This window comes from Epilithonimonas zeae, assembly GCF_900141765.1.
Lineage (GTDB): Bacteria > Bacteroidota > Bacteroidia > Flavobacteriales > Weeksellaceae > Epilithonimonas > Epilithonimonas zeae.
In genome coordinates this window covers 1,441,786-1,672,471 of sequence record NZ_FSRK01000001.1, presented here as the reverse complement: position 1 = coordinate 1,672,471, position 230,686 = coordinate 1,441,786, and the positions used below count along the sequence as shown (strand labels likewise).

At 36.4% G+C, this 230,686-nt stretch carries 221 protein-coding genes, 1 tRNA gene, 2 pseudogenes and 1 riboswitch (1 of these 225 cut by a window edge); of the genes and pseudogenes, 146 read left to right on the top strand and 78 right to left on the bottom strand.

What is annotated here, in order from left to right:
- Window positions 1-2: 2 nt before the first annotated feature.
- The 6 genes from BUR19_RS07685 to BUR19_RS07660 all read right to left on the bottom strand — a co-directional run bounded on the left by BUR19_RS07685 (window position 3) and on the right by BUR19_RS07660 (window position 4,409).
- The gene (locus BUR19_RS07685) at window positions 3-929 is read right to left on the bottom strand and encodes an FAD:protein FMN transferase (RefSeq protein ID WP_074234486.1); all 927 of its coding nucleotides are present in this window, start codon (window positions 927-929) and stop codon (window positions 3-5) included.
- Between the two features lie 3 nt (window positions 930-932).
- Entirely contained in the window at window positions 933-1,373 is a 441-nt protein-coding gene (locus BUR19_RS07680; protein ID WP_074234484.1) for a thioredoxin family protein, read from the bottom strand.
- 87 nt (window positions 1,374-1,460) lie between these two features.
- Window positions 1,461-1,817, bottom strand: coding sequence for a hypothetical protein (locus BUR19_RS07675; protein ID WP_245799037.1), 357 nt, complete (start codon window positions 1,815-1,817; stop codon window positions 1,461-1,463).
- 367 nt (window positions 1,818-2,184) lie between these two features.
- A complete protein-coding gene (locus BUR19_RS07670; RefSeq protein ID WP_074234480.1) occupies window positions 2,185-2,763 on the bottom strand; it encodes an NAD(P)H-dependent oxidoreductase in 579 nt (192 codons plus the stop codon).
- A complete protein-coding gene (locus BUR19_RS07665; protein ID WP_074234477.1) occupies window positions 2,760-3,788 on the bottom strand; it encodes a saccharopine dehydrogenase family protein in 1,029 nt (342 codons plus the stop codon). The genes BUR19_RS07670 and BUR19_RS07665 overlap by 4 nt, the downstream gene beginning before the upstream one ends.
- A 54-nt stretch (window positions 3,789-3,842) precedes the next feature.
- Window positions 3,843-4,409, bottom strand: a complete 567-nt coding sequence (locus BUR19_RS07660; protein WP_074234475.1) for a Crp/Fnr family transcriptional regulator — start codon at window positions 4,407-4,409, stop codon at window positions 3,843-3,845.
- Between the two features lie 386 nt (window positions 4,410-4,795).
- Here BUR19_RS07660 and BUR19_RS07655 point away from each other — a divergent pair, with 386 nt between their 5' ends.
- The 11 genes from BUR19_RS07655 to BUR19_RS07605 all read left to right on the top strand — a co-directional run bounded on the left by BUR19_RS07655 (window position 4,796) and on the right by BUR19_RS07605 (window position 15,342).
- Window positions 4,796-7,675, top strand: a complete 2,880-nt coding sequence (locus tag BUR19_RS07655) for a hybrid sensor histidine kinase/response regulator transcription factor (RefSeq protein WP_074234473.1) — start codon at window positions 4,796-4,798, stop codon at window positions 7,673-7,675.
- 333 nt (window positions 7,676-8,008) lie between these two features.
- The gene (locus tag BUR19_RS07650) at window positions 8,009-8,347 is read left to right on the top strand and encodes a hypothetical protein (protein ID WP_074234471.1); all 339 of its coding nucleotides are present in this window, start codon (window positions 8,009-8,011) and stop codon (window positions 8,345-8,347) included.
- 153 nt (window positions 8,348-8,500) lie between these two features.
- Complete coding sequence (locus BUR19_RS07645; RefSeq protein WP_074234469.1) at window positions 8,501-9,166, top strand: hypothetical protein; 666 nt, start codon at window positions 8,501-8,503, stop codon at window positions 9,164-9,166.
- 19 nt (window positions 9,167-9,185) lie between these two features.
- The gene (locus BUR19_RS07640; protein WP_139297285.1) at window positions 9,186-9,776 is read left to right on the top strand and encodes a hypothetical protein; all 591 of its coding nucleotides are present in this window, start codon (window positions 9,186-9,188) and stop codon (window positions 9,774-9,776) included.
- 25 nt (window positions 9,777-9,801) lie between these two features.
- Window positions 9,802-11,298 carry a BspA family leucine-rich repeat surface protein gene (locus tag BUR19_RS07635; RefSeq protein WP_175565883.1) on the top strand — a complete coding sequence of 499 codons (1,497 nt, stop codon included), beginning with the start codon at window positions 9,802-9,804 and terminating at the stop codon, window positions 11,296-11,298.
- A gap of 82 nt (window positions 11,299-11,380) precedes the next feature.
- Complete coding sequence (locus BUR19_RS07630; protein ID WP_139297284.1) at window positions 11,381-12,367, top strand: hypothetical protein; 987 nt, start codon at window positions 11,381-11,383, stop codon at window positions 12,365-12,367.
- Window positions 12,367-13,062, top strand: a complete 696-nt coding sequence (locus BUR19_RS07625; protein WP_074234461.1) for a hypothetical protein — start codon at window positions 12,367-12,369, stop codon at window positions 13,060-13,062. Before BUR19_RS07630 ends, BUR19_RS07625 begins: the two co-directional genes overlap by 1 nt.
- Before the next feature lie 2 nt (window positions 13,063-13,064).
- Complete coding sequence (locus BUR19_RS07620) at window positions 13,065-13,490, top strand: hypothetical protein (RefSeq protein ID WP_139297283.1); 426 nt, start codon at window positions 13,065-13,067, stop codon at window positions 13,488-13,490.
- Between the two features lie 17 nt (window positions 13,491-13,507).
- Entirely contained in the window at window positions 13,508-14,125 is a 618-nt protein-coding gene (locus BUR19_RS07615) for a cupin domain-containing protein (RefSeq protein WP_074234458.1), read from the top strand.
- Between the two features lie 443 nt (window positions 14,126-14,568).
- The gene (locus BUR19_RS07610; RefSeq protein ID WP_139297282.1) at window positions 14,569-14,847 is read left to right on the top strand and encodes a hypothetical protein; all 279 of its coding nucleotides are present in this window, start codon (window positions 14,569-14,571) and stop codon (window positions 14,845-14,847) included.
- Between the two features lie 156 nt (window positions 14,848-15,003).
- Window positions 15,004-15,342, top strand: a complete 339-nt coding sequence (locus BUR19_RS07605; RefSeq protein WP_074234454.1) for a hypothetical protein — start codon at window positions 15,004-15,006, stop codon at window positions 15,340-15,342.
- Window positions 15,343-15,432: 90 nt separating this feature from the next.
- Here the strand turns inward: BUR19_RS07605 and BUR19_RS07600 are convergent, their stop codons facing one another.
- The 5 genes from BUR19_RS07600 to BUR19_RS07580 form a co-directional block, all read right to left on the bottom strand.
- Window positions 15,433-17,709 carry a hypothetical protein gene (locus BUR19_RS07600; protein WP_074234452.1) on the bottom strand — a complete coding sequence of 759 codons (2,277 nt, stop codon included), beginning with the start codon at window positions 17,707-17,709 and terminating at the stop codon, window positions 15,433-15,435.
- The gene (locus BUR19_RS07595; RefSeq protein ID WP_074234450.1) at window positions 17,706-18,224 is read right to left on the bottom strand and encodes a hypothetical protein; all 519 of its coding nucleotides are present in this window, start codon (window positions 18,222-18,224) and stop codon (window positions 17,706-17,708) included. Before BUR19_RS07595 ends, BUR19_RS07600 begins: the two co-directional genes overlap by 4 nt.
- A gap of 248 nt (window positions 18,225-18,472) precedes the next feature.
- Window positions 18,473-19,564, bottom strand: a complete 1,092-nt coding sequence (locus tag BUR19_RS07590) for a hypothetical protein (RefSeq protein WP_074234448.1) — start codon at window positions 19,562-19,564, stop codon at window positions 18,473-18,475.
- Between the two features lie 895 nt (window positions 19,565-20,459).
- Window positions 20,460-21,656 carry an MFS transporter gene (locus tag BUR19_RS07585; RefSeq protein WP_083600695.1) on the bottom strand — a complete coding sequence of 399 codons (1,197 nt, stop codon included), beginning with the start codon at window positions 21,654-21,656 and terminating at the stop codon, window positions 20,460-20,462.
- Window positions 21,657-22,015: 359 nt separating this feature from the next.
- Window positions 22,016-22,441 carry an SDR family NAD(P)-dependent oxidoreductase gene (locus tag BUR19_RS07580; protein ID WP_083600693.1) on the bottom strand — a complete coding sequence of 142 codons (426 nt, stop codon included), beginning with the start codon at window positions 22,439-22,441 and terminating at the stop codon, window positions 22,016-22,018.
- 137 nt (window positions 22,442-22,578) lie between these two features.
- On the opposite strand from BUR19_RS07580, the gene BUR19_RS07575 reads away from it, so the two are divergent.
- The 3 genes from BUR19_RS07575 to BUR19_RS07565 all read left to right on the top strand — a co-directional run bounded on the left by BUR19_RS07575 (window position 22,579) and on the right by BUR19_RS07565 (window position 25,423).
- On the top strand, window positions 22,579-23,985 hold the full coding sequence (locus BUR19_RS07575) for an aminotransferase-like domain-containing protein (protein WP_074234446.1): 1,407 nt from the start codon (window positions 22,579-22,581) through the stop codon (window positions 23,983-23,985).
- 221 nt (window positions 23,986-24,206) lie between these two features.
- On the top strand, window positions 24,207-24,875 hold the full coding sequence (hxpB, locus tag BUR19_RS07570) for a hexitol phosphatase HxpB (RefSeq protein WP_074234444.1): 669 nt from the start codon (window positions 24,207-24,209) through the stop codon (window positions 24,873-24,875).
- 77 nt (window positions 24,876-24,952) lie between these two features.
- Window positions 24,953-25,423, top strand: a complete 471-nt coding sequence (locus BUR19_RS07565) for a PaaI family thioesterase (protein ID WP_074234442.1) — start codon at window positions 24,953-24,955, stop codon at window positions 25,421-25,423.
- 241 nt (window positions 25,424-25,664) lie between these two features.
- Here BUR19_RS07565 and tenA read toward each other — a convergent pair whose 3' ends face one another.
- From tenA to BUR19_RS07530, 7 genes are all read right to left on the bottom strand, one after another.
- A complete protein-coding gene (gene tenA, locus BUR19_RS07560) occupies window positions 25,665-26,315 on the bottom strand; it encodes a thiaminase II (RefSeq protein ID WP_074234440.1) in 651 nt (216 codons plus the stop codon).
- On the bottom strand, window positions 26,302-27,135 hold the full coding sequence (gene thiD, locus BUR19_RS07555) for a bifunctional hydroxymethylpyrimidine kinase/phosphomethylpyrimidine kinase (protein ID WP_074234438.1): 834 nt from the start codon (window positions 27,133-27,135) through the stop codon (window positions 26,302-26,304). Before thiD ends, tenA begins: the two co-directional genes overlap by 14 nt.
- Window positions 27,132-27,767: a thiamine phosphate synthase gene (gene thiE / locus BUR19_RS07550; protein WP_074234436.1), complete on the bottom strand. Its 636-nt coding sequence runs from the start codon at window positions 27,765-27,767 to the stop codon at window positions 27,132-27,134. Before thiE ends, thiD begins: the two co-directional genes overlap by 4 nt.
- A complete protein-coding gene (gene thiM, locus BUR19_RS07545) occupies window positions 27,764-28,561 on the bottom strand; it encodes a hydroxyethylthiazole kinase (RefSeq protein WP_074234433.1) in 798 nt (265 codons plus the stop codon). The genes thiE and thiM overlap by 4 nt, the downstream gene beginning before the upstream one ends.
- A gap of 68 nt (window positions 28,562-28,629) precedes the next feature.
- Window positions 28,630-28,854, bottom strand: a complete 225-nt coding sequence (locus tag BUR19_RS19240; RefSeq protein WP_317041449.1) for a GNAT family N-acetyltransferase — start codon at window positions 28,852-28,854, stop codon at window positions 28,630-28,632.
- A 224-nt stretch (window positions 28,855-29,078) separates the two neighbouring features.
- Window positions 29,079-29,585, bottom strand: a complete 507-nt coding sequence (locus tag BUR19_RS07535) for a hypothetical protein (protein WP_074235589.1) — start codon at window positions 29,583-29,585, stop codon at window positions 29,079-29,081.
- A 267-nt stretch (window positions 29,586-29,852) separates the two neighbouring features.
- Window positions 29,853-29,945: riboswitch (TPP riboswitch) on the bottom strand.
- A 278-nt stretch (window positions 29,946-30,223) separates the two neighbouring features.
- Entirely contained in the window at window positions 30,224-32,566 is a 2,343-nt protein-coding gene (locus tag BUR19_RS07530; RefSeq protein WP_074234430.1) for a TonB-dependent receptor domain-containing protein, read from the bottom strand.
- A gap of 149 nt (window positions 32,567-32,715) precedes the next feature.
- Here BUR19_RS07530 and BUR19_RS07525 point away from each other — a divergent pair, with 149 nt between their 5' ends.
- Window positions 32,716-32,997: a ClbS/DfsB family four-helix bundle protein gene (locus BUR19_RS07525; RefSeq protein ID WP_083600689.1), complete on the top strand. Its 282-nt coding sequence runs from the start codon at window positions 32,716-32,718 to the stop codon at window positions 32,995-32,997.
- Between the two features lie 105 nt (window positions 32,998-33,102).
- Here the strand turns inward: BUR19_RS07525 and pdxR are convergent, their stop codons facing one another.
- The gene (gene pdxR, locus BUR19_RS07520) at window positions 33,103-34,545 is read right to left on the bottom strand and encodes a MocR-like pyridoxine biosynthesis transcription factor PdxR (protein ID WP_074234427.1); all 1,443 of its coding nucleotides are present in this window, start codon (window positions 34,543-34,545) and stop codon (window positions 33,103-33,105) included.
- Window positions 34,546-34,635: 90 nt separating this feature from the next.
- Between pdxR and BUR19_RS07515 the strand changes: the two genes are divergently transcribed.
- The 11 genes from BUR19_RS07515 to BUR19_RS07465 all read left to right on the top strand — a co-directional run bounded on the left by BUR19_RS07515 (window position 34,636) and on the right by BUR19_RS07465 (window position 44,320).
- Complete coding sequence (locus BUR19_RS07515) at window positions 34,636-35,082, top strand: GNAT family N-acetyltransferase (RefSeq protein WP_074234425.1); 447 nt, start codon at window positions 34,636-34,638, stop codon at window positions 35,080-35,082.
- Between the two features lie 40 nt (window positions 35,083-35,122).
- Window positions 35,123-35,857 (top strand): AAA family ATPase, encoded by a 735-nt coding sequence (locus BUR19_RS07510; RefSeq protein ID WP_074234423.1) that lies wholly within the window; start codon window positions 35,123-35,125, stop codon window positions 35,855-35,857.
- Window positions 35,842-36,585 carry a YggS family pyridoxal phosphate-dependent enzyme gene (locus tag BUR19_RS07505; protein WP_074234422.1) on the top strand — a complete coding sequence of 248 codons (744 nt, stop codon included), beginning with the start codon at window positions 35,842-35,844 and terminating at the stop codon, window positions 36,583-36,585. Before BUR19_RS07510 ends, BUR19_RS07505 begins: the two co-directional genes overlap by 16 nt.
- Before the next feature lie 94 nt (window positions 36,586-36,679).
- Window positions 36,680-37,267 carry a Crp/Fnr family transcriptional regulator gene (locus BUR19_RS07500; RefSeq protein WP_074234420.1) on the top strand — a complete coding sequence of 196 codons (588 nt, stop codon included), beginning with the start codon at window positions 36,680-36,682 and terminating at the stop codon, window positions 37,265-37,267.
- A gap of 54 nt (window positions 37,268-37,321) precedes the next feature.
- On the top strand, window positions 37,322-38,017 hold the full coding sequence (locus BUR19_RS07495) for an MBL fold metallo-hydrolase (protein ID WP_074234417.1): 696 nt from the start codon (window positions 37,322-37,324) through the stop codon (window positions 38,015-38,017).
- Window positions 38,018-38,154: 137 nt separating this feature from the next.
- Window positions 38,155-38,415, top strand: a complete 261-nt coding sequence (locus BUR19_RS07490; protein WP_074234415.1) for a SemiSWEET family transporter — start codon at window positions 38,155-38,157, stop codon at window positions 38,413-38,415.
- Between the two features lie 96 nt (window positions 38,416-38,511).
- On the top strand, window positions 38,512-38,922 hold the full coding sequence (locus BUR19_RS07485) for a hypothetical protein (RefSeq protein WP_074234413.1): 411 nt from the start codon (window positions 38,512-38,514) through the stop codon (window positions 38,920-38,922).
- Between the two features lie 605 nt (window positions 38,923-39,527).
- Window positions 39,528-40,958 (top strand): TolC family protein, encoded by a 1,431-nt coding sequence (locus BUR19_RS07480; RefSeq protein WP_083600688.1) that lies wholly within the window; start codon window positions 39,528-39,530, stop codon window positions 40,956-40,958.
- Window positions 40,959-40,970: 12 nt separating this feature from the next.
- Window positions 40,971-41,966, top strand: a complete 996-nt coding sequence (locus BUR19_RS07475; RefSeq protein WP_074234411.1) for an HlyD family secretion protein — start codon at window positions 40,971-40,973, stop codon at window positions 41,964-41,966.
- 30 nt (window positions 41,967-41,996) lie between these two features.
- Window positions 41,997-43,163, top strand: a complete 1,167-nt coding sequence (locus BUR19_RS07470; protein WP_245799036.1) for an ABC transporter permease — start codon at window positions 41,997-41,999, stop codon at window positions 43,161-43,163.
- The gene (locus BUR19_RS07465) at window positions 43,160-44,320 is read left to right on the top strand and encodes an ABC transporter permease (protein WP_074234408.1); all 1,161 of its coding nucleotides are present in this window, start codon (window positions 43,160-43,162) and stop codon (window positions 44,318-44,320) included. Before BUR19_RS07470 ends, BUR19_RS07465 begins: the two co-directional genes overlap by 4 nt.
- On the opposite strand, the gene BUR19_RS07460 is transcribed toward BUR19_RS07465, so the two are convergent.
- From BUR19_RS07460 to BUR19_RS07415, 10 genes are all read right to left on the bottom strand, one after another.
- Complete coding sequence (locus BUR19_RS07460) at window positions 44,307-45,056, bottom strand: succinate dehydrogenase/fumarate reductase iron-sulfur subunit (protein WP_074234406.1); 750 nt, start codon at window positions 45,054-45,056, stop codon at window positions 44,307-44,309. The genes BUR19_RS07465 and BUR19_RS07460 overlap by 14 nt on opposite strands.
- 12 nt (window positions 45,057-45,068) lie before the next feature.
- Window positions 45,069-46,985 (bottom strand): fumarate reductase/succinate dehydrogenase flavoprotein subunit, encoded by a 1,917-nt coding sequence (locus BUR19_RS07455; protein ID WP_074234404.1) that lies wholly within the window; start codon window positions 46,983-46,985, stop codon window positions 45,069-45,071.
- 11 nt (window positions 46,986-46,996) lie between these two features.
- Window positions 46,997-47,653, bottom strand: a complete 657-nt coding sequence (locus BUR19_RS07450) for a succinate dehydrogenase cytochrome b subunit (RefSeq protein ID WP_074234402.1) — start codon at window positions 47,651-47,653, stop codon at window positions 46,997-46,999.
- Window positions 47,654-47,672: 19 nt separating this feature from the next.
- Window positions 47,673-49,103, bottom strand: coding sequence for an anion permease (locus tag BUR19_RS07445; protein WP_074234399.1), 1,431 nt, complete (start codon window positions 49,101-49,103; stop codon window positions 47,673-47,675).
- A gap of 19 nt (window positions 49,104-49,122) precedes the next feature.
- Window positions 49,123-50,277 (bottom strand): porin, encoded by a 1,155-nt coding sequence (locus BUR19_RS07440; RefSeq protein WP_074234397.1) that lies wholly within the window; start codon window positions 50,275-50,277, stop codon window positions 49,123-49,125.
- Window positions 50,278-51,082: 805 nt separating this feature from the next.
- Entirely contained in the window at window positions 51,083-52,081 is a 999-nt protein-coding gene (locus BUR19_RS07435) for an NADP-dependent oxidoreductase (protein WP_074234395.1), read from the bottom strand.
- Between the two features lie 4 nt (window positions 52,082-52,085).
- Window positions 52,086-52,853, bottom strand: a complete 768-nt coding sequence (locus BUR19_RS07430) for an SDR family oxidoreductase (protein WP_074234393.1) — start codon at window positions 52,851-52,853, stop codon at window positions 52,086-52,088.
- A 16-nt stretch (window positions 52,854-52,869) separates the two neighbouring features.
- Window positions 52,870-53,598 carry an SDR family oxidoreductase gene (locus BUR19_RS07425; RefSeq protein ID WP_074234391.1) on the bottom strand — a complete coding sequence of 243 codons (729 nt, stop codon included), beginning with the start codon at window positions 53,596-53,598 and terminating at the stop codon, window positions 52,870-52,872.
- A 28-nt stretch (window positions 53,599-53,626) separates the two neighbouring features.
- The gene (locus BUR19_RS07420) at window positions 53,627-54,724 is read right to left on the bottom strand and encodes an alkene reductase (protein ID WP_074234389.1); all 1,098 of its coding nucleotides are present in this window, start codon (window positions 54,722-54,724) and stop codon (window positions 53,627-53,629) included.
- Between the two features lie 78 nt (window positions 54,725-54,802).
- The gene (locus BUR19_RS07415; protein ID WP_074234387.1) at window positions 54,803-55,393 is read right to left on the bottom strand and encodes a TetR/AcrR family transcriptional regulator; all 591 of its coding nucleotides are present in this window, start codon (window positions 55,391-55,393) and stop codon (window positions 54,803-54,805) included.
- Window positions 55,394-55,537: 144 nt separating this feature from the next.
- On the opposite strand from BUR19_RS07415, the gene BUR19_RS07410 reads away from it, so the two are divergent.
- The 3 genes from BUR19_RS07410 to BUR19_RS07400 all read left to right on the top strand — a co-directional run bounded on the left by BUR19_RS07410 (window position 55,538) and on the right by BUR19_RS07400 (window position 57,233).
- Window positions 55,538-56,002, top strand: coding sequence for a DUF1905 domain-containing protein (locus BUR19_RS07410; protein WP_074234385.1), 465 nt, complete (start codon window positions 55,538-55,540; stop codon window positions 56,000-56,002).
- An 80-nt stretch (window positions 56,003-56,082) separates the two neighbouring features.
- On the top strand, window positions 56,083-56,895 hold the full coding sequence (locus tag BUR19_RS07405; RefSeq protein ID WP_074234383.1) for a hypothetical protein: 813 nt from the start codon (window positions 56,083-56,085) through the stop codon (window positions 56,893-56,895).
- Window positions 56,896-56,945: 50 nt separating this feature from the next.
- Entirely contained in the window at window positions 56,946-57,233 is a 288-nt protein-coding gene (locus tag BUR19_RS07400; protein WP_074234380.1) for a cyclic nucleotide-binding domain-containing protein, read from the top strand.
- Window positions 57,234-57,489: 256 nt separating this feature from the next.
- Here BUR19_RS07400 and BUR19_RS18940 read toward each other — a convergent pair whose 3' ends face one another.
- A complete protein-coding gene (locus BUR19_RS18940) occupies window positions 57,490-57,651 on the bottom strand; it encodes a hypothetical protein (RefSeq protein ID WP_175565882.1) in 162 nt (53 codons plus the stop codon).
- 290 nt (window positions 57,652-57,941) lie between these two features.
- Here BUR19_RS18940 and BUR19_RS07395 point away from each other — a divergent pair, with 290 nt between their 5' ends.
- Window positions 57,942-58,358: a pyridoxamine 5'-phosphate oxidase family protein gene (locus BUR19_RS07395; protein WP_074234376.1), complete on the top strand. Its 417-nt coding sequence runs from the start codon at window positions 57,942-57,944 to the stop codon at window positions 58,356-58,358.
- A gap of 154 nt (window positions 58,359-58,512) precedes the next feature.
- Here BUR19_RS07395 and BUR19_RS07390 read toward each other — a convergent pair whose 3' ends face one another.
- Window positions 58,513-59,964, bottom strand: coding sequence for a serine hydrolase (locus BUR19_RS07390; protein WP_074235586.1), 1,452 nt, complete (start codon window positions 59,962-59,964; stop codon window positions 58,513-58,515).
- Window positions 59,965-60,007: 43 nt separating this feature from the next.
- Complete coding sequence (locus BUR19_RS07385) at window positions 60,008-61,051, bottom strand: serine hydrolase domain-containing protein (RefSeq protein WP_175565881.1); 1,044 nt, start codon at window positions 61,049-61,051, stop codon at window positions 60,008-60,010.
- 462 nt (window positions 61,052-61,513) lie between these two features.
- Between BUR19_RS07385 and BUR19_RS07380 the strand changes: the two genes are divergently transcribed.
- From BUR19_RS07380 to BUR19_RS07360, 5 genes are all read left to right on the top strand, one after another.
- Window positions 61,514-62,008, top strand: a complete 495-nt coding sequence (locus BUR19_RS07380) for a hypothetical protein (RefSeq protein ID WP_074234368.1) — start codon at window positions 61,514-61,516, stop codon at window positions 62,006-62,008.
- Between the two features lie 544 nt (window positions 62,009-62,552).
- Complete coding sequence (locus tag BUR19_RS07375) at window positions 62,553-63,662, top strand: catalase family peroxidase (RefSeq protein ID WP_074234366.1); 1,110 nt, start codon at window positions 62,553-62,555, stop codon at window positions 63,660-63,662.
- Window positions 63,655-64,245: a cytochrome b gene (locus BUR19_RS07370; RefSeq protein ID WP_074234364.1), complete on the top strand. Its 591-nt coding sequence runs from the start codon at window positions 63,655-63,657 to the stop codon at window positions 64,243-64,245. Before BUR19_RS07375 ends, BUR19_RS07370 begins: the two co-directional genes overlap by 8 nt.
- 116 nt (window positions 64,246-64,361) lie before the next feature.
- A complete protein-coding gene (locus BUR19_RS07365; RefSeq protein WP_074234362.1) occupies window positions 64,362-65,456 on the top strand; it encodes a sensor histidine kinase in 1,095 nt (364 codons plus the stop codon).
- Window positions 65,453-66,208, top strand: coding sequence for a LytR/AlgR family response regulator transcription factor (locus BUR19_RS07360; RefSeq protein ID WP_074234359.1), 756 nt, complete (start codon window positions 65,453-65,455; stop codon window positions 66,206-66,208). The genes BUR19_RS07365 and BUR19_RS07360 overlap by 4 nt, the downstream gene beginning before the upstream one ends.
- A 301-nt stretch (window positions 66,209-66,509) precedes the next feature.
- Here BUR19_RS07360 and BUR19_RS07355 read toward each other — a convergent pair whose 3' ends face one another.
- Window positions 66,510-67,445 (bottom strand): LacI family DNA-binding transcriptional regulator, encoded by a 936-nt coding sequence (locus BUR19_RS07355; RefSeq protein WP_074234357.1) that lies wholly within the window; start codon window positions 67,443-67,445, stop codon window positions 66,510-66,512.
- 255 nt (window positions 67,446-67,700) lie between these two features.
- Here BUR19_RS07355 and BUR19_RS07350 point away from each other — a divergent pair, with 255 nt between their 5' ends.
- From BUR19_RS07350 to BUR19_RS07305, 10 genes are all read left to right on the top strand, one after another.
- Window positions 67,701-70,112 carry a TonB-dependent receptor gene (locus BUR19_RS07350; RefSeq protein WP_175565880.1) on the top strand — a complete coding sequence of 804 codons (2,412 nt, stop codon included), beginning with the start codon at window positions 67,701-67,703 and terminating at the stop codon, window positions 70,110-70,112.
- 167 nt (window positions 70,113-70,279) lie between these two features.
- Window positions 70,280-71,419 (top strand): glycoside hydrolase 100 family protein, encoded by a 1,140-nt coding sequence (locus BUR19_RS07345; protein WP_074234355.1) that lies wholly within the window; start codon window positions 70,280-70,282, stop codon window positions 71,417-71,419.
- 11 nt (window positions 71,420-71,430) lie between these two features.
- Window positions 71,431-72,075, top strand: a complete 645-nt coding sequence (locus BUR19_RS07340; RefSeq protein WP_074234353.1) for a uridine kinase family protein — start codon at window positions 71,431-71,433, stop codon at window positions 72,073-72,075.
- A 37-nt stretch (window positions 72,076-72,112) separates the two neighbouring features.
- Window positions 72,113-73,519, top strand: coding sequence for an MFS transporter (locus tag BUR19_RS07335; protein ID WP_074234351.1), 1,407 nt, complete (start codon window positions 72,113-72,115; stop codon window positions 73,517-73,519).
- Between the two features lie 149 nt (window positions 73,520-73,668).
- A complete protein-coding gene (locus tag BUR19_RS07330; protein WP_074234350.1) occupies window positions 73,669-75,129 on the top strand; it encodes a helix-turn-helix domain-containing protein in 1,461 nt (486 codons plus the stop codon).
- Window positions 75,126-76,199, top strand: a complete 1,074-nt coding sequence (locus BUR19_RS07325) for a tetratricopeptide repeat protein (protein ID WP_074234347.1) — start codon at window positions 75,126-75,128, stop codon at window positions 76,197-76,199. Before BUR19_RS07330 ends, BUR19_RS07325 begins: the two co-directional genes overlap by 4 nt.
- A 373-nt stretch (window positions 76,200-76,572) precedes the next feature.
- On the top strand, window positions 76,573-77,898 hold the full coding sequence (locus BUR19_RS07320) for an ELWxxDGT repeat protein (protein ID WP_074234346.1): 1,326 nt from the start codon (window positions 76,573-76,575) through the stop codon (window positions 77,896-77,898).
- A gap of 15 nt (window positions 77,899-77,913) precedes the next feature.
- Window positions 77,914-79,305 (top strand): ELWxxDGT repeat protein, encoded by a 1,392-nt coding sequence (locus BUR19_RS07315; protein ID WP_074234343.1) that lies wholly within the window; start codon window positions 77,914-77,916, stop codon window positions 79,303-79,305.
- Window positions 79,302-80,618, top strand: coding sequence for a T9SS type A sorting domain-containing protein (locus BUR19_RS07310; RefSeq protein WP_074234341.1), 1,317 nt, complete (start codon window positions 79,302-79,304; stop codon window positions 80,616-80,618). The genes BUR19_RS07315 and BUR19_RS07310 overlap by 4 nt, the downstream gene beginning before the upstream one ends.
- A 10-nt stretch (window positions 80,619-80,628) precedes the next feature.
- Window positions 80,629-83,220, top strand: coding sequence for a T9SS-dependent M36 family metallopeptidase (locus BUR19_RS07305; protein WP_074235584.1), 2,592 nt, complete (start codon window positions 80,629-80,631; stop codon window positions 83,218-83,220).
- Window positions 83,221-83,742: 522 nt separating this feature from the next.
- On the opposite strand, the gene BUR19_RS07300 is transcribed toward BUR19_RS07305, so the two are convergent.
- A complete protein-coding gene (locus BUR19_RS07300; protein WP_074234339.1) occupies window positions 83,743-84,159 on the bottom strand; it encodes a winged helix-turn-helix transcriptional regulator in 417 nt (138 codons plus the stop codon).
- Window positions 84,160-84,430: 271 nt separating this feature from the next.
- On the opposite strand from BUR19_RS07300, the gene BUR19_RS07295 reads away from it, so the two are divergent.
- Entirely contained in the window at window positions 84,431-85,369 is a 939-nt protein-coding gene (locus BUR19_RS07295) for an aromatic alcohol reductase (protein WP_074234337.1), read from the top strand.
- A 199-nt stretch (window positions 85,370-85,568) separates the two neighbouring features.
- Here the strand turns inward: BUR19_RS07295 and BUR19_RS07290 are convergent, their stop codons facing one another.
- Window positions 85,569-86,363, bottom strand: coding sequence for an SDR family oxidoreductase (locus tag BUR19_RS07290; RefSeq protein WP_074234335.1), 795 nt, complete (start codon window positions 86,361-86,363; stop codon window positions 85,569-85,571).
- 88 nt (window positions 86,364-86,451) lie between these two features.
- Here BUR19_RS07290 and BUR19_RS07285 point away from each other — a divergent pair, with 88 nt between their 5' ends.
- The 3 genes from BUR19_RS07285 to BUR19_RS07275 all read left to right on the top strand — a co-directional run bounded on the left by BUR19_RS07285 (window position 86,452) and on the right by BUR19_RS07275 (window position 88,909).
- The gene (locus tag BUR19_RS07285; protein WP_074234333.1) at window positions 86,452-86,793 is read left to right on the top strand and encodes a winged helix-turn-helix transcriptional regulator; all 342 of its coding nucleotides are present in this window, start codon (window positions 86,452-86,454) and stop codon (window positions 86,791-86,793) included.
- Between the two features lie 294 nt (window positions 86,794-87,087).
- Window positions 87,088-87,924, top strand: coding sequence for an SDR family oxidoreductase (locus BUR19_RS07280; RefSeq protein ID WP_074234331.1), 837 nt, complete (start codon window positions 87,088-87,090; stop codon window positions 87,922-87,924).
- 91 nt (window positions 87,925-88,015) lie between these two features.
- Entirely contained in the window at window positions 88,016-88,909 is an 894-nt protein-coding gene (locus BUR19_RS07275; protein ID WP_245799035.1) for a helix-turn-helix domain-containing protein, read from the top strand.
- Window positions 88,910-89,228: 319 nt separating this feature from the next.
- Here the strand turns inward: BUR19_RS07275 and BUR19_RS07270 are convergent, their stop codons facing one another.
- The 6 genes from BUR19_RS07270 to BUR19_RS07245 all read right to left on the bottom strand — a co-directional run bounded on the left by BUR19_RS07270 (window position 89,229) and on the right by BUR19_RS07245 (window position 96,297).
- The gene (locus tag BUR19_RS07270) at window positions 89,229-91,346 is read right to left on the bottom strand and encodes a M13 family metallopeptidase (RefSeq protein WP_083600680.1); all 2,118 of its coding nucleotides are present in this window, start codon (window positions 91,344-91,346) and stop codon (window positions 89,229-89,231) included.
- Window positions 91,347-91,416: 70 nt separating this feature from the next.
- Window positions 91,417-92,226: a helix-turn-helix domain-containing protein gene (locus BUR19_RS07265; RefSeq protein ID WP_074234325.1), complete on the bottom strand. Its 810-nt coding sequence runs from the start codon at window positions 92,224-92,226 to the stop codon at window positions 91,417-91,419.
- Window positions 92,227-92,327: 101 nt separating this feature from the next.
- Window positions 92,328-93,764, bottom strand: coding sequence for a serine hydrolase (locus BUR19_RS07260; protein WP_074234323.1), 1,437 nt, complete (start codon window positions 93,762-93,764; stop codon window positions 92,328-92,330).
- A 380-nt stretch (window positions 93,765-94,144) separates the two neighbouring features.
- Complete coding sequence (locus BUR19_RS07255) at window positions 94,145-94,366, bottom strand: hypothetical protein (RefSeq protein WP_074234321.1); 222 nt, start codon at window positions 94,364-94,366, stop codon at window positions 94,145-94,147.
- Window positions 94,367-94,589: 223 nt separating this feature from the next.
- Window positions 94,590-95,534 (bottom strand): T9SS type A sorting domain-containing protein, encoded by a 945-nt coding sequence (locus BUR19_RS07250; RefSeq protein WP_175565879.1) that lies wholly within the window; start codon window positions 95,532-95,534, stop codon window positions 94,590-94,592.
- A 412-nt stretch (window positions 95,535-95,946) separates the two neighbouring features.
- Complete coding sequence (locus BUR19_RS07245) at window positions 95,947-96,297, bottom strand: hypothetical protein (protein WP_074234316.1); 351 nt, start codon at window positions 96,295-96,297, stop codon at window positions 95,947-95,949.
- 720 nt (window positions 96,298-97,017) lie between these two features.
- Between BUR19_RS07245 and BUR19_RS07240 the strand changes: the two genes are divergently transcribed.
- Together BUR19_RS07240 and BUR19_RS07235 are read left to right on the top strand one after the other, a co-directional pair.
- Window positions 97,018-97,704 (top strand): hypothetical protein, encoded by a 687-nt coding sequence (locus BUR19_RS07240; protein ID WP_139297281.1) that lies wholly within the window; start codon window positions 97,018-97,020, stop codon window positions 97,702-97,704.
- 176 nt (window positions 97,705-97,880) lie between these two features.
- Window positions 97,881-98,882 carry a hypothetical protein gene (locus BUR19_RS07235; RefSeq protein ID WP_074234312.1) on the top strand — a complete coding sequence of 334 codons (1,002 nt, stop codon included), beginning with the start codon at window positions 97,881-97,883 and terminating at the stop codon, window positions 98,880-98,882.
- A gap of 411 nt (window positions 98,883-99,293) precedes the next feature.
- On the opposite strand, the gene BUR19_RS07230 is transcribed toward BUR19_RS07235, so the two are convergent.
- The gene (locus BUR19_RS07230) at window positions 99,294-100,304 is read right to left on the bottom strand and encodes a S41 family peptidase (RefSeq protein ID WP_074234310.1); all 1,011 of its coding nucleotides are present in this window, start codon (window positions 100,302-100,304) and stop codon (window positions 99,294-99,296) included.
- A 716-nt stretch (window positions 100,305-101,020) separates the two neighbouring features.
- Between BUR19_RS07230 and BUR19_RS07220 the strand changes: the two genes are divergently transcribed.
- Both BUR19_RS07220 and BUR19_RS07215 read left to right on the top strand, forming a co-directional pair.
- Complete coding sequence (locus BUR19_RS07220) at window positions 101,021-101,464, top strand: JAB domain-containing protein (RefSeq protein ID WP_074234306.1); 444 nt, start codon at window positions 101,021-101,023, stop codon at window positions 101,462-101,464.
- Between the two features lie 552 nt (window positions 101,465-102,016).
- A complete protein-coding gene (locus BUR19_RS07215) occupies window positions 102,017-103,276 on the top strand; it encodes a DUF3945 domain-containing protein (protein WP_074234304.1) in 1,260 nt (419 codons plus the stop codon).
- Between the two features lie 307 nt (window positions 103,277-103,583).
- Here BUR19_RS07215 and BUR19_RS07210 read toward each other — a convergent pair whose 3' ends face one another.
- Both BUR19_RS07210 and BUR19_RS07205 read right to left on the bottom strand, forming a co-directional pair.
- Window positions 103,584-104,852, bottom strand: a complete 1,269-nt coding sequence (locus BUR19_RS07210) for a GTP pyrophosphokinase (protein WP_074234303.1) — start codon at window positions 104,850-104,852, stop codon at window positions 103,584-103,586.
- 133 nt (window positions 104,853-104,985) lie between these two features.
- A complete protein-coding gene (locus BUR19_RS07205; RefSeq protein WP_074234300.1) occupies window positions 104,986-106,356 on the bottom strand; it encodes a Shedu anti-phage system protein SduA domain-containing protein in 1,371 nt (456 codons plus the stop codon).
- 420 nt (window positions 106,357-106,776) lie between these two features.
- Here BUR19_RS07205 and BUR19_RS07200 point away from each other — a divergent pair, with 420 nt between their 5' ends.
- Window positions 106,777-107,652, top strand: coding sequence for a sce7726 family protein (locus BUR19_RS07200; protein ID WP_074234298.1), 876 nt, complete (start codon window positions 106,777-106,779; stop codon window positions 107,650-107,652).
- Window positions 107,653-107,695: 43 nt separating this feature from the next.
- Complete coding sequence (locus BUR19_RS07195) at window positions 107,696-108,607, top strand: sce7725 family protein (RefSeq protein ID WP_074234296.1); 912 nt, start codon at window positions 107,696-107,698, stop codon at window positions 108,605-108,607.
- A gap of 351 nt (window positions 108,608-108,958) precedes the next feature.
- Here the strand turns inward: BUR19_RS07195 and BUR19_RS07190 are convergent, their stop codons facing one another.
- Window positions 108,959-109,873, bottom strand: a complete 915-nt coding sequence (locus tag BUR19_RS07190) for an ImmA/IrrE family metallo-endopeptidase (RefSeq protein ID WP_074234294.1) — start codon at window positions 109,871-109,873, stop codon at window positions 108,959-108,961.
- Entirely contained in the window at window positions 109,870-110,223 is a 354-nt protein-coding gene (locus tag BUR19_RS07185; RefSeq protein ID WP_074234292.1) for a helix-turn-helix domain-containing protein, read from the bottom strand. Before BUR19_RS07185 ends, BUR19_RS07190 begins: the two co-directional genes overlap by 4 nt.
- Before the next feature lie 241 nt (window positions 110,224-110,464).
- Here BUR19_RS07185 and BUR19_RS07180 point away from each other — a divergent pair, with 241 nt between their 5' ends.
- The 3 genes from BUR19_RS07180 to BUR19_RS07170 are packed head-to-tail and all read left to right on the top strand — an operon-like array spanning window position 110,465 to window position 112,902.
- Entirely contained in the window at window positions 110,465-111,289 is an 825-nt protein-coding gene (locus BUR19_RS07180; protein ID WP_074234290.1) for an SMODS-associated NUDIX domain-containing protein, read from the top strand.
- A 7-nt stretch (window positions 111,290-111,296) separates the two neighbouring features.
- The gene (locus BUR19_RS07175; protein WP_074234288.1) at window positions 111,297-112,487 is read left to right on the top strand and encodes a nucleotidyltransferase domain-containing protein; all 1,191 of its coding nucleotides are present in this window, start codon (window positions 111,297-111,299) and stop codon (window positions 112,485-112,487) included.
- Entirely contained in the window at window positions 112,456-112,902 is a 447-nt protein-coding gene (locus tag BUR19_RS07170) for a hypothetical protein (RefSeq protein WP_139297280.1), read from the top strand. Before BUR19_RS07175 ends, BUR19_RS07170 begins: the two co-directional genes overlap by 32 nt.
- A gap of 129 nt (window positions 112,903-113,031) precedes the next feature.
- Here BUR19_RS07170 and BUR19_RS07165 read toward each other — a convergent pair whose 3' ends face one another.
- Window positions 113,032-114,117: an IS481 family transposase gene (locus tag BUR19_RS07165; protein ID WP_074234284.1), complete on the bottom strand. Its 1,086-nt coding sequence runs from the start codon at window positions 114,115-114,117 to the stop codon at window positions 113,032-113,034.
- Between the two features lie 66 nt (window positions 114,118-114,183).
- Between BUR19_RS07165 and BUR19_RS07160 the strand changes: the two are divergent.
- The 8 genes and pseudogenes from BUR19_RS07160 to BUR19_RS07120 all read left to right on the top strand — a co-directional run.
- Window positions 114,184-118,182 (top strand): annotated as a pseudogene (locus BUR19_RS07160) (Eco57I restriction-modification methylase domain-containing protein); the annotation flags it as partial.
- Between the two features lie 98 nt (window positions 118,183-118,280).
- Window positions 118,281-118,586 (top strand): helix-turn-helix domain-containing protein, encoded by a 306-nt coding sequence (locus BUR19_RS07155; protein WP_074234282.1) that lies wholly within the window; start codon window positions 118,281-118,283, stop codon window positions 118,584-118,586.
- Window positions 118,583-119,815 (top strand): type II toxin-antitoxin system HipA family toxin, encoded by a 1,233-nt coding sequence (locus BUR19_RS07150; RefSeq protein ID WP_074234280.1) that lies wholly within the window; start codon window positions 118,583-118,585, stop codon window positions 119,813-119,815. The genes BUR19_RS07155 and BUR19_RS07150 overlap by 4 nt, the downstream gene beginning before the upstream one ends.
- 669 nt (window positions 119,816-120,484) lie before the next feature.
- Entirely contained in the window at window positions 120,485-122,131 is a 1,647-nt protein-coding gene (locus BUR19_RS07140; protein WP_074234275.1) for a recombinase family protein, read from the top strand.
- Between the two features lie 342 nt (window positions 122,132-122,473).
- A complete protein-coding gene (locus BUR19_RS07135) occupies window positions 122,474-123,070 on the top strand; it encodes a Crp/Fnr family transcriptional regulator (protein WP_074234273.1) in 597 nt (198 codons plus the stop codon).
- Between the two features lie 103 nt (window positions 123,071-123,173).
- Window positions 123,174-124,106 carry a catalase family protein gene (locus tag BUR19_RS07130; RefSeq protein ID WP_083600675.1) on the top strand — a complete coding sequence of 311 codons (933 nt, stop codon included), beginning with the start codon at window positions 123,174-123,176 and terminating at the stop codon, window positions 124,104-124,106.
- 466 nt (window positions 124,107-124,572) lie between these two features.
- Window positions 124,573-126,723, top strand: coding sequence for a catalase (locus BUR19_RS07125; protein ID WP_074234268.1), 2,151 nt, complete (start codon window positions 124,573-124,575; stop codon window positions 126,721-126,723).
- A gap of 28 nt (window positions 126,724-126,751) precedes the next feature.
- Window positions 126,752-127,918, top strand: a complete 1,167-nt coding sequence (locus BUR19_RS07120; RefSeq protein WP_074234266.1) for a zinc-dependent alcohol dehydrogenase — start codon at window positions 126,752-126,754, stop codon at window positions 127,916-127,918.
- Between the two features lie 60 nt (window positions 127,919-127,978).
- Here BUR19_RS07120 and BUR19_RS07115 read toward each other — a convergent pair whose 3' ends face one another.
- On the bottom strand, window positions 127,979-128,437 hold the full coding sequence (locus BUR19_RS07115) for a PA2169 family four-helix-bundle protein (protein WP_074234264.1): 459 nt from the start codon (window positions 128,435-128,437) through the stop codon (window positions 127,979-127,981).
- A 176-nt stretch (window positions 128,438-128,613) separates the two neighbouring features.
- On the opposite strand from BUR19_RS07115, the gene BUR19_RS07110 reads away from it, so the two are divergent.
- The gene (locus BUR19_RS07110; RefSeq protein ID WP_074234262.1) at window positions 128,614-129,891 is read left to right on the top strand and encodes an NAD(P)/FAD-dependent oxidoreductase; all 1,278 of its coding nucleotides are present in this window, start codon (window positions 128,614-128,616) and stop codon (window positions 129,889-129,891) included.
- 185 nt (window positions 129,892-130,076) lie between these two features.
- Here the strand turns inward: BUR19_RS07110 and BUR19_RS07105 are convergent, their stop codons facing one another.
- Together BUR19_RS07105 and BUR19_RS07100 are read right to left on the bottom strand one after the other, a co-directional pair.
- Window positions 130,077-130,673: a Crp/Fnr family transcriptional regulator gene (locus tag BUR19_RS07105; protein WP_074234261.1), complete on the bottom strand. Its 597-nt coding sequence runs from the start codon at window positions 130,671-130,673 to the stop codon at window positions 130,077-130,079.
- 264 nt (window positions 130,674-130,937) lie between these two features.
- A complete protein-coding gene (locus BUR19_RS07100) occupies window positions 130,938-131,534 on the bottom strand; it encodes a Crp/Fnr family transcriptional regulator (protein ID WP_074234258.1) in 597 nt (198 codons plus the stop codon).
- 229 nt (window positions 131,535-131,763) lie between these two features.
- Between BUR19_RS07100 and BUR19_RS07095 the strand changes: the two genes are divergently transcribed.
- From BUR19_RS07095 to BUR19_RS07005, 22 genes and pseudogenes are all read left to right on the top strand, one after another.
- Complete coding sequence (locus tag BUR19_RS07095) at window positions 131,764-132,000, top strand: hypothetical protein (protein WP_074234256.1); 237 nt, start codon at window positions 131,764-131,766, stop codon at window positions 131,998-132,000.
- Window positions 132,001-132,352: 352 nt separating this feature from the next.
- On the top strand, window positions 132,353-132,949 hold the full coding sequence (locus tag BUR19_RS07090) for a Crp/Fnr family transcriptional regulator (protein WP_083600673.1): 597 nt from the start codon (window positions 132,353-132,355) through the stop codon (window positions 132,947-132,949).
- A 130-nt stretch (window positions 132,950-133,079) separates the two neighbouring features.
- Window positions 133,080-133,376 carry a hypothetical protein gene (locus BUR19_RS07085; RefSeq protein ID WP_074234254.1) on the top strand — a complete coding sequence of 99 codons (297 nt, stop codon included), beginning with the start codon at window positions 133,080-133,082 and terminating at the stop codon, window positions 133,374-133,376.
- Between the two features lie 22 nt (window positions 133,377-133,398).
- Entirely contained in the window at window positions 133,399-133,902 is a 504-nt protein-coding gene (locus BUR19_RS07080; protein WP_074234252.1) for a CinA family protein, read from the top strand.
- A gap of 15 nt (window positions 133,903-133,917) precedes the next feature.
- Complete coding sequence (locus BUR19_RS07075) at window positions 133,918-134,715, top strand: SDR family NAD(P)-dependent oxidoreductase (RefSeq protein ID WP_074234250.1); 798 nt, start codon at window positions 133,918-133,920, stop codon at window positions 134,713-134,715.
- A 6-nt stretch (window positions 134,716-134,721) separates the two neighbouring features.
- The gene (locus tag BUR19_RS07070; protein WP_074234248.1) at window positions 134,722-135,474 is read left to right on the top strand and encodes an SDR family oxidoreductase; all 753 of its coding nucleotides are present in this window, start codon (window positions 134,722-134,724) and stop codon (window positions 135,472-135,474) included.
- Window positions 135,475-135,485: 11 nt separating this feature from the next.
- Window positions 135,486-136,958 (top strand): alpha-amylase, encoded by a 1,473-nt coding sequence (locus BUR19_RS07065; protein ID WP_074234246.1) that lies wholly within the window; start codon window positions 135,486-135,488, stop codon window positions 136,956-136,958.
- Window positions 136,959-136,982: 24 nt separating this feature from the next.
- Window positions 136,983-138,500 (top strand): FAD-dependent oxidoreductase, encoded by a 1,518-nt coding sequence (locus tag BUR19_RS07060; protein ID WP_074234243.1) that lies wholly within the window; start codon window positions 136,983-136,985, stop codon window positions 138,498-138,500.
- An 11-nt stretch (window positions 138,501-138,511) separates the two neighbouring features.
- The gene (locus BUR19_RS07055) at window positions 138,512-139,171 is read left to right on the top strand and encodes a DUF6766 family protein (RefSeq protein ID WP_074234241.1); all 660 of its coding nucleotides are present in this window, start codon (window positions 138,512-138,514) and stop codon (window positions 139,169-139,171) included.
- A gap of 71 nt (window positions 139,172-139,242) precedes the next feature.
- Window positions 139,243-139,857, top strand: a complete 615-nt coding sequence (locus tag BUR19_RS07050) for a hypothetical protein (protein WP_074234239.1) — start codon at window positions 139,243-139,245, stop codon at window positions 139,855-139,857.
- 125 nt (window positions 139,858-139,982) lie between these two features.
- A complete protein-coding gene (locus BUR19_RS18935; protein ID WP_175565878.1) occupies window positions 139,983-140,126 on the top strand; it encodes a hypothetical protein in 144 nt (47 codons plus the stop codon).
- 30 nt (window positions 140,127-140,156) lie between these two features.
- Window positions 140,157-140,651, top strand: a complete 495-nt coding sequence (locus tag BUR19_RS07045; protein WP_074234236.1) for a CinA family protein — start codon at window positions 140,157-140,159, stop codon at window positions 140,649-140,651.
- A 5-nt stretch (window positions 140,652-140,656) separates the two neighbouring features.
- Window positions 140,657-140,812, top strand: coding sequence for a hypothetical protein (locus tag BUR19_RS18930; RefSeq protein ID WP_175565877.1), 156 nt, complete (start codon window positions 140,657-140,659; stop codon window positions 140,810-140,812).
- Window positions 140,813-140,818: 6 nt separating this feature from the next.
- Complete coding sequence (locus BUR19_RS07040; protein WP_074234234.1) at window positions 140,819-141,196, top strand: hypothetical protein; 378 nt, start codon at window positions 140,819-140,821, stop codon at window positions 141,194-141,196.
- A gap of 368 nt (window positions 141,197-141,564) precedes the next feature.
- Window positions 141,565-142,383: a KGG domain-containing protein gene (locus tag BUR19_RS07035; RefSeq protein WP_074234232.1), complete on the top strand. Its 819-nt coding sequence runs from the start codon at window positions 141,565-141,567 to the stop codon at window positions 142,381-142,383.
- A 78-nt stretch (window positions 142,384-142,461) separates the two neighbouring features.
- Window positions 142,462-143,073, top strand: a complete 612-nt coding sequence (locus BUR19_RS07030; RefSeq protein WP_074234230.1) for a YciE/YciF ferroxidase family protein — start codon at window positions 142,462-142,464, stop codon at window positions 143,071-143,073.
- A gap of 105 nt (window positions 143,074-143,178) precedes the next feature.
- Window positions 143,179-143,703, top strand: a complete 525-nt coding sequence (locus BUR19_RS07025) for a hypothetical protein (protein ID WP_139297279.1) — start codon at window positions 143,179-143,181, stop codon at window positions 143,701-143,703.
- On the top strand, window positions 143,684-144,163 hold the full coding sequence (locus tag BUR19_RS07020) for a twin-arginine translocation signal domain-containing protein (protein ID WP_317041448.1): 480 nt from the start codon (window positions 143,684-143,686) through the stop codon (window positions 144,161-144,163). The genes BUR19_RS07025 and BUR19_RS07020 overlap by 20 nt, the downstream gene beginning before the upstream one ends.
- A gap of 284 nt (window positions 144,164-144,447) precedes the next feature.
- On the top strand, window positions 144,448-145,485 hold the full coding sequence (locus tag BUR19_RS07015; protein ID WP_083600672.1) for a helix-turn-helix domain-containing protein: 1,038 nt from the start codon (window positions 144,448-144,450) through the stop codon (window positions 145,483-145,485).
- 118 nt (window positions 145,486-145,603) lie between these two features.
- Entirely contained in the window at window positions 145,604-147,256 is a 1,653-nt protein-coding gene (locus BUR19_RS07010; RefSeq protein ID WP_074234224.1) for a serine hydrolase domain-containing protein, read from the top strand.
- 111 nt (window positions 147,257-147,367) lie between these two features.
- A pseudogene (locus BUR19_RS19125) lies at window positions 147,368-147,469 on the top strand (histone H1); the annotation flags it as partial.
- Window positions 147,470-147,483: 14 nt separating this feature from the next.
- A complete protein-coding gene (locus tag BUR19_RS07005; RefSeq protein WP_083600670.1) occupies window positions 147,484-148,320 on the top strand; it encodes an exodeoxyribonuclease VII large subunit in 837 nt (278 codons plus the stop codon).
- 114 nt (window positions 148,321-148,434) lie between these two features.
- On the opposite strand, the gene BUR19_RS07000 is transcribed toward BUR19_RS07005, so the two are convergent.
- Window positions 148,435-148,776: a nuclear transport factor 2 family protein gene (locus tag BUR19_RS07000; RefSeq protein WP_074234219.1), complete on the bottom strand. Its 342-nt coding sequence runs from the start codon at window positions 148,774-148,776 to the stop codon at window positions 148,435-148,437.
- Window positions 148,777-148,988: 212 nt separating this feature from the next.
- On the opposite strand from BUR19_RS07000, the gene BUR19_RS06995 reads away from it, so the two are divergent.
- The 3 genes from BUR19_RS06995 (at window position 148,989) to BUR19_RS06985 (ending at window position 153,034) form a co-directional block, all read left to right on the top strand.
- Complete coding sequence (locus tag BUR19_RS06995; RefSeq protein ID WP_074234217.1) at window positions 148,989-149,270, top strand: helix-turn-helix domain-containing protein; 282 nt, start codon at window positions 148,989-148,991, stop codon at window positions 149,268-149,270.
- Between the two features lie 99 nt (window positions 149,271-149,369).
- Window positions 149,370-150,830, top strand: coding sequence for a DUF3945 domain-containing protein (locus tag BUR19_RS06990; protein ID WP_074234215.1), 1,461 nt, complete (start codon window positions 149,370-149,372; stop codon window positions 150,828-150,830).
- A gap of 74 nt (window positions 150,831-150,904) precedes the next feature.
- A complete protein-coding gene (locus tag BUR19_RS06985) occupies window positions 150,905-153,034 on the top strand; it encodes a type IA DNA topoisomerase (protein WP_074234213.1) in 2,130 nt (709 codons plus the stop codon).
- Window positions 153,035-153,051: 17 nt separating this feature from the next.
- Here BUR19_RS06985 and BUR19_RS06980 read toward each other — a convergent pair whose 3' ends face one another.
- The 6 genes from BUR19_RS06980 to BUR19_RS06955 all read right to left on the bottom strand — a co-directional run bounded on the left by BUR19_RS06980 (window position 153,052) and on the right by BUR19_RS06955 (window position 159,415).
- Entirely contained in the window at window positions 153,052-153,987 is a 936-nt protein-coding gene (locus BUR19_RS06980; protein WP_074234211.1) for a putative phage abortive infection protein, read from the bottom strand.
- The gene (locus BUR19_RS06975) at window positions 153,984-154,349 is read right to left on the bottom strand and encodes a hypothetical protein (protein WP_074234209.1); all 366 of its coding nucleotides are present in this window, start codon (window positions 154,347-154,349) and stop codon (window positions 153,984-153,986) included. The genes BUR19_RS06980 and BUR19_RS06975 overlap by 4 nt, the downstream gene beginning before the upstream one ends.
- Before the next feature lie 71 nt (window positions 154,350-154,420).
- Window positions 154,421-155,221 carry a GIY-YIG nuclease family protein gene (locus tag BUR19_RS06970; protein WP_074234207.1) on the bottom strand — a complete coding sequence of 267 codons (801 nt, stop codon included), beginning with the start codon at window positions 155,219-155,221 and terminating at the stop codon, window positions 154,421-154,423.
- Window positions 155,205-156,281: a hypothetical protein gene (locus tag BUR19_RS06965; RefSeq protein WP_074234206.1), complete on the bottom strand. Its 1,077-nt coding sequence runs from the start codon at window positions 156,279-156,281 to the stop codon at window positions 155,205-155,207. Before BUR19_RS06965 ends, BUR19_RS06970 begins: the two co-directional genes overlap by 17 nt.
- Before the next feature lie 115 nt (window positions 156,282-156,396).
- Window positions 156,397-158,493 (bottom strand): DEAD/DEAH box helicase, encoded by a 2,097-nt coding sequence (locus tag BUR19_RS06960; protein WP_074234204.1) that lies wholly within the window; start codon window positions 158,491-158,493, stop codon window positions 156,397-156,399.
- A gap of 1 nt (window position 158,494) precedes the next feature.
- Window positions 158,495-159,415, bottom strand: coding sequence for a HamA C-terminal domain-containing protein (locus BUR19_RS06955; protein ID WP_074234202.1), 921 nt, complete (start codon window positions 159,413-159,415; stop codon window positions 158,495-158,497).
- Between the two features lie 271 nt (window positions 159,416-159,686).
- On the opposite strand from BUR19_RS06955, the gene BUR19_RS06950 reads away from it, so the two are divergent.
- Window positions 159,687-160,943: a hypothetical protein gene (locus BUR19_RS06950; protein WP_074234200.1), complete on the top strand. Its 1,257-nt coding sequence runs from the start codon at window positions 159,687-159,689 to the stop codon at window positions 160,941-160,943.
- Window positions 160,944-160,948: 5 nt separating this feature from the next.
- The gene (locus tag BUR19_RS06945) at window positions 160,949-161,986 is read left to right on the top strand and encodes a hypothetical protein (RefSeq protein ID WP_074234198.1); all 1,038 of its coding nucleotides are present in this window, start codon (window positions 160,949-160,951) and stop codon (window positions 161,984-161,986) included.
- 129 nt (window positions 161,987-162,115) lie between these two features.
- Here the strand turns inward: BUR19_RS06945 and BUR19_RS06940 are convergent, their stop codons facing one another.
- Complete coding sequence (locus BUR19_RS06940) at window positions 162,116-162,412, bottom strand: helix-turn-helix domain-containing protein (protein ID WP_074234196.1); 297 nt, start codon at window positions 162,410-162,412, stop codon at window positions 162,116-162,118.
- A 638-nt stretch (window positions 162,413-163,050) separates the two neighbouring features.
- Here BUR19_RS06940 and BUR19_RS06935 point away from each other — a divergent pair.
- The 3 genes from BUR19_RS06935 to BUR19_RS06925 are packed head-to-tail and all read left to right on the top strand — an operon-like array spanning window position 163,051 to window position 169,956.
- Window positions 163,051-166,056: a SusC/RagA family TonB-linked outer membrane protein gene (locus BUR19_RS06935; RefSeq protein ID WP_074234194.1), complete on the top strand. Its 3,006-nt coding sequence runs from the start codon at window positions 163,051-163,053 to the stop codon at window positions 166,054-166,056.
- 11 nt (window positions 166,057-166,067) lie between these two features.
- Entirely contained in the window at window positions 166,068-167,465 is a 1,398-nt protein-coding gene (locus tag BUR19_RS06930; protein ID WP_074234192.1) for a RagB/SusD family nutrient uptake outer membrane protein, read from the top strand.
- Window positions 167,452-169,956, top strand: coding sequence for an alpha/beta hydrolase family protein (locus tag BUR19_RS06925; RefSeq protein ID WP_083600668.1), 2,505 nt, complete (start codon window positions 167,452-167,454; stop codon window positions 169,954-169,956). Before BUR19_RS06930 ends, BUR19_RS06925 begins: the two co-directional genes overlap by 14 nt.
- A 22-nt stretch (window positions 169,957-169,978) precedes the next feature.
- Here the strand turns inward: BUR19_RS06925 and BUR19_RS06920 are convergent, their stop codons facing one another.
- The 5 genes from BUR19_RS06920 to BUR19_RS06905 form a co-directional block, all read right to left on the bottom strand.
- Window positions 169,979-170,257, bottom strand: a complete 279-nt coding sequence (locus BUR19_RS06920) for a hypothetical protein (RefSeq protein ID WP_074234188.1) — start codon at window positions 170,255-170,257, stop codon at window positions 169,979-169,981.
- Between the two features lie 118 nt (window positions 170,258-170,375).
- Window positions 170,376-170,657 carry a DUF6520 family protein gene (locus BUR19_RS06915; protein ID WP_074234186.1) on the bottom strand — a complete coding sequence of 94 codons (282 nt, stop codon included), beginning with the start codon at window positions 170,655-170,657 and terminating at the stop codon, window positions 170,376-170,378.
- Between the two features lie 76 nt (window positions 170,658-170,733).
- Window positions 170,734-172,176 carry a MauE/DoxX family redox-associated membrane protein gene (locus tag BUR19_RS06910; protein ID WP_074234184.1) on the bottom strand — a complete coding sequence of 481 codons (1,443 nt, stop codon included), beginning with the start codon at window positions 172,174-172,176 and terminating at the stop codon, window positions 170,734-170,736.
- A 19-nt stretch (window positions 172,177-172,195) separates the two neighbouring features.
- On the bottom strand, window positions 172,196-172,363 hold the full coding sequence (locus BUR19_RS18925; RefSeq protein WP_175565876.1) for a hypothetical protein: 168 nt from the start codon (window positions 172,361-172,363) through the stop codon (window positions 172,196-172,198).
- A gap of 14 nt (window positions 172,364-172,377) precedes the next feature.
- Window positions 172,378-172,596 carry a hypothetical protein gene (locus BUR19_RS06905; RefSeq protein ID WP_074234182.1) on the bottom strand — a complete coding sequence of 73 codons (219 nt, stop codon included), beginning with the start codon at window positions 172,594-172,596 and terminating at the stop codon, window positions 172,378-172,380.
- Between the two features lie 279 nt (window positions 172,597-172,875).
- On the opposite strand from BUR19_RS06905, the gene BUR19_RS06900 reads away from it, so the two are divergent.
- Together BUR19_RS06900 and BUR19_RS06895 are read left to right on the top strand one after the other, a co-directional pair.
- On the top strand, window positions 172,876-174,579 hold the full coding sequence (locus BUR19_RS06900) for a helix-turn-helix domain-containing protein (protein ID WP_074234181.1): 1,704 nt from the start codon (window positions 172,876-172,878) through the stop codon (window positions 174,577-174,579).
- 46 nt (window positions 174,580-174,625) lie between these two features.
- Window positions 174,626-175,468, top strand: coding sequence for an RteC domain-containing protein (locus BUR19_RS06895; protein WP_074234179.1), 843 nt, complete (start codon window positions 174,626-174,628; stop codon window positions 175,466-175,468).
- Window positions 175,469-175,508: 40 nt separating this feature from the next.
- Here the strand turns inward: BUR19_RS06895 and mobC are convergent, their stop codons facing one another.
- On the bottom strand, window positions 175,509-177,512 hold the full coding sequence (gene mobC, locus BUR19_RS06890; RefSeq protein ID WP_074234177.1) for a conjugal transfer protein MobC: 2,004 nt from the start codon (window positions 177,510-177,512) through the stop codon (window positions 175,509-175,511).
- A gap of 140 nt (window positions 177,513-177,652) precedes the next feature.
- Between mobC and BUR19_RS06885 the strand changes: the two genes are divergently transcribed.
- Window positions 177,653-178,186: an AAA family ATPase gene (locus tag BUR19_RS06885; protein WP_074234175.1), complete on the top strand. Its 534-nt coding sequence runs from the start codon at window positions 177,653-177,655 to the stop codon at window positions 178,184-178,186.
- Here BUR19_RS06885 and mobB read toward each other — a convergent pair whose 3' ends face one another.
- The 3 genes from mobB to BUR19_RS06870 all read right to left on the bottom strand — a co-directional run bounded on the left by mobB (window position 178,187) and on the right by BUR19_RS06870 (window position 180,523).
- Complete coding sequence (gene mobB, locus BUR19_RS06880; RefSeq protein WP_074234174.1) at window positions 178,187-179,446, bottom strand: conjugal transfer protein MobB; 1,260 nt, start codon at window positions 179,444-179,446, stop codon at window positions 178,187-178,189.
- Between the two features lie 4 nt (window positions 179,447-179,450).
- On the bottom strand, window positions 179,451-179,885 hold the full coding sequence (mobA, locus tag BUR19_RS06875) for a conjugal transfer protein MobA (RefSeq protein WP_074235582.1): 435 nt from the start codon (window positions 179,883-179,885) through the stop codon (window positions 179,451-179,453).
- A 416-nt stretch (window positions 179,886-180,301) separates the two neighbouring features.
- Window positions 180,302-180,523, bottom strand: a complete 222-nt coding sequence (locus BUR19_RS06870) for a hypothetical protein (protein WP_074234171.1) — start codon at window positions 180,521-180,523, stop codon at window positions 180,302-180,304.
- A 40-nt stretch (window positions 180,524-180,563) separates the two neighbouring features.
- On the opposite strand from BUR19_RS06870, the gene BUR19_RS06865 reads away from it, so the two are divergent.
- Genes BUR19_RS06865 through BUR19_RS06855 form a run of 3 tightly spaced genes read left to right on the top strand, consistent with a single transcriptional unit; the run spans window position 180,564 to window position 182,359 of the window.
- Window positions 180,564-181,331, top strand: a complete 768-nt coding sequence (locus BUR19_RS06865; protein WP_074234169.1) for a ParA family protein — start codon at window positions 180,564-180,566, stop codon at window positions 181,329-181,331.
- Between the two features lie 3 nt (window positions 181,332-181,334).
- Window positions 181,335-181,730: a DUF3408 domain-containing protein gene (locus tag BUR19_RS06860; protein ID WP_074235581.1), complete on the top strand. Its 396-nt coding sequence runs from the start codon at window positions 181,335-181,337 to the stop codon at window positions 181,728-181,730.
- 11 nt (window positions 181,731-181,741) lie between these two features.
- Window positions 181,742-182,359: a hypothetical protein gene (locus BUR19_RS06855; protein ID WP_074234167.1), complete on the top strand. Its 618-nt coding sequence runs from the start codon at window positions 181,742-181,744 to the stop codon at window positions 182,357-182,359.
- A gap of 132 nt (window positions 182,360-182,491) precedes the next feature.
- Here BUR19_RS06855 and BUR19_RS06850 read toward each other — a convergent pair whose 3' ends face one another.
- Entirely contained in the window at window positions 182,492-182,902 is a 411-nt protein-coding gene (locus BUR19_RS06850) for a hypothetical protein (RefSeq protein WP_083600666.1), read from the bottom strand.
- Between the two features lie 212 nt (window positions 182,903-183,114).
- Here BUR19_RS06850 and BUR19_RS06845 point away from each other — a divergent pair, with 212 nt between their 5' ends.
- The 12 genes from BUR19_RS06845 to BUR19_RS06790 all read left to right on the top strand — a co-directional run bounded on the left by BUR19_RS06845 (window position 183,115) and on the right by BUR19_RS06790 (window position 193,173).
- On the top strand, window positions 183,115-183,393 hold the full coding sequence (locus BUR19_RS06845; protein WP_379955520.1) for a DUF4134 domain-containing protein: 279 nt from the start codon (window positions 183,115-183,117) through the stop codon (window positions 183,391-183,393).
- Between the two features lie 10 nt (window positions 183,394-183,403).
- On the top strand, window positions 183,404-183,736 hold the full coding sequence (locus BUR19_RS06840; protein ID WP_074235578.1) for a DUF4133 domain-containing protein: 333 nt from the start codon (window positions 183,404-183,406) through the stop codon (window positions 183,734-183,736).
- A complete protein-coding gene (locus BUR19_RS06835) occupies window positions 183,733-186,243 on the top strand; it encodes a TraG family conjugative transposon ATPase (RefSeq protein WP_074234165.1) in 2,511 nt (836 codons plus the stop codon). The genes BUR19_RS06840 and BUR19_RS06835 overlap by 4 nt, the downstream gene beginning before the upstream one ends.
- A gap of 21 nt (window positions 186,244-186,264) precedes the next feature.
- A complete protein-coding gene (locus tag BUR19_RS06830) occupies window positions 186,265-186,897 on the top strand; it encodes a DUF4141 domain-containing protein (RefSeq protein ID WP_074234163.1) in 633 nt (210 codons plus the stop codon).
- A 1-nt stretch (window position 186,898) separates the two neighbouring features.
- Window positions 186,899-187,891 (top strand): conjugative transposon protein TraJ, encoded by a 993-nt coding sequence (gene traJ, locus BUR19_RS06825; RefSeq protein WP_074234161.1) that lies wholly within the window; start codon window positions 186,899-186,901, stop codon window positions 187,889-187,891.
- Window positions 187,892-187,904: 13 nt separating this feature from the next.
- Window positions 187,905-188,528, top strand: a complete 624-nt coding sequence (gene traK / locus BUR19_RS06820) for a conjugative transposon protein TraK (protein ID WP_047439812.1) — start codon at window positions 187,905-187,907, stop codon at window positions 188,526-188,528.
- A gap of 10 nt (window positions 188,529-188,538) precedes the next feature.
- Window positions 188,539-188,808 (top strand): hypothetical protein, encoded by a 270-nt coding sequence (locus BUR19_RS06815; RefSeq protein WP_245799034.1) that lies wholly within the window; start codon window positions 188,539-188,541, stop codon window positions 188,806-188,808.
- A gap of 3 nt (window positions 188,809-188,811) precedes the next feature.
- Window positions 188,812-190,110 (top strand): conjugative transposon protein TraM, encoded by a 1,299-nt coding sequence (gene traM / locus BUR19_RS06810; RefSeq protein ID WP_047439810.1) that lies wholly within the window; start codon window positions 188,812-188,814, stop codon window positions 190,108-190,110.
- Between the two features lie 14 nt (window positions 190,111-190,124).
- Window positions 190,125-191,033, top strand: coding sequence for a conjugative transposon protein TraN (traN, locus tag BUR19_RS06805; RefSeq protein WP_074234159.1), 909 nt, complete (start codon window positions 190,125-190,127; stop codon window positions 191,031-191,033).
- A gap of 1 nt (window position 191,034) precedes the next feature.
- Window positions 191,035-191,595 (top strand): conjugal transfer protein TraO, encoded by a 561-nt coding sequence (locus BUR19_RS06800; protein WP_074234157.1) that lies wholly within the window; start codon window positions 191,035-191,037, stop codon window positions 191,593-191,595.
- A gap of 10 nt (window positions 191,596-191,605) precedes the next feature.
- Window positions 191,606-192,046 (top strand): TraQ conjugal transfer family protein, encoded by a 441-nt coding sequence (locus BUR19_RS06795; RefSeq protein WP_047439803.1) that lies wholly within the window; start codon window positions 191,606-191,608, stop codon window positions 192,044-192,046.
- Window positions 192,047-192,183: 137 nt separating this feature from the next.
- On the top strand, window positions 192,184-193,173 hold the full coding sequence (locus BUR19_RS06790; protein ID WP_074234155.1) for a DNA adenine methylase: 990 nt from the start codon (window positions 192,184-192,186) through the stop codon (window positions 193,171-193,173).
- Between the two features lie 333 nt (window positions 193,174-193,506).
- On the opposite strand, the gene BUR19_RS06785 is transcribed toward BUR19_RS06790, so the two are convergent.
- The 4 genes from BUR19_RS06785 to BUR19_RS06770 are packed head-to-tail and all read right to left on the bottom strand — an operon-like array spanning window position 193,507 to window position 195,479.
- Complete coding sequence (locus BUR19_RS06785; protein WP_047439797.1) at window positions 193,507-193,734, bottom strand: hypothetical protein; 228 nt, start codon at window positions 193,732-193,734, stop codon at window positions 193,507-193,509.
- The gene (locus BUR19_RS06780) at window positions 193,709-193,918 is read right to left on the bottom strand and encodes a hypothetical protein (RefSeq protein ID WP_047439796.1); all 210 of its coding nucleotides are present in this window, start codon (window positions 193,916-193,918) and stop codon (window positions 193,709-193,711) included. The genes BUR19_RS06785 and BUR19_RS06780 overlap by 26 nt, the downstream gene beginning before the upstream one ends.
- 48 nt (window positions 193,919-193,966) lie before the next feature.
- Complete coding sequence (locus tag BUR19_RS06775; RefSeq protein ID WP_047439794.1) at window positions 193,967-195,040, bottom strand: DUF932 domain-containing protein; 1,074 nt, start codon at window positions 195,038-195,040, stop codon at window positions 193,967-193,969.
- Between the two features lie 37 nt (window positions 195,041-195,077).
- Complete coding sequence (locus BUR19_RS06770; protein WP_047440097.1) at window positions 195,078-195,479, bottom strand: single-stranded DNA-binding protein; 402 nt, start codon at window positions 195,477-195,479, stop codon at window positions 195,078-195,080.
- Between the two features lie 385 nt (window positions 195,480-195,864).
- On the opposite strand from BUR19_RS06770, the gene BUR19_RS06765 reads away from it, so the two are divergent.
- From BUR19_RS06765 to BUR19_RS06750, 4 genes are all read left to right on the top strand, one after another.
- Window positions 195,865-196,539 carry a DNA-processing protein DprA gene (locus tag BUR19_RS06765; protein ID WP_052194235.1) on the top strand — a complete coding sequence of 225 codons (675 nt, stop codon included), beginning with the start codon at window positions 195,865-195,867 and terminating at the stop codon, window positions 196,537-196,539.
- Entirely contained in the window at window positions 196,529-197,137 is a 609-nt protein-coding gene (locus BUR19_RS06760) for a phosphoribosyltransferase (protein ID WP_083600664.1), read from the top strand. Before BUR19_RS06765 ends, BUR19_RS06760 begins: the two co-directional genes overlap by 11 nt.
- A gap of 276 nt (window positions 197,138-197,413) precedes the next feature.
- Complete coding sequence (locus BUR19_RS06755; protein WP_074234153.1) at window positions 197,414-197,623, top strand: hypothetical protein; 210 nt, start codon at window positions 197,414-197,416, stop codon at window positions 197,621-197,623.
- Window positions 197,624-197,721: 98 nt separating this feature from the next.
- On the top strand, window positions 197,722-199,284 hold the full coding sequence (locus BUR19_RS06750; RefSeq protein ID WP_074234151.1) for a recombinase family protein: 1,563 nt from the start codon (window positions 197,722-197,724) through the stop codon (window positions 199,282-199,284).
- On the opposite strand, the gene BUR19_RS06745 is transcribed toward BUR19_RS06750, so the two are convergent.
- A tRNA-Arg gene (locus BUR19_RS06745) sits at window positions 199,250-199,323 on the bottom strand. The two genes, BUR19_RS06750 and BUR19_RS06745, sit on opposite strands and share 35 nt — an antisense overlap.
- Window positions 199,324-199,370: 47 nt before the next feature.
- Between BUR19_RS06745 and BUR19_RS06740 the strand changes: the two genes are divergently transcribed.
- The 4 genes from BUR19_RS06740 (at window position 199,371) to BUR19_RS06725 (ending at window position 202,943) form a co-directional block, all read left to right on the top strand.
- Complete coding sequence (locus BUR19_RS06740; protein WP_074234149.1) at window positions 199,371-200,423, top strand: ABC transporter substrate-binding protein; 1,053 nt, start codon at window positions 199,371-199,373, stop codon at window positions 200,421-200,423.
- On the top strand, window positions 200,423-201,238 hold the full coding sequence (locus BUR19_RS06735) for a CPBP family intramembrane glutamic endopeptidase (RefSeq protein WP_074234147.1): 816 nt from the start codon (window positions 200,423-200,425) through the stop codon (window positions 201,236-201,238). The genes BUR19_RS06740 and BUR19_RS06735 overlap by 1 nt, the downstream gene beginning before the upstream one ends.
- 148 nt (window positions 201,239-201,386) lie before the next feature.
- A complete protein-coding gene (rdgB, locus tag BUR19_RS06730; RefSeq protein WP_074234145.1) occupies window positions 201,387-201,971 on the top strand; it encodes an RdgB/HAM1 family non-canonical purine NTP pyrophosphatase in 585 nt (194 codons plus the stop codon).
- A 54-nt stretch (window positions 201,972-202,025) separates the two neighbouring features.
- The gene (locus BUR19_RS06725) at window positions 202,026-202,943 is read left to right on the top strand and encodes a ribonuclease Z (protein ID WP_074234143.1); all 918 of its coding nucleotides are present in this window, start codon (window positions 202,026-202,028) and stop codon (window positions 202,941-202,943) included.
- 91 nt (window positions 202,944-203,034) lie between these two features.
- Here BUR19_RS06725 and BUR19_RS06720 read toward each other — a convergent pair whose 3' ends face one another.
- Entirely contained in the window at window positions 203,035-203,328 is a 294-nt protein-coding gene (locus BUR19_RS06720; RefSeq protein ID WP_074234141.1) for a hypothetical protein, read from the bottom strand.
- A 151-nt stretch (window positions 203,329-203,479) separates the two neighbouring features.
- Between BUR19_RS06720 and BUR19_RS06715 the strand changes: the two genes are divergently transcribed.
- A complete protein-coding gene (locus BUR19_RS06715) occupies window positions 203,480-205,912 on the top strand; it encodes an alpha-ketoacid dehydrogenase subunit alpha/beta (RefSeq protein WP_074234139.1) in 2,433 nt (810 codons plus the stop codon).
- Window positions 205,913-205,919: 7 nt separating this feature from the next.
- On the opposite strand, the gene BUR19_RS18780 is transcribed toward BUR19_RS06715, so the two are convergent.
- The gene (locus tag BUR19_RS18780; RefSeq protein ID WP_139297278.1) at window positions 205,920-206,174 is read right to left on the bottom strand and encodes a hypothetical protein; all 255 of its coding nucleotides are present in this window, start codon (window positions 206,172-206,174) and stop codon (window positions 205,920-205,922) included.
- 198 nt (window positions 206,175-206,372) lie between these two features.
- Here BUR19_RS18780 and BUR19_RS06710 point away from each other — a divergent pair, with 198 nt between their 5' ends.
- The 9 genes from BUR19_RS06710 (at window position 206,373) to BUR19_RS06670 (ending at window position 216,100) form a co-directional block, all read left to right on the top strand.
- The gene (locus tag BUR19_RS06710; protein ID WP_074234137.1) at window positions 206,373-206,873 is read left to right on the top strand and encodes a GbsR/MarR family transcriptional regulator; all 501 of its coding nucleotides are present in this window, start codon (window positions 206,373-206,375) and stop codon (window positions 206,871-206,873) included.
- Window positions 206,874-206,946: 73 nt separating this feature from the next.
- Window positions 206,947-207,366, top strand: coding sequence for a hypothetical protein (locus tag BUR19_RS06705; protein ID WP_074234135.1), 420 nt, complete (start codon window positions 206,947-206,949; stop codon window positions 207,364-207,366).
- Window positions 207,367-207,442: 76 nt separating this feature from the next.
- Window positions 207,443-208,258 (top strand): DCC1-like thiol-disulfide oxidoreductase family protein, encoded by an 816-nt coding sequence (locus BUR19_RS06700; protein WP_074234133.1) that lies wholly within the window; start codon window positions 207,443-207,445, stop codon window positions 208,256-208,258.
- A 23-nt stretch (window positions 208,259-208,281) separates the two neighbouring features.
- On the top strand, window positions 208,282-209,172 hold the full coding sequence (locus BUR19_RS06695) for a TIGR01777 family oxidoreductase (RefSeq protein WP_074234131.1): 891 nt from the start codon (window positions 208,282-208,284) through the stop codon (window positions 209,170-209,172).
- A gap of 213 nt (window positions 209,173-209,385) precedes the next feature.
- On the top strand, window positions 209,386-209,910 hold the full coding sequence (locus BUR19_RS06690; RefSeq protein WP_074234129.1) for an RNA polymerase sigma factor: 525 nt from the start codon (window positions 209,386-209,388) through the stop codon (window positions 209,908-209,910).
- An 11-nt stretch (window positions 209,911-209,921) separates the two neighbouring features.
- Window positions 209,922-212,099 carry a VWA domain-containing protein gene (locus BUR19_RS06685; protein ID WP_074234127.1) on the top strand — a complete coding sequence of 726 codons (2,178 nt, stop codon included), beginning with the start codon at window positions 209,922-209,924 and terminating at the stop codon, window positions 212,097-212,099.
- A gap of 16 nt (window positions 212,100-212,115) precedes the next feature.
- A complete protein-coding gene (locus tag BUR19_RS06680) occupies window positions 212,116-213,738 on the top strand; it encodes a DUF4139 domain-containing protein (protein WP_074234124.1) in 1,623 nt (540 codons plus the stop codon).
- A 101-nt stretch (window positions 213,739-213,839) separates the two neighbouring features.
- Window positions 213,840-215,231, top strand: coding sequence for a dihydrolipoyl dehydrogenase (lpdA, locus tag BUR19_RS06675; RefSeq protein ID WP_074234122.1), 1,392 nt, complete (start codon window positions 213,840-213,842; stop codon window positions 215,229-215,231).
- A 65-nt stretch (window positions 215,232-215,296) separates the two neighbouring features.
- Window positions 215,297-216,100, top strand: coding sequence for a patatin-like phospholipase family protein (locus BUR19_RS06670; RefSeq protein ID WP_074234120.1), 804 nt, complete (start codon window positions 215,297-215,299; stop codon window positions 216,098-216,100).
- On the opposite strand, the gene BUR19_RS06665 is transcribed toward BUR19_RS06670, so the two are convergent.
- Together BUR19_RS06665 and BUR19_RS06660 are read right to left on the bottom strand one after the other, a co-directional pair.
- Window positions 216,072-216,866 (bottom strand): alpha/beta hydrolase, encoded by a 795-nt coding sequence (locus tag BUR19_RS06665; protein WP_074234118.1) that lies wholly within the window; start codon window positions 216,864-216,866, stop codon window positions 216,072-216,074. The two genes, BUR19_RS06670 and BUR19_RS06665, sit on opposite strands and share 29 nt — an antisense overlap.
- A gap of 111 nt (window positions 216,867-216,977) precedes the next feature.
- Complete coding sequence (locus BUR19_RS06660) at window positions 216,978-217,805, bottom strand: ion transporter (protein WP_074234117.1); 828 nt, start codon at window positions 217,803-217,805, stop codon at window positions 216,978-216,980.
- A 121-nt stretch (window positions 217,806-217,926) separates the two neighbouring features.
- Between BUR19_RS06660 and parS the strand changes: the two genes are divergently transcribed.
- From parS to BUR19_RS06640, 4 genes are read left to right on the top strand one after another with little or no spacing between them, the layout of a single operon-like run.
- Entirely contained in the window at window positions 217,927-218,382 is a 456-nt protein-coding gene (gene parS, locus BUR19_RS06655; protein WP_083600660.1) for a type II RES/Xre toxin-antitoxin system antitoxin, read from the top strand.
- A gap of 6 nt (window positions 218,383-218,388) precedes the next feature.
- Window positions 218,389-218,841: an RES family NAD+ phosphorylase gene (locus tag BUR19_RS06650; protein ID WP_074234115.1), complete on the top strand. Its 453-nt coding sequence runs from the start codon at window positions 218,389-218,391 to the stop codon at window positions 218,839-218,841.
- Between the two features lie 10 nt (window positions 218,842-218,851).
- Window positions 218,852-219,949, top strand: a complete 1,098-nt coding sequence (locus tag BUR19_RS06645; protein WP_074234113.1) for a Nif3-like dinuclear metal center hexameric protein — start codon at window positions 218,852-218,854, stop codon at window positions 219,947-219,949.
- 2 nt (window positions 219,950-219,951) lie between these two features.
- Complete coding sequence (locus BUR19_RS06640) at window positions 219,952-220,728, top strand: zinc ribbon domain-containing protein (protein WP_074234111.1); 777 nt, start codon at window positions 219,952-219,954, stop codon at window positions 220,726-220,728.
- Between the two features lie 76 nt (window positions 220,729-220,804).
- On the opposite strand, the gene BUR19_RS06635 is transcribed toward BUR19_RS06640, so the two are convergent.
- Complete coding sequence (locus BUR19_RS06635; RefSeq protein WP_083600658.1) at window positions 220,805-221,620, bottom strand: head GIN domain-containing protein; 816 nt, start codon at window positions 221,618-221,620, stop codon at window positions 220,805-220,807.
- A gap of 191 nt (window positions 221,621-221,811) precedes the next feature.
- On the opposite strand from BUR19_RS06635, the gene BUR19_RS06630 reads away from it, so the two are divergent.
- The 9 genes from BUR19_RS06630 to BUR19_RS06590 all read left to right on the top strand — a co-directional run.
- Window positions 221,812-222,303: a DUF4920 domain-containing protein gene (locus BUR19_RS06630; RefSeq protein ID WP_074234109.1), complete on the top strand. Its 492-nt coding sequence runs from the start codon at window positions 221,812-221,814 to the stop codon at window positions 222,301-222,303.
- Between the two features lie 341 nt (window positions 222,304-222,644).
- Complete coding sequence (locus BUR19_RS06625) at window positions 222,645-223,481, top strand: 1,4-dihydroxy-2-naphthoyl-CoA synthase (RefSeq protein WP_074234107.1); 837 nt, start codon at window positions 222,645-222,647, stop codon at window positions 223,479-223,481.
- Window positions 223,482-223,509: 28 nt separating this feature from the next.
- Window positions 223,510-225,051, top strand: coding sequence for a serine hydrolase domain-containing protein (locus BUR19_RS06620; RefSeq protein ID WP_083600657.1), 1,542 nt, complete (start codon window positions 223,510-223,512; stop codon window positions 225,049-225,051).
- Window positions 225,052-225,981, top strand: a complete 930-nt coding sequence (gene menA, locus BUR19_RS06615) for a 1,4-dihydroxy-2-naphthoate octaprenyltransferase (RefSeq protein ID WP_074234103.1) — start codon at window positions 225,052-225,054, stop codon at window positions 225,979-225,981. It abuts the gene before it with no gap.
- A 14-nt stretch (window positions 225,982-225,995) separates the two neighbouring features.
- Entirely contained in the window at window positions 225,996-226,679 is a 684-nt protein-coding gene (locus tag BUR19_RS06610) for a metal-dependent hydrolase (RefSeq protein WP_074234101.1), read from the top strand.
- A gap of 302 nt (window positions 226,680-226,981) precedes the next feature.
- The gene (locus BUR19_RS06605; protein WP_074234099.1) at window positions 226,982-227,569 is read left to right on the top strand and encodes a DUF4199 domain-containing protein; all 588 of its coding nucleotides are present in this window, start codon (window positions 226,982-226,984) and stop codon (window positions 227,567-227,569) included.
- A gap of 99 nt (window positions 227,570-227,668) precedes the next feature.
- Entirely contained in the window at window positions 227,669-228,622 is a 954-nt protein-coding gene (locus BUR19_RS06600) for a glycosyltransferase family 2 protein (RefSeq protein WP_074234097.1), read from the top strand.
- A gap of 133 nt (window positions 228,623-228,755) precedes the next feature.
- The gene (locus BUR19_RS06595; protein WP_074234095.1) at window positions 228,756-229,457 is read left to right on the top strand and encodes a GIN domain-containing protein; all 702 of its coding nucleotides are present in this window, start codon (window positions 228,756-228,758) and stop codon (window positions 229,455-229,457) included.
- Window positions 229,458-229,475: 18 nt separating this feature from the next.
- On the top strand, window positions 229,476-230,686 hold the 5' portion of the coding sequence (locus BUR19_RS06590; RefSeq protein ID WP_074234093.1) for a phospho-sugar mutase. Its footprint extends 511 nt past the window's final position; 1,211 of the gene's 1,722 nt are visible here — the first part of the coding sequence; the start codon lies at window positions 229,476-229,478; the stop codon falls past the right edge of the window.

Here is a 230,686-nt window from a genome sequence, read left to right as displayed (position 1 = left end):
CATTATTTGAAATTGATGTTTTTTGATGAATGAATGTTGTTGTCATCATCGATAATGATACATTCCAAATGGTTGATCTGGTTGACGAGACCGATTGCGGCATCAATTCCCATAATAGTAACTGGCGTTGCCATCGCATCGGCAATCTCGGCGTTCGGACAAATTATCGTAACGCTTTTGATTCCCGAAACCGGCATTCCTGTTTTTGGATTGATGGTATGCGAATACTTCTTATCTTCTATCATTACAAATTTTTCGTAATTACCGGAAGTTGCAACAGAAGTATTGGTAATGTTCATATAAGAGAAAGGAAGAGCAGCATTGTCCGGATCCGCGATTCCGATGGTCCAAGGTTTTCCGTCGGCTTGTGATCCCCAAGTTGTGAGATCGCCGGAAGCGTTTACCACACCCGAAACGATACCTCTTTGCTGAAGAATTTTTTTTGCCATTTCGGCAGCGTATCCTTTCCCGATACCACCAAAACCAATTCTCATTCCTTTCTCTTTCAAAAAAACTGATTGGTTTCCAGGATTTAAAAGGATATTTTTGTAATTAACGAGTTTCAGATGTTCTTTTACCAATTCTGGGTTGGGAAGATGCTTCATTTCTCTGTCAAAATTCCAGAATGTTTTATCGATTCCACCATAAGAAATGTCAAAATAACCATCTGTAATATCGCTGATCCTAAGACTTCTTTCGATTAACTGAAAAACTTCTGAATCAACTTTTATTGGTTGTATTCCTGCATTTGTATTAATCAAATTAGTCTGGCTATCATCGCTGTAAGTCGTGAGCAATTTCTCAATCCGCTGGATTTCTGAAATTGCGGCTTCGATATGTTCAAAAGCAATTGCTTCACTGTCATCCACAACAGTGATCTCGAAGATATTCCCCATCAGTTTTTGGGATTTGCGAAACTCTTTCAACATTATTTATTTTTTCTGATAAAAACTTCGGATCTTATTACTGAAAGCAATTGCGTCTTCCGATGGCAGTCCTTCCCAGGTTTTTAGCAATTTACCTTCAGAATTTAATAGTATTGTATAAGGGAAAATACCTTTTGGATTGTATTGATCTGCCAAAAGTTCATTCTCTTTTTTGATTTCTGCGGAAGGTTGATTTTTCTTACTTCTTGGGAAATCTGCATTGACATATTCTAAAATATGGTCGGCCAATAATTGCTTGAAAGTTTCCGTTTCGATAATGTTTTTATGAAGTTTAATGCACGGAATGCACCAGTCTGATCCGGAAAAATTGAGTAGAATAAGTTCGCTGTTTTCTGAAGCTGTTTTCTTTGCTTGTTCAAAACGTGTCTGTGCATTAGAAAGGACAGAGAATAAAGCCAACATTATGGCTGTAAATATTGTTTTCATTATGTATTGTAAAATTAAATTTCAGAATCAATCAAGCCTGAATGTTCTTTAAAACATCCAGATAAAATATTTAATGTAGAAATAAAATTACGTGAGTCTTGGTGGCTGCCAGATAGAATGTAAATGACCTTTTATGTAGAAATTCTCATCGAAAGCAGCAATATGGCTAGCATTGAAACACATAAAAGTTAAGTTGCCAAACTCAAAAACGAAATTCGAATTTAGGGTAAAGACAAGTGACAATGTAGAATGAACCACAAATGGTAATTGCCTGTCCGTTTTATAATCTGCATCTTTTGCAGGATGATCATAATGCATTTTGAAAAATGCCAACAGTGACATTTCCGGATTTAATTTGTGGTGTTCATTGTAATGTTCTATAAGTATAGGAAGCTTTAAAAACTGATTGAGTTCAGTTGTTGAAACCAAATACGTAAAAAGCATCAATATTGAAACCCATTTTTTCACAGATCAAAATTATACAATGTTTCATTAAGAATGATTTTAAATTAAATATACGAACCTCATTACCGAAAGATTGGAAAAACTAATAATAAGACTAGATTGTGATGAATGTGAATTTAATCTCATCATCCAAATTTTCATTGATAAGCTCAGGATGAGGCGAGATTACAGAAAGAAAGATAGAAATGTTTCGCACCAGTTATTTTTTTAATAACACGGATAATTTATAAAGTAGAAAATCTGGATGGTGATAATATTGCTAAGATGGCTTTTTCTCAAAAATAGTTCCAAGTTCAATACATTGTTATAAGGAAAACCTGACTGTAAATACATAGACTAATTCAATTTATTTCAGTTTCATTCCGGATATTCTCACTTTATCCAGCCACTTTTTGCGTTGTGTTTCGTCTGAAGTTTTAATAATTCCGATAATGGTCACTTTTACAGGCTTCACGCCGCAAAATTCTAATATTGATTTCTTGAGCTGGTTAATACTCGGACGACCAAAAAATATTCGGTAATACCATCCCGGTTGATCCATTGTTGTTATAATATGTGCTGTTTTTCCAATAAGCAACTTATCCCACCAAACAGAATTCTCCCGGTATTTGAAAGCCAGTCCGGGAAGAAAAAGTCTGTCTATAAATCCTTTCATTACAGCCGGAAAACTGCCCCACCAAACAGGATGCACCCACACGAGGTGGTCTGCCCAAAGAATTTTTTCCCAGGCTTCAAGTAGGTCAGGTTCAAGATCCGTTCTTTTCTGATAGCCATATTTTAAATTCGGATCAAACTGAAGATCTGCAATAATAATCTGTTCAACCTTTGCGCCGGCTTTTTCAGCACCTTCTCTATAGTCATTCATAATGGCGAAATTGAAAGATTCCCGGTTGGTATGGCCGTTGATAATCAGTATATTTTTCATATTTTTGTTTCAATAGTTATCCCTTCATATTCAGCCAATGACTGATAAAGTTTTTCCGGATTGTGAAGTTGATGGGCAAAATATATTTTGTTTTTAAAATCACCGTGCAGTAGCATTTCAGCGTGCAAAACAGCAGCGAGTGCTGTGAGTTCTGCCTGTCCTTTTTTGCTTTGAAGACTTAATTTTTTTTCTCCCTGATCATCTTTGATTACAATTTCAAATACAGACTGGTCACCGTTTCCACTCGAACCAAAAATGACCCGACGTGCCTTTAATGATAAAATATCGAAAATTCTTAATTTTTGGAATGTTCCCAAAAGCCAGGTGATGAGTTTTGAATCATAGGTCATTTTAACATTGACTGTAGGTATTTTTTCAATCTGATTTAAAATATATAGATCTGGAACATCAAAATTATAGGCCTGTCGCTTTCCGATTCCGAAAGAAAACTTAAAATCTTCAGAATTCAGAAAATGTCTTACAGATATCTGCCGATTACTATGATAGTTGATAAATGGTCTGGCTACATTCTCAGCCATAAAATGAGCGGAACTTTCTCCTGCCAGATCCTTTACAGAGTAATATACATACAATTTTACTTCCCGGATATTTTCGGGATTATGAGATAGAGTATTCATAAGTCCGCTGACGAGTCCTCCCATCCATCCTGAACTGAAAACGATTCTGCTGTTGATATTTTGAGTAGTTTCTGCTACAGCCAGAGCTTTTACAAGGTCAGGTGTTGGTTTTGTAATGTCAATGTAGTCAATACTGTTATCAATAGCAAACCTGAGAATATGATCATTTTGATCATTGACTGCAAGAATGATAAGATCAATATTTCTGTTTACGACAGTCTTGAAAGTTTCAGGCTTATTGACATCAATCATTACATCGTATTCCGTAGCCCCTTCTTTCCGGCTGCCGATATATATGTTATATTCTTGATTTCTGGAGCGCAGAATCCTGTGTATCGTTTTTCCAACTATTCCTTTTCCTCCGACAATTAAAATATTTGAACCCATATTGTTTTTTTTACAAAACTACAGGAACGCCAATTCCGGACATAGGACAAATGTCTAAAAAGAAATGTCTTTTCTGAGACGGCTTAAATGCCGTTGTGTAATTCCCAGATATGTAGCCAGATACTGAAGCGGAATCTGTTGAACGAAATTAGGCTGATTCTTCAGAAGCTTCTCATATCTTTGTGAGGCATTATTTCTCTGAAGCTGAAAATATCGTTCTTCCAGTTCCATATATTCTTGTTCCGCAATTATTTTCAGAAAAAGAATCCATCTTGGGTTTTCGTGGAAAAGAGCTTCCACTTTATCTTTATTGAGTACAAAAATGTCTGCATCTGCAATTGCCTGTATGGTTTCTTTACTGGGTTTTCCTGAAATAAAAGAAGAATATGAGGCCACAAACTCATTGGGAAACCTAAAACAGTAGGTTATATCTTTGCCGTCCGCAGTTGTATAAAAGGTGCGGAATATTCCGTTCTGAACAAAGGCGATTTCTTTACAGCTGTCATTTTCCTGTACAAAATATTCATTTTTCAACAGTTTTCGGGTCTCAATCAGTTGGGCAAAATCTTCAATTTCTTTGTCTGAAAATATTTTAAAACTTTGAATATAACTGAGAATCATAGTCCACTAAGTTTATTGAAATTATTAGTCAAATATAATTCTTTATCTGCTACTTTAAGCTATAGTAATGATGTGACTCACTAGCGATATAATTTACTGTAGAAAACTGTATATTGATGTACCAAACTAAAAAATAAAATATCTTTTAGTTTATAGCTTATCTAGATTTATTGAATAAAAGTTACAGAGTTAGTATTTTTATAAAAATATGATCTGTTACATTAAAATATATTGTTACAAAAATATTTTTTATGAAATTTAAACATTCTTAAAATAAATTAAAGTATTTTAGCTATGTTAACCAAGTTGTTGATTAAAATCGAATGGTGAAATTTCGGACTTGTAAAAGCATATTTATTGTACTATTTTTTTTAGTACAAGTCTTTGTGTTCGCCCAATCTCAGACTGTTATCCTTACAGACCAACAAATTGAAAAACCCGTCTGGTTACAAAATTTCCACTGGAGGTTTCATCCCGGAGATAAAATAGAATTTGCGAGTCCGAAATTTTCTGATGAGTCGTGGCAAATTATTTCCAACACCAATTTCGGGAAAGATAAATATAGTAAAGCGCCAATGCCAAAAGGCTGGACGGGAATTGGCTGGTTTAGAATTAAGGTTAAAAAATCAGAAGCAAATTTAACCGATACCTGGGCAATGTCGATCAACCACGATGGCGCGTCAGAAGTCTATCTGGACGGAAAAAAAATAGTGACCATAGGAAAAGTTGGTGATTCGAAAGAAAATATGGTAGCAAGTAGGCAACCTTACCTCAGTATTCCGCTCGCAATTACTGATACTCTTTCACATTTGATTGCGATTCGATATTCCAATTATGATGCGCCCTATCCTAATTTTTACGGCTTTCAGGCGAGTTTACAGGATTTTCAAACAATGAATGCGAAGCAAAAAGCAGACAAATTCGTGATGGATCAACTCTTGATGAGTGTGGCTGCAGCTTGTATCTTGATTCTTTTGCATTTGCTCATTTATATCTTTTATCCAAAACTAAAAATTAATCTCTATTACATTCTCTTTGTTGCTTGCGTCGCCATTGGATTATATGCTCGTTACCAGACCTTTGTGACCACGAGTCCAACTGGGCAAGTCTTTTATATGAAAGTCTTTATGGGATTTGTGACCCTACATTTTACGTTTGGATTTCTCTTATTATATTATGCAGCTTTTGGTAAAATACCTCTGAAACGTACTGTTATTATGCTTTTGGCCTCGGTTCCTGTCGCAATTTATCTATTATTGAATTGGTATGAATCGTGGTACGATTTTAAAATAATGTGGTTTCAAAAATGGCATCAAAATATATTTGTGCTTATTTTCTTTGCCGATGCAATAATTTTCTTATTAAAAGCCATCAAAAATGGAAACAAAAAATTGTGGTTGCTTCTTGTAGGAATGTTCATATTTATAATAATGGGAACTATAGCAGGTTCTAACCAGTTCGGATGGTTTACGGTACAACAAGTGATGATTTTGTTTGGTTGGGGAAATCTGCTGATGCCCATTTTATTTTCGATTTATATGGCAATTGATATTGCAAATACCAACAGAAATCTCGCTTTTCAATTGGTAGAAAACAAAAAGCTATCCGAAGAAAATCTGGAGAAGGAACTGGAAAAAATCAGACTCATCTCCGAGCAGGCGGATCATCTGGAAAAAACAGTTTTGGAGAGAACGGCGCAAGTTCGGGATCAGGCAGAAAAACTGAAAGTGATGGATGCTGCCAAATCTAGATTTTTTATAAACCTGACGCACGAATTCAAGACACCACTGACACTGATTATTAATCCTGCGAAAGAATTGTTGCAAAATCCCGACAAAGCCACAGCAAAGCAATACGCCCAATATATCCTGAAAAACAGCGAACGTCTTTTGCAACTCATTAATCAACTTTTGGATTTGAGCCGTCTCGAAAGCGGGCAAATGAAGGTGGATTATCAAAATATCGACATCGTGAAATGGTTGGAATTGCACGTGAAGCAATTTGGTTCCTTAGCGGAGCACCATCATCTTGAACTGAAATTTGAAACTAGGCAACAGGAACTTTGGGTACAAACGGATCTTGACAAGTTTGAAAAAATTGTACAGAATTTGGTTTCAAATGCGATAAAATTTAGTGAGAAAAATGGTTCTGTAGATGTCATATTACAAAAATTGAATGAAAATTATTTTGAAATTAAAGTAATTGATAAAGGAATTGGCATTAAAAAAGAAAAGTTGCCCTATATCTTTGATCGGTTTTACCAAGTAGATGCTTCAGATTCTCGCGATAGAGAAGGTGCAGGTGTTGGATTAGCTTTAGTGAAGGAATTGGTGGAACTGTTAAATGGAAGTATTGAAGTAAATAGCGAAGAAAATATAGGCTCAGCTTTCACCGTTTCATTACCTTATCTCTCTGCGGATAAAAATAAAGGTGTGACGGTAACATCACCCCTAACTGAAATTTACAACAATGACAATAACCTTGAATTATTTGAAGATGAATTACTTAACGAAAATAAAGAAACTGTTTTAATAGCTGAAGACAATGAGCAACTTCGTGAATTTATAGAAATTACATTAAAGAATAACTACCAAGTTCTATCAGCCAGTAACGGCGCAGAAGGAATACAAATAGCCCAAGATATGGTACCCGATTTGGTGATCACCGATCTTATGATGCCCAGGAAAAATGGATATGAACTCTGCGATACTCTCAAAAATGATGAGCGCACAAGCCACATTCCGATTGTTATGCTCACGGCAAAAACCGATCAAGACAGCAAAATCTATGGGATAAGATCTGGTGCCGATGCATATCTTGCAAAACCGTTCGATAAAACAGAATTGATAGCAATCATCGAAAATCTTATTACGACACGTCAAAAATTAAGATTAAAATTTTCTCAAAATAATGGTTGGCTGAACGAAATTTCCGAATTGCCATCAATAGAACAATCATTCTTATCAAAAATAAAAGACATTATTCATGATCGGATAGATGATGTACAACTAAGTGCAGAGTCTTTGGGAAGCGAAGTTGGTCTTAGCCGAACGCAACTTCACAGGAAACTCAAAGCATTAATTAATCAAAGTCCAGGGGAACTTTTGCGCACCATTCGTATGCAAAAAGCACACGAACTATTGGAAAAAAAGACAGGCTCCATTGCGGAAGTAGGTTTTATGGTGGGCTACGGAAATCCTGCAAATTTTTCTACCAGTTTTGCAAAATATTTTGGCTATCCACCAAGTGCAGTTAATAAAGATTAGTTTTTAAATACCCTAGCATTTAGCACAAATCCCTGACTTTTCAAAATTTCATATATCTTTTTGATGTTTTAATACTTGACTCTTTTTGATGAAGATGCTGGATTTTGAGCATTAAGGTTTTTCATTTGCAACAAATTCAAAGTAATATGAAACAAAATCAAAACATACAGTAATCATTCGTTAAAACGCACAATATCAAAAGCATTTGCAACAAGAGCAAATGCTTTTTTTTATTTCTGAATGTAGCTTTGGACTATCGAAATAAGAAATATCCAATAAATTTTTACAATTATGAAAACTTTAATTTTTAGTCTTATTACAACTTGTTTGTTGATGTCTTGTCAGAGTAGTAATTCAAAAACAGATACTACTATAATTGGTGATTGGGATGCCCATCTAAGCCATAATGGAAAACCGTATGTTTTGAAGGCGCATTTTGGTGCAGATAATAACTATGATGGATTTACCGACGGAAAATTATTTGTCACGGGTAAATATACGATTGAAGGAGATGTAATGATTATTTCTGATTCACTTTGTAATGAGCAATACGAAGGGAAATATAAAATCGCATTTTTCGCTCAAGATTCTTTGCGTTTTTCTGTGATTGAAGATACCTGCAAAATGAGAAACCAAGGAATAAACGGACTTGCAGTTAAGAGATTACAATAAAAAAGCAATTCCAGGCTTTCACTCATTCTGATAATGCTTCTAATCATTGTCTTAATATCTACAAAAAAAACTGATAAAGTTTGGGTAAGAATTCGAATTCATTATAGAATTTGTTAACAGAATAATCAATCCGAATAATTAAAAAATATCATTATGAAAACACTTAAAATAATTTCGCTATTACTGCTTCTGATTGGATTGTTGTATTGCAGAAATGACGACAATGGCAAAGAACCAGAAACTGTAGAAGAACCATTTGATATTACAGATTATGTGCTTGTAGCATTGGCAAAGGATGATAATCAATTTTCAACTTTTATTCTAACTTTTGAAAAGGAAGCTCAAGGGAAATCTATTGAGTACCACACCTTTGCACCAATTGAAGGTTATAATTACAATTACACTTTTGTAGATGGCATCGTAAAAATTTATAGTGCAGGTTACGTTGTCAGAGAATTTAAGATTCAAAATAAAACGATTGTATCATCCAATAATGCGGATCAACTTAATTACAAATTAGCATTAGTGAAAATTTCCAATACAAACCAGCTCAATGGCAATACCTATGTTGGATCGTGGAGAGTTCCGGGAACCAATACCCAGTATGCTGTAAATTTAAGGTTCTCTGGCACTCATTATTCCGAATCATATCCTAATCCGATTGATCCTAATCACGAATATAAAATTATTAAAAACATCGCTGCATATTCAATTGAAGCAAACAAACGATCTCTATGGATTCTGGTAGATGGTAAATTAGAAGGTTACAGGGATCTTTTTCCTTTTGCTCAGCAAATTGGAACTTTCCAAAAACAATAATTTCAAAATAAAGATCATTATGATTACCAATATTTTTAATGTACATTTTAGGAGCATACTACGAATCAGTTTACTTCTAATCATAAATATCAGTCAAGTATTGCAAGCACAAGACCTTACAACACCACAAGTTGTAGGCCAGCCTTCCGGAAGAAGAATGACGACTCCAATGCCATTCGATGTTAAAGGAATAGCATTTTCGGAAATACGCAATAGTGTATGGGCTCCGCAGTCCGAAATTGTGAGTGAATTTCAAGTAACTTATTACAGAGAAGGTGACCCCAAACAATATGTAAATAAAAGCATCATAAAAGTGAGTCTTGCCCCATACGGAAACTGGCAACTTCACAACCTCTATGTGGAACCTTTGCCTTACCATAAACCCAATGTAAAGCTGGTTGCCGGGAAAACAGAATATTCATTATTTATCTATCAACTCTACCAAGGCAGAAAATCTGCAATATGGAATGCTGCTATCGACATAGACGATTACAAAAGGTGGAAAACACCCAAGGATATTAAAAATGGTCCAATCATCGTACATCCGAAGGACAAAGTCATTCTCAATCCTCAACCCATTCCACCGAAAACGCCATCTAAAAAAAAATAATGAATTAGTAATTAAAAATATCATTATGAAAACAAAAATCTTCTTACTCCTGTTTGCTGTCTTTACAGCACTGATGCACGCAACACCAATCATCACAAAATGGAATACCAATGCCAATGGTGACAATTCTATCCAAATTACAATCCCGACAGTAGGTGCTTACTCCTACAACTATGTGAAACCTGACAATCCTTTGGTCACGGGAAGCGGAAGCGGGGCAAGTGGCAATACAACCATTACATTTCCCTCGGTAGGAGAATACATTGTAACGATAACGCCAAGTTCTACTTTTAGATTCAATTTTGACAACTCCTCCTCAAACACACGGAAAAAATTATCCGAACTCCAACAATGGGGAACTACGGCTTGGGATACTAATTTAAGCGGTATGTTTTACCAGTGTTCCAATCTGAAAATTACGGCTACTGATATTCCGAATTTTTCCAACGTAACCAATATGGTTTATTTGTTTCAGGATTGTACCTCACTAACCACAATCCCAAACGCTGATAGTTGGAACACATCTAATGTTATCAATATGTATCAGATGTTTTCTGGTACAACAGCCTTCAACCAAAACATCGGAAGCTGGAACACGTCTAATGTTACGAATATGGCTGGAATATTTCTAAATGCAACTGCATTCAACCAAAACATCGGGAATTGGGACACGTCTAAGGTTACCAAAATGTATCAGATGTTTTCTGGCGCAACTGCATTCAACCAAAACATCGGAAGTTGGAACACCTCTAAGGTTACTATGATGTATGGTATGTTTTCTGGTGCAAAAGCCTTCAACCAAAACATCGGGAGCTGGGATACGTCTAAGGTTACCGATATGTACGCTATGTTTGCAGGCGCAACTGCATTCAACCAAAACATTGGGAATTGGGATACGTCTAAGGTTAACATTATGAGTGCTATGTTTTATGATGCAACTGCATTTAACCAAAACATCGGGAGTTGGGACACGTCTAAGGTTACCGATATGGGTATTATGTTCATTGACGCAACTGCATTCAATCAAAACATCGGGAGCTGGACTTTGAATAGTAATGTTAATTTACAAAGTATGCTCAATAATTCTGGAATGGGTTGTGAAAATTACAGCAAAACCCTAAAAGGCTGGGTCGAAAACCCCAGTACACCAACAGGCAGAACTCTCGGAAGTTTAGGAAGAACATACGGATCTGCTGGGCAAACTCACAGAAATATCCTTATCAACAACAAAGGCTGGACAATCTCCGGAGATTCTTATGATGCAGGTTGCACGGTTAATTTGGCTACAACAGATCTTAATAAAAAAGAAATTGCGATTTACCCTAATCCCGCTAAAGACATCCTCCACTTTTCGGAAGAAGCCGGCAATATCAGCATCACAGACCTCTCGGGAAGACTGGTGAAACAGGTTTCTACTTTTGGTAAAACCATAGATGTATCCAAACTTCCAAAAGGAACCTACATTATATCAGCCACCACAAAAGCTGGTAAGGCTATTAACCGAAAGATTATAAAAGATTAAGAAAACAGATAAAAGACTTATAATCAATCGCTTATTCTTAAAAAAATGTATGATTAAATAATTAACCATTAACCACATCATTATGAAAACAAATATTTTTAATCTATCCAAAACAATTTTTTCATTGTTCATTCTTCTTATGATGAGCAATGAAGCACAAGCACAATTAGGAAAAAAACGAAAAACCAACACTCAGGAAATCAAAAATAATCCTGTAATTACCTTTCCAACGGCTGGTTCGGTAATCGATGGACCTTTCGTGATTATGGGTAAGGCAGACCCGAATACCTTTATCAATCTTCGGGTCGATCCTATTTATAATTTTCCTGCAAATCCATCAGGTAAACCAACCTTGCGAATAAGTACAAAGGAACACAATCCACAGGAGTTCAGTATCAAAGCGGATGAAAAAGGCATTTGGCAAAGTCCGCCTATTCAGGTTTTGTTTGATCCGAAAGCTATCAATACAAAAATATTTGCCTTTATTTCCCAACAATTAGGATCATACCGCTACGAGAGTAAAAATATCGAATACAAAACTTCGCCAAAATTATTTCTGAAAACCATTCCGATGAAAATCCCGGCAAAGAATAACAATGATAATAGCTCATCGGGACAACCCCAAAAAGATGAAGGTCTTATCAAGGGTGGTGCTATATCCAATTTCAAAATCATTTCGCCATTTGATAACAAAAATGTTGGTCAGGACGGATTCTACATTAGTGGAGAAGCTCCAGAAGGTGCGTTGGTGAGAGTGGAAGTTCGATTTTCGGGCTACAAGTCCAAAACTGAGATAAAAATTGGGAATGTAGGTCCAATTTTCCCTATCCCGAAGATTGATAAAAATACAACTACAGTAGACAATGCGCTTTGGGGAACTTACAATGTACGTTACAATTCTTTAATGAAAATGTGGATTACAGACGAAATCAAACTGATTAAAAAATCAAATGACTATTCCTATTGGGCAAACAATTATACCATTACGGCAAGTCTTGTAAATGAAAAAGGAGAAGCAGTGCATTCTAAAACCATCCAAGTTTCCCGAATGAAAACCAAAGCCATCTGATGAAAAAGCTTAGAATAATTAATTTGATATTCTGCCTGTTTGCCAATTTTTATCAGACGCAGGAACTCACAGATTGTTTAAAAGAACTTGAAAAAGAAAATGTTGGTAGTCTCAGCAAGATAAAATTTGAAAGAATGATTGAGCTCAGCGGAAATAGAAAGGTATATGAGTTTTCTATAAAAAGTGATAGACGCTGTATGGATTGTTACAATGGTAGAATCTTTTATGACAGCCAATGTAAACAGGTCGCACGATTTGGAATAGGAAGAAGAGTAGACAAATTTGTAGCGGAAGGCTATACCGTTGGAGATTTTGGAATAGTACCAAGACCTACGAAAAATGCTAATCAAGAAAATATAGAAAATGTATTGTTTTATATTTCTAAAAACGAAGCGAAAGAGTTGAAGGGTTTTGAATATGATGACCAAATTGAAATATCTACAAAAGAAGGCTTAAAGCATTTTCGTAAAGGAAAATTAATCAACACCTATAAAATTATTCCAAGAAAATTTTCATCCACAGAAATAAATCTTCCACGTATTTACTATTTGCCCTCATTTCAGTTGTATTTTAAGGTTGTGGAGCGTCAATTTTATATCACCAAAACAAAATTTCAGGATGATGTTTCCAGCAATAAAATAGATGACAATGATTGGGTTAAAGCTTTTCATCTCATAAAACAAAAATTAAAATGATTATGAAGAATATCATCATCTTATGTGGCGCTTTTTTATTACTCCTTACAAGTAACGAAGTCAAAAGCCAAAGCAAGAAACAGAAAGAAGTCACGATTGTATATCCCAAAAACAATCAAAAAGTCCGGGGTACTTACAAAATATATGGAGGTTCCGAACCCAACGCTGTGGTAAAGCTAAGCATCATTAGTACTTATTACAAAACCAACAATAATAATGGAACTAAAATTACCAAAGGCGAAGGACCGTTAAAAAGACTCAACCGTACTTATTCTTTAAAGACCAATCGCCACGGCACCTGGAAAATTGAAAATATTGAGCTTACCAATGCCGGCTATGAAGAAAGCTTCGTCATAAAAGCGAGTGATGGCAAAACAGCAAAAACCATTACGGTATATGATAGAACCCGGCCTGTTTTAATTGATTAATTACAAACTACAGAAAAATGAAAAGACGTAATTTTTTAACAGCTTCTCTGCTTGCACTTCCGATATTGTCGTTTGCTAAATGGGCAGATTTTACATTCAGATACAAAAAGGGAAAATCACTATTTGTACGGGCTGATGAAAGCCGTTACTTCGGAAAAGACACAACATCGGAAGCCAATTTCGGCCGTTGTATCATCTCTTCAAAAGACACGGAAAATCAACTATACATTGGTGCGGATGTAGCAAAATCTAACCTGGAAAAAGGTGGTCCCGGTTTGCATATCCATCATCAGGATGACGAGATTTTTTACGTGATTTCCGGGGAATTTTTGTTTCAGATTAACGAAGAAATTTTTATGGGCAAAAAAGGCGATACTGTATTTGTACCAAGAGGTACGGCACATACCTATGCCAATCCTTATGACAATAATCCCGGTGAACTTTTGATCATCCATCAACCAATTTCGCCGAGTTTGGAAAAATTTTATCAGGTATTTTCAAAAATCGGATATATGAATGATGATATGCTTCGGGAAAACTTTGAACCGGAAGTTTTGGCAGCTTTAATGAAAAACAACGCCTTTGTAGGTCCTCCTATTGACATAGATGCTGCACTCAAAAAACTAAAACCATAGTGATGGAGCGAATGATCAATATTCAACTTATCCTATTTCGGCCAATAGGGACATCTAAATATAACACAGTAAAAATTGACCATTAAACTTTAAGATTATGAAAACATTAAAAATAATATCGCTTTTACAAATAAGGACTTCGATAAGCTCAGCCTTACAATGTTAAATATTGCGGTTAGCATTCGAGATTAGCATGTCCTGAGCCTGACGAAGGGAGGGGCTTCCGTTAGAAAACCTTTTATTAGTCGTTGATATTCAATATTAACTAAAGGGATAAATGTCAGTAAGAATATATAAATTAGAAAAAACTAACGTTATGAAAATATTAAAATTAATTTCTTTTTTAATACTCATTTTAAGCTTATCAGCTTGTAGTAGAGAAAATAATGAACCTGAAACTATCAATACCAGTGTCTCTGCAGAAGATTTGTTGGGGGCATCAAATGTATTGTGCACGTCAGTCTAACGGAGGAGGAGATTCATATCTACGTTTGATGTATTTTGAGAAAACAGGAAATACCATTCCAGCCAGAGCATCGGAGTGGTGGAAGGCATTAACCAAAAACGGCACCCCTCAAACCCATACAAACCATAACGATAAAACCTCCCAAGTCCATAAACATAGAACCTTACGAAGAATCCTTCACTCAGTTCTATTCCGATTTCTACCAGTAGCTAAAAAATCTCTAGAAGTTCTTATTCTTCAAAGTCAGAGAATATGAAGTTCAAGAAACCGCTCAGGAACTCCAGCGTTATCTAGACACAATGCCAACAGGGAAGATTCACAAAAATTCTTGGATTTTGCCAGGGTAGTGGACTTATCCATCCTTTAACCAAAAAAGTCATTCCATCCCTTATCAGCCTTGACCGCCTGACCAATGATCGCACCGAGTGGCTTAATATTCCCAGCAATCAAAGGCGTACAGCTTAGCAAAAAACCAGCACCAGACCCTCAAGTCCTTTTCTTCGAAAATATGCTTTCCCGAAATAATATCTACTTCAGCGTCAACCTTCAATTCAATGCCGAAAAACACTGTATAGAACTCCTTTTCAATAGAAAACTGAACTCCATCAAATTAGAATACCCCCAATACCTCAATCATTATCACAACCAAGATCATAACAAGAAGGATGAGTCATCAACATATCAGAAACCTACAGCGAAGCCAAATAAAAATTTAGCAATTCAGTCCAAAATAAAGGGAAGTGGAATCTAGATGATTATATTCAAAAGCTCTTAAAATCCCTATTCTTATCACAAAACCATAGGAGGTTCCCAATTTTGTTTATAAATAAGATTCAATACTTCATTGGCTTTTGTGCAGGTTAACGAATGGAATGTCGATTTTAATTCCAGCCTGTATAATGGTGAGATCAAAAGCACGGTAATTCTTTGTTACTCCATCTACAACTGTACTTTTTAAAGGCAAGAATGAAGCTCCTATAAAAGCCACCAAAGGTGTTTTCGGAATTGAATATAAGAGATTGGCATTCGGCGCAAATACTTCACTGAAATGCACATCCTTATAATATTTTTCAGAGCTTGTCAGATAGTGATTCACAATATTCCCTAAATCTACCACATTAGCGCTCAGTCCCCAATTGTTTTTTCCTACCTTCCACGTAAAGGTTACACCGATAGGTGCGGTAATGCCTCCTGTCCAGCCCTCATTGAAGGTTGATCCCGCGCTTGGGAAACTGTATGCACCATAAGCTCCAACGTAGCCATTGAAATCAATTGAAAAAGCAACTCGTCTTTTAAGTTTATATGAAGTTGGTGGGAGCGCGTGAGAACTGATGACATCTGCCATCTGTTTTGAATCTGTGGCGGTGAGAACATCTCCAAAAAATGACGTTAATTTAATCAGCTGATCTCTGTATTTTGCATCAACCTTACTGATGTATACTGCGCTTTCTGACGAAGTAGCTGTAATTGCACTCTTAACCATTGACGGTTGTACATTGTCCACTGAATCGAAGATTCTTATCAATTCAGTCAGATCCAAATCAAACTGTCGAAGAATATTTTTTTGTATAATATTAAAACCAGAAAGCTTTATAAGTTCTTTAGCATCATCTTTATTAAAAGAAGTCAGACTCCAAAGCTTTCTAAATTTACTGAAGTCATTAATAACAATTTTATCCTTTTGCCCTGTGCTGTCTTTGGAGATTGCAAACCCGTCATTAAGTTTCCAAATAAATAGTTTTTGTTCATTTTTGGTGAAAGAATATTGATTATCGCTAATATGTTTTACTTCATAACCATCCAAAGTGCTTATGTCATCATTATTTTTAAACTGATTGATCAGCTTAAATGTATTCTGTATAACACCGTTGAAGTTATGGGTCTGCAGGCTTTCATAAACAGCAAGGGTAGTCTTTAAATTTTCACTGACCATTTTACTGTTCTCTTTGGCAGACTTACATTTTACAGCATCGGCGAAACAAATCTCATTAAGATTGTCAACGATCTGATCGATAATCTTCCATATACTGTAGAAATTCTGTTTTGAAAAATCCATCTTTTCTTTACCGCTGACATTCACCAGATCATTTCTGATTTTATCAAACTGCGACAGATTGATAAGCATCTGGCTAAGTACAACCTTAACAGCATTAATATTAAGATTATTGTTAAAGATCGGATTGCTACCTCCATTGTTGCTTTCTCTATCGTAGAAATACTTTAAATAAATTAATGACGTAAGAATATTCCACTGATCCTTATTCAGCGCATTAAGTTCTTCAAAGTTAAGCAGTCTGTAATTAGGCTTATCAGAGATATAATCAATGCTGTACAGCTCTTTGGTCAATGAATAGAGCAGTATAATACTATTTCGGATATTTTTATCGTAAGAATTGCTGGCTGTGTAGTCTACTTTAAGCTCATCTAAATATAATGACTCAATAATATCTCTGTAATTGAAATTACCAGCCATCAAGCCATTTAATTTATAACCCAATTTAATGGAACTACGTATTCCGTTGAGCTTTGTATCATCACCGATGGTAAGCCTGACCCATTCGCTATCAGCAATATGTTCAGGCATTTTGATAAAATCTGTGGAAATGGCATAACGCCATTCTGTTCCAAAGTTCGGAACCTTGTAGTCCTCCAGAGAATGGATTAACTTAATGGTTTCAGGAAATGCATCCTTAATCAGCGGGTTCTGCAGCCTTGATCTTACCTGATCCATAAACCAGATTGCCGCCTCCTGCTTTGCCCTGTTGGCAAGGAAAAGAGCCATAGCATCAATAAGCTGCGCCTGTGATGGAAGCTGAAACCCAGAACTTCCCTGGCTTTGAACAGACTGCACATAATTATTCGTTAACTGCAACGATTGCCCTGCTTCGGTCTGCCCATAAAACTTTTGCGCATCCAGAATACCCACTTCAGAAAAAATATATTTGGGATTTGCTTTAAAATAAGCAGATGAAAATGTATCGATTTTACCTTTAAGAATATCAGACTTCTCTTTTATCAATACATCACGAACAGACTTCGACTGGTCAAATGTGTTTACTTTTGCAGCCATTTGGGCTTGAAGCAGAACTGCTGAATCCTGTCTTGCCTTTATGATCACCGTATCAGTTCTGATCCGATCAATCTGTTTATAATCTTATCCTGATCATCATTATAAGTCTTTAATTGATTAATCTGTTCAATCTTAAGCTCACTGATTTCCTCGGAAATCGATTTAATTTCCTGTACAAACATTTTATCTTTTGCGTTCAGCTTAAAATCATTATCCAGCTCTGTCCATTTGCTTTCTCTCAAATAACTTAGAAATTTATAAGTCGCCGGAGATTGCAATATTACGCGGTTAAGGATTTCCCTTAAATCTTTGAGATCGTTATCATTTGATGCTAACAAGTATTCTAATTTTTCAGTTCCTATCAAAGTAAGAAACTGAGCATAGACCGCAGTCTTTTGTTTTGTTTCCAAATTTGGATTGGTTAAGTATTTACTCAAATAATAGAAATTATAGAGGGGCAGATCAGCCACTACTTCCTTTTGCTGTTTGATAGGCTCTAAAGATTGGGAAAAGCAATTCAAACTGAAAAGCAAAATAGATAAATAAATAAATTTCAGTTTCATGATGTTGATTTTTAGTGATTTAGTTTTGTTTAAAGTTAAAAAATAAATTAATCACGGAGTGATATTTTATTTAATCATAGTTATCATACTATAATTATTAACCTCTTTTTACCGTTTAAGCGACTAATGCAGGACTTTTACAATTGCAGTAATATTAAAATATCGATAAAAGAAAAACCTTGTAATGGTCACAAGGTTTTATTTTTATTTCTGTCGATTAATAAGTAATAGTGTAATACTTAAAATTGTTACTTTTTAACAACCGCAGGGCTTGTCAGCTTTTTCATGTCTTCGAAAGAATGATTAGTGAAATTCTTAATCAATTCTGCAATGGTGGAAGTATCAGTACGAACAAGCTGACTGTTAATAGTAAAAATGGTATCAAAGAAATCCATTGTAAAACTGATTTTTGCCACAGAACTTTTACCCACGGAAGCTTTCCAGGAATGCTGATTAATCTTTAAATAGAACATTCTTATTTTTCCTGTCAAGACAGGATCTTTTATTCCAGGAACTTCTATAGGTTCTATGTAGTTGGTAAAAATCATATGGTCAAGCGTTTCATCTTCTGATTCAAAAGAGACCTTGAGGTTGGCAAGAGAGTTTTTGACCTGTGTCAGTATCCCATCCAGCTTATCAAAAGCAGCTTTAGGAAAGTTGAACGACCCAAAGATTTCTGTTAAAAAATCAAGATGAAGATCGACGCTGGTAACTTCCTTGCTGTAATGCTGGCTTGTCGTTTCACCAGGTATGGCATAGGCGCCCAACCTTCGGGTAAACGTATCATTAAGGTTGACAGCCTGTGCCCTTACAAAAGCTGTGGCCTGCTGAGGAATTGTAATATCGTATTTTTCTGGATGATCGTCGTATAGAGATTTCATAGATACCACATTGGCTAAAGAACTTAAAACAAGCATATCGTTATAGATTGCCAGAGCCTCAGCATTGGGATTTCCACCAGATGTTTCAGGCCCTGTTGTGTCTACAGCGACGATAGAAGTGGAGCCTGGAGCTTTCTTCGATTCCTGCACCAGTGAAAAAAGATCATCACCTGAATCCTCTTTCAACATCAGACGCGCTCCGATATTGTTAAGTGAATGCTCTTTAACCGTACTTCTAAAAGAGACAACCATTTCGTCTAATGATTCGCCATCTTCTGCTGATTTGGAACCAACTGCAGGTTTCGTGACGTAGGTGGTATTTGCCAGATCATCATGAGGATATTTGGCAACATAATTTTCTCTTGCCAACCTTTTGGCTTCTGCTTCACCTTGGGCAGTACACCAATCTGATCTGTGGTCTGCATCTACCGTGCTTTTTAACTGTGCTTGTACTAACATTTTAAATAAAATTTATAAGATTTCCTACTCATAAGGCTTTTCGGTTTCCGCCCCTTATCAGTTTGGGATAAGGACCATTTTTATTACAGTGGTTAAAATCACATTTTATTTATCTTAACCAAAATCACCAGCCTATTAACTAGTAACATCTACATGGTACACAGACATCAATTATCCCCTTGATCTGATGTAGATCAATGGTCAACTAATCGTATTATGAAAATGTATAAAAGATTATTAGGTGCTAAGAATCCACCACCAAGCTTAAACTTACAATGGTTTCAGCACTGTTACTAAATCATTAAAGGCAGGCTGTTCTGATGTTTATGGTTCGCGGACATATTAGTTTTGTTTTTTGAGTATTGTTGTTAACTTTCTTTACCAACTGCAAGAGACAGTAGAGTAGTGATCATTATTTAGTCAGCTATTTTAAGATATTATAAAATATTGAAATGTTGTTCCTGTGAAATCCAATTCGACGACAAAATAAATGCACAAGACTGGATAATGCTGCCTAAAGAATGTAAAGATTTTAATTGGTTTTGTTGTATGATGAATTAGTTTTTAAGCTTCGGCATTGATCACCTTTAGTATTCCAAAGTAACAACTATTTTCTATTTTGCAGTACAGTATAAAATACTATATATCAGATTACGTAGAATTACTATTAAAGTTTTACTATAATTACTGCACGCTCTATAAATCATTAATAGAATAAAAAATGGTTACTATATATTTTAATGCACTAGATTTATTTTTACACTAAAAAAAATCAATTTTATTTCTCTATGGACAATAAAATTGATTTTAAAAACAAGTAGTATTTTTATATATTTAATATGGTATATGAAAGTATATTATTGCCAATAATAAATGATGATAACAAAAAGTGAAATTATCTTTCATTCTTGAATGCAAAAAATGATAATATTGCTCCCAAAACTGCAAAAAATCCAAATACCTGGAAACTTTTGTTAATACCAATATTGATGATGAGGCTGAATATCAGACTTCCCAATCCATAACCCATAAACATGACAAATGCAAAGAGTCCGATTGCTATACCTTTGCGTTCAGATAAGGTCGTAATAATAGCAGCGAAAAGAGGATGCGTCATGTCAAAAGCAAGTGAAAGGGTCGCAATTAAAAAACAGGAGATTAATAATGGGTACTGCATCGCTAGCAATAAGGTGGATATTGCTCCGACTGTTATTCCTATGGGAATGATTCTATTACGACCAAATTTGTCAGCCATCTTTCCTAAAAAAGGACCTAACAGCAGACCGGGTATTCCATAGCCCAGCAATGCTAATCCTACACCTCTTTCAGTAAGATAATAGTTGCTGAAAAAGAAATATCCTGTCCATGCAAATATACCACTATGAAACATGGAGTTTAAAAGAACAAATATATAGGTACGACGCGCTCTGCTCAATTTGAGTATATTATAGTATTCAGATAACATCATTTTACCCCTTAATGTACTTTCATTTTGCTTTTGTGAGAAATTGCCACGATTTATTACGAGAATTCCCAAAATAATAATTCCTAATCCGGCAACAATCCAAAATAGCATTCTCCACCCTACAAATGAAGTCAATAATGCACCTGCGCTTGAACCAAATGCTGTTCCCGCAGCCATAAAACCGAAAAATATTCCCAAAGCATGACCTCTTTTCTCATACGGAAAATTGTCACCGATCCAACCGATTGTTGTCGGAGCGACACCTCCGGCGAGAAGTCCGGTCAGAAGCCTTAGAAAAATAAGTTGATCGATGTTTTGTACAAAGCCTGTTAGAGCAGTAGCCATTATAAATCCACACAGAGAAAAAGTAATTACTGGAAAACGTCCATATTTTTCTGACAAGGGTGCATACATCAATGTTGAAATACCATAGCTCAGCAGATAGGCAGGTTCAATGAAACTTACGTGTTGAACGGTGACCTTGAAAAGCTCAGAAAGTTGTGGAAGTATGGGAGCAACCATAAATCCTTGAAAGAAGACGATGAAGGTTCCAAGAGAAAGAATTGAAACCCACATTGTAGAAGGGCTTTGAGCAGATAATGATGTACTATTTTTATATGTATTCATTTTATTTAAAACGATAAGGAGAGAAATAAGTTTAAAAGTTATAAGCTAATATCATGGATTCTTTAATTTATTAATGGTTAATGCGATTTTGTTACCATGTTAATCCCCCTCTTGGCTCAAAAATTGACCTGTCGGTCAAGATTTATCGAGGGTTGAATCCTGCTGCGTTAGATACCGAACCTGTGTCTTTATAAGCATTAAATCCCTTAGCAGTATATCCGGGATCTACGGCTAGGTACCCTTAAGTTCATAAGCAAGCATTACTCTGTATGCATTAAGTGCTGTTTTGGAAGGACCATAGCCAGCATCCTTGAACTCATAGAATTTCCAGTTCGGATTGTCATGCAGCGTAAGTGAGGCTAATTGCGGGAGACATTTACGATGCGCGGATCGGGTGATTTTCTGAGCATTGGTATCATGGTCTTGGTCAGGCGCATTGTACCGAAGAGATTGGTCTCATAAATCTCTTTGATGTTATCCATATCAAGTATTGTTGGTGATTGTGACTGCTGACCTCGTATTTCTGCATTGTTGATTAATACATCCAAACTTGGAGTATATTGGGTGATGAATTCAAATGCTTGGTCGATAATTGATTGATCATGGGTATCCAGAGAAATGGGTATGATATTTAAATATCCAGAATTTTTTAGCTCTTCGGTCACACGTAAACCGTTTTCATAATTTTTCGAACTAAGAAACACTCTATATCCCTGTTGGGAAAATTTTTTGGCAGTCTCCAGACCAATTCCTCTGTTTGCACCACTGATAAGCACTGTTTTCATATTTTATAATTTAAAAGTCAATTAATATCGGTTCTATTTTGAACATCTGACAATCAGGCTATTCTTAATGGTTTTTCAAAGTTAAAAACATTATATTTGCAGTACAGGTACAGTTTTAATAAAAATAAGTAATACAGATGAAAAGCTATAAATTTGAATTGTTCACGATTGAGATCGAAAAAAATGTTAGGGAAGGGATTTACAAACCTGGACATAAGCTGCCATCAGTACGTCAGATCAAAGAAAAATATCAACTTAGCAGCAGTACTGTGCAACTAGGATATGAACATCTGATACTTAGCGGATTCGTTGACAGTATTCCAAAATCAGGTTATTATGTAAGCAACAACAGGGAATCAAACGCACAACCGTCAACAATTAAACATAAACCTGTTGTGAGAGATGCGACTTTCAGTAATCATCTGGCACTGACTACTTCTTTAAGGATGGGCAGGAAAATTTCAGAATTTAATGTAGCTGCTCCAGGTGACCTTATTATCCCGCAAAAGTTATTGTTAAGAACCATGCAGCAGGTCATCAGAAAGAACGGCGCTGGACTATTACGATATTATCCCGCAAGCGGATTACCTTTACTAAAACAAAATATTGTAAAACAAGCTGCATCTTATCAAACCAGGATTAGCCAAGATGAACTTCTAATAACAGACGGTGCCTTACAGGCTTTATATATTGCGTTGTCGGCAACTTGTGAGTCAGGTGATGCAATTGCGCTGGAAAGTCCGTGCGTTTTTTCTGTTCTGGAGGTTATCAGGGTATTAAAACTTAAAGTTATTGAGGTTCCCGTTGACTCCATATTTGGATTTGACATTGATTTCTTTAATAAAGCCTGCGAGAAGAATAAAATAAAAGCTGTTGTAGTTACTCCTAATTTTCATAATCCCACCGGAACTTTACTAAGCGACGAACAGAAGAAAATGTTATTGAATATTGCTCAAAGACATCACATTGCTGTAATAGAAAATGATATCTATGGAGATCTGCATTTTCAGGGTCAAAGACCCTCCACCATAAAGAGTTTTGATGAGAGCGGTCTCGTGCTGACCTATTCTTCCTATGCAAAAACACTGGCTCCAGGGATCAGACTGGGATGGCTAAGTTCAGGCCAATTTATGGAACGTGCTGAACAGGTCAGGTTTTCATTGGGTAGCAGTGTTTCACCTTTGTATCAGGAGACGGTAAATCATTTAATTGAGAGCAGCAGTTACGATCGTCATGTAAGGTCTTTTCGCTTGCAATTGGCAAAAAACGCTCACTTTGCGATCAATTTACTTTCAACTCATTTTCCCGAAAATATCTCTTTGGTAACTCCATACGGGGGATATAACCTTTGGGTAAAGATGCCCGATACAACTGACATGAAATTCTTTTATCAACAATGTGATAAAATAGGTGTTAGATTTACTCCAGGCTATACCTTTTCATTTTCATCTGCTTTCGACCAATACTTTAGACTTGTTTTTGCAGACACTTTTTCACCCAAAAGGATAGAGGCGATTAGACAGTTGGGGCAGCGTTTAAGATAGATTCAATTATAGCAACGGAGACAGGATTTATTTTCAAATAACTTTACCTATGGTGATTATTTGTTGCATTGATTGTTATTTCATTTTGATTAAACCTTCTCAAACCATTACACAAAATTAATCTGTACTGGTAATATTTCAGTAATTTGTATCATAACAAGTAAAGTTGAAGATTATAAATTTGTTGAAATTTTTCACAGCAATAATAAGAAAGATAGACAATGATAGAAGCAGTATTATTTGATATGGATGGTCTGTTAATCGATTCCGAACCTTTTTGGAAAACTGCCGAAAAAGAAGTATTCGGATCTTTAGGAATTGAGGTAACAGAGTATCACTCAACTATAACGAGCAACATGACAACGAGAGAAGTTACTGACTATTGGTTTAGTCTTAAACCTTGGAAGAATATTGGTTTAGCCGAAATCGAGCAGCAGGTTATTGATAGGGTAGGAGAACTGATTGATTTACAGGGACAGATAATGCCTGGAGTCGAAAAGACTTTAGCCTATTTTAAAGCTGCAGGATATAAAATTGGTCTGGCTACAAACTCACCGGATATGCTTATTTTCAAAGTACTAAAAAAATTGAATATTGAATGGTATTTTGATGCTATCCTCTCAGCAGAATTTGTTGACAAAGGTAAACCTAGTCCGGATATTTATATTAAAATAGCGTCTATCTTATTAGTTAATCCTTCACGATGTGTTGTATTTGAGGATTCTTCCTCCGGACTTACCGCTGCAAAAGCGGCTGGTATGTTTGTAGTCGTTGTACCTGAAAATACCCAATACCATCACACCAAATTTGATTTTGCTGATTTAAAGATCAACAGCCTACTTGATCTACAGGAAGAGCATATTCAGCATTTTAATAATTTAATTGAATAATCTACTTCTTTCCTGTCTGATTTCTAAATTATAATAAGATATCAGGAAATTTATTTAGATTTTACAAATTAACTACGATGAAATTACCTATACTTGCTTACCTGCAGAGTATGATCAATAAATCATTACTGCCTGAAATCAATACGCATTTGCAATATCCAACTGCTATAGCTACCACGCTTGGAATGGAAGTCATTGAGATTGGTCCGGGAAGAGCAACGATATCAATAGAGACATCAAAAGAATTGCACGCTAACCAACAGGGAACCATACATGGAGGTCTTATTAGCGAATTGGCCGATGCAGCCATCGGAACCGCTCACTCAACCTTTATTGAAAGAGGAGAATCTTTTACGACTATAGAACTAAAGATCAATTTTTATCGCCCGGTTTTTAGTGGATCACTTAAGGCAAAAGCCTACCCACTGCATAAAGGTAAGAATGTAAGTCATTACTTGTGCGAGGTGAAAAATGCTGAGGACAAGACGGTAGCGATGGCAACTAGTACCGTGATGACCTTACGTGGAGAAATGGCTGTTGGTCGGTAAAATGCAATTCAGAAATTGAGTATAAGTAAAACATTATATTTCCATCATATAACTAGTGAAAAGTTTATCTTCCAAACAATATGTTGAGAAGATAAACTTTTATTTTGATCACCTCTTTGGAAAATCTTCAGCATTGATTTATAAATATATCGGTCTCTGATAGCTTAGAATTGTATATCAAATTTAAGAATATGGATTAAATCAAAATACTGGGGATTATTCAAAAAGATTAAATTAATGTTTACTTCCATTTTTTTAAATAATAAGCCGCTTCCCAAAACTGATATTCCAGACGTGAAGCGGTAATAAATGCATCATTCATTCGGGTTCTTATTTCGGGAGTTGTATTTTCAGCGGCTTTATTGCAAATCTCGATGGCAGTTTTAACCGCAACAGCAAAATCTTCTCCGCCATAAGTTTCAATCCAGCTTTGATAAGGGTTTTCTGATGCTTGTTTAAGATTCAGAATGTAATCTCCGACTTCCTTATAAATCCAGAAACAAGGTAAAGTCGCTGCCAAAGCTACTTCAACAGGCTCAAAAGCTGCGGTACTTCTCAAAAAATGAATATAATGATGACAAACAGGCTCTAAAATCCCTTTGTCTGAAATTTCAAATTCTTTAAAATAAGATTCGTGCAAAGCATTTTCAACGACAATGGCATTTTCGGCAAATCTCATATATGCCAAAGCGTCTTCAATTTGATGCGCTTTACTTCCGATTAAAGCTAAAGTTCTCCCAAAATGCTCCAAATACAAAGAGTCCTGAGCAATATAAAACTGGAATTTTTCTTTGTCTAAAGTTCCATCCGATAATTCCTTAATAAAAGGCATTTCAATGATGTCTTGATAAATATTTTCAATTGATTTCCAGGCGTTTTCAGACCAATTCATTCTTGATAAGTTTTTGAGGATTAAAAAAGTGATTCAAAGGACCGTTTCCTTTTCCGGTTTGGACATCGCTTCCTTCAAGAATAGCTTCTGAAACATAGTTTTGAGCTAAAGCCACAGCTTTGTCCATAGATTTTCCTTGGGCAATAAAAGAAGCAATCGCGGATGACAATGTACAACCCGAACCGTGGGTATTTTTTGTATTTAATTTTAAAGATTCAAAAGTTTGGAAATCATCTTTATCACTATAAAATAATGATGTAATCTTTTCAGTGGTTTGATGTCCACCTTTTAGCAGAATATGTTTACAACCTAATTTTTTGATGTTTTCTCCGGCAATTTTCATATCGTCTAAAGTTTTCACTTCCATATTGGCTAAAATGGAAGCTTCATCCATATTTGGTGTGATAATATCTGAAATCGGGAAAAGTTTTTCGATAATCGTCTGGATGGTTTCTTCTTCAATCAGCCGATGTCCGCTTGTTGCAACCATTACAGGGTCAAAAACAATCGGTACTTTTTTATATTTGACTAAAGTTTCCACAATGGTTTCAACCAATTCAGGAGTGTGAACCATTCCGATTTTAATGGCGTCAGGAAAAATGTCATCTAAAATTGATTCGATCTGTTCGGAAACTGCCTGAACAGGAATCGGAAAAATATTTCGAACGCCCATCGTATTCTGAACAGGCAAAGCCGTTAAAACCGAAGTTGCATAACATCCCAAAGCTGAAATCGTTTTTATATCAGCTTGAATTCCTGCGCCTCCACTTCCATCAAAACCGGCAATCGTGAGAACTGATGGATATTTATATTTTGTCATTTTACAATTTCGTTTTTTAAATTAAAAGCTGCTTTTTGAGGATTTTCAGCACTGCATATTTCTGAAACTACAGCGATACAATCCGCTCCTGATTCCATCACAGCCTTAGCATTTTTTAAATGGATATTTCCGATGGCAACCAGTGGTTTTTCCGTCAGTTTTCTGATTTTTATTAAACCTTCCAATCCCCATTCTGTAACCGTATCTGTCTTCGTATCAGTTCTGAAAACCGGACTGATTCCTAAATAATCCGAAACAATCGTTTCTTGATTTTCAAGTTGCTCCAAATATTCAATGGAATATCCAATCATTTTATTTTGAAATAAATTTTCTCTCAAAACAGTTGGCTGAGTATCATTATTCCCGACGTGAATTCCAAAAGCATCGACTTCTTTAGCTACGAAAGTATTATCATTAATGATTAAAGGAATTCCATATTTGTCAGTAATTTCTTTCAAACGAATAGCTTTTTCCAGAAAATCTTGGACAGAAGCATTTTTCTCCCGTAACTGAATGATGTCTACTCCACCCAAAATTGATTGTTCGGCAACTTCAAGAAAATTTCGTCCTTTGCAATCAGCTTCAGAAATCACAAGATATAATTGATAAGGAAAAGAATGAATCAAACTCATTTTTTAGAAACTTTTACATTTTCAAAAAATTCCTGTTCAGAAATATTGTAAAGCTTATCCAAAATATTCATTTGAAGGCTTCCCGGTCCATTTGAAATCTTTTCAGACAATTCGCCTGCAATTCCTAAAAGCGACATTGCAGCAACGGTAGATTCAGTTTTATTTTCAGAAATTCCGGCAAAAGCTCCAACAATCGCTGATGCAGAACAACCCAGACCCGTTATTTTTGTCATTAAAGGGTGTCCGTTTTCAACAAAATAAGTTTCTTTATTATCGATAATAATATCCGTTGCTCCCGAAATACAGACTACAGACTGATAATTTTCAACAAGATATTTTGCCGAATTAATTGCTTCGTTACTTTCTGCTGTACTGTCAACTCCTTTTGTGACAGTTTTATTGGCTTTGGCTAAAGCGATAATTTCCGAGGCATTTCCCCTGATAACGGTTGGTTTGAATTGTAGAAGCTTCGCCAAAACCTCATCTCTGAAAGAAGTTGCGCCGGCTCCGACTGGGTCTAAAATCCAAGTTTTATTTGTGCGATGAGCTTCTTCTGCTGCAATTAACATTGATTCAAACCAATATTCATCAAGTGTTCCGATATTGATAACAATTGCATTCGAAATGGCAACCATTTCTTTGATTTCAGATTTTGCGTGAGCCATAATCGGGGAAGCTCCGACTGCCAGAAGCGCATTGGCAGTGTTATTCATTACCACAAAATTGGTAATATTATGAACCAGCGGCGATTGATTTTTTACGGATTGAATGTAATTCCAAAGGTTGTTTTCCATTATAGAAATTTTATGATATTTTTTAATAATTTACAGAGTTTTCTCAAAACAAACACTGTCTTCAACGCCTACATATTGCCCGTATTTAGTATGATGTTATAATCACATTTTTTATATAGAGCAACAGCGTCAATCTGTTTTTTCCCGGTTTCTAAAACTATTCTACTATACTTCAGTTCTTTTGCCCATTGTTCAAGTTCCTTCAAAATAATTGAGACAAAACCTTTTCCTCTACTTTCGAGAAATGTAAACATTCGTTTTACTTCTACGGAATGATCATCAAATTCTTTAATTGCTCCACATGCTACAGCATCATTTTCAAAAAAAAATTAACAACACAGTTTTTTAGCATATCGATCTTGTTAAGTTGATCATAAAAGAATGATCTTCATTATTCATGGATGCTAAATAAGTGTCTAATTTTTTCATAAGATCTTTAAAGTCCTTACTTTCTGAAGTTGTTCTTACAATTTGCATATTATTTTTTTTTCTGATAAAAATTGAATGTATTATTGCTCTATTGCTGATTGCGAACCATGATATGTGATGGTATGTCAAATTGTTTTAAGTGGGATTGACCACAAATTTTAAATTGGCTTCTTTCGAAAAAAGGAATAAGTGGATCGTTTTGTGGAAGCTCTATCCAATGCGCATAAGAACGTGTAATCGAAAGGCATTTTTGCCACAATGAATCATATACTTCTTGGGAGATATATTCGGCAGCAATATAAAATGTTAAGTATACTGCTTTTTTATCTTCAAGAATCTCCGGTTGTTCATATGAACTTTTAACAATTGCGTAACCTAATGGCTTATCGTTCTCAAATACAATTACCATTTGAGAGCTTAAATCATTTAACTCATTAATGGCGTCCCTTCTATCAAGTTTCTTATCGATTAATTGATCAATCTCTTCAGGCTCTATAACCCCGTCACATATCTGTTTAAACTGCAATCTTTTGAGATCAAAAAGAAAATCAATTCCCTCTTCTGAACCTACAGTAAATTTTGAAATGATACTCATATAACTAAATTTTTTAACAAAATTAAATAGTACTTGAGTCATTACTACAGTACAGAATTAGTAGAAATGACAGATACAGTTTATGATTATTGCTATTATGAATTGAATTTTTTTGAGAGCAATAACCTTAAAATATTATGAGTCTGGAGGTATGTTTTTTGCGAAAGATTTCATGTGTTGCCAAAAGCGATTTTTTCATTGTTTTTCTTTTTAAATTTATAAAATGCTTTAGGACTGAAATCAGATATGACAAGCATCATCAAGGATAATGATGCATGTGCTTTTCCCTACGTTGGTATTAACCGAATCAGGTTCTAAGGGACTCTCTCAATTCTTTTCAGAATACCCCTAAAGCGAATACAAATTTAATAATATTTAAACTGGCAAGCAAGATATTTTAGGATTTTGATTGTTAAGAATAAAAAACTTTTATCTTTCAAAATAGACCAATCGGTTTTTTATAGTTTTGTCAAAATATTTTAGGCAATTATATATTTGAATGTACCAAATCGAAAATATAAGATATATATGCCTAAAATCATCTAGAATTCTTAAATCTAGTAAAAAGCTGAAGTTTTAGATAAGGTTATATCTTGGTACATTTAAGTATATTGTCACCTAAACGGAAATGATCATTCTTAATTTGCTCTGTTCTTTTCATCAAATTTCATATTTCGATCCTGTGCTTTTACTTTTCTATTTCCAAAATTGTAAGTTAACGAAACAGTCAGATTTTGTCCATCATAGTAATTGTTGAATGAGTGGACAGAATTCTGATAGTAGATCTCACCGTGACTTTTGGCCTGACGGAAAATATCAGAAACATAGACATTCATCTGAAGATCTTTGTTCATCAGATTTAATTTTATACCGGATGTGAAATTTCCGACAAAGTAAGAATAGACATTTCCAATATCGGAAGGCAGACGAAACCAGTAATTCATAAAAAACTGGATTGTTTTGTCTTTTTTTAAAGCAAAACTATTCTGGAGGTTGAAAGTGGTGCTGTTTCCTTTTCTGGAAGCTGCATCGGTCGCAAAAACCTGAGTTTCCATATGAGAGAAATCACCTGAGTAGTTTATTTCCCAAAAATTGAACAGAGTATCGGAGAAACTCAGGGAAATGCCTGTACTGTTTTTATTAAAAAAATTATAGAAGTTGCTTGTCTTATTTTCTCCATCCAAAACTACGAGCTGGCTGAAAGCATCTAATTCTCTCTGAAAATATGCCGAGGCAGAAAATTTCCCTTTATAAAGATATGACAGTTCAAAATTATGATTGATAGAAGGGTTTAAAGCTGGGTTTCCGGAATAGTACGAGTTAATATTAGTATACCAGCGAAATGGATTGATGGCACGGAAACCCGGTCGGTTGATCCTTTTTGAGTAATTGATATTAAAAGTATTGTTATCATCAGCTTTGTATGATAGATATAAGGTTGGAAACAATTTACCATAGGAATTTTCTGTATTCTGTCCGGTGGATACTGATGCACCGTTTACGGTAGAATATTCATATCGTAAGCCTGCTTTGACAGTCCATCTTTCTGCTATTTCTTTTTCCATGCTCACATATGCAGCATAATTCTTTTCTTTATAATTAAAAATATTGGTTCTCAGCGGATCTGTGATATAAGTTCCGTTGATCAGATTCTGGTATCTGATGTCGGAATTGTTATCAAAGCTGGTAAATTTAATTCCGGTTTCTGTCTTTGCAAATTCAAACGGAAGCGTCAGATCAGCCTGACCGGAATATATTTTGTAATTCAGTTCAGACGGTGTTTTGACGATGAAAGAATTACCAGAGTTGTCGTCCGTTGTGAAATCAATATTGCTTGTGGGCGTATTGGAAAAATAATTTCCCGTAATGCTCAATTTGTTATCCCGCTTTCCGAATTTCAGATCATAGTACGCGCTTATAGTATTGTTTTTATTTTTGGTTCTGTGCTCAGCATAGGTATATAGAGAGTTGGTGTAGTTTCCATTTTGAGAATAATCCGAAGTATTCGTTATATCCATCCCAGAGTTTCCCAGTCCGTAATCGTAAACTAATCCTATACTTGATCTTTTATTGAGCTCGTAGTCCAAACTATAATTTAGGCCGCCGCCGTTCCAAAAATCTCTTCTGTCATCTGAGCTTACCATACCGTCTGAGCCTTCAATCTTGTAATTCTCATACGAATGTTTCTGACTGTCATACTGTCTCAGCTTCAGTGATGACCTCAGTTTTTCACCTTGATAATTGACCGCCGCAGAATTGGAAAATCCGGCATAGGTGGTCTGAAAAAGACTGGTTGTCAGATTGCCGCTCCAGCCCATATTCTGGTTTTTCTTCAGAACAATATTAATCAGTCCACTATTACCCTGAGCTTCATATTTGGAAGGTGGTGCGGTGATGACCTCTATTTTTTCGATATTTTCCGAACGCAGACCTTTCAGGTAGTTGATGAGCTCCGTTCCTGTAAGGTTCAGCATTCTATCATTGATCATCACAGCGATCCCGCTTTTCCCGACCATAGAGATCCCCTCATTCTCATCAACTCTGATCTGTGGCGTGTTGTTAAGCGCTTCTATGCCATCCATTCCCTGCGAAGCTGCAGAATTGGCAATATTAAAGACCAACCGGTCCGCTTTTCTTTCGATCAATTTCTTTTTCGCCATTACGACTACGCCTTCGATCTCTTTTGCAGGCTTATTTTCAAGAGTAAAATCGTGTTTTGTACTTCCGTTGATGGTAATAAGATCTTTTGAAACTTCCATACCGTCGAGAATGCAAACTATTTCATAAACTCCATTTTCAGGAAGTTTCAGAGTGAAATTTCCCTTTTCGTCGGATATAACACTATGTTTTAATTGATTTTTTACCGCAATAATTTCTGCATATGAAACCTGATTTCCCGATTGTGTAATCTTTCCTGTGATACTTTGTGATAAAGCCAGAAAAGGGATTATTAAAATAACTGAAAGCAATGTCTTCTTCATGATTGTATTAATAGTTCATTATGATGACAATCATGAGCTGTTTTTTATTACATCTACTCATTATTTGATGCAACAATTTTTTCTTCATCTTTGATAAGGGGAGCAGCTTATTGCATTTTTGAATCAATGAAAGATTCTGGGATTTTTGATTGAAAATCCAAAATTCAAAGTGTAAATTAGCCCATAAATTTTATAAAGACTACGAAAGAGATGACTTTACCGTTTTACAGGAAAAGCTACAAAGTACTGTTGATAAGATTTTAAAGGTTATTGATACAAAGTCCAATATTGAACTCTATGAGACAACTTGGTATGAAAAATGGACGCTTGGAAGGATGATTCAATTCAATACAGCTTCCCCTTACACAAATGCAAAGGCAAGACTGCGTAAGTGGAAAAAAGAAAAATCTGCTATGTTTAAGTCATTGTAATCATTTAGTTTTATCTTCTTCAGCACAGGTTATTTACTGTTCCTGATTTCGCATCTTACCGATCTGCAGTTTATTCGCGTTTATGATATGTGAAGATCAATGAATTTATTGTTTTTTCAACAAATGATGTAATAAATCAATTGTTACCTCCATTTCCTGTTCGTTCATTGACGCAAAACCTAAACGAAAGGCATTTGATTCTTCGTCTGTTCTGATGATTTTCAGCAAATGAGTATTTTGAAGTTGTTTCACCGAAAATTCTTTTTTCAGGGTAAGCCAAACAGCCATTCCACCATTAGGCAGAGTGAATAAACTATATTCGGAAAGTTGACTTTGCAGCAGATCATTTAAAAAATCCCTTCGGTGATGGTAGATCTTTTTGGCTTTTTTTAGATGTCGTTTAAGCTCTCCTGTCTTTATTAATTCAGCTAAAGCATTTTGCATATAGCCGTCACCACCCACATCGATCATCTTTCGCAGCGCTGTACATTGTGCTATAAAATTTTGGGGAGCTACCATAAAGCCAATACGAAGCGAAGGATCCAGTAACTTTGAAAAAGAACCGATGTAGATAACATTTCCCTGATGATGGGCACTTGCCAAAGGAAGATAGGGCGAGGATGCATAATGATAGTCGTAGTCATAATCATCTTCTATGATGACAAATGAATGTATGTTGGAAAGTTCCAGGAGTTTCATTCGCCGCTCCACGCTAAGTGTTACCGTAGTTGGATAATGATGATGTGGAATAACATATACTGCATTGATTTTTTTCTTTTTACATAGCTGTTCTATTTGATCAGTATCAATGCCCTCCTCATCCACAGCAACTTCAATAAGTTGAGCACCTGTTTCAGTGAAGGTTTCGTTGGCAACGGGATAATTCGGTTTCCCTACAATGATCGTGGACTGTTTATTTAATAATAACTGTGCAGCAAGATAAATACTCATTTGCGCCCCGTGCGTAATCAGGATATTCTCAGCTGAAATGTTTAAACCTCTGGTGTCTGAAAGGAATTTGACGAGCTCTTCCCGTAGCCTGACCGTTCCTTGTGTAGTACCTGTATTCGAATTTTTTATGGACAATTTCCTTGAGGTTAAAGAGCGGTATGTTTTCAGCAATTCATCAATCGGCGACAGTCTTATGTCGGGATGCCCGTCATCAATAATCATCTCGACAGTCTCTTTTTCAACAGAACTAGATTTGTCAATTACTCTGAAGTTTATTTTCAGATCATTATCATAAGAATGTCCCAACTCGTTTTCATTCCATTTTTTAGGCTGAAGCAATGGGAGTTTTTCTGCAACCATTACAAATTTTCTCGGGTAAACCGTGATCCATCCCTGCGCTTCGAGTTCATCATAGGAAGCAATGACCGTTTTGCGGTGCACATTTAAAATTGCAGCCATTTCCCGGCTTCCAGGCAGATGTATTCCCGGTTTTAAGATACCGTTTTGGATCGTATTGATAATTGCAAATGCGATCTGCTTATAAACAGCGATACTACTTTTTTTGTCAATCAGGATGATATGTTCTAAAGGAAGCATGTTGGACTACTTGTTATATTGAAACTGGATGACAAATATAGTCCAAGGTATTAATATTTTTGTCCCATCATTAAAAAATAATTTTCAACTATGGATTACAAAATTAAAAAAGCCAGTTTAGAGAACTTGGAGGAAACAGCAGAATTATTCAATCTTTATCGTATTTTTTACCGTCAGGAATCTGACCTGGAAAAAGGAAAAGAATTTCTGAAAGAACGTTTCTTAAACAGCGAGTCGGATATTTTTTTGGTTGTTGTAGATGATAAAGCGGTGGGTTTTGTGCAATTGTATAAACTGTTTCATTATACCAAATTACAAAAACAATGGTTGTTGAGCGATCTTTTTGTTCATCCCGATCACAGAGGAAAAGGATTTTCGGTTGCACTGATAAACCGAAGTAAACAATGGTGCGAAGAAACCGGAGCATGCGGATTGATGCTGGAAACTGAAAAAACCAACGATATAGGCAATTCTCTTTATCCTCGCTGCGGATTTGAATATGATGGACTGCACAATTATTACCATTGGTGGTTATAAGAACTATAAAGTAACTAATATTAGCCGGTAACTGTTAAGGATGAGTATATTTGATCTGATCATAGACGATAAAGAAAAAATAAGGCTTGATGATATTTCTCTAAATGATGACAATCGACGTGTCTGTATGCAAATAATGAAAGAGAACTTCTACAGCGAGGAACTTTCACGTTATGGGTTGCCGGTTAGCAATAAAATTCTGCTTCACGGTACATCTGGATGTGGCAAGACGATGACAGCAAAAGCAATGGCTTGTGAACTCAATAAAAAAATATTGATTTTAAATCTCAGTAATGTGGTTTGCTCACGAATTGGTGAGACGTCACAAAACATGAGGCAGATCTTTGAGAAGGCAGGAAGGGAGAAGGCGGTTTTATTTTTAGACGAATTTGACCAGATCGGGAAATCAAGAGGTAGTGATGATAAAGATGTCGGCGAGATGCGAAGGCTCGTTAACACCATTATTCAACTGATCGACTATTTTCCGCAAAATGCCTTATTGATTTGCGCTACCAATCATACTGATATTATTGACGCGGCATTGTTGAGGAGATTTCAAATAAAATTAAAGTATGAACTGCCAGAAAAAGAAATTCTAGATAACTATTATGATCGTATTCTGTCAGTGTTTCCCGAAAATGTAAGGCAGATAACACGCCAATATGATATTTCATTTGCCGAAGCCAAAGATCACACTTACACCACTGTAAAATCAATGCTGATAAACAAATGGGATCAAAATGAAAAAGAAGAGGAAATATGCACGACGAAATAATTAATAATTTGAACAGCATTTTGAATAGAATAGAAAATGCCTGTATTGCAGCCAATCGAGATCCTGATACAGTCAAGCTTTTGCTGGCTACGAAAACCGTTTCTGCTGAGCGAATCAGGATTGCTTTGCAGAACGGACAGACATTAATAGCAGAAAACAAAGTGCAGGAACTCAAAGAAAAGTTTGATGTATTAAAAGATAGCAAACATACGAATCATTTCATCGGCCATCTGCAATCCAATAAAATCAAAGATATTCTTAAATATGAAGTCACCTGCATTCAATCCGTAGATCGTATAAGTTTGGCCGAAAAACTACACCAAAAGCTGCAGCTGGAAAACAAAAGTATGGACATCTTTATTCAGGTCAATACTTCGGGTGAAGAAAGTAAGTTTGGAGCGCATCCGGACGAGACCATAAGCCTGATTCGTGAAATCGCTCAATTAAATACTCTTAAAATAAAAGGCTTAATGACTATAGGTCTGTTCAGTGCAGAAACGGAAAAAGTCCGCCATTGTTTCCGTTTATTGAAAGATATTCAACAGCAAATCATCTCCTTGGATATTCCTAATGTAGAAATGACAGAACTGTCTATGGGGATGAGTAATGATCTTGAGACGGCTATCGAGGAAGGGGCGACAATTATTAGGGTTGGTACTGCGGTGTTCGGACAAAGAATGTATCCTGACAGTTATTATTGGAACGAAAATAAAGAAGATAAGAAATAAGGGTATTAACTTCTGTAAAGTGTTATATTCATTAGATTTGTAGAAAAATATTCTTCATCAGTCAAGAGTAAAGTAATAGGACTAAAACTATACAATGATAACTGCATTTAAAAATTATATATTGTCAAAAGGGGTGTTAACAGACGAAGAATTCAATTTTTCAGCTCAGTTCTTCAAACCGGTGCATCTAAAAAAAGGAGAATATTTCATTCAGGAAGATAAAATTTGCCGTTATATTGGATTTATTGTTGTTGGTGCTGTAAAAGCATATGCTATCGACAAAGAAGGAAAAGAGAATATAACCTGTTTTAAGTTTGAAAATGAATTTGTTACGTCATTTTCGGAGTTTGTGGCCCAGGAAAAAAGCAGAAGGAATATCAGGACTATAGAAGATAGTGTGATTTACAGGATAAGCTACACGGACTACCAGCATCTCCTTAGTCGGGTAACCGCTTGGAACGTAATTATAAGATCAGTGGTAGAGCATGAGTATAACCAGAAAGAAAGTTATCTGCTGAATTACAACAATAAGCCTGCTATGGATAAGTACCACCATGTCCTGTACAAAGAACAGATGCTTGTTCATCGAGTATCCACTCAGGATCTGGCGTCTTATCTGGGCATTACTCAGCGATCGCTTACGCGTGCAAAGGGACAACTTCTGAGATCTAACGTATTATAGGACAAATGTCCTTATTCAATCCTGGTCAGCAATGTAGTTTTGCAAAAAAAATATATGTTAAGCCGAATTGCTCCCAAAGTGTATCAGATCTCATTGATGCCACGAAATAGTATTAACTGTTATATTATAGAGAATGTATTGGTAGACTCCGGGATTCGGAGTTCGTATGCCACTATAAAAAAAGCACTTCATAAAGTTTCTGTTTACCAGCATATACTGACCCATGCACATGCAGATCATCAAGGTTGTAGTGATCAGATATGCGCTGAGTTCTCAATACCATTGATTTGCCACCCAGACGAAGTTCTCAGAACCGAAACGGGTATGGTAACCACTGATTACCCAACACCGCAACATTGGGTGGCAAAACTACAGCAAAAGTATTGGGCAGGCCAGGGGCATAAAGTTGACCGGACAGTAGTTGAAAATGATCGGATAGGAAACTTTCGGGTAATAGAAACGCCTGGGCATTCGGCAGGCCATATTTCTTTATTCCGTGAGAAAGATGGAGTGCTGATAATCGGAGATGCAGCGACTAATATGAATCTGCTAACTACAGCAGTTGGTCTGCGGCTTCCACCAAAGATATTCACTTCGGATCAGCAGCGCAATATACAGTCACTAGAGAAGTTAGCAAAATTGAACCCAAAAATTATCTGCTTTGGTCACGGACCTGTCATGCGAAATACCAATCGTAAGTTTGAACAATTTGTTGATAAATGCAGGGTTGCTTTATTTAAACAAAGGTAACTATCTGAAGAAATGGTTTGTCCTATTTTGTAAAAGCCTTAATTTTTTATTTCTATCTGCGAAGCCCAACAAATGCTTCCAAGTTCTAAAGTGGCATAATAATTTCAATTTTAATCCGGACTTTAAAATTAAATAGAATGGATGGGAAATTTATGCAGGTATTAGGATGGGTAGCAACAGGGACTGCAATGGCAATGTATTTTTCATATATCCCACAGATCGCCCATAATTTAAATGGTGATAAGGGTGATTGGCTTCAGCCTTTGGTTGCCGCACTCAATTGTACACTTTGGGTCACTTATGGTTATATTAAAAAACCTAAAAGCGACTGGCCGATCGTGGTCGCGAATTCGCCGGGCATATTCTTTGGTTTGTTCGCATTCATTACTGCCTTATAGAAAGATACTGCAACAATTGCTAATATCAAATGATGAACGAAAATCTCGCAATGGCTTAATTTATGTAACTAGGCTTAACACCAAAATGAATAAAATATGTATAAGAAAATTCTTGCAGGCTTAGTAGGCGCCATTGCCCTTAACCTAGTCCATGAGATCATCAGAAGGAACTTTGATAATGTTCCTGAAGTGAATAAAGTAGGAGAGGAAGCTTTAAATAAAGCATTAGATACAGTAGACCTCAAGATTACGGATCAAGATCAGCTCTATGGTTTGACACTAGCAGGAGATGTTTTCAGTAATGGAATTTATTATGCTTCGACAGCCACGAGTGGTTTCAATATTGCCTCGGGATTAGCAGCAGGTCTGGGAGCTGTCGTACTACCACAAAAAATGGGGCTTGATGACTCTCCGGTTGCGGAAACCAATCAGAAGAAAATTATGACAGTCGGATATTATCTTTTTGGTGCGATAGTAACGAAGCTGATCTATGACAAGATAAAATAATACATTTTATAAATTTCCCATCAAGCTAGGGCTATTGAATCTCATTAAGTGATTGAGTGCAAAGATGGATAAGCCATCCGTGAAATATGTCAGGTAATTAGTTTATTTTTAAATTAAGTGACCAAGACGAGCGTATCTTCAAACACTTTTGTCGATGATTTGATTCGATTAAGCCAAATTAAACAAGAATTAGCTATAATTAATTTGGGCTTTAATTTCTAATATTTTGCAATTTAATTTTTAGGTTTTGGGAATAGTGGGAATTGGCATAATTTGACTTTATTATATTTCGATTGTCTTCTACCTTTTCATAAAGGTTTTACGAAGTTATATTTAATTTATATAATGATATAACTTGGTACATTCAAATATAGTTCCCTTTATTTTTTTACTAATGATTTTTAAAAGATTAATTATGAATACTATATCAAAACGTAATTATCATTTTCATTTTGATGATTTTTTTATTATCTTTAAGCAAATGAAAATTCATACAATTTTACTGATATGAATTAGACTATCTCTGTTTTTTTCTTTCATCATTTTGAATTCCAAAATGTTGGGTTCTCAATGATAAATTAGTTTTTGCAGAAAATATTAAAATTATGAGATTCAGGAAAATTCTACTTGCCTCACTTCTGATTTTTTCTTCCAAAATGCTTTGTCAGCAATATACATTGAAGGAATGTATAGAAAAAGGAAAGCAAAATAATGTCGTTATAAAGCTGGCGGAGCAATCTTTGGAAACCCGTGAAAAACTTCTGCAATCCAACAAAAACAATAATCTTCCGAAAGTCGATTTTCTTGGTGGTTATAATTACATCGGAGAACCTATCAAAATCAATCTTCAGCAAGTAAAAGACGGAATTGTAGAAGGTTCAGCCACTCAAAGTGCATCTTCTGCCAATGCTGTTTACCAACAGATTACCGGAAATCCACTTCCTCAGCAAGTGCAGAATGTGATTTATCAGACTTCCAAAGATATTATCAGTGCGGTTTATCCCAATTACAATCCTGCGATTGCAAAACAAAGTTATTTCTTGGCAGGAATTCTCGCTCGTCAACCGATTTATTTGGGCGGAAAACTCAATGCTGCAAAAGAGCTTTCTAGACAACAGGTAGAAAGCGGAAAAGCGAATCTGAAATCTTCGCAAGACCTTACAGCCTATAATATTTCATTGAATTATATTCAGGTGATGTATCTCAATTCGATGATTCAAAAACAGGAAAAAATAGTTGAATCTCTTGAAAATAATGAGAAATATGCACAAAGTCTTCTGAAAGCTGAAATCATTCCGCCTTATCTAAAAAACTGGTCAAATATTACAAAGCTTCAGGGCGAAACCAATCTTAAAAACCTGAAACTCGAAAAAGAAAATGCACTTTTGACTTTGAAAGATTTAATGGGAATTTCGCTTGACGAACCAATAGAAATCAATGAAGAACTGAATGAAAATATTGAAGTTCCCACTTTCCCCTCATTAGAAAAAAATGCAGATTTAAAATTATTATTAAGTAAAAAGAAAGAAGCGGAAACGACTCATAATATTACCAAATCTCTTTCCAGACCAAACATTTTCGCCATTGGAAATTATCAGTTTTTCAGAAATGACCTTCCGCTCATCACGCCGCCTTGGCTAGTCGGGATAGAAATGCAATGGACACTTTTTGACCCGGAAAGGAAATCCAAAAATCTAGCTTCACAATCCTTGATAAAAGAAGCCGACCTTTTGATTGACCAGAAACAAAAATCTGTGGATTTGGCAACCAAAATTTCTGAGAATAAATTAATCAGTTTCAAAGAACAGAGTGAAACCTTTGATGCGGCAAGAAAACAAACTTATACGACCACGGAAATGGTAAGGAAAAGAATGGAAAACAGCCTTTCCTCCGTGAAAGATGTAAATGATGCTTTGCAACTCCAATATGAAGCCGAAAAATTGTATTACACGTCTTTGGTGGCTTACCAAACTGTGATTGCGACCTATTTTTATATCACAGGAAACGTCGAAAATATTACCAATTACATTCCTTAAACTGATAACAAGATGAAAAACTTTATAAAAAATTACTGGGCAGTTTTTATTCCGATTATGGTGTTGGTCATTGCTCTGATTTATCTTTTTCAAAATAAATCTTCCGAAAGTAATAAAGAAACTGTCATCGGAATGGTGGATGCAGAATTCGTGGATGTTTCCGCTTCTTTGCCGGGAAGAATGATTGATTTATTGGTAAAAGAAGGTGATGAAGTAAAAGAAGGTCAGGTTGTTGCCCAAATGAAAACTTCAGAAATCGAAACCATTCAGTCGCAAATGTCGGAAGCCGTAATTGTAGCTCAAAATCAATTGGATAAAATCAATCGTGGCGTAGAACCGGAAGTTTTGAAATCAGCGGAAAATCTTCAGCAAATCGCCAAACAACAAATGGATTTGATGAATAAAACCTACACCCGTTTTCAGAATCTTTATTCGGAAGGCGTGATTTCCGGACAGGAAAGAGATGTGATTTATTTCAAATATAAAGCGGCTCAAAAGGAATTGGAAACGGCAAATCTGAATGTTCAGCTTTTACAACGAGGAAATAATCAGGAGCTTAAAAATTCGGCTCAGGCTATTCTGAATCAGGCAAAAGGTGCAGATGAATTGGCAAAAGAAATCAAAGATAATGCTTCTATAAAAGCGCCGACTTCCGGAAAAATTTCCACAATGATTTCCAACAAAGGAGAAATGGTGAATGCAGGTTATCCGATGATGACCATTCAGAAAGACGATTCGTTTTTTGTAAAATTCAATATCCGTCAAAATCAAATGTCCAAAATCGATAAAGGAAGCATTGTGAAAATGAAAATCCCGGGTTGTACTCCGGAAGAAGTGAAAGGTGTGATTTCAGATTTAGCTCCGGCTTTGGGTTACGCAGATTGGGTTCCTGAAAAACAAAACGGTGAATTTGAACTGAGAACTTTCCAGATAAAAGTGAAACCTGCTAATGCAAGCTCGATAAAAGGACTTCGCTCGGGAATGACAGCGCAGCTTATTTTTGAGTAAAGAAATGATTTAAATCAAATAAATAAAACATTGAAAACCATCAGCCAAATTATGATTCGGGAGTGGAAACGGATTTTTTCGATTCCGAATTTTTATGTGATTTTGCTGGTCATTCCACCGATTATTTTTCTCTTTTACGGATTTATTTATCAGAAACAATTTGCGAAAGAACTTCCGATGGCAGTTTGGGACGAAGACCAATCTCAGGTTTCCCGTATGCTGACCGATATGATGGAACATAATGAGTTTATTCAATTTACTCAAACGGTTCACAGCAATGCAGAAATTGAAAAATTGATGAAAGAAGGCAAAATCTTCGGTGCAGTTCATTTTCCAAAAAATATGGAATCTGATGTCAAGAAAAATCATCAGTCCAATATTACACTTTATACCAACGGAGCATATCTGGTTCCTGCGAAAATGATTTATAAGGGTGCTGCCGAAGTTATTATCAAAGGTGGACTGGCGGTCGTTCTTCAAAAAGCTGAAAAGCAAGGAATGTCCGCTGAGAAAGCAAACACATTGATTCAGCCTATAAAACTGAATACGACAACATTGTACAATCCGGATTTTAACTATCAGATGTATCTCACACCAGGATTGATTACGGTCGGACTTCAAATGGCTTTGGTTGTGGCATCTGTCTTAATTTTAAATCTTGAATTTAGACGAAATACAATCGACGAACTTTTTAAGATTTCAACTTCATCTTCGCAGATTGTAGTCGGGAAAATGTTGGCTCATCTTTGCATTTCGTGGATACTTTTTGTGTTGGTTGCTTACGTTGTTTTTCCTGTTTATGAATTGGGAAAACCCAAAACCGATTTCAATTTTTTTCTGATTTATACGTTGATGTCTTTGGCTTGTATCGGGATTGGAATGATGCTTTCCGCGATTTCCAATAATCTTCTTTTTGTGACGGATGTTGCTCTGTTTTTTACATCTCCGGCTTTCGTTTTCAGTGGTTTTACATTTCCGAGATGGGCAATGCCTTGGTACGACCGGTTTTACGCGGACATAATGCCTTATACGCATTTTTTGGACGGATTCATCAAACTCTATTTTATGGAACTTCCGTTGTCTTATGCAACTCCGGAAATTTTCAAATTGCTGGTTTTTATTGGAATTACATTTCCTTTGAGCATTGTATTTTTTCAGAAAAAAGTCAATCAATATCTTAAAGAAAATCGGGTATGAAAGAGATTTTCGACATATTGAAAAGAGAACTTAGAAACGTTTCGAAAGATTCGAGTCTGTTTCTGATTTTGCTTTTGGCTCCGATTCTTTACGCATTTATGTACGGAAGTATTTATCTGAATAAAGGCGAAGAAAAAGTAAAACTGGCTCTGATTGATAACGACGGAACTGCGATTTCCAGAACATTGACGGAGCAATTTGATTCGACGCCGATGATAGAAATTATCCCGAGCTCTGATATTAATGACGCTCAGGAAAAGATGTATCAAGGGGATGTTCAAGGTTATTTTTATATTGAGTCCGGTTTTGAAAAGGCTATTTTATCGCAAAAACAAACCAATGTGAATCTGGTACTGAATGCCTCAAGGTTTTTGCCTTCCAGCGATTTGCTAAGTACGGTTACCAAAGTTTGTCTGACGGTGGGAGCGGGTGTGAGAAAAACGTATTTCAACAAACAAGGAATGGGAGAGGACGAATCGATGAAAATGACCAATCCGATTAATATGGATTATCGTCCGCTTTATAATTCGGGGATGACATATGGTTCGTTTCTTTTGCCGGGATTATTGGCGATTATTTTACAGCAAACACTTTTGATAGGCGTTGCAGCGGCTTTTACTTCTGAAAGAGAGGAAAATAAATTATTGAATCTTTATCAAATTTCAAGGCAAAGTATTTCTAAAATGATTTTCGGGAAAAGTTTACTTTATTTCTTTGCATTTATGATTTTCGGTTTGTTTTTTTCAATCGTGAATTTTTCCGTTTTCGGAGTTGAGATTAGAGGGAATTATTTTGATTTGGCTGTTATTTCAGCATTATTTATTGCGACAATCATTGTCTTTGGAATGTTGATAGGAAGCTTTTTCAAGACCAAACTTTTTGCTTTTCAGGTTTTGGTATTTTCGTCTTATCCGATTTTTTTAATCACAGGATATTCTATGCCGTATCAGGCTTTGCCGAAGTTTGTTCAGATGTTGTCTGATACTTTACCGACTTCTCCATTTTTGAAAACATACATCTCAATTGTACAATCCGGAGGTTCGCTTTCAGATAATTTAAGTTCTGTAATCCATTTGGTTATTTTATGGATTATATTTGAATTTCTATTGATTTTAAGGATAAAATATTTGATTAAAAATAATGTTATTTCTTCTTGAAAAACAATGCTCGGCTATATTCGTAATTCATTCTGGCGATATTCAAAACAGAGATTCCTTGCGGACATTCCACTTCACAAGCTTCGGTGTTTGAACAGTGACCGAAATGCTCAGAATCCATTTGTGTGACCATATTTAAAACACGATTACTTCGTTCTTCTTTTCCTTGCGGAAGTAAAACCATATGGGTTATTTTTGCTGAAGTAAACAACGCTGCACTTCCGTTTTTGCAAGTCGCAACACAAGCACCACAACCAATACACGCCGCAGAATCAAAGGCTTCTTCCGCTATTTGATGAGTGACTGCAATTGCTGTTGCGTCGGGAGCCTGACCAGTGTTAATTGAGACAAATCCGCCGGATGAAATAATACGGTCAAAGGCAGAACGGTCAACTTTCAAATCTTTTTTAATAGGAAAAGCCAACGCTCTGAAAGGTTCAATCACAATCGTTTCTCCATCTTTGAAAGAACGCAAATGTAATTGGCAAGTTGTCGTATGTTCCAAAGGTCCGTGAGCCAAGCCATTAATCATCATTCCGCACTGTCCACAGATTCCTTCACGGCAATCGTGGTCGAATTCTATGGGTTCATCACCTTCTGTAATTAGTCTTTCATTTAACGTATCCAGCATTTCCAGGAAAGACATATGAGGATTTAAACCTGTCAAATTATAATTTACCAGTTTGCCTTCACTTTGATAATCTTTCTGCCGCCATATTTTTAGATGTAAATCCATAATTTCTGTGCTTTATTTATAACTTCTTACAGTAGGTTGTATTTCTTCAAAAACTAAAGGTTCTTTAATAAGATCCGGCTCGCTATTTTCGCCTTTCCAAGCCCAAGCTGAAATGAATTGAAATTCAGAATCATTCCTTAAAGCTTCTCCGTCGGACGTTTGGTACTCTTCACGAAAATGCGCTCCACAAGATTCGTTTCGGGTTAAAGCATCGTAACACATCAGTTCGCCAATTTCAAAATAATCGGCAACGCGACCGGCTTTTTCTAACTCGGTATTCATTTGATTTCCTTGTCCGGAAACTTTGACGTCTTTATAGAATTCCTGTTTCAGTTTTCGGATTTCTTTGATGGCATATTTTAAACCTTCTTCATTTCGGGCTAAACCACAGTAATCGTAAAGTAGTTTTCCTAATGTTTTATGAAAATAATCAACCGTTTTTGTTCCGTTGATATTGATAAAACTTTCGATTTGCTGTTTCACACGATTTTCCGCTTTTTCAAATTCAATGTCATCCGTTGAAATTTTTCCGGTATGGATTTCATTGGATAAATAATTGGCGATAGTATAAGGTGCAATAAAATAGCCGTCAACAGATGCCTGAAGCAGGGAATTTGCACCCAAGCGGTTTGCTCCGTGGTCTGCGAAATTAGCTTCACCCAACGCAAATAACCCTGGAATGGTGGTCATCAATTCATAATCCACCCAAAGTCCGCCCATCGAAAAGTGCGCGGAAGGCGAAATCATCATTGGTTCTTTGTAGGCATCATATCCGGTGATTTTAAGATACATATCAAACAAATTTCCATACTTCTCTTTAATTTTTTCTTTTCCCTGTTCTTTAATGGCCTTAGAGAAATCAAGATAAACTGCATTTTTTAACGGTCCGATTCCGAAACCTGCATCAATTCTTTCTTTCGCAGCTCTTGATGAAATATCTCTCGGAGCCAAATTTCCAAAAGCAGGATATCGTCTTTCCAGATAATAATCTCTCTCTTTTTCTGTAATATCATTAGGCTTTCGGACTTCATTTTCTTTTAGTGGGACCCAGATTCTGCCATCATTTCGCAAAGATTCCGACATCAACGTTAACTTCGACTGATAATCTCCTGACTGCGGAAGTGAAGTAGGGTGTACCTGAATCCAGCTTGGGGAAGCCATCAAAGCTCCTTTTTTGTGAGCCCGCCAAATTGCAGAGCCGTTGCAACCCATTGCCAAAGTCGATAAATAATATATTTTTCCATAACCGCCGGTTGCCAAAATAACTGCGTGTGCAGCGTGTCTTTCAATTTCTCCAGTGTCTAAATTTCTGACAATAATTCCTCTCGCTTTTCCATCAATCATTACTAAATCCAGCATTTCGTGTCTTGAAAATAGCTGAACAGTTTTCTTTCCAACTTGTCGCATCAAAGCCTGATAAGCTCCTAAAAGCAATTGTTGTCCGGTTTGTCCTCTCGCATAAAAAGTCCGGCTCACTTGGACACCACCAAAAGAACGATTATTCAGATAACCACCATATTCTCGTCCGAACGGAACGCCTTGTGCAACGGCTTGGTCGATAAGATTTAAAGAGCATTCAGCCATACGATAAACATTGGCTTCACGGGCTCTGAAATCTCCGCCTTTTAAAGTGTCAACAAACATTCTGTAAACACTGTCGCCGTCATTTTTATAATTTTTAGCAGCATTTACGCCGCCTTGTGCAGCTACAGAATGCGCTCTTCTCGGGCTGTCCTGAAAACAGAAGGATTTCACATTATAGCCCATTTCTCCCAAAGATGCAGCGATAGAACTTCCAGCTAAACCCGTTCCGACAACGATAATATCCAATTTTTTTCGGTTGGCGGGATTGACAAGCTTGGCAGTTTTTTTATAATTTTCCCATTTCTGTTCTAAAGAGCCTTCCGGTATTTTTGAATCTAAAATCATAAGTTTTCAATTTAACGGTAAGTGAAGAATATATAAATCGGCATTAAGGCAAATCCAACACTGATGATGATTGAATAAGCGATTCCAACAGTTTTGAACCATTTGACAAACTTCGGATGAAATAATCCTAATGTTCTGACAGCGCTGTAAATTCCGTGTATTAAATGATAACATAAAGCAATCATTGATATGACATAAATAATGACATACCACCATTCTTTAAAAACAGTAATCACAAGAATATAAAGGTCTTTATTTCCATTTTCATCCAAAGGCGGTTTTCCGAATTTGTAGACATACCAGAAATTCTGAAAATGAATCACTAAGAAAATCAACAATATTGTTCCAAGAATTCCCATATTTCGGGAATACCATTTACTGGCTCTTCCGCGTTGATCGGATTGATAATTCGCTCCGGATTTTTTATTTTTTAAAGTAATAATTAATCCATCCAAAGCGTGAAGGATAATACTTGCATATAACACATAAGAAACAATTTTAATGAGAATATTTCCTGACAGAAAATGCGAGTAAGAATTGAATTGAAGGTGCGCCTGTTCCTGTGGTAAAAATAATTGAAGATTTCCCAAGAAATGAATCAATAGAAAAAAACTCAGGAAAAGCCCTGTAAGACACATCAGCATTTTTCTTGATAAGGTTGACAACATATTTGTTGATTTTTTAGAATTAATAATAGCCTAAGATTTTCATCCAGAGTCCACCAATTCCCATATAGATAATTAATAAAACGATTCCGATTTCTAAACCTCGAAGCCACCAAGCTTTCAAATCAACATATCCGCTTCCAAAAAATACAGGAGCCGGACCGTGACCATAATGCGTTAACACACCGTAAATCGAACCTAAAAATCCAAGCATCATCGCCAACAACATTGGAGGTATTCCGACTGCAACACCAACTCCTAACAATGCAGCATACATTGCCGCAACGTGAGCTGTCGCACTCGCAAAAATATAATGACTGAAAAAGTATACAAGAATAATGACAGGAAAAGCAACGGTCCAAGTCATTCCACCGATTTTCACTTTAATTAAATCACTGAACCAACCGATAAATCCCAATTCGTTCAATGAGCTCGCCATCATCACCAATACCGCAAACCAGACAATTGTGTCCCAGGCTCCTTTCTCAGATTTTACATCTTCCCAAGTTAAAACGGAGGTTAAAAGAAGTAATGTTAAGCCAATGAAAGCCGTTGTTGTAGCATCAATTGACAAAGCTCCGCCGAAAATCCAAAGTGTTAATAAAATGAAAAATGCCAATAACATTAACCATTCGTTTTTGGAAATCGGTCCCATTTCTTTTAATTTTTCAGCCGCCATTTTCGGAGCATCACCGGTTTTCTTCAATTCAGGCGGATATAATTTGTATAAAACTAATGGTACAACAAAAAACGCCACCAATCCCGGAACAAAACCTGCGGCTGCCCAAGACATCCAAGTAATATTGATTCCCAAATTCGCTGCAAATTTCTGACACATCGGATTGCTCGCCGTTCCTGTCAGAAACATAGAAGACGAAATCAGATTCATATAATAGCTGTTCAATGTTAAATACGAACCCAATTTTCTATGCGTCTCAGGTTTATCGGGAACTGAGTCGAAACTTATCGCCATAGATTTCATAATCGGATAAATAATTCCGCCACCTCTTGCTGTATTACTCGGAATTGCGGGAGCTAAGCAAACATCAGCTAAACCTAAACCATAAGCCAAGCCTAATGAACTTCTTCCAAAAATTCTGATGAATAAAAAGGCAATTCGGTTTCCTAAACCTGTTTTAATGAATCCTCTTGCAATAAAAAATGAAATCCCGATTAACCAAATCACTTTATCTCCAAATCCGGAAAGTGCTTTTGTGATTGATTTTCCTGCATCTCCGGGAGCTACAACCTGCGTGAGTGCGGTGAATCCAATCGCCATCATACACATTGTTCCCATCGGAGCGGCTTTTAAGATGATTCCTAAAATAGTCGCCGCAAAAATGGCAAATAAATGCCACGCATTTTCAGCCACGCCTTCCGGAGCGGGAATAAACCATATGATAAGAGCAATGGCAAATGTGATTGCGACAGCTTTGATGTTTATTTCTTTCATAATAGTTAGTTTTTAAGGATTAAAATCTACTTTGTACCTGAACAATGAATAGATTGTTGTTGTATTGTGTGGTGTTTGCAATGCTGTGTTTATATCGGTCAAATTGAACTCCCAACTGAATTCTTGCCCCGTAATTTTTCAAAAATTCTAAGCCAAACATCGGAGTAATCGTTTGTCTGGGATTTGAATTTAATCTGAAATTGGTGTCCAGATATTCATAACGGCAGGATAATTCAAAAGCACTCAGATTTCTGTGATTGATTTCGTATCTTAAATTCGGCAGAAAATAAGCGCCACGAATTAAATATTCGTCGGGATTGTTTGGTCTAAGTTCAGGAGCGACGGCAAAATATAAAGGATGATTGGTCGCCTGTTTGGCTTCCAGCTGCATATCCAAACTCCATTTTGGATTGAAATTGACAAGTGAACTCAAGTCAACTCCCAAACCGTAAATCTTTTTCCCAAAAATCTCTCCAACGCCTCCATTTAAACCAAGATTTAAATTATGTTTTTTGTCTAAACCGAAAACAAGTCGGGTAGAGTACTGTTTTCCATTATCGTTATCATTGACCTGGTTTTTTCCATTTCCATTCACGATAGAAACTGCGTATTGAAAAGGTATTTCGCCTAATTCCAATTGTCCGGTTGCGGAAAGTCCGATCTGAAAACTTGTCCAGCCTAATTTTCCAAATTCTGTATATTGATTTGACCAGTCCAAAGACTTAATAATATCAATAGGATAAGTTTCTTCAATCCCGAACCAAGGTCTGAATTGTCCTACAGTAAAGGCTAATTTGGGATTAAATGTGTATTTTAAATAAGCATTTTCGAGAACCCTGGATTTGGGATCATTTTTAAAATCGGCGAGGTTGGCAAGAACCACAACTTCAGTTCGTTTACTGATTTGTGCTCGTGCCTGAACTCTCATATACTTCAACATAAAATTGTTGTCTGTTCCACTGCCATCGGAATGATGAAGTCCGTTAACATCTACGTCTTTGGACATTCCCACGAGATAGCGAGCCTGAAAAAGCCCTTTTATCTGAAGGATAGGATATTTAATATTTTCTTCTTTTTGGACTGCTTCATTTGAATCTTTGATCTGACCATTTACAGTACTACAAAATAAATTAATGCCTATCAATAAACTATTTCTGATAAAAATAAAATTCATATTGCTGTGGTTTTAGTTTTTTATAAGTTGGATCAATATGGATTTACTATAGAAAAATAGTCTGAATAAAAATGGTAATCTGAATTTTTAGAAAATATAATCAATAAACATTTATTCATAATAATTCTATTTGTGTAGTTAGTTAAAATTACAAAAATTATTAGATTTTAAATATTATTTTTTGTTTTTAGTGATTTTGTTCGATGAATTATGTAAATTTTAAAACATTTCATCAATAAATGATTTTGATGAAAGATAGTTTATTGAAATTATAACTGTTGTATTATTTTGCTTATATCTGCATCAAATTAAAATTTTATGAAAAAGATAATAAACTTAATTTGAGCATAAATATAATATTTTGAGATATTCAAGTAATTTAGTTATATCAATTCTGAAATTAACATAGCTTGTTTTTAAATCAATTTTTGAAGAATATAACCTTGATCCTTTTTAATTTAAATATTTCAAAAATGAAGATTAAATTATATTTAAACAATGTCAAGACTTTATGTAGATAAATTATAAGTTAAAATTTTGCAAAAAAGCGCCAACTGTCTTCAGTTGGCGCCATTTGGCTATGTGTGAATTTGACATGACTATATCCAAACCATTTATTAGCAGATATAGATAATATTTTCAAGATATTAAGTATAAAAATGATTTAATCAAATAAATTCAAAAATAATTCTAAGTGTTGAATGTTTTAGATGATACGATTAATAAAATTTATCGAAATTTTTTTTTTAAAATAATAACATTTGAGGTAAATAAGATGTTTTGTTTAAAGAAAATAAATCTGAGTTTACTTAATTTTTATAACAACCTTTCCTTTCGCACGGCCACTTTCAACATATTCCAACGCTTCATTGGTTTGTTCGAAAGGGTAGATTTTGTCAATAACAGGTTTGATGATGTCAGCTTCGATAAGTTTTGCGATGTTTTCCAATTGATTTCCGTTGGCTTTCATAAAAAGAAAAGAGTAGTCGATTTTTCGCTTTTTGGCTTTCCCTCTGATGCTGAAACTTAACAATGACATAACAATCTTTAAATACCAAGGTAATCCCATTTCTTTAGCAAAATCGGGAGTTGGCGGACCTGAAATAGAAATCACTTGACCGTTTGGTTTAAGAATGTTGATTGATTTTTCTAATGTCTTATTATCCTGACTGTTGAGTACGACATCATAATCTTTAAGCATCGTTTCGAAATCCTGCGTTTTGTAATCAATCAAAACATCTGCTCCCAGATTCTTCAAAAGTTTAAAACTTTTTTCACTCGCGGTCGTTGCTACATTTGCTCCAAGATGTTTTGCCAATTGAATCGCTACAGTTCCCACGCCACCTGAACCGGCCTGGATAAAGACTTTTTGTCCCTTTTCCAAATTTGCTTTTTCAGCCAATGCTTGCCAAGCAGTCAGCGCTACCAAAGGAATTGAGGCGGATTCTTCCATCGTCAGGTTTTTTGGTTTAAAGGCGATATCTTTTTCATTAATGGAAATATACTCCGCAAAAGTTCCGATGTGAAAATCTGAAACTCTTGAATAAATCTCGTCACCCACCTTGAATTTTTTGACATTTTTTCCAACTTGCGTGACGATTCCTGCAACATCGTGTCCTAAGATCAATGGAAATTTGTAAGGTAAAAATAATTTGAATTCACCCTTTTTGATTTTTGAATCCAAAAGATTGATGCTGGCAGAATGAACTTCTACCAAAACGTCATTGTCACCGACTTTTGGCGCAGGAACATCTGCAAGATGCAGCCCATCTTTCGTGTAATTGTTGATGAGGAAAGCTTTCATTTTATTAATTTTTTAAAAGTTGATGACTTTGTTTTGGATTGATGATATTAAAGCCAATTTTCGGGAAGAATCTATTGATAAAGCTAAAAATTTTTGCGTCACCTACTCGGATGGTGTACTGGTCTTTTGACAAACCATTGATGAGACCTTCGATCATTTTTTCAGGCGTTATTTTTTTATCTTTTCTTTCTGCGGTCATTTCTGTTGCAACAAGTGGTGGGATCAATTCGAATATTTTCACTTTGCTTCCAATGATCTTTAAATGTTCCCGGAGCGAAATGGTGTAAAATGCCAATGCGGTTTTAGAGGAAGAATAAGTTGCCTCAATTAATGAAGGCGTGATGCTCAATATCGAAGTCGTATTGATGATTGCAGCTTCATTTCTGGAGTTTAGCATATCCAAAAAAAGATTATTCAGCCTGATGACACCCAGATAATTAACTTCCATTTCGTATGCTGCACCTTCAAGATGTTTATCATTTGGAATACCGAGATTTGCAGGCGGCACAAGGACGCCTGCATTATTGTATAAAATATCAATTCCTCCTAATGCTTTTATTTGTTCAAAAAGAGATTGAGCATCAGCTTCTTTTCCGGCATCAATTTGTATCGTGACGATAGATGGAAATGCTTTTTTCACCGCATCCAGTTTCGATTGGGTTCTTCCTGTAATGATCACCTTGGCGCCAATTGCTAAAAATTGCTTCGCCGCTTCGAGTCCAATTCCTGATGCGCCACCTGTGATCAAAATGGTTTTTCCTTTTAATTTCATAATAAAAAATTTAAAATTAATGAGGAATCTGCTCTGTGATCGGATTTATCAAATTATGGATGTTTTTCGTATCGCCAACCGGAACTTCGAACTGATCTTTTTCTAAAGCTAAAAACAACTCATCTGCAACTTCAGAAGCTGGAATTCCATTAGCGCCACCAATTTCTGCTGAAAATTCTGTATTGACCAATGGCGGATAAACTTCATAAACATTCAATTTGTCATTGTCTGCAAAAGTATCCCGCAATCCTTGGGTGTAACTGTGGAGCGCGGCTTTGCTGGCAGAGTAGGTGGGCAAAAATTTGTTTGACCTGAAAACAGCAATCGAAGAAATGTTGACGATTGCCGAATCTTCTTGTTCTAATAATTGTGGCAAAACCAACGAAGTGAAATGAATCACGCTGATGTAATTGGTGTTGATTTCCTGATATGCTTTTTCAGCAGCGTTGTTTTCACTGTTGCTGAGGTCATTCATAAATGCAGAACCGGCATTGTTGATGATGATATTCAGATTCGGATGATTGGTTTTGAGTTTGTCTGCGATTCGGATTCGGTCTGCTTCCAAAGATAGATCACCTGCGATAGCAACGGCATTATCCAATTCTTTTAAGGCATTTTGAAGACGCGCTTCATTTCTTCCATTAATGATGATTTGATTGCCTGAATCACTTAGTTTTTTGGCAATTGCAAATCCAATTCCGGCACTTCCGCCACTGATGAATATGGTATTTCCTATTGTTTTCATTGTAGTATTTTAAAAATTTGGTTGAAAATTATTCTGATAAAAATGAATAGTCTGTGTAGCCTTTTTCGCCAGGTGTGTAAAATGTGCTTTGGTCGGGAGCGTTGAGAGGAGCATCAGTTTTGAATCGCTCTACCAGATCCGGATTTGCCAGGAAAGGAACACCGAAAGATACAAGGTCAGCATCGCCGTCATTCAGTACTTTGGTAGCTGTTTCTTTGTTGAATCCTCTGTTGATGATGATGGTCCCGTTATATATTTTTCGGAAATGTTTTGCAACTTCCTGTATTGCGTTTTGATAATTTGAAACATCCGTAAATGGTTCGATGAGGTGAATGTAGGCTAAACCGTATTCGTTCAATTTAGTAACTACATAATTATAAAATTCAATGGTTTCGTCATCTACGGAGATTCCCATAATACCGTTTAAAGAAGGATTCAGGCGGATTCCTACACGGCTAAGATTTACCACATTTTTCAATTCATCCAAGATCTCGAATAGGATTCTTGCACGATTTTCTATCGAACCACCATATTCATCCTCACGCAGATTGCTGTTTTTGCTGAAGAATTGCTGTAGCAAATAGCCATTCGCACCGTGTAATTCCACACCATCAAAACCAGCTTCGAAAGCATTGATTGCACCTTGTTTGAAATCTGAAATCGTTTGTTTGATGTCATCAATGCTCATAGCTCTAGAACTTTCACTTTTTTTGAATCCGGTAGGAGTGAAGACTTCCACATTCGGGTTGTACGCAGATGGTGCTAAAGGAGCGTTGCCATTGTGATGGTCGGGATGTGAGTTGGCGCCCGTATGCCAAAGTTGAGCAAAGATTTTACCTCCTTTCTCGTGAACGGCTGAGGTGGTGAGTTTCCAACCTTCAATTTGTGCTTGGCTGTAAATGCCCGGAACGTTGATAACACCAACTGCTTCTTCACTTATGACAGTTCCTTCTGTAATAATAAGACCTGCTGATGCACGTTGGCTGTAATATTTTGCATTCAATTCTGTGGCGGTATGTTCTGGGTTGTCGGAACGGCTACGGGTTAATGGTGCCATTGCCATTCTGTTTTCTAATTCTAAATCGTTGAGTTGAAAAGGCTCAAATAATGATATTGTATTACTCATAATGATGTTGGTTTAAATTTTATAGATGAATATTTATGATTAAAATATACTTTTTGGTCTATTTTTATTTAAAAAAAATTAAATCGCGTATTGCTCTAATTCTGCTTTTAGATTTTTGATGAGTGATTGCATCGGTTTCATTGTGTCCATCGTTCGGCACATTACAATACCGCCTTCTACAGATGCCACAAGTTTGAATGCAAAAACAACAGGGTCGAGTTTGGTAGAATATTCGCCGTTGGCAATGCCTTCTTTAAGGATAGAACTAAGTCCTTCTTGCCCGACTCTGAACAATGTTGCAACCTTTTGCTTGATGACCGGGAAATTGTCATCTACTTCCACGGCCGTGTTGAAAATTGGACAACCTCCTGAAATGTAAGTGTTTATTGGGTCTTTGTAGAAATCCAAGAAGGCTGATATTTTCGCTTTGGTTGTTTTAGCATTTGAAACTGCCAAATACATTTTGTCAGACACTTTCTTTAGCATCAATTCAATCACTTGCTCAGTAAGGTCATCTTTATTTTCAAAGTGACCGTAGAGACAACCTTTGGTCAGTTTTGTTTCATCCAACACATTGTCAATGTTTACACCAGAGATACCCTTTTTGTTATAGAGAGGTGCGGCTGTTTCCAGAATAAATTGCTTAGTCTTTTCTGCTTTGGTCAACATTGGTCTTGAATTATGATGCAAATATACTAAAAAGTATATTATTTTGAATTTTTTTTTATCTTTGAATGATTTTATTTTTAATCATTGTTTTTAACACTGATAAAGTGAAAAAAAACATTGACTTTATTATTCTATAAAAAATCTATGGATTATATAATAAAAAATGAGAAACTCAAGCTCATCTATGAGTCAGGAAATGGCGCCTGGACCTATCACTTGCGTATTCCAAATTCAGAACATATCGAGGGAAAATGGGGTGAGATAAAAGTGTCAGGTTCAATTGATGATTATAAATTAGAATCGAGAAATCTTGCACCGACTAAAGAAGGAGACAAAATTCTTTCTATAAATAATGAGATAAGAACTGCCATCAACAAAAAAGGTGGAGATACAGTTAACGTTTCACTTTACCTCATTTCCAAAAAAGAGGAAATTACAGAAAAAGAAATTTTAGATACTTTTAAAGAATCAAATGTGTTAGATGTTTTCAAGAAACTCAGCGAATTGGAAAAAAAGGAGATTTTAGATAACATTATCTCACAAAAAATAGAAGAGAAACAAATCACGATAATTATCAAATATATAGACCAATTAAGTAAGACCGTTTAAAAAGAAAGAATTTTACAATTCCATATGTAATTGAACTTACTAAAAACGTTGGTTGCAAATCCTAAAATAAAATATCAAAAATGAAAACAATATTATATTTAACAGACCTTTATTATGAAGCAAAGGGTAGAAAATATTATGAGGAAGATCTGTACATCACCTCAAAGCTAAAAGATCATTTTAATATTCTTATCGGTCATCCGCATCAGGCTATTTCAAATCTTGAAGTTGCAGATTTGGTCGTTTTTAGAAATACAGGTTCTGTTCTTGGTTATCAGGAATATTTTCAAAAATTTTTGACAGCGGTCGAGCAGAAAAATATTTTGACATTTAATTCTTTCGATGGGAAAGCTGACATTTTAGGGAAACAATATTTGATAGACCTTACAGATCAGGGTTATCCTGTAATTCCAACTGTCGAGAGCTTAACAGAAATAGATAAAATAGGTGTCCACGAAAAATATATCATCAAATTAAAAAATGGTGCGGATTCCATCGGAATGGAAATGCTGAGCTATGATTCATTGATCAGTTCAGATCCGATCGGGAAATTGATCCAGCCGTTGATCGATTTTGACTACGAAGTCTCCTTTTATTACTTAAACGACAAATTTCAATATGCACTTTATGCTCCTGACAAAGACAAACGTTGGGAACTGGTTGAATATGAACCTACAGAAAACGATCTGGAATTTTCGAAAAAATTCATTGAATGGAATGATATTGAACGTGGAATCACAAGAGTTGATGCCTGCCGCCTGAAAGATAACAGCCTGTTGTTGGTTGAACTTGAAGATCTGAATCCTTTTCTTTCTATCGACCTATTGCCTATAGAGAAGAGGGATCGATTTATAAATGATCTAATCGAGGCACTCAATTCATCGATAAACTGAAATTGAAAGCTGCCAAGAATTGTTTTAATTATCCTAATTGCAAAAAATCAATGAACCACCTGCTTTCAAAGCTTAAGACCTATGGTGATATTTCGAAAGAAGCAGAGGAATTGCTGAAAAGCAAAATGGTTGCAAACACAAGAAAAAGAGGAGATTTTTTTATCAGAAAAGGGCAGATCGCAACCAGTATCTTTATCTTGGAAAAGGGTGCCGTGAGAGCTTTTGCCGAAATTGATAATAAAGAAACAACAGTTTGGCTGGGCTTTGAAGATCTTATCTTAGGCTCGATACTGTCCACTAATTTCGATCAGCCTGCTTCTGAAAATATCCAATTTTAGAAGATTCTCTTGTGCATTCTATACCAATTTCCGATTTAAATACTCTATACAGGAACTTTCCTGAAATGAATGTCATTGGTCGGAAACTGGCAGAGAATTATTGTAATTTCCTTGAGAAACGGATACAGTCTCTTCAGGCTGAATCAGCGACACAACGATATCAAAAGCTTCTGATCTCGGAGCCAGATGTGATCAAAAGAGTTCCTGTCAAATTTATTGCCTCCTACATTGGTATCTCCAGTGAAACGCTTAGATTTTATTGCAGATCTTCCCTTTTCTGATAAAAAATCTCCCCTTTTTTATATGCTTGTTCCCTGGTTTTAGAATGTAATGCACTGCCGGCTTTTTCATCCAAGTGGACATGACGTTCTACGAATTGAAAAAAATCAGATGGTTTTGGATCGGTTGGGCTTATCATTTTTGACAGATGTTTTATATTTAAAAATAACTATTTTAATTATACTGTTTAAAACGCTTTTAAAAGATCATGGTAATTTTAGGAAATGGAATTGCCAGACAATCTTACAGAAAAGAAACTACAATAATTTTGAACGCAGTCCGAAGGAATAGCGTCAATTGAAGAATGGTGTTTTGATAAGAATGGTGACGCACAAGATATCATGTATAGCTACGGATTATTGGAATGTGCAAATAAAGCAGATCAATATCCTTGCAGGCTATGATCACCATTAAACCAACATCAAAATTATGAAAAAAGCATCTTTGAAAACCATTGCAGAAAGAATGAAGAATCTCGATTTCCGTATGATGGTCACGCAAGACGGACAACAGGTCTCTTATTCAAGGCCTATGAGCAACAACGGTAAAGTTGAGTATGACGGAGACTCTTGGTTCTTCACCTATGAGGATGGTCATAAAGTCGACCAGATTAAGAAAAATCAGCATGTCAATCTTATATACCAGACTGATGATATGTTATTTATCGAATGTACCGGTAACGGTGAGATTTTAAAAGATAAAAATATGCTTAAAGAAAAATGGGTTGAAGGCCTCGACCAATGGTTTCCGGAAGGCATCGATACTCCTGGTATCTGTCTGATCAAAGTGCGAGCAAGCAGGGTGCGATTCTGGCATAAAGAGGAAGAAGGTGAATACATTGCATAATTTTCATTATGGATGATAGCCTGTAAAGGAATAGAGAATAAATGCATCGAATAACAAAAATCCCGACCTTGGTCGGGATTCGTCTAATATCTGGAATTAATTTGATTTTGTGCTTTAAAAAAAAATAGATCACGCAAGGGTATCTTTAGCTATATTAATAATTTTTATCCTTTAAGTAGTTACTGGCATTGTTGTTTTTAGGATCGAGTTTGAGAGATTTTTTATAATTGATGATCGCTTCTTTACGATTGCCCAGTGATTCCAATGTCTCAGCATAACTATCATAAACATTTGCACTATCAGGGAACAACAAGGTATTTAGTTGGAAAACCTGCAATGCTTCATTTTTCTTTTCTTGTTCTAAAAGTTGATAGCCCCAGGAATTGATTTCTTCTTCAGAAAGTTTAAAATCTTTGTTGATTTTTTTAATTTTCATATAAAGTTTATAAGCGTTTTGAAATTTATTTTCAATGAGTTTTTGGCGGAGTATTTTTAGATTTTTACTAAGACCGAAACCATTTTTAGCTTTCATATCGGGAAAGTAAAAACCTGCAATTTCGTCAATAAACCATTCAGGATTGGAGCCTTGAAGATTAGTTAAAACAACGATTGAAAGATCATCATTGAGATATACAAATAATGCTGAGCGCATCCCGCCAACAGGAGCTGCAGCAGGATGTTCTTCCCTCACAACAGTTGGCCAGCCTAGCGCATATCCATTGGTGAGTTTATTAAAACCATCGATATGTCCATCATTTAATTTTACGGAAGTGAAAAGCTCTTTTACGCTATTTTTATTCTGTAATAGTTTTCCGTCATTTAAGGCGATAAGCCATTTGCTTAAATCTTCTGAAGTGGAAATAATTCCTGTCGCAGTTCTGAAGAATACGGGAAAGGTTGCAAAAGCATTGTGTAGTTTTCCATCATTAATCCACTTTCCATCGATGTTGGTAATCGTAGAATAAGCACCAGCATTATTCGGTACGATATCGTTGGAGTCTCCAAACTGTGTAGAAATCATATGACAAGGCTTGAATTGGTTTTCTTCAATGAATTGGGTGAAATGTTTACCACTCAATTTGTTAATGATTTTGCCTAGCATATAATATCCGGTTTGGTTGTAACTAAATCTCTCTCCAGGTTTGGATTCCATAGGCAATGTCTTTACCACTTCCCAGTTTTTATCTTCAATACCGTTGCCTAGAACTTGTTCTTTTTCATCAATATTATTAGGAAGTCCGGATGTATTACTTAACAATTGTTTAATCGTAATGGATTTCCAATCATTAGGAATATCAGAAATGTACAGAGAAATAGAATCATCTGTTTTTAATTTCCCTTGTTCCTGTAATTGCATAATCGCAACACCAACAAAGGCTTTTGTCATAGAGTTGATCGAAAAGGTCGTTTTTGAAAAGGTCGGAACCTGATGTTCTACATTCGCAAAACCATAGCTGCTTGATTTTTCTAGTCTTCCATTTTTAACAACAGCGAGCTGAAGTCCCGGAATCTTCATTTGTCTCATCTTCTCTTTGATAAATAGATCAATACTGTCCGAAGTAGTTTGGGCAGACATCACTTGTGGAAATGATGTTATTACTGTCATTAAGGTGATAATTATGTTTTTAGTGGTAGTTGTCATTTGGTATTCAGTTTGTCGGTGTTAAAATTTTATCTGCTAAAAGGATGAGTTCATTCTGAGTATTCTGGTCTGCCTCATTAGAAAGCAGAACAATACCTGAATTTGATTCAGGATAAAATACCATATAGCTGCTAAATCCCAAACTTCCTCCGGTATGGGAAATACTTCTTCCGCCATCTACTGTATTTTTTATTTTCCAGTTAAGCGCAACGGCACCGTCTTCAACCTTTCCAAAGGTGGGTTGGTGGCTTAGTTTTACAGCGGCGTTCGTTTCATCTAGTTGAAAGGCAATATACTTCAGCATATCTGAACTCGTAGAAGCAATGCTGGCTGCAACCTGTAGATCTTCCCAATCGATAATGGGCATCAAACATCCCTTACCGTCATAGCCCTTCGCAAGTTTTCTTGGCAGTTTTCCCGGTGCCAGCAGGTAGGTGTTTTTCATTTTAAGAGGCTTGGTGAAATATATCTTTAAAAGATTATCAAATGAGTCTTTATAGACATTTTCCATAATGAAACCCAACAGTTGTGCCGCTGTATTACAGTGTCGGGATACGCTTCCCGGGATAGCTTTTAGTTTGACATTATGCAGATCACGGTAAAGATCCTCTCGGCTGTATTTTGTGTGAACTGAATCTAAGATAAAAGGGATCGCGTCAGGATTTGCGTTTCCGAAAAGGTCTTTATCCGGCATCCAGTTTGGTAATCCGGATGTGAGATTTGCAAGATTGAGTAGCGTTATTGGTTTTCCATCATATTCCAAATTAGGATAATCTTCCTTCAAATACTTACGGATATCATCGTTAAGGTTCACTTTTTTATCAAGGACAGCCTTAGCCAATAAAGTTGCACCAAATGTTTTTGTAATGGAGGCAATTTCGTATACTGTATTTCCTGTCGGCAGCTTCTGGTTATCTTTTCCGGTTGAACCGTAATTGTACAGAAATGACTTTCCTTTGTGAATAATGCCTACTGAAATGCCCACTCTGGAACTATTTTTCATAAAGGCAGAAACTGATCGTTCTACCAAAGAATCTAATGCGCTTTTCAATTGGTTATCTGTTGCTGCCCGTATATAATCGTTTTGAGCAAAACAGAATGATACGTTTGTTAGAAGCGTTAAAAATAAAAATATCTTATTCATTTTGTAAATTTTAAGATTTGATATGACTTGCTGTCTCTACTATGACAGTTTTATACTAACTTATATTACATCGATTACTGATATTCTTTTTTATGACAAATGGCTTAAAAAATTGATCATAGAAGAGTTTTAGTAGTTAGCTTCCGAGCCAGATGAATAAACATTAAAACTTATTCTCGGAAAGTTATAGCTATTGAACCAATTTTTTTACTCTTAAAAACCTTCACATCATTCTTTTTATTGACTTTTCATAAACAGATTTTATTTTAACGACAATTCCGGGCTTATGAATACCCAGGAAGAGGCAAACACCGCGTCCTTTTCAAGTTTAATGCTAAAAATTATCTCAAAGATTCTGCTGAGCAGGACTTGAGCTTTAATCAGACTTTTGCTATTCAGGAAGGTCAAAATGCTCCTATATCAGGTTATCCTATATTCATCGGCTTAAATACAGGTAAACAACTGATGCAGTTTGATGTAGAAATTATCAATGTCTCTAATGATAATGATGACCAGCTTCTCGATACGATGGAAAAAGGCGTTGTCAAGAATGGCATTACGCTTCTCAGTACTCTAAATCCTGTAATCCCTATTTTATCCGAATACGCCACAGGCATCACCAAGCTAATTGCAGGTCGCAACCGAAACAGGGAAATTACCTCACCAAAAATGGGCTTATACTTTGATAACATTGCTTCCCATCTAAAAATAGCTAGAGGTGTTTACATCGCTCTTCAAACCTCAGAACCAGGTGCGTTCGACTGGAATCAGTGGCATTACAACCGCAGTTTTGGAACTGTTCAGTCTATTGATGGGACACATAACGAGCTTCCTTACAATTATTTTGCATTCAGTATTAGCTAAGAGTAGTTATTCAAAATAAATGACGCCAACTGTCTTCAGTTGGCGTCATTTGGCTGTTTGTGAACATCACAGGACTATATTCAAACCAATTAATATTAGATATTGATAATATTTTGAATGTATTAAATGTTGTTTAATTTACATTCATTAAAAATTGAAGCTAAAAAATATCTGTTTTTTAGCTGGGCAAATTCGGTTTGGTACTTTATCTATAAAGCAATAAAAAAAACATTGCATGGGATTATAAGGGATTAAAGTTTTAGCACCACGATTATACTTTTTCGTTGATGATTTGACCAATGAAAATGCTAAATGGAGAATCTCAATATATTTATTTCATAGCCTTTGAGCATAATTTTTTTAAACAAAATTGATAGTTTCGTAAAGCTTTGATACAATCAGGATTGAAATAGTAGTAAATTTCAGTTATTTCAAAGTCCATTTCAGTAGCCAATTATTCCGTTTCGGTAAAGATAAAAGTCAGATGTCGGCTTCTCGTTCATTTCTTTGTATTAATAAATATAAATAATTGAACCAGAATATTATGAAAAAATATTTTTTTCCAGCTGATTCCAAAAAACGAAAAACCGGAATCAGATTAGCGGGTATTGCCCTTACTGCATTGCTGCTAGTTTCAGCCTTTGCGTGGTCTGCAGGTCTTATTGGGCAACGTAATACGACCAGAACATTTTTAGAGAATACACCGGATTCATTTCCGGCAGGATACCGTCGGGCTCACGGCAAAGGTATTTGCTTTGAAGGCACTTTTCACGCTTCTGGAAATGCTGTGCCATTATCTATAGCACAGGTATTTGGACAGAAAGATGTTCCTGCAGTGGGTCGATTTTCTTTAGGTACCGGCAATCCGCACGCGCCGGATAATTCCAGCCGTACAGTAAGTATGGCTTTGATGCTGACATCTGCTGATGGCGAACAGTGGCGAATGAAATTGAATAATAAACCTTTTTTTGGCACTCGGGATGCCGTAGGATTTCTAAAACAAATTGAAGCTTTTAAGCCCGATCCTACAACAGGAAAACCTAATCCTGAAAAGGTTGCAGCTTTTCTTAAAGAATACCCTGAAGCAAAAAAGTCTATGGAATATGATGCCAAGGCACCCTGGACTAAAAGTTTTGCAGGCTCGGAATATTATGTTATCAATGCATTTCTTTTAATAGATTCCAACGGAAAAGAACATCCTGTTCGTTGGTCAATGCGTCCGCACGCTCCCTTTGTTTCGATGAGCGCAGAAGAACGAAAAAAGGCTGGCCCAAACTATTTATTTGATGAATTGAAAAAGCGACTGGAAAAAGCTCCTCTTTATTGGGATCTGGTATTGACTATCGCTGAACCCGGAGACCCTGTCAACGACCCCTCCCAACAATGGCCTGCAAACCGTAAACAAATCATTGCAGGGACTTTGGAAGTTAACCGTGTTTTTGATCAGGCAGAAGGTGGGTGCAGGGATATCAACTTTGATCCAACGCTTGTGCCGAAGGGAATTGCGTTGTCTGATGATCCTGTTTTAGCAGCAAGGGCAGGTATATATTCTCATTCGTACAATGACAGGGTAAGAGAAATCGGTTATGGCAAAGCGACCGATGCTGTAGGAAAACCTAAAAAGACAACTCTCAAAACAAATAACGATGAATAATAAAAAGCTGACTCAGATGCCTCCTTCATCTTTTAATATTACGGCGCGAATCCTACATTGGCTGATGGCCGCAATGATATTAACAATGTTATTCGTGGGAGTAGGAATGATGACATCATTAACATTAAGGCCTTGGCTGCTGGATTTGCATATACCGTTGGGAGTAGCTGTACTGCTGCTGGTAATTGTCCGTTTGATCAACCGCCTGACCAGACCCGTTCCAAAGCTTCCCGGTGAAATGCCGGGCTGGCAGAAATATATGGCTACGATACTGCATTGGGTATTTTATGCGCTGATGTTTGCACTGCCTCTTTCCGGCTGGGCACAGCTGTCAGCCGGTGGCTTCCCGGTGAGGCTTTACCCGGGTTTCCATCTTCCCGCGATATTAGAACAAAACCCAACTTCTTATGCCTTGTTGCACGATTCACACCGGATAATGGCTTGGGCGTTTTTCTTTATGATAGTCGGGCATCTTTCTGCGGCCTTGATTCACGGGTTTATTTACAGAGACAACATTCTGCAATCAATGATAGGGCAAAAAAAGCTAACTGATAAATCTGAGGAAATCTGTTCTGACCAATAAACTTAAGAAGGGCAAAATGCTATCGGTGTAAAAGTCTTTGTATATTTAAATTCTCATTTTTTAATTTATAATGAATTTTAATAATATAATTCGACTTAACAATTGAGATCTATTTTATGAAGAAAGAACAAAATGCATTTTTGAATAACCGCTGGAAACGAATATTGATTGTTTGTTTTGCCTTTTTAATGATGTACCTCATTTCATTCATCATCGATCCGTTCTCTCCTTACTGGGGCAATTTTTTTAAAAGGGATTGGACGAAAGTAAGCCGGGATCTTGCAACCTCTTTTATTTTTTGCTTTATTGTATCAGAAGTGAGCATTCTCATCAGCAACAGGTTTAACCAAAGTGTTCCCTGGACCAATTATCCTGGAAAGCGTTTTACGATTGAAATATTTCTGAATCTTTTTGTAATCCTGGCAGTACAGCTGATTATTAACTTTTTCAAATCGAGGATGAATGGAAAACCTCTGACTTTTGGATTTGGTCCGGGAGGATCCGTAGAAGAGGCAAGAGGGATGATCCAGTGGCTTGTCGTTAGTACTATTATTGCACTATTTATCGTAGGAATTCATATTGGCAATTACCTGATATCAAATTGGAAAAACGAGGCATTAAAGGCTTCAGAGCTTAAGCAGGTAGCATTGGATGCTGAGTTACAGTCATTAAAACTTCAGATAGATTCACATTTTGTATTCAATAATCTGAGTGTATTGTCTGAGACCATCCTCAAAGATCAGATGCTGGGATATGCATATGCTGAAAACTTTTCCCGTATATACCGTTACCTTCTTCTAAATGCTAAAAAAGATATTATTACGCTGGAACAGGAGCTTAAATTTTTAGAGTCTTACCGATTTCTTATTGAACACCGGTTCTCTAATGGGGTACAGTTTCATATCTCTGCAGATGAGTCATCAAAAAATCTTTATATGCCGCCTCTTACCTTGCAGCTTCTTGTCGAAAATGCGTTAAAGCACAATAAAACGAACCGAAAAGAACCACTGATCGTACGCATCAGTACTGATAATGCGCAAACATTGACAGTTGAAAATAATATGCTGCCAATTGCAAAGGTTCAAGATTCTTTTGGTATAGGATTAACCAATATAAAACGTAGGTATCAATTGCTGTCAAAACGGCCGGTTGAGATCAGTAAAGCCAATAATTGTTTCAAAGTAACCATACCACTTCTTAAACTATCATGACAAGCAGGATTTTAATTATTGAAGACGAGATTCCCAATGCAGAAAGACTTGTTCGTCTGCTTGGTAAAGTACGACCAAATGCAGAGATAGTAGCTGTTATTGAAAGCGTTGCGGAAAGTGTGGAGTGGTTTAATGAAAATGAGCAGCCCGATGTTGTGATGATGGATATCAGGCTGTCTGATGGATTAAGTTTTGAAATTTTTGAAAAAGCGGAAGTCCTTTGCCCCGTTATCTTTACCACTGCATATGACGAATATGCAGTCAAGGCGTTCAGGTATAACAGTGTTTTTTATCTTTTGAAGCCTATTGAGCAGGATGAACTGAATATGGCTATAGAAAAACTCGAAGCAAAGACGATTGTAAAAATTGATCGTACATTAATGGGAACTCTTTTAACTTCTCTGAAGCCACAAGGTTACAGGAATCGTTTTCTGATATCATATAGAGATAGTTATAAGACTGTACTCGTTGATGATATAATGTACTTTTATTCAGAATTTAAAATGACGAAAGCCAGGCTGGCTAATGGTGAGGAGGAAATAATTCCGGAAACGTTGGAAGAACTGGAACAGCAACTTGATCCCAAATTATTTTTCAGAGCCAACAGGCAGTATATTATAAACATTAATTCTATTTTACAGATCAGCAATTATTTTAAGGGTAAGCTTAAAGTAAAACTAAAAAAAAGCGATGAAGCAATTATCATAAGTCGAGAAAAATCTGCACAATTTAAATCTTGGATCGGTTACTAATCAAGAGGTTGTCATTACGAAAATAATATTATAGCAATTGAGATTTTAGCTTAATAATATATTCTAATTTATTGTAAATTAAATGTTAAAATAAAGTATGGTATATAAAATATTTCCTCGTCACGTAGTCATTTAGAATTAAAATACATTAAAATTATATTGTAAAATTCTGGTAGCCACAAATTTTAATGTAGAAAAATCGAGATATAAAAAAACTTTCATACAACTGAGTTTGCGTAAGTGCACAATAACAAAATCGGTTCTTTAAATGTTCAAGCAAGTACAGTTAATTGAGTAAATTTTAAATAGACTGTTTTTTAATGATTGTCAATAGTTTCATCGCAGCCGTTTTTCCCATTTCATAGCCGTCGTTAATGATACATTCATAGGAATCGTCCAGATATTTTGGAAGAATTCCCTCCGTTATGGCAACGACTTTAGCTTTTGGGGAAGCCGTTTTTTTATTGACAAGGGAACTGTGCAGTCCGGCAAGAGTCTCATCACTCATTACAAAGTAACCGTCGAAGTCTTCATAATCAAAGATGATACTCATTTTCTCCTTTACCATATCGGCGGAATTGCAGTAGATGATCTTGCACTTTACATCTTTGTGCTTATCGATAACCTCTGAAAAATGATTTTTACGGGTTTGTGATATTTCCAGGTTTTCATCCCCGAAAATAGCAACAATATTTTTACAGCCAGCTTCTATGAGCTTTTGGGCGGCAGTTTGCGCATAAAGCCTGTTGTCAAATATCACCTCTTCAAAGACATTTTGTGGAATGGTCTTGTCGAAAATGACCAAAGGAAGTTCCAGCTCCTTAATTTTATTGAAATGGGTGAGGTCCTTTGTCTGTCTGCTGAGAGAAATCAGGATGCCATCCACCCTTGAGTTGATACAGGTAAGCAGATTTTCCTCTTCCATTCCCAGAGATTCTTCCGAAGAAAGCACAAAAAAGTTATAGCCTTCCGAATGTAGCACGGAGGAAATCCCTTTGATAATGGAAGGAATGAAAAACATCGAAATTTCCGGGATGATAAGTCCGATAACCTTGGATGATTTCTTTCGGAAATTGATGGCGAAATCATTCGGGACATAGTTGAAGGTATCTGCAACCTCTTTTACACGCTGTTTTACAGCTGCACTGATGTCAGGGTGATTCTTAAGCGCTCGGGACACTGTAGAGGTACTTATATTGAGCATTTTTGCAATATCTTTTATAGTGATTCTTTTCATTTTGAGTTAATGGAGTATATTTTTGGGGTAATTTAGTAATGATTTACATTGTTTTAATTGTTAAAATATGTTAAATTTGAAATATTCAAAGTTAATAAAACGTTAAAATAAAATTTTGTTACCAACCGCAACCGTTTGCGCAACCGGTTGATATTAACGCAATGTTAATACAATATTCAAAACGCATTTTTGATGTGTTAAAAAAAATACTTTTAACCCATAACAAAAAAACTTCATAAAGATATGGAATCAAAGATGTTCACTAAATTACTGATTTTCGGTGCGATGAACACCGCGGCCTTTATGTTTTCGCAGAGTACTGTAAATGACACAATATCAAGAGATAAAACAATTGATGAAGTGGTGATTACAGGGAACTCTAATCCTAAAGCATCCATCAAGACCAGTACGTCTATCTCTACATTAAAAATGAAAGATATAGAAAATGCAGCTCCAAGAACTACCGCAGAGATTTTCCGTACCATTCCGGGAATCCGTTCAGAATCTTCAGGTGGGGAAGGTAATTCTAACATTACCGTGAGAGGGGTTCCTGTTTCGGCCGGTGGTTCCAGATATTTGCTGATTCAGGAAGATGGTCTTCCGGTCATGCAGTTTGGTGACATTGCTTTCGGAACTCAGGACCAGTTTACAAGATTTGACTCGTTCGTTTCAAGAGTTGAGGCACTTAGAGGAGGTTCGGCTTCGGCATTTGCGAGCAACTCTCCGGCCGGAATTATCAACTTTATTACTAAGACCGGTGAGAAAGAAGGCGGAAGCATTACCCAGCAAATGGGACTTAATTACAAAAATTACAGAACCGATTTCGATTACGGAACCAAAATAGGCGATGATACTTATATGGCAGTGGGAGGTTTCTACAGGATAGGGGATGGCCCAAGAAAAACAGGATTTAATTCCAACAACGGCGGCCAGTTCAGACTGTCTTTTCTTAAGAAATTTGAAAAAGGAAGCTTCAGGATTTATGCAAAAGTTCTGGATGACAGAACTGCAGCTTATATGCCGATGCCTGTTGGCGTTAAAGGTACAGATGCTGACCCGAAATGGTCTTCACTGCCTAACTACAACATTCTTACAGGGGCTTTGCAAACCATCAACCTGCAGCACGACAGAACTTTGGGTAATGACGGTAATATTTTTAATACTGATGTTTCAGACGGGATGCATTCTTTGTCAAAAGTTATCGGTGCTGAATTCAATTATAATCTTGGCGAAGGCTGGAAATTGGAAGAAAAAATCAGGTATGCAGCCAATGGCGGACAGTTTGTAGCACCTTTTCCGGCAAGCGTGAGCAGAGGTAGCGACTTCTTCAATACGGCTAATTTTGCCAATTTCGGAAGCGCAGTCTATGCAGGAACCAACACGCCGATTGATATGAATGCGAACTATATGAAAATCGCTCTTTTCAATGTAAAGCTGAATAACTTCAATAATTTTGTGAATGACTTTAACATCAGCAAAAAATGGGATGTTGTGAAATTCAATGCCGGGTTGTACAAATCTTCCCAGAACATCAATATGTCCTGGATGTGGAACAACTATCTGCAGGAAGTCAGCGATAAAAATGCAAGATTAATTGATGTGAAAAATACCGCTGGACAGTACATTACCGACAACGGCTTACTTAACTACGGAATGAAAGACTGGGGCAACCTGAAAAGAGACTACAATACCAAATACGATATCACCGCTCCTCACGCTCAGGTGGAAATCAATGCAACAGACAAATTAACCATCGATGCAGGCGCAAGATATGACATCGGAAAAGTATCAGGCTATTTCTCCGGAGCTACAGTCACTTACACAAGCCGTGATATGAATGGAAACGGCGTGATTGATATTTCTGAACAAATGGTCGGTTCCAATGACAACATCAATGTTCCCGTAAATTACAGATACGGAATCTTCGGATATTCAGTGGGTGCAAACTATGCTTTGAACAACAAAAATGCCGTTTTCGCAAGAGTAAGCCAGGGCGGAAGCGCATCTGCGGACAGAATCCTGTTCTCCGGTTACAATTATACCAATAATGATGACCCGGCTTTGGATGCTGTGAAAGTAAATAAGGTTAATCAGGTGGAAGCGGGATATAAATTAAGAGGTTCAGGCTATTTCCTTAATACCACTTTGTTCTATGCAGGAACCAAAGAAGCCAATTACGAAGCTACAACTCAGAGAAAAACGGATAACAAATACCAGTCTTTCGGGGTAGAATTAGATGGTTATTACAAAATTACGAAGGGATTAGATGTAAAGGCCGGTCTTACCTACACCCACGCAGAAATTAGAAATGCTATAGACCCTACTATCATCGGGAATATGCCGAGAAGAACACCGAAATTGATGTATTCAGTGAATCCTAACTTCAATGCGAACAAGTTCAATGTAGGATTCTACCTGATCGGCGCTACCAAAGCATTTACCCAGGATAACAACAAATTGTTAATGCCGGGTTACGCTATCGTAAATCCATATGTTTCTTATCAGGTGCTCAAAAACCTTTCCGTAAGTTTGAATGCTAATAATGTATTCAATACCATTGCGGTGACAGAGGCAGAAGAAGGTTCAATTGCCGGCGGAAACGGAATCGTGAGAGCAAGAACACTTCCGGGAGCCAGCTACAGCGTGAGTGTGAAATTTGATTTGTAGATAATTGATGACAGAGCAGAATATGATATTTTTAAAAATATTTTATTCTGCTTATACTCAACTTAGTTTTATTAATATGAATTTATTTTGAATCGATAAGGTAATACAGAAAACATTTAAGCCAAATTTTGATAGATTTTGGCTTCATATAAAAGTAAAAATTAGATATGTTTAAACAAGAAGCGATAGATATCATCAGGAAGGCGATTACAGAAGAAGGGATTTTGGCATCAGCGCAGCAAAGGGACAACTATGCCAGAGTCTGGGCGAGAGATTCTATGATGACAGGTTATGCCGGTATTTTGGTTAATGATGAAGAGATTCTGGCGGGCTTGGAACAATCTATCCGTACGCTTGCCAAACATCAGGCGGACAACGGGCAGATTCCGTCCAATGTTGTGAGCGGAAAAGCAAGCTACGGAACACACGTTGGCAGAACAGACGCCACCACTTGGTGGATTATTGTAACCTGCGAATATTTGAAAATTTATCAAAAAGATGACCTAAAACAATCTTTCGAAGAAAAAATACTGAAAGCACTGTCCTGCCTCAAAACCTGGGAATACAATCAGAAAGATCTTTTGTACAGTCCGTTAGGCGGCAACTGGGCAGACGAATATGTAACTTCCGGATACACGCTCTACGATAATGTTTTGCGCTACTGGGCGGTGAAAAATGCAGCCGAGATTTACCAGAACTCCGAGTTGGAAATTCAGGCAACAAACATCCGGAATTTGATTCAGGAAAATTTTTATAAGAACGATTCATCAGAACCAAAATACCACGAAACAGCTTACGCCAAAACCGATGCAAAACCTTATTTCTGGGCATCGCTTAATGCCAATGGCTACGATGACCGATTTGACCTGGCAGGAAATGCTTTGGCGATTCTCCTGGATTTCGAATTGGATCTCGAAGCTTTTACCGGATTTTTGGAAGGTCTTCATACAGAATTCGAACACTGGATGCTTCCCGTATTCTATCCCGTGATTTATCCCGGCGATTACGACTGGAAACTTCTGGAGAATAACTACAGCTACAGCTTCAAAAACCAGCCTCATCATTTTCATAATGGTGGTTCCTGGCCTATATTTTTAGGATGGCTTTGCCTGGCGCTCAACCGAAAAGACCTTAGACGGATTCCGAAAAAGATACTGGCGCAATATGAACAGCAGATGCAGGAAAAAGGCGAACATTTCCGGGAATATTATTCAACCGATAAACTTTTGCCACTTGGAACTGAAAAATTATGTTTTTCGGCTTCAGGATATCTGATGATGAGCTTGGGAAATGAAATTATAAATTAAGAAAGAATAAAATGATAGGAGACAATATAGAACTTAAAGAAAGACATCTGGCAATAGGTAAAGAAATATTTGAAGTACTGAATACAAAATTGCCATTAAAAAATAAACACAAACTCACCATAGGAATTGCAGGAGAAAGCGGAAGCGGTAAATCCGTGACCGCTTTTGCAGTTCAAAAGATTTTAAACGAAAATAATATTAAAAGCCTTGTGTGGCAGATGGATGATTATTTTAAACTTCCACCCAGGAGCAATCACGAAAACCGCATAAAATCCTTAGAAAACGTAGGGATATTTGAAGTCGATTTGGCAAAGCTTTCCAGGAATATTTCAGAGTTCAAAAGCGGAAAAGTAGAAATAGAAAAACCTTTGGTACATTACATAGAGAACAGGATTGCAAGTGAAGAAATAGCAGCAGCAGATTACACAGTTGCTATTGTCGAAGGCACTTATATTTTGGAGATTGACGATTTTGATTTTAAAATTTTCATCGACAGAACGTATAGAGACACCTATGATAATCGTATGAATAGAAACCGTGACGAGAAGAGTGATTTTGTTGAACAGGTGTTGGAGATAGAACATCAGATTATTAAACAATTAAAAGCAAAGGCAGATTTGGTTCTTGGAAAGAATTACGAACTCTTGCTGAAATAAAGATGGGTTTAATTGTGCTTTACAATCTAATTAATTTATGAAAACAAAAAAAATAATTCCACATCTCGGTTTCTGGCAAATCTGGAATATGAATGTCGGATTTTTCGGCATACAATACAGTTTTGGATTGCAACAGACGGCGGTAAATCCGATATACACTTTCCTCGGTGCTCACGCAGAGCAACTTCCCATTCTGAATCTTGCCGGCCCCATCACAGGGTTGATGATTCAGCCATTGATTGGTGCCATCAGTGACAAAACCTGGAGTCCGAAATGGGGGCGCAGAAAGCCGTTTTTTCTTTTGGGGGCTATTTTTTGCAGCATTGCTTTATTTTTGTTCCCTTTCAGTTCTGCCATTTGGATGGCAGTAGGATTGCTTTGGGTTCTGGATGCTGCCAATAATACCGCGATGGAACCTTATCGTGCTTTTATTGCAGACAAACTTCCGCAGGAACAGCAGACTTTCGGATTCCAAATGCAGAGCCTGTTTGTGGGAGCGGGGATTACTCTGGCAAATCTTTCTTTGTTTATTTTTCAGAAATATCTCGGGGGCAATGCCTCAGGTGGCGGTATTCCTGTTTGGGTATATTATTCTTTTTTCCTTGGATCTTTCTGTTCCATAGCCTCGGTCGTATGGTCGGTTTACAAAACGCCCGAGATTCCGCCATCTGAACAAGAACTGGAAGAACTCATAAAGTTCAAGGAAGGAAGTACATTTTTTACACCATTCATAGAAATTTTTTCTGCAATACGGGATATGCCGAAATTACTCTGGCAGCTGGCTTTGGTCTATCTTTTCCAATGGTATGCGCTGTTCTGCTACTGGCAGTTCATCACGCCAATGCTCAAGCTGTCGCTATATGGAATTTCTGAAAGCGATGAGCAAAAAGCAGACAAAATCATCAAGCTGGCAAAAAGCGGAGTTTTTGTGGTAGAAAAAGATATGTCCTGGGCAAAAAATGTGCTTCATCTGGTGGAAGTTGCTGTGGGACAGACCGGACTAATGAATGGCTCTTACAATATTATAACAATGGTATCGGCCTTACTGCTGGTACCTTTTGCTAAAAAATTCACTTCTAAAAATACCTATATTTTCTGTCTTTGTATCACAGGATTGGGGATAATGGCATTGCCATACATTAAAAACGAATATCTTCTCCTAGTTCCGATGGTGGCTTTGGGGATTGGCTGGGCATCAATGATGGGACTTCCATATTCAATGGTTTCTCCATCAATTCCACCGGAGAAGAGAGGTGTCTATATGGGCGTCATTAACATGATGATTGTAGTACCGATGCTGATACAGACGATTTCTTTCGGATTCATTTACAAAACCTTTCTGAATGACAACCCTTCGTTGGTCATTGTTCTGACGGGATTTCTTTTCCTGATTGCTGGTGCGTGTGTGATGTTGATGAAGCCTGAAGAAAAAAAGTACGAATAGTAATTATGTAATCGAAGATCACTTAATTTTTAGATATCAAATTTACTTACTTAGAAATTATCGCAGATAGTTGGGTTTTTGAGAATTACAATTGTGTGGTATATAGTTAATAAGATAGCGATAATTATTTCCTATTTTTGTAAGTTAGTATGATAGCAATAATAAAGAAAATACCAGTAAATCTGTTGACAGAGCGCATTGTTGTTTTTCTGTGCTTATTTATTATTGCATTCTATACCCCGCAGACGCCGAACGATGTCGGAATCCTGAGAGAAGAGATCCTGGACAAGATGCAGTACGACAGTCAACAGCTGGAACCGCTGCTGAAGTATTATTCCAAAATTTCACCGGCCGACGCGCAGATTCTCCGCATTAAGTCATTATTAATCAAAGGCAATTACGAGGAAGCATTGAACAGTTTATCAGCATTAAAAAAAATTGCAACGAATGATAAAAAGTCTGAGATTTTCTTTCAATATCAATACTTGTACGCAGAACTTTGCCAGGCTTTAGGTCTAACCAGTGAGTTGAAAAACATAAGCAATGATGTTCAGAATTTTAAATTTTCAAAACAAATAATTTTTGCAGATCTGGCGATTGATAAAACCAGTTTTGAAGTATTTGCACCGTCCGAAAGAATTGCCATTCTGAAATCTGCCATTGAGAATTACAAAAAAGCAGGTAATAACAAGGCTTTGATTCAGAGTAGTATATGGCTTTCGGAATTATTGAACAAGAATAGTGCTGAATCGATGCCTGCAAGAAATTATGCCCGTGGACTAACAAACATCAATAAATCTGGTATTTATTACGAGATTCTGGTTTTCAACTCTTTAGCTAAAATTGAATTGGAAAAGAGTAACCCAAAGGCTGCATTTGATTTTCTCAAAAATTTCCAGAGTTCGGCTTCCGGTATTTCTAATATTGGACTGAAAGCAGATTATTACAAAAATCTGGCAAAAGCCTCTGCAGGAATCAATGAATTCAATATGCTTGGTTCGGCGAATGATAAATATTTCAACATTATTCAAAACATCGAATCAAAAAAATCGGTTGCCAAAGCAATGTTGGTGAACCATATCAACAAGATGAATGAGGAAAAACTGGCAGCTCAGCAAAAGATGTTCCGGTATATCTATCTCGCAATTATTGTGATTTTCATCATCGCAATAATATTGATTTATTGGTCTGTAAAGTATAAGTCCAGGCTCGCAAAAAAAGTGCCTGCTAGTACAGAGGTCAAAAATTTCGTCATTCCGGATAAAACGGAAAAAAGGATTCTAAACAAGCTGGAAGAGTTTGAAAAAAATCAGAAATACATCCGGAAAACGGTGTCGCTCAAAACTCTGGCGCAACAGTTCGATACCAATCCGAAGTATTTGTCCGAGGTGGTTAACAAACATAAAAACTCTAATTTTAATACCTATATCAACAATCTCAGAATCGATTATATTGTTGATAAGATCAAAGAAAATCCAGAATACAGGAAATATAAGGTAAGTTATCTTGCAGACGAGTGCGGATTCTCGTCACACAGCCTTTTTACAACGATTTTCAAAAACAGGATGAACCTTTCGCCAACAGAATTTCTCCAAAAAATAAATGGATGAGAAAATTATTGAACATACTATTGATGCTTTTCGCCTTCTCTGTATTTGGACAAAAAACGGAGCACGATAAACAGTTGGACGAAGCCGCGAATCTTATTTTTACCGATCCAAAAAAATTGGTGAGCATTTCTACGAAAATACTCCTGGAAACTAAGGATTATCCTACAAAAATTAGAGCCCTTTCCAAGTTGGTCAATGCGCAGATGGTTCTGGGAGACATCAGTCAGGTCATTAGAAATTGCAATCAGGGCATTAAGATGGCCAAGGAAAATGATGATAAAATCAATCAGGTTCGTTTTCTCTCGATGCTGGGAAACCAGTATCAGCAAATCAATATGAATGCTGACGCCAAGAGAAATCTAGACGAGGCAGAGAATTTAATCAATATAATATCGTTGCCCAAAGACCTTCTATTTATTCAAGGCAATGTCTTTAATGTGAAAGGTATTGTCTTCAAAAATGAGCTCAACTGTGAGTTTGCCATAAAATATTTTGACAAGGCACTGACCGTATATGATCAGTTACAAGCTGAGGATGTGGTTGTTACAAACCGGCTTTTGATTGATATCCAGAAAGCCCATTGTTTGGAATCCATTGGGAAGACCCAAGATGCAGAAAAGCTCTACGCCGAAGTTCTGGACAGCAAAAAAGATGGATTAGGTTATAATAAATACTTTGCATCTGTGGGGCTGGTCGATATCTATTTAAAAAGAAAAGATTTGGATAGAGCTGGCCAATTACTAAAAACTATTGATGTCGATGATTTTGTTCAGTATGATGCAGAGCTTACATCTATTTATTATCGACTGATGGCTCAGGATAGTTATTTAAGAAAAAATTACAAATTATATCTTTATTATTTTGATAAATATAATCAAGTATTGTTACAAATTTCAAAATTTCAGAATGAAACAATTGAAAGGCTTGTAATTAATGATAATGCAAATTTTATCCATAAAAATAATAAAAACGTAATATGGAATTTCATAACGATTTCGATTTTAGTCATCATTTTAACTCTTTTAACTTCGTTTTTCTACCATTTTTCAATGAAAAAAACTTTTAATTGATATTGTTTCTTGTTGAAATGTAAATATTTCATTTAGAATTATTTAGATGGTCTTTTGTACTGTCATATTCAAGTATTTTTCTCAAATGTGAAAGCTTTTCTCTATTTTTTTAAAGCTCATATTGATAATTTAGAAATCTAAAATGATGAGATAAAATATCTTTTAATCAATTTAATTGATAGATAATTTTTCTGAATCATTTTTAGAAACCTTATTTATTTAAAGATAATTTATTGATATGAGAAAAATCAACTTTTTAGCAATTCTTTTAGGGGGACTTTTATCCGCCCAAACTACTTTTACTCTTATAAGGGACATTTATCCTGGCCTAAACAATTCGGCCCCCTCTAATTTTATGGTGTTTAATAATAAAATGTACTTTAGTGCCACCTATGGTCAGACAGGTTCTGCCACAGGAACTGAACTTTGGGAAACGGACGGAACAGAGGCTGGTACAAAGATAGTGGCGGATATCAATCCTGGTGCACCTTCGTCATCGCCGACCAATCTTTATACCTTCGGAAACAAACTTTATTTTACAGCCGCTCTACCTGTGAATGGAGTCAGTAGTTCTGGTGTCCTGATGTCCTACGACAGTGTTGAAGGTCTTAAGACAGTTTCCACAACTGCTAAGTTTGCAACCACTTTTCTAACCAGCAACAATAAGCTTTATTTCAAGGCGACCAACAGCACAATGTCACCTAATACGCAGCGTATTTATACTTTGGATGATAGTTTACAGCCTGTGATGGTCGATGATAATGTGACCGTGATGTTCCTCGGAAATGTGGGACAGCAGATTATCGCCAATGGCCAGTACAAAACGGCTACAAACCCAAGTTGGTATCAGCTTTTTAGTTTGAACGGAAATACGCTGGATATTTTAAAAACCATTAATTCTGCAGCTACTGCTTATCCTCAGAACTTTTATTACAGTCCCGCATTAGGAAAATCGTTTTTCTCTGCAAACGGAGGTAACGGTCCGGAACTGTGGATGTCAGACGGAACTGCGGACGGAACTGTTCAGGTCAAAGATATCAATACCACTACGGCCACGGCAGGCTCCAGTGCCACAAACTTTACAGAGTACAATGGGAAAGTTTATTTTACTGCATCAGATGGGGCAACTAGCGGCAGCGAACTGTGGGTGACAGATGGCACCGAGCAGGGAACCAAAATGGTGAAGGACATCGTGCCTGGTTCCACAAGTTCATTTCCTGATAAACTGACGGTTTTCAAAAATAAACTGTATTTCCTTCTGAACAACACTGGCAATTTGAGACAACTGTGGGAATCAGACGGCACGGAAGAAGGCACCAAAGTGCTTTCAACACTTCCTGCGGCATTTGGACTAGCTGTGTATAATGACAATCTTTATGCTTCTGCCAGGGTAGATGCTGCAGACCAGATCGGTGTGGAACTTTACAAGGTCAATCTTCCTAATGAAACCCTTGCTGTAACGACTGCTTCATCATCAAAGCTTAACGTGTATCCTAATCCTTCTAAAGGCGAAATTAAGATCAGCAATGTCAATTCCGGTTTGTTTGAGTTATTCGATACGACTGGTCGCCTCATCAAAGCTGGAAAATTTGATAATAATAGTAAAATCAATCTGAATTCAAAAGCAGGAAACTACATTCTGAAGGTTACTTCTGATGATAAGAAGATGAACGCGTCGACCAAAGTTATTGTTCAATAATCAAAAAACATCATTATGAAAAAAATAGTATTTACCCTTTTTTTAGCCAATGCGTTAAGCGCACAAAGCATTACTTTATTAAAAGATATCAATCCCGGTGCAAATCCATCTACTCCGGCAGAATTTTTCAATTACGGCGACAAGCTGTACTTTAATGCCAGCAATCCAACTTATGGTAATGAACTCTGGTCCACAGACGGTACCCCGGAAGGTACAAATCTCGCTTTTGATATAAACCCAGGTACTGCCAGTTCTTTACCGATTTCTTTAATGAATTACAATAATAAACTGCATTTTCTAACAGTGATTGGTACGACAGGTCTTTATTCCTATGATAATAGCGAAGGTGCGCATCTTGTAAGCTCCGGACTTTCTACTGCCGCAAATCTTTTGCAGAGCAATGGAAAGATCTTTTACAGATTAAATAATAAACTATGGTACTTTTCTGATAACGCTACACACGATATCAGTACACCCATTGTCATTACCGGACAGATGGGCGCTGTCAACGGTAAAATTGTAATGGCCGCATCTCCAGCAGCAGGCGTTAACAATGCCCAGATATATATGTATGATGGCACATCGGTTTCTCTTCTTAAAACCATTAATCCTAATACAACTTCCAATCCTCAGAATTTCTTTTACAGCAGCCAGCTAAATACTTTATTCTTTTCAGCAGGTTCTAGTACATCAGGATTTGAACTCTGGAAAACAGACGGAACAACGGAAGGCACTGTAGAGGTAAAAAATATTAATCCGGGCACCTCAAACTCTTTCCCTGGGAACTTCAAACAAGTTGGTGATAAGGTTTTCTTCAGTGCCAATAATGGATCCAACGGTACGGAACTTTGGATAACAGATGGCACAGGGGAAGGAACGAAACTGGTTAAAGATATCAACCCTGGTTCTGCGGCATCCAATCCCAGCAGTCTGACCGAACTGAACGGTAAGCTCTACTTTCTGGCAAATGATGGTTCCGGCGAAGCAAGGCTTTGGGAGAGTGATGGAACAGCGGATGGAACTAAGCTTACTTTGGAACTTAAACCAGGATACACCAATTTTGTTCTTGGGAAGATGGAAGCATATAACGGGGCTCTTTATCTGTCAGCGAAACTTAACGTGGCTAACGGACAGGAACTTTACAAGATAGAGTTTCCAACTCTTGCAGTCTCCGGCATTAACAAAAAAAGCGAAATGGTTTATCCTAATCCTACCACTGGCGATATTTTCTTCAGCGGAAAAGAATATGTGAGCTATGACCTCTATGACCTGAACGGGCGTCTTCTGGATCAGAATGTTAAAATCAACGGTAACAAAACGCATTTATCAGTTCCTAATGGAAACTACATCCTGGTAGGTAAAACCAATGAAGGAACTGTTAACACCACTAAATTAATTGTAAAATGAAAAAAACTCTAGCAACTATAGGATTGATGCTCATTAGTGCCAGTTTCACGACAGCAAACGCACAGAACATCAATTTCGCAGACGAAAATTTCCTCGAGTATATTCTGCTCTATACCGGTATTGATACCAATAATGACGGCGAGATACAGATGACAGAAGCTGAGGCTTATACCGGAGGATTTACTCTTACCGGAAATATCAAAGACGTTCCGGAGGTTAAATACTTCAAAAACCTGACTTCACTTGTTATCAATGGTTCCAAAGTGGCCGTTGTAGATGTGACGACTAACAAAGAAATCAATCAAGTGCGGATCAACAATTCTCTCCTCACCAAACTGAACCTCTCACAAAATTCCAAACTCTTGGCAGTAGACATTAGCAAATCATCTTACTTGAAAGAATTGACCTTCGGATCGCATCCTCAATTGTCATTTATCAGCCTTATGTTCAATGCGATCGAAGCATTGAATGTTACAGGATGTCCAATGCTGACCAATTTTTACTTTGCGTCCAACAATGTCTCCAGTATTGATGTAACCAAGAACCCAAGACTTGCGGAACTAAACACAGCAGCCAATCAAATCTCGACGCTTGATGTGACGAAAAATACGCGTCTTACCTACCTCAACGTAGGCCTTAACAAACTTCAGCAGATTGATGTATCGAACAATCCTTTGCTGGATACTTTTATGATTCAGGCCAATCCTATCACATCTATTGACATCAGCAAGCAACTTTACTTAAGGCAATTTATAATGGATGGTACGCAAATACCCGTAGTCAACTTGACCGGTCATTCTATGCTGCAATATTTTTATGCTAATTATTCGCAGCTGACCGAGGTGGATGCATCTACAAACGGCGATCTGATCTATGTTAATGCGATTGAAAATCAGAAGATGAAATTCATCAACGTGAAAAACGGGAACAATAAAAACGCCATCGGTTTTTTTGCACATACCAGCCCGAATCTAAAGTGTATACAAGTGGATGATGTAGCGTACAGCTCCAGTCAGACGCTTTGGCAAATAGATTCGACAGCAGTTTTTGCAACGGATTGCAGTGCCATTATGGGCAGTCAGGAAGTAGCAAGCACATCGAAACCATCTTTTTATCCTAATCCTACATCGGGCTATCTTTTCCTGAAAAACAAGGTCAAAGATGCAACGGTATTTAATATGGCAGGGCAAAAAGTGGCGAGCTATCAAAATGCCACGATGATTGACATCAGCCATCTTCCAATCGGTAATTACATCATCAATATTACCGATGCAACAGGCAAAATATCATCACAGAAAATCATTAAAAATTAATTTTGGTCTAATGAAACTAAATCATAAACATACATTTAAAATTACGATAGCGGCAGTCGCCCTGTTTGCAGGCACCGTGATGCAGGCTCAGAACAGCGACAAGGCTATCATAGAACAATATCTGGCAACAGGTAAAACGACTTTTAGCCAGACCTTTGACATCATTCATTCCGAGGCTAAAAAAGATTCTGACGGTAAAGTTGTAAATTTACAGCAGACTTATAGAGGTATTCCTGTTTACGGTGCCATTTCGTCTGTGTTGATGCGAGGCAACACGGTGAAATATATGTCTGACAAATTTATTTCCGTATCGGATAATATTACTGCTGCCAAGCCTTCTGTGGATGTTCCCAAAGACTTCTCGGTCATTTTATCATCAGCTAATCTGAAAGGAGACAAAGGCGATTATACCTTCGAGGGACGAAAAAATAATTCGGTATTATCTAAATTAGTTTATTTTCCAACAGAGAAAGGACAACTGCAATTGGCTTATGCTGTCAATTTCTTCGAAAAGGGAACTAACAATTATTGGGACATCATCATAGATGCAGTAACAGGTGCTATTATTGAGAAAACCAATCTCACAGTATCTTGCCAGTTTCACGACCATTCTTTTTCTTCTGAACATCAGTTGGATAGTATTCATTATAATTCTGAAAAGCCAACAGACCAACAAACTGGAGAACACAAGTCTGTACTTGTAGATAATGCCTCTTACCGTGTGTATGCATTTCCAATCGAATCACCTAATTTCGGTCAGCGCACGCTGGAAACCAGCCCGTGGTTTCTGGATGCTTCTCCACTAGGATGGCAAAATGACGGTGACGAAACTTATAACATCACGAGAGGAAATAATGCCTACGCCTACGTAGACCTCAATGGTTCCAATGCATTTGGACCTAGTGCCGATGGAGGGGCACAGAAACTTTTTGATTTTCCACTAGATTTGAATCAGCCAGTAACTACCTATACCAATGCTTCTATTACAAATCTTTTCTACGCGTCCAATAAGATGCACGACATATTTTACAAATTTGGATTTGATGAAGCGGGGCGTAACTTTCAGTCAAATAATTTTGGAAAGGGCGAACCTTACACCGATTTCGATCCTGTTTTATCAGAGGCCAGAGACGGCTCCTCCCTTAATAATGCCAACTTTGCAACTCCTCCGGACGGTTTTTCTCCAAGAATGCAGATGTATCTTTGGAGGTACGGCTATTTGCTGAGCTACAATGCACCAAGTGATTTGGTGAACAGAAAACCTGCTGCAGGCTATAATGCTGACTTTGGAGGTGCCTTTCCAATAAACTCACCATTAACCGGTGATGTTGCAATAGCTACACCTGCAGACGGTTGTACGAACTTGGACAATACCAATCTGAACGGAAAAATTGCACTAATCCAGAGAGGAACCTGCAACTTTGATGTCAAATTCAAAAAAGCACAGGACAAAGGAGCGAAAGGTGTTATCATATATAATCCTACTCCGGGTCAAACGATCATCAATATGAGTGGTACCGATACCACTGTAACAATCCCCGGAATCTTAATTGACAATGAGGAAGGAGAAATCATCAAAAGCAAAATAGACCAGAATATTAATGTAAATGTCAACCTGAAATACAATACTTTCGATGTAGATGGAAGTCTCGATAACGGTGTTATAGCACACGAATATACGCACGGCATCTCTACAAGAAGTACAGGTAACGGCTACAGCTGTCTCAATGCCGCTTATGCCAATGAACAGATGGGTGAGGGTTGGTCCGACTTTATGGCACTAATGGTCACTGGAAAAGCAGATGCCACAGCTGCGCTGCCAAGGTCTACAGGAAGTTTCGTGGCGAATCAAGGAGCTGACGGTCCAGGAATCCGACCTGCTAAGTATTCTCCTGATTTTGCCATCAATGATTATACCTATGGAGACACAAACGGGAAATACATAGACACGGGCGGCGGTGCCCTTGCCGTAGATGTTCATGGTGTGGGCTTTATCTGGGCAACGATGCTGTGGGACCTACATTGGAAATTTGCTGATAAGTATGGTTATTCTAATGACATCGCAAACAATCCAAACTCAGGAAGCGGAAAAGTGGTTCAACTGGTAATGGAAGCGATGAAAATACAAGGCTGCTATCCGAATTTCGTAATTGGCAGAGATGCAATCATAGCAGCGGATGCTGACCTGAACAACGGTCAAAACAAATGTATGATTTGGAGCTCATTTGCTAAACGTGGTCTTGGAGTCAATGCCAGTGCTGGTGCTACAAGAGGAGCGTTACCTAATGCGATCTCTGACCAGATAGAAGATTTTTCTGTGCCGGCAGAGTGCTCTTTGGGGACTTCTGAAATTACAGTCAATAAGAAAATTTCTATCTATCCAAATCCGGCCAGCAAGGAAGTTTTTATTAAAACCAATGGCGTACAGATTTCTGGAAAAATCAAGGTTTCTATCTATGATATGTCCGGAAAAAAGGTAGATGAACAGTCGGTTAACGCCGATGAACCGGTTCTGACCTCTGCACTTCCTAAAGGTACATACATCCTGACCGGCACTGGCATTGGTGTGACATTCAGCAGTAAGCTGATTATTAATAAATAAAAGTTATTCCTCAGAAATTATTAGTATGTAAAATCAATACGACTGTAGTTTACAATCAGGAGAAGAGAAGCTGTCTCATTTGAGAGACAGTTTTTTTGTGGAATAATACAACTTTAAATTAGGTTTGTAATTTTAAAGATTTTCTGATCTTTATTTCTCATAACGGAACTTCTAAAAAGGAAGTTTGCTACAAAATTTCTGTAATGGGAGAGCTCAGAGTATGTAGCCTATTTTCGGATTGTAAGAATTTTATCAAAAGTTCAGTATGAAAATAGATTACCTAAGAATATCGACCATAGATCAAATTATAGAACTTCATAGAGACTCACAACAAGTCTGGCTGCGAAAAAAGCAATGAAGATGTTTTACTCTGCGCGATACGTGGAAGACCTGGACTAAAAAATAGCAAAAAGTCTCGAAAGATCTATGGCAACTCTCTATTGCTATATTCCCGCTTTAGGAAAAGGATGTTAGGTTAGGAAAGATATTTTAGGATACTTGATAATTTCTAAACAAAAGATATTATATAGTACTATTATTAAAAAAATTGGATCTCGCCTCACTAAACTCATTGATATTATCGGCAATCCAAAACCAAAGAGGTGTTACCTGTACTAATAATCCTCTGCCTAAAGTCGTGATTTCATATTCAACTCTCGGTGGCACTTCGGGATAAATATTTCTCGACACCAATCCGTCCCTTTCTAATTCGCGAAGGCATTTTGTCAACATTTTTTGACTGATGCCGTTAATATGATTCTGTAGATTTGAAAAACGCATTTTGCCATCTATTCCCAGAGCGTGTATGACAAAAAGTGACCATTTGTTACCAACGTGATTCAATACATCTCGTTTAAGTTCATCCTGATCTTTATTCAAAACTTTACAAATGTCGTCCCAAGCTTTTACGATCTCTTCATCTGACATCAATCTTTCCATATTCTCTTATGTTTAAATAAAATATTTTGCTTAAAGATAAATGATTCTGATGAGAAAATTGAGAATAATGAGAATTTTAGAGACTATTATTATTTGAAAATTATTTGAAATTAATGTGGCTATCAATCAAAATACTAACATATAGGTAACTAGCTGACATCATTGTACCTTATTGTTTTACAGGTTTTAACGGTTTAAATTTGTAGAAGAAAAAGGAAGTGAATTGATCAGCAATGAACGAATTTCAATTCCAATACTTAATTTTTTTACAATGAAAAATAAATCAATTTTAATTTTGGGCGCAGGCGAATTAGGAATGCCGGTGATCAGAAATATAGCAAAAAAGGCTAAAAGCTACCATAACGTTACAGTCACCGTACTGCTTAGAGAAACAACGATCAATTCTGAAGATCCTGATAAGAAAAGTAATGTCACAGAGATCCGGGAGTTAGGGGTGGAATTGCTTGCAGGCGACCTTTCCGCTTCCTCTGCTGAGCTTATCGATATTTTCAGAAATTACGACGCTGTTGTTTCATGTACAGGTTATGGAACAGGCGCAGGAGGTTTTCAGCTGAAATTGGCCAATGCTGTACTGGATGCCGGTGTCAAAAGATACTTTCCCTGGCAGTTCGGCGTGGACTTTGAGGAAATAGGACGGGGAAGTGCGCAGGACCTTTTTGATGAGCAGCTTGATGTAAGAGAGCTTTTGAGATCGCAAAGTGCCACAAGATGGGTCATCATCTCCACAGGCATGTTCACCAGTTATCTTTTTGAACCTTTCTTCGGTATTTTAGATCTGGAAAATAAGTCGATCAATGCCATTGGCGGATGGGATACGGCAGTTACATTGACGACACCGGATGATATTGGCCGTCTTACCGCTGAGATCTTCTTTACAGAACCGCAGATAGAGAATGAGATCGTCTATATTGCGGGTGATACAATAACCTACGGAGATCTTGCTGATATTGCAGAATCATTATCAGGCCAGAAGTATGAGCGTACACTTTCCGATATGGGAGAGATCACAGATGACCTTAAAAACGATCCCACCAATTTCGTTAAAAAATACCGGTCGATATTCGGAGCAGGAAAAGGTGTTTCGTGGCCATTAGAGAATACCTTCAATGGGAAGAACGGAATCCCGACAACCTCTGCCAAACAATGGGCAAAAGATAATATTGACTGGAAATCTTACAATAAGTATTAAGAACACTATAATGAGATTCAACAAATTATAATTGTTATCCGTTAAATTGAATTACAAAGTTTGTTGCAGATCACAGTTATAAAAATGTCATTTTTTAATCCCGGGATTATATATCACGAGTTACATCATCCCCAGACAATCAATATGAGGTATAGGACAAAGCCTATAACTCATATTGATCTGATGGATGTTTACTTCTTTACAACCCGTCGAAATAGATCTTTTTGATCTCTTTGACAGAAGCTTCCGCTCCAATTTGCTGACGTCTATCGTAAATAGCCTGTGCCTTTGTTCCTGCAAAATAACGCAACTTGTCTTTTTGGTCGGTTGCTGCTACAAAGATCACTTCCGCAATCTCATCAGGTGAAGAATCGGGTTTGATCATACTAAGCATTTTTTCTTCCGCTGAATCATAATACGGTAGTGCAGTGACATCTGAATTATGGTTAAACAGCTCCGTTTTCGTGGCGCTCGGAGCAACGGTCTTAACACCGACACCAAACATCGATAGCTCTATTGAAAGACATTCGCTCCAGCCTTCAACCGCCCATTTCGTACCATTGTAAATACTGGTGAACGGGAAGCTGGTATGTCCGCCGATGGATGTTATATTGATGAACAGTCCATTTTTATTTTCTCTGAAGTGAGGTGTAAAAGCTTGTGTTACCCGAACTGTTCCCAGAAAATTCGTTTCCACCTGTTTCACGATGTTCTCATCGGAAAAGGATTCCAACGCACCCATCAGCCCATATCCCGCATTGTTCACGACCACGTCGATCGGTCCTAGCGATAAAGCTTTTTCTACGGTCAACCTGATCTGTTCCAGGTCAGTAACATCCAAAGGCAAAAGAATAACATGGTCCAATTGATCAAGTTCCGTTTCCTTTTCGGGATCGCGCATTGTAGCGATGACCTTCCAGCCTCTTTGTTGAAATAATTTAACGGTTGACTTGCCTATTCCTGATGAGGTTCCGGTGATGAATATTGTCTTCATTTTATAAAATTTTAAATGTTCTTTTACAAAATTACTGGCAAAAAGATATACATTTGATACCTGTATACAAAAGTATACTTAAATTATTATGACGGAAAAAAAACATTATTTCCAGGAAAAGATCAACGCCATCCAGGATACTATGTTTGTCATCGGTGGCAAGTGGAAGATGCCGATTATCCTTTCTATCTATCAAGGCAATACAAGATTCAATGAAATTTTAAATTCAATACCGAAGATAACCAACCGGGTTTTGTCTAAGGAATTAAAACATCTGGAAGAAAATCTATTGATCGACAGAAAGGTCACAGACGATTATCCAGTCAAGGTAGAATACACTATGACGGATTATGGATTAAGCTTACAGGAAATTGCAAAGCCCCTGGAAAAATGGGGAAGAGATCACAAGAGGAAGATCAGGGAAAAATAATCATATAGAATATAGGTGATCAAAGGTGTTTTGATCAACAACTGAAATTGATCAGAATACTCTTTGTTATATTTCTAGGCGATCATCTGTTAGAGGTGAATAAACAGTCTGTCTTAAAATCCCGGATACTTTTCTGGATTGATCATTTGAAAATTTCTCCTGTGTAGGGTATACTTAAAAATGACAATCAAACAGGCTGTCTAAACTTGTTTGATTTTCGTAATATATTGTTTCAATTCTGTTACAACAGACTTCGGCAGTCATTCTAATTTTGTATCATAATAAGATCAAGATATGGAAACAGACAAAGTATGGTTAGTAACGGGAGCATCCAAAGGAATGGGGCTTTCACTGGTGAGAAAACTTATCGAAAGCGGTTATAGGGTCGCTGCAACAAGCAGAAAAGCGCAGAGTTTAATGGAGGCTGTCGGAGAATTTGACAAACAGCAGTTCTTACCGCTGGAAGTAGATCTGACAAGCGGAGAATCTGTCAGCAAGGCATTTGAAAAGACTGTCGGACACTTCGGGAAAATAGACGTTTTGGTCAATAATGCGGGCTATGGCATCGGTGGTGCTGTGGAAGAATTGAACCAAAAAGAGATCAGGGACAGTTTTGACATTAATGTTATGGCTGTGATTAAGACAATGCAGTCGGTCATGCCTTACTTCAGGCAACAGAAGTCAGGAAACATCATCAATATTTCTTCAATTGCAGGATTTGCGCCAGGAATCGGCTGGGCCATTTACGCCGCAACAAAATATGCGGTAACGGGACTGTCCGAGGTCATGGCAGAAGATGTGAAAGAGTTCGGTGTTAAAGTAACGGTAGTGGCGCCGGGCGCCTTCCGCACCGAGTTTCTGGAAGAAGGCTCTCTCGTTTTCGCTGAGAATAAAGTTGAAGGATACAATGTTATTAGAGCTTCACACCAAAAATACGCTGCCATGAACGGAACGCAGGCTGGAGATCCCGACAAGCTGGCCTGTGTCCTGATCGATCTTGCTGAAAATCCGAATCCGCCGGTACGCTTGTATTTGGGAAGCGATGCCTACAACCGTGCAAAGTACAAGATAGGCTTGTTATCAGAGGAACTGGATATCAATAAGGATATTTCATTTTCTACCGATTTTTAAATGACCATCAGAATCTAAATTAATAACGCTGCCATTCGAAAGTGGCAGTGTTTTTTTTGTTTGATTTTTGTATATTTATTACATGGAGAAAATGCAGTCACTGGAAGAATTTTACCAGTCGAAATTTGACCGGGTACCTGAAAATATCCGTAACGGGGTAGGGCACTTCAATGTCTTTACCATCGATGAGTATATCGGTAAAAATGCTAAGCCATTGGTCTACAGCCGGAAAGATTATTTTAAGATCACCCTGATCGTCGGCCGAAACCGGATCCATTATGCTGACAAGGTCATTGATATTCAAAAGCAGGCAATTTTTTTCACCAATCCGCAGATCCCTTACAAATTTGAATGGATCGATGGTCAGAAGGCAGGATTCTTCTGTGTGTTTACACCTTCTTTTTTTCATCATTTCGGAAACCTGAACGATTATGAGGTTTTTAAACCTGACGTGATACCGGTCTTCGAGCTGACAGATGAGCAATTGGAAAATATAAAGCAGGTTTACACGAAGATGCAGACTGAATTGGCCTCAGATTATGCCCATAAATATGATCTGTTGAGAAACCTGGTGTTTGAATTACTTCATTATGCACTTAAAATGAAACCGACTTCAAAAGCTGAAAAACAACAGGCTAATGCTTCTCAGCGGATCACCCATCTGTTCCTTGAGCTGTTGGAGCGTCAGTTTCCTATCGAAGATGCGAGACAGCGGATCAACTTCCGTTCGCCTTCTGAATTCGCCGGTCAGCTTTCCGTTCATGTCAATCACCTCAACCGGGCCGTTAAAGAGATCACTGAAAAAACGACTTCGGAGATCATTACTGAGCGTTTATTACAGGAGGCAAAGATTTTATTGAGACATACCGAATGGAATGTTGCCGAAATTGCCTATTCACTGGGGTTCAAAGAGGCTACGCATTTTAATAATTTCTTCAAGAAAAATATGCAGATGACACCGATGCGTTTCCGGGAAATGGAGTGACCATTTTGATCGACAAAATAATTTTAGAAGCTGATGGTTTTATTAGACAACATATACTTTCGTGTACCAAATCAAAACCATAAAATTGCAGATGCCTTATTTCAATCTAAATTGTTTAGATCTATTGGTAAACATGACGTTTTATATAAAACTTATATCTGTACATTTAAGTATATCATCACCTTATTTTCGGCAACTACGTATTTCAATGCACCATCTCAAAAATATAAAATAGTAAAATTCCTATGATCGATCGGTCCATCTGTATTATATTTTAGATAAAAATACTATCCGGCACATTTAAGTATATTATTTTTGCTTACCAGATCGCCACTCTATCTTGCGGCTTAAGATAAAATTTATCACCTACTTTGATCTTAAAAGCTTCGTACCATGCATCAATATTTCTTACTACTCCATTGACACGGTATTGGGCAGGGGCGTGATAATCCTTTTCTACAATTAATCTGAACGCTTCTGGTGTGTAGAGACTTCGGTTGACTTGCGCAAAAGATAAAAAATAACGTTGATCAGGTGTAAAGCCATAAAGCTTTTTCTTTTCATCCGGATGATCTTTCAGATAGAGTTTGTAAGCAGCATGGGCAACGACAACACCTGTAAGGTCACCAATGTTCTCTCCAAGAGTTTGTGCTCCGTTCAAGTGAATTCCCTCTAAAGGCGAAAAACTGCTGTATTGTGCAATAAGACGCTGCGTTCGGTTCTCAAATTGCTTTCTTGTTTTCGGGGTCCACCAATCCCTCATTACACCATTTCCGTCGAACAAAGATCCCTGGTCGTCGAAGCAGTGTCCCAACTCGTGACCGATAATGGCGCCTATTGCTCCGAAATTCACTGCTGCATCGGCATTGGGATCAAAGAATATGGGCTGTAGGATCCCTGCGGGAAACTCTATAGAATTATATAATTTGCTGCTCGTCGCATCAACGGTCTGTGGCATTTGATACCATTCTTTACTTGTGAATTTTTTATTCAGAAGAGATTTTTCATGATCCCAGTTTGCTTTTGCGATCAGCTGTTCATTTAAGACAGGTTCTTTTGCGTCAAATTTCATTGATGAATAGTCTCTCCAGACATCTGGATATCCTATCCTGACTGTTACTGCATCTAGCTTGTCAATGGCTTCCTTTCTGCTTATTTCATCCAGCCAATCCAATTTTTCAAGTCTTTCGAGGAATGCCTTGCGAATATATCCTACCAGATCTTTTATACTTTTGAGATGGGATTCAGGAAAATATTCTTCAACATATATTTTTCCGACAAGCTGTCCCAGGCGATTGTTTACATATTGTATTGATTTTTTCTCTCTGGAAGTATCATTTTTTACACCGTTCAGCCGTGTTCCATAAAAATCAAAATGGTTCTGACGGAAGTCTTTTGATAATAGGGTAGAATGGTTTATGATCCAATGGAATGCAAGATATGCTGACCATACCTCAATTGGTGTTTCAGAAAATAACTTCGCTTTAGCTTTGATCGCCGTATCGGCCTGTAGGATGACTTGATCTACGTCGTCAACCTGTCTTTCTCCTAAAAATATTTTCCATGGAAAGCCTGGAGCATACGATTCAAGCTCGGCAGTGTTCATCAAATGGGAGTTTATCCTGCTGTCTCGCATCTGAGCAGGTGTCCATTGTAAGGTTGCTAATTTTGTTTCAATTTCCAGGATCTTACCAGCCAATTGTTCATTGTTATTGATGTGGGCTAATTGTAAGGTACGAATGATGTGTTGTTTGTAATCTTCTCGGAGTCGTATTTTATCTGCGTCATTTTTCGTGTAATAATCAGGTGCAGGTAATCCGATGCCACTCTCGTTTAACGCAACTAAAAATTTGCTTCTGTCATTAAGATCGGGCGCGGTATGTATAGCAATGATCGAGAAAGATTTTGGATCAGCCATCCATTTTGCGATCGCTTCATAACTATTGATAGCGAGAATGCTTCTAAGGTCTTCCTCAATAGGCTTAATGCCAACCTCGTCCATATGGTCCGTATCCAAATATCCTAGATAGACTGCTCTGATCTGTTCTAAAGACCGATTTGTAGAATGCTCGGTTTTAGCTCCATCACAGATCATCTCGTTGATTCGCATATTGATTTTATCTTTTGCTTCGGTATAGCTGTTAAATCCCGAAGCCCCGGCCGGAATTTTTGCTGATCTTAGCCAACCTTCATTCACATAGGTGTAAAAATCATTGCCAGGTTGTACCATCTTGCTGATAAACTGTGTTTCTACGCCCCAATTTCCATACGTAGCTTTTCCTTTATTGAATTCGTTCTTCTGGGCCTTTATATAGAACACTCCAAATAATAATGCAAACGATAATATGACAACCCTGGTTTTACTGATTTCTGTAAACGCAACATTTATTTTATGAAAGAGACGGGAAGGATCCTGAGTTGAGATTAGTAGATTCATCGTGTATTAATTGTAAAGTGGCGAATCTACTACAATTTGCATAGCTGAAAATTGTATAAATGCGAACACATTATTTTTTTATCGTAAGAAAAAAATCTTTTTCATCAAATTTTTTTGGCTTTCTACCTACAAACGAACTAAAAGCATTATTGAAATGAGGCTGGTCGTAATAACCATTAGCTAAGGCTAACTGGGTCATTGTTGCAGATTTATGATCTGCATATACGATATCATCCAGGGCTTCCCGTACTTTGATAACATTGATAAAAAGCTTAGGGCTGATGCCTATAAGATCTTTAAATAACTTTTGCAGATGGCGTTCAGAACATTTCATTGATCTTGCCAGTGAAGCAACAGTCATGTCACCTCTTTTTTCCAAAATTAATTGCGTGCTTTTAGTAATTACTCCAACCTTGGCATTGGCTGTAAACAATGCAGAGAAAGTTTTTACAAGATAGCTGCAGACCATTTCATTGTTTACATCGATCATACTATCTAAATTCATTTCTTTAAAATGGATTAATTCGTTTGAAGGAAAAATCTTATCAGTAAATAAGTGAGCGTCTGAGATCCCAAAACAGGCTGGTGTCCAAGGGAAAAGTTGGACCATTGTTGCTTTTGTCGCGGAAAGAATATCAAGAGACAATGTTTCAGTGATCTGACCACAGAAGTAGATTCCTTCAGGTAAATGTCTGACCTGATCTTTATGCCTTACATTCAATCCATTTCCTTTGATAATGGCCATTGTGAAACATCCGTTAGGCGGAACACCTTTATCTAATATCGGAGAGTTACTTTTTACGTTATCTAGAATCCATAACTTTTTAATGAAATTTGCAATTATTCCATTGACAAAGTATTCATTATAGATAGTATTCATTTTGTAAAACTATAAAAAAGAGTGTGATATAATTAAAAATTTTAATGTCGAATTTTTAAGATCCCCAAAAACTTTTATTTTAAGCTCTGTTATTCTCAATTTTATAAAGAAGATATTCCTTCCAAGATCTTCTTCCCGTTTTCATTTTCCGGATTGAGCTCTATGGATCTTCTGTACATCTCGATGGCCTTGCTTTTATCTCCCATTTTCAATAAGATCTCTCCGTAGCTGTCATACACATTCCAGCTTTTTGGAAATAGATACACATTAAGTTTGAAAATTTCTAAGGCCTCTTTTTCCTGTTTATTGGCCATCATCCGGTATGCCCAATCGTTTAGCTCTGACTCGTTGGGGTTAAATGAAGGATTTGTCTTTTGTTCTTTTTTTACAAAATCAATGGCATTTTCAAACCCTATTGCTCTCAGATTTTTTCTTAAATAGGTCAACGGATCTGCCTTCACGATATCAGGATTGTAGCAACCTGCAATTTCTTCAACAAAATCTTCGGGACTGCTTCCTGCCAGATTGGTCAATACGATAATTGCCAGATCATCATCGGGATAGACCATTATCACAGATCTGTTTCCTCCGGACATGCCGACCGCACTGTGGTTTTTGCGGGGCTTTGTAATTCCCCAGCCTCTTGCCCAATTGGTCGGTGTCCCGTTATTAAATTGACCTGGCGTCCACATCATATCTAAAGTTCCTGGTTTTTTGAAGAGACGACCATCTTGTAAGGCGATGAGCCAGTTGGCCATATCTTCAGCAGTACTGTTGAGACCTGCTCCTGTCCGAACGAAATCTGGAAATTCTGTATAGGTGTAGGTCAGTTTTGCTTCACCCTGTTTTCCATCAAAGTAACTATTGTAGCGATAAGATGGCGCATAATTTTGAATAATATCTCTAGAATCTCCGAATACCGTATTTTTAAGATGAGCGATATTAAACTGATCTTCCTCGAAATTTGTGGCAAAAGATCGGTTGGTTAACTTTTCAATAATTTTTCCCAACAGATAATAATTGGTCTGATTGTAACTGAACTGTTCTCCTGTTTTAAATTCAAGGGGAAGCGTTTTGAGTTTTTCCCAAATGACGGCTTCAGTCTTCAGTGGTCCAATATTACCTGTCATTGGATCAAGTAGTTTCAGGATCTCAGGCAATCCGGAAATATGGGTCAATAGCTGGTCGACAGTGATCTTCTGCCATTCAGCGGGCAAATTATCCAGATATTTACCAATCGGATCATTCAATTTGATTTTATCCTGCTCAACCAATTGCATCATGGCAACACCAGTAAAAACCTTTGTATTGGAGTTGATCGGGAAAATAGTTGTATTGTTTACAGGAACATTATTCTGCAGATTGGCGATTCCGTAGGATCTGCTTAAAACAATTTTTCCATTTTGCACAACAGCCATCTGCAATCCAGGGATCTTTCGTTCCTTCATTTCCCTTTGAATGATCTCATCAACATTGGAATTGGTTGGCTGAGCAAAAAACTGTGCTGAAATAATTAGAAGTAAAAAGTATATTCTCATACTATTAAGACAAGTTCAAGGGTCCTTTTATTACATCATCAATTACGGTATAATAATAAGCTGTTTTAATTCAATTTTAGCGAAGTTTTATTAAGCGCAAAAACAGATCCTGCTCTTATATTAAAAACAAAAAAGCTGCTTCTTTTGAGACAGCCTTTCTTTCATTCTGTGTGCTATAACAATAGACTGTCATGTATCAAATTTAGTGATGAATATATTAACTCTTTGATGATCAAGTAAAATAATAATCAATAATTAATAAAACGAGAATAGGTTATTCCTGCTCTTGTTTATTTTTGGAGGTAAACATATCGCAATGATTAGAGGTCATTTAGATATCCCAGATTTATTAAAAAGTTTTTTTTACTGCAGAAAAGTTTTTAACCTTGCTTCTCCAATTTTTTAAGAAGGCTTTCAGCATATAATCCGTGAACAGGTTTATCATCAAGAAAGTGTAATGTTTCAATCGACGTTACTACAGGATCAATGGTTTCATCTGTACCATATGCCTTGAGATCTTGGACAACTTTTTCAACTTTCATTCTTGGACTGCCTTCTCTAAGCATAACAATATCGCCTTTCTTTAATTTATCTTTTGACATAATTCTATTTTTGTATCATCTACCAAAAAGAACGCCATGATAAAAAATTATAGTTTTTTGACTGCTAAAAATTGTACACAGAGTTATCTTCTACGAGTTAAAGGCGTTTGTAATATCCTTTTTTATCGACTGCAAAAACTCTTGCTGGTACATCATCATTTGATACGCTTCATAATAGCATTGGTGGTAGACAGCGGAATTTATCAATCCATTTGTTAACTTTTCATTTTTTGATAAATTTCTGTACTGTCATTGTTCCGTCTTCCAATTGTAGCTCCGTAAGATAGATGCCCTTTTCGAGATGGGAGACATCAATTTTATTTAAATCTGTACTGACAGCAATATTTATATTCTTACCGGAAGCATCAACTATCTTTATTTTTTTAACTTTAGAATCAGCCTCTATATTAATGTGATCAGTTGCAGGGTTTGGGTAAATTTTAATTTTGACTCCACCAACAGAACCAATATCATTTACGGCCAATGTCGCCGTCTTTATAGCGCGTGCAACGTAATTATCAAACGCAGAAGTTAAAGCGCCTCCGCCAGAAAAAATGTCAACTTCTGTTGGTGACTTAGCGGGAGTTCCTGCGAAAGGTCCGTATATAGTTGCGCCTATTTTTATATGAATATCTCCAGTGGTATAGTTATAAAATATAGTAATTGGTGTCCAGGTGTTGTCTGCAGCACCAGTAGTTAATGGCTGGGTAACTATCGCTGAATTCCCATTTCGTGTATATGTCAGGCTATATGCTTTAGCAACATGATCGTATAAAATAGAGCCAATCATAAAATTGTCACCACCATCTGCATACAATTGAAAACTAGAGGCTGCAGTTACAGCAGTAGTTGTCCCTGTATAGAAATCAGCAGAAATTTCGGCAATATTATTACCTGATGTCCTGTTTAGCCACGGTGTTTTTAAAAAATCATTTTTGAACAGCCACATATTTGAAGTAGTTGTTCTTGGAAGGGTCAAAGATTTGCCGTACGCGGCAATATTTATTTCTGCCACTTTAGCTTGCTCGGCAGTGCCGCCATCATTTGACCAGAAGCCTTGAGTGCCAAGATTCCCGATTGTGTAATCATTAAAATTATCTGAATCTAAGGTTTGTGAAAATGATAAATTAGATAATAGTGCCACAGCAAAAAATAATATTTTGTTCATTTTGTTCATTTTGAAATTATGTATTAAAACTAACCAAAATTTTGCTTTTATAAAAAATATTTTTGGCTATTTGGAGAGCATATCATTCCAAAACCTCCGTAAAAAGATTTGAGGTTCAATCAAATCTGCTTACTTATTGTTTCAAGGTATTGGTCACAGTTTCCTTTTGCCTGCCTGCATAGGAATCCGCATAGAAAAGTCATAAATCTTACAAGATGCGAGGCAGTTCATTGAAATTTCTATCCCTATTGTTCTCTTGGTATAAATCAGCTGATTTGATATTATTGTGAGTCAATTCATAGAATGTTTTAATGAACTAGTTCGTCTTACCCAATAAAAAGTCAGTTCGTTGTTTATAATAATGGCAGCTTTATATCTATTTCTTCTATTATTTGCAGGACATGATTATAAACTAGAGCTGATAGTGCCAGGCCATTCTGCTGAGTATAAAATTTACAAATTCATCTTCCGTTTTTGATCTGTCAATGAGTTTATTCCGGAATTCATATGAAGTCAAGGCTTTTACCAAGCGACCGTAGGTCGGAAAGTCTGATTCTTCAATCTTTATTCTTCCGGCGCCCGTTTTAGTATTGATAATTTCATCTTCTACAGTTCTGAGCTTAACAATAATGTGATGAAAGTTAAATGAACCCTTACTGCTGTATCTTTCAATAATATTTATTTTAAATGCGGTAAAATATATCGTTTTATAACCAAGGTTGGATCTTTTTTCCGGTCGAGTGATTTCTACTGTAAATTTCATAATTATGAATGCAAATATACTATTGAGTAATTTAAATTCGTACCAATAACTGAATATATTTGAATGATTTTAGGTGATAATATACTTAAATGTCCCAGATATAACTTTTATCTGAAAACATCACGTTTACTACAAGATATAAACAACATAGATTGAATTTAGGCATCTAGAATTATATTTTTTTGATTTGGTACATTCAAATATAAAGGATATGGGTAAAAAATGTAATTTAAGTTCTTTATATCTAGTATTGGAATATTGTGGAAGCTGACGGTACACTTCGTATATTTTCAAGTAAACGTGCCAGCCGACATCCGACAAAGATCTGCCGGGATGGTATCGGCATGGGAGGATATAGATAATAACGTTTGGTTAGAAACCGGACTTATTTGTATTTGATTACTACAGTTAACCTAATCTGTTTTTAAAGTGGTCCTCCTGTTTTATATCTTACTTTGATTTGATAGGCTCAAGTTGATGTGCCGACCATGTTACTTTGGCGCATGATTTGAGCGAAAATGAAAATCAACGGAAACTCAGTTTGACCTGATCACATGGAATCAGAATTGAAATCGATCATAGATCAGTGTCAAACAAACTTCTGGTAAGACAAGAAGAGAATATGTTGATCATGCCGCTGCCGTAATTGAAGGATATGAAGGTTTCCGATAAAGCTACATAAAAAACTGTGAAATAGAATTGAGCTAAATAAATATTTTTATGAAAACAATGATCACCTTACTTCTTTTGCCGTTGCTGATGGCCTGCCAGTCCAATAGTTTTGATCTGGACAAATTATCATTTCCGGTAGACATATCAGGCCTTGAGAAAAAATATGAGATCAGTAGAAACAATGATCTTTCTGGCATTATCATTTACAACAGTACATACCCGGCACTGCTTCATTTTTCCGGAAATTCCTTTTCGGGAACTTTGAACAAACAGGAATCTTCCATATTGTCAAACAATTATGTATCTTTTTACGAGAACAGAACGACAAATAAGGTGAATGCCTTCATGCTGGAGATAAAGACCACAAAAAAAGCAGAGGAGTTTGAGAAAATGTTAGAAAAGAAATTCGGGAAGACCGATTTCTATTACCGGGATACGGAATTTTCGTACAGGATCTGGAATAAGGGCAACAAGCGCTACCTTTTGGAAACCAACAATACAGGGAAATATAATGGTGAACAATTCAAATCCTGCAGTTTACATGTGGTTGCAGAAGGAGATAAGCTGCTTAACGATTATTTTATTGCGGGAGGGTTCCAATATTACGGTGATTACCTACGCGAGAAAGACAAGCCTGAGCATAAAGGTAAGAAATATACTTACAGGAATTTTGTGGACGAAAAGGAAAAAGAGGACGGTCGGGATTCATTTTACCTGAGAGATTATGTTAAATAAAAGCTGATAAAAGGATGTGAATTAAATCACAATATACCTGCGATCAAAAGGTAAGAAGATAAAATTGACCGGATATGGACCGGAACTTGTAAGGACCTAGAATGGCTTACAAGACCATTATTAAATTTTAGAATAGTAAGAAGTAACCATTATTTAATTCAATAAAAAGCTCTGTCATGAAAAAACTTTTTTTTATTATCCTAATCCCTCTGATATTATCTTGTCAGGACAAACAATCTAAAAATCCCCCTATCACTAATTCCAATCCGGTCAATGTCACTGAGAAAAACCTTTTGTCGTCCTATGAAAAGTATGTGAGGCATTTTCCCAAAGAGCCTATATACTATGTCTATGTGGATCATGAACAGTGTTTCTTTGATATCCTGGTCAATGACATTCCCGCCTTTCAATATTTTGAGGATGGCGGCATGATGTCTCCTGTCATTCTCAATAATTACATTGCCAGATCGGGAAAGCAAAAGATCACCTACAGGTTATATCCGCAGACAGAACGTGAAAGGGGAGAAGGATTCAAGGAACTGACGCCTTATACTCGTTTCAACCTTACGCTTTACTCCAGAGACAACGCAGATTCTGTCACCAGTTTTGATAAGCAGGTGAAGCTGGTCGAACACACCGATCTGAAGAAAGCTGACGGAAAAACATTTATAGCGGCAGGAAAGCCCTACTATGAGTACACCATTGAGTTTGATGCAACTGTGCCATACAATGATATTGCAAATTTGAGTAGTGCTCAGGACCTAAGGAAAATGGACAAGAAAGAACTTGAAAAAAAGACAGTTGAAGCTTATAACTATCTTAGGGACATTATCATCGATAAAAAGAAAGATGAATATTTTCCACTGGTCTTCAACAGTGACCTCAGATATGTCCAATCAAACTATTACAGTAAAGCTGAGCTTAAAGAGACTGCAGCTGACGACCTCTTCTATTTTAATACCCCATCGTTTAAATTGGAGCCCATAGAAAACTACGCCATGAAAATATATGGGGACGGGAAGCTGGTCTGCCTTGAACATACATCCAATGATCTTAGATTGAAAGGTCGATCTTCACTATGGGGAAAATATGATGCGAAAGAAGGTGGTGTTAGGGTGAGATTCTTACGTATTTTACTATATATGCCAAACGATAAAGATACTTTTGAGGTATGGTGATACAGAATGACTTTTAATAAACTTATCACAAAAGAAAAAATGAAGCTTGAGATCTTTGAATACATCGAGATCTTGTACAATAAAAAAAACGGCAAAGTACCCTAACTTACAAAAAGATCGAGGAATTTAATAATCAAGACAATATCTATCAAAATGCAGCTTAACTTAAATCAACACACTACATGATATGAAGTAGCTATGATTGACACCCGTCCTGAATAATTTGCAACTACATTCACCTTTTAGATTATACCTGTCCTTAATGAATTGACATAAATCTTTTTCTGATAATATGCTTGCTGTTGCCGGAAAAGTATTCATGGAATATTTTTTTTGGTTATAAATCTGTCAGAAATTGCCAGATGTCTATGCATGTGTTTTTTTTAGTAGTGAGCCTTGGAAGCATTCATTTTATCTTTTAAGTAGCTGCATTGCTTTCATGATCTTCTTGTCTTTCTTGAGATCTTCGAAGTTATCACCCTGCAACACTTCTATGTCAGGCTGAATACTGCTTTTGTAAATTTTTGAATTCCGGTCAACAACATAATCGGTCGACAGATTGATTCCCGCATCCTTATTGATCCTGAAACCCTGCACGGCGGTCGTGTAATCAGCTGTTTGTTCACCTACAATATAGGTGTTCTTTCTTCCGATCAGTGATATGGTGGTCATTTCCCCGGCGCTGGCCGTGTAACAGCTGGTGAGGATAACAATCGGAATATCTTTTTTAAGCGGGTCTTCTAGTTCTGTCTTCCTGACCAGTTCGATACCGTCGATCAGCATTTTACCGTCCTTGATTTCCCACTTTCCGGAAGATTCACCTTTCGAATTCCTGAAGCCTCCGAAAACGATATTGTCACTGCCTATGAATTCTTTCAATCCCAATAGGATAGGATACATATTCCCACCGGTGTTGACTCTCAGGTCGATGATCCAGCCTTTGATCTTGGTTGAATTGACTTTGTTGATATGAGTTGTGATATCATTGGCAATACTGTCGACCTTCTTAAAGCCAAAGTCATCATTTCCCGGTATCCTGATGTAGGCTGTTTTTTTATCGATTAGCTGGCTTACCACGGTCTTTTCAGTTTTTAATTTGCCCTTCAGATAAGCATTGGCAGAACCTGCGGGCTTGTTCCATCCATAGGTCTTTCCTTTATATTTCAGACCTCCATGATGGTCGTTGAGCAGTTCGAAGACCTCGGTGTATAAAGGAACCAGATCAGAGACAAAGTTGAGGTCTTTAGCTTTATCATACAATTTGCTTTCAATCAATTCGACATTGGACGTATCGACTGCATTTGATGTTATAAGGTTAATGGATTGATCCACAAATGATCTGATGCTGTCATTTTTGAAAGTTTGGGAAAATGAAGAGGCGTAAAAGAATATAAAAGTGATGAAGATAAAAGATTTGATCATAGTCTTGGTAATGGTTACAAAGCAATAGTCCAAATATAAGGAATTACGTTTAACTGTGCATTTGTACAACTGTAATGGTACTTACTATTTACAGGCAAGTTTAGAATCATAATACTGCTCTTTCGTAAATGGTCATCTTGATATTGTAGCTATACATCTGCTTAAGCAGCATCAACCGGATTGTTCATCTGATCAGTGATCATTGTTTCGATGTTACATTTTGCCCGTGAGGCTGTCTTATTTTCTGTAGCAAATCTATTCCGTTGTACCTGCTGAAAAAAATCTTTTTGGGTATCCGTGACCGGAGATCACGGAGCCTCCGCAAAAAGATTTCAGGCCTGCATCAATATGACTTCTTATTGTTTTTTTTTGGAATTGATTCCGGTTTTCATCGGGACTGCCTGAATGTGTTGATCTGCATAGAAAAGTCAGAAACCTCACAAGATGCAAATGCAGTTCATTGAAATTTTGATCCTTATGATTACCCTTGGTATCAGCACGTATATCTTAAATGATAACAGAACAATTATATCAGATCTTTTATCAATCGGTTGATTCTATCATACCATCTTAAAAATTTATGATACGATCTTTAGATCAGAGAATATCCTTCGGTAAAAATAAGAAAGTCAAGATTTCCTTCAAGCTGCAACATACAGATTTTTTAACAGCAGGTGCGGGAAAAATAGGTCTCCGCCGCACACGGAGCAATTCAGATGAAATTCAATATTGTCAACGAAATCAAATTAAGCTATTCGAGAAAGGGAAATTGTGAAAGGTCTATAGCTTCATCACGGGATGCGGTGGAGGTATTCAGGGCGCATTTTGATGCGGAGGAGATGGATTACAGGGAATCGTTCTTTGCGCTGTATCTAAACCAGGCGAATAAGGTATTAGGCATTAAGAAGATCTCCGAATGCGGGATTTCCTCGACACTGGTGGATGTGAGGATCGTGATGCAGGCGGCGCTGCTTTGTAATGCGACGGCGATGATTGTTGCGCATAACCATCCTTCCGGAAATCTTAAGCCTTCATCAGCGGATATACAAATGACTTCACAGATCAAAGAGGCGGGGAAGGTTCTCAATATTTCCCTGCTGGATCATGTGATCCTGACTTCGGATTGCTATTTCTCGTTTGCGGATGATGGGTTGATGTAGAGAATTCGGTTGGCTCTTACAATTTATTGCATTAGTATTTTGTCTGATGATAGGGCTTGATGATAATTGTGTAAAGCTCTGCTGCAAGAACGTTAATGACTAATTCCACTGCCTAATTGATTAAGTTATTAAAATAATTTAATAATACATTTTTGAATTTTAGAATTCTCAACGTGAAACAGGTATCAAAAGGCTAATTGCTATCAGCTTTTTACATAAAACAGTTATTACACGTATCAAGATGATCAGTAGCAGAAATCGCAGGGCATCAATAAGCTTTTAGAAAGTGATAGGTTGTTTCGCCCTATAAGCCTTAAGAAGTTAACAGATCTTTATCGGAAGGTGTTATCGACCATCGGCGGAGTGAGAACTTTTTTAGTCTTTATCTAGACGTCATGCTCAACTGTTATTCGTTAAGCAGAAGTCGGAATGCAGGGAGTTGCCGGAATCGAAAGCTCAATGCCGTATAACAGTAGTGGTTCTTTTTACAGGCATTGCCCTTTTCGGAAATATAAAAAACATAACAAGAATTAAAAATTTAAAATCAAGATCATGAACAATACAGGAAATCAAACAGTAGTTTCAGAGGTCAGTACTTTGTTGGTGCTGCGTCACAGTAGTAATACAATTGGAATGGTAAAGTCTGTAAGTGCGGACGGGGAGGTCGTGGATGTAACACCTGAAAATAAGGATGAGGCAGAGGTAATGCGAATTGATTCGTCTGAACATTCGTTTGCGGAGTTCTATTCCGATTTTTACCGTCGGCTTAAAGATCCGGAGGATTATTCGTTTTTTAAGGTGCGGGAGTTTGAAGCTTATGAAACGGCTGTAGGGCTGCAGTCCTATTTGGCGGGCTTGTCAGCCGCTGGGAAAGAAGATCTGAGTCAGTATGAGGTATTCATTGAGGCGGTAGAGTCTATCAGAAATCAGAAGTTTTTGGGAAATGATGGGATTGCCGGGGGAAATTTTTATGATCAGAGATCATCTTTTTCGAAATACAATCCAAATTATCGCTTTCAGGTTGAAGATGTGAACTGGAATTCGATTTCTGAAATGGGCTTGGATATGGAAATCTTAGGGGAGCTCGGTGCGTTGGAGCCGCTGTTGAAAGGATTTAAAACGCCGATGCTGGTAGCGGTACAGAATGGTGCTGTTGATGAAGGTAATTCTGTTGATGCACGTTTACAGTTGAGACTGGATGACAATGGAGAAGTGGTGCTTCACGTACATCGGGTTCAGAAAAGGGTTGATTTCAGAAAGAAGTTTATGGGACATCGGTTTTCGAAGGAAGATCGAAAGAATCTTTTGAATTCAGGTAATATGGGCAGGGTGGTGGACCTTGTGAACCCCGTAACGGGTGAGATGGCTCCGTCACTGGTGAGCCTCGATAAGCTGACCAATGAACTGTTTTCTTTGAGAATGGAATTTGTGAGGATTCCGAAAGTTGTTTGTGGGGTGTCATTAAGCACGGAACAGCGGGAAACTCTTCGTTCGGGAAAACCGTTGTTCGTTGAAAATATGGTGTCGAGACGTAACCTGCTCTTTAATTCGACGTTGCAGTTCAATGCGGAAAAGCAATGGTTGGAATTTTTCTTTAACCGGAAAGTGAAAGAAGGTGGTTTTGAGTGGTGTGTTCCTGCCACTTTCAGAGGTGTTACGCTTCGAAGGTGGCAGATTGATAAATTAAAAGTAGGGGAGACGGCGTATATCAGAGGGCTCACAAGTAAGAAAGGAAAAAAATACCAAGGATATATCCGCTTCGATAAGGAAACTGGGAGGATTAATTTTTCATTTAAGAAACCATGTAAATGATGGTTGATAAGAATTTATGTGAGTTGAAGTAAGATTTTAGTTTAGCTGTTTAATGGTGTTTCTGAACCTAACCTGTAAAGCAAAATGCTTTGCAGGTTTTTGGGCTTGTGGATGAGAAATTTCTGCGCAAAAATACATTTCCTTCCTGCGGTCGGAAACGCATTTTTGCGGAATTGGTGCAACCCTATTTTAAAAAACAGTTCATGATTTTCGAAGGAAATGTTTTTTGAAAAAAGGTTGCGAACCTATATGAATTTTAAGATATGTAATGTCAAATTTGATTATCAAATAAAGTAGTTGAATAATATTAATAGTTAAGTTCTTTTTGAAGTCTTTCTGCAACCTTTTTAGTTTTTATTTTATTAATACATTTTATAACTATTTCTTTTAGTAATTTATAATATTTCTCTAAATCTCGGTCTGAAAAAGATTCAACCCCGTGTAGCATTTGATTTCTTATCCTTCTTAATAATAAAATATTATTTTTATCATCTTTGCTTAGTTCTGCAACTTCAAAAATTTGTTCAATATTCGTAAAAAAATTGACCTGCTGATTTTCTTTGTCTATTGAATTTTCTTCCATTAATTGTTTGATAACTTTTTCGAAGATTATCCAAGTTTTTACGAATAATTCAAAAGATGAAACCTTATTCTCATCTAAGGAAAATTGTTGCAAATATCTTTGTAAACTTTTACCACTAGTATTTATAGAAATTATGTTTTGTAAAACCTGGTCAGAAAAACTTTCGTTACTATTTGTAGTTATTCTTTTTATTGCTTGTGATAATTGAGAAGTACTAATTTTATTATTATTAGCTTTTAAATAATTATTTAAAAATTCTGTATTTCCTAAATCGATATTTTTGAAATTGTTTTGATAACTATAATTAATATAATTAGTTAAATCATATTTATCTGTTATTTCGTTTTGCTTTTTTGTCCTTTCTGTAATAGCTTTTTGTAATCTCTCCAACGCGATTTCGCCCGTTAAAACTAGTCCATTTATTTCATCTAAAATAGCTAGTTCGTCGTCTGTTAATGTTCCAGAAAATGGTTTATAGACTAAATCGTGCTCAACTTCGGACCAGGCATGCATTAAAACGCTTGCAACCTGGATTTCTAATATTATATTGGTAAATCTTTTATCAATTTCATCAGAACTTTTTAACTTGACTCGATAATGAGTTGCCCAATAGCCGGAAAATCTTTTATTAAATTTTGGCTCATACACATCTTCAGGAAACTTTTTCACTGCTACAATTTCAAATAGGTCTTCAATTAAATTTCCGACAATCTCTCTGTCACTAGGAAAATACAGCGCAATCCTTAAACCTGCTAAATCAACAATGTCTTTTTCGATTGCAGATTTATTCTTATATTTTTCTCTTTCGTTTCGTTTTAGCAATTTTTCCCTAAGCCTATCAACCTTTTTTGCACGGCTGGAGACGATTGCTTTAATACCTCGCTTTATTATATCGGACTCAAGTATTTCATGAGCAATTTTCGCAATTTCTTTGTAGAAATCATATTCTTTTTCATATTGCTTAATAAAGCTTTCGATTACGTTGACTCTCATATTGTTATTGTTGCTAAAATAGAGTGGGATTGTTAGGGTTATAATAGAAGTTTATAAGCTACTAATGTCTAAATTTGAATAAATATAGCAAAGGTCCAAACAGGCTCAACGTATTGGTAAAGAAGGAATTTTGTCATTCTCTATTTTCATCAGTATTAAATTGTAATCGAGTTCTTGCATTTTCTAGAAGCTCTGAATAAGTCATAATAGAAATATTCTTTAACGAATTTTTTAATTCCTTATATGCTTGTCTAGAATCTTCATTATAATGAACTTCAGTTATCTTTCTTTTTTGTACTGCTGTTAATTCAGCATATGGTTTACATAATTTTTGCCAAGAACCAATTATAATCAAGCCTTTAGGTCTGATGCTTTCAACATACAAAACATCGCCAACTTTTTCGTTAATAAATGTTCTAATCTTTTTGTTATCTATCAAGTATTCATCATCATTGTCTTTGTAAACAGCAGTTATGTACCTTTCTAATTGAGCTATAGCAATAGCAAGATCCTTTGCTGGAAAAAATTTTCCTCTTCCATCACCAAATTCAAACAGATACTGGTCAGGGCGTTTAAGTTCAACCAATTCGATGTCTCCAAGATGATTAATCAATATTAAGTCAAATTGAGACCTTGAGACACCATCATGTATTACGTATTTATTGGTGTTAAGTAATGCTGGTACTCCAAAAAGAGAGTACTGACCATAATCTGTAAGAATCTTTTCCATCAAATGTTCTGGTCCGTTAACAGAATTTTTTGTATAGCCAAACTTTTCAAATCCATAGTTTTTTGCTTTAATTCTATTTAGTCTGTTTTCCTCTAAAATTTCTTCGATTGTCTCAACGAGCCATTGTGTTTGCTTTGTAACCTGCTTTTCGATTACAACAGTTGAAGATGCACCTGCTTCCAAATGTGCTGTTAAATTAATTAGGTCTGCCTGTGTAAATTCACCACTAGCTATAATTTCCTGCATCAACAAATTATAATTTCTGTCAACTTCTATATTTTCAGTATTAATATTAAATTCCGTACTTAAAAAAGGAACCATTCTATTAAAAACTCTAACATTTTTCTCTTGCCTTTCTTCTGAATCGACTCCTAAAATTTGATCGTACATTTCTTTAGTGATAGATATTGTTCCACCAATAGATGAGTTTTCATCTGCTCCTATGATAACTCTTTCTATCTCAAAGTCTAATAAGTTCTTAAATATATCATAGACTTTCTTCGATCCTTTGGGTGGGTTTATAGGATTGGAATTTACATATTTTAAAGTGTAATGATTCAGTAAAATTGTAACTGCATAGCTATCTTCTTTAACAGGTTCAGTAAGATTAGGAAAAAATCTCTTGTTCCCGTAAATAAGACCATCTTCTGAATTGTTAAGAAATATTTCGTCGTTAATTTGAAATGTATTTCCAACCTTTGAAACTTGATTGTAAGTGTCAATAACTTTTAACTTGGTTTGAAGTTTTTCAGCAACTGTCTTTTTAAATGCCATATAAATAAGAATTAGATGATAGTTTCCTTTTTCATATTTGAATAAAATGAAAGGTAAATTTAGAATTTGTTAAGATCAAATTATTTATAAAATATAACATTTCATGAATTTCCTGTCTATTCAACATTGATGCTTCTTTAGCTGCTATAAGTTTTAGATTATCACAACCTGCTTTAACGTCCATTTTAATCTGCATTGATTATTTTTGATTTTAGATATTTCATAGTTAAAATTTAAAGTAAATTTAATAGACAATGTACTTAAACTAATTATGGTAATCCGTAAAAAAGCAAAAATAATCATAAAAAGGATAGTAAAAATCAGTATTTTTCCGGAATTTAAGGCTAAATCAATCGACTATACTATAAAAGGCTTATAGTAGTTTTAAATTATTTATTATATTTGAGAATTGTTAAATAAATGAAGATAAAATCAAAACTTTGTAACTCTGAATATTTATTGATTTCAAAGCTTTTCTCTTCTGCTACTTTTAATTATCTAGCAACACAAGAAGAGGATAAAATCGAAGCTATCTATCGTACATTTAAAAGTTTTTGCGATGAGTCTATGGATTTTACCCTCGAAAAAGCTTATTCGGAATTTTATAAACTTTTATCGAAGAAATATAGGAATGAATATGTCTTTAAAAATATAATTTTTAGAGATATAATACTAAAAAAACATAACCTTAAAAACTGCGTAACAATTCCAGAATTTATTGTGGGTAAATCTAAAGCGGATTTAGCTGTATTTAATGGTGCTTCAACTGTATATGAAATCAAATCAGAAATTGATACTACGGAAAGATTAGCTTCGCAACTTTTAGATTATTCTTCCTACTTCGAATTTATTAATGTTGTTATTTCTGAGAGGCATTTGAAGAAAATAAGACATATTGCCGGTGAAAATATTGGGATTTTAGTTTTAGATGAAACGAATAAGATAAATATTTTTAAAGAAAGTGTTTCGAATCTACAAAACATTTCCCATAAGTCATTATTTTATTCTCTAAGAAAAAATGAATATTTGGACATTATTGCTGAAGTCTATGGTTGTATTCCTATAATGCCTAATACAATGATTTTCGAATATTGTTTTGATCTGTTTAAACAGATTGAACTTGAAAAAGCACAGTCCCTCGCACTGGCCGCATTAAAAAAGAGAATACTTAAACAAGACCATATCAATCTTATAAAGCGCCTGCCTGTCAGTCTCAAAAGTATAACAATACAACAAACATACAATAAGAATAAATGTAACAATATTTTAAATAACATCCAGAAGGTTTTCATTTAGTTATTTTTTTTATATTAGAGTCTTAATATAAAAAACTTAAACCATGTATTTTCCTATCTTAACTGCAAAGCAAAATGAGCTTCTTGCTTTAAATGAATTACCTGAAGAAATTTTCTGTATTACAGTTCCTATACTTATACTGCCGAAAAGTAAAAACCTTAAGTCGCAATTGTTAAAAATAATCGATAAAAATATTTATTTTATTCTAGTAATTAATTCGCCTAATAGTAGCCATCCAAACCAGCATGAAATTCAGAAAGAGTTTATTGATGAATTTCTGAATGATTATGAAAATTTTTCTTTGGCTTACATTGTAAATAAAGAGACCTCTCCATATGATATCACTGACTTTTTCGACTCAAACCCAAATAAAAAAAAATCTTTACTGCATTATAGTGAATTCCCAGATCATAAATTTTTACTGAAAAATTCACAGTCTAAATTTGATATTTATTTGCGAGATAAGGTTTCTGATGATTATGTAAATAATACAGCGCGCGGCGAAATAGTATATATAAAAGATGGGTTCAAAAGGAAAAACACGAACAGAGAATATCCAGAAAAATCTGGATTTTCATCATTTATTTTTACCTATGAATCTGAGGGTATTTATGGTTTTGGCGATTATAATGTTATTGGGAAAGATGTTAAAGACGGAGGGGGATCACCTTATGCAATTGTGCTTCACCTAACAACTATAGATAAAGAAAACATTACTGTTTATCACTTTTTATCTGATGACAATGACGATCAAAAAAATCAAGCTAATAAATTTAGACAGGCGGTAAAAAAATTAGTCGAGCATCTTGACTCTAACCCTATGTTTGAGGGAGAAGGCATTAAAGATTTCAGAAGAAATCACACCGACCAACATTTTCCAAACTTAGGAGTTTGTAAGAGAATGTCTATAAAAAATCACATCGAGCAGATTACGAATGCAATTTCTATAATTTAGTGTTAATTTTTTACTTTATTAGTGGGGTAACAATAATACAAGTAGCTGTTTTGCTAATTCTTTCCTTGTTGCACTTAGAAGTTTTTGCTTAACATCTTATTTAGTTTCATAGCTTTATAACTTGCAGTTAGTTTATACTGCCTTTACACATATGTTTGTTATACTCACGAAGCACGGTGCCCTCTTCGAATAAGGTTTCGTAATCATCAAGTCCATTTCTACACTTTTAGAATAAGAAATAATTTTCCTTTCTATATTTATTTTCTTTACCTAGAAAATTAAAAATATTGATTCCTTATCGTGGAGATCTATTTTCTTTCAATCGAACCTGAAAGTTAGGAAATCAATAAATTAACTGAGTATGATCTTAGTTTTTGAAATTTTCTTTTCTCCTTTTGGAAAAAAAAACACAAAACTGTTATATGTACTATTGAAATAGTGATATCCGGCTTTAATCTCTTCTCCGTGTTCTGTTAATAAAGAAATGCTACCCTTTTCGTGAAAATTTCTTTTAAATTTAAAATCCTGAACAAATTTCCATTTAAAGCCAAACTCATTTGGTAGTTTCAGATTGCCAATTTCATTAAGAAATGCTGGAGAATAAAATAAATTTCTTGTTGTTAATATATTTGTAAAACCATTAGCATTTACAGGATGATTTAATACCAGTAAACAGCATCTATATTTCGACTGGAGGACATAATTTCTAAATGCTGAATGAACGGATGAACCATATTTTTTGCGAAGAGCCATTACTGCATCTAAACCAAGACCATAATTATCGCAATCTTCAACAAAGCGATCGTGTTGAAATAAAGTTACAGATGCAAAATAATTTGCTTCTGCTTCAAATTGCTCTTCATATTCCTCACTAAGAGTTTCATTGTTATCCAGTGCAAGAATTATTTCATCTTGCCAAGATAGAACACCATGTCCGATTTCGTGGAGTTTAACAAAATTTTTCTTCCCTACATTCTTATCGAGGTTAGTATCAATATATATAATCTTTTCTTCTCGATAAAAAAAGCCTTGAACTTTTGATAAGGCGTGAAGTAAAGCTTTTTTAGATGGATCAAATATCTTTTCTTTGAAAGTGTCAAAGAAAGAATAATCTATATTTTCTAAGTCAATTTTATTGTCGAGAGCAAAATTTGAGTAGTTAAGAATTTTATCAACAGGCGTTGGAAAAACATCAAGAGACTTACTCTCTTTTAAAATATTGTACGAAATCTTTTCAATTTCCTTACGAGTGTAATCGTCTATCATAGGCCATTTTTTCGAGATTTGACAAATTCTAAGTATCTTAAAACATCATTTCTCTCTTCCTCTGATAAACCCTCTGCACGAAATGCAATATTTTGAGCAAAGCTGAGATTTGCTTCTTCTTTTTGAACTTCCTTTTTATCAATCATATTAGCATTTGACAATAATGTCTTCAAAGCAACTTTATAGATTGATGATAGTTTTGACAAAATATTTACCGAGGGGTTTTTAATTTTGTCATTCTCTAATTGACTAAGATAAGCATTTGAAATACCGGTTACTTCTTCTACTTGTCTTAAAGTCAATCCAATATTTTTTCTGGAATCTTTCAGAGTAGAACCTAATGTACTCATTTATCTATTTTTATGCAAATGTAGTGAATATATTGCTTGATAAACTTAGAATTCTTCTAAATAAAATCTAAATATATAAAAATATTTTGCTTGATATATTTAGATTTTATTTATCTTTGTAAAATAAAATCAACAATATTGTGATGAAAAATAAATTTAGATGTAAGCCAGATCGAATCACAGATGTTGAAATCTGTATGGGAAATTTTAAAAGAATAACTGAAGAAAAATAAAAAATAGAATGAGTACAAGAAGTAACATAATATTATATACAATTATTTTAATAGCTAGTTCAGTTTTTTTGTTATTTAGATATGTAATTCTTGATAATCCTAATGATTTTATCAAAGACTTAGCTTCTACATTTGCTTTGGGAGGTGTTACATTTAGTATAGGGGGATTTTGGCAGTTATTCAGTACATATGGTTGGCAAGCAATAAAGTGTAAAATGCTTTATCCTAACAGTAAAGTATATGTTTCTTTAAGTTATTTATTACAAATACGACTTGATGGCGATGAAAAATATCTCTTGGTGAAAGGAAGCAAGGTTAATCAGTATCAACCTGTGGGAGGTGTTTATAGGGTATTTACTGATAAAAATATAAAAATAGATTGGGAAGCTGAAATAAAAGCTGACAGAAATAATCCGAAAGATTTAAGATTTTTTACAAAGGCGAAATATATTCCTGAGATTATCAAATGGTTTAAATCAGGACGAAATCGAGAATTTGGTGTTTGGAGAGAATTTCAGGAAGAACTTATCGAAACAAATATATTAAGCAATGAAAAATTCAAACATATTGATGTCGATTATTTGAGAACTGAGGAAAAAATGATGAATAGAGAGAATAGATTTAATGATGAAAAGTACCACACGATTTTATATGATATTTTCAAAGTTAACCTTTCATCCGAACAGGAACAAGAAATAAGAAAACTATATAATGAAAATAAATATACTGATCAATACGCTTTTGTGACTGCTGATGAAATTAGAAAAATGTGTTTCAATGACTCACACACGAAAATAGGAGAACATACAATACGAACATTAGATTTTAAATAAGAAAGTGATGAAGAATTTTTATGATGATTTTCAATTGCAACGAGAAGATATTCTTGCAAGAATTGCTCAGAAATTAGAATTAGATACAACAAGAAGAGAAAAGATGGAACAGTCTTACAAAGCTGTAAGTGACTGGCTTGATAAAGACGAAGGATTTTTTAAAGGAAAAAATATTGATATATATGCTCATGGTTCGGTCCGAATATACACAACAGTTAGACCCTTGAATAATGATGATTTTGATCTAGATATAGTTTTACATCTTAATCATCTCTATTCAAGTTATTCTCCTCAACAAATTTATAAAGAATTAATACGGAGACTTAAAGAGAATGATAATTATTCTCGAATGCTTGAACAGAAAAATAGATGTGCAAGGTTAAATTATGCTGGAAATTTTCACATGGACATCTTACCGGGATGTATTATTACAGTTATTAATCCAAACAAACTCCACGTTCCTGACAAAAAGCTCTCTAATTGGACTCCTACAAATCCCAAAGACTATTCAGAATGGTTTTTGGAAAGAGCAAATTCTGTTATAGCTCCTGTATTGGAAGGATATTTTAGAAAAGCATTTTCAGAAGGTATAATGTTGAAGGCAGAAACAGAAGATTTACCAAATGAAAGCTTTTATACAAAAAAGCCTTTGCAAAGAGCAGTACAGTTAATAAAACGACAACGAGATATTTATTTTGAAAATATGCCCGAGTATAGAACGTCAAGTATAATTTTGACAACTTTAGCAGCTCAATTATATTCTGGAGAAGATACCATTTACGGAACAATAGATAATATTATAAATAAAATCATTCTACAATTAAATGGGCAAAAAAGAATAAAAGTTTTAAATCCAATTATGTTGGAAGAAGATTTTTCTGAAAAATGGGATACAGAACCTATATTATACGAGTATTTCAAAAAATTCATTGCAGATTTTTATATACATTGGCAGACCTTAAAACAAGACTTATCAAAAAGTGCTGATACTTATGATTTATTATTTGGAGCAAAAGAATCCATTTATAAAGATGTGCTTATAAAACAAACTCGGCTTTTCAGTAAAATTTCTGATGATAAACTCATCAAAACAAGTGGTATTATTTTAGGTGGGAATGCTTTAACTGATAGATATGGAAATATTAACACTGAGAAAGGTATTCAAAATGAACGTCATAGAGACTTTGGAGATATTTAGATTAAAATCTGTATTAAAAACACCTTATACATTTTTGTGTATTGAAAAAGTTTTAGCAGAAAATTATTTTGAATGGATAAATCTGAAAATAGTCAAACACAAGGAAAGCTACCATCTTGTAGGTAAAGGTCACTTGCAGCCTATTGGATGCAAACAATCTTATGAAATACAAGCTATATTTTCTCCATTCTTTGGTGGAAACAGATTTGAAAGTATTAAAATCTTAAATCCGAAAATAGAGTTTCATCCTAAAATTCATATGTATCGTAATACATCTCTGTGTTTGTATCATCCTAAAGACCATTTTGGTCATATTCCACTTTTTAAATCCCTGCAATGGACTTCTGAGTGGTTGGTTAAGTATGAATTTTTCAAACGATTTGGAATTTGGATAGGAGATGAGGTGAAACATTAACAATATTTCACCTTAACTATCAGGAAATAAATAAAGAAAAACCTAACTAGATAGTTAGGTTTTTTTTCTGTTATGATGTGTAATAGCCACGACTTTATCTGACAGTTAGGGTTTAAAAATAATTGTCAGTTATCCAATATTGTCCTTACTTCCAAAAGTAAGGATTTTTTGCTCCTCTGCAAGAGTTTCCAGTAATTTCTCTTTTGCCATAGGTTTACTATCCAAAAACGTCTGCATCGGTGTTTTACCGTAACAATGTTTTCCTGTATGCGTTCTTTCATTGTTGTAATATGACAGCCAGCTGTTCAGGTCTAATTGCAGTTCCTCAATGCTTCTGTAAATTTTCTTTCTGAAAGCTATTGCATAAAATTCTTCCTGAATCGTTCTGTGAAAGCGTTCACAGATGCCATTGGTCTGAGGACTTTTAGCCTTGGTCTTCGTGTGATCGATATCTTCAATGGCCAAATAGAGCTGGTATTCATGCTGCTCTCTTATTCCACAGTACTCAGTTCCTCGGTCTGTCAAAATTCTGAGTAAACGAAGTTCCTGCTGCTCAAAGAAAGGAACCACCTGATCATTAAGCATATCAGCAGCAATAAGGGCGTTTTTACGGTCATACAGCTTTGCAAATACTACTTTAGAATACGTGTCAATAAAAGTTTGCTGATAAATATGTCCAACTCCTTTTATATTGCCTACATAATAAGTGTCCTGAGCTCCTAAATATCCAGGATGATGAGTTTCAATTTCTCCATGAGCTTTTTTCTCCTCCTTAGCCTTCTCTAATGCTGAAAGCTGAGATTCGGTAAGAACTATACCATCTTGAGCCGATTTTGCTTCCAGAGCTTTTAATCTTAGTTTAAATGTATGTAGATCGTGTCTTAACCAGATACTTCTAACTCCGCCTGGAGACACGATCAAGCCTTTCTTTTTAAGCTCATTACTTACTCTAAGCTGTCCTAAAGCAGGGTTCTCAATGGCTATCTCAACAACAGCCTTTTCTATGGCTTCATCTACACGATTCTTTAATACCGGCTTTCTTCTGGAGATTTCCTGTAACGCCAATTCGCCTCCTTGCTCATAGAGTTCTTTGAATCGATAGAAACTGTCTCGGGAATACCCCATCACCTTGCAGGCTTTAGATACATTTCCTAAATGTTGTGCTAATTCAAGTACGCCTAACTTGTTTTTGATGATCTTTTGTTGTGTTGTCATAATACTTAATCTGTTTTAAAGTTATTCAATTTGATTGTAACTGTCAGATTAAGTATTGACTAATTCATATTATATCCTGACGTCGAGGTCAATCTCCGCTCTTTTGAAACTGAGTTCATCGACGATAAAGGTATTAAAAAGAATTATTCTGAAAAATATGACCTTGTCATCGGAAACCCGCCTTACGGGGAGCATCGTGGTTTTTATAAAGGTTTGGGAGAAGAACCAAAATTATCAAAGTACGAAGATTATTTTGTCAAGCGTAGCCTGGATGTTTTGAAAGACGATGGAATCCTGGCGATGGTCCTTCCGTCCGGCTGGCTGAACCGGCAGAAAAATCTTGACAATGCTGTGCTTGCTGAAGCTTTACGTTTGCCTGTCGGCTCTTTTGCCGGGACGAAAATCGGAACCGATATCATCATTCTGGAAAAAAGCAGCCGTAATATTTCAACGGACATCTCCAACTATTTTGAGATCAATCCTACGAAAATTCTTGGTGAAATAAAGGAAAAAACCAATCGTTTCGGACGTTTGGAAAAATATGTATACGGCAATTTAGATGAAGCCCTGCATAAGATCGAACAATTAAAAAACAGGAAAGAAACTGAAAGGATAGGAAATCTTTTTGAAGATTTGTCTCTTGAAATTGAAGAATCATTGGCCACAAATAAAACGTCATCGTTACAACCGAAAGCTTTGGCTAAAAACGAAAGGGATAAAATTGATGGGAAAGAAAGTAATGCGGTTAATTATAAGGAAGCACGGGAAAAAATTGAAACGGTGCTCATAATGCTGAAGGCCATTAAATTCAAATCACCTTCGGTTCTTAAAGAAATTAATAAATACAAAAAGCTTCAGGCCGAGATATCAGATAAACCGAAGAAATTTTCAAAAGACAGAATCGATGAAATTCTGGAAAAAGCAGAAAAGATTATCCTTACTCACAAAGGTAAAAATAGTGAGTACAGGCTTCTGGTCAAACCGGAGCTTAAAAAAGGAATTTTAAAATATCGGTTCTCCAAACCTGATGATATTGTCAACTCTTCGCTACAGAATAGTTCAGGTATTTTAGAACCGCAGATAGAAGCATTTCGGGATACGTCTTATAATGGCACCTTGAACAACTACGGGAAACATTACGAATTTGCCAATTTTATAGATGGAAGATGGGTACACGACTTTTATTATACGGAGGGAAATATATATGCCAAGCTGGAACAGCTCGAAATAGATTTTAAGGATAAATTTGCTGTCGGGGGAACTGAAGAACAATATAACAAGCAGCTGAATCTCCTTCTTAATGCGCTTCCCAAACCAAAAACTTTTGATGAAATTTTTATAAGTCCTAACCACGAGTTCGTCCATAAGTTCGCATTGGGGCAAGTGGAAAAAGAAAGGTACAACTATAACACAAAACTAAGCGAAGTCGTTCTAGTTGATTATAACCTGGCTGAAAAATTCAAAGATTTTGTGGGGACTTTATCGAGTGATGCCTTTCAGGGTTCTTCAGCCTGGGAGGTCCGACAGTTTGTGGATAATGAGACCGTGACGGGAAGTGATAAAGAAAGAAATGCCTTGGTTCGTGACAGGAGAAAGGCCGCTGCCAGTGATCTTTTTCAAAAATTTATCCGAGAAGAATTATCGGTTGAACTCCGGGAACGTTTTGTTAACGACTTTAACAGAAAGTACAACAATATCCATGTTCCGGATTATTCCAGGTTTCCGCTGTTCTCTAAAATTTATAGAAATTTCAAAGGACAGGAGTTAAGATTAACCGAGGTTCAGAAAGCGGGAATCGGAAGACTGACGACGAAAGGTGTCGGCTTGCTGGCGCACGAGGTCGGCTTCGGAAAAACCTTATCCGGAATCCTCTCAATGCACGAAGCAATGGAGCGGGGAAATTCCAAGAGGCCACTGGTTGTCGTTCCCAATGACAGTATCCTCAGGCAGTGGGTAGAAACCATCTTTGAAACCATTCCCGATGCTAAAGTCAATGTGCTGGGCAATTTGGGCAAAGATTATGACCTTTCAAAATTCGACAACAAGGATGGAGAAATTACCATTGTTACCTATGAAGGATTTAATAACATTGGTTTTTCTGAAAATATTACCCAGGATCTGGCCGCAAAGTTCTCTTACATCTCCGAAAGCGAACTGCGCAGCGTGAACTCCATCAGTGAAAGGGACTTCCAGAAAGATTTGGAAAAAACCAAAGAGTTGGAGGGTAAAATGAAGCGTGGTAAAATCTACGACTGGGAAGATTTCGGTTTTGACCATATGACCTTTGACGAAGTGCATAATGCCAATCATATTGTGGGTAAGGTCAGAATTGAAGACCGAAGATTTTCTTCAGATTTCAGAAGCCAGAATCAACAGACATCCAAGCTGGGAATCAATACCTGGATGGCGGCGCAGTACATTCAGAAAAAATATGACGGTAGAAATGTTACCCTGCTTTCCGCAACACCATTCACCAACAAACCGCTGGAATATTATTCCATATTGTCCCTGATCGCCAATAAACGGCTGGAAGAATCCGGCTATTTCAATGTCAATACATTCTTTGAGACTTTTATGGAAGCGGATACAGATATGGAAATTGATGCGAAAGGGGATGTGAAGTTCAAAGCCAATGTTCGTCGGTTCAAGAACAATTCTCTGTTTCAGCAGCTATTATCAGAATTTATTGACATCAAAGGCGAAGAGGATAATCCTCAACTCATCCGTCCTAATAAGATCAACAAAGAGTTCAAGATTGAGCAAAATGATCTGACGCGCGAGCAATATGATGTATTGACGGAAAACTTCAGCGAAACAGAGAAAGGGGCAATTCTCACCCATATTCTAAATGCAAGGTTAATTGCTATTTCTCCGTATTTGTCGCCTTATTACGACGGGGAGTTTCCATCCTTAGATGAATTTATTGAGAACTCCCCGAAGCTGAACGAGACGATGAACCTCATTAGGCAGAATAAAAAAGACATCCCGGAAGCAGGGCAGATTATTTATTCCGAATTAGCTGTTTCGGAATTTCCAAGGATCAAAGAATACCTTGTGACAAACATTGGTTACAATCCTAATGAAATTGGGATCATCACTGGTGCAACATCCAAGGCTCAAAGGATATCCATTCAAAACAACTTTAATTCCGGGGAAATTAAAATCATTATCGGCAGTGAAGCCATTCAGGAGGGAATGAACCTCCAGGAGAATACTACAGATTTGTACCTTCTTTCACTGCCATACAACTTTACAACATTGAGACAGGTGGAAGGTCGTGCCTGGCGGCAGGGAAATAAGCACGAAAACGTCAGGATAAACTTTATGCTCACCAATGACAGTATTGATGTATTTATGCTGCAAAAGTTACAATCGAAACAGGCGAGATACCTGGAAGCGATGAAGAAAGGAGCGGATGTACTGGACATATCCGATATCAGTACGCAGGAACTAAAGACCTCGATCATTACAAATCCGGAAACTAGGGCTAATATCGAAATCGAGTTGTTGAAAAAAAGAATTGAAAGTGAAAAAAATAAGCATTTGGCAGATTCTGCTTTTATATTGAGAAAATACGAGGGTTTCTTAAAGGTTCAGCAGGAGGTAGTTAAAGCACAGCAGAGCTATAAAAGAATTGAGGGTTATGCTAAAGAAGAAGGAGAGAATGCGGAGTACTGGTCAGGTCAGATTCCCAATTATCAAAAAACCATTGATGCGGCAAAGATATTGGTCTCTCAAGCAATAGAAGATTTGGCAATGAAAGGTGTTAATGTGAATGAAATCGAAAGACAGACACAGGATACAGAAGCGAAAATTGCTGAACTGGATAAAGGATTAGAACAACTTTCAGAAACCAAAATACAGCTGATTCTGCAATATAAGCAGGAGAAAGATGAACAAATGAAAACTTATAAAGCATTTAATATTATACAAGAGCGAGCAGATGAAAATAAATATTTATTCAGATCTATATTCACAACAGATTTTGTTGAAAAAAGTTTGACGTCTGGAATGAAATATCAAAATGAAACTAATGTACAAATCGAAATGAAAAGAAAAAGATAATATATCTTACCTTAACTGATTGGATCGCTTATAATTTTATATATTTGTAATACAATAATGATAATTATTGCTTGTAAAGATATTTAAATAATACAGTTATGTTACTTATGTCATTGTCTAAGACGCAAAAGATGATTGCTACTCACGTTCGTGACCGTAGGCTTCTGATGGAGCTTACTCAGGAAGGTCTTGCTGAACGTTCAGGTGTAGCACTTTCCACCCTTAGGAAGTTTGAGCAAAAAGGATTGATTTCTCTGGACTCTTTTCTAAAGATCTTGATGGTGGTTGGAGGATTGGAAGAATTGCTAGATGCTCTTAAGCCAGATAAGCCAGCTTTCAATTCAATAGATGATGTTTTAAAACAAGATGATAGTATAATTAAAAAAAGAGGTAGAAGAAAATGATTAAGCCTGTTGCAGAAATAAAAGTGGGGTTAGATTTTGGCTTGGCAGTCCAGCCTGTTGGACGTCTTGCAATACGTGATGGTGTCATCTACTTCCAATACGATGACAATTTTTTTGACGCAGGAATCGAAATATCTCCTTTCAGGCTGCCTCTGAAAAGGGGCGTTAGTGAATTGCCTCTGCATCCATTTGACGGATTGGCAGGAGTATTCAGCGACAGCTTGCCGGATGGCTGGGGAAGATTGCTGTTTGACAGAATGATCAGAACCTTTGGATTGATGCCTTCAGATGTTTCGTCACTGGACCGCCTTGCTCACGTAGGTATGCACGGAATGGGAGCATTAGTCTACGAGCCGGATAATAGTCCTGAAGTGCCGCAAGATAAAGTTGACCTGGACGTGCTGGCTGTACAAACTGAAAAAGTCCTGGAAGGAAGTTCGGAAGAGGTAATTACTGAGCTGTTAGCTTTAAATGGTTCATCAGCAGGTGCCAGGCCTAAAGCACTTATTGGCGTAGATAGCGAACGTAAAAATATTTTATACGGAGCCCAGAACTTAGACGAAACTTTTGAACATTGGTTGGTTAAGTTTTCCAATTCACAGGACGGTCCGGATTCCGGAGCTATTGAATATGTCTATGCACTGATGGCTGCAGAAGCGGGTATCGCAATGCCGGATGTGCATTTATTTCCTTCTCAAAATGGTGGGAGCGGTTATTTCGCAGTGAAGAGATTCGACAGGGACGGTAATAGGAGAATACATATGCATACCGTAAGCGGATTGTTGCATAGCAATTTCAGGTTACCTTCGCTTGATTACGAAGATTTACTGAATTTGACTGCGACCCTGACAAAAGATATTCGTGAAGTCGAAAAAATGTATCGACTGGCGGTTTTCAATGTTATGGCTCACAATAGGGATGACCATGCAAAAAACTTCAGTTTTTTAATGGACGAAACAGGCAACTGGAAACTTTCGCCTGCATACGATTTAACATTTTCGACAGGTCCTGGTGGAGAGCAGAGTACAATGGTCCTAGGAGAGGGCAGAAATGTAAGCATAAAACATTTGGCAAAGTTAGGTCAGGAAGCTAAACTCCCACAGAGTCTAATCGATAATGTTATTGAACAGACTAAATATGCATTAAACCAATGGAAAGATTTGTCAAAAGAGTTCGATGTAGACAAGCGTAATGCAGAAGTAATCAATCGTATGATTACAAAGCTCTAGCTATTATCCGGTGAATAAAGATTGATTGGGTATTTTTTGGACTGGAGATGTTTAGCAGAAAGCTTTTCCAAATATCTGCTTTCGTTTTATATAATGTTTTACTGGCTAGACATTTAAATGATAAGAACTATAAGATTTGCTCTTGTAGTTTATTCTATTTTAATCCTTTATTACAAATCAAAATTCGTAAGTAACCCATTTAGTGGTTAAATAGACTTTGATCAATTTATGATGCCATATTCTACCATATTTATTGCGATTTTAGCTGATAATATTTGATTATTAAAATAACAGTTATTGTAAAAAATATACTGAGTCAAAATGATCAATTAATCTATAAGTTAACGCGATAAGTATTCAGGGGCGATGCGTAGCAAAAGAAAACAAAAAGATTCTCAACTTAGAGATTTGAAGGAATTCGAGCTCGAACCGCTTATGAAGTTTAACGAAATGTCGGTAAGTGAGGCCGATAAAATATTGAAAAGATCAAACATCAATATGTCTGAAAAAGAAATTTCAGATGTGCTGGCTTTACTCCATACTCTAGTAAAGATGACCCTCAAAGAGCTCATCTCTGCTAAAAATTAATTTCGTATTTTAGTGAATATAATATTGATAATCAAATTGATCTCAATATTAGTCACCTTCTAACATATTAATGAAAACTTTATGCAAATCGCCGATTTATATATCCGAGTTTCAACGGATGAACAAGCTGATAAAGGTTATTCACAGCGCGATCAGGAAGAGCGCCTTCGCAAACATTGCAATAGTCAAAATATTCAAATCGATCGGGTAATTTTTGAGGATCATTCTGCAAAAACTTTCGACAGACCAGAGTGGCAGAAATATATGTTTAGCTTCAGAAGAGGCAAGCCTGCTAAAGAAGTTAGACTTCTTTTGTTTACGAAATGGGATAGGTTTAGCCGTAATACAAGCGAAGCTTACCAGATGATCTCTAAACTTACTAAGTTAAATATTTCTCCTCAGGCTATTGAGCAGCCTTTAGACTTGAGAGTTCCTGAAAATAAACTTTTATTGGCTATATATCTTTCAACTCCTGAAGTAGAAAATGATCGTCGTGCATTGAATGTTATTTATGGAATGCGCAGAGCCATTAAAGAAGGCAGAATGATGGGAACTGCGCCTTACGGATATATCAATAAGTGCACGGAAGATGGCAGAAAATATGTGGCAGTAAAAGAACCTGAGGCCTCTAACATCATCTGGGCCTTTAAGGAAGTAGCGAAAGGACATCTGCCAAGTGCAAAAGTTAGAGAGCTAATGAATAAAAGGGAGGGTAGGAAACTCACACGTAATTCTTTTCTTGAGGCTCTTCGCAATGTGGTTTATTGTGGTAATATTGTGCTAAAAGCCCATGGTGATGAAGAAGAGAGAGTTATTAAAGGCAAACATGAGCCTTTAATCTCAGAAGAGCTTTTTATGAAAGTTCAACATATACTCAGAAGGAAAAGCAATAAAGATATTTTTTTACCGGGAGGTAGGGTGATCAATGAAGATAGGTATCCTCTGCGCGGATTACTGCTATGCCCAAAATGTGGAAAAAATTTAACTGCAAGTAGTGCTAAAGGAAGGTCAAAGCATTATTACTATTACCATTGTACTTTAGCGTGTGGCTTCCGTCACAACTCTGAAATAGTTAATGAACTATTTGAGGCAGAACTTTCAAAATTTGAGTTTATTCCAGCATTTGCAAGTTTGTTAAAAACTATAATGATGAAAAATTTTTCAAGTGTTTCGGACGGCCTTGATGATGAGCGAAAAATACTGACCGAGCAAGTCACCAGAATTGAACAAAAGATAGCAAAAGCAAGAGATTTATATCTGGAAGATAAATTAGATGAAGAGGATTTTAGAGCAGTGAAGACAAAAAATAAGGATGAACTTGACCGACTCTTATTCAAACTCAATTCGATAAAGCAAACCAAGAAGGATAATAACGTAGAACTTAAGCTGGACGCGGCTTTGAAGGCTGTTACGAAAATTTCTGAGAGATATAAAAAAGCAGATTCAGTAGACAAAAGAGCTATAATTGGTTTGATATATCCTGAAAAGTTAACCTTTGACGGAGAGAATTTTCAAACCGCAAAAATCAATACTTTTGTACATACTATCTTTCTGATAAAGAAGGAATTAGGAAATAAAAAAAACCGACAAAGAAGTGAAAAATCTTCAAATGTCGGTTTTGTGACCAAGACGAGCGTGTCTTCAAACACTTTTATCGATGATTTGGTTCGTTTGAGCCAAATTAAACAAGAGTTAAAAAGTTCATTTTTATCAAATAATTTCTTTTAGTCTATATCTATTTTCAATTTAGCTTTAAAAAATAAATGTAATCTGATTTGGAATAATAAATCTTTAGTTGGCTTTGCTTGTCTTGTTACCAGTAACCGATGAAATATCGAAATTAGTAATCAAAATCAATTAGATTTTATTTACAAAAAACCAAATCCTTAATTAGCTCGTATATATTATTGACTGTATCTGTTAAGTATTAGTAATCCAATTGACCAAAATGGAATGTTAAATTGGTTTTAACGTTTGCAGCTGAACGGAATCAAAAGTAAAAGGTATGTCATTAACTTAAAATTCAACGCTTATTGATATGTCTATAATTTTTTCACTTAAAATTAGATTATGATGATTGATGAATTGCTAAGTAGTGGCATTACTGCTGAAAAGAGAAATTATTCTGCCGGAGATATTATCTTCTCATCCGGTGAAGAAACTCAATACTACTATATCATATTGCAAGGCGCTGTAAAGCTTATTAATGTGAACGGTACACCGAAGGAATTTATACAAGAAATAAGGTGGGAGAATCAAGGCATTGCCGAATTTACGCTTTTCGTTGATGAACCTTATCCATTTACTGCTATTGCGATTGCGGATTGTATGCTCATAAGTTTTCCAAAACACGATCTCATATCTTTAATAAAAGATCGTCCCGAAATGAATTTATATTTTCTGCGTAAATTGTCGGAGTCTATTCATCAAGAATTCCTGACAAAAGATATATACTTAGAAAATGACAATTGTGATAAAGTGAGATTATTGCTGAATTATCTTAAGAGAAAACATACTGACAGTACCCCCTATTCATTTTCTATCTCATTGACCAAACTGGAAATAGCAGGTATGACAGGTCTCTCTATGCAGAAGGTCTCTACAACTATCAAGAAAATGGAAAAGGAAAAGTTGTTGAAAATAGTTGATCATAAGATTTTTTACTGACAATAGCGTATGAGTGCAAATTTCCAATGGTACAGTTAAAATTGGCTCTGTTTTAGCTTTTTAATTTTTATGAAAATAAAACTGCTTTACGATCCGATCCTATTTGAATGACAAAGAACTGTATCTCCTTGAAAAAGCTTGTTTTGCCGTGGAAGATTTTGTTGCTCATTCCAAAAACATCAATAATGTCAGCTATAAGACGAGGGATGCACATGTAACATCCTATTCGACACTCAAAGGGCGTTATATTGCTTATGATAACTTTGAAGAAAGATCTGTATTCCCTTTAAAAGATCTTAACTGCATCATAAGAATATCGAATGCTCATATGAAGCTGGTTTCACAAAAGAAAGCGATCCCGGCCTATGGGTTTTCTGTTAAAATCTCTAATGATGAACAGACCATCTTAAACCTGCCTTTGGTAAATTTTCCTTTGTTTCCAATCAATCATATTTCACGCTTCCTGAAACTATTTACTGCGGTCAACTATTTTTTCTCCCGTAGCCTCCTGCGGAAATTTCCTCAGGCGATTAAAATTTTGAAAAATGTGATCGTTCTGTTGCCAGGGCTCTTTAATCCATCATTTGTGAGAGAGACTTTAAAACTAGTTCGGAAACGGAACAATTTTATTCTTTCCTTTGATTATCACAGTATCGGTGCTTACAGATTAGGGAATCATATCGTGAAATATAAGCTTGCTCCCATTGGTGTTCCTGTGAAATGTGATCAAAACAGGATTGATTGTGCCATAAAAGATTACGTTCTGGATTATAATTATGAATTGGAGTTGATGGTTCAGTATTGCTACAACCTGAAGGATCAGCCTGTGAATCAATTAAACAAGAATTGGAAAAATTCCGACTTTGTACCAATTGGAAGAATACAGATCTCACAACTAATTGATAAAGATGATGTATCCGTAGAAAAAATGTCATTCAATCCCTTTGAAAGTAGCGAAGGACTACAACCTGTAGGTAAAATTCAGCGGCTAAGGGATCAGGCTTATAAGGCTTCTTTTAAAATAAGGAACGAATAGATATTAGCTCACTTTAATTGCAAAAGAATCCCGTTCAATATGGACATTAAATAGTGGGTGAAGTGCTAGAAGACTTTCAGGATGAATTTCCCTTTCCATGTAGTATCTATGATAACCCAACGTTCGCTATGATGCCAAATGTTGGGGAAATACCAGTCTCATATTTTTCCTTCAGGATTTCCAACACCTGAAACTGCTCCTATGATTTTCGTTAGATTTAAGAACTGAAATTGAATTCGATTGATCTTTTGAAATGATATTTTACCACATGTTCTGTCATTATTTCAATGCTATAATCGCAATTCTTCCTTGTGTTTTAAAATTTTTCTTTTGAAAAATTGCAGCAAATTGCAAACAGAATACCATTTATGATTCCCGTCATAAATGCTTTAAGGTACTCCACCTTACATTTGGATAACACCATATCACAATTTCGATCACCAATTAATTAATCCTCAATACTATTATGGAAAACGACAATTCTAGAGCCAACGATAACACAAAGCTCGAACAGCTTCAAGATCATACCACTGATACCACGGATAATCTGCTGACCACAAATCAAGGTCTGAAGATCCATAACAATCAAGACTCTCTAAAGGCTGGAGAAAGAGGACCAAGTCTTCTGGAAGATTTCATACTGCGCGAAAAGATCACCCATTTCGACCACGAAAGAATTCCAGAAAGGATCGTTCACGCGAGAGGTTCTGGCGCGCACGGTACATTTAAACTGACGAAGAGCCTGTCCAAGTATACAAAGGCAAAATTCTTATCGGAAGAAGGGAAAGAGACACCGGTTTTCGTTCGTTTTTCGACCGTTGCAGGGAGCAGGGGAAGTACAGATCTGGCAAGGGACGTTCGTGGATTTGCGGTCAAGTTCTATACAGAAGAGGGCAACTATGACCTGGTTGCCAATAATATGCCGGTGTTCTTTATTCAGGATGCCATCAAATTTCCAGATCTAATCCACGCGGTGAAACCCGAACCGGACAATGAAATTCCACAGGCAGCATCAGCACACGATACCTTCTGGGATTTCATATCACTGATGCCGGAAAGCATGCATATGATCATGTGGCTTATGAGTGACCGAGCCATACCAAGAAGTTATAGAATGATGGAAGGTTTCGGTGTCCATACCTTTAAGTTCATTAATGATGAAGGAAAAGTACATTTTGTTAAATTCCATTTCAAACCGAAATTGGGCGTTCACTCAGTAGCTTGGGATGAGGCAACGAAAATTTCTGGTAAAGATCCGGATTTTCACAGGAGAGATCTGTGGGAGGCAATTGAGAATGGTGCTTTTGCGGAATGGGATTTTGGTGTCCAGGTTATTCCTGAGGAAGATGAGCATAAATATGATTTTGATTTATTGGATCCTACAAAACTAGTTCCTGAAGAAGAAGTTCCAGTAGAATTAGTAGGAACTTTGACACTTAACAGAAATCCTGATAATTTCTTTGCGGAAACAGAACAGATCGCTTTCCATCCGGGACATTTGGTTCCGGGAATAGATTTTAGTAATGATCCTTTATTACAAGGCAGATTATTCTCTTATACCGATACGCAGTTATCAAGATTAGGATCGCCTAACTTCCACGAAATTCCGATCAACAGGTCTATCAATACTGTTCATAATAACCAGCGTGATGGCCACATGCGCCAGCAAATTGTCAAAGGAAAAGTGAGTTACGAGCCCAATTCTATGGGTGGTGGCTGTCCTTTCCAAGCGATGGTGAAAGACGGCGGTTTTGCCTCACAGGAAGAAAGGGTAGATGGCAAAAAAGTTCGTGCGAGAAGCCAGAGTTTCGTAGATCACTATTCTCAGGCAAAGTTATTTTACAACAGCCAGTCCGGCCCAGAAAAGAAACATCTTCAGAATGCTTTAATATTTGAATTGTCAAAAGTAACAATTCCTGCGATCCGTGAAAGAGTAGTCGGGCAATTGGCATTCATCAATAAAGATCTAGCGGCTTTGGTGGCTAAAAAAATTGGTGTGGATGTTACCAAACTAAAACAACCCAATGGCAGTATTCCTGCAGATGCAGATCCGAAAACACTTCAGAGTCCGGAAAAAGAACCTTTAACAAAAAGTTCTGATGCTTTGAGTATGAAAAATACGGTTAAAGATTCTATCGAAAGCCGGGTAATTGGTTTTATTATGGAAGACGGCGTGAATGCTGCCGATGTCAATTCTTTAAAAGCTAAACTTGAAAAACAAGGTGCAGTAGTCCAGATTATCGCCGGAAGCCTCTCAACAGTTACAGCAGATGACAGATCTAATTTTATTCCAAAACACTCTCTTACAAGTATATCCAGTGTTTGCTTTGATGCCCTGTATCTGTGCAGTGGTAAAAGATCTTCGGATAATTTACTGAATGAAGATAACAAACCCGGAACAATCCATTTCGTTAATGAGGCTTATAAACATTGTAAGGCGATCTATTTTGGAAAAGAGACGGATGGTGTTTTAAAGGCTAGTAATATAGCCAATAAAAAACATGAAGATCCAGCCATCATCAGTTCAGAAAACAAAAAATCTGATGAGGCTTTCATAACAGCTATTGCAAATCACAGAGTTTGGGAATTGGAAACAGAAAGAAATAATCCAGCTTAAATCAAATCACCTCAAAATATTATAAGTTATGAAAGCAGCAGTTTTTCACGCACCAGGTAAAATTACCTGTGACACGGTTGAAGATCCAAAGATCGAGGATCAAAATGATATTATTTTAAAAGTGACTTCCACAGCCATTTGCGGCAGTGATCTCCATATGTATTCCGGAGGGATGCCGCAGCTGAAACCTATGGTTATGGGTCACGAATTTATGGGCATTGTTGAAGATGTCGGCAAAAACATCACACATATTCAGGTTGGAGATCGGGTGGTAGTCCCGTTTCCTATTGCATGTGGCGGCTGTTATTTCTGCGAACATGATCTTCCTAGCGCTTGTGAGAACAGCAACACCGACCATTACGGTCCGGAGGGAGGGATCCTGACCGAAAAGGGAGGCGGGATGTTCGGCTATACTGACCTTTATGGTGGTTACAGCGGCGGGCAGGCGCAATATGTCCGGGTTCCTTATGCTAACTTCGGGCCCAGAAAAGTTCCGGAAAATTTGACTGATGAACAAGTGCTTTTCCTGACAGATATTTTCCCTACGGGCTACACAGGCGTGATGTGGGGAGATCTGAAAGGAGGCGAAACCGTTGCAATCTTCGGTGCCGGTCCTGTGGGCTCGATGTCCGTAAAAAGTGCCATCCTTCACAATGCCAAAAAAGTTATCGTAATCGATACGCTGCAATACAGGCTTGACCAGATCAAAAAATTAACTGGCTGCGAAACTATTTTGTGGGAAAGTGCACAACAGACCGTTGAAGAAATCAGAAATCTGACGGATGGCAGAGGAGCCGATCTTTGCATAGATGCGGTTGGTTTTGAACCGGAAAGAAATTTATTAGATAAAGCAAAAGCGGTATTGAACTTTGAAAAAGGCTCTATAAAGGTCTTGGAGGCTTGCATGAGCGGCGTTCGAAGAGGCGGATTTGTATCGGTCTTAGGTGTGTATCCTGTCAACTACGATAATTTCAGATTGGGACAGATATTTGACAAGGGAATCACTATGAAAGCTGGACAGTCTCCTGTTCATGCGATAATAAACAAGCTTTTAAAATATGTAGAAACAGGACAGGTTACATTAGATGACATCATCACACATAGGCTCAGTTTAGATGAAGTCGCCAAGGGCTACGAAATTTTTCACAAAAAAGAAGACGGCTGTGTGAAGGTGGTTTTGGATCCCTGGATATGACTAATAAGAAAAGACCGTTGTAATGACGGTCTTTCTATAAACAATATATGATAATGATGATCATGCTTTGAAATTGTCTGCAATTCCTTTGAACTCATGGCAGGAATCTTTGATCTTTTTGAGTTGCTCGGAAACGATCGCAGAACTTTCACTGTCCAGATCATCACTGTCCAAAGCTTCCTGATAAGCCTGTATCGCAGCATTTTCCCCAAAGAGGACATTTTGTAAAGTTGACTCTTCCAAATGGGCTACAATAAAAGAATTTTTGAGATCGATCCAAGCTCTGTGCAGACTACCGGAGAACGAAGCTGAATCATTCGCATTGCCTCCTCGTTCAGTGATCAGATTGATGATCTCGTTTTTCATCACTTTGCACTGACTGGTAAAATGCTCATATTGATCCTGTAGCTTATGACTCTTTTCCCAAACTTTACCTTCGACCTTTTCAAAACCTTGCAAACGGTCATTGATAATATGGAGAAGGTCATTTAAAACTGAAATTGTTTTTGAATTTTCCATTGTAAAACTGATTTATTTAGAAAGTGAAATAACAATTTTGATGCCCACCTTTACAAATTTTTAAAATTTTTAAACAATTGATACAGTATATTTTAACACATGTGATAATCTAAATAATGGTGTTTATTTGGCTTAATTATGGTTCATTAATTTTAGAAACTTAAAATAATTTTCAAATGGAAAGTGGCAATAATATTATCATAATAGGAGGAGGATTTGCCGGTGTCGAACTGGTGGAACGTTTAATTAGATCTAATCAGAAACAACATGTCATATTGGTAGACAAAAACAACTACAACTTTTTCCCTCCATTGCTGTATCAGGTAGCTACAGGCTTTTTGGACGTCTCAAATATCAGCTATCCGTTCAGAAAACATTTCAGGGGTCATTCCAATTTTACATTCAGGATGGGAGAGCTCAAAGAAATAAGACCAAACGAAAACAAGATCATCTTGAATAATGGGGAACTTTCATATTCCAAATTAATATTGGCGACTGGAACGGTCACAAATTATTTCGGAAATGAAAATATAAGAAAGAACGCACTTCCTATGAAAACTATTTCAGACGCCATAAATCTTAAAAATATACTTCTGGAAAAGTTGGAAAAGGCATCACGTGCATCCAGTACGGAAGAGAAGAAAAAGCTGACGACATTCGTAGTGGCCGGTGGCGGGCCTACTGGTGTTGAAGTAGCAGGAATGCTGAGCGAACTTCGAAAAAATATCCTGTTCAAAGATTATCCTGAATTAAAAAATGAATTATTCGAGATCTACCTCATCGACGGTCTTCCAACCATTTTAGCCCCTATGAGCAAGGAATCGCAGAGATACGCAACAGATTCCTTAAAAGCAATCGGAGTGATCATAAAATTGGGTCAGGTGGTTAAAGATTATACAGATGACATTGTACAACTTGCAGACGGCACGACGATAGAAACTTCAAATCTGATCTGGACCGCAGGCGTAACAGCTGAAGTTTTCCCGGGTCTTCCAGAGAATTCCTATGGACAAGGGAAACGGCTGGTAACAGATGGAACCAATAAAGTGGTAGGCTATAATAATATATACGCAATTGGCGATACGAGCATTATGACCAGCGATCCGGCATTTCCAAAGGGGCATCCGCAGCTGGCGCAGGTAGCGATCCAGCAGGCCAAGCTTCTTGCATCCAATATCATATCAGAAAAAAAAGATCAGAAATTGAAATCATTTATTTACAATGATAAAGGATCTATGGCAATTATCAGAAGAAATAGGGCAGTGGCAGACCTGAATGGACCAATAAAACATTTCAACGGCTTTATTGCCTGGCTGGCCTGGGTCTTTATCCATTTGATGTCCCTGATGAATGTCAGAAACAAGATCACCACATTTTTGAACTGGCTGAATTCTTATACCACCAAAGATCAGCCGCTGAGAATGATTATCGACCCTTCAAAAAAGAATACATAACGATATCAAATAATAAAGTCGTAAATGAAGTATTTTCTTACTTAATATGATTTCCAATTTAAAAAATGTGATATGAAAGATTTCTTCAAAGATCAGGCTAGATCTAACTGTTGATTGATGATAGAAGCATCTAAATAGTATATTCTTATCGGAACGGAAAGTTCGATCCGTAACTTTATTAATGTTCAGTAATAGATCTTCCGGTTAACGATTTTCAATAGATTTTCCTTCTCCATTTTTTTGATCATTTTAATCGTCGTTTCCACGCACAAACCTGTAAGATTGGCCATCTCCTGCCTGGTAAGTGGAACCATAAATGAAAAGGGTTCCGTGTTGGGTTGCTTGCTTTTAAGGTGGTCCAGCAACGCTATCAGTTTATGGGAAGAGCGCTGCGCTGCGCTTTTGCCAATAATATTTCTGAAATGTATATGTTCGGATATGCTGTGGTTGATATCCAAACCCAGATTCGGGAATTCCTCAATAAGGCCTAGGAAAGAGGCTTTCGGCAACTTCGAAATTTTGCAGCTGGTCAACGCTACTGCATTCACGGGACTGCGTGCATTTTCCAAAAATAAGAGGTATTCTCCGAAACTCATACCTTCATCAATATTGTTCTGAAGTATTTCCTTGCCGTCGTCGGTGTAATTATTGAGCTTGACCTTTCCCTCAATAATCTGGTAATAATATTTTAAAATATCGCCTTCGAGAAAGATAAGATCGTTAATACCATACTCTACTATAACTGCGCCTCTTGATTCCAATATACACTGATCGATAACCATAGATAAATTTTTTTAACTTCTATGGAATGTGATTAATTCTATCGAAGCATCGGACCTTTGAAATATTTGGTCCTTTTTAAATATGGATACAAATTTACGGTGGACATTAGAGAAAGATTTATGACGCACGTCATATTTGGTATTTAGCGACCTTAGATTATTTGTATTTAAGGATTTGATCCATATCTTAATTATACAACAGTTTTTATATCGCGATCTTATAGGAAAACATGACCGGCATTATGAAATTTCGTTCTAGACTGATCAATAATAGATGCGCCGGTCTCTGATTTTCAATACGTCTTTCTTTTCAAGGTTTTTTATTGTCCGAATAACCGTTTCGACCCGCAGTCCTGTCATAGCAGCAATCTGTTGTCTTGTCAATGGTACTTTAAAAGAGAAGGGACTGTGGTCCTTGCTGAAACTTTTGTGATAATCCAACACACCTTTGATCCGCACGTCTGCGTATAGGGACGCATTATTCTCAACCATCAGATATTTATAATACAGCCGTTCCGAAAGAAATATATTGATGTCTTTGGAAACACCGGGATTTTCATCCAGCATTATAGAAAAGGCAGCCTTTGGAAGCGTTAAGACTGTTCCTGCTTCTATAACGACTGCATTCACGGGATATTTTTTGTCAATAAAAAGTAAAAGCTCGCAAACGCTGAGGCCTCGCTCCAAAATAGCCAGAATCAACTCCTTGCCATCATCGTTATAATGGTTCAGCTTTATCCTGCCTTTTACCACCTGATAATAATTTTTTGGTGTTTGTCCTTCGTCAAATATAATATCGCCACGGTCGAAATTCTCATATTCCGCGCCGTAGCTTAAAAGCAATTCTTCTGAGATTAGCATTACAGTCCGATTAGATAGATGCAATTTATGTTTTTTAATTAATAGGGCATTGCTTTTATCGAATCATTATTATTTTTTTGACGAAAAGCTCCTTCAATTTTGAATTGTCTAAACAGTGATTGTTGAACAATATATCCCATTTCAGGCAAATAATTCGTGGTATTATGACTGCGGTCATAATAGTTTGCTGATCGAGTCAATAACTTTGAATTTAACAAAATAAATCATTATGAAAAAGTTTCTTTTAGCATTTAGTGCATTAACTATTATGAATTGTTCAAAAAATGATTCTTCGCAGACCAGCTCCACGAGCAGTGATTCTTTGCCAACCGATACCACAACGGCGATTCCAAATCCCGCACCGCAGATAGACAGTGTGGCATCTTCCGCATCTGGCGCAACTTCCGGGAGGATGTCGGACAGTACTTCAAACTCATCTCCTTCAAGAAGAGATTCTGCCAGATAGCGAAGTTTTTAAAAGTTAATAACAAGGTTTCATCTATAGAATGAAACCTTTTTTTATTCTTGTTGCGGATTCTATGTATTTGAAATGCTTGTGAAGTGGCGCAAAAGTTATAAATACATCATCAAAAAAATATTTATAAAATTAATTGTATTTGGTGTAAATAAACACTAAATATTCAAATATTATTATTTATTAATGCATTATATGTAATTTTAAGCTGTTTTTGTTACGTTTTGGTATAAACTTTGATTGATGCTAGACACACTTCGAGATGAAAATAATTATATCAATTTAGTAATTTGTTTCATTTGATCCTAATGTTAGGTCATTTGAGAATTAAAATTAAGGTGTTATGGTTATCAAACAATGTATTCTTGAGTCGGTCGGCGCATTTACACAAAATTACGACTCTGCCGAACCCATTTTTTTGGAAAACGACGTTCCAAAATTCTACTTCCAGATCATAGAAGGTAAAGTAAAACTTAACAATTACAATGCTGAGGGAAAAGAAGTGCTCCACAATATCCTTGAAAATGGACAAAGCGTAGGAGAATCCTCACTTTTCCTTGATGGCACCTACCCGGTAAATGCCATTGCGCTCACTTCGTCTAAGGTTTTAAAACTGCCTCGATCCGCCTTCATTGATCTTTTGCTGACCAATCCTGAGATAAGCATGGAAATCAATAAGCGCATCTCCAGTTTCCTTCATTTTAAACATGTCATGGGACAGATCATCTGCACGCACAATCCCATGGCCAAGATCAAGGCGTTGCTGGATTATCTGAAAAGTATCCACAAGGACAAAGAACCTTTTTCTTTTCAGGTTCCGTTTACACGTCAGGAAATGGCGAACTTGACGGGGCTCTGTGTAGAGACCACTATCCGAACCGTCAAAACAATGGAAATGAACAACATCGTCAAGATCAGGAATAGAAAGATCCTTTACTAGAAAAATTGCATTTAGATTTTACATTCAAATTTTTTCAATATGACGGAAGTCATAAAGTATCGAAATTCGAAATTCTAACTTTGATTATAGCCCTACAGGTTCACCCTGTAAGGATTTTAAAATCAATAAGATGGAATGCGAAAAACTACTCGATGCCGTAAAAAAAGATTTTACCAAGATCGTCAGCAAAGGCGATATGTTTCCAGCAGGATCTGCGATTTATGCGAAACAGATAAGGAAGGGCATTTTCCTGATAATCAACGTGTCGAAAAAAATAGACAATGACCCTGTCCATGCTATGATAGGCAGTTTCGAAAGCATTGAAAGTATAGGCGTAAAAGAACCCATCCAGCTGTTGTTCCATTTAAAGATCAATAGCAATGAAGATCTGTACCATCTGAAAACCTATTTGTCATTGTCAATATAACCAATCGTAAAAATTAGCATTCATGAAATTTTCAGAAATACTATTGCAAAAGATCAGCTATTATTTAAGAGACAGAAATGAAAAGATCTCTATCGCCGAAAGTGTGACCTCCGGAGCTCTTCAGCTCGCCTTTTCGCAAATGCCAGGTGCGGAACAATTTTTCGAGGGAGGGACGACCGTCTACACTATTGATCAGAAAGTCAAGCACCTTAATATTGACTATGATGAGGCAAATGCTGTTAATTGTGTTTCCAAAAATATTACGGAGACAATGGCAATCAACGTCGCCAAGCTGTTCAGAACTGAATGGTCAATTGCCACTACGGGATATTCAACACCGGTACCTGAATCTGGAAATGATATTTTTGCTTTTTATGCTGTAAGTTATAAGGGAGAGGTTGTATTATCGGACCGCATTGAACTTCACCCGCTAACAAAGCCTATGGATGCCCAGAGTTATTTTACCGAATGTGCCTTGAGCAGCCTGAGGTGCGAAGTAAAACGACCCTTTCCGCAAACACATTAACGAACAAGATAAATTATGGAAACTAAAACAAACTACGTTCTTATAACCGGTGCAACCAGCGGTATCGGCTATGAACTTTCAAAATTATTTGCGAAGGACGGTTACAACCTTATTATCGTCAGCAGGAATCACGAGCACCTTGTGCAAAAAGAGAAGGAACTGAGGAATTATGGCGTCGATGTGATATCGATTGCTAAGAATCTTTTTCAGTCAAGCGATGTCTATTCGCTTTATGCAGAACTTACCCTCAACGGGATAAGCCCTGAGATACTGGTGAATGATGCGGGGCAAGGCTATTACGGTAAATTTGAGGAGACCGATATTCACCGTGAGATCGATATCGTAAATCTCAATATCATCTCTGTGCTCATCCTTACCAAGCTTTTTATCAAAGACAGGATAGGCAAGGGGTCAGGAAAGATATTGAATCTCTCATCGATTGCGAGCAAGGCGCCAGGACCCTGGCATTCAGTGTATCACGGTACCAAAGCATTCATTCAATCCTGGACAGAGGGGATCAGGGAAGAATTGAAGGACACCGGCGTTACTGTGACAGCGTTGCTGCCGGGACCTACAGATACTGATTTTTTCAATAAGGCCAGTATGAACCAGAGCAAGATCCTGCAAGACCGCGACAATCTCGCAGATCCTGCAGATGTTGCAATGGATGGTTACAAGGCTTTGATGAATGGGGATGATAAGATAGTGTCAGGTCTCAACAACAAACTGACCGTGGCAATGTCCAACTTATCCACAGACAGTTTAGCGGCACATAGAATGAGTGAAATGCAAAAACCGGTAACAGAAAAATAAATGATAATGTCCGCTCCACAACTAAAAGATAAAGTTCTTCTAATTTCAGGTGCTGACAGCGGAATTGGGAAAGCTGTAGCATTGCTGTTTGCAAAAGAGGGTGCCGACATTGCGATAATATACCACAGTAATGACAAGGACGCCGAAAATACCAAATTAGAAATAGAACAACTGGGAAGGAAGGTACTTTTGTTCAAGGGGGATATCAATGATGCCCAATTCTGCAATTTCACTGTCAATAGGGTCATTTTAGAATTTGATAAAATAGATATTCTGATCAACAATGCGGGGGTGCAGTTTCCAGCGGACGATATTGCAAAGCTTGAAGAAGACAATATACGGTCCACCTTTAATGCGAATATTATCGGAATGATCTTGCTGACAAAAAAAGTGTTCCCGTATTTGAGATCCGGATGTTCAATTATCAATACCACTTCAGCAGTAGCTTATCAGGGCCACAAAGAATTGCTGGACTATTCAGCAACCAAAGGGGCCATTGTTTCTTTTACAAGATCTTTGGCACTACAGGCAAAACCAAAAGGTATCCGTGTAAATGCAGTGGCTCCCGGTCCGGTCGCAACCCCTCTGACAAAAGAGACTTTCGGTGAAGAGGAGGAAGACCTCAGCAGGCCACCTTTGGAACGGAACGCTTCATCCGAGGAGATCGCACCTAGCTTTTTATTCCTGGCAACGGAAGCATCTTCCCAGATAACAGGGCAGGTTCTGCATCCGAATGGAGGATTGATAGTGAACGGATAAACTTAAATGATATGAATGGGGTAATTATTCAGTTTTTCCATTGGTATCATCCCGGTAATCTTTGGAACGAATTTACAGCGAAGGCGGAAGAATTAAAAAACCTTGGCTTTACAGCGGTCTGGTTTCCTCCGGCGGTAAAATGTGCGGGAGGGACTGATGGAAGGGGCTATGATGTCTATGATCTCTATGACCTTGGTGAATTTGATCAGAGAGGAAGTTCCGCCACAAGGTACGGGACGAAAAAGGAATATCTGAAAGCTGTTAAGAAAGCTCATGATTCTGGACTTCAGGTCTATGCGGATATTGTCCTTAACCACCGCCTAGGAGCGGATGAATGTGAAGCCATAACCGTCCAGCAGGTCAACGTCGAGAATAGAAATGAAAAGATCAGCGAACCCTTTGAGGGTGAAGCATACACCAAGTTGACATTTCCTGGCAGAAACGGCAAATATTCTGAATTCATTTGGGATCATCAATGTTTCAGTGGCATAGACCTTATCAAGAAAGATAATGAGGATAAAAAAGGTATTTTCAAAATTCACAATGGATATGGGACAGAGTGGAATAACGCTGTAAGCCATGAGTTCGGCAATTACGATTACCTGATGGGCGCTGATGTCGAATTCCGCAATCCCTATGTTGTCCAAGAACTTAAAAACTGGATCAAATGGTATATTGAAACGACGAAAATTGATGGCCTTCGTCTGGATGCGCTAAAGCATATCTCCAGCGACTTTTTGAAAGATTATATTGCTTATATAAGATCAGACATTGACAGAGGTTTTTTTTTCGTAGGCGAGTTTTGGAAAGATAAAGTGGAATCCTTATCAGAGTTTTCTGAGAAGATCAATCATTCTCTTTCGTTGTTCGATGTTCCGTTGCACTACAATTTTTTCAGGGCCTCCAAAGAAAAAAAGGCGTATGACCTCACGCAAATTTTTGAAAATACATTGTTTCAGCAAGATCCTGTAAGGACGGTCAGCTTTGTAGGAAATCACGACACTCAAAGGCTTCAGTCCTTAGAATCGACGGTCGAGGATTGGTTTCGACCCATTGCTTACGCGATCATTCTGCTTTCCGAAAATTCCTACCCGTGTGTTTTCTATCCTGATCTCTATGGCGCCGAATATTGTGATAAGGATGAGAATGGAAAGGAGGTAGTAATAACGATGCCAAAGGTCGGAATCCTGACAGAACTAATGGAAGCCAGAAAAAAATTTGCTGTTGGCGAACAGGTCAATTATTTTGACCATCCGAATTGCATAGCGTGGGTTAGAAAAGGAAAATATGACAATGGCGGTTGTGTTGTCATCATTTCAAACAATGATGAAGGCTACAAGGACATAGAATTTGGAAAAGAAAATGCTGGAAAAAAATATATTGACTTTTTACAAGTAAGGTCAGACATGATTACACTTGACGAAAACGGTGCTGGTAGATTCTGGGTGGATCCTTTATCTGTAAGTGTCTGGGTCAGGAATTGACAATCTATTTAAAAATATAAAGTTATGAACAGAGACGGCGTAAGAAAGAGTCTATGGCAGGAAGAGATCAAAAATATTCCGGCCTCCATCAATATCAACGGCACTTATGATGTCGCCATCATTGGCGGCGGCATTACGGGTATTTCTACAGCTTACAGATTGCAGCGTTCAGGCGTGGAATGCATCCTTATTGAAGCTTTCAATATAGGATTCGGCACGACCGGCGGCACAACGGCGCACCTGAACAATTTTTATGATACCACCTATGCCGAAGCGATAAGCAAATTTGGGCTAAGCAATTCAAAGCTTCTGGCAAGGTCTGCAAAAGAGGCGATGGAGATCATCGAGGCCAATATCAACGACAACCGAATTGACTGCGACCTCCTGGAGAGGTCAGCTCATCTATTTGCCCTGGACGATCAGCAGAAAAAGAAACTTGAGGAGATGATGGAAGGTTCTGAAAAAGTGGGACATGTGATGATTCCCATTGAAGAGACCTCATATCCAATCCCATTTACAAAAGCGGTCGAAATTCCAGGACAGGGACAGTTTCATCCTATTAAATACATCAGCGGATTATCACGTTCATTCCTTAATTCCGGCGGGACCATTGTGGAGAACTGCCGCTGCAACAGCCATTCCGAAGAGGATGACCTTATTGTTCTCAAGACATCAAGAGGCGTTATAAAAGCTAAAAGCGTGGTCTATGCCACACATATCCCACCGGGCATCAGCAGGCTACATTTCACCAATTCGCCTTACAGAAGCTATGCTATGGCGTTCACGCTTCGAAATGGCCGCTATCCTGAAGAAGTAGGCTATGACCTGACGGATCCATACCATTATTACCGTGTACACGAGATCAATGGCGAGAAACTTCTTATTGCCGGTGGCGAAGACCATAAGACAGGGCACGCTGATGACACTGGTGAATGCTTTTCTATGCTGGAAAATTATGTAAGGGAGTATTTCGATGTCGACCTTGTCAAGTACAGCTGGTCCAGCCAATACTATGAGCCTGTGGACGGCCTGCCGTACATCGGTAAACTGCCAGGCACCAAAAATATATTCACCGGCACGGGATTCCGGGGAAACGGAATGATGTTCGGAACTTTGTCATCCAAGGTGATCAGTGATCTTATTCTTAGTGGGAGCAGCGAATACGAGAGGCTTTTTGATCCGTCGAGGGTAGATCCTATTGCTGGTCTTACGGAGTTTGTAAAAGAGAATATTTCCGTTGTGAGCGACTTTATAAAAGATAAATTATTTGTGGAAAAGATAGCTTCCCTGTCTGAAGTCAGCGATGGGGAGGGCAGGGTTGTCAAATATGACGGTGAATCTTACGCTGTGTACAAAGAATCCAAAGGCAGGGTCCATCTTTTGAAAAGCACCTGTCCACATGCAAAATGCGAGGTACGGTGGAATGGTGCGGAACTTTCCTGGGACTGTCCATGTCACGGTTCTCGTTTTGGAATAGACGGCAAAGTCCTGACTGCTCCCTCAGTAAAAGATCTGATCAAGGTCAATGAGAAAAATATATAAACAACTTAATCATGGTATCCAAACGAAACTTTTTTTATAGAAATAGCCTCAGTATCGTTCTGATCAGCCTGACGTTGATATTTCTTGCTGCCCAGTCATTTACCGGATGGAAGACCGAAAACAAGGAACTTGCAGAAAAAGGACAGGCTCTGCTAAACTTTAACGAGTATTTGCAAAGCGGACACTTTATTGAGACCACATTTGAAAATTGGGAGAGCGAGTTTCTGCAAATGATGCTTTATGTTGTTCTTACCGTGAAGCTGCGGCAAAAAGGTTCCAGCGAATCCAAATCCCTTGAAGACGAAGAAGATGTGGACAAAGATTCAGTTCCACATCCAAAAGCACCATGGCCTGTCAAAAAAGGTGGAATATGGTTGCGTATCTATCAACACTCGCTTTCAATTGCTTTTGCAGTTCTATTCCTGTTGAGTTTTGGCCTGCATTTTTTCGGCAGCCTGAAAGATCATAATTCCGAGCAGAAAATCAATGGACAACCGCTGGTAAATGCTGGTGAATATCTGACCGGATCAAGATTCTGGTTCGAGTCCTTTCAGAACTGGCAGAGTGAATTTTTAGCGGTTGCTTCGTTGGTCCTGCTTTCGATATGGCTGAGGGAAAAGGGATCGCCGGAATCAAAGCCCGTGGATATGGCACATGATGAAATTCCTTGATCATCTGCTATTATTTATGTTAAAAACCATTTGTGATTGTGTTATATAACTTATTTTTTAAAATTTCAAATATGGAAGCGAGCAAATGTCCTGGAATTCCATCGCAGATAAAAGGTGCTTTTCATGATACGAAAAGTCAAAAAGATTTTAATGTGCCCGAACTCGCCGCTCAAAAATATATCGAACTCAAAAAAAGATTTCTGGACGTCAATCATTGGAAAGATCAATGTGGTAAAGGTTCAACAGATTTTAAACTTTACAATGACCTTGGGGAAACTTTAGAGCGGCTGCCGCAAGTTGGGGATTTTGTACGCATCGATATTCCTGGGCCGGGAGATTTCCGTGCCAGAGGTTTCGACTGGGTGCGGATCGTCGACCTTAGTGCTCAATTTGTTAACGCAGACGAGATTGAAAGCCAGTTGATGATATGCAGGCCATCAAGAATGCCCGGTGATACCAGCGGCAATATATCGCATTTCTATTCTCAGGAAGCGACCTCGTCATTTCGAATTGCGAGAGGAAAAAATTTTATAAGGGTAGGGATATACGGAAGAAATGAAACGCCTAATTATACCAAGACAGGTTTTATTAACAAAATCCGGAATTTCATTATAACACTCGGTGGTTTCGCAAAGGTCACCAAAATCCAGTGGAAGTGCCTGGCCGACGGTCTGCTGGACTTTTAGTGCAGTTTTCATCTTAGTTAGATCTTTTGATCAAATTTCACCATGGATGCTATATATTATGACTGATGTCATAATATATAAAAACGAATCCCAAATATCTTTGAATCAACCAAAAATAAAATATTATGAAAAAGTTATTATTGATCTTAAGTTTAGGTCTTATTTTCAGCTGTACAAAAAATGATACGGCTCAAAATGAAAGCGGTACAACGATGAAACTGGACAGTTCGTCCGATGCTGACGCAGAAACTTCAAAAACAGAAATTTGATGTTCCAAGCACTACTTATAAAGAAGTATTATGATATTTCACAAGCCAACATTAGACCTGATCAGTCAGTCACTGCTGCTAAAGGGTAAAACTATTTCCGTTGCTGAGGACGTAACTTCTGGTCTTTTGCAGTTTTCCTTTTCTCAGATGCAGAATGCCCCTTTGTTTTACAAAGGCGGGATGACAGTCTGCACTGTGGATGAGAAGATTAGGCTGCTGAATGTTGAGCCGGCTGAAACCAGAAATTGTGGTATTTCAGAATATATTGCTGATAAAATGGCAGTGGAGATAGCAAAAGTATTCCATACGGATTGGGGAATAGGCATTACCGGATATGTATCTCCTATTCGGGAGTCCGGCTTTAGTATTTATATGCATTTTTCAATGTCCTATAAAGGGTCAGTGGTTTCATCTCGCAAGATGGAACTGGATCAGGCAATGCCATTAGGTGAAGCTCAGCTTTTCTTTACCAGAAATGTTTTGGAACAATTCAAATGTAAATTAGAATCTTACAAAATATCTTAACAAAAATGAAAACACTTATTACCATATTTTCATCTTTCCTATTGGTGTCCTGTATCTGTGAAGAAGAGGACAGAGATCCTGTAAAAAATAAAGAAGCGATTGCAGATCAAAGTACTGCCCGTAATTATATTGCGATAGACAGTATTGTTGTAAAACATTAATTGAAGATGCCAAAGATCTTTCCTTTTTTGCATGGATGCTATTATACCTTAACTTCAGTCTGGCCACTATTGCATCTGGATAGCTTTCTTAATGTTACAGGTGGCAAAACCGATATCTGGCTGGTAAGGACTGTGTCAATTGCCTTGTTGCCATATGGTCTGCTTTCATTTTATATCGCATTTTCTAAAAGGAAATCGCCGATCGTGGCCTTGACCTGTGCGCTTTGTTGTTTTGGTCTCGCTCTGGTAGATGCCTTTTATTATATGGCAGGCGTTATCAAATGGGTATATCTTATAGACGCTGCAATACAGATGATATTCCTATTGTATTGGATCAATTATATGTTCAATTACATTCACAAAACTGATAAGAGAATAACATAGGATTTCATTAATTAAATTATGATCTAATTATATCACCATCAATTTAAATACGATTCATATGTATTTAATTATATCGTGCATATCGAAATTACAAGTGCAACAATTAATATTTTTCTTATTTATCAGGCTTAAAACTATTTTGGAAGTAAAAAATTTGTAAAAGTTAAGTTTTAACATAAAATTAACCTGAAAATACAAGATGTTCACTTTTAATATGACTCCGGTCATAATATGATAAATGTCACTCTTTCTAGCTTTGCTTTATACTTCACTAAGTAAAAATGAATATTTCAACCTAAGCTGTTTATCTAATACTAGTCGCGGATCTACAGTTTTATCACTTAATATTAATATCAAACATTACAGTTATGAACACTAGAAATTCAAACAACAGCAGTTCAAGAGGAAATTCGTCAAACAATAATGACGCAAAATCGATCTTTGAAGAAATATACCAATTAGGGTATGATCACGGTTTTACAGACGCTACGGAAGATGAGGATTTCGATGATGATTTCTCAGATTTCGAAGATGAGTACGATGATTATGAATTCGCTGACAGCTATGATGATGACGACGATGATTATGATGATGATTACGAAGACGATGAAGATGATGAAGACGAAGACTACAATGATAACAGAGGTCGAAGCGGTTCAGGACAAGGCCGTGGAAATCAACAGAGAGACAGCCAGGGAAGATTTAGTTCTGGCGGTGGCAGAGGTGGCTCACGAGGTAATTCCGGTTCGGGGTCTGGAGGCGGAGGTTCGCGAAGCGGGTCTGGTTCCGGATCATCAGGCAGAGGCCGGTCAGGAAGCGGGAATGGAACTTCCAGAAGGGGCTTTGCATCAATGAGCCAATCAGAACGGAGCCGAATTGCCAGAATGGGAGGGGAAGCCTCACACGGCGGCGGACGTTCCGGTTCAGGAAGATCTGGTTCAGGTTCAGGCAGATCGGGAGGCTCAGGAAGAGGATCCAACTCTGGCAGATCCGGAAACTCGGGAAGCGGTTCCAACAATAATTCTGGAAGCGGTTCAGGTTCCGGGAATTCAAGAAGAGGCTTTGCGTCTATGAGCAAAGCTGAACGTACAAGAATTGCCAGAATGGGTGGACAGGCTTCGCACGGCGGAGGAAGATCTTCTGGTTCCGGCAGATCAGGATTCGGAGGCAGACGAAACCGTTCTTAAACACACGATACCTTTTTTCTTTTTAGATTACCTCTCATTTTGAGAGGTGATCTTTTCAAATTTTTAAATCAACATATTATGGCAACAAAGACAGAAAACAATACAAGCAGTACAGCCGCTGCATCAAAAAACAACACAGCCAAAACTGCGGCTTCAAATACAAATCCAGATTCCAATATGGATCAGAATATGAAAAACTCCTCGCTTCACAAATTTTTCGTGGACGCATTAAAGGATATCTACTACGCAGAGGATGCTATCGTGGATGCATTGCAAAAAATGCAGGACGCCGCTACTACGGAAGAGCTGAAAGATGCTTTTGAGGACCATCAGCTTCAGACAAAAAAGCACGTCAGCCGCCTTGAGAAAGTATTCAAGCTAATAGGTGAGACTCCTGAAAAAAAGGAATGCAAAGCCATCGTCGGGATTATACAGGAAGGAGAGGAGATCATAAAATCAACCGAGGAAGGTTCTATGACACGCGATGCAGCACTTATCATTGCTGCACAAAAAGTGGAGCATTATGAGATCGCAACATATGGCGGTCTTGCCCAGCTTGCAATCACAATGGGACACGAAAAAGCAGCAGACCTTCTGGAAAAGACCCTGCAGGAAGAGGAGGAAACAGATCTGTTGCTGACAGATATTGCAGAGATGTCGATCAACTTTGATGCAGAGCAGGAAGATTAATTCAATGATTATAGATAAGCCATATGGACTGACAGCTCATATGGCTTTTTTACAACCAATAGAAATTTACACTGAACTCAATCAAAACTTTAATAAAATAGAGCAATGCCAAAAGTTACACTTTTCCTGCTGCTGCTCAGCTCATTTTCATACAGCCAAAGTTATGAACAGCTTATGGGCTATTCCAGTTTTTATAATAGAAAGATAGATTCATTCATCGATCATATGAAGAGCCCGCCCGCTGTCAGTTCCTCAAATGATGGAATTCAACAGATCGTCTACGAAATGGACGGTTTTCATATTGGCATTGAAGAACATGCTTCCAACAATGGCATCATCGGCGAAATGTTCATATTTCAGACCGCGGCAAAAGATGCGCATTCCGACTGGCTGAAAATTCACGAAAGAATAAGCAGTGACCAATCTTTCAAATTTATCAAAGGAATGTATGATGACAATTACATAAAGCACAATGAACTTGCATTGGATCACTTGCGGATTTTATTGAAAAATATAGATAAAAAGAACAATGTCAGATATGCTGCCCGATATAAAAAGGATCTTGCATATTATACATTGTCAGTAATCGGCGGTAATATGGTCTTGACAATTGATAGCAAGAATTACTGAACCATTTTCATTGACGATAATTGTTTTGATACTAATGCCTATCAAAAAGAAAAATTCAAAGCATAACCTACTAAATCTTTGTACGATGGAAGATCAAATAACCCGACGAGATGCTATTGGTAAAATAGCTGCCACAGTTGTCGTAGCTGCTATTGCACCAGCTGCGCTGGCACAATCGCAAAACAGAAATGTCAAAAATACCAATGATAGGGGTCTTACCGATCCAACTACAAAATATCCAAAACCACCTTTTAAGCGACAATCTCAGCCATTTCCAGGACTTGCCAACAGAATGACACCGGTTCCCGATCATGGGGAAAAAAGCTATGTGGGCTCAGGAAGACTTGCAGGAAGAAAAGCGCTGGTGACCGGAGGAGATTCCGGGATCGGACGTGCCGCCGTTATTGCCTATGCGAGGGAAGGAGCGGATGTGGCCATCAACTATCTTCCTCAAGGATAGCTGTTTTGACTTGTACCAAGTGTTCGATGGATCGTGACGCATTTCTGTTTTGTAAAGGTGTAATCTTTTCTGATCTCGAGAACAAATCTTCAATCTTCAGTAACATAAGTAGCTTCCCTTTAATGAGATGGTTCTTACGCTATATTAATATTATTCTGCTTACTCACGTAATGACCTAAGAATCTTCTCAGCCCATCAACTCATTTATTAACTGTATTTTCACTTATTTTTTTTAGTCTTTCAGAAATTATAATTTGTAGTTTTGTACATTCAAAATAAAAAATGTGGCATTCATCAACGATTTAGGAAAGATCATTTTTTTCTTGTTTTTACTGTTAAGTTTTTTCCTTATTACAGCAAAATCAGAAAGGAAATTACCGAATTATTTATTTGCCGCTTTTCTTTTGATATCCGTGATTGATTTTTCTGGTTTGTTCATATTACCCCCCAATTCTAAAATAATCAAAGGAGGGAAACTGGCCAGTGTGTTGTTGCAGATGCCGCTCTATTATTTATATGTAAATTCTGCGTGTTACTACAATTTCAAACTTCGTAAAGAGCATCTTTTACATACGCTCCCTTTTTTATTCTTTGGGTTCTTATTCAGTATCTCAGGAATTTCAAAACAGAGCTACGGTGTGTTTGATATTTTTTCCATCATTCAATATTACTATTATATCATTGCTGTATTTCTGGCACTAAGGAACTTCAAAAGATTGTATCAGGAAAATTATTCAAGTAATCATCACCTTACTTACAAATGGCTGATGCAAACCACGGTTCTTTTTTTAATTGGAAATTTCTTTGTGCTGATCAGGGGCTTGGTAGACGAAAGTAGCCCGGTTCATAATTGGTTATATACCTTCACATCACTATTTATATTATTTGTAATCTGCTGGTTTGTGATGAACGCGCTATACCGTCCCAATTTGTTTGCAGGTATCAATAAAGATCTCGTTCCTGTAAAGTCGGTCAATAATTTGAAGGAAGAACCTGAACAATTGAAAAATTTGTTGCAATTTATGGAAACTGAAAAGCCTTATTTAGATGATAAGCTGACATTACAGAAATTGGCAGAACAATTTAATCTACCCGAAAAGCAACTTTCATTGTTGATCAATCAGCACACCGGAAAACATTTTTTCGACTTTATCAATGAGTTTAGAATTAATTATGCAAAGGCTCTTCTAAAAGATCAGTCTCACTTAACCGTACTGGAAATATTGTATGAAGTTGGCTTCAACTCGAAGTCTTCATTTTATACCGCATTTAAAAAGGAGACCAGCTTAACCCCGACAGATTACAGGAAATCAGTGGTTTAATAGTGTCCGACTTTAAATCGGACTAATTTTGTTATACGAAATCAGTCCGATTTCCGATACCCGGATATTTTTATTAATTCAAAGTTCCAGATTTGCTTCATCATTAAAAATTAATAAAATGAAGCTTAAAATCAAATGTATCCTGTTCCTTTTTTCTGTATCGAGTTTTGGACTATATTTCGGACAATCCAATCAAAAAGATCCAATAAATAGAGCAGATTCTTTATGGAGTGCTTATAAACAGCCTAATACTCCGGGTATGGCGGCTGCTGTCATAAAGAACGGAAAAGTAATTTATAAGAAAACCTATGGGATGGCCAATCTGGAAAATAAAACCCCGATAACGGATTCGACAGCTTTTAATATTGCATCTGTTTCTAAGCAGTTTACCGCATTTATTGCCCTTTTGGCAGAAAAGGAAGGAAAGTTATCATTAGATGACGACATAAGGACTTATCTGCCGGAACTGAGCCATATTCCATATAAGATTACAATCCGGCAATTGGCCAATCATACCAGTGGCCTACCGAATTTTAGTGAAATCAAGAAATTGCAAGGCTTTGGTGATGAATTTAAAGTAACCAATAATGAAGCAGTACATACTCTTTTGCGAATTAAAAGAGTAAATTTCCCTCCGGGAGAGCAATATCAATATAATAACACAGGTTTTACATTGCTTGCTGAAATACTTCGCAGGGTTTATAAAAAGGATTTCAGCCAAATAGCGAAGGAGTATGTTTTTAATCCTTTACATATGAAAAATACTGTGGCAATAGATGATCCGGATAGAATTATTATAAATAAGGCAGAATCTTATCAGCCAAAAGGCAGCATATTCTTAAAACTTCCTATCGGGCAAATGGTGAGTGGTTCATCTAATATTTATGCTACGCTTGATGATCTTTGTAAATGGGCGGCCAATTTTCAAAATCCGATACAGGGAAATCGTACGCTTTATAATACAATGCAAAAGAATACCGTATTAAGTTCAGGTAAAAAAATAGAATATGGGCTTGGTCTGCAAACTGAAAAATATAAAGGTTTGGATATTGTATTTCACGGCGGTGGCACTGTTGGCTATCGAACCTATATTCTGCATGTTCCTTCACAACAATTTTCTGTTGTAATACTGGGAAATGGGCAGGGTTTTGATGGCTTGTTAATTGCTTATCAATTGGTAGATTTCTTTCTTAAAGATCAAGAGACAATTTCGGTTAAGTCTCAAAAAATAATTTATGCTCCATCAGAGCTGAAGCGATTTGAAGGAGTTTATGAGCTTAATCCAGGAAATTATCTTGAAATATCAACAGAAGGTAAGGATCTTTACCTGGGAACCTATAATCATAAAGGTAAAGAGCCACTACAAGGAATGGATGAAAATAAATTTAAGATAACTTCTATTCCTACTGCAAGCTTGACCTTCAATAATGAATCAGTTAAACTTAGAATTGCCGATTTTACGTATACCGCAAAAAAAGTAATCCTGAATCCTCCCAAAGCTGATAAAATGATTTTGAATAAATATATTGGATTCTATAGAAATGATGAATTTAATACAATGTACGAATTAATTCTTGAAAACGATCAGTTGATAGCCAGGCATCCTTTGAATGGTGATATTAAATTATTTCCATTAAAACCTGCAAGTTTTTATTCAACAATTGAATATTTTGGACAACTTGATTTTAAATATGATGAGAATGATGAAATCATCGGATTTGGGCTATCCGGAGCAAATATTATGAATATTGAATTCAGGAAAATAAAATAGATTTGTATTTAAATTATGAAAGAATTGTAACATGATCAAATTGTTCTACGGTCTCTTGATGACAAAAATGTAATTCAGTGTCATATTTTTTTTCTGACACGGAAGTCTGGAAGAGGGAACAAGGCTGCCGGTACAAGAGCAAGGAAATCTGCCCTTGAACTGAGCAAGTTATTCAAGGATTTCAGAAAGGTGTCCGTTGAGGAGTTCAGAAGGATTTTACAGAGGGCCTGGATGTTTCTTCAATCCATTTTGAAATCGACAATTACAGCTGCAATATCACCTCGGCAATTGCTATCCTTTCCACGCTCAAAGAACTGTCTCCAAAAAACTATGATATGATTGGCCTGGTAAGAGGTGGTGGAGACCGTCAAAGTATGGAGACCTTCAATGACCTGAGTTTATCGGATTACTTTATCACGATAAACGCTTTGATGGTGACTGCCATCGGTCATACGGTCGATGAAACATTGTTGGACCGTTTAGCCGACAAGCGGTTTCATTTGCCTCATGATTACGGTGTAGGACTTCACAGCATTGCTGAAAAACTATCTCTCGAAAGATCCAACTCAAGAGCCTTACTTATAGACGAGGTTAAAAAAGACGTCAGAAAGCAATTTTCCGAACAAGTCGAAACACTAGAGAAGCAGCTGAAAAAGAAAAATGAAGAATTTAGTGAGGCACAGAAAACTTATAAAGAGCAGGTAGAGAACCAGTCCAAAACATTTGCCGATCAGATGAAGGTACGCAATGAAGAGTTTCATAAACTACAAGCCAGCTCAGCCAGGCAGTTGGAAGAACTGCAGAAAAACTTCCAGGAGCAACAGAAACATCGGGCACTGGAACGTGACCATTACAAAAAGGAGATTGCAGCGCTGCATGAGAAAAACGTCCACTCAGCAGTTAATGAAAAAACAGCCACTTTACGGGCCAATCTCGAAACATTAAGGCAGGATAACATCATCTTGAAAGAAGAAGCGCAGAAGGGAAAGGCCAACTACGCTGTGATACTTGTTTCTGTGATCATAGCTTTGGTACTCGGATTCATATTGGCTAAAATAACCTAGCCTTTTAGCTACGTACCGGTCAGCCACCATCCTGATTCATTTAATTCGTTCCAGAATAAATCAGGATTAGCAATAGATCCATCATCGAAGACCCAGAACCTTAGGCTCTCTTTACTAAGAACCAATAGCGAAAGCCTTCAGTTCAGCTAATTTACCATTGTCAAACCGCCATACATCACAATAATCATAATCTACCCATTGTGAATCCTTCTCAAATAAACTGATCGTACCCAAGACGGTCAGGTAGTTGCCTTCTTCAATCATCAATTCGACGCTAAACTTCGGCGGTTGTTTGTACGCTTCAGCCATATACTTCCTTACTTCGTTTATTCCTTTTAAGGTACGGTCTCCTACAAATTTCCATAAGGTATCTTCGGTGCAGTAGGTCAAGAATTTTTCATAGTCGCCAGCTGTGATGCATTTATTAGCCTCTTCTAATATTGATTTCAAGTTCATAAGTATATTATCTAAAGTAACCAAAATTCATCGAAAAATATGCCTTTCTTTCAATCGGAACCAGCAAATTTGTTAAAAATTACATAAAATACATCAGCAATTTTTTCGGTACTACGAAAAAGTAGTGATTTTATCTCAACTCCAATATTCAACTTTACACCAACAGAGCTGATCAGCTGTTCATATCATTTTAACATCAAAAAATTACGGTTATGAATATTGAAAGAACAGAATTTACCGCATGGATGGAAAGAATTATGGAACGATTCGACATTCTCAAAGAACACATCGCAGCAAAACAATCCCGTTACATCGAAATAGACGGCGAACAACTGCTCGACAACCAGGACGTGTTACAGCTTCTTAAAATAAGTTCCAGGTCCCTCCAGAGATACCGAACCAATAAAAAGCTCCCTTATTATACCATCAGCGGTAAGCTCTACTATAAGCTGTCCGATGTGCACCAGCTCATCAGAAGCAGTCTGAACAAATAAAAAAACAAGGACAACCACAGCCAAATCGATTGATACCGCTCTTATTTCAATTGGTTAACCATAAGCCGGTCTATTTTCATCCTGTTAAAATGATCAGCGATGGAAGATAACCAACCCAACATAACCAATGAAATCAAACCGGCAGCGGAAACCCTTTTGGTGTTGAATATCCATAATAACAGGATAGAGCTGGTGAAAGGAATTGATAAGGAAGGAAATCTGCAAAAAGTTCCCCCGGAAAACAAGAAAGACAATGACCAGCTTATCAGGGTCGATAAACATGGGGATCTGTTCTCCAACTTCTTTTCCAACTTTTACCGGCAGCTTAAAAATCCGACGCATTTCAACTTCTTTAAAGTTTCGGAATACGATGCTGTCGATACTGCTAAAGACCTTCAGCAGTATATCGAACAGGCTTCGCCTGAAGAAAAAGAACAACTCAGGGAATATGAAATTATACCTAAAAATACCAACCCATTAAAAAATCAGAAAACAATGGAAAACAACACAGACCATCAGGAATACCGTTTCCAGCCGGAACAGATCGACTGGAAAACGATGGAAAAACTCGGATTAAGCCAGGAAAAGCTTGAAAATATGAATGCACTAGATCCTCTGCTCAGAGGCTACAAGACCAATACCTTAATTCCCATCACCATTAACCTTGGCGCTGCCGTCAGCAAAATGGACGTCAGGCTGTCTTTACAGGAAGGTGATACCGGGGATATCGGCATTAAGCTTCACGGCATCCGCAGAGAACCCAATCTCAACCTCAAGTTCTTAGGTCATGAGTTCAGCGAAGAAGACAAAAAGAACCTGATGGAGAGCGGCAATATGGGAAGAATCGTTGATCTGGTCAATCCCAAGACCGACGAGATCATTCCATCCGTTATCAGCCGTGACCGCCTGACCAATGAACTGGTGGCTTACAGGGCAGAGTATATGAAGATTCCAGACGAAATCAAAGGAATCAAATTAGACGAACACCAGAAACAAACCCTGTTGGAAGGTAAGCCTCTCTATCTTGAAGGAATGACTTCTACCAAAGGAACTTCCTTCGATGCTACCGTCCAGTTTAATGCCGATAAGCGCTATGTAGAATTCATATTTGACAACAATCAAAAGCAGCAGCAAAGCCAGTCCCAAAAAGAAAACAACCCGCAAAACCAAAACCAAAATCAAAATAAAAACAACGAACCTCCAAGAGTTTTCAGGGACAAGGAACTGGATGACAAGCAGTATGAAAAATTCAAGGCGGGGGAGACTGTTTATGTCAGCGGTCTTGTGGACAGTAAAGGCAAAGAATACCAAGGCTATATTACCTTCAACAAAGAAACATCCAAGACCGAATTCTCATTTACCAATCCTAACAAGCTCAGGGAAAAAACCCAGCCGTCAGAAGCCCACAAAACTCAAACGGCAGTTAACACCGATGGTAAAACCAATGAATCGACAAAGAACATCAAAGAATCGCTTCAATCCAAACAGCAGGAACCTGCCAACAAGCAGCAACAGGAGCAGCAGAAAAAACCAGCTAGATCAAGAGGAAGAAAAATGTAATCAAATCCTATTCATTATAGAATCTTCAAGCTATTAAATATAAATCAACCATTACCACCATCAAATCCAAATCTATGAAAGCCATCATTGCAGAAAAACCAAGTGTTGCCAGAGAAATTGCCCAGATACTCGATGCCAACAACAGAAAAGACGGCTACTTTGAAGGAAACGGCTACTGTGTGACCTGGGCATTGGGTCATTTGGTATCATTGGGAATGCCGGAAGATTATGGCATAAGAGGCTTTGACAAAGCCTCTCTGCCTATCTTTCCCCATCCTTTCATTCTCACTCCAAGAAAGACAAAACCAGCCAACTCAAAAAACTTTCAGCCAGACCCCTCCGCCTTAAAGCAGCTTAAAATTATTAAAAATATCTTCAGTCAATGTACCAGCATCATCGTTGCGACCGATGCAGGAAGAGAAGGCGAGCTGATCTTCCGTTATATTTATGATTACCTAAAGTGCAGAAAACCATTTGAACGGCTCTGGATCAGTTCACTCACAGAAAAAGCCATACAGGAAGGATTTAAAAACCTTAAAAAAGGTTCAGAATTCGATGGGCTTTATGATGCTGCAAAAGCCAGAAGCGAAGCCGACTGGCTGGTAGGCATCAATGCAACCCAGGCATTAAGTATTGCAGCGAACAACGATGTCTATAGCCTGGGAAGAGTACAGACCCCAACTTTGGCTTTGATCTGTCAAAGATTTCAGGACAATAAAAATTTTAAACAAAAGAAATACTGGCAGATCCAGTTACAGCACCGCAAGGACTATTTAAATTTCACCAGTCTTTCCAATCAGCAATGGGAAGACAAAAAACAGGCAGAGCAGATCTTAAAAGCCATTGAGCGGGAGGGAAAGGCCACAGTAGAAGATGTCGCCGTCAATACTGTAAAAGAACAGTCCCCATTACTGTTTGATTTAACAGAACTTCAAAAAGAAGCCAACCGAAAGCTGGGATTATCGGCAGATGAAGTTTTACAAACTGCACAAAGCCTGTATGAAAAAAAGTTCATTACCTATCCAAGAACCGGAAGTAAATATATTCCCGAAGACCTTTGGTCAGAAATCCCCGAACTCGTGAGAATACATAATCAAACCGATTCTTTCAAACAAGCAATCTCAACACTCAAGTTCGGCAACTTTAATAAGCGTATTGTCAATGATCTGAAGGTCACAGACCATCACGGATTATTGCCCACCAGCAAAATCCCATCCGCTTTAACCGCCAGTGAAAAAGCCATTTACAATATGATTGTTTACCGTCTGCTTGAATCATTATCAGAACACTGCTCCAAAGAAGTCAGCCACATCACCATCAAAGTCCATCATTATGAATTCAGTATCAAAGGTTCTAAAATACTAAGCAAAGGATGGCGCGCAATCAAAGGCCTATTGTCTGATGAAATCAGTACAAACCTTGATAATAACAGCAAGAACAATAGCGATAATAACCAGACACAAGAACCACAACTCATTGAACTTCCAGAATTCAAAAAAGACGATGAGCTCAAAATCTCAACAGCCAAACTCCAGGAAAAACTGACCAGCCCTCCAAAACTATATACAGAAGCCGACCTTTTATCCGCTATGGAAAATGCTGGCAGGCACATCGAAGACAAGGAACAGCAAAAAGCTTTAGCCAACATCGGTATCGGAACTCCTGCAACAAGAGCCTCCATAATTGAAACCTTAATCACAAGAAACTACATCACCAGAAAAAGCAAAACACTGATCCCAACTGACAAAGGAGAAAAGGTCTATGATCTCATCAAAGACCAAAAGATTGTCAATGTTCAGATGACCGCAGAGTGGGAGATGGCACTCCATCAGATTGAAAGCAAAGAACTCAATTCAAACCATTTCCTCAGCGACATCAAAAATTACACGAAGGAAATCACCCAAGAACTCTTATCACTCAACATTCCCCAAGAAAACATTCCAGAACTCAAATGCCCCAAATGCCAGCAGCATAATCTCATTATCAAAGACAAAATCGTTAAATGTCCCGATGAACAATGCCAATGGATTTTATTCCGAATGATATGCGGCGTGCAACTCAGCATCAACAACATCACTTCTCTCATAACAACAGGAAAAACACCAATTATTAAAAATATGAAGAGCAAAAACGGTAAAAAATTTGAAGCTTATTTGATTCTAAAAGACGATTTGGCTACATCATTTATATTTAATAACCAATAGAAATTAGTCATTCCGAATTAAATTTCGTCTTTTGCAAAGTCATCATAATGACTTTCATTAATTAACAGTTTTTCGTCTAAACTTTTAAAGAAATTATGGTCTTTTGCCAATACTTTCAGTTTTGTCCCGTAAGGATGGAAACAATTATAGAATATCAGAATCTGCTCATAACTGGAAATTTGTGCTCTAACTAAACCTACATATCTTTTTTTATCTTCTATATCAGAACTATCGATAAATTTTAAAATATGATAAACACTCCTGAAATAATGGCTTAAGTCAGATTGATTTTCATGAAAATATTTATCATAACTTTTTATTGTTTCTGGTATGGAAATTTTAGTGATTTCAAATTCTCGATCTTTTTCATGATCTTTATTTATTATAGCGACAAAATCACCATAAAAAATTTTAAAGCAATCTCTACCACTACTCATTACATTTTGAGTTCGGATGTTACGAATATCAATAGAGTTTACGACAGAACTAAGAAGGTTAAGAAGATTAAAAAATGTATTTTCAAACTTTTGTTGTCTAAGGGTTTCATTTTGGATTCGCATTTCCTCCTTCTGCCCAGCAAGTTCTAATCTTGTATTTTTAACTTCAAGTTGACTATACATGATTTCCAGCTGTTGATTTAGAAGTTGTTGTTTTTGACCTAGAAAAGCAACGTAAATAAAAAATAGTCCTGCAAGAGACCAAACTGAAGCTACTGAGCCAGCTAGGAAATCGCCAAGTAAATTGAGCTGGAAATTTTGACTGTTATCAACTACTATAAAAAAATATATCGTAGCAACAATTGAAATTAATGCACCAGTACCAACAAAAAACCATGCCCAACCATTAAATTTAGAAATTCGCTTTTCTAATATTTCAATTTTTGCAGAAATTTCGACCTGCTTGGATTCAATTCTTTGAATTGAAATATCTATTTCGTGCTGGATGTTACTCATTCTACCTCAGATAAATAAAGCTCATCATCGACTTCTAAATTTCTGTACTTTTCATCATATTTTTCGTAAAGCACAATATGTAACCTTTTAAATAATAAACTTAAGATTTCTTTTTCATCCGTTTCGATTCTTAATTTACAAATGAATTCTTTTTCTTTCGTGGTTTTTTGATTATCTACACATAGAAATGCAATGTAGAAATTATCTACACCATAAACAGTGATTCCAATTACTTTAAATCTTTTTTGGTCAATATTAAAATAATTTGCGACCTCATATAATTGGTTTGAGCGTGTTGTAAAATCTGAAATATCAGCAGCTACAGTCCCTGTTAAATCAGTATATTGAGTTTCAGCCTTCATTTAATCTTATTTTTAGTAAAAATAGGTAAATTCTTTTATTACGAAGGTAATTTAGATAATATAAATAATCATCAATTATATTTTAACATAAAGTTTTTTAGATCTTTTAAGTCATTAAAATTTAGTTGAAAATATTCGCCCCGGACTCTATTATTTTTAAACTTTCTATGAAGTTCTGTCTCAATTTTCCTATTTGCATTCCAACAGGCAATTAAATAAATTTGAGGTTCCTGAGACTGTAATGTTTTTTCTCTATATAAGGGATTTTTGCTATAACCAATTTTTATTAAAGATGTCTCTGTATTAATCATCAAATAAACATAATTATTATATTTTGAACCAGTTGCTTTGTAGTTTTCATCAAAAACCTCTCTGTAAAAATCGACAATAGGTATAATATCAATCTGCTTAATGGCTTTATGATGTAAATTTATAAATGATCCATTTGGGCCAATTTTTCTAAGCTGTTCAATATCTATATTCGTTATAGTAAAGTAGCCATCTTTTTCTAAAATAGTTCGAAGTTGTTTTTGGAAAGTATTATATGCATGAATTTCATTTATGGTAGAATAATTCATTGCTAATAATGCACAAAATTGTAATAGTAGAAATTGATAATTAGGATTATTCAATTCTATCCTAATTAGGCTTCCTTGAAGTTTAGGCGCACAGTTAATATAATAAATTTCAATTATTATCGGATCATCAGGATTTTCAAAGAGACGTACACCATAACATTCTTTATTCAAACCTATGATAACGTTATTAAGATGACCGTTTTGATCATCCTTATTTAGTAAATAAATTAGTTCTTCATTTAAAGTAAAATAAGAATTTTCAAATTGCTCTTTAATTTCATCTAATTTTATCATGTTTATTTTGTAATGTTTTGATTATTGGATAAATTCTATCCCAATCGATTTTACTTTTGAAGTAATATTTCTCAGACGCGTTTTTTTCAAATTCATCTAAAAAAGAGTCCAACCACTGATAATATTCCCAGCTTGAAGATTTGAAGAATGATGATCTGTTAAAAGTTATTTTAATACTAAAGTTTGTTATATACGCTGGATCATGTAAGTTTTTTAGCCCTAGGTATAATCCTTTGTATTCAATGGGTATGTAAGTATTTACACCACTAACGTTTGTAGTAATTGAGATTTCAAATCTTCTATTCGATATTAATATTGTTGAATTTTTTTTTCTAACAATCTTACTTTCAGCAGGTAGTTTCAGGTCAAAGTATTGAAACATTGCACCTCTTTTATAATTTGAAATAATTTTCCCTTCGGCGGAATCTCGGGTAAATTTTATTATGAAATTGTCTTGATTACTATTCTTAAATAGAGCTCTTTCTTCCATAGGTTTTGAAAATAGGTCCAAAAATCGATTACTTGCGAGAATTTGAGGAATGTCATTCCTTTTATATGATTTTAATTTTGTTTTCTTAAATTTTGTATTGTTAAAAAATGATGAGAGATGTGTAGATAATGCTTCTAAAAAATAATATTCAGAAATTTCCTGAATGTACGGTAGAATTTTAATGCGTTCCTCGGTAATGTCCCCAAAATTGGTATTTAGCCAATCTTTTTTAATTTCCTCATCTTCTGCTATTGCTGACTGTAAATACTCAAAAATTTTACTTGAATAATCATAATTATCAATATTTGTTATATTCTTTTGAGTTCGATTCAGAATAAAAAAACCGTCAATTTCTTTTTCAAATTTTCGTTTACCAAATAGATTTCTTATTAGATATATCAAACATATAAGAATTAGTAATAAACCAAGTATAGAATAAATTAATATTTTGTTTTCACCTTTAATATATTCAAATATGCTGGAGCTAATAAGGCTAACACCTATACCTAGAAAAATGGAAACAACGATTAATTCAAGAATTTTCTTTTTGTTATCAAGAAAATTGTTCATATAATTAAAATTTTTATCATTCATGCAGATATATTAATATGAGAATTTATATATATTAATAAGATTTAAACTATTTATATAGATGATTATAAAGATTTCAAGATTGCATATATTATTACATGATTTTTATTCCGTCATAAAAATATTCTAATATATAAATGTCGAATTCGTCCAGCTTAACTGTTTTACAGATTGTATTAATACCTATCTCATTTAAAATTTCAATGGTCTTATGGATTGTTAGATTTGAATCGTAAAAATCTATAAGTTTTGAATTGTGAATTTTTTTTGAAATCATTCTAGGAAGTCCATACTCTTCAAGTTGAAAAACAACAGAAGGTAAAAATGCATGAGAGGTCCAGGATACGAAACGGGAAATATCATAGTTTTTATCTTTTAATATTTCTTTTTGAAGAGTATTAACATCCTTAACAAGTGACGAAAATTTAAATGATACATTTCTTTCCAACTTGAAAAAATCATCAATTCCAACATCATAAGGCTCTAACATTTTTAATAATTCAGGAATGGACTTAAACCAATTATTACTAAGTATTTTTATGAAAGCAACAAATGTACTGCTCTTAGTTTCCCAATGACCAGGTTTTAAATTAATAATTCTGTAAATACTACTATCCCAATTATCTCTTTTCGCTGAATTAAGATATGAAAGCCCATACCAATTATGAGGATTAGTACTCATATCAATTGCAATCTCTTTGACTAACTCGCTATCACTTGATTGAAAAACAGATTCTTCTTTAAGTCTTTTATAAACATCTATACCAAGTAAACCGGACATTTCTTCCTGATAATATTGAATTTTTGCCACTTGTTCCTTAGTTAAAATATCACTGTTTTTTACACTGTCTAAATCTCCTAATATTTCCTCTGGAAAAGGTAATGATAAAAGAGTTTGCTCACTTGTGGGAGGTTTATCCAATATGAATATTTTTCCTATAAAATGTTTGAACATCCTCCCACCTCTACCAATTATGTTACGATATGTAAAGTCGTTTAAACCTGACCTTCCATTTTTATTCATCCAAAGAATAACATTTTCGGCAGAAGTATTAACTCCTTCAATTATTGACGACGTTGAAATAATATTATTAAGACCATTTTTTTCTTCAAAAAGTTTAACCTGTATTTGACTAAGTGAGCGATGTAGTCGTCCATTATGAACACCTGTACCTCTTTTTACAGTATTAGTTAATGACCAATTATAGCTGTAGTTTTTAGTTAACCAATTTGCAAAATTGGTTAATAATTCGACATTTTTTTCTTCAAAATGGGTATTTACAATATTTGACAATGTGTCAATATTAGAATATGTTCCTGCATAAATTAAGGATTTAGTATCTTTTGATTTTAAAATATCAATTAATAATTGAGTTTTCTTTTGTTCATCTCTTCCAATGTTTTGGTAAAGTTCATTAACTTCTAAAAATACCGTATTGAAATCGAGCTTAATGAATTCCATTTCTTTTGTAAATGGGTTTTCCTCTAATGAAGAAATATTTGGAGCTAAAAAATATCTCTGACTTGCTTTGTCCCCAAGTTTAATTATAGCCTTTATTAAACTTGGGGATCGCTCTTTATCAAAATTTTTACTCGCCTTGTAGAACTCATCAATAATCATAATATCAAAATGGTCAATTTTATTTAGATAATTAATTGCTCTCTCTTGAGGAAATATGAAAATATTTTTTTCAGCAGGTTCTACTTCTGTAGTAGTAATTATTTTGTATTCACTGGCAAATTTTTTATACAGTCTTCTTCTTGTTTCATCAGTTAATGCAATTGTTGGCACAATAATTAAGACATTGCTTGGTCTTTTGATTTTTATATATGCATCAATGACAAAACTTTTTCCGAAACTTGTTGGGGCGCTAACGGCAATGTTTTTCCCCTCTAGAAGTTTTTTAAGTAAAAAGGATTGTTCTCGATGTAGAGTTAATGGATTATCTTCTCCAACATCAACTTTAAATGCAGAGTAAACAAATCTTTCTTCCCAATTTGAAGTGTCTGGGTCAAGATATGGGAAAAGGCCAGTTTCACGAATCAGATGATTTACAAGAGGAGTGTATTCAATATTATTTACAAAATGGTAATCTAACAATTTAATAAGTTCTTGTCTTGCATCATTTTCTTTATCAGAAATTAGTAGGTCATTTACTATTTGACAACCTTCAAAAATTTTATCTTCCATACTAATCTCTATAAACTTTGGCTATTTGAATAAATTTATTTACTATCTTTTCTTTATCAGCAACAGGAAAAAGAATAATATGAAAGTTTATTTTATCATATAAGTGGACACCGGAGCATTTAGCAATTTGTTTTTTGAAATATTCAGTTGCTCTATCTTTGTGGTAGTTTATAATTCCTTGTTTATAATCCTCTGTTAACTCCGTACCATTTTTTGTCTGCTCACATTCATAGAGAAGTAAAATAGGAATATTCAATATGGGTTTTATTTTATCAATTGATTCATCTTGGGACAGGCTGGCTTTTATTTTAGCCCGTAATTCTGGAGTAATTTCATCGAAATCATTGATGTCGCTTAGATTAGTAATTATGCTATTTTCTTTTTTTATTTTGTTCAGACTTATAGAATCAGCTACTGAATCTATTATCGTATCGAGCCTTGCGTTTTCAATACTATTATAAAATTTTGATTCACCAAACCACAGTGAAAAGCTTTCATCAGATTCTACAACAATGTGTACACTATCAGCCCCTTTCGCTTCATCCTTTTTATTTTGTTTGTAAAATATTTTTGGAACAATAGGTAGAGCGGAATAATGATCCTTCATTATTCCATACAGAACAATTTCAGCAATTTCACTACCACGGCCAAATGCTTTTTCTCCCTCAACAAGTCGTAAGTTTTTTGCGGATTCGGATAATATAGAGCCTTCTCCTTTATCTATTAAAGCTTGTCTCTCACTGTGGCTTAGCGCTGTCTCTTTAATATTATCCCAGATAAAGTTTTGAAACTTTTCAAACCTCCAACTACCATTTTCAAAATCGTTAATAAAGCTTAGAACCCTTTTATTTTCAGTAGATGTAACTTTATCATCTGTACATAGATTTGTAAAGGTATCATTGATGATAACATCGAAATTCATTAATATAATAGAATTTAATTAGATTATTTGTGATATCACTAGATTGATAGCTTATAATTCAAACTGCCAATTTTTTATTTTTCAAATTTAACTACTTATCAGCAATTAAAATTACGGATTTCCCTAATTAGCAAAAATGACAAATAAAAAACATTTATTAGTCAGTATTTTTACTGTATTTTTAACATTTTCATAACAAAAGTTTAATCACGTTATTTAGGAATGAAATTTTTATTTTTTAATATTATATTTGTAAAAACTAATTCATACAATGGAAAATAAAACCAAAGGATCGTGGCTCATTCATCATACAAATAAGCTTCAGACTTTTGCAAGTCAAAATGGTTATAATGACACTTATGTTGCCGGAAAGGCAGGAATTTTACTGTCAGCTGTTTCAGCAAATGATAGTATTAATGTTAGTAATGAAAAATTAGATGTATTAGCTAGTGTCGCTAACATCAATATTCCATTCGAATTACCAAAGCTACTAGATATACTTGAAGAACAACAATTAATTGAAAAATCAAAAACTGGAATTGCTGTTTTAGGTGTGACAACTGAAACTACTTTACTTCATACATCAACCATTTTCGAAGATTTAAATCCTAGTTCTATAGAATTAGCATCTTTAGACCTAGCTGAACGTGCATCTATTACTCCTATATTATACAAAGATATTGCAGAAGAAATTTCGGATATATATCAACTTTCTGAAAAAGATACTACAAAGTTATTTACTGATGCGGAGCAGATTGGATTTACAGATATTGAAAATATAAGTGATGATGAAAAGTTATTATTTAACGGTAACTTATTTCGAAGAGATACAGCTGAAAAAATAAAAACAGTATTAGATTCTTTAAAGCCATCTGAGCAGTTAAAACTTATTGAGCTAAATGAGATTCTTGGTAAGAATGCTTGTGTAGAAATAATTTTTGCAGAAAATATATTGGGTAAAGAGTTGTTTCAAAAAGTAACTGCAATTGGATTATATGATGTTAGTGTTGTAAGCAACTCAAAAGAAGATGCAGGATATATAACTTTGCCATCAGCATTCTCAAAATATAGTAATTCGATGGTTGACGATGCTTTTGATTTAGCAAAAGCATTTATAAGCTCAATAACTTATGGAATGACAAAAAGTCCTTCTGCAAGAGGACAGATCCAAATGGTTGATGCATTGTTATCTACATTGGTACGAGGTGAAAAGGTGGGACCAGTTCCAGCTATTGCAGAAGATTATAAGATTTTAGAATTGAAAGGAGTAGTAAAAGTTTCTCATGGTCAGAAGAAAGGTAGATCGGGTCCAATGTTAGAACTATTAAAGAAAGAGGTTGGGGAGTTAGCTTTGCAAGCTATCCGCCAGGGAGATGTCAGTGAACATTCATTGACAGCTTTACCATCTGCAGCAGTCACTAAATTCAATGGCCCTGAATTTAACAGAGAGAACATGAGAAGAAAACAAATAAAGCAAAGTCCAAGTGCGACTAATGATATGTTATCAATATTACGTACAGGAAAATAAAGAAGATGAATAAAACAACAAAAGTATTATCGAAAGGTCCACAGATGGAAGAGTTATTACGCAAATATTTTCTAAAAGCGGGATACTACGTGACACGTGGAGTACCATTTATTTATGAAGGTTTTGACGTCACGGATATAGATTTGTGGCTTTATAGTAGGACATCATCAGTTTCCAGAGAAATAACAATTGTCGATGCTAAAAATAAAAAAACACCTCAAGCTATTGAACGAATTTTTTGGGTTCAAGGTTTACGTATTGCAACAAAAGCTACTAGTGCAATAGTTGCGACAACTGATAGAAGACAAGAGGTAAAAGATTTTGGAAAAGACTTAGATGTAGTAGTTTTAGATGGTAATTTTTTACAAAGATTAAATACTTCAGACTCTGGGATCTCCGAAAGAATCTCGGACGAAGAATTCTTTGACAAAATAAATCAATATGAGTTTAGTAAATTAGATGGTGATTGGAAGGGAAGAATTCGGTATTCAAAAAGTTTATTGTCAAAGAATTTATCATTTGATATTTGTAATGAATGGCTTATGCAAGCAAAATTTTTTGCAGAACAAGCAATAACAAAGGAGACCCAAAAGGAGATTGCTCTTAGATGTTTATATTTAATTTGTTCATTCATTGCAATTGCAATAGATTATAGCATGAAAGAAATATCATTTTTAGAACCTGCTGAAAGAAGTAAATTAATAAAAGAGGGTTTTACTTATGGTACTAGAGGAAGCAATGGAATTCAGAAAGTCTTAAATTTAGCTATAGGATTGGTGAAAGAAAATTCAAAAGACGGCGACGTGATAGCAAAAGAAGTCCGCTATAATGTTGAGCAACAATTCAATAATTTGAACACCGCTATTTTAGGAGAATACTTTTCAAAAAATGAAGTGTCGAAAGGATTGTTTTCAATAGCAAAAGAATTTGAGCATCTTGCTATGGCTAAAGATTTTGTGAGCCACACTAAGTCAACAGTTGAATTAAGAAGTATGCTATATTGTTTGTTAGACTATTGGAAAATCGACCGAAAAAAAATGTAGAATAGAAACTTTTTTACCTTAATGAAGAATAAAAAATATCAAAATCGAGAAATTATTTGAAGAAATTTGCTGATTTATAAAGATTAACGATTTCGAAAAAAAATACTAACACATCATAGTTAGGATTTTCTATTCTATATTTTTGTTCTTTTCCTTAAGATTTTTGATTTCGTCAAGAATATTCGACAATTCGTTTTGATTTAATTCTATAAAAAATATCAAGATGTCGATATTTAGAAAGTCTGAAATCTTAACAATATTTTCAATTGTTGGATTTGTTTGACCTCTCTCAATTCTCCCGATGTGATCCCTTGACATACCTACTTCAAGACCAAGTTGAAATTGTGATAATTCTTTTCTCAATCTATATAGCAGAATAATTCTACCTATGTGAATCTTTAAATTTACTAAGTTCCATTTATACATTTAGTAAATTTTGAAATTTCAATCACTTTTTGTGGAGACATATATGTCTCATGTGTAAATTTTTATTATATTTGTAAAATAGGTTACAATAAATGTAACTTTGCGATACTTCAAAGAATAATAGAAGCTATTGCTTAGAATCTTGATTTGAAAACTGGCACTTTTTAAAGAGACAAGAGGATAAGTATTAAGCTCACGACCTAGGCGTGGGCTCTCTTGTCTGTCTCAAAGGTATGCCAGTACCCCAAATCGGATAATGTAGAGTCCCACGCCGTCTTTTTCAATGCAGTTCGCTTTATCCTCTACATTACAATCTAAGCCCGCTTCCTAAAAATAGTATCAGACACGATACAATAGGAGGGTACAACCTATTGCGGCTTTCAATAGCTCACACGGGACACAGATTCATTCATATTAAATTCTTTCCGGTGCCTTGCGGTCACTGCTTACAGAACCTCACCAGTCCTTTTTCATACCAAAGGGCATCAGGAAAGTTTTACTAAAAAAAGAATCAAAAAACTACTCAACTTAAAAACAGAAGAATGTAAAAAAGCCCCTTCCTGTCAGTCGACTAAAACATCAGGAAAGAGCGTAGTTCAGTAATTAATCTTTAGAAAATTAAAAACCTTTACAAATCTATGAAAAATTCCTATTACCATATAGGAGGTATTTTCTTTGGCCTTATGCTGGCCGCTGTCAGCACTCAATCAAAAGCCCAAACACGCACCATTTCCGGTACCGTCACCTCATCCAATAAACCATTGTCGGGAGTCATTATCTCCCAGGAGGGCAGTGATCAGGTAACCATGACCGCTAATAACGGAACCTACACCATACAGGTTTCAGCAGAAAATCCCGTCCTATTGTTCAGACACCCTGATTATGCAGAAGAAAAAGTCACACTCTCTAATCAGACCGTCGTTAATATCAGCTTAGAACAAAAAGTAAAGGGAATCGAAGAAGTTATTCTCAACGCAGGCTACTACAAGGTTAAAGACAGAGAGAGAACCGGTAGCATCGCCAAAGTTTCGGCAAAAGACATCGAAAACCAGCCTGTCAACAACGTCCTGTCAGCTTTACAGGGCAGAATGACGGGCGTAAGTATTACACAAAATTCCGGAGTTGCCGGCGGAGGCTTTGATATAAAGATCCGGGGACGAAACAGCTTACGAAGCTATTCAACGACCGGTTATGACGGCAATAAACCGTTATACATTGTCGATGGCGTTCCTCTGCCTCTGGTCAATGATTTCAATAGTGGAATGACCGCAAGCATCCTTCCATACAATGAAACGAACCCTCTGAATTCAATCAATCCCGATGACATTGAATCGCTTGAGGTCCTTAAGGACGCCGATGCCACTGCCATTTATGGAAGCAAGGGGGCTAATGGTGTTATCTTAATCACCACAAAGAGGGGCAAAAAAGAAAAAACAGAGGTCAACCTGAGAACAAGTTACGGATTGGGACAGATGACCAACCTGCCAAAAATGATGAACCTGGAAGAATATGTCGCGATGCGTCGACTGGCTTTTGCCAATGATGGCGTAGCAGTGCCCTCCAATGCTTATGATATCAATGGGGTATGGAGTCCAGAAAAAACGACGGACTGGCAGAAATACTTCGTCGGAAATACAGCGGAGGTTTCGGATGTACAGCTTGGTGTATCAGGCGGCAGTGGCAACACACAATTCACGGTCTCCGGTGGTCACAATGAGGAAACAACCGTTTTTCCGGGAAGCTACCGCTATAAGAGAAATAACATGGGAGTCAGTGTCAACCATACCAGCGCTGACCGAAAATTCCAGATCGGTTTTAATGGGACTGCTGCATTGCAGGATAATGTACTTCCACCGACTGACTTCAATATTGTATATCCGGTGTTAGCACCTAATGCTCCGGATCTGTATACGTCCAGCGGAATGATCAACTGGGAGAACAATACATTTAACAATCCTATGGGACCTGCAACGCAGACCTTTTCAGTAAAAACCAAGAGTTTAAATGCGAATATGACTTCCAGCTACCAATTCGGGAGCGGATTCAGTGCTAATCTGAATAGTGGTTACAGTACTTACAACAGTTATGAGCAGAAAATTTTCCCAAAGACAACCTATAACCCGTCCAGCAATATCGGCAGCAGCAGTTCTTCTCTCAGAAAAGCCCAGAAATTGAACGAGAGCTGGATCCTTGAGCCTCAGCTGAACTACGAAAAACGATTGGAAAAACACCAGTTTTCCGCATTGGTAGGGGCTTCATTTCAGGAACAGAAATCCGATAATATCGTTATTCTCGGAAGAAATTTCCCTTCAGATGACCTGTTGACCAATATGGCAGCCGCAGCTTCCATTACGGTTCCCAGCGCGAGTGAATCCCTATACCGCTACCAAGCCGTTTACGCCAGGCTCAATTACGGCTATAACAAAAGATACTTTTTAAATTTAACAGGCCGACGTGACGGGTCCAGCAGATTCGGTTCAGAAAGACGATACGCCAATTTTGGCGCTATTGGGGCTTCGTGGTTATTTTCAGAAGAGAAACTACTGAAAGACCGGTCCTGGTTAAGTTTCGGAAAACTGAGAACCAGCTATGGTATAGCAGGGAATGACCAGATCGGAGACTATCAGTATTACGATACCTATCAGTCCACCGGCGGCTCCTATGGTGGGAATTCAGGATTGGTTCCACAACGGCTATATAATAAAAACTTCGGATGGGAGCTGACCCGCAAGTTCGAGGCTGCTTTAGAAATGGGTCTATTTAAAGAGCGGCTAAATCTGAACATAGGCTATTACCACAACACCAGCTCCAACCAGCTTGTCGGTATCCCAATGCCTGCCACAGTAGGATTCAGCAGTATTCAGGCCAATCTTGACGCTACGGTAAGAAACCGTGGTCTGGAAGTTTCTATGGAATCGGTTCCTGTTAAAACCGAATACTGGAAATGGACGACCAGTCTCAACTTTACGTTGCCGGAGAACAAACTCATGAAGTTCCCCAATCTTGATAAGTCGACCTACGCTAACAGATTTGAAATTGGAAAATCCATTTCTCTTGTCAAATTGTATCAATATACGGGCATCGATCCTGTCACCGGTTTATATACCTTTTATGACACGAATCAGGATGGAAAGATCAATACTGCCGACCGTAACGTAAGCAAAGAGATTAAGGAATACTGGTATGGCGGACTACAGAACAGTATCCAGTATAAAAACTGGAGTTTCGATCTGCTGTTGCAGTTTGTAAGCCAGAGCCAGTACAATGTGAAATCGATGTACGGCAATATCGGTAACATGTCCAATATGCCGGCCATATTCACCGATTACTGGACACCGGAAAATCCTGATGCCGAGTTTCAAAAGCCCAGTGCAGGATACAGCCCAGCCGCAGTGACAGCGAGTTCCCTTTTTCTCCTTAGCGATGCTACCGTTTCTGATTCGTTCACCGTCAGAGTAAAAAATGCAACCTTGAGCTACAGCATACCATCGGACAGCAACAGCAAGCTGAAAGCCAGGCTTTTTATGAGCGGACAGAATCTCTTTGTTTTTTCCAGTTATAAAGAAGGAAACCCTGAATTTATGGCGGCAGGCTACACCAGCCCGCTCCGAGTAGTCAGTTTTGGTCTTTCATTAACCTATTAAAGTGCATCATTATGAAAAATACAATTTTAAAATATATCATATTACCAAATTTTTTGATTCTTTCCCTTCTGATCAATAACAGCTGTGACCGCTTTACGGAAGTTGGACTCCCTAAAAATCAAATAACAAGAGAAGTCGTCTTCAAAGATGACCAGCTGGCTAAATCTGCCATGGCAGGTGTTTATCGATCATTAGACGAGCAGGGGTTTTTGTCAGGAGCTCCATCAGGGGCTCAGCTTGTGCTGGCGGCGTATGCAGATGAGCTTCAGGCCTATGGTTCAGCTACAACAGATGCTGCCATCTTTTATAACCTGAGCCATATGGCCACTACCGATAAGATCAAGAATTTATGGACGATCACCTATACTCAGATTTACAACATCAACGCCGTTATTGAAGGGGTTGAAAATTCGGACAGCCTGAGCTCAGAAGTTAAAAACCGGTTAAAAGGGGAAGGATATTTTCTCAGGGCTTTGCTGCATCTTTACCTAACCCAGACATTCGGCTCAATCCCTTACGTCACCTCGACAAATTATCAGGTTAACCAGAGCATCGGTAAGCTAGGTACCAGTCAGGTCTATGCCCAGTGTAAAACAGATCTGGAAACGGCAGTACCACTCTTACCCGCCACTTTGGCTGTAGGTAATAGGGTATATCCGACAAAGATGGCAGCTTACACCGTATTGGCAAGAATGGCCTATTATGAAAAAAACTGGGATTCCGCACTTCAGTATTCCAACCTTGTCATCGCAGATGTCCAATATAAAATGGAGGCTGACTTAAACAAGGTATTCCTGAAAGACAGCTCAGGAAGTATATGGCATCTGTTACCTTTTGGTGCTACCTACAATGCCTACCAGGGCAATGTATTTATCCTGAACACAGCCCCGCCGACCAATGTTGCGCTACGACAGGATTTTATAGATGAATTTGAGACTGGAGATCAAAGAAAAGCCGCTTGGATAGGGCAAAAGACAGATGCGCAAAATAAAACGTATTATTATCCATATAAATATAAACAGTATTACACCAGTCCGACCTCATTAGAATATTCGGTCATTTTAAGAGTAGAAGAACTGTATTTGATAAGAGCAGAAGCTTATATTAAAAAGGGCCAATATGACTTGGGAATTGCAGATATCAATACGATAAGGAACCGTGCTGGTTTAGCATCATTAGCCAATACAACTGATCAAAATATCTTGATCAATGCTTTAATTCAGGAAAGAAGGTCTGAATTATTTACTGAGTTCGGACACCGATTCTATGACTTAAAGCATTACGACTTTGCAGATGTCATAATGATTTCTAAGAAAGGGCAGTGGAGACCCTATTTTAAATTGCTGCCCCTGCCTGCAAGTGAATTGTTATTAAATCCTAACTTAAATCCGCAGAATGATGGTTACTAGGTTATATATGCTGGCATTCCTAATCATTCAGGGACTTTGCTGGTCTCAGGATATTGACAGTTTAAACGCAGTTTACAAGCAATATTATGAAACAGCATTAAGGGCGAACAGTCCTAATGGGCGTTACGTTATTCTAAACCACAGCAATACCTATGGAAAGAATAACTATGAATTGTTGGATGTCAAAAAGGATAAAACGACAATGCTGGGTAATTATGATCAATTTCAATTTTTAAATGATGATTTACTGCTGATGCGCAATAGTAATCATTGTCGATTCACAGATTTAAGAACTGGTCAGTCCACGGAAGTTTCAGGTAACTATTTAATCGAACCTGCACAACAATCGGCTCAAGTGATTCTATTTAATCCAAGTGTAAGAGAACTTCTGTTAGTTTCCATAGAGGGAAAAGTATTGTGGAGAAAACAGGATGTAAGGGTTTATAAACTTGATACTACTACCAATAATCTAATCTATACATCAGGAAATGACCTTGTTGTAACGAATCTGACAAGTTATCGCTCTAAGACCTATAAGGTTAATAGTGATATCCAATGGATTTCTTCAGTTGATCAGCGAATATATGCCGCCAATGTCCAATCAAAGCAAATTGAACTCTACAGTGTTGACCTTCGATCAGAAAAGTTAATCAAGCAGCTGGTAGCTGTGCCCGAAGGATTTGAATCAACCACCCGGTTAATTACCTATTTGGAAGTTCGGGAAAATGAACATTTTATATTTCCGTTGTATTTGAAAAGTAAGCTGGAGCGTCATGAAAATCCCGAATTGAAGATCACCTATTCCAATAGGAACGGTGAGGATAAAATGCTCTATTACCATTTGGGCATTTATAATCTTAAAAACGATCAATGGGATTATCTACCTGATGTAAATGATGAAATACCTGTCTATAAATTTTTAAATGACAGAGGAGATTTCATTGTGTATGATTTAGCGGATGATGTTGTGGAAGAGCAACAAAATAGAATCCTTGATTTAAATCTGTTTTTAAATTATGGTAAAAATTCATATTTATTGCCCGAAAAAAGAATAGAGGAAGGCAACTATCTTTGGGATCGCGATACAAAACAGTTTGTCTATTTTAATGATAAGACTTGGATAGCTCATAATATTATTACGGGGAAAGAGGTTGATCTTACACCTCCTAATACAAAGGGTTGGGACAGTCCGGAACATAGCGGCTTAGCTAAAGGCCCTGCCACTAAACCTGTTAAAATTAAAGGCAAATCTGCGATAATGATTTCCAACCAGTTTGATTATTTTGTAATCGACCTGAAAACCATGCAGGTAAAACGGATGACAATGGGACAAGAAGTACAAATGAAATATCAACTCAAGTTGTCAAAAGAGCATTACCCGAAATCATCCTGGAATATGAGAATGGCAGAAATAGATCTTTCACGGGATTTAATGTTTAAGACGTTCAATACGCTGTCTTATGATTCAGGATTTGCCACCGTTACCGATAAAAACAATAAAACAACATTTTTCCAACAAGGTCATTACAGGGATATAATACCTTATGATAACGGATATTTTTTAACATCTGGTTTTGCCTTGGAGCCTTTTAAGCTGACAATCCTCGAAAGAGGCAAATATCATACTGTTTATGAGTCTCTAAAAAAAGAAAAGAAAGGATTCGAAGGAGCTAGGTACGAAATATTTCAATATAAAACCGATTTAGGAACTTCCAACGCAGCACTCTTATTACCTGTCAACTATGATCCCAACAAAAAATATCCGATGATTGTGAATATTTATGAGGAGCTTTCGCACGATGTGTTATTTTTCTTGCAGCCTTATTTAAATATAATGACCGGATTCAATTATATGCATTATCTGATAAATGGCTATATCGTTTTACTTCCGGATCTCCAATACGAAGTAGCAAATGTTAAAAATAGCATTTTATTGTCTTTGGAAAAAAGCATCGATTCAGCCAAATCGCTGGCATCAATCGATGACAAAAATATTGGAGTGATAGGGCTGTCATACGGGGGATATGAGACCGGTCTTGCGCTGACAAATTCGAAATACTTTAAGACAGGTGTGGCGGGAGTTATGATTTCTGATTTGGTTTCGCATGCGCTTAGCCAATCTGAATTCATGACTAAGCCGAACTATATGAGAACTGAAAATCATCAGATGAGGATGAACAATAATGTCCTGGATCATTGGAATCTTTATCTGGAGAACTCGCCGGTTTTTCATGTGAAAAATATTCAAGCGCCTGTATTGCTTTGGACAGGGTTGAATGATAAAAACGTATCACCTGCTCAGGCAAGGATGTTCTTTATGGGAATAAAAAGACAGATGAAAAAAGCTGTTTTGCTGGAATACATCAATGAAACCCATAACGTCTTACAACCTTTCAATCAATTGGATTTTAATATTAAAATCTGGCAATGGTTCGATTATTATCTGAAGAATAAAAAGCCGGCAGAGTGGATTCGCCCACTAACTCAATAAAAAACTCCCGAAAGGGAGTTTCTTAGTCTAGCCTATATAATTCAACATTAGCCGTCTCCGGATGATCAATTTCAGGTCCATCAGTCCCAAAAACCTGCTGTCCAGCTGGTAAACCATTAACAGTACAAATGGTCCCATCTGTTCCGCACATAACGCTTCGATCCCATTGATTGGTTGAGTGATTAAAAATATAGCCTTGTCTAATAGCTGCCTTCTCCATGTTACTTCTTTCAGTTTTTGTAAGGGCAACAGCTCCGATTCCTAATAAAATGGGGACTGTAGCTAATAAATAATTTTTCATTTTGTCAAATTTAATGTTGTATTATAATTAGTCAACAGATTTTATAAAAACTTTTTCTGCTGATAACAGTAATTTTTAACTCAAACCATTAAAATAAGCTCCCTTTCGGGAGCTATTTTTAGTTGATTTTGTATAATTCGACATTAGCCGTTTCCGGGTGATCAACGTCAGGCCCGGTCGTTCCAAATACCTGCTGTCCTGATGGCAGACCATTAACTGTGCAAATAGGATCAACCTCTTCTTTACACATGATGCTTCTATCCCACTGATTGGTTACATTGTTAAAAATATAGCCCTGTCTAACTGCTAAATGTTCTTTGCTACTTTTTTCTTTTTGAGTAGCGAATGCAGTTCCTGTTCCTATCAGAATTAGAACTGCGGGTAAAATGAAATTTTTCATTGTAATAAAATTTGATGTTATGCCTACTCTAAATCAACAGGTTTTCGGCATTCCCTGTTCTGTCGGCCAACAGATATTATTTAAATGTATATCTTGAAATTTTGTTACCAGACAGTACATAGAAATAATGTTTTGTGCATAATATCCCTCTGATTTTATCTTTATCATGATTCCTGATATAAAAGCTGTAGAGATATTGTTTCGTTTGATTATTATAGACATCAATGATAAAATTATTTCTGGATACTTTAAGGGATTCGTCTTTGCCCCTTATATTTGATACATTATAAAACTTATTATCATATAAAGTTTGCGCCCTGTTGATGACACTTGGAGATCGCAATAACTTTTGTTGTCCGTTTTTAAGTGTTTTGGTTTCAATTGCGATATGGGACAGGGAATCAATCGTTCTGTTTCTTTGAATATTATGGAAATTAAAATCCGCTGTTATCATCTCGTTGAGATAAAAATGAGTGTAAATAATTTTTTTGTTGTAATGGTCTATAGCCATATCGCCGTCTGTGTCAAAAACGCCGTCTGTCTTTTTCTGTAATACATCCGGAAAGATTTGATATTCCTTTTTTGCAGTATTTAAAATGCCTAGTTCACTTTCTTTTGTTTTAACAAGCATTGTTTTAAATACATATTTTTGTGGTTCAATCATATAGAACCGCGAAAAATAAAGTCGGTTAATACCTGTCTCGTAGGCCATTAAAGTTGGGAACTTCCCTTCAAAAATTACCGGCACCTTTCCATCAGATACGCTGAAATAAGGGTATAAGACATTAATTGTAACACTGACAAAATCATACTTATAGTTATCTAGTCTGATCGTGTCCAGTTTAATAGAATTGTAATCAGGTGTTATGGTTGAAAGAAGCAATGGTGTTTTGCGGTTTGCTAAAAATAGAGAATCACCATAACTACCTGCAAAATAATAGTTGTTCATAGGAAACTTCAATATTTGACATTCCACTTTTAATGGTTCAATTACATACCTTTTAAAAGACCCTCGGTGCTCATCAACATTTATATCAAATAACAGCACTACAGACAATAATGGCAGGATTGTAGACAATGCAAGCCGACTCATTAACTTTATCCTGTTTGTAAAGCCATTAAAGATAATTGCCACGATCAATAAGAGAACACAACATATATTAAACATTAGATGTTGATTCCAATCCATTTTCTCAAGTATACCTCCGCAGGAGCAGGGAATAGAATCACTGTAATTTAATATAAGATAGATGTACATCGTAAAAGCGGACATGATACCAAGAGCTGCATAAAGCCCTGTTATGCGAAATTTTCGGATGACTAAGAGATAGACAATTACCAGTTCAACACCAATAACGAGCAATGAAACGATGCCTGCATAGGCTCCAAGCATCGGTGACTGCGCTAACTGTACCTGGAAATTCTCAAAGTCCAACAGTTTACTCACACTCGCATAAATAAACAATAGGATGAAAAAATAGGAAACACCTTTGATAAAGATCGTCTTAAAAGATTTCATGGCTTTGTTTTTAATATGTTTAACAAACCTGGATCAGTCTCCATTTTATTTTCATTCCGCAGTAGTCAGGCATCGGTTCACCTTTACATAATGTTACAGTTGTTCTGAAATTCCCCATACTCTCCCAGATGCCGCTTTCCGGACATGGTAAGCCTGTGACAGCTGATATGGAGGTATGAGGAATCATAGTTCATGAATTGATTAATCTTTATGCGTGATCCTCCAGTTATCGCCATCTCTAACCGGCGGATCGGGATCTACAATCTCCTCAGATGATTTGGCAGAATCTTTTCTCATCACCTGATTTTTTTGGATATCATCTGACTCATTAAGATCCAAGATTTCTAGATCTCGGTTCGAACAGTTTTGTAAACTTATTGCAGCTATCGCTATACTAAAAATTGGGATAAACTTTTTCATTGTAATTGGTTTGATTTGGTTATCCCGACGTCGGATTGAATTAGAATTCTAAAGCCAAAGTTAGAAGGCTGCAATGCACAAAAAAACTGTCCTGTGGGGCTATTTTAGAATTGAGACGTCTCTATTTTAAAATTGTACCATCACGAAAAAGCCCTTAAAGGCTTAGTTATCGATGGTAACAACATTTTACTGTATCGAATGGTCTTCATTGGCTGCCAAAGGCATTATTTAAGATCAAAATGCGTATTTTTGAGATGGTGAGGTTCTAATAATCAGTATATGAAAAAGTTAAACTACTTCCTCGTCTTACTTTCTGCATTTTCACAGTTACTATCAGCACAGAAAAAAATAGAAAGTACTTTCAGGGAGATCAGAGGCCACTATGAAAAAATGACCATTGACGACATCAGTGCGATGCCTAATGTTAAGTTGTATATAGAAAAAGCCAAAGCCGAACATAATATTCCCAAATTGCTTCAGGGCTACAGAGACGGAAGACAGTTTGATCTGAAAAACAAAATAAAATATGCTGACAGTGCTCTAATGCTCAGCTTAAAACATGGAACAAAAGATGACATCAGCAAAGATTTTCTGAGCAAAGGAATCATCTACTATTTCTACCATAAAAAATATAAACAGGCCTTAAACCAGTATTTGAAAGCTTATGAGTACTCTAAAGGCTCGAAAGATGAATACCATAAGTATAAGGTTATTTATCATCTGGGAATTGTGAAAGAACATCTGGGTTATTATGATGAGGCGCTGGAGCATTTTGAGGACTGTGCTGCGTTTTACAGCTCTCAAGATTATCAAAAGCTTCACGAAAACCTCCAGTTTAACTACAAAAAAGCCTATTTCAATTCACTGCATCAATTGGCAGTGATCAACAGGTATTTAAAAAACTTCTCTAAAAGTGACAGTCTCAGTCTATTAGGATATCAACTAACAAAAAATAATCCTGATTTTATACTGGAAAACAGCTATTTTTTAAAATGTATTGGAATTTCTGAATTTCTAAAAAAAGACTACACCTCGGCAAAAGCTGACCTTGAGACCGCTTTACCAAACATTATCCAGAGAAATGATTTTGCATGGGCATCTGTTATTTATTATTACTTAGCAAAAATCGCAGAATTTGAAAATAATGAAAATAAAGCCATAGCTTATTACAGTGAAGTAGATTCTATTTTTCAAAGAGAGGACTTTATTCTCCCTGAGGTCTTTAAAAGCTATAACTACCTGATTGATTATTATCAAGGAAAGGATCTCAGTAAGGAGCTATATTACACCAAACAGCTCCTTAAAGCTGACAGTTTAATGACAAAAGATTATCCTTATCTGTCCGCAAAACTACATAAGGATTACGATCGTAAGTCCCTGATTGAGCAAAGGGACGATATAGAGAAGGCGAGTCTGCGAAAGATCAGAATAGCGCAGATATTAATACTTTCAGGAACGCTTGTCCTATCATTTTTCGTGATCCGGTATGTGAAAGACCGAAAAATAAAAAAGCAATACGATTGGCTTCAAAAAAGAATGGCAGAGGGTACTTATGAAAAAAGAGATATTGTTACAGAAGAACCAGAAGATTATTCAATCAGAAAAACTTTTCTGAGCCCGGAAGTGACTGTTGAAATAAAGGAAAAACTTGAAAAATTTGAACGGGAGTTGCAATTTACAAAGAAAGGCATCACTCAGAACAGTATAGCTGGTAAGCTCAATACCAATGCTCATTATTTGTCGGTGTACATCAATGAAAATAAAGGCATGAACTTTACAAAATATATTGCTCAACTCCGAATACAATACATTACCCATCTCCTGAATACCAACAATAAATATCTTCACTATACCGTAGAAGCTTTGTCTGAAGAGTGCGGAATAGCAGCACGTCAGAATTTTTCAAAACTGTTCTTCGAAATTAACGGTATACGACCTACGGATTATATTAAAAAGAGAAAACAGGAATTGGAAATCAGCTGAATAAGCGGTCACTAAACGTTTTTTTGTAAATTTCTAAAAAAAGGACATGGTAACAAAAACTATTTTTAGAAAAATTGCAAAGCTGCATGAAGAATTGGAGCTCAAAATCAATGAAGTTTATAATGAAGACGACATGCTCAAGGTTGCAGAAAGATCTTTACTGTTAATCGATGATTCTATCAGAAAATTAAAGTCTTTAGTCTCTGCTCATCCTTTTGAGAATAAAGGCGAAGAAATTCATTTCTTCAAAAAGCTGAAACCAAAATTCATTTCGAAGTTTATTTACTATTCAACAGTTTTAGATTTAGAATCCCACAAACCCAATGCCGGAAAGAATGCACTGAAGCAATACTATGAGACAGAACAGGAAAAGCTTAAGAATTTTTACACGGAACAATCTGACTTTTACAGTTATTACAGAAGGGAAGCCACGTACCTTGATCATAAAATATTTGTCCGGAATTCCTATGATCTTAAAATGAAACTCTCATTAGGCTTTTACAATTTCGACACAAGCTTCACTACCTCTCATGATCAGCTGATCTCAAAATTTTTGGCGAATGAAAGGATTGACCAATACTTAAAAAAACAAATTGATAGCTTATCAGAAAATAATGGAAATCAAAATTCATCCGGACTGGTCTGGTCCGCGTCGAAGGTTGGTCTTATCGAATTGGTATATGCCCTGTATCATATGCGCTGCTTCAACGGTGGTAATGTGGAACTCAGTGAAGTAATTCGATTTGTGGAAAAATCACTCGGCACAAACCTTGGAAATTTTCACAAGACCATCTTTGAAATCCGAAACCGAAAACAGGGACCGACCAAGTTTTTGAACATAGTCAGCGATAATCTTGCCCAGCATTTTCAACAAACAGAAGGGGAGTGAAACGCGTTGTATAAACCATAAACTCAATAACGTTTATGGTTTATACATCTTTATTGATGAGGTGTTGCAAATCGGGATCATTAGAAATTCTCTGTATTTCATCTGATATGAGTTTTAAAATATCAGTTTTAATACTTTTATAATTTTTTTCTATTTCATTCCGCATACAATCATTCCCCTCCTCATCCCCAAACGAACGAATTTTCGGTATCTTTTGGTAGTGCTTTTCCTCTGCTGCAAGTTTTGCAACATCAACGACAATCTCAGAATGAAAAATTTTCTGTTCTATTCTTTCATCAAAATTATCAGAAACAGCACCTACAAAAAATCCCTGTGTTAAAGTGGATATCTTGGAGGCAGGAATTAAACTGTCCAATTGTGTTGAAATAGATGTAGAAGTGTCATTCCTGTTGATCGATATACTCTGTCTTTTCTGTAACACTTTGCCAAACCTATCAGATAAAGCCTTCGCTGTTTCACCGATTACCTGTCCACTGAAAATATTTCCGACTGTATTTTGGATGACCTTACTTTCTTTATCACCATAATCCCTTGTAAGCTGAGAAAAATCCTGAAATCCTAAACAAACAGAAACCTTATTACTTCGTGCAGTTGCAATTAGATTATCAAGACCTCTAAAATAAATGGTTGGCAGCTCGTCAATAATGACTGAGCTTTTCAGCTGACCTTTCTTATTAATCAGTTTTACAATCCTCGAATTGTAAAGCCCCAGTGCCGCAGAATAAATATTCTGTCGGTCAGGATTATTTCCGACACATAAAATTTTTGGTTCTTTCGGATTGTTAATATCCAATGAAAAATCTTCTCCGGTCATTACCCAGTACAGTTGAGGTGAAATCATTCTTGATAAAGGTATCTTTGCTGATGCAATCTGTCCCTGCAACTGATCCTGCGCACCGCCCTGCCAGGCATCCATAAAAGGGGAGAGGTAGTTTTCCAATTCAGAATAGGAGGTAAGAATGGTAAATACATCTTCATATTTCTTATTCAGCAGTTCAATAGCGTGTGGAAAAGTACAATACTTGCCATTATCATAGATTTTCAAAAACCATATAATAGCCGCTAATAGAATGATTGGCGATTCCACAAAGAAGTCTCCTTGTTTCTGTATCCAGCTTCTATTCAAATTCAGCATAATGGTGTAGGCCGCTTCATAAGCATCCGAGATATCCGTCATAAAATCTGGATTTAAAGGATTACATCGGTGGCTTTTTCTTGGGTTGTCAAAATTGATGATATAGAACTTAGGCTTTATCTTATAAGCATCATAATGATTTAAAAGGTGATTATAAGCGATCGTTGAAAGGTCATCAAATTTAAAATCATAGATATACATGGAAAAGCCCTTTTCGATATGCTGCCTGATATAATTATTGACTACAGCATAAGATTTTCCGGAGCCTGGTGTTCCTAATACAATGGTCGCACGAAAAGGGTTAACGACGTTGATCCATCCGTGATGCCAGTTCCCTTGATAATAGAATTTTGTAGGAAGATTTATAGAATATTCATTATAGAGCAGTTTTGTCTCTTGCTGGAAGCTTTCATTTTCACTGTTGAAGACATCATCCATCAAATTGTTTTTCAATATGCGGCTCATCCAGACTCCGGCCTGCATTAACAAAATATACCCCAGTCCAGTCGAAAAAAAATACAGATGTACTGCAAGAAGAATATTAACTTTCAGCAACCAACCGTTAAGGAAAAACAGTAGAAACCCCGTTACAAGTGTAAGGTTGATTTTGTTCCAGGTAATGTTTTCATTTTTTATACCTTTCGTTCCAAGACAGCTCAGGCCTAATAGTAGGACTGCAAAGATTTTAGTATATAAAGGTTGAGAAAATAACCCTGCTGTACGGTTAAAATTATGCAGTATCTTTGTAGCGATGTCTATTGTCCATTGGCGCTCATCAAAAAATCCATAGCAGAACCAGTAAAGGTGCATTATCATAACCATAATGCTCACTGTCCTCATAAATGCCATAATTTTGGCTAATCCCCTCAAGTCGTCTTCTCCCTGCATTTTTCTTATAATAATAGGTTAGTGCTGGAATTTATATAGTCAATAGAGACGCAAACTGACTGGGCAACTTTTGTAGCTGTATGGCAGTATTAGGCAGTATGCCTGGCGCATGAATAAAATAATAATTAAATTACTGTAAAATGAAACTCCATGTAATCACCGGCGGTCCAGGTGCGGGCAAAACAACTTTAATCAATGCACTTCAGGAGAAAGGACTTAAAATCGTACCTGAAGATGCAAGGCGAATCATTAAGGAACAAATACTTCTTGATGGAAATGGATTACCTTGGAAGAACAAGGCACTCTATGCCCAGCTGATGGCCGAAGCTTCTCTACAAAGCTATTGGAACGTTATCAACGAGTCTTCAGAAAGCATTGTTTTTTTCGACAGAGCATTACCCGATACAATCTGCTATATGAAAATGGAAAAGCTGCCAATCCCTAAAGACCTTACACAGTTGACAGAAACCATTGTATATCACCGAAAAGTATTTATACTTCCGCCTTGGAAGGAAATCTATATAACCGATGCGGAACGCAAACAAAACTGGGAACAAGCCGTCGAAACCTATGAACAAATGAGACTGACTTATACTAAATTTGGGTATGAACTTGTTGTTGTTCCAAAAGATACTGTTGAAAAACGCTGTCAGTTCATATTAGACTTGATTTAGTTATCTCCTTTTTCTTATTTTTCTTTTCTTCATTCTGTTGGCAAATTCAATTTCTTCGTAATCATTTTCATCACTTAAAGTCGGAAGAATTCCCCTAAAGGATTCGAAAAAAGAATCCCCGCTATTTTCAATTGCATTGAAAAGATGATTGCTGTCTTGAGTAAGTTTCGGAGAAAAAGTCTGTTGATCTTTCATTTCCTCATTTGCTACCTTACTTGAATTATTCCATTTATCATTAAAAGCATTGGCTGAACATTCCTTTCCCAAACGAGATCCTTTCCAGACCGTTTTTGACTGATGATCAATAAAAGTCATTCCGTAAATTCTTCCTTGATCATTTTTACGGATTACTGTTTCAATGCCTTCTTTTTGTAATTTTTTAATAAATGATTTTTCATTGTTTGAAGATTGTAATATCAATACGATTTTTTCCTTCAGTTTTTCCCTCACGGGAAGACTTTTCATTTTTGCTCTGCACGATTCAAAGTACTTTTCCAAAGAATCAAAACCAGCCTTTTTCCCAAACAGCGATGCTTTAAAAGGATGGCCTGTCTTTTTACCCTTCCTGTCTGTCGGAAAGTATAGTAGACCTCTTTGCGAATGACCGTGCAGTTCTCCTTCCACTTTTTCAGCAGTAATATTGTAAAGAGAGAGTAGAGCATTGTACTCACCCAGGGACTGAAATTGATATTGAGAACTGATATGTCTTATCGCTGAGGCAATCTGACTTTTTATATCGCCTCTCTTGTAATCGACCGCTTTAAAAATCGGGCTGTTCACCTTATTTTCTTTTTCCAGTGCTGAAATCAATCCGAATTGCTTTTCCAGTTCCCGGCATATTTTCATCGAACGCACTTTTTCGAACTTGTCGGAAATCTTCTTACCTTCCTCATCGACGCACAAAGAGACAATATGAATGTGACTTCTGTCTATATCCGTATGTTTAAATACAACAAACGGCTGTTCACCATAGCCCATTTCCTGCATGTATTGCTGAGCCATTTGCCTGTATTTCTCATCAGAAACATTGTCTTTAGGATCTGGATTTAAAGAAATATGCAGGGTATGTTTTTCTGTATTTCGATTGGCAAACAGATAAGATTCAAAAGATTTTGACAGCTGACTTACCGTATACTGCCCATTGGGAGTTTCGATCATTTTGTTTGTCAACAGAATTTCTCCTTTCTCCTCTTCTACTTTCAGATTATTGTAGGACAATGTACCGAACAAATTACTGCTTCTTCCGATTTTAGCAATCATATGATCATTCGTTCTTAAGATGTTTTTGATTAAACTCTTCAGTTAATTGAACTACTTTTCTGAAGATTTCCACCATTTCTATAGTCTGCTTTTCCAATTTAAAAAGTAATGCTGCCGCTTTTTTCTCCGTAAAATGAGTGTAAAGTAGTTTTACAATCTGATTATAATTAACACCTACCGCACGAAACTGGCTGTGAAATGAGGTCAGTCTCATATAAAAATCAATGGTTCCTTTATCCAATTTGACAGTCTTTATTGTCTTTTCAAAGATGCAGGAAGTTATAAAATGAGCTTTGACGGTCATTCCTGACTGATCAAAAAGTTCAAGAAACCGGGAGTGTTCGACCTCATTAAAAGAAATCGTATATCTAATTTTAGCAGGATCAGCCTTTGGACGACGACCTGTTTTTTGCTGCTTCTTATTATTCTGATCATTCATAATCCATCCGTTTAATTTGCATAAAACATCGACTTCGGAGATTGTTTTCCCAGCCCCCTGCAAGGGCAAGTTGTTTTCAGCATCCGAAAACGTTTCGAGATGCTCAAAACACAACTTGCCCCTTTCGGGTGAAAGGAAATTACCTTTCAGTACGACTAATGTTGTTCATAAAAACTCTTTAGCAAAGTAAGTTACAGATCATTCAAAAGTCTCCATCGTCAACTATGCCAAAAAGAGACGTATGAAGTCAAATCCAACCGCTAATCATCAGAAACAAGAAACAAGATCTTCATTTGTAACGGAAGGTCAGCAGGAAAGTAATAAAGCTAGATCTTTATAAATCTTGAAGGCTTGAAGTCTTGCTTTCCAGAATGCCGGAAAGCTGGGATTCTGGAAAGACATCTATCACGAATCTATTAAATACTGAGTCTCAGCAGTCGCTCAGAATTGATTGATTGATTGATTGATTGATTGATTGATTGATTGATTGATTGATTGATTGATTGATTGATTGATTGATTGATTGATTGATTGTTGGACTTAAGGTTGGAAGGCCATCCAGATAGCTTGAATTCAGGTAGGCTCGCCATAATTAATCCTTTCAATGCAGGATGAAGTACGGCAGTACTGCTGGCCATATATAAATCATCAAAAAAGTTTAACAATAAAATCAAAACAATGGAAATAGTAAAAAAACCAACAATTATTGCTTTTTCAACTCAAAAGGGCGGAGTAGGTAAAAGCACTTTCACATCACTTGCTGCAAGTATCTTACATTACCGTTTAGGATATCAGGTTGCAGTCTTTGACTGCGATTTTCCGCAGTACAGTTTGATACAGATGAGGGAAAGGGATTTAAAAACAGTGATGCAGAACCCGGTTTTAAAAAAGATGGCGCATCAACAATTTACCACCATCGGGAAAAAAGCGTATCCAATTTTCCAAAGCAGGGCTGACACTGTATTGGAAGAAATAGAAAAGTTTATAGACGGCTCTGGAACTATACCCGATATTATTTTTTTAGACCTTCCGGGTACCGTCAACACAGCAGGCATTTTAAAAACCCTTGCCCATGTTCATTATATTTTTTCACCCATCACAGCCGACCGGCTTATCTTGGAAAGCACTTTAAGTTTCACGGATGTTCTGACCAATATCCTGATGAAAGAAAAGCAGACTGCAATTAAATCGATTCATCTTCTTTGGAATCAGGTCGATGGCAGGGAAAAAACCTATCTCTATAAAAACTACAGTAATGCTATCAGAGAGTTAGGACTGCATTTGATGGAAGCATCTATCGCAGACAGTAAAAGATTCAGGAAAGAAGGAGAGACCGTTGCAAAAACGGTTTTCCGCTCAACCTTGTTGCCGGCAGATCTTAAGTTGATGACTCAGTGCAGGCTGGATCAGTTTATGGAAGAATTTATAAGAATTATCAAGATATAAATGATGGAAAATGATAAAAAGAACGGAGAAGAAAACAGCATTGATGAAGACTACCTGATGTCCATTATGGCTGGTTCTACCAAGAAAGAATTAGCAAATACAAAACCCATAATATCAGACGAAAAGCAGTTGTCTAAACCGAAAATCAAAGCGAAAAAAACTAATGATCTTAAATATGTGGAGCAGTTTCTGACTCATCATACGATGAATAAACGTGGCGATAAAAGTATATACATCCGTCACGAATACCACGAGCGACTGTCCCGGATTATTCAGATTGTAGCGGATGATCAGATTCCTCTATATGCTTATCTGGATAATATCCTTGCTCATCATTTTGAAATGTTTGAGCAGGAAATCACTGAAGATTTTAACAATAAATACCGTCCCATCTTTTAAAATGCCCACTTATGGAATTAATTATAACAGTTCTTTTAATCATTATAATCCTGCTGTTATTGGATAAAAAATCTTTGAAAAGACTTACACCTGAAACAAAAAATGAAACAAAATCAAATCCACCAACAATTATTGGAAAAATAAAGCAAGAAGAAAGGCAATCGTTGCCATCATCTACTATTCAACGCCAATTTGTAACTGCAGAAGTAAGAACAGAAAATTTTGATTCAGAAACCAAAGAGCAGGAGATTGACCAGCGTACTGAAAAAAAATCATTAGGAGATATCCTGGTCAAAAATGATAATTTGGAAGAAGAGGAAGACTGGCAATATGGAGATTCTTCTGAGATTGAAAGCGGTTTTGCCACAGGGGTTACCTTTCAGGAGTTGAGTACTGCGGGGCAGCTGTTACAGGAAGAATTCCTGGAGCCTGCCTTAGAGCAACAAGCAGTTGATATTATTCAAAAAATTCAGGGAACAGAGCTTTTCAGTCTATTAGAAAATTCGTTGGAGAGTGCGACTCAGCGCATTGCCCATTTATTAAGCCAGAGCACTTCGAATGTAAATGTTAATAGATTTTCCAGTCGTAACGATGAAGTCGAAGGTTTCGACATTGAGGAGTTCATTTAATGAACTTACTGTTTTACTCAAAAAAATCCCCTTACTTATCAAAGTAGGGGGATTTAATTTTCATATAATATAAAGTGTGATTGGTAACATTCGTTATTCAAATGATGTGCCTTTAAGGCTTAACATTTGAATTTATTTTATCCGGTCATAAATCAGCTTGGTTACCAGCGCTCCGAATATATAGTAACCGATGGTCATCATTTTCTTTTGGTTATTTTCTGCAACAGGAGTATCATCCAATCCTATCTTTCCTGGCAATAGGACTGTTCCGACTCCCATTGCCAATCCTGATAATAAACCGGCTTTATTTGTCGCGGCTCCAGCATAATAAATTCCGTTTCCAATAACATCACCAACTAATGTGGCGGCGTAAAGCTTATCCGGACTATCGACGCTTGCATCAAATTGGTTTAAGGATTTCTCCAATGCTTCTTCTCCCACCTTATTGATTTCAGGTGCATTTTTACAATTTTTTCTAACGGTCTCGTGTAATATAGTTAAGGCAATTGCGCCGCCTAAACCTGCAATGAATCTTTTGTACATAACAATATTTTTTGGTGAGTCATATCCTGTACAGAAATTAAGCCAATTAAAAACTACTGATTTAAAGCAACTGATAGCCAATGAATTCTTAGAAATGCCAATCTCCAAATCTAGGTCTTAGTGCCCGATAGATTTGTTCATCATCCTGCAAAGCGCAGGAGATCAGAACAAATTAAATAATGATTATGAAAAGAAAAACATTTCAAATTTGGATGTCAGCAGTCGCTTTTATGTTGGCAGTTAATCTTTCAGCTCAGGGTAATGGCACTGCCGGCATCAATGAGGCAACCCAGATGGTCACCTCTTATTTTGAACCTGCGACACAACTCATCTATGCAATCGGTGCTGTGGTCGGGTTAATAGGTGGGGTAAAGGTTTACAACAAATTCAGCAGCGGCGATCCTGATACCAGTAAGACTGCTGCCAGCTGGTTTGGTGCCTGTATCTTCCTGATTGTTGCAGCGACAATCCTTCGTTCATTCTTCCTTTAAAATGATAATTATGAATACCTATCATATCAATAAAGGAATAGGAAGGACGGTAGAGTTCAAGGGACTTAAAGCACAATACCTATTCATATTCGCAGGTGGGTTATTAGGATTACTCATTTGTGTGATGATTATGTATATGGCAGGAGTCAATACATACTTCTGTCTTATCCTTGGAGGAGCCAGCAGTGGACTTCTAATCTGGCAGACTTTCTCACTGAATGGAAAATACGGGGAACATGGCTTGATGAAAATGGGCGCTTGTAAGAAGCATCCTAAGTACATCATCAGCCGTAAGAGCATTTATCGATACTTGAAAACAAACCGTATAAAAGCAAAAGGATGAGAAATTCTTCCAAAGCAGCCACCTTGGAAAGCAAATTTCCATTGCTGGCTATTGAAAATGACTGTATCATTTCAAAAGATGCAGATGTAACGGTTTGCTTTAAAGTGAGGCTCCCTGAACTATTTACCGTTGCTTCTGCTGAGTATGAAGCGATGCATTCCGCCTGGTTCAAGGCCATCAAAACACTTCCTGATTATACAATGGTTCATAAGCAGGACTGGTTTATCAAAGAGAATTACAACCCAGATTTGTCAAGAGAAGACCAAAGTTTTTTGTCCAAATCATTTGAAAGACATTTCAATGAGCGACCATTTCTAAATCACTATTGCTATCTGTTTATTACCAAAACAAGTAAAGAGAGAATGCGGATGCAGAGTAACTTTTCATCTCTATGTAAAGGTAAACTGATTCCAAAAGAGATTAAGGACAAAGAAATCATCGGTCGTTTTCTTGAAGCGGTCGATCAATTCGAAAGGATTATGAATGACAGTGGCTACATAGATTTGGAAAGGATGACTGAAGATGAAATATCAGGAACTTCTGAAAGGTCAGGATTACTGGAACAATATCTTACTTTATCCCGTGAACCTCATCCATCATTACAGGATATTAAGTTAGGTTCTGAGGAAATGAGAATCGGCAACAACCGAATCAGTATGCATACGTTGTCGGATACTGAAGATTTGCCAGGTACTGTTTCATCGCACAGCCGTTATGAAAAGCTAAGTACTGACCGAAGTGACTGTCTTCTGTCATTTGCTTCTCCGGTAGGGCTTCTGCTAAGCTGTAATCATATTTACAATCAGTATCTGTTTATTGACAACAGTGATGAGAACCTTCGCCAGTTTGAAAAATCCGCAAGGAATATGCATTCACTGGCGAGATACAGCAGAGCCAATCAGATCAATAAAGAATGGATTGAGAAATATCTGAATGAAGCCCATTCTTATGGTCTGCAATCGATTCGTGCTCATTTCAATGTGATGTCCTGGTCTGATAATCCTGCTGAGCTCAAGCAGCTGAAAAATGATACAGGCAGTGCTTTAGCCTTAATGGAATGTAAACCCCGCCATAATACCACGGATACAGCCACTCTATATTGGGCAGGAATCCCAGGCAATGCAGGAGATTTTCCAAGCGAAGAAAGTTTTTACACATTCATCGAACCTGCTTTATGTTTTTTCACCGAAGAAACCAACTATCAGGATTCACCATCACCATTTGGGATTAAGATGGCAGACCGTCTCACGGGAAAACCGATTCATCTTGATATTTCAGACCTGCCGATGAAACAGGGAATTATTACGAACAGAAATAAATTTATTCTCGGACCTTCAGGAAGCGGAAAATCTTTTTTCACGAACCATATGGTACGACAGTATTATGAACAGGGCGCTCACGTACTATTAGTCGATACCGGAAATTCCTATCAGGGATTGTGTGAACTGATTAAGGGAAAAACGAAAGGTGAGGATGGGGTTTATTTTACCTATACCGAAGACAATCCCATTGCCTTCAATCCATTCTATACCGATGACGGCGTCTTTGACATTGAAAAAAGGGAGAGTATCAAAACCTTAATTCTGACACTTTGGAAAAGAGATGACGAACCACCAACCCGTTCCGAGGAAGTAGCATTGTCCAATGCCGTCAGCGGATACATTGAGAAGATTAAATCCAATGAAGAGCATCCTTCTTTTAATGGCTTTTATGATTATGTGAAAGATGATTATCAGAAAGTATTGGAGCAGAAGAAAGTCAGGGAAAAAGACTTTGATATTGCCAACTTCCTTAATGTGCTGGAACCTTACTACAGAGGAGGTGAATATGACTATCTGCTCAATTCAGAAAAGCAGCTGGACTTGTTATCCAAACGTTTCATCGTTTTTGAAATCGATGCGATTAAAGATCATAAGATTCTGTTTCCCATTGTGACCATTATCATTATGGAAGTCTTCATCAATAAAATGCGAAGACTCAAAGGAATCAGAAAGCTGATCCTCATCGAAGAAGCGTGGAAAGCGATCGCTAAGGAGGGTATGGCAGAATACATCAAATATCTTTTCAAGACAGTAAGAAAATTCTTTGGGGAAGCCATTGTGGTGACTCAGGAAGTCGATGATATCATACAGTCACCGATTGTAAAGGAAAGTATCATCAACAATTCAGACTGTAAGATTCTTCTTGATCAGCGTAAGTATATGAACAAGTTCGACGACATTCAGGCAATGCTGGGATTGACTGACAAGGAAAAATCTCAGGTGTTGTCGATTAATATGAACAACGATCCGAGAAGACTGTACAAAGAAGTATGGATTGGGCTGGGCGGAACGCACTCTGCAGTCTATGCAACCGAAGTTTCTACCGAAGAATATCTGGCTTATACCACTGAAGAAACAGAAAAGATGGAAGTGATGAATCTTGCATCAGAACTTGATGGCAATGTTGAACATGCCATCAAGCGGATTTCTCTCAAGAGAATCAAATCGAATACAAAAGACCATTAAATCATTTAAAATTTTACAACAATGAAACAATTAATCATCAAAACAATGATGGTAGCATTCTTCGCTACCGTAACATTTACTAAAGCGCAATTTGTAGTGACTGATCCTGCCAACCTGGCATCAGGAATACTGAACTCTGCCAATGAAATTGTGCAGACCTCATCGACCGTATCTAATGTGATAAAGAACTTCAATGAAGTTAAGAAAGTGTATGAACAGGGAAAGGAATATTACGATAAGCTCAAAGCGGTCAATAACCTAGTCAAAGACGCCAGAAAAGTACAGCAGACAGTGCTTTTGGTGGGCGATGTTTCTGAAATGTATGTGAACAATTTCGGAAAGATGCTGAATGACCCCAACTTCAATGCTCAGGAATTAGCTTCTATTGCCAATGGTTATTCTGCACTTCTTACCGAGAGTACAGAGCTCTTGAAAGAACTGAAAGAGATCATCACATCTAACGGTCTTTCTCTGAATGATAAAGAAAGGATGGATGTTGTTGACCGGGTGTATAAGGAGGTTAAAGCTTATCATAATTTGGTAAGATACTACACCAATAAAAATATTTCGGTCAGTTATCTGAGAGCTAAAAAGCAGAACAACACCCAAAGAGTGCTGAATCTTTACGGAACTTCTAATCAAAAATACTGGTAAGATGGAACCGAACAACTTACACGAAGTGCTGCGTTCCGTTTACGAAGAAATGATGCCGATGTGTGCAGATATGGCGGCTGTAGCCAAAGGTGTTGCCGGTTTGGGAGCACTGTTCTATGTGGCTTTAAAAGTCTGGCAGTCGCTGAGTCGCGCGGAACCGATTGATTTGTTTCCTATGCTCAGACCTTTTGCTATCGGCATCTGCATTGTGTTCTTTACCACATTGGTCTTAGGAAGCTTGAATGGAGTGATGAGTCCCATTGTTCAGGGCAGTCACTCGATGCTCGAAAATCAGGTTTTGGATATGAACGAGCTGCAGCAGAAAAAGGATCTTTTAGAACGGGAAGCCATGCTCAGAAATCCGGAGATGGCGTATTTGATTTCAAACGAAGAATTTGACAAAAAGCTGGAAGAGCTGGGTTGGTCACCAACGGATCTGGTTACGATGTCAGGAATGTACATCGAGAGAGAGATGTTCGCCATTAAGAAAGATATCAGAGATGGTTTTCGTGAATTTCTTGAAATCCTCTTTCAGTCCGCAGCTTTAGTCATTGATACTATCAGAACCTTCTTTCTGATTGTACTTTCAATATTAGGACCGATTGCTTTTGCCATTTCAGTATGGGACGGATTTCAGACCACTTTGAGCCAATGGCTGACAAGATACATCAGTGTTTATCTATGGCTGCCGGTTGCAGATATATTCAGCGCCATTCTTGCCAAGATACAGACTCTGATTTTAGAACGGGATATTGAAATGCTCGCTGATCCGACTTTTATTCCTGACACTTCCAATACGGTTTACATCATCTATATGGTGATTGGCATCATCGGCTATTTTACGGTACCAACCGTGACAGGGTGGATCATTCAGGCAGGTGGTGCGGGGAATTTTATGCGCAATGTGAACCAGACTGCTACTAAGTCGGGCAATGTCGCAGGAGCGGTAGTAGGTTCAGCAACAGGAAATATTTCGGGAAGATTATTAAAATAAAAAATACAGTTCTATGGAATTTAAAACTTTAAGAAATATTGAAAGCAGCTTCAGGCAGATCCGACTGTTTACGTTTGTTTTTGCGGTGTTGTGTTTTGGAGTCGTAGGGATCGTGGTATTTAAATCATACCAATTTGCTGAAGAACAGCGCCAGAAAATATATGTGCTGGATAATGGTAAATCTTTAATGGTCGCGCTATCGCAGGATATGTCAATTAACAGACCTGTTGAAGCAAGAGAGCATGTGAGACGATTTCACGAACTGTTTTTCACGATAGCCCCTGATAAGAATGCGATTGAAAGCAATGTAAAAAGAGCCTTTAATATGGCAGACCAATCAGCATTCAATTACTACAAAGACCTTCAGGAGAAAGGGTATTACAACAGAATCATCTCCGGTAATATTCAGCAGAGGATTGAGGTCGATAGTGTTGTGGCTAATTTTAACAGCTATCCCTATGACGTAAAGACTTATGCCAGGCAATTTATTATCCGGTCCAGTAATTTGACCATCAGGAATTTAGTGACAGACTGCTCCTTGGTTAATTCAGTAAGGTCTGACAGTAATCCGCAGGGATTTACGATTGAAAAATTCAATGTTATTGAAAATAGAGATATCGAAACTGTTGAACGCTAAAATGATCACAATGAAAAAGCTAAGAGATAAAATCGAAAATTTTGTTTTGAAGACAGAAGACCGTTGGAAAATTCTTCCGATAGATAGGCAGCGATTGTTGACCAAGGTTTTCTTTGGGGGATATTGTTTGCTGACTGTCATCGTCCTGATTCATATTATTGTTTCAACGGGGCAAAAAAGCAACACCATATCTATCGATCACATTGACGGCATTACTAAGAAACCGGTAGAAAAAGATGCAGGACAGATTGATACAAAAGAAATACCCATTAAAGAATAGAATATGAATGATTCAGAGAAAATTAAAATTATAGAAAATGATCTCCCTCAAAATTCTAAAGATGTGAATGATAATTCTAAGGTTCAATGGGAGAAACTGAAAAAACCGATTATATACTTCTTGATGACAGCAGTTTGTATAGGTTGCTTTTATCTGATCTTTAAACCAAAATCCGATAATAAAATTGTTGAAGAAGCGGGATTTAATGCTGCTATTCCACAGGCAAAGGACGGTCAGCTGCAATCAGATAAACAAAAGGCTTATGAGCAGCAGCTGTTGGAGCAAAAGAACGAAGAGAAAAGGAATGCAATGACCACTTTGTCCGACTATTGGAATGACCAAAACGGATTAAATAATGAAAATAGTCAATCACTTTCTACCCATAGTAAAAATGCTCTTCAACAATCAGATCAGAATGCTGTCAACAGTTATCGTAATGCACAGCAGACCTTGAGTTCATTTTATAGTCGGGATGATCAGGAAGTCAATAATCTTAGGAAAGAAATTTCAAGATTAAAGAATGAAGCGATGCAGAATAATGCTGCTCCGGCAGGTCTTGGAATGAACGACCAGTTAGAGCTGATGGAAAAATCATATCAGATGGCAGCCAAGTACCTTCCAAAGAATGCAAAGCAGGAAGAACCACTAAGAAAAGAAGAATCAGAAAAACCTACCGAAAAGAAAGTGAAGCTGACACCCGCAAAACCAGCATTTAACAGAATTGTTACGACATTATACAGAGAGTCCTCTGACATTGCTTTTATTGCAGGTTTGAATCAGAACAGATTTTATGAGACACAAAATGATTCAAATCATTCAATTCAAGATAAAAATGCAATAAAGGGTGTGGTTTATGAGACCAAAACCGTAATTAATGAAAGCACATTATCTATAAGACTTTCTGAAGGTATGCAGTTGGGACGTACAGAAATTCCTGCAGGAAGTTTACTAATTGCCGGCTGTAAATTTCAAGGTGGAAGGCTTCAGTTAAAGATTTCTTCCATTCAATACCAAGGGAATGTATATCCTGTAGAAATCAATGTTCACGACAATGACGGACAGCCAGGTTTATATTTTCCCTATTCACCAGAACAAACTGCCGTAAGTGATATCGTTGCTAATATGAGTCAGACTTCGGGAACCAATATTATGATGACCCAATCAGCCGGACAACAGGTTGCTGCTGATTTAAGCCGAGGGGTAGTGCAGGGATTATCAGGTTATTTTCAAAAGAGGATAAGACAATTAAAAGTCACAGTAAAGGCGGGGCAGCAGGTCTTACTGGTCCCTAAAAATAATTAACTAAAATTAAAAAAATGAATGTATATAAGATTTACAGCAATATAATAATCCTATTCCTGCTATTTGCAGGACGGGTTTTTGCTCAGGATTATGATTCCATTAAAACCTATGTTTCCTTGGAAGAAGCTAAGCTGAATCCTTTTAGGATGCAGGTTACTTACAGCAAAACCAGCCATTTGATATTTCCTTCACCAATACGTTATGTCGATCTGGGAAGTGAATTTTTGGTCGCAAACAAAGCAGAGCCGATCGGAAATGTTCTGAGGATAAAATCTGCAGTCAGAGATTTCGAGGAAGAAACCAATTTTTCGGTGATTACGGAAGATGGTAAGTTTTACAGTTTTGATGTTTTTTACAGCTCTTATCCTGAAGTTCTCAACTATGACCTGTTAAAGATGCAGAGAAGCCATGAACGGCAATACTCAACCGATGTTCTTTTTGAAGATCTAAAAGGAAGTTCTTCATCTCTGACAGAGCTGATTATGGAAAATCTATACAGAAAAAGTCGCAAAACCGTAAAGCATGTAGCCTCGAAAAGCTTTGGTATTCAGTTTTCAGTTAGAGCATTACACGTCAATGACAGTAAATTCTATTTTACCATCGAAGTTGATAACAGCAGCAATGTAGCTTATGACATTGAACTGATCAGCTTTAAAATTGTAGATAAGAAGAACTTAAAAAGAACAGTGGTTCAGGATAAGCTGTTAGAGCCGATTAGAGTTTATTTTCCGGTGATGACCGCAATGCATCATTCTCATATAAAGGGTATTTACTTATTGGAGCAATTTACCTTGTTAAAAGATCAGGTTTTAGAAATCGAGATTTTGGAAAGAAATGGTGGACGACATCAGAAAGTTGAGCTTGAAAATTCCGAGCTGATTAATGCGAAGCTGATTAATAGTTTAAATTTCAAAACCAACTAAGATGAGCAGATTATTAATAACAATGCTTTTCATTGTAACAATGAATGTACAATCATTTGCACAGCAGATGATTCCAAAGCAAAAGGGATTTGAAATATCCTATTCAGTATATCCCAATTCTCCTGACAAGCAGAATTATGTTTTGGCAGTCGGTATGATTTCTTACAGCAAAAATGGTAAATATGTGTTTGGGAGGGCAGAGTACAGCAGTAAATATTATGAGTATAGAAATTATAACATTCCGATTGATACCTATCTATTGAATGCTGGTTACAGTTTCTACGTTATAGGTGATTCAATGCGAAATGTGAATTTGAATTTCGGAGTAGGGGCTCTTGGCGGCTATGAGCTGGTTAACAGAAATAAGCCAATACTTTACGACGGATCATTACTGGATAGTACAGAAAGCTTTATATACGGAGCTTCCGGTAAGTTTTCTTTAGAAAGTTATCTGACTGAACACATTGCCTTTATTGTAGATGGTCAGCTGCGGTTTTTGCAGAACAGCCAGCTTGGAACTCTACACTCATTGTTTGGATTAGGGCTACGGTATAATTTTTAAAATATCTAATATGAAAAATGCACCTAATTATAACTTACTAAATCTTGTAAAGTTTTCATTTATTCTGGTTGTAGTCAGTATATTTTTTAATTCCTGTCAGGATAATGATTTGGAGATAAAGCAAAACTTTCCGTTCGAGGTCAAGGTGATGCCGGTTCCAAGCAAGATAAAAGAAAATGAGACTGTAGAAATAAGAATGTCTTTGGAAACAGCTTCTAACTTTAGCGAGACAAAATACACTATCCGATATTTTCAATACGAAGGAACCGGCAAACTTCAACATTACAGTGATGCCCCGTATCTTCCAAATGATGAATATACATTGCCCCAGAAACAGTTCAGGCTGTACTACACCTCTGAATCACAAGATTCTCATGTATTTAGTATTTGGATTACGGATAGCTTTGATAATGAAAAGAAGGTAGATTTTGAGTTTGATAATGCTTCATAATAAAAATTGATGTGATGTTGACGGCTTGGTTTAAAACCAAGCCGCTTTTGTTTTGGACGCCATTACCAGCAAAAAACCGACAGCCAATACTCTATTATAGTTCTCAGACTTTATTTAAAAGAGATTGCAAATAAAAAATGAATTATTTGGGATCTAAAGTAAGATTATCAGGCTTTATTTATCAGGAAATAAAAAAATCAGTCAAGGAGCAACTTACAAATTTGAGCTTTTGCGATTTGTTTTCGGGAACTGGCACTGTTGGGAATTTATTCCATACAAAAGTAAAAAGTGTTTTATACAATGACAGGGAATATTACAGTTATATAATTAATAAGGCATTTCACAGTAGCATCAGCGAACACGCCTATATCTCTATGTTGCACAATCTCAATGAACTGGAGGAAGTTGAAGGTTTTATCTTCGAAGAATATTCACAATCGGGATCATCTGGTAGATTATATTTCAATGCGGTAAACGGAAAGAAAATTGATGCAATCAGAATTTATATCGAGCAATTATTTTTAAGTTCTAAGATTGATAAGGAATTCTACTTTTTGCTTTTAGCGACATTATTGGTTGCTGCAGATAAAGTCGCCAATACGGCATCGGTGTATTGTGCTTATTTAAAGAAGTTGAAGAAAACAGCTTTGAATGACCTTAAAATGTTACCTATACTAAGAGCAATAGAGCCTTTCAATCACAAAGTTTACAAAGCGGAAAGTAATGATTTAATAAAGAGAATAGATGGAGATATTCTGTATTTAGATCCTCCTTACATTGGCAGAGAATATAGTTCATATTATCATTTATTAAATACGATTGCTATTTACGACACAGAATTAAAGCCGCAGGGAAAAACAGGATTAAGACCATATAATACATCTAGTTTCTGCCTAAAACGAAGTGCTGAAGACAGCCTGTTTGAACTCCTTAGAAATGCACAATTTAAATATATATTTCTAAGCTACAACAATGAAGGCTTTATTAAGCCTTCAAGGATTGCAGAGATGATGTCAAGTTTAGGGGAACATGCCTGTTCGTCTGTAAAATATCCTAAGTTCAAAAGTTGCAAAACGAATTCAAAGCAATACACAGAAGAGTATTTACATTGTTTAATTAAAGACTAAAACCTATTAGACCGCAACTTTTTCGAAATGAATAGATCGTGCGATGGAACTCGAAAGTGTTGCTCCAAAAAAATAAAAAAAGATATTTTCAACCATAGAGCGAAATGATCTTTTTTTCGTCATTTTTAAAATGACATATCAACTTCTCCACAACTTTTTTGAAATCGTCGCTGAAGTGATGGCAATTCAAATAGGTTGTGACATTATATTATGCAAAAAGACTTTTCCGACTTAAGTCGGAATTGTCTTTTTGCCAAATTTTTTCAGTCAACTTTTAGCGAGTACATTTTCAAATTGCTTTTAAGCACTATTTGATTTATAAGGCTTAGAAAATTAATGTTTATTGTAATTGTTTTTTAAGATTGATTTTTTAGAATTACCGTTATAATTAACCTTGTAGCCATTGGATTGAATAATGGTCTCAAGTAAATTTCTTGCTTTCGTTAAATCTTCATCATCTATTTTTGTCATATTTAAAAGATGAAGATTTTCGAATTCTTTGATAATACGACCGATGATAGCTAATGCTTTGTATTCAGTCTTTTGAGATAGAATGCTCATTTTGTTTCTTTTTTAAGATGAATAATTTTTCATAGATGTCAGCCCAGTAAGCTTTCTGTCTTTTATCAAATTCTGCAAAGCTTTTATCTTGATGAGAGTAGCCTTTGAAAGTTTCCGCTTGTTTAATCGCTTTTTCTAAATAGGTTATTTCAAGACCTTTTCCGTGTAAATCCTTAATTTTCATGATAGTGATTTTAAGAAGCAACCGCCACACAGGCGGTTACCTCTGAGATTAATTAAGATTAAAAACGTCTTTGCCCTCTTTTGCGAATCCTGTACATAATTCAAATGCTTTTTGCGATTTGATTTGTGCAGTTCCACCCATAACAATAGATTGTAGTTTGGCTTCATCATCTTTGTAGGTCTTTACATTTTGGTAAAAACCAGTAACAGCGTTATAAGCACCGAACAAAGTCCCTTTGGTCGTTTCCATCTGTTGTGTATCGCTCATCATAGCATAGGCAAAAGCATCATCAACGGTATTTTTAAAGACAGTTGACAGTTCGTCAAAGTTTCCCTTTTGAAGATGATTTAAAGTTTCTTTGTTTGGGCAGAGCGCAAATTGAATTAACTTTTTCATTTCAGCGTCTCCGATGGTTATTTTTGACCAATAATTAAAAGTGTTTTCCAATTCATTGCTCAATTTGTTCGCTAATCCCATTACCTTATGAGCATCTTCCAACCGTTGTTTTGCTCCTGCGGTATGTCTGATTCGTACAACATTGCTCATGTTTTTTAGAGAGGCGTTTAAAGTGTTTTGGCAGACAATACGGATTGGGGTAAATGCGGCGGTAATACTTCCGCTTCCGTCGTGCGAGGTTGTTAAGAAAATATATTTTTCTGTAATATCATCACCGTTGCCGACACGTATATAATCGGGAAGTTTAGCCGTAATAAAAATTCTTTCGCCATTTCCTAAAGCTCCTGCGGTCTCGTATAAAATACCGTTTCCGCCGCCTACAATAGAGTCAAAAAAAGAAAAGGCTTCACGGTTTTGTACAATATGATAATCTTTTCCTACTACACCTAACACGGTGTTATTATCAGTACGGATATTGGCAAAGTAATTTGGAACTTCCAATTCAGAATCAATTATTTCAATTCCGTTGTCATTTTCTAAAATTCCTGAACCTTTGGTAAATAGGGGCGATTTCTCCACATCATAGTCAAGTCCTGCAAACTTAATTGCTTCCTCACTTGTGGGGTATTCATGCACAAGCTGTCCTAAGTTGTGCCATGCTTTTTCTTTAACAGTAAAAAATGAGTATTTCCCTGTTCTGTTGTTGAAATTTAATTGATGTGCCATGATAATAAATTTTAACTGTTAATAATTGTGATTGATTTTAGAATGGTAAATCATCGTCTTTGTCGTTTTCTGCCGATTTTGATTTTTCATTTTCTTCTTTGTTTTTGGGTGTTATACTATTACTATCCTTTTTACTACTGCTGTGCAGTTTAATCTTTGATGTAAGGAAATTCAGCCTTGCGTGTGCTTCTCCATCTTTGCCTATCCATGCAGAATTGTACGCTCTACCGTTTAATTCAACTAAAGCTCCTTTGGTAAGAATTTCAGCCACTTTCGGAGAAATCCAATAAGAGCAGTCGAAATAGGTCGTTTGTTCGATTTTTACACCTTGTTTGTTGCGATAATTGTCATTGGTAGCAATTGAGAAATTGACTACTTGTTTTTCATTGGACAGGGTGCGAACTTCCGCATCTCTTGTCAGTCTTCCGATAATGTTCATAACTGTTTGTTTAAGATTGTACATTTTGATTTGTTTTAAATCTCGTCTCCGACCTTTCTTACAAAGCCCTGTCGGCTTCGCTGAATATTTTTCAAAAGAAAAACCGGAAAAAAGAAAGCAGATATGAAGTGTTGACAAAGAAAAAAAGCCAAAAGGAAACGGAATAATTGGAGGGTACCTTAAGGGAGGAAACCGTTTATGCCGTAGTCTTTTGGTGGGAAAAGTTGACGGCTGGCAACAGTACCTTAGCTGCCTTTTTACCGGTTTATTATGGAAAATGTTTAATAAAACAACCGTTAATTAATCTATATTATTTACTACTATTACTTTGAAAATACACTGTAAATGCACTATATTTACAATGTTCATTCAAACCTTAATACTTATGCAGATCGGTTCTTTTAACGATTACTATGATAAGCTGACTACTATTGAGAAAAAAAACAGTCCCAAAGAAATATTTTATAAGGGGGACTTTTCTTTGTTGGAAAATGGTAGGAGAGTAGCAGTTGTTGGTTCTCGTAAGGTTTCAGATCTTGGCGTAAGAAGAGCTAGAAAGATTGCTAAATTATTAGTGCAAAATGATATAACTGTAGTAAGCGGTTTAGCTGAAGGTATTGATACTATAGCGCATAAAACGGCAATTGAAGCCCAAGGACAAACTATTGGTGTTATAGGAACACCTATTGATAAATATTTTCCGGCTGAGAACAAGCAATTACAGGATTTTATTGCTGAAAATCATTTGCTGATTTCTCAGTTTCCTGAAAATTATCCAGTAACTCCGAAAAGCTTTCCGATCAGAAATAGAACTATGGCATTGATAAGTGATGCAACAATCATTGTTGAGGCCAGTGAAAAAAGCGGTACAAAACATCAGGGATGGGAAGCTCTAAGATTGGGAAGGCAGCTTCTTATTATGGAAAATGTTCTCAATCAAAAAGTTTCATGGGCAGAAGAAATGCTAAGTTATGGTGCACAGGTTTTGACCAACGACAACTTTGAATTTCTAATTGAAAGCATTCCCTTTTTAACCACAAAAAAGGAGTATGTCTTTTGAGTTTCTTACCTTTCTGGCCTATTCTCCAAGGGGTAAGTCTGAGATTGAAATTAATTCAAGGACGGTTGCCGGTTCTTGTAAAAATGGAGATGTCAGCTTCAGTACAAGATTAAGTCAAAGAATAGAAGAAGCAGATTTATCAGAATATTTTGCGAACTCATCCTTAATCCCTGTTCCAAGAAGTACCCCTCTAGTAGAGGGAGCTGTTTTTCCGGCAAAAGTAATTTGTGAAACACTTGTCAAAAATGGATTAGGTGAAAGTGTTAGTGTTTGTGTTGATCGTGCATATGCCATTCCTAAATCAAGCGGGCAGTTTCATGCCGATACAAGAAATACAGTTCAAACTCATCAAGATAGCTTAATCATAAAACCTGTAATTATCACCGAACCAACGATTATCCTGGTTGATGATATTCTGACATTAGGTCGCACATCTATGGCTGTTGCTCTTGAGCTTCAGAAGATTTATCCGGATAAAGAGTTTAAAATTTTCTGTGCTATCAGAACAAGAGGCTGGAAGAATTTAGAAAACATTATAGATGTCAGCAGAGGCCATATGAGCCTTACAGCCAATGGTGGCGTTCAGTTACCGGATTAGGCTCATAGTACATATTATTTTAATTTGCAGGAAATTATTACCTCGAATACTGATAAACCCGCAATTGCTTTTTGTAGGTGAATATTCGTAGGTATTATGCCGATATCCGCCGCTTTGGTCATTAGTTATATTTATAAAGAAAAGGTAAGAAATTTTTTAATTTAAAATAGAGTTGTAATCAACAGCCAAAAAAGGACTTTTACGACAATAGCTTGATCGATAATATGCTACCCATTTAAATTACAATGTTTGAGAACAATCTTCAATCACATTGTTATGAAGAAAGCTAAATCAAAAAATGAATCCCAGCAACCTGAAGATAAATATATTCCTTCAATACCTTTAAAAAAAATTCCTTCTGAAAAGGCGCTACAGATATTAAGGAAAGCAGGTCATGATGTAAATGAAGAACAGTCAGAAGAGATTATGGAATTTCTATACACAATAGTAAAACTTACTTTAAAAGAATTTTTTACATCTGATTGATAATTTGTACCTTAGCAGTATATCTGAAAGATGAATTTCTACTGCATCAGTTTCTTTGATGCGAATCTAAAACTAAATTTTAACGAAATACTACAACTATGGTTATTGCAGATCTGTATATAAGAGTATCTACCGATGAACAGGCTGAAAAAGGTTATTCACAAAGAGATCAGGATGAAAGATTAAGAAAATATTGTGCTAATAACAATATAGCTATCAACAGAGTGATTTTTGAAGATCATTCAGCAAAAAGTTTTAATCGCCCTGAGTGGAAAAAATATCTTCTTGAAATAAGAAAGAAAAGCCATAAAAGTAACTTAGTCCTATTTACCAAGTGGGACAGATTCAGTCGTAATACGGCAGATGCTTATCAAATGATAAGTTTACTGCATAAAAATCACATTATCCCTCAATCTATTGAACAGCCATTGGATATGTCTGTCCCTGAAAACAAACTTATGCTTGCGATTTATCTCTCCACTCCGGAGGTAGAAAATGACAGAAGGGCACTCAACACTTTTCACGGTATGCGGAGAGCAAAAAAAGAAGGCAGGCTAATGGGAATTGCTCCCTATGGATATATCAACAGAAGCCATGAAGATGGTAAAAAGTATATTGCCATCAAAGAGCCGGAAGGATCTAATATAGCTTGGGCATTTAACGAGGTTGCAAAAGGACATATTCCGGCTGATCATGTCAGATTGCAGATGAATAAAAGGGAGGGTGCTTCAATGTCAAGAAGTGCGTTTGCAAAAGCTATGAGAAATCCGGTTTATTGTGGTAAAATATATATTGAGGATTATAAACAGGAGGAGGCATATTACAGTGATGGAAAACATGAGCCACTAATTAGCGAAAGACTGTTTAATCAGGTGCAGCAGATTATGGACAAAAAAAGGAAGATAGAAGGGCCAGGCGGAAGAGTATTAGGGAACGAACGTTTTCCATTACGTGGACTTTTACGTTGTCCAAGATGTGGTAAAAATCTTACGGCAAGTGGGGCTAAAGGAAAGTCTAAAACTTATTACTATTATCATTGCCATTATAAATGCGGATTTCGTTTTGATTCAGATCGATTGAACAAGCTATTTGAATTGGAAATTTCGAAATTAGAATACAATCCTATCATCAAAGATTTGATGAAAGAAATCCTTTTAGATAACTACAAACAGTTCACCTTTGATATAGATGCAAAAAGGAAGTCTATATCAAAAGAGATCAATGAGCTTAATGAGAAAGTTGCTAATGCAAGAGATAAATATCTTGCAGATAAATTAGATGAAGAAGATTACAAAGAGGTGAAAAAAATAACAAAAGAACAGATTGAACATTTGGAACAAGAGATTCAACATATTGTTTCAGAAAGCAAAGAACTTGATATAAAAACAAAAATAGAAAATGCTCTCGACTCAATGGAAAACCTCGCAAACCTTTATCAGCAGGGCGATTTGCAGACAAAAAGAACGATAGGGTGTTTGATATTTCCTCAAAAAGTCGAATTTGACGGAAAAAGTTTTCAAACACCTAAAATGAATATTGTGGCTCAATGTATCTATCAGTATAACAACAAATTAGGAAATAAAAAAAACCGACATAAGAGAAAAAAATCTACAAATGTCGGTCTTGTGACCTCGACAGGATTCAAACCTGTAACCTTCTGAGCCGTAATCAGATGCGCTATTCAGTTGCGCCACGAGGCCTTGTTTAAAGGTTTGCAAATATAGTACTTTTTTGCTTTCTTTGGAAGATGAAACGCATTTTTTTACTTTTAATTTTCTTTATTCTTACAGTTTCCTGTAAAAAAGAAATTCCAAAATTAGATTCTGAAAATATAACTATCTCGGAAAGAGTTAATTATTCGGATGATTCAAAAAAATTGATTATTAATTCAGGCAAATTTAAAAATGTCATTTCAAAAGAAAAATTACCGTTTCAGAAAGCAATGTTACTCAATTCAAGCTTGATTGGTTACTTTTCTGAACTCAATTTGGAAAATAAAATCACAGGAGTTTCCAGTCCGGAGTATATTTTCTCAGAAAAAATTCATCAGTTAATTAATCAGAATCAAATTCTCAACATCGGAAATGAGCAGAAGTACGATATAGAGAAAATCCTTTCCAATAAACCGGACGTTATTTTTACCAATTACGTTCCCAATTTTGCCAATACTTATGACATTTTAAAGAAAAACGGAATCGAATTGATCTTCTTAGATGAATTCTTAGAACAAAAACCTTTAGAAAAATCAAAATATCTTTTATTATTTGGAAGACTATTTGGAGCAGAAGAACAGGCTGAAAAAGTATTCAAGAATATAGAAAACAATTACAAAAAAATTCAGGACTTAGCTTCTAAAACCTCAAACAAACCAAATATTCTTTGCAACGAGATGTATGGAAGCCAGTGGTTTTTGCCTGGCGGAAATTCTTTTGTTGCAAGATTAATCAATGATGCTGGCGGAAATTATATTCTGAAAAACAACAAAGAATCTTCTTCCGTTCCGTTAAGCTTTGAAGAAGTTTTCGTTAAATCAGAGAATGTTAATTACTGGATTAACATCAGTCCGCATCAGAACAAAAAAGAATTATTGACTCTGAATCCAAATTACAGCAAAATGAAAGTCTTCAATTCTGGTAAATTATATATGATAAACAACAGAGAAAAAGATGGTTCGAATGATTATTTCGAAAGTGGAGTGGTAAGATGCGATTTGGTTTTGAGAGATTATTTCAAGATATTTCATCCGGAAGATGTAACTTTCAAAGCAGAACCTTTAGTTTATATGAAAGAGCTCAAATAATGAAAGAACAGAATTACAAAGTCGATTTTTTTGTAGGGATTTTATTGGTTGTAGGGCTGTTTATCGGTCAGTCGTTGATGTACGCAATAGGATTAGGATTGTCTGCGTTATTTGATCAGGACATTAGTGATACTGGGATTTTCAATATTTTGATGTATACAGCAACAATGATAGTTCCTATTCTCTTTTTCGATTTTTTTATCGTAAGAAAAGATGGTAGCAAACTCAATTTCGATTTCTCCACCAAACCATTTCGTGTTTATCTATTGATATTTCCAATGATGTTCGGGATGATGCTAGTTGCAGACTACACCACGCAATTGATTCCCACAACAGGCGATTTGCTCGGCGAGATTTACAAAATGTATTCAGAACAATTTGCAAAACTCACTAGAGAACCAGTTTCGTTACTTATAATGACCGTCATCCTTGCACCAATTCTGGAAGAAATCCTTTTCCGAGGCATCATTATGAAAGGAATGCTGAACAACAAAGTCAAACCAGTCACGGCAATTATCGTTTCGGCGTTCATTTTCGGCGTCGTCCATTTCAATCCATGGCAGTTTGCGGGCGCAATGTTGCTCGGTTTGGTATTAGGTTTGGTGTACTACAAAACCAAGTCACTGCTGATGCCAATTTTGCTTCACGCATTCAACAATTTGGTGTCGGCGATGATGATGTTATACTCAGATTCAGAAACTTTTTCTGATTTGTTTAAAATTAAACCCGAAGTATTATTAGCAGCAGGATTAGTGATTTTTATAATACCATTTTATTTTTTCGCAATCCACAAGAATATTATTTATAAAGATTAAATTTATGGCAGCTTAATCCGTCTTCCGCTCCCAATCTTTTTACTCCACTTCGTTGCGTAAAAAGGATTTCCGCTCAAGCCGGGCTGCACAAGATTCACGTTTTAATTTAGAAGTTAATTATCATTTATCAACCATCAATTATATATAAATGGAGATTTTAGTAGCAACACATAATTTGCATAAAAAAGAAGAGATACAGCAGATTTTGGGAACAGATTATGTCGTGACAAGTTTGTCAGACTACGATTTGAATGAAGAAATCATAGAAGACGGAAATACGTTTGCTGAAAATGCATTAATCAAAGCCAAATATTGCTTTGAACAAACCGGAAAACCAAGTGTTGGCGATGACAGCGGATTAGTTGTAGAAGCTCTTGATGGAAGGCCGGGGATTTTCTCAGCACGTTATGCAGGTAATCACAATTTCAAAAAAAATATCGAAAAAGTTCTGGAAGAGATGAAAGACGAACCAAATAGAAGAGCGTATTTCATCACAATGTTGTGTTTCAAAGATCAGGATGGCGAACATTATTTCGAAGGTCGAGTTTATGGTAATTTGACCAAAGAAGTTTTCGGAGCAGAAGGGTTTGGCTATGATCCAATCTTCGTTCCGGACGATTACAATATGACGTTTGCCGAAATGTTACCTGAAGAAAAAAACAAAATCAGCCACAGAAGTGAAGCTTTGAAATTATTTCTAGATTTTCTCAATTCCAGAGGGGGTGTTTTGTAGTTTTTGTGATGTTTTTGTATATTTACCCAGTTATTTTCAATACCCTTCAGAAAATTGAGCACATATCTTACCATTTTAGGATTCAATTCAGCAATTCCAACTATCAATTCTTCACCGACTTCTCAGTTTTTGGAAATGGAGGAACGTCATTTCTTAATCGATTGTGGCGAAGGAACCCAGGTGCAGATGCGTAAGGCAAAAGTTCGTTTTTCGAAAATTAACCATATTTTCATTTCCCATCTTCACGGCGACCATTGTTTTGGTTTGCCTGGATTGGTAGCATCTTTTCGACTTTTAGGAAGAAAAACTCCACTGAATATCTACGGTCCAAAAGGCATTAAGAAAATGATGGATACGATTTTTGAAATTACAGAAACTTACAAAGGTTTTGAAGTCATTTATCACGAGCTGGAAGGTAAAGAATCCGTCAAAATCTATGAAGACAAAAGGGTAGAAGTTTACACCATTCCACTGAATCACAGAATCTATTGCAATGGCTATCTTTTCAAAGAAAAACCAAAAGAGCGTCATCTCAATATGAAAGAGATTTCCAAACACAAGGAAATCGAAATCTGTGATTTTCAGAATTTACGTCTAGGAAAAGATTTTGTTTCAGAAGACGGAGAAGTTATCAAAAATGATTTATTGACGACTGACCCGAAACCATCGGTTTCTTATGCTTTCTGTAGTGATACCAAATACAAAGAAGACATTATCCCAATCATAGAAAATGTAGATGTTCTCTACCACGAATCTACTTTTCTCCACGTCTTGAAAGAAATGGCAGATTATACTGGTCATTCCACCGCTTTGGAAGCAGCAACTATCGCCAAAAAAGCGCAAGTAGGAAAATTGATTTTAGGTCACTTTTCCAACCGTTACAGCGACTTAAGTGTAATGACAGATGAAGCCAGACAAATCTTTCCAAACTCTTTTTTACCAAAAGCTTTGGAAACAATTAAGATTGGATAGCTCAATTTGATAATAAGATAATTGATAATAATTTCTTTTATTTGAATTATTAATAATTTTCAGACTTTATTTTTAATTCTGAATATTGTTTTTAAACAACATCTATACTTACAATACAAATTGCAAGAATTATACACAGCAATGCTACAAAGAAAAGTCCATCAGCAAAATTTTCCAATTTTACAGAAACTTTTTCTTTCTCAGATTTGATAGCGAGAAATGATAAAGCGCAACTCAAAGCCAAACAGAAAATAGCTACAACAGCAAACTCGTCCAGATAGGAATAGTGGTTAAATTTGGAGATTTTCAAAGAAGTAATAATAACTAGACAAAATCCTAACAGATTAGTTGAAGCATTCAGAATATGAGGCGCGGTTTTCTTCATCGTATATATTTTGTTTTAAAATTATTAAAATATTGTGCAATCTTCTTCATATTTATAATAGTTTATGGAAGCTTAAAAATTTCTTTAATCTAAAAATATGATTTTCACAAAAATTAGCCAAAAAATTTTATATTTGTCAAAACTCTTTGATATGCAATCAACTTATATAGAAACTCAGCAAATCTCTTTTCAGGACTTCAAAAGCAGTATTCTGAATGATTATCGACTTGGAAGAATTTCCCGCGAGATGTCATATTTAGGAAGACGAGAAGTTCTTACCGGGAAAGCAAAATTTGGGATTTTTGGAGATGGTAAAGAATTGCCACAGTTGGCGATGGCAAAAGTTTTCAGAAACGGGGATTTCCGCTCTGGTTATTACAGAGATCAGACTTTCGCCTTGGCAATTGATGCAGTTTCTGTTGAAAGTTTCTTCGCGCAGTTATACGCTGATACAAGCGTAGAAAGAGAGCCTGCTTCAGCAGGTCGTCAAATGAACGGCCATTATGCAACAAGAAGTTTGAATGCTGATGGAAGCTGGAAAAATTTAATGGCTCAGAAAAATATTTCGTCTGATATTTCTCCAACAGCCGGACAAATGCCAAGATTATTAGGTCTAGCACAAGCTTCTAAAGTTTATAAATCAGTTAAATTTGATGGTTCTGAGAAATTTTCAAAAGATGGAAACGAAGTGGCGTTTGGAACAATCGGAGATGCTTCTACAGCTGAAGGTCATTTCTGGGAAACACTAAATGCAGCTTGTGCTTTGCAAGTTCCAATGATTGTTTCGATTTGGGATGATGGTTACGGCATTTCTGTTCCGACACAGAATCAAAGAGCAAAAGCTGATATTTCTGAAATGCTTTCCGGTTTCCAAAGAAACGAAGGCGAAAATCAAGGTTGTGAAATTATCCAAGTGAAAGCTTGGGATTATCCGGCATTGATGGAAGCTTATGCGAAAGCAGAACATTTTGCAAGATATGAAAGTGTTCCTGTTGTAATCCACGTTACGGAAGTAACTCAACCACAGGGGCATTCAACTTCTGGTTCACACGAACGTTACAAATCTGAAGACAGATTAAGCTGGGAAGCAGAATTTGATGGATTGATTAAATTCAGAGAATGGATTCTGGATTACAGCATCGAAATTGAAGGAAATGAGGAAGTTTTAGCTACGACTGAAGAATTAGATTCAATTGATTCTGAAGCTAAGAAATTGGTTAAAGATGGACAGAAAAAAGCTTGGGAATCTTATCAGAAAACAATTTCCGATCTTAAATCCGAAGTTTTACCTCTTGTAGAATCAATCAAAAATCAAAACTCAGAAATTGTAAATCTAATCGAGACTTTCAATAAAATCATCTCTGTAAGTAAGAAAGATGTTTTTCAATTGGTTAGAAAGACTTTATTGTTGACAAGGAGTCAAAATTCATCTGAAAGAAATGCATTGAAATCCAAATATGAAGAGCTATTAAAAATCGAAAAAGATAATTATTCTTCTCATTTATATTCGGAATCTGAGTGGAAAGCCACTAATATAAAAGAAATTAAACCAATATTTTCTGATTTTTCTGAAGAAGTTGATGGTAGAGTAGTTGTAAGGAATAACTTTGATAAAATCTTTGAAAAATATCCTCAATCCTTAGTTTTTGGAGAAGATGCTGGAAATATTGGCGATGTTAACCAAGGTTTGGAAGGACTTCAGGAAAAATATGGCGATGTAAGAATTGCTGATACAGGAATCCGGGAAGCCACAATCTTAGGTCAGGGGATTGGGATGGCAATGCGTGGTTTAAGACCAATTGCTGAAATCCAATATCTTGATTATATTTTGTATTGTCTACAGGGAATGAGCGATGATTTGGCAACAGTTCAATATAGAACGAAAGGAGGTCAAAAAGCACCGGTTATTATTAGAACGAGAGGTCACAGACTGGAAGGTGTTTGGCATTCTGGTTCACCAATGGCAGGGATTCTGAATCTTTCTAAAGGTATCAATATCCTAGTTCCGAGAAGCTTAACAAAGGCTGCTGGATTCTATAATACAATGCTCCAAAGTGACGAGCCAGCTGTGATTGTAGAATGTCTGAACGGTTACAGATTGAAAGAAAAACAGCCGGATAACTTAGGTGAATTTACTGTGCCAGTTGGAAAAATTGAAGTTACGAAAGAAGGTTCTGATGTAACTTTGGTAACTTATGGTTCTACTTGGAGAGTTGTGACTGAGGCTGCAAATGAATTAGAAAAATTGGGAATTTCTGCAGAAGTAATTGATATTCAGTCTTTAATTCCATTTGATTTATCTCGAGAAATTGCTGAGAGTGTTAAGAAAACAAACCGGTTAGTTGTGATTGATGAAGATGTTGAAGGGGGAACTTCGGCGTTTATTCTTCAGCAAATTCTGGAGAAGCAAAAGGCTTTCAGATATTTGGATTCGGATCCGTTGACGATTTCGGCCGAGAATCACCGACCAGCTTATGCAAGTGATGGAGATTACTTCAGTAAGCCTTCCGCAGATGATATTGTAGAAAAAGTGTATCAATTATTCAATGAATTGAATCCTACAAAGTATCCAGGAATTTACTAATTACTAATTAAAATAAACCAAATAAACCTTTTGAAGATTCTATTTTCAGAAGGTTATTTTTTTGTAAATCTTCCACAAAGCAATCTTCATTATTGTGACGAATATTGATCTTCTCAAAAGTTGATTTTCTGTAGGCATAACCTTCCATAAAGTCTTTGTTGTCATTCCATTGCTGAAGATCCATTTTCCTCATCCATCGTACAAAATGTGAATGAGAATCAGCATTGAAACTTTTATTTCTTTTTAACAAAGTGTACTTCATTAGGTTAAAATTATTAAACAAATGTAATGAATCTGATTTATTTTTATTATTAATTTAAAATTAATTTTATTAATTATTGAATAACTAAAGAATGCTACATCTGACGGTATTAAATAAAACATTATTTTATTTTCAATAATTTTTGAAAATTCAAAAATATTAATTACATTTGTACAAGAATTTAATCTTCAATTTAAAATGAAACTAGACGAAGCCAAAGAAAAATACATCCAAACCTGGGGAACTTTTGCCACAAGTTGGGGAATCAACAGAACAATGGCGCAGGTTCACGCTTTGCTTTTGGCAGAAGGAAAACCTTTGTCTACAGATGAAGTGATGGAAAAATTGGAAATTTCCCGGGGGAATGCCAATATGAATCTTAGGAATCTGATGGATTGGGGAATTGTAAAAAAAGAATTGGTAAAAGGAGATAGAAAGGAATATTTCTTTGCAGAAAAAGATGTCTGGTTTCTGTTCAAACAGATTACAAAAGAGCGAAGAAAAAGAGAAATAGAGCCAGTTGTAGCTTTTCTTGAGGAACTAAAAAATGTAGAAGATGATTCCGAAGAAGCAAAAGAATTTATCAAACTGATGGAAGATTTTGGGAATGTAACTAACAAAATCAACAATATAATGGACTTAGCCATAAAAAGCGATGACCATTGGCTTGTTGGAAAGATTACCAACTTATTGAAATAGAAAGGAAATCAATTTCCTTTTTTATTTCGATTTAATTTTCAAAAATTACTGAAAATATAAAAATTACAATACTATGAAAACTTATTTAAAATATGATTCAGAACTTCAAGGAATTCTAATCGCTTCATTTTTAATTTCTTTTATTCTGATAAATTTTCTTGATGGTGATTTTGCTATGAAGTTAATAATTTTCGAATTTTTCATGATTGCAATTGTTCAATACACAAATAACTTAATCAAATTTTTCTCTAAAATTTACATCAGAACAGATTCGCGATATGTATATATTTTTCTTTCAAGTTATGTGGTAATAGGCTTTATTATTTGGGCATTATCTTCAATTTTCGATATTAATAAAGGAAGCATATCACTCAAAAATATTTTTGAATTAATGGCTATTTCTTGGTTGATTTTGTCTCCAATACTCATCATTCAATCGTTAGTCATTAGTTATTCGGATAAAAAAGAAAACTATGAAAAACCTGCTATTTAAAATCTTTATGAAGATTCTTTTCAGAACAAAACGAAGAACAAAAGGCGATTTTCTTAACCTTTAAAAACCAAACACAATGAAAACTTTACAAAACCACATTCTCATCTACGACAAAGATTGTCCAATGTGTAACATCTATTCCAAAGGCTTTATCAAAGCCGGAATGCTTGATGAAAACGGAAGGGAAGCCTTCTCAGAGATTTCTCCCGAAACAAAAAACAAGATTGATTTTCATCGTTCAAAAAACGAAATTGCTTTGATTGATACGAAGAATAATAAAGTAATTTACGGATTAGAAAGTCTGCTCACAATCATTGGTAATTCTTTTCCGTCGTTGGAAAAAATCGCGAGAATCAAACCTTTTCATTGGTTTTTCCAGAGACTTTACAAATTCGTTTCTTACAACAGAAAACAAATCATTTCTTCAGTAAAAGATTTGACTGAGGACAACTGCGTTCCTGATTTCAACTTGAAATACAGAATTTTTTATCTTGGATTTGTTTTAATGTTTTCCGCCTATGTTTTAGGATTTTTTAATCAACGATTGTTTCCGGATTTCAAAAATAATTTTGGGTTAGAATTTTTTATTTGCTGTATGCAAATCGTTTGGCAAGGAACATTTATGGGAATTTATCTCAAACACAGAATCTGGGATTATCTGGGAAATATGATGACGGTTTCCTTACTTGGAACACTGCTTTTGATTCCTGCTTTGTTCTTCGATTTTAACCAAATATTCTATTTTATTTACTTTGCGATTGTAGTGTTCATAATGTTTTTGGAACATTTGAGACGATGCAGAATTCTGAAATTCGGGATAATTCCAACCGTTTCCTGGATGTTGTTCAGAATCACTTTCGGAGCTGTTCTTCTCTATATTGTTTTAAACTAATTCCTAATTTAAATTTTATCACAATGAAAATAATCATCGCAGCAGGAACAGGTTTCCTTGGAAGAAATCTCGAAAAATATTACCTCAATAAAAACTACGAAGTCAAAATATTGACAAGAAATCCGAAACGCAAAAATGAAATTTTCTGGGATGCTAAAACAATCGGAACGTGGAAAAACGAATTGGAATACGCAGATGTCCTTATCAATCTTACAGGAAAATCCGTTGACTGCAGATACAACGAAAAGAACAAAAAAGAAATCTACGATTCTAGAATCAACTCAACAAGAGTTCTGCAAAAAGCAATTGATGAAAGTCAAAATCCACCAAAAATCTGGCTGAACGCCAGTTCTGCGACAATTTATGTTCATTCAGAAATACATCTTAACACAGAAAGCAATGGAATCATCGGCGATGATTTCTCAATGAATATCTGTAAATCTTGGGAAAAAGAATTCTTCAAACTAAAAAACCCAAATATTAGAAAAGTTGCGCTCAGAACGTCAATTGTTCTTGGGAAAAATGGCGGTGCTTTTCCGAAATTTAAACAGATCACAAATTTAGGTTTAGGTGGCAAACAGGGTAGAGGAAACCAATTGATGAGCTGGATTCATATCGATGATTTTTGTGAAGCCGTAAACTTCATCATTGAAAATGAAAACCTTAAAGGTGCAATCAATATTACTGCTCCAAAACCATTGACCAATGAAGAAATGATGAAACGACTTAGGGATAAATTCAAGTTTCCTTTCGGAATTTCAAGTCCGGTTTGGTTATTGGAAATCGCTTCAATCTTCATCAGAACAGAAACAGAATTGATGTTGAAAAGTCGAAATGTTTATCCTGAGATTTTATTGCAAAATGATTTCAAATTTCGATATGATACTTTTGAAAAAGCCTTAGAAAAATTGTAATTTGATTTAATAAAAAAAAACTTCGACTTCGCTCAGTGTGACAATTCTAATACTAAACGTAATGTCAGTCTGAGCGGAGTCGAAGACTTTTTAGTAGGGGAATGAAATTAATTTCAAAACTTTGAAAGCCAACTTTCAAAGTTTTTTCATACATTTTCAAAATAATTCCAACCTTTTTTAAACTATTGCATCTTTCCTTATAAAAGCCAATGTATGGAACACGACATTTACATAAGATGCAGAAATAAAGACCGCAACGCACAGCGGAAACTTTATGAAGAATATGCAGGCAGATTCTTTGCGACCTGCAGACGTTACCTGAAAAACGACGAAGATGCGGAAGAAGTTTTGGCTGATTCTTTCTATATTATTTTCACAAAACTGGAACAACTCAAAGATTTTCAGGTTTTCGATGCTTGGGCAAAGAAAATTGTAGTGAATCAGTGTCTTCAGAAGCTTCGCAAGAAACAGCCCTTTTCGATTTCTATTGAAGAAAATTTTGTGGATTTACCAGATTCCGAGCCGGAAAATGTTGTGGAAGAAAAAGGAATTTTGTCACTTCTTAATTTCCTTCCAGAAGGCTGTCGCACGATTTTCAATCTGTTTGCGATGGAAGGTTATCCGCACAAAGAAATTGCTCAGATGCTTTCCATCTCGGAAGGGACTTCCAAATCTCAGGTGAATTTTGCCCGCAAAAAATTGCAAGAGCTTGTGAAACTTCAAACAATTAATTCTTAAAGTTTAAAAAAATGGAAAATCAAGATATCGATAAAATGTTCAACGATGCTGGGAAATCTGCAGAAGAAAATCCAACATTTCCTTCTTTTGAAAAAGTTTGGGAAAAAGTTGAAGAGAAATTAGATAAAAAAGAAAATAAGAAAAGAATCATTCCACTTTGGTTGCCATATGGAATGGTTGCTGGATTGGCTTTGACGTTTGGCGTTTTGTATTTTATGAAAGATGATAAAGTCAAGATTGAGCCTCAGATTGCTTCAAACGATTACGGAACACCAATCAATCCCAATCCGATAGAAAGTCCTAAAAAAGTAGAAGAAATCAATAAGATTTTTGAAGAGAATTTGGCTAAAAATCCAATAAAACCAGCTGAAGCAAAAGATATTATTGCTTTTCATGAAGCTCCAATGGATGTTGTTTCTCCCCCAATGATATATACTTCTCCAGTTACAGATGCAATTGCGCCTACAGTTCGTTACGACGTTAATGAAGTGAAAGATGAAGTTATAATAAATCCTTCGCCTCAATCTAATTATGTATATACTGAAAAAACAAAGGAAATAGAACCAGTAGTTGTAACTGCAATGGGAATCAAAAGAGAATCAGCGAAGGCAGCATATTCTACATCCACAATAAGTTCAACATTAATGGGTAAAGTATCTGGTGTTAAAGTTTCCCCTAGCTTAGGAACATCAGGAACTTCTTCAAAAATTACTTTAAGAGGAATAGCTTCTTTAAAACATAATGATGAAAGCAAAAATATTGAAGAAGTTGTGGTCGTTGGTCGTAAAAGAACACTTTGGCAGAAATTATTTTCAAAAACACAAAAAGAAACTCTAATTACAGAAATCGAAACTGATTTACCAGACGCTGGAAAACTAACAGCTGGCGAAGTGAACGATTTTTCCAAATGGAATTATTGGCAGGATATTGCAGTCCCAATTCTTGACCAATATAAAAATACCTGGAAATTTTTTCCTGACAAAAGAGTTTCTGTACAATTAGTTAATTTTGATAACAATCCAATTATCGGAAAGAAATTAAAATTAATCGATGATAAAAAAGAAGTGGTTTGGGAAAGCGTGACAGATAATCGTGGAAATGCAGAATTGTGGATTTCTTCATTAATAGATCAAAAATTAAATTCGCAACAATATTCTATTATTGATGAAGACGGAAATATTTTGTCAAATAATCCAAAAGAATTCCGAACCGGGCAGAATTTGATCAAGATCAATGAAAGTTGCATAGGAAAAAGACCTTTGGATTTGGTTTTTGTGGTCGATGCAACGGGTTCTATGGGCGACGAAATCAATTACCTGAAATCTGAATTATTGGATGTCTTGAAAAAAGTAGAATCCAATTTGACTCAAACTAATGTAAGATATGGTTCTGTTTTTTACAGAGATAATGGTGATGAGTACGTGACTAGAAAATTTGATTTTTCTAACAATTCAGAAAATCTTATAAATTTCATCAAAAAACAAGATGCAAAAGGTGGAGGTGATACACCGGAAGCAGTTGTAGAAGCTTTAGATTCATCAATTGATGAATTAGCTTGGAGTAATGAAAATTCCACGAAAATAATGTTTCTTCTTCTGGATGCGCCACCACATTTGTCCGATGAAAATATTGAAAGACTTCATCAAAAAATAAAACTAGCTTCCAAAAAAGGAATTACTATTATTCCAATTGCAGCAAGCGACACCGATAAACAAACGGAATATTTGATGCGGACATTTGCATTGTTGACAAACGGAACTTATACCTTTTTGACTAATGACAGCGGAATTGGCAACAATCACATCAAACCAACTGCAAGCGAATATGAAGTTGAAAAATTGAATGATTTGTTATTGAGGTTAATTCTTCAACGCTCAACAGTTCCTGATTGTAAAAATGGTGTTACGAAAGAGTATATTAATAAAAAACTGGAAGTAGAAAGTTTGGATAAGAAGGGTTTTTCGACCAAAATCTATCCGAATCCGACAAAAGGTGTTTTCAAAATTGATGCAAACCGAGATATCGAAGAATTTGTTCTATATGATTATACAGGCAAGATATTATTAAGGAAAAATAATTTTGGCAAAGGCTCTAATTCATTTGACATTTCAGAGTATCCTCAAAGTGTTTATCTTGTACGATTGAAATATGGAACAGAATCAGAAACATTCAAATTGATTAAGAACTAAACTAAAAACACATATTATGAAATTAAAACACTTTTTAACAATTAGCTTTAGCAGTATTATCATAATTGTTGCAGCTCAAAAACCAATCTTTTCAGAAGCAAAACTAAAATCGGTAATGCTTTATGAACAGTCTGCGGAATTATACAGCAATACTTCTTTGAGGATTCCAAAAGGGAGTTCGGAATTAGTCATCGCCAATATCGCAGAAAACATAGATGAATCCTCAATAAAGATTGGTTCAAAATCTAAAATCTCCGTATTGACCTATCGTTTTACGGATGACGAAGATTTTTATAAAATAGAACTGGATAAGAAAAATCCCGAGCACAAAATTGTTCTGGACAGCATTTCATTGATGGAGAAAAAGATTAAAGATCTTACGATTCAAAAAACATCTTTGGCAAATAGTATTAGTATTTTGGATAAAAATCAAACCATCAATTCTGGGTCAACGTCCTATTCCAAAGAACTGGAAAAACTGATTGAATATTACCAAAAGAAAAGAATTGACCTTAATTTGCAATTGGATAACGTAGATAATGACATTTCTAAACTGAATGTAAAATTAGGGAAACTTCAGACCAAATTTGATTTGAATAGCAAAGAAATGGAAAACTATCCAAAAGGAAAATTGGTGGTTCAGGTTTCCAGCAATGTTGATGAATTGGTAAATCTGGACATCAAATACAGTGTTCGAGATGCTTCTTGGCGACCTTATTATGATGTTTTGATTCTGGATATCAATTCGAAAACAAAATTATTATATAAAGCATTAATCAGACAAAATTCTGGATTGGATTGGAAAAATGTAGAACTGCATTTGATTTCCGGTTTTCCAAATGTTCATAAAAATATTCCGAATCTGTATGATTGGAATTTGTATTATCAGCAACCAGTTCCGATTATGAAAGATGAAGTTTATTATGATGCTAAAAAGACAGCTCCAGTAACAGCTTCAGCAAGTGTAGTTTCAGCACAGAGAATGATGGAAGAAGTCACTGTAGTTCGAGCCAGCGCATTTCAAAATCAGCTCAATGTCGGTTATGATTTGAAGGATTTATATACGATTTTATCTAATAATCAGGATAACAGTATCAATTTGGATGTCAACGAGATTCCGGCAACTTACACTTATTACACGATTCCGAAAATGGATAAAACGGTATTTCTGGTTGCAGAATTGGATAATCTGGACAAATATAATCTCATCAATGCAGAAGCTAATATCATTTTTCAGGATACCAATGTTGGCAAAACGTCTCTCAATACAGAGAATACAGATAACAAACTTTTGTTGACTTTGGGCGATGACAGAAGGATTTCTATCAAAAGGGATTTGATAAAAGACAAAACGATGGAGAAAAGCATTTCTTCATCCAACAAAGAACAGCAATATTCTTATCAGTTTACCATCAGAAACAACAAGAATGAGAAAATCAAATTGAGAATAAAAGACCAGGTTCCTGTATCTACAGATAAACAAATTATTATCAGTATGGTGAATAAAGGCGGCGCAACTTACGATGAGAAAACAGGCGATTTGACTTGGGATATTGTTCTTAATGCTAATGAAACAAAGAAAATAGATTTCTCATTTAAAGTTAATTCACTGAAAAATAAGGTTTTATTAGGATTATGATTTTAAACAAAATTTAATACAAAAGCAACTGATAAAGTTGCTTTTTGTCATATTATGCTTTCAATAATTTTCCGTAAATTCGCTAAAATTTTTTAATCACAATGAACTACGATATTATTGTTATTGGAAGTGGACCTGGCGGATATGTAACTGCAATCAGAGCTGCTCAATTGGGTTTCAAAACCGCTATAATCGAAAAAGAAAATCTTGGAGGTATTTGTCTTAACTGGGGTTGTATCCCGACTAAAGCGCTTCTAAAATCGGCTCACGTTTTCAATTATTTGAAGCATGCTGAAGATTATGGTCTTAATAAAGTAGAAAATCCAGGTTTCGATTTCACAAAAGTGATTCAGAGAAGTAGAGGTGTAGCTTCTAAAATGAGTAGCGGAATTGCTTTCTTAATGAGAAAGAATAAAGTGGATGTTATTATGGGAACTGCAACGGTGAAAGCTGGTAAAAAAGTTTCTGTAGTAGATGCAGAAGGAAAAACAACTGAATATTCTGGAACCAATATCATTATTGCAACCGGAGCTCGTTCCAGAGAATTACCAAATCTTCCTCAGGATGGCAAAAAAGTAATAGGATACAGACAGGCATTGTCACTTCCTGAGCAACCAAAATCTATGATTGTTGTAGGTTCTGGAGCTATCGGGATTGAGTTTGCTGATTTCTATAATTCTATGGGAACCAAAGTAACTGTTGTTGAATTTTTACCTAACATCGTTCCTTTGGAGGATGAAGAAGTTTCAAAACACGTTGAGAAATCTTTGAAGAAAGCTGGTATTGAGATAATGACCAATTCTTCTGTAGAATCTGTTGACACTTCAGGAAATGGCGTAAAAGCAAAAGTGAAAACTGCAACCGGAGAAATCACTTTGGAAGCGGATATTCTTCTTTCTGCTGTTGGAATTGCTTCTAACGTAGAAGGAATCGGTCTTGAGGCTGTTGGTATCAAAACTGAAAAAGGAAAAGTTTTGGTTAACGAATGGTATCAAACTTCTGTGCCAGGTTATTATGCAATTGGCGATATTATCCCAACTCAGGCTTTGGCTCACGTAGCTTCTGCTGAAGGAATTACTTGTGTGGAGAAAATTAAAGGATTGCACGTAGAAGCTATTGATTATGGAAATATCCCAGGTTGTACTTATTGTCATCCGGAAATTGCTTCTGTTGGTTTGACTGAAAAACAAGCAAAAGAAAAAGGTTACGAAATCAAAGTTGGGAAATTCCCTTTCTCAGCTTCTGGAAAAGCAACTGCAAATGGCGATGTTGATGGTTTCATCAAAGTTATTTTTGATGCTAAATACGGCGAGTGGCTAGGTTGTCATATGGTGGGCGACGGCGTTACAGATATGATTGCTGAAGCAGTTGTAGCAAGAAGATTGGAAACAACAGGTCACGATATCATCAAATCTATTCATCCGCATCCAACATTGTCAGAATCCATTATGGAAGCAGCGGCTGCGGCTTATGGAGAAGTGATTCACATCTAATAGATTAACAAAATATTAATAAATGAAAACCGTAGATTCTTCTACGGTTTTTTTAATTTTACTTAATGGAACATTCAAAATTAGGATTGGTTTTATCAGGTGGAGGAACGCGTGGATTGGCTCATGCGGGTGTACTGAAGTTTTTTAAGGAGAAAAATATAGAACCTGATATTCTTTCCTGTTGTAGTGCTGGCTCTATTGTTGGTTCGTTGTATGCTGTTGGGAAAACTCCTGAAGAAATTTTGGATTTTTTTCAATCTATTTATTTTTTTCATTGGAAACATTTTACGTTTAATCAACCTGGTTTCGTTTCATCAGCAATATTCACGACTTATCTCAATCCGATTTTTCAGGATATGACTTTGGGAGATTTGGAGAAAGATGTGAGAATTGTAGCCACAGAATTAATTACCGGTCAGCAAAAAGTTTTCGAAAAGAATTATAAAATTGTTGATGCTATTATTGCTTCGTCTTGTATTCCGGGGATTTCTACGCCTTATTTTATTAATGACGAAATGTACAGTGATGGTGGCGTTCTAAATAATTTTCCAGCCGATGTCATCCATAATGAATGTGATAAATTGATTGGAGTTTATGTAACACCGCCACAAGATGTGAAAGTTAGTGATCTGAAAACTATTCGTTCTGTTACGACAAGAGCATATGAATTATTATCACACAGAACAGAGATTTATAAATTCGCTTTTTGTGATTGGTTCATTACTTCAAAAAAATTATCCAAATACGGGATTTTCGAAAGAAATCCGCAACGGTTAAAAGAAATATTCGATATTGGTTATGAAGAGGCTAAACGTACATTCAACGAAAATGAAGAAGATTTTACTTTATTCTTTCTAAAAAAGGAATAATAGCCTGCCAGTTTTCTTCAGCATCATCGTTAAAAGAAGATAAAGCAATTGTTCCGTGATGACCTTTAGTTTTTGAGGGTAAATAAAAGTTTTTCCTTGAACTTACAGACTTATAAATTGATTTCCAAGAAAACTCTTCATTTCTGGCAGATGAAATATAGACCGGAATTTTAATTTCTTTTGCATACTCGTTGATGCTTTTATTTTCAATTTTAAAATATTCACCGGGAGAATAAGCTATGAGAGCTTTGTAGTCTTTTGGATTTTTAGCAACCATATAAAATCCTAATGAAGCTGAATACGAGCTTCCCCAATAAATTATTTTTCTTGCTTTTAAGTGATTCTTTGCGTAATTATAAGATGCTTCCAAATCCGGAATAACATCTAGGAATTCAGTAGATTTTCCTAAGGTAATGGCTTCTTTGTTGGTGAGATTTGTAACTTGGTTGACGATATCTCCAGACCTTAGATCAACAGCTAAAACATTGAAACCTAATTCCAGTAATTTTGGTGCTATATTTCTAAACTCGCCTCTGCTAAAACCTGCCTGATGGTAAAAGATAATTAAAGGATTATGTTTTCCATACTTCGAATAATGATCTGCGTAAACTGTAAGCCCATCAGAAGTTTTAAAATTGACCGTCGTGTAAATATGATTTCTAACAGAAAGAACGTGCGATGGTTGAATGATAGTTATTTTTTTGGAAGAACAACTGCCAAAACAATTAATGATAATAATCCAGATTATGAAATTAAATGCTTTCATTGAGATTATATTTAATTGTTAGAGTATTATTAATTATATTTTCTTTATGTTGAAGTATATCAAATTTAAGTATTTATATGTTATTATTTGTTAATGGATATGAATTTATTTTTAAATAATTTTTTCTCCGCAGATTTTGCAATAACGAGCGTTTTCATCATTATCCTGATTGCCACATTTATCGCACTGAAAATTATTTTTCTTTTGCTTCCTGAATTCTGAAGTCACAATTCCTGTAGGAACCGCAATGATACTATAACCACAAAGCATTACAATCATCGATAGGATTTTGCCAACTGGCGTTCCCGGGGAAATATCACCATAGCCAACTGTAGTAATGGTTACAACCGCCCAATACACACTCTGCGGAATACTACTAAATCCATTTTTTCCTCCTTCTACAACATACATCAACGATCCAATAATGACAATAAAAATTATCATAAATAATAGGAAAATATAGATTTTTCTGGAACTGTGTTTCAGAGCAGAAACAATAAACCTTCCGTCGTGCATATAATCAGCCAAGTTGAAAATCCTGAAAATCCTTAGAATTCTAAGAATCCTAATAACCGCTACAAAATGCCAAATAGGGAAAAACAAGCTAATGTAAAATGGAATAATGGAAAGAAAATCAATAATTCCCAAAGGACTAAAAATGTATTCCTCACGATCTTTTATACAGATTATTCTTAGAATATATTCTATGGTAAATATTATAGTAATAAAAAATTCTGCGTAATAAAATTCTTTATAATACTGTAGTCTTATTATTGGAATGGTTTCTACCATCAGCAAAACAGTAGAAATGAGAATTAGAATCAATAAACTGATGTCGAATATTTTACCGGCTTTTGTGTGTGATAAATAAACAGTTTCGTAGATTTTTTTACGCCAACCTTCCTCAGGAATAAGGTCAAATTCTGGTTTTATTCTCATAACTCAAAAAGTGAAATTAAAGTTATAAAAGTAGTTAAAATAAACTCTGTTTAAAATATTAGACAAAAGTCTTTTTTATTTGGACAAAGTTCGTATATTTGTAAAAGAAAAATAAAGAACGATGAAAAAATATAAAGTCACAGAAAAAATAGATACTGTTCAAGAATCTGCTGCACTCTATGGATATCAGAATTTTGATGATGCTGGTGTTTTTAAGATTATAGATATTGCCAAGAGAGGTATTTCTTTTAATTTTTTTGATAATCTAGTGAAAAAATTTCCTTTTAGTTTTCAAGAGTGGGCCGGTTTTCTTCATATTTCTGGGAAAACTTTATCCAGATATCAGAAAGAAGAGAAAACGTTTGACACTTTACAGTCAGAGAAAATTCTTCAGATAGAAATGCTTTACACAAGAGGCAAAGAAGTTTTTGGTTCTTCAGAAAATTTTCTGATATGGTTACAGTCTGAGAATCTTGCTTTGGGTAAAACAAAACCACAAGATTTATTGGGTAGTAATTTTGGTGTTTCTCTTCTTATGGATGAGTTGACTCGCATAGAACACGGTGTTTTAGCATAATATCGGATGATAGTTTATAGATTGGCGAAGGAAATTTATGCTGGTGACCTTTCGGGAAAAGGCGCTGAAATAGCAGGCGGAAGATGGAATAGCAAAGGTAATTCTGCTTTGTACACAGGTCAATCTATTGCTTTGTGTGTTACAGAGATTGCGGTTCATATTCCTTTGGGCATTTTGCCCAAGGATTACCGCTTGGTTCATATAGAGATTCCAGAGATTGATTTTCTTGAACCAAAAAGATTACCGAAAGATTGGAATACTTTTCCACATCCAGATAGTACTCAGAAAATTGGAGATAAATTTTTACGGGAAAACAAATTCTTAGCAATGAAAGTTCCTTCAGCTGCGGTTCAAGGAGAATTTAATTATATTATTAATCCGAGGCATATTAATTTTCCAGAAGTGAAAATTAAAAAAATAGAAAAATTTACTTTTGATGACCGATTGTTCATCAAATAATGTATCAAATATGAAAATCAAAGAGTTTATAAAAGATTTTGAACAAATAATTCCGATAAAACAAGCGGAGGATTTTGATAATGTTGGTTTGCTTTGTGGAAATCCAGAAAGGGAGATTTTCGGTATTTTGATTGCTCACGATGCTTTGGAATCTGTTGTTGATGAAGCAATTGAAAAGAATTTCAATGTGATTCTTTGTTTTCATCCAATCATTTTTTCCGGGTTAAAATCGATTACAGGAAAGAATTATGTTGAGAGAGCAATTCTGAAGGCTTTGGAGAATAAAATCGCCATTTATGCAATTCATACGGCGTTTGACAATGATTATTTTGGTGTTAATTATAAAATCTGTGAAGCCCTTGGTTTGAAGAATCAAAATATTCTAATGCCGAAACAAAATCAATTGAAAAAGCTGGAAGTTTACGTTCCTGTTGATTCTGCTGAGAAATTGAAAAATGCTTTATTTGAAGCTGGAGCAGGAAATATCGGTTTTTATGATGAATGCAGTTTTTCGATTAATGGAAACGGGACTTTTAGACCTTTGGAAGGCTCAAATCCTGTAACCGGAAGTCATAATGAAAGAGAAAATGCTAATGAAGTTTTGCTTTCTGTGATATTTGAAGATTATAAAAAATATCAGATTCTCTTTGCGATGAAACAAAATCATCCTTACGAAGAAGTCGCTTATCAATTGATTTCTCTCGAAAATGAAAATCAATATACTGGTTTGGGAAGATTCGGAGATTTGGAAAGAGAAATGGATGTGGCTGATTTTCTGAAATTCGTAAAAGAAAAATTCAATCTTAATGTCATCAGGCACAATTCTTTAACTCAGAAAAAAATCAAAAAAGTAGGTGTTTTGGGAGGAAGCGGAGCAAGTGGGATCAAGTCTGCAATATGTGCTAAATGTGATGCTTATTTGACTGGCGATGTGAAATATCACGATTTCTTTTCAGGCGAAGATAAAATGCTGATTTGCGATATTGGACATTTCGAGTCAGAACAATTTGTAACTCAACAATTATTTGAAATTTTGTCCGAAAAATTCACTACATTTGCAATCGCTAAAACGACAATAAAAACAAATCCTGTTAATTATTTTATATAGATATGGCTAAAGTAAACGAAATTTCTGTTGAAGAAAAATTAAGAGCTCTTTACGATTTGCAAATCATTGATTCCCGTTTGGATGAGATCCGCAATACAAGAGGCGAGTTGCCGATTGAAGTAGAAGACCTTGAGATAGAAATTGAAGGTCTTGAAAAAAGAGCCCAAAAATTCGAATCTGAAATTGCTGAGCAAAATGCTGAGATCAACAGCAAAAAAGATTTGATGAAGCAAGCTCAAACTCTTATTGATAAATATAAAACGCAGCAAGATAACGTTAGAAATAACAAAGAATTCGAAGCTTTGTCAAAAGAGGTAGAATATCAGGAATTGGAAATTCAGTTGGCTGAAAAAAGAATCAGAGAATTCGGTGGAAAAATCGATCACAAGAAAGAAACTTTGGCTGATTTGAACGCTAAAATCGATGAACTGAAAAATCACTTGACCCACAAGAAGAATGAGTTGGATAATTTGGTTTCAGAAACTCAAAAAGAAGAAGATTACCTATTGGAAAAATCTAAAGAATTTGCTGAGAAAATCGATGACAGATTGTTAGCTTCTTATCAAAGAATCCGTCAAGGTTCATCCACTGGCCTTGCGGTTGTAGGGTTGGAAAGAGGAGCTCCAAAAGGTTCTTTCTTCACAATTCCGCCACAGAAACAAATGGAAATCGCTCAGAGAAAGAAAATCATTATCGATGAGCACTCTGGAAAGATCTTGGTAGATGACGAGTTGGTAAATGAAGAAAATGCCAAAATGGAAGATATCATCAAGTTCTAATCGGAATTTGATTTCAATAAATACAAAAGAGACCTGAATTTCAGGTCTCTTTTCAGTTTGAGAAAATAATATATAATTACCGGATATTAACAGAACCGGAACTGCTTTCGTTTTTGGTCACTTTATTCAGGTCGCCTCTTTTCACGACGTTGATATCTCCGCTGGAAGATGCGCTAGCTGTCAGGCTTTGACGAACACCAATCGTAATATCGGCCGAAGAAGAAGTCGTGAGAACCGCACTGTCTGCAGTCAGATCTTCAGCTTTGATGTCTCCTGAAGAAGAAGCTTGCGCATTCACATTGTCTGCTTTTCCTTTGATGTTGATTCCGCCAGATGAAGAAGATTGCATATTAAGGCTTTTTGCAACGATATCTCCGTTGAAGTCCCCACTGCTGGAAGCCTGGATATTCACATTGTCTCCATTGATATTCCCTTTGATAGTTCCTGAGCTGGAAACTTTCACATCAAGGTCAGAGAATTTGAAATCATCTTTCAAAACAATACTTGCGCTGGAATTTGCTGCTAATCTGTCAAAGTCTCTAGCATAAACTTTAATTTTAATTCTGTCAGTCGATATGTTCAATTTACCTTCAGATTGGATTTTTACCTGAACTTTTCTTCCTTCCTGCTTTACAACTACATATTGCATTAGGTCAGAAGGTGCGTAAACAACAATTTTTTCTTCGCTGGATTTATAAACTTCCGCACTTAGAGAAGTCGAAATTTGTAATTCGTCAAAGTCAACCGAATAAGATTTTTCAATCACTTCGCCTTTTCCGGAATCTGATAATAGGTGAGAAAACATCACATCATTTGAACCGTTTTTGGTTTGTATGCAAGAAAAATTGGTAACCGATGCCAAAAGAACTAGGGATAAAAGTTTTATTTTCATAAGAATAATTTTTTATAGTTTCTTGTTTTAATATATGGGTAAGACAATTGGAAAGTTTGTTTCGTTACATCAAAAAATTATTTTTTTTGCAATTAATTTAATTTTCTAAATTTACATCATAAAAAATAAATATTAAATTATGAAATCGTTTAGATTCCATATGACATTAAAAAATTAATAAATAACCTCATATGAAAAATATATTATTCGCATTCGTTTTGATTGGTTTGTCTGTTTCTGCATTTGCACAATCTGGTCTACCAGCTGGCGATGCCAAAGTAGGGGAGTTTTACGGTCAGGACGTTTCTGCAAAAGCAGTTAAAAAAGCTATTTCTACGGATGAACTTAATAAAGAATTAAAAACAACTCCAAAAATCGCTAAAACTTCTGTAAAAGGAAAAGTGACTGGCGTTTGTCCGAAAAAAGGATGTTGGGTGAGCTTGGCAACAGATTCCGGCGAAACATTCTTTGTGAAGATGAAAGATTACGCATTCTTCGTTCCGACTGCTTTGGAAGGTAAAACCGTAGTTCTGGAAGGCAGCGCAGAAAGCAAAACCACATCCGTAAAAGAGTTGCAACATTACGCAGAAGATGCTAAAAAACCTCAGGCGGAAATCGATGCCATCACAGAACCAAAAACCGAAACCAGATTTTTGGCAAGCGCCATCAAAGTTGTAGAGTAATTATTTCAACATATCATTTAGAAGCTTCAGATTTTTCTGAGGCTTTTTTATTTGGGCGTATCCCAATGTTTTGCTTTTACATTAAGTTTACCGAAGGAAGTTTTCAGCAAAGCAAAACAAAGGGTCGGACTATCCGCTACTATCTTTTTTCGCCAACGCTTTTCCCAAGCCAAAAAAAAAGTATAACCACTACTATCCCTTACGCGATGGCGCAAGTTTCACGATTTGTCATAGTTATAAAATTCCCACAAAGAGGAAGCTTTGCCAATTGTCAAACTGCAACATAATTCCTTTGAAACACCATCAATTCTGCTTATATTTACACTCTAAATTTTCAAAAAATGGCAGACTGGAAAATCGTCAAAGAATACGAAGATATTACCTATAAAAAATCAAATGGTGTTGCAAGAATCGCCATCAACAGACCAGAAGTCAGAAATGCTTTCCGACCAAAAACAACCTCAGAACTTTACGACGCATTTTACGACGCCTACGAAGATTCATCAATCGGAGTTGTCTTATTGACAGGCGAAGGGCCAAGTCCAAAAGACGGCGGACACGCATTCTGCAGCGGTGGCGACCAAAAAGCGCGTGGCCATCAGGGTTATGTTGGCGAAGACGGGAGACATCGTCTTAATATCTTGGAAGTTCAACGTTTGATTCGTTTTATGCCGAAAGCTGTGATTGGAGTGGTAAATGGCTGGGCAGTTGGTGGTGGGCATTCGCTTCACGTGGTTTGCGATTTGACTTTGGCAAGTGAAGAACACGCTATTTTCAAACAAACCGATGCGGACGTTACAAGTTTTGACGGCGGTTATGGTTCTGCTTATTTGGCAAAAATGGTTGGTCAGAAAAAAGCCAGAGAAATTTTCTTTTTAGGCAGAAATTATTCGGCTCAGGAAGCAGCTGATATGGGAATGGTAAATGCCGTAATTCCTCACGCTGAATTAGAAGATACAGCCTACGAATGGGCTCAGGAAATCCTTGCAAAATCTCCAACATCCATCAGAATGCTGAAATTTGCAATGAATTTAACAGACGATGGAATGGTTGGTCAGCAAATTTTCGCTGGAGAAGCAACACGTTTGGCTTATATGACAGAAGAAGCAAAAGAAGGCAGGAATGCGTTTTTAGAGAAACGTAAACCTAACTTTGGTGATGACCAGTGGATTTCCTAAATAATTATTTACTTTAAATTTATTTCTAATGTTCAATCCATCTTTTATTTGCAGAAAAGCAATATTGCCACAAATGGCTTTTGCTTGTGCATTGTTTTCGGCTCAGAGTCCTTTACAAAAAAGTGTTCCTGAGAAAGAAGGGATTTCATCAGAAGCAATTGTCAAGTTTTTACAAGCTGCAAATAAATTGCAATCTACCGAGTTCAAAAGTTTTATGCTTCTGAGACACGGAAAAGTGATTTCGGATGTGTATTGGAATCCTTATCAGAAAGATTTAAAGAACAGATTATATTCTTGCAGTAAAAGTTTTACAGCAACTGCAATTGGTTTTGCCGTTCAGGAAAATAAGTTGAAAGTTACCGATAAAGTCATTTCATTTTTTCCTGATAAACAACCTTCTGAAATCAGTGATAATCTTAAAGAATTATCAATTCAAAATCTCCTCACAATGTCATCGGGAATGGCGAAAGAACCTGATTTTATCCGTGGAAGCGAAAACGATTGGGTAAAAGCCTATTTGGCTGTTCCTATTGATAATAAACCAGGAAGTAAATTCAATTATAGTTCGTTGGCCACATTTATGCTTTCGGCGATTATCCAGAAAGTGACCGGCCAAACTGTTGCAGATTATTTGAAACCAAGATTGTTTGATCCACTTGGAATCAAAGGTTACGATTGGGAAAGTAATCCGCAAGGTATTAATACAGGAGGTTGGGGATTGCGTGTGAAAACAGAAGATATGGCCAAATTTGCCCAGCTTTTTCTCCAAAAAGGAAAGTGGAACGGAAAGCAAATTATCTCTGAAGGTTGGATTAATGAAGCAAGTTCTGCACATATTTTACAAAATCCAAATGCTGACGAAAAGCTGAAAAGCGAAAACGATTGGGTTCAGGGTTATGGTTATCAGATGTGGAGGAATCGATTCAATTCTTTCCGTGGTGACGGAGCTTACGGACAATATATGTTGGTTTTGCCAGAACAGGATGCAGTTGTTATTATGACGGCAGAAAGTAACAATCTTCAGGAAGAATTAAATCTCGTTTGGGAACATCTTTTACCAGCTTTTCAACCAAAAGCGATTCCCGAAAATAAATCGGCTTACCAGAAACTTAAGGATTTGGAAAATAATCTTTCCATTGAACCCTTGAAAAGCGAAATCTTCCCGAAAATTAATAAAACTTTCAATTTCGTTGAGAACAAGGACAAATACCAATCGGTAGAATTAAAATCGAATGGTCAAAAATTCGAAATGAAATTAACAATTGACGGAAAATCATATCCATTCGAATTCACTTCTGGAAAATGGCATCAGCAGGAAACAATGTGGATTCAGCCAACTTCGGACAGGAAATCGATAACGGACAGCTACAAACTTTATCCTGCGAAAATCACAAACAGTTTTCGTTGGAAAGATGAAAATACTTTGGAACTAAAAACTATTTATCTGGAAACACCACACTCACATTTAATGGATATCACTTTCGATAATGATTCTCTCATTTTCGAATTAAAAAATAGCGCGGATTTTGGAAAAAAATCAACAATTTTAAAGGCCACAGAAATAAAATAAATGAAACATTGGATACAGGCTGCGAGGCTTAGAACATTACCACTTTCACTCAGTGGAATTATTATGGGAGCTTTCATTGCAAAATGGAGACTTTCTGAGAATGGAGGAACTTGGGATTGGAGAATTTTCGCTTTAGCACTTCTCGTAACATTATTATATCAAATCCTTTCCAATTTCGCTAACGATTATGGCGACGGCGTAAAAGGAACGGACAAAAATAGGATAGGAGAAGCGGAAAGCAGAGCAGTAGCTTCCGGAAAAATAACGGCAACCCAAATGAGAAATGCGGTTATTCTGCTTTCGATTTTATCTTTTGTAGCGACTGTCGCATTGTTGTATGTTGCTTTTTACCCATCAAATATCAGAGAATTTTGGATTTTCATCGGATTGGGAATTGCTTGTATTTTGGCAGCAATTGGATATACAGTGGGTAAAAAACCTTACGGATATATGGGATTAGGCGATATTTTCGTGTTTATATTTTTTGGATTGGTTTCAGTTTGCGGAAGTTATTTTCTGTTTACCAAATCATTCAGTTGGGACGTATTATTTCCTGCAACAGCAGTCGGAATGCTGAGTATGGCCGTTCTTAATCTGAACAATATGAGAGATATCGTGAATGATAAATTATCTGGAAAGAAAACTTTCGCATTGAAGCTTGGTTTCAAAAATGCAATGATTTATGAAATCATCTTATTGCAATTACCAATTCTTTTGATGTTGGCTTTTCTAATGTACAACGGATTTCAGGAAAGAGGACTTTATTATCCATTTATCGTAATGATTTTGATATTTCCTTTTATGAAATTACGAAGAACAATTATGAAAATCCAAGAACCAAAATTACTTGACCCATTCTTAAAACAAGTCGGAATCTTAACTTTTATGATGGCTGTTTTGACGGCTGTCGGACTTAATATTGTTAATTAATAAATCAAATAAAAATGAAAATAAAATTCTTAGGACAAAACTGTTTTTTGTTTACATATAACAGCATAACAATTCTTTCTGACCCCTTTTACAACTATCAGAAAGCGCAATCTGGATTTGATATCAAAGCTCAGAAAATCGATTATGTTTTGATTACGCACGCTCACGGCGACCATATCGCTGATGTGAAAGAAGTTCTAGAAAACCATCCTGATGCAACCTTAATCGGTCAGCCGGAGATTTGTGGTTATTTCAAGCATTCAAATAACATCGATATTAATTTCGGAGGTTCTGCTAAGCTTGACGGTTTGAAGATTTCTATGGTTCCGGCATTACACACAAGTTCTTTTCCAGACGGTTCTTACGGAGGGTTAGCTTCTGGATATATTTTCAGATTTGCTGATGGAAGAAACCTTTATTTGGCTGGAGATACAGGTGTAACTGTCGAAATGAGCTTGTTTCCGCAAGTTTTTGGAAAATTAGATTTATCCATTCTTCCGGTTGGAAAACATTATACAATGTGTCCTAGAAAAGCGGCTTTTGCGGCATCAGAATTATTGAAAACTCCGAAAGTGATTGGATGTCATTTCGATACTTTTCCACCGATTGAAATCAATCACGAAGATGCAAAAAAGCATTTCTCTGATAAAAACATCGATTTTTCTTTACCAAAACTAGGAGAGGAGTTCGAATTCTAACAAAAAAATTAAGAGATTAAGTAATTTCAAAATCTTGAATATTGCTTAATCTCTTAACCTATAGAAATAAAAAATGGCAAGCTACCTAAATCACACCGCTACAACCGATTGCCTTTGCTGCGTTCCCACCCTGGAGGATTCTCAGGAGCTGGTTGTTTAAGGACTTGCCGGTGCAAAGATAAAATTTAATATTGAATTAAAAAATGAGAAACACAGGATATTGAGATTATTAATCCAATTATGAATTTAAAAAACTGATTCTCAGAATTAAAAATTTTCAATTTTTTTAGAAAAATAAAATTATGACAAAAAATCCTGTAGCCGTTGGCTTTGGTTTATTTTTAGCGACAATGTTGACTTTCTTCGTTGTTTATTACTTTTTCGCAGATGCCAATTATTTTGATACTAGTATGAAAGTCAATGCATTTGGGATGACTTTCCTATATGTTTTGGCTGGATTTCTTTCTGTTGTTTGGCTGCGTGGAAGTAATAAAATCACTTATCCGCAAGCTTTCAAGCAATGTTTTGTGACTTTGTTCGTAGGTGGTGGACTTTCTATATTGTCCATTTTCGCTTTCCTGAATTATGTTGATACAGATGCCAGAGAGATGCTGAATCATCAATACATCCAAACAGAAATGAAAAATCTGGATGAGTCTTATGCAAAACTGAAATTAGAAGCAGCAAATCAAAAAGACCGTACGAAAGCTAAAGAATTGGAAGATAATTACAACGATGCAAAATTAGCGAGAGAGATTGCTAGAAAGGAGAACAAAAATTATTTTTCTTTCCAATTTTTATCAGCCGTCTTTGGTGGTTTTTTACTATTTTATTTACTTTTGTCTATTATCATCGCTGGCTTTTTGAAAAACAAGAAACGCTACGAATAAGAGGTTGGATAATAAATAGTTAAATGGCTTTTGTTAAATAAATCATTTATCTTAAAATTTGAAAATCTAATATCAATATCTAACATCTTTTATAAAAAAATGAATCTTTCTATAATCGTTCCATTGCTTAACGAGCAAGACTCTCTGGAAGAGTTGTTCACAAGGATTGACACTGTATGCCGTTCTAATAAATTGTCTTACGAGGTTTGGTTCATAGACGACGGAAGTACAGATTTGTCCTGGTCTATCATAGAAAATATGAAAATTCAAAATCCACAGATTCACGGAATTAAATTCTCAAAAAACTATGGGAAATCACAGGCACTTCACGCGGCTTTCGAAAAGGTGAATGGCGATGTTGTAATTACAATGGATGCTGATTTACAGGATTTTCCGGAAGAGATTCCTGAATTGTACGAAATGCTGAAAGCTGGAAATTACGATATCGTTTCCGGATGGAAAAAGAAACGTTTCGATAATGTAATGACCAAAAATATTCCGTCAAAATTGTTCAATTCGGCGGCTAGAAAAGTTTCTGGAGTTTCGCTTCACGATTTTAATTGTGGACTTAAAGCTTACAGAAAACAAGTCGTAAAATCGATTGACGTTTATGGTGATATGCACCGTTATATTCCCGTTTTAGCGGCTAATGCAGGTTTCAGAAATATTACTGAAAAACCAGTTCAGCATCAGGCAAGACCTTACGGAACTTCGAAATTCGGGACAGAACGTTTCGTTCGTGGATTTTTGGATCTGGTAACACTTTGGTTCGTAAGTCGATTTGGAGGCAGGCCGATGCATTTCTTCGGAGCTGCAGGAACTTTGATGTTTATCATCGGTTTCTTATCTGCGATTTGGTTGGGTGTTTCAAAACTGATTGACGTTTATATTTTCAAAATCTACGGCAATTTGATCGCCAACAATCCTTGGTTTTTCATTGCTTTGACGATGATGATTCTGGGAAGTTTATTGTTTGTTGCGGGATTCTTAGGCGAGTTGATTATCAGAACCAACCGTGAGCATAAGAATTATCATATTGAGGAAATGATATAAATTATTGGGGCAGCTATTTCCGTCTTCCGCTACCAATCTTTTTCCAAAGCTTAGTCCAATGCGAAAAAGGATTTCCGCTCAAGCCGGGCTGCGAGCTTTCAGTATTAAAATTTAGTTTCAATCAAGAATTAAAATGAAAAAACTATTATATTTATTTCTAATCTTAACAATTGTTTCCTGCGGAAAAGTCTCTCCAAAAGGAGAAATCCAGTCCAAAGATGTGGAGTTAGCTGAATTTTCCAGACTGGATTTGAAAGGAAAATTCCGTGTGTTTTATGTTCAAAGTCCACATAACTTTGTGAATGTGGAAACTTATCCTAATTTTTTTGATAATCTTAATATTGAAGTTAAAGATAAAAATCTATCAATTTCAGAGAAAAGTGAAACGGATAAAGTAGATTTCTATAACATCACGATTTATGGAAAAAATCCTTTTGATGTGATTAAAATTGCTGATTCTGTAGAACTTAACATTTCAAGTCAAATGAAAGTCGAAAATTTCGCTCTTCATTTAAAAGATAATGCTAAATTTATCGGTTCAGTGATTTCAGAAAAGTCTGAGATTGAAATGACGAATAAAAGCCGGGCCAATCTGTTGGGAAAAACAACTTTAGCAAAACTTAGTATCAAGGATACAGCGAGTATTATTTCGCCTTATTGGTACATCAAAGATTTAGAAATCGATTCCCAAAACGGAAATTATGCAGAACTGAATGTGGATGAAGAAATCAAAGGTAAAATCGGTAATACTTCGAAGTTGGTTTATTACGGAAATCCTTCGAAAAAACTGAAAGTAACTGAAAAAGCAACTTTGGAAAACAAGAAAATTAATTAAAACAAAAAACTATAAATAATGTCAGAATTATCAACATTAGATAAAGCAAAACTTTGGCTTTCCGAAACATTTGACGAGGAAACAAGAATTAAAGTTCAATCCTTAATCGATTCCAATTCGCCGGATTTGGAAGATTCTTTTTACAGAGAATTAGAATTCGGAACAGGCGGAATGCGTGGCGTAATGGGCGTTGGAACCAATCGTTTAAATAAATATACATTAGGACAAGCAACTCAAGGATTGGCTAATTATCTTCATCAGCAATTTTCTGGCGAAGAAATCAAAGTGGCAATTGCTTATGATGTTCGTCACAACTCAAAAGAATTCGGGAAAATCGTTGCTGATGTTTTGACAGCGAACGGAATCAAAGTCCTGCTGTTCAAGCAACATCGCCCAACTCCAGAATTGTCTTTCACTGTTAGAGATAAAAAATGTAATGCGGGGATCGTTTTGACGGCTTCTCACAATCCACCGGAATATAACGGTTACAAAGTATATTGGAGTGACGGTGCGCAAATCGTTCCGCCGGATGATGAAAATATCATCAGAGAAGTTTATTCAACTAAGTTTGAGGACATCAAATTCGATGGAAATGATGACCTAATCGAATGGATTGGCGAAGAACAAGATGATGTTTATATCGATGCTTGTATGGAAAATTCTCTTTACCAAAATGTTGGAAGAGATAATCTGAATATTGTTTTCACATCCATCCACGGAACAACTTACACAACCGTTCCAAAAGCATTGGAAAAAGCTGGATTTACAAAATTAGATTTGGTTCAGGAACAAATGATTCCGAGCGGAAATTTCCCAACGGTTGCTTCCCCGAATCCGGAAGAACCTGCTGCACTTTCTATGGCAATGGATTTGGCTAGAATTACCAATGCTGATATTGTTATCGGAACAGACCCAGACGGCGATAGATTGGGAATTGCAGTTAGAAATCTTGAAGGCGAAATGCAGCTTCTTAATGGAAATCAAACCAATACAATTCTTACTTATTATATCCTTGACCAATGGAAAAAAGCTGGAAAAATTACTGGAAAAGAGTTCATTGGTTCTACAATTGTGACTTCTGACGTTTTCTTTGATGTTGCAGAAAAATTCGGAGTGGATTGCAAAGTTGGATTGACTGGATTCAAATGGATTGGGAAAATGATTCGTGATTTTGAAGGTCAGGAAAAGTTCATTTGCGGAGGCGAAGAAAGTTTCGGTTTTATGACCGG

Excerpts from the sequence above, each read along its gene's own strand:
- BUR19_RS07315 (WP_074234343.1), top strand. The coding sequence starts at position 77,914 with ATGAAAAAAATAGTATTTACCCTTTTTTTAGCCAATGCGTTAAGCGCA.
- BUR19_RS06830 (WP_074234163.1), top strand. The coding sequence starts at position 186,265 with ATGAAACAATTAATCATCAAAACAATGATGGTAGCATTCTTCGCTACC.
- BUR19_RS06855 (WP_074234167.1), top strand. The coding sequence starts at position 181,742 with ATGGAATTAATTATAACAGTTCTTTTAATCATTATAATCCTGCTGTTA.
- BUR19_RS07195 (WP_074234296.1), top strand. The coding sequence starts at position 107,696 with ATGTATTTTCCTATCTTAACTGCAAAGCAAAATGAGCTTCTTGCTTTA.
- BUR19_RS07245 (WP_074234316.1), bottom strand. The coding sequence starts at position 96,297 with ATGAAATTTACAGTAGAAATCACTCGACCGGAAAAAAGATCCAACCTT.
- BUR19_RS07485 (WP_074234413.1), top strand. The coding sequence starts at position 38,512 with ATGTATAAGAAAATTCTTGCAGGCTTAGTAGGCGCCATTGCCCTTAAC.
- BUR19_RS07065 (WP_074234246.1), top strand. The coding sequence starts at position 135,486 with ATGAATGGGGTAATTATTCAGTTTTTCCATTGGTATCATCCCGGTAAT.
- BUR19_RS07605 (WP_074234454.1), top strand. The coding sequence starts at position 15,004 with ATGATCGCACCGAGTGGCTTAATATTCCCAGCAATCAAAGGCGTACAG.
- BUR19_RS06835 (WP_074234165.1), top strand. The coding sequence starts at position 183,733 with ATGAGAAATTCTTCCAAAGCAGCCACCTTGGAAAGCAAATTTCCATTG.
- BUR19_RS07280 (WP_074234331.1), top strand. The coding sequence starts at position 87,088 with ATGGAAACAGACAAAGTATGGTTAGTAACGGGAGCATCCAAAGGAATG.
- BUR19_RS07090 (WP_083600673.1), top strand. The coding sequence starts at position 132,353 with ATGGTTATCAAACAATGTATTCTTGAGTCGGTCGGCGCATTTACACAA.
- BUR19_RS07640 (WP_139297285.1), top strand. The coding sequence starts at position 9,186 with ATGATTACCAATATTTTTAATGTACATTTTAGGAGCATACTACGAATC.
- BUR19_RS06885 (WP_074234175.1), top strand. The coding sequence starts at position 177,653 with ATGAAACTCCATGTAATCACCGGCGGTCCAGGTGCGGGCAAAACAACT.
- BUR19_RS07455 (WP_074234404.1), bottom strand. The coding sequence starts at position 46,985 with ATGATTTTAGATTCAAAAATACCGGAAGGCTCTTTAGAACAGAAATGG.
- BUR19_RS07180 (WP_074234290.1), top strand. The coding sequence starts at position 110,465 with ATGAGTACAAGAAGTAACATAATATTATATACAATTATTTTAATAGCT.
- BUR19_RS07035 (WP_074234232.1), top strand. The coding sequence starts at position 141,565 with ATGAACACTAGAAATTCAAACAACAGCAGTTCAAGAGGAAATTCGTCA.
- tenA (WP_074234440.1), bottom strand. The coding sequence starts at position 26,315 with ATGAATTGGTCTGAAAACGCCTGGAAATCAATTGAAAATATTTATCAA.
- BUR19_RS07460 (WP_074234406.1), bottom strand. The coding sequence starts at position 45,056 with ATGGATTTACATCTAAAAATATGGCGGCAGAAAGATTATCAAAGTGAA.
- BUR19_RS07340 (WP_074234353.1), top strand. The coding sequence starts at position 71,431 with ATGATAGGAGACAATATAGAACTTAAAGAAAGACATCTGGCAATAGGT.
- BUR19_RS06960 (WP_074234204.1), bottom strand. The coding sequence starts at position 158,493 with ATGGAAGATAAAATTTTTGAAGGTTGTCAAATAGTAAATGACCTACTA.
- BUR19_RS06965 (WP_074234206.1), bottom strand. The coding sequence starts at position 156,281 with ATGAACAATTTTCTTGATAACAAAAAGAAAATTCTTGAATTAATCGTT.
- thiE (WP_074234436.1), bottom strand. The coding sequence starts at position 27,767 with ATGAGTTTGATTCATTCTTTTCCTTATCAATTATATCTTGTGATTTCT.
- BUR19_RS07330 (WP_074234350.1), top strand. The coding sequence starts at position 73,669 with ATGATAGCAATAATAAAGAAAATACCAGTAAATCTGTTGACAGAGCGC.
- BUR19_RS07305 (WP_074235584.1), top strand. The coding sequence starts at position 80,629 with ATGAAACTAAATCATAAACATACATTTAAAATTACGATAGCGGCAGTC.
- BUR19_RS07270 (WP_083600680.1), bottom strand. The coding sequence starts at position 91,346 with ATGAATCTACTAATCTCAACTCAGGATCCTTCCCGTCTCTTTCATAAA.
- BUR19_RS07025 (WP_139297279.1), top strand. The coding sequence starts at position 143,179 with ATGCCAAAAGTTACACTTTTCCTGCTGCTGCTCAGCTCATTTTCATAC.
- BUR19_RS07530 (WP_074234430.1), bottom strand. The coding sequence starts at position 32,566 with ATGAAGAAGACATTGCTTTCAGTTATTTTAATAATCCCTTTTCTGGCT.
- mobB (WP_074234174.1), bottom strand. The coding sequence starts at position 179,446 with ATGATTGCTAAAATCGGAAGAAGCAGTAATTTGTTCGGTACATTGTCC.
- BUR19_RS06995 (WP_074234217.1), top strand. The coding sequence starts at position 148,989 with ATGAATATTGAAAGAACAGAATTTACCGCATGGATGGAAAGAATTATG.
- BUR19_RS06970 (WP_074234207.1), bottom strand. The coding sequence starts at position 155,221 with ATGATAAAATTAGATGAAATTAAAGAGCAATTTGAAAATTCTTATTTT.
- BUR19_RS07240 (WP_139297281.1), top strand. The coding sequence starts at position 97,018 with ATGAAAACAATGATCACCTTACTTCTTTTGCCGTTGCTGATGGCCTGC.
- BUR19_RS06620 (WP_083600657.1), top strand. The coding sequence starts at position 223,510 with ATGTTCAATCCATCTTTTATTTGCAGAAAAGCAATATTGCCACAAATG.
- BUR19_RS06650 (WP_074234115.1), top strand. The coding sequence starts at position 218,389 with ATGATAGTTTATAGATTGGCGAAGGAAATTTATGCTGGTGACCTTTCG.
- BUR19_RS07255 (WP_074234321.1), bottom strand. The coding sequence starts at position 94,366 with ATGTCAAAAGATAAATTAAAGAAAGGCGATATTGTTATGCTTAGAGAA.
- BUR19_RS07660 (WP_074234475.1), bottom strand. The coding sequence starts at position 4,409 with ATGATTCTCAGTTATATTCAAAGTTTTAAAATATTTTCAGACAAAGAA.
- BUR19_RS07220 (WP_074234306.1), top strand. The coding sequence starts at position 101,021 with ATGAAATTCAATATTGTCAACGAAATCAAATTAAGCTATTCGAGAAAG.
- BUR19_RS07680 (WP_074234484.1), bottom strand. The coding sequence starts at position 1,373 with ATGAAAACAATATTTACAGCCATAATGTTGGCTTTATTCTCTGTCCTT.
- BUR19_RS06605 (WP_074234099.1), top strand. The coding sequence starts at position 226,982 with ATGACAAAAAATCCTGTAGCCGTTGGCTTTGGTTTATTTTTAGCGACA.
- BUR19_RS07170 (WP_139297280.1), top strand. The coding sequence starts at position 112,456 with ATGAACGTCATAGAGACTTTGGAGATATTTAGATTAAAATCTGTATTA.
- BUR19_RS06915 (WP_074234186.1), bottom strand. The coding sequence starts at position 170,657 with ATGAAAAATTTCATTTTACCCGCAGTTCTAATTCTGATAGGAACAGGA.
- BUR19_RS06750 (WP_074234151.1), top strand. The coding sequence starts at position 197,722 with ATGGTTATTGCAGATCTGTATATAAGAGTATCTACCGATGAACAGGCT.
- BUR19_RS07365 (WP_074234362.1), top strand. The coding sequence starts at position 64,362 with ATGAAGAAAGAACAAAATGCATTTTTGAATAACCGCTGGAAACGAATA.
- BUR19_RS07295 (WP_074234337.1), top strand. The coding sequence starts at position 84,431 with ATGAAAAATAAATCAATTTTAATTTTGGGCGCAGGCGAATTAGGAATG.
- BUR19_RS07620 (WP_139297283.1), top strand. The coding sequence starts at position 13,065 with ATGAAGAATATCATCATCTTATGTGGCGCTTTTTTATTACTCCTTACA.
- thiM (WP_074234433.1), bottom strand. The coding sequence starts at position 28,561 with ATGGAAAACAACCTTTGGAATTACATTCAATCCGTAAAAAATCAATCG.
- BUR19_RS06600 (WP_074234097.1), top strand. The coding sequence starts at position 227,669 with ATGAATCTTTCTATAATCGTTCCATTGCTTAACGAGCAAGACTCTCTG.
- rdgB (WP_074234145.1), top strand. The coding sequence starts at position 201,387 with ATGGAGATTTTAGTAGCAACACATAATTTGCATAAAAAAGAAGAGATA.
- BUR19_RS07675 (WP_245799037.1), bottom strand. The coding sequence starts at position 1,817 with ATGCTTTTTACGTATTTGGTTTCAACAACTGAACTCAATCAGTTTTTA.
- BUR19_RS06860 (WP_074235581.1), top strand. The coding sequence starts at position 181,335 with ATGGAAAATGATAAAAAGAACGGAGAAGAAAACAGCATTGATGAAGAC.
- BUR19_RS07490 (WP_074234415.1), top strand. The coding sequence starts at position 38,155 with ATGGATGGGAAATTTATGCAGGTATTAGGATGGGTAGCAACAGGGACT.
- BUR19_RS06850 (WP_083600666.1), bottom strand. The coding sequence starts at position 182,902 with ATGTACAAAAGATTCATTGCAGGTTTAGGCGGCGCAATTGCCTTAACT.
- BUR19_RS07200 (WP_074234298.1), top strand. The coding sequence starts at position 106,777 with ATGAAGATAAAATCAAAACTTTGTAACTCTGAATATTTATTGATTTCA.
- BUR19_RS07300 (WP_074234339.1), bottom strand. The coding sequence starts at position 84,159 with ATGGAAAGATTGATGTCAGATGAAGAGATCGTAAAAGCTTGGGACGAC.
- BUR19_RS06755 (WP_074234153.1), top strand. The coding sequence starts at position 197,414 with ATGAAGAAAGCTAAATCAAAAAATGAATCCCAGCAACCTGAAGATAAA.
- BUR19_RS07045 (WP_074234236.1), top strand. The coding sequence starts at position 140,157 with ATGATATTTCACAAGCCAACATTAGACCTGATCAGTCAGTCACTGCTG.
- BUR19_RS07465 (WP_074234408.1), top strand. The coding sequence starts at position 43,160 with ATGAAAGAGATTTTCGACATATTGAAAAGAGAACTTAGAAACGTTTCG.
- BUR19_RS06865 (WP_074234169.1), top strand. The coding sequence starts at position 180,564 with ATGGAAATAGTAAAAAAACCAACAATTATTGCTTTTTCAACTCAAAAG.
- BUR19_RS06740 (WP_074234149.1), top strand. The coding sequence starts at position 199,371 with ATGAAACGCATTTTTTTACTTTTAATTTTCTTTATTCTTACAGTTTCC.
- BUR19_RS07010 (WP_074234224.1), top strand. The coding sequence starts at position 145,604 with ATGAAGCTTAAAATCAAATGTATCCTGTTCCTTTTTTCTGTATCGAGT.
- BUR19_RS07100 (WP_074234258.1), bottom strand. The coding sequence starts at position 131,534 with ATGCTAATCTCAGAAGAATTGCTTTTAAGCTACGGCGCGGAATATGAG.
- BUR19_RS06780 (WP_047439796.1), bottom strand. The coding sequence starts at position 193,918 with ATGAAAATTAAGGATTTACACGGAAAAGGTCTTGAAATAACCTATTTA.
- BUR19_RS07000 (WP_074234219.1), bottom strand. The coding sequence starts at position 148,776 with ATGAACTTGAAATCAATATTAGAAGAGGCTAATAAATGCATCACAGCT.
- BUR19_RS07395 (WP_074234376.1), top strand. The coding sequence starts at position 57,942 with ATGAAAAAAGCATCTTTGAAAACCATTGCAGAAAGAATGAAGAATCTC.
- BUR19_RS06785 (WP_047439797.1), bottom strand. The coding sequence starts at position 193,734 with ATGAGCATTCTATCTCAAAAGACTGAATACAAAGCATTAGCTATCATC.
- BUR19_RS07625 (WP_074234461.1), top strand. The coding sequence starts at position 12,367 with ATGAAAAAGCTTAGAATAATTAATTTGATATTCTGCCTGTTTGCCAAT.
- BUR19_RS06660 (WP_074234117.1), bottom strand. The coding sequence starts at position 217,805 with ATGAGAATAAAACCAGAATTTGACCTTATTCCTGAGGAAGGTTGGCGT.
- BUR19_RS07580 (WP_083600693.1), bottom strand. The coding sequence starts at position 22,441 with ATGAAAACAGTGCTTATCAGTGGTGCAAACAGAGGAATTGGTCTGGAG.
- BUR19_RS06670 (WP_074234120.1), top strand. The coding sequence starts at position 215,297 with ATGGAACATTCAAAATTAGGATTGGTTTTATCAGGTGGAGGAACGCGT.
- BUR19_RS07235 (WP_074234312.1), top strand. The coding sequence starts at position 97,881 with ATGAAAAAACTTTTTTTTATTATCCTAATCCCTCTGATATTATCTTGT.
- BUR19_RS07345 (WP_074234355.1), top strand. The coding sequence starts at position 70,280 with ATGTTTAAACAAGAAGCGATAGATATCATCAGGAAGGCGATTACAGAA.
- BUR19_RS06610 (WP_074234101.1), top strand. The coding sequence starts at position 225,996 with ATGAAAATAAAATTCTTAGGACAAAACTGTTTTTTGTTTACATATAAC.
- BUR19_RS07495 (WP_074234417.1), top strand. The coding sequence starts at position 37,322 with ATGTTAAGCCGAATTGCTCCCAAAGTGTATCAGATCTCATTGATGCCA.
- pdxR (WP_074234427.1), bottom strand. The coding sequence starts at position 34,545 with ATGCTTCCTTTAGAACATATCATCCTGATTGACAAAAAAAGTAGTATC.
- BUR19_RS07450 (WP_074234402.1), bottom strand. The coding sequence starts at position 47,653 with ATGTTGTCAACCTTATCAAGAAAAATGCTGATGTGTCTTACAGGGCTT.
- BUR19_RS07515 (WP_074234425.1), top strand. The coding sequence starts at position 34,636 with ATGGATTACAAAATTAAAAAAGCCAGTTTAGAGAACTTGGAGGAAACA.
- BUR19_RS07410 (WP_074234385.1), top strand. The coding sequence starts at position 55,538 with ATGGATTATATAATAAAAAATGAGAAACTCAAGCTCATCTATGAGTCA.
- BUR19_RS06770 (WP_047440097.1), bottom strand. The coding sequence starts at position 195,479 with ATGAACATTATCGGAAGACTGACAAGAGATGCGGAAGTTCGCACCCTG.
- BUR19_RS07135 (WP_074234273.1), top strand. The coding sequence starts at position 122,474 with ATGATGATTGATGAATTGCTAAGTAGTGGCATTACTGCTGAAAAGAGA.
- BUR19_RS06720 (WP_074234141.1), bottom strand. The coding sequence starts at position 203,328 with ATGAAGAAAACCGCGCCTCATATTCTGAATGCTTCAACTAATCTGTTA.
- BUR19_RS06800 (WP_074234157.1), top strand. The coding sequence starts at position 191,035 with ATGAGCAGATTATTAATAACAATGCTTTTCATTGTAACAATGAATGTA.
- BUR19_RS06795 (WP_047439803.1), top strand. The coding sequence starts at position 191,606 with ATGAAAAATGCACCTAATTATAACTTACTAAATCTTGTAAAGTTTTCA.
- BUR19_RS07425 (WP_074234391.1), bottom strand. The coding sequence starts at position 53,598 with ATGAAAACAATAGGAAATACCATATTCATCAGTGGCGGAAGTGCCGGA.
- BUR19_RS07665 (WP_074234477.1), bottom strand. The coding sequence starts at position 3,788 with ATGGGTTCAAATATTTTAATTGTCGGAGGAAAAGGAATAGTTGGAAAA.
- BUR19_RS07070 (WP_074234248.1), top strand. The coding sequence starts at position 134,722 with ATGTCCGCTCCACAACTAAAAGATAAAGTTCTTCTAATTTCAGGTGCT.
- BUR19_RS06920 (WP_074234188.1), bottom strand. The coding sequence starts at position 170,257 with ATGAAAAATTATTTATTAGCTACAGTCCCCATTTTATTAGGAATCGGA.
- BUR19_RS06985 (WP_074234213.1), top strand. The coding sequence starts at position 150,905 with ATGAAAGCCATCATTGCAGAAAAACCAAGTGTTGCCAGAGAAATTGCC.
- traN (WP_074234159.1), top strand. The coding sequence starts at position 190,125 with ATGAATGTATATAAGATTTACAGCAATATAATAATCCTATTCCTGCTA.
- BUR19_RS06930 (WP_074234192.1), top strand. The coding sequence starts at position 166,068 with ATGAAAAATACAATTTTAAAATATATCATATTACCAAATTTTTTGATT.
- BUR19_RS06665 (WP_074234118.1), bottom strand. The coding sequence starts at position 216,866 with ATGAAAGCATTTAATTTCATAATCTGGATTATTATCATTAATTGTTTT.
- mobC (WP_074234177.1), bottom strand. The coding sequence starts at position 177,512 with ATGCAGGGAGAAGACGACTTGAGGGGATTAGCCAAAATTATGGCATTT.
- BUR19_RS18935 (WP_175565878.1), top strand. The coding sequence starts at position 139,983 with ATGAAAAAGTTATTATTGATCTTAAGTTTAGGTCTTATTTTCAGCTGT.
- BUR19_RS07155 (WP_074234282.1), top strand. The coding sequence starts at position 118,281 with ATGTTACTTATGTCATTGTCTAAGACGCAAAAGATGATTGCTACTCAC.
- BUR19_RS07115 (WP_074234264.1), bottom strand. The coding sequence starts at position 128,437 with ATGGAAAATTCAAAAACAATTTCAGTTTTAAATGACCTTCTCCATATT.
- BUR19_RS06945 (WP_074234198.1), top strand. The coding sequence starts at position 160,949 with ATGAATAAAACAACAAAAGTATTATCGAAAGGTCCACAGATGGAAGAG.
- BUR19_RS07435 (WP_074234395.1), bottom strand. The coding sequence starts at position 52,081 with ATGAAAGCTTTCCTCATCAACAATTACACGAAAGATGGGCTGCATCTT.
- BUR19_RS07585 (WP_083600695.1), bottom strand. The coding sequence starts at position 21,656 with ATGAATACATATAAAAATAGTACATCATTATCTGCTCAAAGCCCTTCT.
- BUR19_RS07030 (WP_074234230.1), top strand. The coding sequence starts at position 142,462 with ATGGCAACAAAGACAGAAAACAATACAAGCAGTACAGCCGCTGCATCA.
- BUR19_RS07390 (WP_074235586.1), bottom strand. The coding sequence starts at position 59,964 with ATGACAGTAATAACATCATTTCCACAAGTGATGTCTGCCCAAACTACT.
- BUR19_RS07095 (WP_074234256.1), top strand. The coding sequence starts at position 131,764 with ATGAAAAAGTTTCTTTTAGCATTTAGTGCATTAACTATTATGAATTGT.
- BUR19_RS06935 (WP_074234194.1), top strand. The coding sequence starts at position 163,051 with ATGAAAAATTCCTATTACCATATAGGAGGTATTTTCTTTGGCCTTATG.
- mobA (WP_074235582.1), bottom strand. The coding sequence starts at position 179,885 with ATGAATGATCAGAATAATAAGAAGCAGCAAAAAACAGGTCGTCGTCCA.
- BUR19_RS07310 (WP_074234341.1), top strand. The coding sequence starts at position 79,302 with ATGAAAAAAACTCTAGCAACTATAGGATTGATGCTCATTAGTGCCAGT.
- parS (WP_083600660.1), top strand. The coding sequence starts at position 217,927 with ATGAAAAAATATAAAGTCACAGAAAAAATAGATACTGTTCAAGAATCT.
- BUR19_RS07085 (WP_074234254.1), top strand. The coding sequence starts at position 133,080 with ATGGAATGCGAAAAACTACTCGATGCCGTAAAAAAAGATTTTACCAAG.
- BUR19_RS07175 (WP_074234288.1), top strand. The coding sequence starts at position 111,297 with ATGAAGAATTTTTATGATGATTTTCAATTGCAACGAGAAGATATTCTT.
- BUR19_RS07320 (WP_074234346.1), top strand. The coding sequence starts at position 76,573 with ATGTACTTTAGTGCCACCTATGGTCAGACAGGTTCTGCCACAGGAACT.
- BUR19_RS06735 (WP_074234147.1), top strand. The coding sequence starts at position 200,423 with ATGAAAGAACAGAATTACAAAGTCGATTTTTTTGTAGGGATTTTATTG.
- BUR19_RS06595 (WP_074234095.1), top strand. The coding sequence starts at position 228,756 with ATGAAAAAACTATTATATTTATTTCTAATCTTAACAATTGTTTCCTGC.
- thiD (WP_074234438.1), bottom strand. The coding sequence starts at position 27,135 with ATGACAAAATATAAATATCCATCAGTTCTCACGATTGCCGGTTTTGAT.
- BUR19_RS06695 (WP_074234131.1), top strand. The coding sequence starts at position 208,282 with ATGAAAATAATCATCGCAGCAGGAACAGGTTTCCTTGGAAGAAATCTC.
- BUR19_RS06700 (WP_074234133.1), top strand. The coding sequence starts at position 207,443 with ATGAAAACTTTACAAAACCACATTCTCATCTACGACAAAGATTGTCCA.
- BUR19_RS07475 (WP_074234411.1), top strand. The coding sequence starts at position 40,971 with ATGAAAAACTTTATAAAAAATTACTGGGCAGTTTTTATTCCGATTATG.
- BUR19_RS06705 (WP_074234135.1), top strand. The coding sequence starts at position 206,947 with ATGAAAACTTATTTAAAATATGATTCAGAACTTCAAGGAATTCTAATC.
- BUR19_RS07325 (WP_074234347.1), top strand. The coding sequence starts at position 75,126 with ATGAGAAAATTATTGAACATACTATTGATGCTTTTCGCCTTCTCTGTA.
- BUR19_RS07290 (WP_074234335.1), bottom strand. The coding sequence starts at position 86,363 with ATGAAGACAATATTCATCACCGGAACCTCATCAGGAATAGGCAAGTCA.
- BUR19_RS07265 (WP_074234325.1), bottom strand. The coding sequence starts at position 92,226 with ATGAATACTATCTATAATGAATACTTTGTCAATGGAATAATTGCAAAT.
- BUR19_RS06905 (WP_074234182.1), bottom strand. The coding sequence starts at position 172,596 with ATGAAAAAGTTTATCCCAATTTTTAGTATAGCGATAGCTGCAATAAGT.
- BUR19_RS07285 (WP_074234333.1), top strand. The coding sequence starts at position 86,452 with ATGACGGAAAAAAAACATTATTTCCAGGAAAAGATCAACGCCATCCAG.
- BUR19_RS07565 (WP_074234442.1), top strand. The coding sequence starts at position 24,953 with ATGAAATTACCTATACTTGCTTACCTGCAGAGTATGATCAATAAATCA.
- BUR19_RS07250 (WP_175565879.1), bottom strand. The coding sequence starts at position 95,534 with ATGAACAAAATATTATTTTTTGCTGTGGCACTATTATCTAATTTATCA.
- BUR19_RS07185 (WP_074234292.1), bottom strand. The coding sequence starts at position 110,223 with ATGAGTACATTAGGTTCTACTCTGAAAGATTCCAGAAAAAATATTGGA.
- BUR19_RS07190 (WP_074234294.1), bottom strand. The coding sequence starts at position 109,873 with ATGATAGACGATTACACTCGTAAGGAAATTGAAAAGATTTCGTACAAT.
- BUR19_RS06900 (WP_074234181.1), top strand. The coding sequence starts at position 172,876 with ATGAAAAAGTTAAACTACTTCCTCGTCTTACTTTCTGCATTTTCACAG.
- BUR19_RS07650 (WP_074234471.1), top strand. The coding sequence starts at position 8,009 with ATGTCTTGTCAGAGTAGTAATTCAAAAACAGATACTACTATAATTGGT.
- BUR19_RS07335 (WP_074234351.1), top strand. The coding sequence starts at position 72,113 with ATGAAAACAAAAAAAATAATTCCACATCTCGGTTTCTGGCAAATCTGG.
- menA (WP_074234103.1), top strand. The coding sequence starts at position 225,052 with ATGAAACATTGGATACAGGCTGCGAGGCTTAGAACATTACCACTTTCA.
- BUR19_RS06630 (WP_074234109.1), top strand. The coding sequence starts at position 221,812 with ATGAAAAATATATTATTCGCATTCGTTTTGATTGGTTTGTCTGTTTCT.
- BUR19_RS07230 (WP_074234310.1), bottom strand. The coding sequence starts at position 100,304 with ATGATCAAATCTTTTATCTTCATCACTTTTATATTCTTTTACGCCTCT.
- BUR19_RS07610 (WP_139297282.1), top strand. The coding sequence starts at position 14,569 with ATGTATTGTGCACGTCAGTCTAACGGAGGAGGAGATTCATATCTACGT.
- traM (WP_047439810.1), top strand. The coding sequence starts at position 188,812 with ATGAATGATTCAGAGAAAATTAAAATTATAGAAAATGATCTCCCTCAA.
- BUR19_RS06625 (WP_074234107.1), top strand. The coding sequence starts at position 222,645 with ATGGCAGACTGGAAAATCGTCAAAGAATACGAAGATATTACCTATAAA.
- BUR19_RS06870 (WP_074234171.1), bottom strand. The coding sequence starts at position 180,523 with ATGGCCAGCAGTACTGCCGTACTTCATCCTGCATTGAAAGGATTAATT.
- BUR19_RS07355 (WP_074234357.1), bottom strand. The coding sequence starts at position 67,445 with ATGAAAAGAATCACTATAAAAGATATTGCAAAAATGCTCAATATAAGT.
- BUR19_RS07400 (WP_074234380.1), top strand. The coding sequence starts at position 56,946 with ATGAACCACCTGCTTTCAAAGCTTAAGACCTATGGTGATATTTCGAAA.
- BUR19_RS07205 (WP_074234300.1), bottom strand. The coding sequence starts at position 106,356 with ATGGCATTTAAAAAGACAGTTGCTGAAAAACTTCAAACCAAGTTAAAA.
- BUR19_RS07440 (WP_074234397.1), bottom strand. The coding sequence starts at position 50,277 with ATGAATTTTATTTTTATCAGAAATAGTTTATTGATAGGCATTAATTTA.
- BUR19_RS07595 (WP_074234450.1), bottom strand. The coding sequence starts at position 18,224 with ATGAAACTGAAATTTATTTATTTATCTATTTTGCTTTTCAGTTTGAAT.
- BUR19_RS07275 (WP_245799035.1), top strand. The coding sequence starts at position 88,016 with ATGCAGTCACTGGAAGAATTTTACCAGTCGAAATTTGACCGGGTACCT.
- BUR19_RS07590 (WP_074234448.1), bottom strand. The coding sequence starts at position 19,564 with ATGTTAGTACAAGCACAGTTAAAAAGCACGGTAGATGCAGACCACAGA.
- BUR19_RS06940 (WP_074234196.1), bottom strand. The coding sequence starts at position 162,412 with ATGTATAAATGGAACTTAGTAAATTTAAAGATTCACATAGGTAGAATT.
- BUR19_RS06680 (WP_074234124.1), top strand. The coding sequence starts at position 212,116 with ATGAAATTAAAACACTTTTTAACAATTAGCTTTAGCAGTATTATCATA.
- BUR19_RS06955 (WP_074234202.1), bottom strand. The coding sequence starts at position 159,415 with ATGAATTTCGATGTTATCATCAATGATACCTTTACAAATCTATGTACA.
- BUR19_RS07405 (WP_074234383.1), top strand. The coding sequence starts at position 56,083 with ATGAAAACAATATTATATTTAACAGACCTTTATTATGAAGCAAAGGGT.
- BUR19_RS07260 (WP_074234323.1), bottom strand. The coding sequence starts at position 93,764 with ATGAGAATATACTTTTTACTTCTAATTATTTCAGCACAGTTTTTTGCT.
- BUR19_RS07150 (WP_074234280.1), top strand. The coding sequence starts at position 118,583 with ATGATTAAGCCTGTTGCAGAAATAAAAGTGGGGTTAGATTTTGGCTTG.
- BUR19_RS06990 (WP_074234215.1), top strand. The coding sequence starts at position 149,370 with ATGGAAGATAACCAACCCAACATAACCAATGAAATCAAACCGGCAGCG.
- BUR19_RS06685 (WP_074234127.1), top strand. The coding sequence starts at position 209,922 with ATGGAAAATCAAGATATCGATAAAATGTTCAACGATGCTGGGAAATCT.
- BUR19_RS06925 (WP_083600668.1), top strand. The coding sequence starts at position 167,452 with ATGATGGTTACTAGGTTATATATGCTGGCATTCCTAATCATTCAGGGA.
- BUR19_RS07210 (WP_074234303.1), bottom strand. The coding sequence starts at position 104,852 with ATGAGAGTCAACGTAATCGAAAGCTTTATTAAGCAATATGAAAAAGAA.
- BUR19_RS06845 (WP_379955520.1), top strand. The coding sequence starts at position 183,115 with ATGTCAGCAGTCGCTTTTATGTTGGCAGTTAATCTTTCAGCTCAGGGT.
- BUR19_RS07645 (WP_074234469.1), top strand. The coding sequence starts at position 8,501 with ATGAAAACACTTAAAATAATTTCGCTATTACTGCTTCTGATTGGATTG.
- BUR19_RS07375 (WP_074234366.1), top strand. The coding sequence starts at position 62,553 with ATGAAAAAATATTTTTTTCCAGCTGATTCCAAAAAACGAAAAACCGGA.
- BUR19_RS07040 (WP_074234234.1), top strand. The coding sequence starts at position 140,819 with ATGCCAAAGATCTTTCCTTTTTTGCATGGATGCTATTATACCTTAACT.
- BUR19_RS06635 (WP_083600658.1), bottom strand. The coding sequence starts at position 221,620 with ATGAAAATAAAACTTTTATCCCTAGTTCTTTTGGCATCGGTTACCAAT.
- BUR19_RS07140 (WP_074234275.1), top strand. The coding sequence starts at position 120,485 with ATGCAAATCGCCGATTTATATATCCGAGTTTCAACGGATGAACAAGCT.
- BUR19_RS07075 (WP_074234250.1), top strand. The coding sequence starts at position 133,918 with ATGGAAACTAAAACAAACTACGTTCTTATAACCGGTGCAACCAGCGGT.
- BUR19_RS18925 (WP_175565876.1), bottom strand. The coding sequence starts at position 172,363 with ATGATTCCTCATACCTCCATATCAGCTGTCACAGGCTTACCATGTCCG.
- BUR19_RS07630 (WP_139297284.1), top strand. The coding sequence starts at position 11,381 with ATGAAAACAAATATTTTTAATCTATCCAAAACAATTTTTTCATTGTTC.
- traJ (WP_074234161.1), top strand. The coding sequence starts at position 186,899 with ATGGAACCGAACAACTTACACGAAGTGCTGCGTTCCGTTTACGAAGAA.
- BUR19_RS06975 (WP_074234209.1), bottom strand. The coding sequence starts at position 154,349 with ATGAAGGCTGAAACTCAATATACTGATTTAACAGGGACTGTAGCTGCT.
- BUR19_RS06715 (WP_074234139.1), top strand. The coding sequence starts at position 203,480 with ATGCAATCAACTTATATAGAAACTCAGCAAATCTCTTTTCAGGACTTC.
- BUR19_RS07535 (WP_074235589.1), bottom strand. The coding sequence starts at position 29,585 with ATGAGTATCATTTCAAAATTTACTGTAGGTTCAGAAGAGGGAATTGAT.
- BUR19_RS07370 (WP_074234364.1), top strand. The coding sequence starts at position 63,655 with ATGAATAATAAAAAGCTGACTCAGATGCCTCCTTCATCTTTTAATATT.
- BUR19_RS06815 (WP_245799034.1), top strand. The coding sequence starts at position 188,539 with ATGAAAAAGCTAAGAGATAAAATCGAAAATTTTGTTTTGAAGACAGAA.
- BUR19_RS07445 (WP_074234399.1), bottom strand. The coding sequence starts at position 49,103 with ATGAAAGAAATAAACATCAAAGCTGTCGCAATCACATTTGCCATTGCT.
- BUR19_RS18780 (WP_139297278.1), bottom strand. The coding sequence starts at position 206,174 with ATGAAGTACACTTTGTTAAAAAGAAATAAAAGTTTCAATGCTGATTCT.
- BUR19_RS07060 (WP_074234243.1), top strand. The coding sequence starts at position 136,983 with ATGAACAGAGACGGCGTAAGAAAGAGTCTATGGCAGGAAGAGATCAAA.
- BUR19_RS07350 (WP_175565880.1), top strand. The coding sequence starts at position 67,701 with ATGTTCACTAAATTACTGATTTTCGGTGCGATGAACACCGCGGCCTTT.
- BUR19_RS07670 (WP_074234480.1), bottom strand. The coding sequence starts at position 2,763 with ATGAAAAATATACTGATTATCAACGGCCATACCAACCGGGAATCTTTC.
- BUR19_RS07500 (WP_074234420.1), top strand. The coding sequence starts at position 36,680 with ATGATAACTGCATTTAAAAATTATATATTGTCAAAAGGGGTGTTAACA.
- BUR19_RS07110 (WP_074234262.1), top strand. The coding sequence starts at position 128,614 with ATGGAAAGTGGCAATAATATTATCATAATAGGAGGAGGATTTGCCGGT.
- BUR19_RS07510 (WP_074234423.1), top strand. The coding sequence starts at position 35,123 with ATGAGTATATTTGATCTGATCATAGACGATAAAGAAAAAATAAGGCTT.
- BUR19_RS07215 (WP_074234304.1), top strand. The coding sequence starts at position 102,017 with ATGAACAATACAGGAAATCAAACAGTAGTTTCAGAGGTCAGTACTTTG.
- BUR19_RS06895 (WP_074234179.1), top strand. The coding sequence starts at position 174,626 with ATGGTAACAAAAACTATTTTTAGAAAAATTGCAAAGCTGCATGAAGAA.
- BUR19_RS06760 (WP_083600664.1), top strand. The coding sequence starts at position 196,529 with ATGTCTTTTGAGTTTCTTACCTTTCTGGCCTATTCTCCAAGGGGTAAG.
- BUR19_RS07615 (WP_074234458.1), top strand. The coding sequence starts at position 13,508 with ATGAAAAGACGTAATTTTTTAACAGCTTCTCTGCTTGCACTTCCGATA.
- BUR19_RS07505 (WP_074234422.1), top strand. The coding sequence starts at position 35,842 with ATGCACGACGAAATAATTAATAATTTGAACAGCATTTTGAATAGAATA.
- BUR19_RS06790 (WP_074234155.1), top strand. The coding sequence starts at position 192,184 with ATGAATTATTTGGGATCTAAAGTAAGATTATCAGGCTTTATTTATCAG.
- BUR19_RS18930 (WP_175565877.1), top strand. The coding sequence starts at position 140,657 with ATGAAAACACTTATTACCATATTTTCATCTTTCCTATTGGTGTCCTGT.
- lpdA (WP_074234122.1), top strand. The coding sequence starts at position 213,840 with ATGAACTACGATATTATTGTTATTGGAAGTGGACCTGGCGGATATGTA.
- hxpB (WP_074234444.1), top strand. The coding sequence starts at position 24,207 with ATGATAGAAGCAGTATTATTTGATATGGATGGTCTGTTAATCGATTCC.
- BUR19_RS07050 (WP_074234239.1), top strand. The coding sequence starts at position 139,243 with ATGGAAGCGAGCAAATGTCCTGGAATTCCATCGCAGATAAAAGGTGCT.
- BUR19_RS06640 (WP_074234111.1), top strand. The coding sequence starts at position 219,952 with ATGGCTAAAGTAAACGAAATTTCTGTTGAAGAAAAATTAAGAGCTCTT.
- BUR19_RS07360 (WP_074234359.1), top strand. The coding sequence starts at position 65,453 with ATGACAAGCAGGATTTTAATTATTGAAGACGAGATTCCCAATGCAGAA.
- BUR19_RS07575 (WP_074234446.1), top strand. The coding sequence starts at position 22,579 with ATGAAAAGCTATAAATTTGAATTGTTCACGATTGAGATCGAAAAAAAT.
- BUR19_RS18940 (WP_175565882.1), bottom strand. The coding sequence starts at position 57,651 with ATGATAAGCCCAACCGATCCAAAACCATCTGATTTTTTTCAATTCGTA.
- BUR19_RS07415 (WP_074234387.1), bottom strand. The coding sequence starts at position 55,393 with ATGTTGACCAAAGCAGAAAAGACTAAGCAATTTATTCTGGAAACAGCC.
- BUR19_RS06840 (WP_074235578.1), top strand. The coding sequence starts at position 183,404 with ATGAATACCTATCATATCAATAAAGGAATAGGAAGGACGGTAGAGTTC.
- BUR19_RS07055 (WP_074234241.1), top strand. The coding sequence starts at position 138,512 with ATGGTATCCAAACGAAACTTTTTTTATAGAAATAGCCTCAGTATCGTT.
- BUR19_RS06950 (WP_074234200.1), top strand. The coding sequence starts at position 159,687 with ATGGAAAATAAAACCAAAGGATCGTGGCTCATTCATCATACAAATAAG.
- BUR19_RS07480 (WP_083600688.1), top strand. The coding sequence starts at position 39,528 with ATGAGATTCAGGAAAATTCTACTTGCCTCACTTCTGATTTTTTCTTCC.
- BUR19_RS07430 (WP_074234393.1), bottom strand. The coding sequence starts at position 52,853 with ATGAAATTAAAAGGAAAAACCATTTTGATCACAGGTGGCGCATCAGGA.
- BUR19_RS07685 (WP_074234486.1), bottom strand. The coding sequence starts at position 929 with ATGTTGAAAGAGTTTCGCAAATCCCAAAAACTGATGGGGAATATCTTC.
- BUR19_RS07125 (WP_074234268.1), top strand. The coding sequence starts at position 124,573 with ATGGAAAACGACAATTCTAGAGCCAACGATAACACAAAGCTCGAACAG.
- BUR19_RS07080 (WP_074234252.1), top strand. The coding sequence starts at position 133,399 with ATGAAATTTTCAGAAATACTATTGCAAAAGATCAGCTATTATTTAAGA.
- BUR19_RS07420 (WP_074234389.1), bottom strand. The coding sequence starts at position 54,724 with ATGAGTAATACAATATCATTATTTGAGCCTTTTCAACTCAACGATTTA.
- BUR19_RS06910 (WP_074234184.1), bottom strand. The coding sequence starts at position 172,176 with ATGAAATCTTTTAAGACGATCTTTATCAAAGGTGTTTCCTATTTTTTC.
- BUR19_RS07165 (WP_074234284.1), bottom strand. The coding sequence starts at position 114,117 with ATGACAACACAACAAAAGATCATCAAAAACAAGTTAGGCGTACTTGAA.
- BUR19_RS07120 (WP_074234266.1), top strand. The coding sequence starts at position 126,752 with ATGAAAGCAGCAGTTTTTCACGCACCAGGTAAAATTACCTGTGACACG.
- traK (WP_047439812.1), top strand. The coding sequence starts at position 187,905 with ATGGAATTTAAAACTTTAAGAAATATTGAAAGCAGCTTCAGGCAGATC.
- BUR19_RS06980 (WP_074234211.1), bottom strand. The coding sequence starts at position 153,987 with ATGAGTAACATCCAGCACGAAATAGATATTTCAATTCAAAGAATTGAA.
- BUR19_RS07105 (WP_074234261.1), bottom strand. The coding sequence starts at position 130,673 with ATGGTTATCGATCAGTGTATATTGGAATCAAGAGGCGCAGTTATAGTA.
- BUR19_RS06645 (WP_074234113.1), top strand. The coding sequence starts at position 218,852 with ATGAAAATCAAAGAGTTTATAAAAGATTTTGAACAAATAATTCCGATA.
- BUR19_RS06775 (WP_047439794.1), bottom strand. The coding sequence starts at position 195,040 with ATGGCACATCAATTAAATTTCAACAACAGAACAGGGAAATACTCATTT.
- BUR19_RS06690 (WP_074234129.1), top strand. The coding sequence starts at position 209,386 with ATGGAACACGACATTTACATAAGATGCAGAAATAAAGACCGCAACGCA.
- BUR19_RS07635 (WP_175565883.1), top strand. The coding sequence starts at position 9,802 with ATGAAAACAAAAATCTTCTTACTCCTGTTTGCTGTCTTTACAGCACTG.
- BUR19_RS06765 (WP_052194235.1), top strand. The coding sequence starts at position 195,865 with ATGCAGATCGGTTCTTTTAACGATTACTATGATAAGCTGACTACTATT.
- BUR19_RS06710 (WP_074234137.1), top strand. The coding sequence starts at position 206,373 with ATGAAACTAGACGAAGCCAAAGAAAAATACATCCAAACCTGGGGAACT.